The following is a 225271-nucleotide window of genomic DNA, read 5'->3' on the forward strand; positions in this document are numbered from 1 at the left end:
TTGGACCCGCTCAAGTACGCGCTGCTGTTCGAACGTTTCCTGAACCCGGAACGGGTTTCGATGCCCGACTTCGACATCGACTTCTGCCAGCACGGCCGTGATCGGGTGATCACTTACGTGAAGGAGAAGTACGGACACGCAGCTGTCTCGCAGATCGCGACTTTCGGCACCATGGCCGCCAAGGCCGCGGTGCGCGACGTGGGCCGCGTACTCGACCTGGGCTACGGTTTCGTCGACGGCATCGCCAAGCTGATTCCGTTCAAGCCGGGCAAGCTCGTCACCATCGAGGAAGCCAAGAAGGAAGAGCCGCTCCTGACCGAGCGCGAGAAGAATGAAGAAGAAGTGCGCCAGCTGCTGGAGCTGGCGCAGCGCGTGGAAGGCATGACGCGTAACGTCGGCATGCACGCCGGGGGCGTGCTGATTGCGCCAGGCAAGCTGACCGATTTCTGCCCGCTCTATACCCAGGGCGCGCAGAACGACGGCATGAGCGGCGTGGTCAGCCAGTACGACAAGGACGACGTGGAAGCGGCAGGCCTGGTCAAGTTCGACTTCTTGGGCCTGACCACGCTGACCATCCTGGACTGGGCCGAACGCTATATCCGCCGGCTCGATCCGACCAAGGCGGACTGGAACTGCAGCCACATTCCGCTCGACGATGGCCCCGCCTTCGACATCCTCAAGACGGCCAACACGGTAGCCGTGTTCCAGCTGGAAAGCCGCGGCATGCAGGGCATGCTGAAGGACGCCAAGCCCGACCGCTTCGAGGACATCATCGCGCTGGTGGCGCTCTACCGCCCGGGCCCGATGGACCTGATTCCCAGCTTCTGCGCGCGCAAGCACGGCCGCGAGAAGGTGGAATACCCGGACCCGCGCGTCGAGCCGGTGCTCAAGGAGACCTACGGCATCATGGTCTACCAGGAGCAGGTGATGCAGATGGCGCAGATCATCGGCGGCTACTCGCTGGGCGGCGCCGACTTGCTTCGCCGCGCCATGGGTAAGAAGAAGGCCGAGGAAATGGCCCAGCACCGCGAGCTGTTCCGCGCGGGCGCGGCCAAGAACGGCCTGACCGCCGAGAAGGCCGACGACACCTTCGACCTGATGGAGAAGTTCGCGGGCTACGGCTTCAACAAGTCGCACGCGGCCGCCTATGCGCTGCTGGCCTATTACACGGCCTGGCTCAAGGCGCACCATCCGGCCGAATTCATGGCAGCCAATATGTCGCTCGCCATGGACGACACCGACAAGGTCAAGATCCTGTACGAGGATTGCAAGCTCAACAACCTCGAGGTGCTGCCGCCCGACGTCAACGCCAGCGAATACCGCTTCGCGCCGACCGATGCCAAGACGATCCGCTATGGACTGGGCGGCATCAAGGGCTCGGGGCAGGGCGCCATCGAGGACATCCTGCGCGCTCGCGAGGAAAAGCCCTTCGCCGACCTGTTCGACTTCTGCGAGCGCGTCGACCGCCGCCAGGTCAACCGCCGCACCATCGAGGCGCTGATCCGCGCCGGCGCCTTCGACAGCCTCAATGACAATCGCGGCCAGCTGCTTGCCTCCGTGTCGCTCGCGATGGAAGCCGCCGAGCAGAAGGCTGAGTCGGCCAACCAGGTCTCGCTGTTCGACCTGATGGCCGACGCCGGTGAATCGCACCGTCCCGAACTGGTTGACGAGCCGCGCTGGGCGCCCAAGCGCACGCTGCAGGAAGAAAAGCAGGCTCTGGGGTATTACTTCTCGGGGCACCTGTTCGATGCCTATCGTGACGAAGTCGGCCGCTTCCTCAAAGGCACGCTGGCCGGGCTGGAGAAGGAAGTACAGGGCAATGGCGGCGGCTATGGCCGCGATGTGCGCGGCAAGGTGATCGCCGGCGTCATTACCGGCATGCGTACCCAGATGACGCAGCGCGGCAAGATGCTGATCGTCTTGCTCGACGACGGCACCGGACAGGTCGAGATGACCGTGTTCAACGAATTGTTCGACGCCAACCGCCATATGTTCCGCGAGGACGAGATGGTGATCGTGCAAGGTAACGCCCGCCATGACACCTTTACCGGCGGCGTGCGCTTCACCGCCGAATCGGTGATGGACCTGGTGGCGGCGCGCGCCAAGTACGCCGATGCGGTCGGCCTGGCTTTCAATGGCAATGCCTCTACCGAGCTGTTGCGCGAACTGCTCACGCCCTACCTGGCGACGGTGGCCAACAGCCCTGGCTTGCCGGTGCGCATCAGCTATGCCACCACCGGTGCCCGCTGCGAGGCGGAGCTGGGCCGGCAATGGCTGGTCACGCCGTCCGAGGATGCCCTCGCGAGCTTCCGCTCGGCCTTGTCGGGCGAGAACGTTCGCATGCTGTACGGCTGACCCGGGCTGTCGGCAGGGCGGCAACGGCATTGCGCCGCCCTGATCGGAATTGCTGCCGTCCATCCCGTCATTCCATGGATCACACAAGCCCCGCATGGCCAAGCAACGCATCCTCTTTCACCTGACCCACTTCCTGCGCGGCGGCATCGAGACCTCGCTGGTGTCGCTGCTCGCCTCGCTGGATCGCGAACGCTTCGAGATTGGCCTGACCCTGACCTATCCGACCGAAGCACTGGAGACCCATTTCCGCGCGCTGTTGCCGCCGGACGTCAAGCTCCACATCCTCGCGCCGGAAGCCTGGCTGTCGCGCTGCCGGCAACTGAAGAAAGCGGGCAAGCTGGGCCCGCTTGGCAAGATCTACGAGGAAGTGCTGCTGCCGCCGCTGCGCAAGCCGCTGGTCAACCGGCGCTTTCGCGGCATCGTGCGCGACTATGACCTGGTGATCGACTACGACATGTCGCTGTCGCGGCTGACGGGGCGGTTGCCGGTGCCGATGATTGGCTACCAGCATTTCAGCGTGGCGCACCTTGAGCGCGAGAACCGCCGCAAGCTGCGCAAGCTGCGGCGCCAGTGCCGCGAGCACTATGACCGCATCGTCGTGCTCAATGACACCATGCTGGCGGATGCGCGGGCGCTGATTCCCGAGGCGGCCGGCAAGTTCATCCGCCTCTACAACGCCACGGATCTCGACCGCATTCGCGCGCTCGGCAAGGCACCGTTCAGCCCGCCGGCCCATCCCTACATCGTTTCGGTGGGACGGCTGGAGGAGAGCCAGAAGGATTTCACCACGCTGCTGCGGGCCTACGCGGCGCTGGTCAGGGGCACGGGTTTGCGCGAGCGGCTGGTGCTGGTGGGCGACGGCGCTTCACGCGGCCGGCTCGAGGCGCTCGCGCGCGAGTTGGGGATCAGCGAGCGCGTCAGCTTTGCCGGCTTCCAGCCCAATCCCTATACCTGGATTCACCATGCGCGGCTGATGGCATTCAGCTCCAAGATGGAGGGACTGCCGAATGTGCTGCTGGAAGGCATGGCGCTCGGCCAGTTCGTGGTGAGCACCGATTGCCCGGTGGGCCCGCGCGAGATCCTGGCCGAGGGCAAGGCCGGGCTGCTGACGCCGGTTGGCGATGTGCCCGCGCTGGCGGAGGCGATTCGCCGCGGGCTGGAGGACGAGCCGCTGCGTGCCCGGCTGCTGGCCTATGCGGCGGTCCATATCGAGCAGATGGGCTTTGGCCCGACCTCGGCGGCTTTCGGCGCTTGCGTCGACGATCTGCTGGGCGCCCCATGTGCGGGGGCGGCAGCCCTTACTGCGGCTGCTCCTGCCGCTTCTGCTGCTGCAGGTACCACAGCTTGATGTACTTGTAGTAGCTGGCCTGGCCGTTCATCAACGCCACGCCGAGGCCTTGCGCGCCATCCAGAAAGCCGCGGCGCAGCAGGTAGGTCCGCAGGAAGGCCCAGGCGCCATGCAGCACGGCGCTGGCGGGCGAGGCCGTCTTGCCGCGCGCCAGGCCTTGCCGGGCGCCCAGGGTGGAGTATTGGTCGATCTTGCGCAGCACCTGCGAAAAGTCGTCGTAGGTGTAATGCAACAGCGGCGTGTTCAGCTTGCCGGTGGGGCCGTCGGAGATCACGCGTTCATGCACGAGGTCATCGGTGAAGCGGGCGCGGCCGCGCCGGAACAACCGTGTGACGTAGTCGGGATACCAGCCGCCGTGGCGGATAAAGCGGCCGCAGAAACGCGACAGGCGCGGCATCTCGTAGGCGTCGGCCTGGCCGGACCCGATTGCCGCGAGGATCTCGTCGCGTAGCTCGGGGGTGACCCGTTCGTCGGCGTCGATGGAGAAGATCCAGTCGCTGTCGGCCTTCGACACCGCCAGGTTTTTCTGGGCGCCGAAACCCGGCCAGTGCTCGGTTTCGAAGACCTCGGCACCCAGGCTGCGGGCCAGTTCGACCGTCCCGTCCTGGCTACCCGAATCCACTATAATCGCGCGGTCGCACCAGGACACGCTTTCCAGGCACTCCCGGATATTGTGTGCCTCGTTTTTTGTAATTAGTACGACAGAGATTCTCATAGAGTTTGCTTATGGTGTTTCGTGCGACCAAACAGGCATGGCTGGCCAACGGGCTGGTCCTTGCTTTCCCCGTGCTGCTGCTGAACGTACCGCGCGGCGCGGGCATTTTCATCGGCGCGGTGGTGCTGGCCATGCTGCTGGGCTGGCGGGGCATGGGCCTGACCATGGCGCGGTATCGCTCCCTGCTGGTCCCGCTCGGGCTAGCCATTCTAGCGGTACTTGTGGTGTGCATCGCATCCAAGCTGCTCTTCGGCCTGCGCTGGAGCGCGATCGATAACCCCACGCGCGTGCTGCTGGTCATGCTGACCTGCCTGGCGGTGCTGCGGCATCGCCCGGACAGCCGCATGCTCTGGTACGGGATTCCGCTGGCGCTGGTGTCCTGCCTGCTGATCGTGGCGTACCAGTTCCTGGTGCTGCACGATGACCGCCCGGCGGCATGGACCCAGCCGATCGCCTTCGCCAATATGGTGGCGGCGTTCGGACTGATCGGATTTGCGCGGCCGGGCCATCGCCGGCTCGACCATGCGCTGGCATGGGGGGGGCTGGCGGTGGCGGGCGTCGTGCTGGTCCTCAACGGATCGCGTGGCGCCTGGCTGTCCCTGGCCCTGACCATGGTCCCGCTGCTCGCGGTGCGCTACCGCCGCATCCGGCTGCCGGCTTTTATCGGCATGGTGGCATTGCTGGCGGCGTTGGCGGGCGCGCTCTATCTGGTGCCGGGCAGCCCGGTCGCCAAGCGGGTCGACCTGGTCGGCCAGGATGTTGCGCAGTTCGAGGCCGGCAATGCAGATAGCTCGACCGGCGCGCGCCTGCTGATATGGCAAATCGCGGCCAAGGCGTTCGAAGCGCATCCGTGGACCGGGATCGGCCTGAGCCAGTTCCGCCAGCTGACGCAGGCACTGCCGGCCTGCCAGGTCAGCCGCGACCACCAGTTCTGCCTGGAGCATGCCCACAACGACGTGATGGAGGCGCTTGCTACCATGGGCGTGCCCGGCCTGATTGCCGTCATGTCGATTTTCCTGGTGCCGGCCTGGCTGTTCTTCGGGCTCTTGCGCCAGAGCCGCCGCCAGGGCGACGAGCGTGGCGAGTGCCTTGCCGCGGCCGGACTGGCGGTCGTCATGGCCAGCCTGATTGGCGGCCTGACCCAGGTCACGATGGCCCACCAGGCAAATATCGTTTTCTATGCCGGCGTGATCGGGCTCTTGCTCGGGCTGGCTGCAGTACAAGCAAAGTATCCCCGGACCGACGGGGTGGAGAAACCGTGAAAGTCCAAGAACAAAATGCGCCCCCGGCACAGGAAGCCGACACCCTGAAGCGAGTCTGGTCATACCTGCGTCCGGAAATGCGCGTCTTCATCGTCGCCATCATCGCGATGGCGGCTGTGGCGGGCGCCGAAGGGATCATGCCCAAGGTCGTCAATGACCTGCTCGACAACGGTTTCGGCGGCGCATATGCCGGCAAGCTCTGGCACGTGCCGGCCCTGCTGATTGGCGTGGCACTGGTACGCGGGGTGGCGCAGTTCGCTTCCGGCTACCTGCTCGCCCTGATCTCGAACCGGGTGCTGCTGAAGATGCGTATGCAGATGTTCGAGCGCATGCTGCATGCGCCCGCGCTGTTCTACCATCGCAATACCGCGGCGTCGCTGATCAATGCGGTGATCTTCGAAGTCAACCAGGTCATGCAGATCCTGACCGGCGTGCTGATCACCCTGGTGCGCGATTCGCTCACCGTGTTGGCGCTGCTTGTCTACCTGTTCTATACCAACTGGAGCCTGACGCTGGTGGTGGCGGTGATCCTGCCGGTGATCGGCTTCGTCATGGCCAAGGTCAATCGCCGCCTGCGCCGCCTCAATCGCGACCACCAGGCGCTGACCAACACCGCGGCCTACGTGGTCGAGGAAGCCGCCGGTGGCTACAAGGTGGTCAAGCTGCATGGCGGCGAAGCGTATGAGACGTCGCGTTTCGCGGCCATGGCCGAGCGCCTGCGTGGCTATTCCATGCGCATGGCAGTGGCGGGCGGGCTGAACCAGCCCGTCACGGCATTCCTGGCGGCGCTGGCGCTGTCGGTCATCCTCACCATCGCGATGATCCAGTCGCAGACCAACCACACCACGGTGGGCAGCTTCACCGGCTTTGTGATGGCGATGCTGCTGCTGGTCTCGCCGCTCAAGCACTTGACCGACCTGAACCAGCCGCTGCAGCGCGGCCTGACCGCGGCCGAGATGATCTTCGGCCTGATTGATGAGCCGGTCGAGCCGCAGAACGGCGGGCTGCCGCTTGAGCGCGCGCGTGGCGAGCTGGTATTCGAGAAGGTGGGCTTCCGCTACGGCGATGCTGCCCGTCCAGCGCTGGACAACATCCACTTCAACGTCAGCGCCGGCGAGGTGGTGGCGCTGGTGGGGCCGTCGGGCAGCGGCAAGACCACGCTGGTCAACCTTGTGCCGCGCTTCTTCGACCCGACCGAGGGCCGCATCCTGCTGGACGGCAAGACGATCGACGCGTTCTCATTGCAAGACCTGCGTCGCCAGATCGCTTTTGTCAGCCAGGAGGTGGTGCTGTTTAATGACACCGTGGCCGCCAACGTCGCCTATGGCGTGCATCCCGCGGCGGACATCGACATGGCGCGCGTCGAGCGCGCGCTGGCCGCCGCCTACCTGACCGATGTGGTCAAGGGCCTGCCGCAAGGGCTGGAAACCAATATCGGCGACAACGGCATGAAGCTCTCCGGCGGCCAGCGCCAGCGGATGGCGATCGCGCGCGCTCTTTACAAGGACGCGCCGATCCTGATCCTGGACGAAGCGACCTCGGCACTCGACTCGGAGTCCGAGCGCCAGGTCCAGGCCGCGCTGGAGGCCTTGATGGTCGGCCGTACCACGCTGGTGATCGCGCACCGCCTGTCCACCATCGAGAACGCCGATCGCATCGTGGTGTTGGACCACGGCCGGGTGGCGGAGCATGGCACTCACGCCGAACTGCTGTCGGCCGAGGGACTCTACGCCGGTCTCCACAAGATCCAGTTCGCCACCCAGTAAGCCGGTTTTTCGCTGCCCGCGGCAGCTGTTGCGGGCGGTTCATGCGCAGTGCAATGAGGGGGATACCCCCGAAGGAGACCACCATGACCGCATCCACGCCGCCGCTGAGCCGCTACCCGGTTCCCGCCATCGCCGAGCTGCCCGAGGACATCCGGGCGCGCATGCTGGAAGTCCAGGACAAGGCCGGCTTCGTACCTAACGTGTTCCTCACGCTGGCCCACCGGCCGGACGAATTCCGCGCCTTCTTCGCCTATCACGACGCGCTGATGCTCAAGGAGGGGGGGCTGACCAAGGGCGAGCGCGAAATGATCGTGGTTGCCACCTCGGGCGCCAACCAGTGCCTGTACTGCGTGGTGGCGCATGGCGCCATCCTGCGCATCTACGAGAAGAAACCGGAGCTGGCCGACCAGGTGGCGGTCAACTACCACAAGGCCGACATCACGCCACGCCAGCGCGCCATGCTCGACTTCGCCCTCAAGGTCTGCCAGGCCTCCAGTGAGGTGGGCGAGGCCGATTTCGCTGCACTGCGCAAGCATGGGTTCAGCGACGAGGACGCCTGGGATATTGCGGCCATCACCGCCTTCTTCGGCTTGTCCAACCGCATGGCCAACATCATCAGCATGCGGCCGAACGAGGAGTTCTACCTGATGGGGCGTGTGCCAAAGGCAAAGTAGGGCGGCCGGCTGCTTTCCGGAGGCGGTGCCCGTCGCGCCCGTCTCCTTTTCCTGTTTCCCCGTGCCAGCCGCGTGCTGCGCGCTACCGGATCTGCGCGCACGTGCCGCTGCGTGGGTTGAACAGCACCGGCCACGCCTGTTCATAGATGCCCGGGGTGCAATGCTGCTCGCAATGCGCATGGGCGAGCGTGACGCGCCGTGGATCCTGCCACACCATCAGCGTGCAGCCGCTGTCGTCGATGGCCCGCAGTTCGATGTGCGGAGTCTTGCGCACCTGGCGGAACTCGGCGAGATCGAAATGGCAGGAGCCACGCCTGCCCACCCAGAGTTTCCAGGACAGACTGCGCACATCATTGCTCACTACTTGCATATGTGCATCCTCGCGGAAGCCGTCTTCCTCGGTGCGCTGGCAATTGGCGGAGATATCGATGTCGTGCGGAGCAATTGGCGTGGGCCGTTCGCGGACAACAGCGGGCGCCGCCGCAGGGGGCGCAGGCGCACGCGCGGCGGGTGGGGCCGGCGGCAGTGTCACGGTGCATGCCGTCAGCGCGGCGACAAAAAGCCACGGCCACAGAGGCCAGCGCTTGTTCTTCATGGTGACTCCTTGCGCCCGGTAGCGCGGCGCGCGCGATGCGCTGGCGAGGCGCATCCCATATCAATATTTATAGTGGATGGCGCAAGGAAGGCGAGCCCAAACGGTCCGGACTGTTACATCAGGATGATGTCGTACTGCTCCTGATGGAAGGTCGATTCCACCTGCAGCGAGATCGGCTTGCCGATGAAGTCGCCGAGCATGGCCAGATGCTGGCTTTCTTCCTCCAGGAACAGGTCGATCACTTGCTGCGAGCCGAGGATGCGGAATTCACGCGGGTTGAACTGGCGCGACTCGCGCATGATTTCGCGCAGGATGTCGTAGCACACCGTGCGCGGCGTCTTGACCTGGCCCTTGCCAGTGCACACGGGGCATTGCTCGCATAGCACGTGCGCTAGCGACTCGCGGGTGCGCTTGCGGGTCATCTCCACCAGCCCGAGCTGCGAGAAGCTGTTGACGGTGATGCGCGTGCGGTCGCGCGACAGTGCGCGCTTGAGTTCCGACAGCACCTGGTCGCGGTGCTCGGTGTTCTCCATATCGATGAAATCGATGATGATGATGCCGCCCAGGTTGCGCAGCCGCAGCTGGCGCGCAATCGTGTGCGCCGCTTCCAGGTTGGTCTTGAAGATCGTGTCGTCGAAGTTGCGCGCGCCGACGTAGCCACCGGTGTTGACGTCGATGGTGGTCATGGCCTCCGTCTGGTCGATCATCAGGTAGCCGCCGGATTTCAGGTCGACCCGGCGCGACAACGCCTTTTCGATCTCGGCGTCGATATTGAAGAGGTCGAAGACGGGGCGCTCGCCGGTGTAGTGCGACAGGCGCGGCAGCACGGCCGGGGTGTATTCCTCCGCGAACTCCACCAGCTTCTGGTAGTTCTCGCGCGAATCCACCTGAATCACGTTGGTGGCGTCGTTGACGAAGTCGCGCAGCACGCGCTGGGCCAGGTTGAGATCCTGGTACAGCAGGCTGGGCGCGGGCAGGGTGGTGGCATTCTGGCGGATGGAGGCCCAGATCTTGCGCAAGTAGGCGATATCGTTACCGAGTTCCTCGTTGCTGGACTCCTCGGCAATAGTGCGCACGATAAATCCGCCGCGTTCGTCCGCCGGTACCAGGCTTTGCACGCGCGAGCGCAGGGCTTCGCGGTCGACCTCGCCTTCGATGCGCTGGGAGATGCCGATGTGCGGGTCCTGGGGCAGGTAGACCAGGGTGCGTCCGGCGATGCTCACCTGGGTGGACAGGCGCGCGCCCTTGGTGCCAATCGGGTCCTTGATGACCTGCACCATCAGCGCCTGGCCTTCATAGAGCGTCTTCTCAATGGCCAGGGGCGCGGCATTGCCGTTCTTTTCCGGGTCGCGCGGATGCCAGATATCGGCGACGTGCAGGAATGCGGCGCGTTCGAGCCCGATGTCGATAAAGGCGGATTGCATGCCGGGCAGCACACGTACGACCTTGCCCAGGTAGATATTGCCGACGAGCCCGCGCGACAGCGTGCGCTCGACATGGAGTTCCTGCACGGCGGCCTGCTGCACGATGGCCACGCGCGTTTCCTGCGGTGTGATGTTGACGAGGATGTCTTCAGTCATAGTGGATGAAACTCGTCGCCGGCTGACCGGCCAGGGGGTTGTCCGCACTGTGCCGCCATGCGCTCCGGGGCGCCGCCTTGGCCAGGGCAGCCGCGGGGTAGCGGAAAGGGCGGCGGCGGGGTTCTCAGAACCGCAGTTGGGCCTGTCTGAGCAGCGAAGCGGTCTCAAACAGGGGCAAACCCATGATACCCGAATAGCTGCCGTCGATTCGCGCGACGAACTCCGCCGCGCGGCCCTGGATGCCATAGGCGCCGGCCTTGCCGCCTGGCTCGCCGCTGGCGACATAGGCCGCGATTTCATCGGCTGTCATGGGCCGGAAACTGACCTCGGAGACCGAAAGCGCGTGGCGCAGGCCAAGCGTGGACACGACGGTCACGGCGGTCAGCACGCGATGGGTGCGGCCTGCCAGCGCCGCCAGCATGCGCGCGGCGTCGGCGTCGTCGGTGGGCTTGCCGAGGATCTCGCCGCCCAGGCAGACGGTGGTGTCCGAGGTCAGGATCGGGGCGTCGGGCAGGGCGCGCCGTTCGCGCCGGCGCAGCGCGGCCTCGGCCTTGAGCGCGCATACGCGCTGCACGTAGTCGTCGGGGCTCTCGCCCGGCAGCACGGTTTCCAGCGCCTCGGCGTCTTCGGTGTCATCGGCCAGCAGCAGTTCGTAGGCGACGCCAAGCTGGGTCAGCAATTCGCGCCGGCGCGGGCTCTGGGAGGCGAGGTAGAGGAAGGAATGGGTCACGGCAGGGCAGTCGGGAATCCGGGGAAATGTGCCGGCGGCATGCGCCGCTTCGGTCGCATTGTACCTGCCGGCCTCGCCCGCGGCGTGCCACTGGCGGCGGCCAGCCGGCTTCAGGCGCGATGGTACGGATGATTCTGCGTCACCGACCAGGCGCGGTAGAGCTGCTCGGCCAGCAGCACGCGCACCATGCCATGCGGCATGGTCAGGCTGGACAGGCGCAGCAGCGTCTGCGCGCGCGCCTTTAGCGCGGGATCCAGCCCGTCCGCGCCGCCGATCAGGAAGGCGACGTCGCCGCCTTCGCGTTGCCAGTCGCCCAGCTGGGCGGCGAGCTGCACCGTGGTGAGATCGCGCCCGCGTTCGTCCAGTGCCACGATGCGGCATTGCTTAGGCAGCGCCGCCTCGATGCGGGCCGCCTCGCGTTGCATCACGGTGGTGGCGTTATTGCTCGACGAGCGCGCCTCGGGCTTGATTTCGCGCAGCTCGATGCGCAGCTCGGGTGGCATGCGCTTCGCGTACTCGGCGAAACCGGTTTCGATCCAGCCGGGCATCTTGTGGCCAACGGCCACGATCAGCAACTGCATGACGGGAAGCGGAACGGTTCCGCTCAGGCCGAGCGGGTGGTGCGCTTGCGCGCGGCCGGTGCCTTGGCGGCAGCCGTCTTGGTCGCTGCGGTCTTGGTGGCGGTCTTGCGTGGCGCGCCGGTACCGGCAGCCGTCTTGCGCGGCGCGGCGGACTTGGCCGGCGCCTTGCGTGCCGGGGCCGAGCCCAGTGCGCTGGTCAGGCGTTTCTGTACGGTCGGGGCGCGGTTGGTGGCGATGGCGTCCGGATCGGTGTCTTCGTGGCCAAGCGGCGGCGAAGGCTCTTTCATGCCTTCGGGCAGGCGGGCCAGGGCCGGCCGCAGGCCGGTGGCGCGGCGTGCGGTGCGTACCACCGGGCTATCGTCCTCGTCTTCGCTGTCGATGGGCTCGCTGGCCTTGGCCAGGCCCTTCTTGGCGGTGGACAGCTTGAGCCGTACCGGCTTGTCGCCCCAGAGTTCTTCCAGGTTGTAGTACATGCGCAACTGCGGCTGCATGATGTGGACCACCGCGTCGCCGCAGTCCACCAGCACCCATTCGCCCGTTTCCAGCCCTTCCACCGCGACGATATGGCCGCCGGCGTCCTTGACGGTATCGCGGACCGAGGCGGCCAGCGCCTTGGTCTGGCGGTTCGAAGTCCCGCTGGCGATCACCACCCGGTCGAACAGTTCTGTCAGGTGGGTGGTGTCGTACACCTTGATGTCCTGCGCTTTGACATCCTCGAGGCCGTCGACGATGGCGCGTTGCAGTTTACGAATATCCATGGTGCTTTTTCAGTTCAGCTGAGATCGGTTTGGGGGCGGGCCGGGATGGGCAGATCCGACTGGGTCGGCCGATACAGGCCGCGGCTCGCGATGTAGTGTGCCACGCCGGACGGCAGCTGGTCATCTGCCGGTTGTCCGGCAGCCAGGCGTTGGCGTAGGGCGGTGGAGGAGAGGTCGACGGCAAGCGTCTGGTCGATCCACATGCGGCCGGAGGGCATGGATTGTATCAGGTCGGTGGATGCCCGCCGCGCGGCGAGCTCTTCCCGCACCGGACCATCGAGTTCGGCGAGGTCGAAACCGGGTCGCGTCGCTACGCAAAGGTGCACGTCGGCGAACAGTTCCTGCCAGCCATGCCAGGTGTGCAGGCGCAGCAACTGGTCGGCACCCATGAGCCAGGCCAGCGAAGCGGTGGGGCCATAGTGCTGGCGCAGTTCGTGCACGGTATCGACTGTGTAGCTGGGGCCCGCGCGATCGACTTCCATGCGGCTGGCATGGACCAGCGCGCGGGTGTCGGACAGCGCCTGCGCGGCCAGTTCGGTCATGGCGAGGCGGTCGGCGGCGGGGGTGACGTCGTCGCCTTTTTGCCATGACTGGCCGGTTGGGATCCAGACCAGTTCATCCAGTTCGAGATGCTCGATGCAAAGCCTGGCCAGCGCCACGTGGCCGATATGGGGCGGATCGAAGGTGCCGCCGAGGATGCCGAGCCGGTAGGGGCGGGCGCCGTTGGTTGCGTCTGCCGCGTTGGCGGTGAGCGGTCGTGCGATGTCGTGTGCCATGGGGTTGCCGTCAGGCCCACTCGCGCACAGGCAGGAAGTCGGTGTACAGCGCGCTTTCCGCGCTGCCCGGCTCCGGCTGCCAGTCGTAGCGCCAGCTTGCCAGCGGCGGCATCGACATCAGGATCGATTCGCTGCGTCCGCCCGATTGCAGCCCGAAATGCGTGCCGCGGTCGAATACCAGGTTGAACTCCACATAGCGGCCACGGCGGTAGGCCTGGAATTCCCGCTCGCGCTCGCCATAGGGCGTGTCCTTGCGCGCCTGCAGGATCGGCAGATAGGCCTCCAGGAATGCATCGCCCACGGATTGCATCATGGCAAAGCTGCGATCGAAGCCCAGCGCGGAGAAGTCATCGAAGAAGATGCCGCCAATGCCGCGCGCTTCGCCCCGGTGCTTGAGGAAGAAGTACTCGTCGCACCATTGCTTGAAGCGCGGATAGAGTTCGCCGCCATAGGGCGCGAGCGCATCGCGGCAGGTGACGTGGAAGTGCGTGCAGTCTTCGGCGTTGCCGTAGTACGGCGTCAGATCCATGCCGCCGCCAAACCACCAGACCGGCTCTGCTCCTTCCTTCACCGCCATCAGGCAGCGCACGTTCATGTGCACGGTCGGGACATAGGGATTGCGCGGGTGGAACACCAGCGAGACGCCCAGCGCCTCGAAGCCGCGGCCGGCCAGCTCGGGCCGGTTGGCCGTGGCCGAGGGCGGCAACGCGTCGCCGCGCACATGCGAGAAGCCCACGCCGGCGCGCTCCATCACGGCGCCACCTTCCAGGATACGGGTGCGGCCGCTGCCGCGCAGGCGCTCGGTGGGCGGCTTCTCCCAGGCATCGGTGGAAAACGCCTTGCCGTCGATGGCGGCGACAGCGTCGGTGATACGGTCTTGCAGACCGAGCAGATAGGCACGGACTGCCTGGGAATCGATCATGGTGTGCGGGCGGGTGGCCGGAGCGGTGACGGCCGGGCAGGTCAGTCAACCTGCCCGGCCGTCATGGCGATGTCATGATTGTACTGGCTGGGACAACACTTGGCCGGATTCGGCAAATTCAGCACAAAGCGCCGTAAAGGGCCAAGAAATCGTAGCGAGCGGCCCGCCGTGGGCCGCGCAGCAGATCTATTCGTCCCTTTACCGTTTGATGGCGCGGTAGCCGATGTCGGTGCGGTACTGCATGCCATCGAAGTGGATCTTCTCGGCCGCGCTGTAGGCCGCGCGTTGCGCTGCCTTGACGGTATCCGCCAGCCCCACCACGCACAGGACACGGCCGCCCGTGGTCAGCAGGGTGCCGTCCTTGAGCGTGGTGCCGGCGTGGAAGGTCACGCTTTCCTCGGTTTCGGCCGGGATGCCGGTAATGGCGTCGCCCTTGCGCGGAGCGTCGGGATAGCCGTAAGCGGCCATCACCACGCCCAGCGCGGTGCGGCGGTCCCAGTCCAGCTCGATCTCGTCGAGCTTGCCGGTGACGGCGTGCTCCATCACGTCGACCAGGTCGGTCTTCAGGCGGGCCAGGATCGGCTGGGTTTCCGGGTCGCCCATGCGGCAGTTGAATTCCAGCGTCTTGAGGTTGCCTTCGGCGTCGATCATCAGGCCGGCGTAGAGGAAGCCTGTGTAGACGATGCCGTCCTTTTCCATGCCGCGCACGGTCGGCATGATGATCTCGCGCAAGGCGCGGGCATGCAGCGCGGGCGTGACCACCGGCGCCGGCGAATACGCGCCCATGCCGCCAGTATTGGGGCCTGCGTCGTGATCGAGCAGGCGCTTGTGGTCCTGGCTGGTAGCCAGTGCGAGGACGTTCCTGCCGTCCACCAGCACGATAAAGCTGGCCTCCTCGCCTTCGAGGAATTCCTCGATCACCACGCGCGCGCCGGCATCGCCGAGGCGGTTGTCGGCCAGCATCATGTCGACCGCGGCGTGCGCTTCTTCCAGCGTGGCGGCAACCACCACGCCCTTGCCGGCGGCCAGGCCGTCGGCCTTGATCACGATCGGCGCGCCCTGCGCGTCGATGTAGGCATGGGCGGCGGCGGCGTCGTTGAAGGTCTGATAGGCGGCGGTCGGGATGCCGTGGCGCTGCATGAACGCCTTGGCGAAATCCTTGGACGATTCCAGCTGGGCCGCCGCTTGCGTGGGGCCGAAGATGCGCAGGCCCTTGGCACGGAAGATATCGACGATGCCGGCCGCCAGCGGCGCCTCGGGGCCGACTACCGTGAAGTGCACGCCCTCGCGCTCGGCAAAGGCGGCCAGCACTTCCGGATCCGTCAGGGGCACGTTCTGCAGACGCTTGTCGAGCGCGGTGCCGCCGTTGCCCGGCGCCACGTACACCACCTGCACCTTGGGCGACTGGGCCAATTTCCAGGCCATCGCGTGTTCACGACCACCCGAGCCGACAACCAATACTTTCATGATCTACTGCCAGAAAAAATTACGCATGCGAAGTGCGAAAAGCGGCAGCCATGGCCTGTCGGGCCGCGCTGCCGCCGTGAGGCGAGGTCTTGCCCGATCCCCGCCTTATTCCTCGATCACCGCGTTGGTGAAGACTTCCTGCACGTCGTCCAGGTTTTCCAGGGCGTCGAGCAGCTTTTGCATCTTGACGGCGTCGTCGCCGGAGAAGCTGACTTCGTTCTGCGGCTTCATCGTGACGTCGGCCATCTCGGCCTTGAAACCCGCGGCTTCCAGCGCGGCTTTGACTATGGCGAAATCGTTGGGCGGGCACAGCACTTCGATCGATTCGTCGTCGTTGGTGACGACATCGTCGGCGCCGGCTTCCAGCGCGACTTCCATCAGCTTGTCCTCGGCGGTGCCGGGGGCGAACAGGAACTGGCCGCAGTGGGTGAACATGAACGCCACCGAGCCTTCCGTGCCCATGTTGCCGCCGTTCTTGGAGAAGGCATGGCGCACTTCGGCCACGGTGCGGGTACGGTTGTCGGTGAGGCAGTCGACGATGATGGCCGCGCCGGCCAGGCCGTAGCCCTCGTAGCGGATTTCTTCGTAGTTGGCGCCTTCCAGGCCACCCACGCCGCGCTGGATGGCGCGCTGGATGTTGTCCTTCGGCATGTTCGCGTCCATCGCCTTGTCCATGGACAGGCGCAGGCGCGGGTTGGAATCGGCATCGCCGCCGCCGAGCTTCGCGGCGACGGTGATTTCCTTGATCAGGCGGGTCCAGACCTTGCCGCGCTTGGCGTCAGCGGCGGCTTTCTTGTGTTTGATATTGGCCCATTTTGAGTGACCGGCCATGATTCTCTCCGAAGCGCAAAACGTTTGATGCGCGCGCCCTGACGGCGCGCGCCGGCCGTGCCGGGCGAACAACGGGTGATCGGCGGCACGGCTGGATGGTGTGGTGTGTCTGTGAGCCGGCCTGGGGGCTGGCTATAATCAGCCCAGCATTTTATCACGCGGCCCCGCCGCCGCCGGTCCCCCGATCACGGGGGGCGGCGCGCGGGCGGGGACGGTCGCGGCGATGCCGCTGTGCTGCCTGCCAACCAGAGAAACCATGGCCGAACCCATCCTCATCGCCAAGAACGCCGAGCTCGAACTTGCCCTGCTGCCCGAGATGGGCAACCGGCACGGCCTGATCACCGGCGCCACCGGCACCGGCAAGACCGTGACGCTGCAAAGCCTGGCCCAGGGTTTTTCGCGGCTGGGCGTGCCGGTCTTCATGGCCGACGTCAAAGGTGACCTGACCGGCATCTCCCAGCCGGGCAAGCTCTCCGACAAGCTCAAGGCGCGCCTGGCGGACCTGGGCCTGCCCGAGCCGGTGTGGGGCGCCTGCCCTACCACGCTGTGGGACGTCTTCGGGCAGAAGGGCCATCCCGTGCGGGCGACGGTCTCGCATATGGGGCCGCTGCTGCTGTCGCGCATGCTGGACCTCAACGACACCCAGCAGGGCGTGCTTAACCTGGTATTCCGTATCGCCGACGCCAGCGGGCTGTTGCTGCTCGACGCCAAGGACCTGCGCGCCATGCTGCAGTACGTGGGCGACAACGCCGGGCAGTTCACCACCGAATACGGCAATATCTCGGCAGCCTCGATCGGCGCCATCCAGCGCGGCCTGATGGCGCTGGAATCGCAAGGCGCCGATGTGTTCTTCGGCGAGCCCATGCTCAACCTGGATGATTTCATCCAGACCGAGAACGGGCAGGGCGTGGTGAATATCCTGTCCGCTGACAAGCTGCTGAATTCCCCCAAGCTCTACGCCACCTTCCTGTTGTGGCTGCTCTCGGAACTGTTCGAGAAGCTGCCCGAGGCCGGCGATCTCGACAAGCCCAAGCTGGTGTTCTTCTTCGACGAGGCGCACCTGCTGTTCAACGACGCGCCCAAGGGCCTGCTCGACAAGATCGAGCAGGTGGTGCGCCTGATCCGCTCCAAGGGCGTTGGCGTGTATTTTGTCACGCAGAATCCCGCCGATATTCCCGACACCGTGCTGGGGCAGCTCGGCAACCGCGTGCAGCACGCGCTGCGCGCCTTCACGCCGCGCGACCAGAAGGCCGTCAAGGTGGCGGCGACCACCATGCGCGCCAAGCCAGGCCTGGACCTGGAGAAGGCGATCGGGGAACTCGGCGTGGGTGAGGCGCTGGTGTCGCTGCTCGACGCCAAGGGCATTCCCGGTATGACGGAACGTGCCTGGATAATGGCGCCCGGCAGCCGGATCGGCCCCATCACCGATGACGAGCGCAAGCAGTTGCTGGCTGCGTCGCTGGTAGCCGGCACCTACGAGCAGGCGATCGATCGCGAGTCGGCCTACGAGAAACTCAAGGGCCGGGCGGCCGCGCCGGTGTCATCCCCGTCCACCGCCGGCAACGGCGCGCCAGCGCCCACGGCAGGCCAGCCGGAGCAGGCACCCGCGCAGGGTGGCGGCTGGCTCGACCAGGCGGGCGAGATCTTCGGCGGGCTGACCAAGGGCACCGGCAAGACCGGGCGCGGCGATTCCATCCTGGAGTCGATGGCCAAGTCGGCGGCGCGCACGGTCGGCTCGCAAGTCGGGCGCGAACTGATCCGCGGCGTGCTGGGCAGCCTGCTGGGTTCCGGCAAGAAGAAATAGGCGAAAGCCGGACGGCGCCGGCGGCCGGTTCAGCGGCGTTGCGCCGCTGCCTCGTCTTCCCGCATCTTGCGCAGGAACAGCCGGGTGAAGAACCACCCCATGCCAATGATGAAGCCAATGACGCCGAGGCTCATCAGCCCGGTGCTGGTGGTGAACAGGATCTTCAAGGCTGCCATCTGGGTCTCCCTGGTCAGGCACGGCACACCGGATCATGTGCCGTTGCCGCCAGTCTAGGCAGACCCCTCGCCGCGCGGGTTGAGGCGGATCAAGCCGGGCGCAGAGAGCGCGCGGCTCGAGCCGTTTTCAAGGGAACGCTCAGTTCTTGGTCCCGAACAGCCGGTCGCCAGCGTCGCCCAGGCCAGGAATGATGTAGGCGTGCTCATCCAGATGGCTGTCCAGCGAAGCCACGAACAGTTTCACGCCTGGGTGTGCCTTCTGGAACACTTCCACGCCTTCCGGCGCAGCCACCAGCGCGACGAAGGTAATCGAATCGTCCGCCACGCCGCGGCGCTTCAGCACGTCGACCGCGTGCGCGGCGGAATAGCCGGTGGCGACCATCGGATCGCACAGGATAAAGCTGCGGTCTTCCACGTCGGGCAGGCGCACCAGGTATTCCACAGGGCGGTGCTGGTCATCTCGGTAGACACCGATATGGCCGATGCGCGCCGAAGGAATCAGCTCGACCAGGCCGTCGCTCATGCCCACGCCGGCGCGCAGCACTGGCACGATGGTGAGCTTCTTGCCGGCGATCACGGGTGCATCGAGTTCGACCAGCGGCGTCTCGATGTGGCGCGTGGTGAGCGGCAGGTTGCGCGTGATTTCATAGCCCATCAGCAGCGTGATCTCCCGCAGCAGTTCGCGGAATGTGCGCGTGGACGTGTCCTTGTCGCGCATATGGGAGAGCTTGTGCTGGATCAGCGGGTGATCGAGGATGTACAGCTTGGGGAAACGCGGATCTTGCTTCATGGCGGGTAGGCGGCTGGAGTGGGCGCGATGGCCCGGTGCAGCCGGATTGTAATGGATGCGGAGCCGCGCGCCTCCGGCGGTGTCCCGGCCGGAAGCGAGCGGCGCCCGCCGCTCAATCCACCGAGATGCTGGCGCTCTTGGCGACCTTGCCGAATTTCTCGTACTCGGACAGTGTCAGCGACTGCAGTTCCGCCGCGCTCGATCCCTTCGGGTTGAAGCCCGCTTGGACCAGCTTGTCCTTGACGTCCGCATTGCCCAGCGCCTCGACGAAGGCGGCATTGAGCGCCTGCACCACCGGCGCGGGCATGCCGGCGGGCCCGTACACGCCGAACCACGGCTCGACAGCGTACCCAGCCAGGCCGGCCTCGGCCAGCGTCGGCACATTCGGCAGGGCGGGCGAGCGGCTCTTGCCGGCCACGGCCAGCGCGCGCAGCTTGCCGCCCTGGATGTGCGGCAGCGAGGCGGGCAGGTTGTCGAACATCACCTGCACGTGGCCGCCCAGCATATCGTTGATGGCCGGGCTGCTGCCTTTGTATGGCACATGGGTCAGGCCCGCCTGCGTCATCTGCGAGAACATCGCGCCGGCCAGGTGCATCGACGTGCCGGTTCCCGCGGTCGCGTAGGTCAGGCCGGGGTGGGCCTTGGCATAGCTGACCAATTCCGACACGGTTTTCACCGGCAGGCTGTTGCTGACTTCCAGCACGATGGTCGAGGTGCCGAGCAGGCTCACCGCGGTGAAGTCCTTGCGCGGATCGAATGGCACGTGCTTGTAGATATGCGGGTTGAGCGCATTGGTCGAGATCGCGCCGAAACCGATGGTGTAGCCGTCCGGCACGGCCTTGGCGACCGCCTCCATGCCGATATTGCCGCCCGCTCCGGGGCGGTTTTCCACCACCACCGGCTGGCCGAGCTTCTCGGCTACTTTCTGGCCGACGGTGCGCGCGACCAGGTCGGTGGTGCCGCCGGCGGCATAGGGCACGATAAAGCGGATTGGCTTGGCGGGGAAATCCGCGGCGCTGGCGGTGCCGGGCAGCCAACCGGCCGCGAGCGCGGCCGCCGCGGCCACGGCGGCCATCAGCGGATGGGCGCCATGCTGGCCGGTCCTCGGCGCGCGACGATTGCCGCGGAAGGCGAAGCGAGGGGGCACTAGGGAAAGGGCTGCTGCCGTCATGAGTGAATGCTCCTGGTTCTTCTTATTGGGCACGTGTTGCACGCGCCGAGCGGCGAGCTTACGGCAGTTTCAGGATGCCTGCCAGCGGCGGCGTCGCCACCATCCAGTCGAAACCGGAGCCAGACAGCAGAGGGTGCGTTGCATGGCGGATTCCTCAAGGAAGGTGACATCGCCCAACAGCCGCACGCAGGACAATGGGCGCCAGATGCAGTTGACTCTTTTCGAATACAATGGCTCGCGTCTTCAGCGGTCCGCCTTGCCCCCGGCGGCGCGCGGCCCTTCTATCATCCGGCTTTCCCGTGTCCGCATCCCAGCTCTCCAGCACCAGCAGCGTGTCTCCCGCCCAGCCGGCATCGCAGCGCGCCGGCCTTGCCGTGGCCGCCGTCGGCGCCATCCTCTTCTCCGGCAAGGCGATCGTCGCCAAGCTGATGTACCGCTACGACGTCGACGCGGTCATGGTCATCAGCCTGCGCATGCTGTTCGCCGTGCCGCTGTTCATGGCCATCGGCTGGTGGCAGTCGCGCCGGCTGCCGGCGCTGTCCTGGGCCGACCGCGGCCGCATCGTCTTCCTTGGCATCATCGGCTACTACCTGTCGAGCTTCCTCGACTTCCTCGGGCTGCAGTACATCACCGCCGGGCTGGAACGGCTGATCCTGTTCCTGACGCCATCCTTCGTGCTGCTGGCCAGCGCTGTGCTGTTCAAACGCAGCATCAGCACCCGGCAATGGCTGTCCTTGCTGCTTGCCTATATAGGCATCGTGCTGGTTTTCGCGCATGATCTCGACGTGAGCGGCAGCGGCGTGTGGCTCGGTGCCGCGCTGGTGCTCGGTAGCGCACTCACTTATGGCATTTACCTGATTGCCTCGGGCGAACTGGTGCAGCGTATCGGGTCGCTGCGGCTCGTGGCCTATGCGATGTGCGTTTCCACCGCCTGCTGCGTGGTGCAATACCTGGTGCTGGGACGTCCGCTGGCGGCGCTGCTGCAGCCAGCGCCGGTGATGTGGCTGTCGCTGGTCAACTCGGTGTTCTGCACGGTGCTTCCGGTGTCGCTGACCATGGTGGCGGTGGCGCGCATTGGCGCGCCGATGGCGTCGCAGGCGGGCATGCTCGGGCCGGTGTCCACCTTGTTTCTCGGCTTCTGGCTGCTGGGCGAGCCGATCACCGGCGTGCAGCTTGCCGGCAGCGCATTGGTGATGGGCGGGATATATTTACTGTCGGCGCGCCCCGGAGCCAAGGGGCGCGGCGGAGTGAAGGGCACGCAAGATAACAAGCAGGCGGGTGGCCGCCTCGATGACACAAGGAGTCGATGAGATGGATCTAGGATTGCGCGGCAAGCATGCGCTGGTGTGCGGCGCCAGCAAGGGTCTCGGTTTTGCCTGCGCCGATGCGCTGGCTGCCGAAGGCGTGGACGTGGTGATCGTGGCGCGCGGCGCCGAGGCGCTGGAAAAGGCGGCGGCGGACCTGCGCGCGCGCCACGGCCGGCGCGTGGTGCCTGTCGCCACCGACATCACCACCCCGGCGGGGCGCAAGCTGGCGCTGGACGCCGTCGCCAAGCTGGGCGACCTGGACATCCTCGTCAACAACGCGGGCGGGCCGCCGCCGGGCAACTTCCGCGACTGGGACCGTGATACCTGGCTGGCAGCGATCGATGCCAATATGCTGACGCCGATCGAACTGATCAAGGCCACGGTGGACGGCATGATCGCGCGCAAATGGGGCCGCATCGTCAATATCACCAGCGGTGCCGTCAAGGCGCCGATCGACGTGCTCGGGCTGTCCAACGGCGCACGCTCCGGCCTGACCGGCTTCGTCGCCGGGCTGGCGCGCGAAGTGGCGCAGCATGGCGTGACCGTCAACAACCTGCTGCCCGGCCCGTTCAATACCGACCGCCTCTACAAGACCATGGAAGGCGGCGCCAAGCAGGCCGGCCTGTCCGTCGAGGAAGTCGCGCAGCGCCGCGCCGCGCAGAACCCGAGCCGCCGCTTCGGCGAACCGGCCGAGTTCGGCGCCACCTGTGCCTTCCTGTGCAGCCGCTATGCGGCCTACATGACCGGGCAGAACATCCTGCTCGACGGCGGCGCTTACCCCGGCACGTTCTGAGCGCCTGCCCCCCCTCCGGGCGGTGGCAGTGCCGCCGCCCGGCGTGTTTCCCGCCGGGCCGCACCGGCCCGGCCTTTGCTGACTGGCCAGGATGACGCCGATGACTCTCCCCCGTATCGCGCTGATCGCGCACGACCACAAGAAAGATGACATCGTGGCCTTTGCCGGCCGCCATCGCGATTTCCTGGCGCGCTGTGAACTGCTGGCAACCGGCACCACGGGCGGCCGCCTGAGCGACGAAATCGGCCTCACGGTGACGCGCCTGCTGTCCGGACCCTGGGGCGGCGACCTGCAGATCGGCGCGCAACTGGCCGAGGGCCGCGTCGGCGTGGTGATCTTCCTGCGCGATCCCATGACGTCGCAGCCGCATGAACCCGATATCAATGCACTGGTGCGCGCCTGCGACGTGCACAACGTGCCTTGCGCCACCAACGTGGCGACCGCCGAGCTGTTGATTGCGGAGCTGCGGCGTATATACCCGGAGCCGGGCAAGCCGGCCTGATCGTTTCCGCGCGGACCGCGCATGGACATCGCTTGCCGACGCGCATCGACAAGCATCGACAAGCATCAACAGGAACAGGAGCGAGACATGAGCAAGGCCATCCGCATTTTCGAGACCGGCGGCCCCGAGGTGATGCAGTGGGTCGACGTCGAGGTCGGGAATCCCGGCCCCGGCGAGGTTCGCGTGCGGCACGAGGCGGTCGGCCTCAACTACATCGACGTTTATTTCCGCACGGGGCTGTACAAGCAGCCGCTGCCGGGCGGCCTCGGCATGGAAGGCGCCGGCGTGGTGGAAGCCGTGGGCGATGGCGTGCGGCACCTCAGCGTGGGCGACCGTGTCGCCTATGCCGGCCGTCCCACGGGTGCGTATGCCCAGGTACGGGTGATGCCGGCCGATATCGTGGTGCGCCTGCCCGATGCCATCTCGTTCGAGCAGGGCGCGGCGATGATGCTGCAGGGCCTGACCACGCAATACCTGGTGCGCGACAGCTACCGGGTGCAGCCGGGCGATACGGTGCTGCTGCACGCCGCCGCGGGCGGGGTTGGCCTGATCGCCAGCCAGTGGCTCAAGGCACTGGGCGCCACGGTGATCGGCACCGCCGGCAGTGACGAAAAAGCCGCGCTGGCGCGCGCGCATGGCTGCGACCACACCATCGTCTATACCCGCGAATCGTTCGTGGACAGGGTCAGGGAAATCACCGGCGGCAAGGGCGTCGCGGCGGTCTACGATTCAGTCGGCAAGGATACCTTCAATGGCTCGCTGGATTGCCTGAAGCCGCGCGGCACCCTGGTGGTGTTCGGCAATGCGTCGGGTCCGGTGCCGCCGTTCGATCTCTCGGTGCTGGGCAACAAAGGCTCGCTGCGCGTCACGCGGCCGACGCTGATGACTTATGTGGTGCACCGCGAACTGCTCGAGCCGATGGCGGCCGAACTGTTCGAAATGGTGACCAGCGGCCGGGTCCGGATCGAGGTGCGCCAGCGCTATGCGCTGGCGGATGTGGCACAGGCGCATCGCGATCTCGAAGGCCGCAAGACCACCGGCACCACGATCCTGCTGCCCTGAGCGGCGCGCGCTAGCGGGCGCGCACCGTAGTGGCGCCGGCGCGCGCCTCGGCCTGCCGCAGCACATGCGGCGGCAGGCGCTTGAGCATGAAGTGCACCGCCAGCGGAATCAGCACCACGTCGTCCACGATGCCTAGGCCGAGGATAAAGTCGGGAATCAGGTCGATGGGCGAAATGGCGTAGAGCACCAGGCCGAACGTAGCCGGCCGCAGCCAGGGCGGCGCGTCGGGATGGCGCAGCGCGAACCACAGCAGGCGGCCGTCGCGCCTCAGCAGCGTCCACAGTGCTGAAAATCGTTTCCACATGAGAAGCCTCCCTCACTTTTCACTTGCGACGTGGCCAGGTTGGGCCACTCGCAGATAGCTTGGGCCAATCCACGGGGCTTCAAGTTCCGTAGGGGGAGTCCGGGCAGGGGAGGACTTCGGGGAGGAGCGGCGGGGCCTGGCAGGCGACCCGCCGCCGTGCCGGCATTCCCGCGGGTGCGGGATGCCAGTACAGTTTGAACCGGTGCTTACGTTCAGCCCGGGATCTTGCCTTCCACGCCTTCGACGTAGAACTTGATGCCATGCAGGAAGCCATCGTCGGCGACCTGGTCCTTGGCCAGTTGCTCCTTGCCGGTGTTGTCCTTGAGCGGACCCTTCCAGATCGGCGCGGAACCGTCGGCCACGCCCTTCTTGCGCTCTTCCACCAGTGCCTTGACGTCATCCGGCACCACGGCGTTGAAGCCCTTCAGGTCAATCATGCCTTCCTTCAGGCCCCACCACGTGGTGCTGTTTTTCCACTGGTTGGCCAGTACGTCGCCCACCACCTTGTTGTAGTAGACGCCCCACGAAATCACCGAGGCGGCCAGGTGGGCCTTCTCGCCGAACTTGCTCATGTCGCTGTCCCAGCCGAAGGCGTACACGCCCTTTTCCTGCGCGGTCTGCACCACGGCGGCGGAGTCGGTGTTCTGCATCAGCATGTCCACGCCCTGGCCGATCAGCGTGGTGGCGGCTTCGCGCTCCTTGCCCGGATCGAACCACTTGTTCACCCACACCACCTTGACGGTCGCCTTGGGATTCACGCTGCGCGCGCCCAGGGTGAACGAGTCGATATTGCGGATCACCTCGGGGATGGGCACCGATGCCACCACGCCCATCTTGCCGGTCTTGCTCATCTTGCCGGCGACCACGCCAGCCAGGTAAGCGCCTTCATAGGTGCGTACGTCGTACTGCGCCAGGTTGTCTGCGGTCTTGAAGCCGGTCGCGTGCTCGAACTTCACGTCCGGGAATTCCTTGGCCACCTTGAGCATCGATTCCATGTAGCCGAAGGTCGTGCCGAAGATGAGCTTGTTGCCTTGCGCGGCGAGGTCGCGGAACACGCGTTCGGCATCGGCGGCGGATTCAGGCACGTTCTCGACGAAGGTGGTCTTTACCTTGTCGCCGTACTTTTCTTCCACGGCCTTGCGTCCGGCGTCATGGGCGTAGGTCCAGCCCGCGTCGCCAACCGGGCCGATATAGACGAAGGCAACCTTCAGCGGTTCGGCCTTCTGCTCGGCGGCGGGGGCGGAAGCCGGGGCGGCGCTTTCCGCCGGCTTTTCCGCTTCCTTCTTGCCGCAGCCCGCGAGGGCCAGCACGGCGGTGGCGGCCAGTGCGGCGAGGGTTTTCCTGCGCGTGACGATCATGATTTCTCCTTGTAATGACCTGGGTACTGATTCTTTGACTAAGGTTGCAACTGTGGCTCTGGTAACGGGGGTTTTCAGCGTGAGGTCTCTGGCGGACTTCTGAAAATCGGGCAAGGCGACGCGGCCCGGCAAGGCGCCGGGCCGCAATCGAAACGGTCAGGCAACACCCGGGCGGAAGGGTTTGCCCAGCGAGGCTGGCATGTTCAGGCGGATCCACGCCGGATTGCGCGAGATCAGCGCCAGCACGACGATGGTGGCCGCATAGGGCAGCATCGACAGGATCTGCGACGGCATCGACACACCGATCCCTTGCAGGTAGAACTGCAGGATGGTGACGCCGCCGAACAACCAGGCCCCGGCCCAAACGCGGCCGGGCCGCCAGGTGGCGAAGGTGGTCAGCGCCAGCGCGATCCAGCCGCGTCCCGCCACCAGGTTCTCCACCCACATCGGCGTGTACACCAGCGACAGGTAGGCCCCGGCCAGCCCGCAGCAGGCACCGCCGAACAGCAGCGCGCCAAAGCGGATCAGCCGCACGGGATAGCCCAGTGCGTGTGCTGATTCCGGCGACTCGCCGATCGCGCGCAGGGTCAGCCCGGCGCGCGTGCGGAACAGGAACCACATGATGGCGCCGCACAGGAATAGGCTGAAATACACCATCCAGTGCTGCTGGAAGAAAGCCGGCCCGAAGAACGGGATATCAGCCAGGAAAGGAATCGACCTGGCCTGCGACGGCATGGCGAAACCGACGAAGCGCTGGCCCATGAAGGCCGACAGCCCGGTGCCGAAGATCGACAGCGCCAGGCCGGTGGCCACCTGGTTGGTGGCCAGCACCAGCGCCAGCCACGAGAACAGCGTGGCCATCAGCATGCCGGCGAGCGCGCCGGCGGCAAAGCCGAGCATCGGCGACTGCGTCTGGTAGCCGACCATGAAGCCAAATGCGGCGGCCACTAGCATCATGCCTTCGGCCCCCAGGTTGAGCACGCCGGAGCGTTCGTTGATCAGCAGGCCGAGCGCGGCCAGCAGCAGGGGCGTGCCGGCGTTGATCGCCGTGGCGATAAGAGGGGCGAATTGTTCCATATCGTGTGGGCTCCGCTCAGGCGGCCTTGGCGCGCCAGCGCAGGCGGTTGTCGATCAGCGTATCGCTGGCCAGCAGGAAGAACAGCAGCATGCCCTGGAACACCGAGCCGATCGCCGAAGGCAGGCCCAGCCGGGACTGGGCCATTTCGCCGCCGATATAGAACAGCGACATGACGATGCCCCCGAACACGGTGCCCACCGGATGCAGGCGGCCGACGAAGGCCACGATGATCGCGGTGAAGCCATAGCCGGGCGAGATCGACGGCAGCAACTGCCCGATCGGGCCGGTCACTTCGAAGGCGCCCGCCAGGCCGGCGGTGCCGCCCGAGATCATCAGCGCGCTCCACAGCGAGCGGCGTGCCGAGAAGCCCGCATAGCGCGCCGCCGCCGGCGCGGTGCCGCCCACCTGCAGCCGGTAGCCCGCGAAGCTGCGGAAGATGAAGACGGTCATCACCACCACCAGCACCAGCATCACCGCAAAGCCCGCGTGCAGGCGCGAGCCCGACAGCAGGTTCGGCAGCAGGAATTCGCTGGAGAACACCTTGGACTGCGGGAAGTTCATGCCGTTGGGATCCTTCAGCGGACCATTGACCACGTACAGCATCAGCTGCTGCGCGATATAGGTCAGCATCAGCGACACCAGGATCTCGTTGGCGTTGAACTTGTCCTTGAGCGCCGCGGTGATCGACGCCCAGAACATGCCGCCGACTACGCCGGCCAGCGATGCCAGCACCAGCACCACGGTGCCGTTGACGCCATTGCCGGGCACGTCGAAGTACAGCACCGTGGCGCCGGCGAAGATACCGCCGAGGATCAGCTGGCCGTCGGCGCCGATATTCCAGATATTGGCGCGGTAGCACACGGAAAGGCCGAGCGCGCACAGCACCAGCGGTACGGTCTTGAGCAGCACCTCGCCGATGGCGCGGCGGTCCTTGAGCGGATCGACCAGGAAGACCTTGAGCGCGGCCACCGGATCCTTGCCGAGCAGCAGGAAGAGCAGGGCACCGAAGGCCAGCGTCAGGGCCAGCGCAATGAACGGGGAAGCGTAGGCCATGCGCCGCGAGGGCAGCCCGCGTGGCGCCAGCGACACGGGCGAGCGAAACAGGAAATCAGCCATGGAGCGCGGCCTCCTGTTGTTCGCGACGGCCGCCTGGCCCGCCTTCCCACAAGCCGCTCATCCACAGCCCGACCTGTTCGCGCGTGGCGTCCTGGGTGGGGATCGACGGAGACAGCCGGCCCTTGGCGATCACGTGCAGGCGATCGCAGATGGCGAACAGTTCGTCCAGTTCCTCGGACACCACCAGCAAGGCGCAGCCGGTGGCCTTGAGCGCCAGCAACTCGTTGTGGATCTGCGCGGCGGCGCCAACGTCCACGCCCCAGGTCGGCTGGGCCACGATCAACACCTTGGGGCCGCTCTCTATCTCGCGGCCGACGATGAATTTCTGCAGGTTGCCGCCCGACAGGCTCTTGGCCAGCGCGTCCGGCCCGCTTGCCTTGACGCGGAAGCGGCCGATCACGGCTTGCGCCAGCCCGGCCGCCGCCCTGGGCGAAATCATGCCGCGCAGCACATAGGGCGCGGACTGGTGCGAAAGCAGGATATTGGCCGCCAGGCTCATGCCCGGGACGGCGCCGCGGCCCAGGCGCTCTTCCGGCACGAAGGCCAGGCCGGCGCGGCGGCGCTGGCGAGCGTCCAGCTTGCCCACCGGCTTGCCGTCCAGCGCAATGGCGTTGCGTTCTGCGCGGCCGTCCTCGCCCGACAGCGCGGCCAGCAATTCCTGCTGGCCGTTGCCGGACACACCGGCGATGCCGACGATTTCGCCGGCATGCAGATCCAGCGAGATGCCGGACAGCTCCGTGGCGAAGGCATGCGCGCGCGGCAGGGACAGTTCGCGCACCGCCAGCCGGCACGCGCCGGGTTCGGTCTGCACGCGCGCTTCGCGCGGCGGCTCGCCGCCGATCATCAGGCGCGACAGCGAAGCCGCGCTCTCCTGGCGCGGATCGCACACGCCGGTGACACGGCCCATGCGCATCACCGTGGCGCTATGGCAAAGATCGCGGATCTCGTCGAGCTTGTGGCTGATGTAGAGGATGCTGGTGCCTTCCGCGGCGAGCTGGCGCAGCGTGACGAACAGCGTCTGCACCGCCTGCGGCGTCAGCACGGAAGTGGGCTCGTCCAGGATCAGCAGCTGCGGTTTCGCCAGCAGCGCGCGCACGATCTCCACGCGCTGGCGCTCGCCCACCGACAAGGTGTGCACATGGCGGTTGGGCTCCAGCGGCAGGCCGTAACGCTCGGCCGTCTCGCGGATCTGCTCGGCCAACTGTTTCATGTTGGTGGCGCCGGCGCCCTTGCTTGCCCTGGGCAGGCCGAGCGCGATGTTCTCGGTGACGGTCAGCGTATCGAACAGCGAGAAGTGCTGGAACACCATGGCGATGCCCAGGTTGCGGGCATCGTGCGGATTGTGGATGGCGGCGGGGGCACCGTTGAAGTGCATATCGCCGGCATCGGGTTTGACCGCGCCAAAGATGATCTTCATCAGGGTGGACTTGCCGGCGCCGTTCTCGCCGAGCACGGCGTGGATTTCGCCGGGGGCGACGACGAGGGACACATCGTCGTTGGCGGTCACACCGGGGTAGCGCTTGCTGATATGGGCAAGCGCCAGCCTTGGGGTTGTACTTAAGGTCACTGAGGCGGCTCGAGTTGTTATGGCAGCAACGTGGATCAATGTTCGTATCGGGCAGCACCTCCTGCAGTGCGTGGGGCAGGATCGCCGTTACGCATTGCAGCAACCATCATTGGCCGGTGATGCCGTTTATTAACCGTGGATTATATAAGTGTGCAGGGTTCGGACGGCCTGTCCAGGACAGTTTTCTCGGCCCCGCAATGGATACAGGCAGGTTGCAAGTCGCATGCCGGGCACATGGCGCAGGCGGGCCGCCGCCGCTGGGGCGGAAGGTGGGCAACATGGCGCGCAAGCGGCGCAACCGGGGGGAGACTGGGGGGAAGACGAGGGAAGCGGGGAGGGGAGCAGCGGCCGGAGCAGGGCGCTCCGGCGCATGGCCCGCCGGGGGCGGCACCATGGGCCTCCCCGGCGGTAACTGGCGCGTCAGGCGCCGTTGCCGACCGCGATCTGGTTGAAGCGGCCTTCGCGGAAATCCGCCAGCGTCTGGTAGATCTGCTCCTGGGTGTTCATCACGAACGGCCCATATTGCACGATCGGCTCGCCCAGCGGCCGGCCCGCGATCAGCAGGAAGCGCGCATCGGCGCTGGCGCTGACCGTCACGCCGTCCCCGCCTGCCGCGTTGTCCAGCACGCCCATGCGCTGCGCTTCCAGCACGGCCGCGTTGTCTCCCGTGCCGACCGCGATCTCGCCGCGGTAGACATACAGGAAGGCGTTATGCCCGGCCGGCAGCACCTGGGAGAAGCTCTGCCCGGCGGGCAGCGTCACGTCCAGGTAAAGCGGCTCCGTGACCGGACGCGTCACCACACCTGCCACGCCGTGCGAGGCCCCTGCCAGCACGCGTACCGTGGCGCCATCCGGCAGTGCCACGGTGGGCACGGCGGCGGCCGGCAGGTCGCGGTACCACGGCGCCGTCATCTTGTCCGCGGCGGGCAGGTTCAGCCACAACTGGAAGCCTTCCATGCGGCCGTCCTCCTGCTCGGGCATCTCCGAATGCACCACGCCGGCGCCGGCCACCATCCACTGGGCACCGCCGTTTTCCAGCAGGCCCTCGTTGCCGGCGCTGTCGCGATGGCGCATGCGGCCGGCCAGCATATAGGTGATGGTTTCGAAGCCGCGGTGCGGGTGATCGGGGAAGCCGCCGATGTAGTCATCGCGGCTATCGGTGCCGAAGGCGTCCAACATCAGGAACGGGTCCAGCCGGCGCTGCAGGTTCTGCGTGAGCACGCGCGTGAGTTTGACGCCGGCGCCATCCGAGGTGGCGATGCCCCGCACCACGCGGTCGACCGCGCGCGAGTGCTGCACGGTCTCCACGGCGGTGGCCGGGACGATGGGGGCGGTAGTGCGTTGTTCCATGATGGATCTCCTGTTGGGGCGGGGCCGGCGGCAATGGCGCCCGACCCCGTTGGCTACCCTGCCAATTTAAGGGTTTGGGCCAAAACCGGTAGAGGGCATCCGGACAACAGATTGTTCTGCCGGTGGCACGATCAGGGTCCATGGGGAGGTCGATTTTGAAACAGCGCGGGCGGCGCGGAGATATCAGACGAAGGCTGGTAAACGCGGGTGGAAAGCGGTGTGAAAACGAGATGATGACAAGATGGGTGTAAATGTGTATAATAGACGTCTCGTTGTCATCCGATGTTGCGTAATCATGTCGGGCTGGCAGGGCCCTGGCAAGCGTCTCAACCACCTTGCGGCCCGCCCAAGCCTCCCGTGTGCGGCACCGGCCGATTGATCCGGCGGCGCGTCGGAACCACCAAATTTGCGCTGCCACTGGCCTCCCGTTTCTGCACCTTGCAGCGGGTTGCGCCGCTCCAGGGATCCCAGCCTTCACCGGCATGGCGTCCCGTCAATTGGGTTTCCCCCCTCAGCGCGTGGAACCCGGCGCCCGTCCACCGGTTCATCTGCCGGTCATGGCGGGCAAGGCAATCTAGTCAGGGCCGGCGGCCTCCATTGCACCCGCCCGTGCCCATTTGTTCGTCCGTCAATCCGGGTGTGGCTTTTCATGCCCGCATGCGGCATGCGGAGAGAGGGGAATATGTCCAAGCAATCCAAGCAGGCACTGGCCTGGGGATGTCTCGCGCTCGCCGCGCTGGCCGGTCTGGTCGCGTGGATCGGCGTCGACGTTATCCGGCAGTACCAGGACCGCCTTTGGTACGACGTGGCCGACCACCTGCGCCTGGTGGCGTGGTCGATGGCGCTGGCCCTGGCCACCGGCATTCCGGCTGGCATCGGCCTGAGCCGGTCCTGCATGCGCCGCTGGGCCGATCGCCTGATGCAAGTCTTCAATATCGGCAACACCGTGCCGTCGCTGGCGGTGCTGGCGCTTGCCCTGGCTGTGCTCGGCATTGGCGAGCGGCCCGCCATCCTGGCGCTCTGGCTGGCCTCGCTGCTGCCGATCGTGCGCAATACTTGCGAGGGTCTGCGCGGCGTATCGCCGGCGTTGACCGAGGCCGCGCGTGGCCTTGGCATGACCGCGATGCAGCGCCTGTTCCGGGTCGAATTGCCCAATGCGCTGCCGGTGATCCTGGCGGGCGTGCGTATCAGCCTGGTGATCAATGTCGGGACGGTGCCGCTGTCCTTCCTGATCGGGGCCAACAGCCTGGGCGAACTGATCTTTCCCGGCATCTACCTGAACAACCAGCCTTTGCTGCTGCTGGGCGCCGCGGCCACCGCGCTGCTGGCGCTTGCCCTCGACGGCCTGTTCGCCGCCGCCGGCTACTGCTACCTGCGCCGCCGCGGGCTGGCGCGCTGATGCGCGCACCGAACATGAAGGAGAACCCGATGCATTTCATCACAAGCGCGCTGGCCCGCGCGGGCAGCGCGGCCCGCGGCCAGGCACGCATGCTGGCGAGTCTCGCCGTGCTCGCCGCACTGGCAGTCCTGGCGCTGCCGGCGCACGCCGATCCCGTTCGCGTAGGCGGCAAGAATTTCACCGAGCAGCTGATCCTGTCGTCGATGACGTCCCAGTACCTGCAGGCCAAAGGCCTTGCCACCGAGCTGACGTCCGGCCTGGGCAGCACGCTGATGCGCCAGGCCATGGAAAGCGGCCAGCTCGACGTGGTGTGGGATTACACCGGCACGGCGCTGATCGTGTTCAACAAGGTCGAGGAAAAGCTCGAAGCCAGGGAGAGCTACGAGCGCGTCAGGACGCTGGACGCCGCGCGCGGCCTGATGTGGCTCGACGCCTCGGGCATCAACAACACCTATGCGCTGGCGATGCCGCGCAAGCGCGCCGAAGCCGCCGGCGTGACCACGCTGTCGGCCTTCGCCGGGAAGATGCAGGCGGCCGCGGAAGGCACCGCGCATCCGTTCGCGGTCGACATGGAATTCGCCGCGCGCCCCGACGGCCTGGAGCCGCTCAAGACGCTCTACAAGCTGCCGTTCTCGCGGCGCGACGTGATCCAGCTCGATCCCGGCCTGGTCTATACGGCGCTGAAGAACGATCAGGTGGAGCTCGGCCTGGTCTACACCACCGATGGCCGCGTCAAGGGCTTCGACCTCGTGCTGCTGGAGGACGACCAGCACTTCTTCCCCGCATACAACGCCGTGCCCGTCGTGCGCAAGGCGACGCTGGACAAGCATCCCGAGCTCGCGGGCCTGCTCAATGCGCTGTCGGCCAAGCTCGACAACGAGGCCATGACCGAGATGAACTACAAGGTCGATATCGGCCAGCAGCCGGTCGACAAGGTGGCGCAGGAATTCCTGCGCGGCCACGGCCTGATCTGAGGAGGGTCGCATGGACTTGCTGACTTACCTTCAACATAGCTGGCCAACGCTGCTCAAGCTCACCGGACAGCATCTGGCGCTGGTGGGCTCCGCGGTGGGGCTGGCTATCGTGGTGGGCGTGCCGCTGGGCATCCTGTGCGCGCGCTTCCGCTTCCTCGCCACGCCACTGCTGACGCTGGCCACCATCGTGCTGACCCTGCCGTCGATCGCGCTGTTCGGCCTGATGATCCCGATCTTCGCCCGCTTCGGGCACGCGCTCGGCTATGTGCCGGCGGTGACCGCGGTGTTTCTCTATTCGCTGCTGCCGATCATGCGCAATACCTGCGTGGCGCTTGCCAACGTCGACGACGGCATCCAGGAAGCCGGCCGCGGCATCGGCATGACCACCTGGCAGCGCATGCGGCTGGTGGACCTGCCGCTGGCCGTGCCCGTCATCCTTGGCGGCGTGCGTACCGCCGTGGTGATGAATATCGGCGTGGCCACCATCGCCGCCATCATCGGCGCGGGCGGCCTTGGGGTGCTGATCCTGCAAGCGATCAGCCAGAGCAACATGAGCAAGCTGGCGATCGGCGCGGTGCTGGTCAGCGTGCTCGCCATCGTGGCCGATGCCTGCCTGCAGTGGTTGCAGCGGGCGCTGACACCGAAAGGAATTCGCTGAACATGATTGAACTCGACCAACTCACCAAGACCTTCAAGCAGAAAGACGGCGCCGAAGTGCGCGCCGTCGATGCCGTCTCGCTGACGGTGCCCAAGGGCGAGATCTGCGTCTTCCTCGGTCCCTCCGGCTGCGGCAAGACCACCACGCTCAAGATGATCAACCGCCTGATCCAGCCCAGCTCCGGCCGGGTCCTGATCGACGGCGAGGACACCACCCGCGTGGACGAAGTCACGCTGCGCCGCAAGATCGGCTACGTGATCCAGCAGATCGGCCTGTTCCCGAACATGACCATCGAGGAGAACATCATGGTCGTGCCGTGCCTGCTGGGCTGGGACAAGAAGCGCTGCCGCGAGCGTGCGTGCGAACTGATGTCGATGGTGCAACTCGATCCCGACAAGATGCTCACGCGCTATCCGCGGGAATTGTCGGGCGGCCAGCAGCAGCGCATTGGCGTGATCCGCGCGCTCGCGGCGGATGCGCCCGTGTTGCTGATGGACGAACCCTTCGGCGCGGTCGACCCGATCAATCGCGAGAGCATCCAGAACGAGTTCTTCCAGATGCAGCGCCAGCTTGGCAAGACCGTGATCATGGTTTCGCACGACATCGACGAGGCCATCAAGCTGGGCGACCGCGTGGCCGTATTCCGCGGTGGCAAGCTGGTGCAGTTCGACCATCCCGACGCACTGCTGGCGCGTCCGGCCGATGAATTCGTGCAGGCCTTCATCGGCCACGACAATACGCTCAAGCGCCTGCTGCTGGTGCGCGCCGGCGATGCCGCCACCATGGCGCAGACCTGCAGCCCGGACATGCCGCTGGCGCAGGCTTTCGGCATCATGGACGATGCGGATGTGCGCCACCTGCCGGTGGTGGACGAGACGCAGCGCGCGCTGGGCTACGTCACGCGGCGCGATGCGCGCACGGGGCAAGGGGCGTGCGCGAATGCGATGCGGCCGTTCATGGCGACCGCCGCGTTCGACGAGCACCTGCGCATCGTGCTGTCGCGCATGTACCAGCACAACACGAGCTGGCTGCCGGTGGTGGATGCCGATGGTGTCTATCTTGGCGAAGTCACGCAGGAATCGATTGCCGACTATCTCAGCTCGGGCCGCTCGCGCGGTAACGCGCCGGTGATCCAGCCGCCGCAGGCGCCGGCCGCGATCGAGCGTATTGCAGCGTAGGCAAGGGGTGCCGCGCGAAATGGAAAAGGGCCGGGATTACCGGCCCTTTTTACGGCTGTGCGTAATGTCAGTCGCGCGCCAGTTGTCCGTCAGTGAGACGCCACGCCTTCAACGGGTTGCCGTCCTGCAGCGCCGGCGGCAGCAATTCCGCAGGCACGTTCTGATAGCACACCGGGCGCAGGAAGCGCTCGATCGCGGAAGCGCCGACCGAGGTGGCGCGCGTATCCGACGTGGCGGGGAAGGGGCCGCCATGCACCATCGCATAGGACACTTCCACTCCGGTCGGATAGCCATTGAACAGCACGCGCCCAGCCTTGCGCTCCAGCACCGTCAGCAGGCTGCCGGCGTCGGCGCGGTCACCCGCATCCGCTTGCACGGTGGCGGTAAGCTGGCCTTCGAGCCGGCGTGCCACCGCCAGCATTTCCTCATGGTCGCGGCACACGACCAGTACCGAGGATGGGCCAAATACTTCGGCTTCCATGCGATGGTCTGCCAGGAAGCATTCAGCCGTGGTTTCGAACAACGCAGGGCGGGCCTGGTTGGGGCCGCTCGCTGGCTTGCCGCTGCCGATGCGGCGCAGTCCTTCGATGTCGCCGAGCTGGGCCACGCCGTTGTCGTAAGCCTGGCAGATGCCGGGTGTCAGCATGGTGGCGGCGCCTTTTTCGAACAGCGCCGCAATCGCGCCCTGGCGGAACCCATCCAGCGCCGGGCTCTCCACGGCCAGCAACAGGCCGGGGTTGGTGCAGAACTGGCCCACGCCCATCACCAGCGAATCCACCAGGTTGCGCGCGATCTCCGCGCCGCGGGCGGCCAGCGCCGCCGGTAGCAGGAACACCGGGTTGATGCTGCTCATCTCCGCATAGACGGGGATCGGCTGCGGCCGGCTGTTGGCTGTCTGCACCAGCGCCAGGCCGCCGCTGCGCGAGCCGGTAAAGCCCACTGCCTGGATCGACGGATGCGCCACCAGGGCCGTACCCACGGCAACGCCCGCGCCGACCAGCAGCGAGAACACGCCTTCGGGCAGCCCGGCGTCCGCCACGGCCTTCTGGATCACGCGGCCGACCAGCTCGGAGGTGCCGAGGTGGGCCGAGTGCGCTTTCACGATGACCGGGCAGCCCGCAGCCAGCGCCGACGCGGTATCGCCGCCCGCCACCGAGAACGCCAGCGGGAAGTTGCTGGCGCCAAATACCGCTACCGGCCCGACTGCGATCTTCTGCAGGCGCAGGTCGGGGCGCGGCGGCGTGCGCTCCGGCAGGGCGGAGTCGAGCGTGGCGGATTGCCAGCGGCCATCGCGCAGCACGCTCGCGAACAGGCGCAACTGGCCGGCGGTGCGTGCGCGTTCGCCCTGCAGGCGCGCGATCGGCAGCGCGCTTTCAGCGTGGGCGCGCTCAATCAGCGTGTCGCCCAGGGCTTCCAGGCCGTTGGCAATGGATTCCAGGAACTGAGCCCGGGTTTCCGGCGAGGTGTTCCGGTAAGTGTCGAACGCGGCTTCGGCCAGCACGCAGGCGCGCTCGGCCTCGGCGCCGCCGCCGCCATGGAATTCCGGTGCGAGCGCTTCCCCCGTGGCCGGGTTGGTGGCATGGAGGATCTTGGTGGTGCCGCGCACTGCGCTGGCGCCGATCAGCATTTCGCCGGTGATGGTCATGAGCGTTTCCTGCTTTTCAACTGCGATCAAGGATCAAGAGGGTGCCCGCGCAGCAGCGCGAGCGGGATTTCCGGGTTGTCTTGCGAGCGGCTCGCATCGATTCGAGGCACTGGCTAGCGCGACAGACGGTAGTTGCGCGGATGCGCGTCCATGTGGCTCTGGACTAACACCGCGGGGCCAGCGAGCGGCGCTAAGGTCTTATCAGATTTATTGTAAGACATCCTACAACATGAGGTGCTTTGCTAGCAAGCAGGAAAACCTCCGGTCGCGCCGGGGTTCTCCAGACCTCCCAATCCTTAGCTTGCTTCCACCGCCGCCGATGCCTTGCGCAGCCGCTCGCGGCTGTTGGTCAGGTGCATGCGCATGGCGGCCTTGGCGCCTTCGGGGTCGCGCCGCTCGATGGCATCGTAGATATTCTCGTGCTCGATATTGACGCGTTCGAGATATTGCTCGCGCTCCTGCGCGCTGACGTGCAGCCGGCTGCGCGGGATCACCATGGTGCCGAGATGCCCCATGATGTCGGTGAAGTAGCGATTGCCGGTAGCGCGTGCAATGACGAGGTGGAACTCGAAGTCAGCCCCCACCGAATCCTCGCCGCCGGCCGCCGTGCGCTTTAGTTCGTCGAGCGCCTGGCGCATTGCCGCCAGCTGCTCGTCGCTGCGCCGGGACGCTGCCAGGCTGGCGGCCTCGGCTTCCAGGCTGACGCGGAATTCCAGCATGGCCAGCACGTCCATGGCGGTTCCCATGGTGGCCGGGTCGATGCGGAAGGGCGAGCCGTTCTCGGTGTTGCGCGCCAGCACGAAGGTGCCGATGCCGTGGCGGGTCTCGACCAGGCCGCTGGCCTGCAGCCGCGACAGCGCTTCGCGCACCACGGTGCGGCTGACGCCGAGCGCGGCCATGATTTCGGATTCTGTCGGCAGCTTGTCGCCCGGCTTGAGCAGGCCTTGCTGGATGCGCTCGCTCAGGTTGCTCACCGCCTCTTCGGCAAGCGTGCGGCCGCGGCGCCGCAGCGGGGTGGTGGAGGCAAACATCGGGTTTGACATGATAGTGGGCAGGGGGCTTGACCGGATCTCGATGGGCTCATTATACTGCGTCGTAAGTTATATGACGACCGATAACAGGTGTCTCGTGCCTTCAACTCAATTCCAGGCCCGGCCAGCACCGACGAACAGGTACCCGGCAGCAACCGGGCAGCCAGACCGAGACAACCCGTAAGAGCCGCAGCCGCCAGGCCGTGCACGGCTCTTTCCGCCGGAATTCGACATGATCCAGACACCCATCTCCGCTACCCGCGCCGCGCCCGTCGCAGGCACGCCCGTCGTCACCGAACTCACCGTGGTGCCGGTAGCCGGCCACGACAGCATGCTGATGAACCTGTCGGGTGCCCACGGTCCGTTCTTCACCCGCAATATCGTTATCCTCAAAGACAGCGCGGGGAATTCCGGCGTTGGCGAAGTGCCGGGCGGCGAAGCGATCCGCCAGACCCTGGAGGATGCACGGGAGCTCATCGTGGGGCAATCGATCGGCAATCACCAGGCCTTGCTCAATCGCGTACGCAGTGCCTTTGCCAGCCGCGATGCGGGCGGACGCGGCCTGCAGACCTTCGACCTGCGCATCGCCATCCATGCCGTCACCGCGCTGGAAGCGGCCCTGCTGGACCTGCTCGGCAAGCACCTCGGCGTGCCGGTAGCGGCCTTGCTTGGCGAGGGCCAGCAACGCGATGCGGTGGAGATGCTGGGCTACCTGTTCTATATCGGCGACCGCAGCCGCACCACGCTCGGCTATCGCAGCGAACCGGAGGCGGACAACGAGTGGTTTCGCCTGCGCAACGAAGCGGCAATGAGCGCCGAAGGCGTGGTACGACTGGCGGAGGCGGCCTATGCGCGCTACGGCTTCAACGACTTCAAGCTCAAGGGCGGCGTGCTGCGCGGCGATGAAGAGATGCAAGCCATCCTGGCGCTCGCCGAACGCTTCCCCAGGGCGCGTATCACGCTGGACCCCAACGGCGCGTGGTCGCTGGCCGAAGCCGTGCGCCTGTGCCGCGACAAGCATGGCGTACTGGCCTATGCCGAAGATCCGTGCGGCGCCGAGGATGGCTATTCGGGCCGCGAGGTCATGGCCGAGTTCCGCACCGCCACCGGCCTGCCCACCGCCACCAATATGGTCGCGACCGACTGGCGCCAGATGGGCCACGCGGTGCGCCTGCAGTCGGTCGATATTCCGCTGGCCGATCCGCATTTCTGGACCATGCAGGGCTCGGTGCGGGTCGCGCAGATGTGCGCCGAATGGGGCCTGACCTGGGGCTCGCACTCCAACAACCATTTCGATATTTCGCTGGCCATGTTCACCCATGTGGCCGCTGCCGCGCCGGGCCGCGTCACCGCGATCGATACGCACTGGATCTGGCAGGACGGCGAACGCCTGACCAAGGCGCCGCTGAAGATCGAGAACGGCAAGGTAGCCGTGCCGGCGCAGCCGGGCCTCGGCGTCGAACTCGATATGGAGCAGGTGGCGCTGGCGCACGAGCGCTACAAGAACATGGGACTCGGCGCGCGCGACGATGCGGCTGCCATGCAATTCCTGATCCCGGGCTGGACCTTCAACAATAAGGCGCCGTGCATGGTCCGGTGAGCGCGCACCATCCGGACACAAGAAATACCACTCAGAAGCGAGGAGACAACGATGTTCAAGACTGACGACCGGTCCTGCATGACCGGCACCACAGCCGCGCCCACGTACCGCGTGCTGCGCCGGTTGACCACCGCCATGGTCGCAGCCGTGGCTGTGCTGGCGGCCGCCGGCACCGCCGTCGCATCGACGGCGTGGCCCCAGAAGGCTGTCTCGGTCGTGGTGCCATTCCCGGCCGGAGGTTCCACCGACACCATCGCGCGCATGCTGGCGGTGCCGCTCAATGAGAAGCTGGGCCAGCCCTTCGTGGTGGACAACCGCCCGGGCGCCACCGGGGCCATCGGCGCGACCATGGTCAAGCGCGCGCCCGCGGATGGCTACACCTTGCTGGTAGCGTCGATCGGCGTCTACGCCGTGAACCCCTTCCTGCAGAAGAACCTTGGCTACGACCCGGCCAAGGACTTCGACCTGCTGACGGTTGCCGTGCGCGCGCCCAATGTGCTGGTCACCAAGCCGGATTTCCCGGCGAAGAACCTGCAGGAACTGGTTACGTACATGAAGAAGAATCCTGGCAAGGTCGCATTTGCCAGTTCCGGAGCCGGCTCGTCAGACCACCTGACGGCCGCGTTGTTCTGGCAGAAATCCGGTACCGACGGGCTCCATGTTCCCTATAAGGGCGGGGCGCCGGCCATCTCCGACCTGCTCGCCGGCCAGGTGGACGTCTCGTTCCAGAACGTGAACGCCGTGCTCCAGCATATTCGCAGCGGCAAGCTGAAGGCGCTGGCGGTCACTGGCGACAAGCGCTCGTCCGTGCTGCCCAACGTGCCCACCATGGCGGAAAGCGGCGTGAAGGACGTCGATGTGTATTCGTGGCAAGGCGTGGCTGCGCCGCGCGGGCTGCCGAAGGACGTCAAGGCCAAGCTGCATGCCGCCCTGGTCGGTGCGCTCAATGAGCCCCAGATGCGGCAGAAGCTGGCCGAGAACGGTTTCGAGGTGGTCGCCAACACGCCCGAGCAGTTCGAACAGTTCGAGAAGCAGGAGCTACAGCGCTGGAAGACCGTGATCGAAGCCGGCAAGATCAGCATCGACTAGGTTCGCGGTATCGGCGCAAGCATTGCTCTTTGCCCCGCCTGTCTGCGGGGCATTTTCATTTGCGGAGCGGATTCGGGTGCGGGCACGCGCAACCTGATAGGCTTGGGCTACGCGCGCTTTGCGCTGCCCCGCCGCTGGCGCCTTCCATGATCCGCTTCTGCAAATCGCCACCCTGCCTGCTGATCGAGACAGAGTCCCGGTGGCTGATTCCGCGCGGGTTCGACGGCTTCGCGCCGGGGCCGCTGATCCTGGTGCGGCCTGGCGTCAGCCATGCGCTGATCGAGCATGAGAAGGTGCACGTGCGGCAATTCTGGCGCTCGGGGGGACTGATGGGCGTGTTCTACCTGCTCAGCCCGCGCTGGCGCCTGCGTTTCGAGCTGGAGGCCTATCGCGAGCAGCTCAGGCACTGCGAGCCCGGCGACGCGCACTATTTCGCGCGGATGCTGGCGCGGCACTATCGGCTGGATATATCGCAGGAGGAGGCGTACCGCTTGTTGACGGAGCCAGGCAAACCGGAGTGACCGTTTGCCGTTTCGCTCAATCGAGGCGGCTGCATTCGCGAGCGGAAAATCTGGCGGAAGCGGTGAGATTCGAACTCACGGATGGGTCACCCCATCGGCAGTTTTCAAGACTGCTGCCTTAAACCACTCGGCCACGCTTCCGGTAAGGAAGTGCAGGCATTGTAGCGCGAACAGGGGCTGGTCCCCGCTCGTGCTTCATGCTGCATTGACGCTGGCGCAACGGCCAGCGCCGCGCATTATAGCAAGGGCGGAGACGCTCGGTCGCGCATGTTGTGCAATGTTGTCTTGTCGGTGTCTATCGGACACCGCGGAACCTTCTTTTAGGCTCGGCGCTCCTATCATGCGTGAGGGCGCGCGCCGGGGTGGCGCGTCCCCCTGTTCCATGCATTTGCAGGCAATCGACGAGGATAACTGATGAAGGGCAAGATTCTGTTGGGCGTAGCGGCGACCGCCGCGTTGACCGGGTTGGCGGGTTGCGCGGCGCCGGGCGGTGGTTATGGCGGCGGCTATGGCGCTCCGCCGCCGCAGGCTGGGTACCAGACGCCGCCCCCGGCGCCGGGCACGAATACCTACCAGGCGCCGGCGGGTTCGGTGTTTCATGGCCGGGTCGAGTCGATCGAGCCGGTGACTACCCAGAAGAACAGTTCGGGCGTGCTCGGCACGGTAATCGGCGGCGTCGCCGGCGGCCTGCTGGGGCACCAGGTCGGCGGGGGTACCGGCAATACCATTGCGACCATCGGCGGTGCGGTAGCGGGTGGCTTAGCGGGCAATCAGATCGAGAAGCGCGCAGGCAGCAGCACCGAGACCGTCTATCGCGTCAATGTGCGGTTGGACGATGGCCGTCTGGCCACGGTGACGCAGCGCGATGTCAGCAGCTTGCGCATCGGTTCCCGTGCGCAGGTCGCCAACGACATGGCGATGCCGTATTGACCGGGACGCGGGTATCGCGTCAAGAATTGCGACAAGAAAACGGCCACCCTCGGGTGGCCGTTTTCTTGTTTGCTGCAAGGCGTGTGGCGTCACCCCTTCAGGAACATCTCCTGCAGGTCGTTCAGGAAACGCCGGCCGAGTTCGGTGGGCTTGATGGTGGCGAGATCGGCTTCGAGCAGGCCCTTCTTCTCGGCCGCGGCCAGTTCGCGGCTGATGGTGTGCAGCGGCAGCCCGGTGTGGTCGAAGAACGTGCTGGCCGGCACGCCGTCGGTAAGGCGCAGCGCGTTCAGCATGAACTCGAAGGGCAGGTCGGCCGCGCCGACGTCGTGCTGCTCCTGCACGGCATTGCCGGCCATGGCCTGCGCCATGTAGGTGGCCGGATGCTTGTGGCGCATCTGGCGCAGTACCCGGTGCGGGAAGGAGAGCTTGCCGTGCGCGCCGGCCCCGATGCCCAGGTAGTCGCCGAAGCGCCAGTAGTTCAGGTTGTGGCGCGCTTCGCGATGTGGCTTGCCGTAGGCCGAGGTTTCATAGTGCCGGTAGCCGGCCTGGGCAGTGCGCGCTTCGACCAGGTCCTGCATTTCGTAGGCGCTGTCGTCGTCGGGCAGGGCCGGAGGGAATTTGGCGAACAGCGTATTCGGCTCCAGCGTCAGATGGTAGAGCGATAGGTGCGTGGTGTTGAACGACAGCGCCGTTTCCAGGTCCTGCGCGCAATCCGCCAGGGTCTGGCCTGGCAGCGCGTACATCAGGTCGAGATTGACGTTGTCGAAATTGTCCAGCGCGATGCCGATCGCGGCGCGCGCTTCGTCGCCGCCGTGGATGCGGCCGAGCGCGGCGAGATGGCGGTCATTGAAGCTCTGGATGCCGATCGACAGGCGGTTGATGCCGCTGGCCCGATAGCTGGCGAAACGCTCCGCCTCGAAGGTGCCGGGGTTGGCCTCCATGGTGATCTCGGCGTCGGCGTCGAGCGGCAAGAGCGCGCGAATGTCCGAGAGCAGCCGGTCCATGCCGGCGGCCGACAGCAGGCTGGGCGTGCCGCCGCCGATAAAGACCGTGTGCACGGGACGGCCCCATACCAGGGGCAGCGATTGCTCCAGGTCGGCGCGCAGCGCATCCAGGTAGGCATCTTCCGGAATGTCGTGGCTGTCCGCCGCGCCGGGCACCGCATGCGAGTTGAAGTCGCAGTACGGACACTTGCGCACGCACCAGGGGATATGCACATAGAGCGACAGCGGCGGCGAGGCGGGCAGGGAGATCTGGCCCGGCTGCAGCCACAGCGACTTGGTATCGGCAGGGGTGGTGCCGGTCGACGCGACGGGAACGATCGGGATCATTGGCAGCCGGGCGTGATGCCGTCCGCCTTCAGGCGTTCGGTCAGCGCCTTGAGCGCAAGCGCGCGGTGGCTGATCGCATTCTTTTCCGCGGGGCTCAGTTCGGCGGCCGTCTTGCCCAGCTGGGGCAGCATGAAGTGCGGATCGTAGCCAAAGCCGGCGTTGCCGCGCGGTGCGTCGACCACCTCGCCGGACCAAACGCCTTCGGCGATGACGGGGCGCGGATCCTCGGCATGGCGCACCAGCACCAGCACGCAGTAGTAGTAGGCTCGGCGGTTCAGCTTGCCGGCGAGTTGCGAGATGAGGTGCGCATTGTTGGCGGCGTCGGATTTCGGCTTGCCTACCAGTTGCGCGTAACGCGCGGAGTAGACGCCCGGCGCGCCATCCAGCGCGTCGACGCAGATGCCGGAATCGTCGGCCAGCGCGGGCAGGCCGGACAGGCGGCTGGCGTGGCGCGCTTTGGTAAGGGCGTTTTCGACGAAGGTGGCGAAGGGTTCCTCGGCCTCGTCGATGCCGAGTTGCCCTTGCGGTATCACCTCGAAGCCGAGCGGCGCCAGCAGCGCGCCAAACTCGCCGAGCTTGCCAGGGTTGTTGGAGGCGAGGATCAGGCGTTGCATGGCGTTCACCGTATCAGGCCAGGCCGAGCGCGCGGCGCTGGTGCGCCACCAGTTCGGCGATGCCCTGCTCGGCAATACGGGTCATCGCATCGAGGTCGGCGCGGCTGAACGGCACGCCTTCGGCCGTGCCTTGCACTTCGACGAAGCCGCCGCTGCCGGTCATCACCACGTTCATGTCGGTGTCGCAGTTGCTGTCTTCGGCATAGTCCAGGTCGAGCACGGCCACGCCGTCCACCATGCCTACCGAGACGGCGGCGACGAAATCGCGGATCGGGCTGGTCTTGAGCTGGCCGTCCCGCAGCATCGCTGAAATGGCGTCATGGGCGGCCACGAAGGCGCCGGTGATGGCTGCGGTGCGGGTGCCGCCGTCGGCCTGCAGCACGTCGCAGTCCAGGTGGATGGTGTACTCGCCCAGCGCGGACAGGTCGAACACCGAGCGCATGGCGCGTCCGATCAGGCGCTGGATTTCCTGGGTGCGGCCAGTCTGCTTGCCGCGGGCGGCCTCACGGTCGGAGCGCGTATGGGTGGCGCGCGGCAGCATGCCGTACTCGGCGGTGACCCAGCCTTCGCCACTGCCCTTCTTGTGTGGCGGCACCTTGGCAAGCACGCTGGCGGTGCACAGCACCTTGGTATCGCCAAAGGCACTCAGGACGGAGCCTTCGGCGTGGCGGGTGTAGTGTCGGGTCAGGCTGATAGGGCGCAGCGCATCGGCTGCGCGTCCGCTCGGTCGCATGTGTGGGTTTTCTCGGGAATCGGTTCAGGACACGGATTTTAACGCCGCGGGGCTGCGCGTGCCCATCCGGCTTCGATTCGGCCCGCGGCGAAACGCGAATTCCCGCGCCATTGCGGCGCGGGCGGTACTTCTTTCCGGTATGGGAGGCTGGTTTCGCAGCCTTCCGGAAACGCTTAACGCATGAAGTTGCTCGTCTTGTCGATCGCCGCGCGGATCTCGGCGATGGAGCGTTCGATTTCCTCCTCCGACAGCAGGTCGGTGTCGCCGCCGTTGTTCTCGAGGATGGAGGTGGTGAAGGTGTTGAGCGGCAGGGTCTCGGTGGCGACCGAGTCCTCGCTGGCAAGGTGTGCGTCGAGTTCCCACATCATGGCGATCGCGGTAGTGTTGTCGGCGCCGTCGCCCGCATTGTGCAGCGCTTGTTCGATCAGGTCGGGGATGGCGTGCACCACCGACAGGTGGGTCACCTTGTCGACCAGGAGCTGTTCTTCGATGCTGCCCCAGAGCCCGTCCGAGCACAGCAGCGCGACGTCGCCGGGCTCCAGCCGCAGCGGGCCGCCGATGTCGATCAGCGGCAGGTTGGGGGAGCCGAGGCAGTTGTACAGCTTGTTGCGCTCGGGGTGGTTCGCCACCTGCATCGGCAGCACGCGTTCCTGCTGCAGCAGGTTTTCGATCTTGGAGTGGTCGCGCGTGCGGGTCAGCAGGGTGCCCTTGCGCACCAGGTACAGCCGCGAGTCGCCGGCGTGGGCCCAGTGGATCTGACCATTCTGGACCAGGCAGCAGACCACGGTGGTGCGGGGGACATCGGCCAGCCGGTTGGCTTCGGCATAGCGGTGGATTTCCCGGTGGGCCAGCATGATGGTGTCCTGCAGGAAATCGGCAGGATTGCGGATCGAGGGCCGGGCCTGGGCCTGGAACTGGCGCGCCAGGGTCTGCAAGGCTTGCTGCGCGGCGACTTCGCCTAAAGCGTGGCCGCCCAGGCCATCGGCCAGGACCATCAACAGGGCATCCCGCGTGAAGCAATAGCCCATGCGGTCCTGGTTGATGCGGCGGCCGCCTTTTCTGCTTTCCTGGTAGACGGAGAATCGCATGGTGGCTGTAGGGAAATCAGTTTTCGGGAGACGGCGGCGCCGCTTTTGTGCCCAATCGGCGCTGGGTGCGGCAGGGCAGCGGGGCGACGGCTCCCATGATGGTAGGGGATGGCGGAGCAGGCCGGAGCGCGGAGCACGCGCCAGACGCGGACAGATGTATTTTATGCATCATTCGCCGCTTGTGCCGGCCTCCTTGGCATGGATGCCCGCGGCGGGTTCTTCGCGCTTGCGCAGCAGGGTGAGGAACCGGCTGGCAAGGGGGCGCTCGGCGGCCGCGGTGGTGGCCGGTGCGGCCGCCTGTTCGCCCAGCGCATTGGTCTGTTCGCGCAACTCCTTCTGCAGCCGGAACACGCTCTGCGGCCGTTCGGACGGCGTCAGGCGCAGGCACCATTCGACGAGGTCCACCAGGCCATTGGTGTAGCTGGTGCGCAGCCGGGTGATGGAGTCCGCCATGCGATCGTCTTTTTCGCGCTGGTTCGCCTCCTGCGGCGGCATGCCGGCCATGCAGGCGTAGAGCGTGGCCCCGAGGCTGTAGATGTCGGTCCACGGCCCCAGTTCGGAATGCTTGCCGTAGAGTTCGGGCGCGGCAAAGCCCGGCGTGTACATGGGCTGGAAGCGCGACGCCTCCATCGTCAGGATCTGGCGCGCAGCGCCGAAATCCAGCAGGATGGGCGACTCGTCCTCGCGCAGATAGATGTTGCCAGGCTTGATATCGAGGTGCAGCAGCTTGTGGATATGCACTTCGCGCAGGCCGCTCATGAGGTCGTGGAAGACCTTGCGGATGAAGTGTTCGCGGAGCACCTTGGCGCGGCCTTGCTGGCGCGCGTGCAGGATGTGTTCCTGCAGCGTCTTGCCCAGCTCGTAGTTCATCACCATGTAGACGGTGGAGTTCTCGCGGAAGAAATTCACCACGCGCACCACGCTGGGATGGGAAATACGGGCCAGCGAGCGGCCTTCCTCGAAGAAATACTTGAGCCCCAGGCGGAATGAAGCGGCGCTTTCTTCCGGCACCACGGGGATCAGTTCGCCGGGGTTGCGGCGAGCCAGGGACGACGGGAGGTACTCCTTGATCGCAACGGGAGAGCCGGTCTCGTCGGTGGCAAGGTAGACGAAACTGAACCCCCCGCTGGCCAACTTCTTTACAATACGGTAGTTGGACAGCAGCGTGCCGATGGGCAGCGGTGCGCTCTTCGGAGGTGATGCGCCCTTGGACTCTGTCATAGGATTCGGGACCTTGATTGCCTCCGGATTGTCCTGACTAATCGATGACTTGTAAAGAACACAATAGCGGCCATTTCTGGCTCTCTTTTCGGCGTTCGGCCGGCGCGGATGCGGGGCTGCCAGCTCCCCGCGCCGTCTGAACGCATGCGGCCGGATGGCCATTTCGCGAGACTAATCAATGATTCACAGCATGACCGGCTACGGCCTGGCGACCCGCCAGGCGCCGCTGACCGACGCGCATGGCGTGCCCACCGGCAGGACGGCTTCCGTTTCGGTGGAGTTCCGCACCGTCAACTCGCGCTTCCTCGACCTGTTTTTCCGGGCTCCCGAAGAGTGCCGCGCCTTCGAGCCGGCCCTGCGGGAAATGCTCATGGCGAAGCTGTCGCGCGGCAAGCTGGAGTGCCGCATCAACCTGCAGCGCGCCGATGCCGGTGCCGGCGGCACCACGCTGGCGCTCAACGACGCGCTGCTGGCGCAGATCCGCTCGATCGAAGCCACCGTGGCCGCCACCTTTACCGAGGCGGGCTCGCTGCGCATGGGCGAGATCCTGCGCTGGCCGGGCGTGCTGGTGGAGCCCGAACTGTCGCAGGACGCGTTGCGCGAGGCGGTGATAGGTGCGGCCAAGGAAGCGCTGGCCCAGTTGCTCGAAGCGCGCCGCCGCGAAGGCGATGCGCTCAAGGCCACGCTGGACGAACGGATCGAGGCCATGCTGGCCATCGTCGATCGCCTGGCGCCGACGATCCCGCAGCTGATCGCCCACCACCAGGAAAAGCTGACCGAGCGACTGCAGGAGGCGTTCAACCTGGTGGCGCCGAACGGCATGCCGTCGATGAGCCGCGATGAAATCGGCGAGCGTATCCGCCAGGAAGCCACGGTCTACGGCATCCGCATCGACATCGCCGAAGAGCTGTCGCGCCTGCAGGCGCACCTGAACGAAACCCGCCATATCCTCAAGAAGGGCGGGCAGGCCGGCAAGCGGCTCGATTTCATGATGCAGGAGCTCAACCGCGAAGCCAACACGCTGGGCTCCAAGGCCGCGGCCAAGGAACTGGCCGATGCCGCCATGGAACTCAAGCTGCTGATCGAGCAGATGCGAGAACAGATTCAGAACCTAGAATAATCATCATGAGTGAAACGTCGTCCCACGTCGCAATCGACACCGCCTATCCCGGCAACCTGTTCATGGTGGTGGCGCCCTCCGGCGCCGGCAAGTCCACGCTGGTCAATGCGCTGCTGGCGCAGGACCAGGCCATCCGCCTGTCCATCTCGCACACCACGCGCGCGCCGCGGCCGGGCGAGCAGGATGGCCGCGAATACCACTTCACCACGGTGGACGCCTTCCGCGCCGCGCGCGATCGCGGCGAATTTCTCGAGTGGGCCGAGGTGCACGGCAATTACTACGCCACATCCCGGGTCTGGATCGAGCAGCAGATGGCCCAGGGCAACGATGTGCTGCTGGAAATCGACTGGCAGGGCGCGCAGCAGGTGCACCAGCGCTTTTCCAACGCCATGGAGATCTTCATCCTGCCGCCGTCGCTGCAAGCGCTGGAAGAGCGCCTGAACAAGCGCGGCCAGGACGAGCCCAATGTGATCACGCGCCGCCTGCTGGCGGCCGGCAGCGAAATGGCCCACGCTTCCGAGTCGGACTATGTCATCATCAACGAGGTGTTCGAGCAGGCGCTCGAACAGCTGCGCAGCGTGATACGTGCTACCCGTCTGCGTTTTTCGTCGCAAAAAGCGCGTCACGCCGACCTCTTCATCGAGCTCGGCATTCATTGATCCGGAGCGCGGCGGGAACGTTTCTTGCCGCGTGCTGTAAAATAGCCGGCATCGCATAAGGTTTTGTCCCGAGGTGGATTTGATATGGCGCGTATTACCGTCGAAGATTGTCTGAAACACATCCCGAATCGTTTCGAGCTCGCGCTCGCGGCGACCTACCGGGCCCGTCAGCTGGTGCAGGGTCACACCCCCAAGGTCGAGGCCAAGGACAAGCCCACCGTGGTGGCGCTGCGCGAGATCGCTTCGGGCCAGGTCGGCATCGAGATGCTCAAGAAGGTACCGACCTGATTTTCGGGCGGCGGTGGCCAGTCCTCGCAACGCGTACCTTTGCATTGAGACTCTGCTAACGTACCGGTTCGCGTACTTGCTTAACCAGCCAGATTTCGGAAAGCCGCCCACATGTCTTCCTCCCAGCCTTCCTCTCCTGTCGCGACGGCCAGCCCCACGGCGACGCCGGCGCGCCCGCGCGGAGAAGCGCCTGGTGACGCGGGTGGCGAAGCAGTGCCTCCCGTTCAGCGCAAGCGCGCCGGTCCCGGTCAGTCGACCGTGACGGCGCGTACGGGCGCTCCCAATCTTCCCGATCCGCTCGGCAACGATGTTGTCGGGGAACGTGCCGTCGCGCCCGCAATGGGCTCGGGCAAGGGCAGGGCCGTCCAGGCCGCCGCCGAAAGTGAACTGAGCGAAGCCCCGGTGGCAGCCGGCCCGGGCGATGCGCTGTTTATCGACGCTGTGCTGGCGCAGTCCTACCGTCACTTCTTCGGGCCGACCTCGCAGCCGGCGGTGCCGCCGCGCCAGCAGGTGATCTCGATCACCAGGCTGATGGAAAAGCTGGCCTACCTCAAGCCGGCCGACCAGGCGCACGTGCGCGAGGCCTTCCAGTTCTCGGACGAGGCCCACCTCGGTCAGTACCGCCAGAGCGGCGAGCCTTACATCACGCATCCGGTAGCGGTGGCGGAACTGTGCGCCGACTGGAAGCTCGATGTGCAATCCATCATGGCGGCGCTGCTGCACGACGTGATGGAAGACCAGGGCATCACCAAGAGCGAGCTGGCGGAAAAATTCGGTCCCAAGGTGTCGGAGCTGGTCGATGGCCTGACCAAGCTGGACAAGCTCGAATTCCAGAGCCGCGAGCAGGCGCAGGCGGAGAGTTTCCGCAAGATGCTGCTGGCGATGGCGCGCGACGTACGGGTGATCCTGGTCAAGCTGGCTGACCGCACCCACAACATGCGCACGCTCGATTTCGTGCCGCCGGAAAAGCGGCGCCGGATCGCGCTCGAAACGATGGAGATCTACGCGCCGATCGCCCATCGGCTCGGTCTCAACACTACCTACCGCGAACTGCAGGAGCTGTCCTTCAAGGTCGGCTCGCCGTTCCGCTATGCCACGCTGGAAAAAGCGGTCAAGGCCGCCCGGGGCAACCGGCGCGAGGTGGTCAAGCGCATCCTCGAGACCGCGCAGAAGGCGCTGGGGGATGCCGGCATCGTGGCGGAGCTGTCGGGGCGTGAGAAGACGCTCTACAGCATCTACCGCAAGATGCACGACAAGCAGCTGTCGTTCTCGCAGGTGCTCGACGTATACGGGTTCCGCGTCGTGGTGGAAACCCAGATGCACTGCTATATGGCGATGGGTGCGCTGCACGGGCTGTACAAGCCCATGCCCGGCAAGTTCAAGGACTACATCGCCATTCCGAAGATCAACGGCTACCAGTCCTTGCACACCACGCTGGTGGGCCCGTTCGGCACGCCGGTGGAATTCCAGATCCGCACCCGCGACATGCACCAGATCGCGGAAGCCGGCGTGGCCGCGCACTGGATGTACAAGCACCAGGCTGACCAGGCCAACGATATCCAGCAGCAGGCCCACCAGTGGCTGCAGTCGCTGCTCGATATCCAGAGCCAGACCGGCGATTCGCAGGAATTCCTCGAACACGTCAAGATCGACCTGTTCCCTGACGCGGTCTACGTGTTCACGCCCAAGGGGCATATCCGCGCGCTGCCGCGCGGCGCCACCGCACTCGATTTCGCGTATGCCGTGCACAGCGATCTCGGCAACCAGTGCGTGGCGGTCAAGATCAACAACGAGTTGCTGCCGCTGCGCACCGAGCTCAAGAGCGGCGACATCGTCGAGGTGGTGACGGCGCCGTACTCCAAGCCGAATCCGGCCTGGCTGGCTTTCGTGCGCACCGGCAAGGCACGCGCGGCCATCCGCCACTATCTCAAGACCACGCGGCTCGACGAAGCCATCCAGCTTGGCGAGCGCCTGCTGGAGCAGTCGGCGCGCCAGCTCGGGATCGAGCTGAAAGCACTCCCGCAGTCGGTGTGGGATCGCATGGTGCAGTGGACCGGCAACAAGCACAAGGAAGACATCTTCGCCGACCTGGCGCTGGGGCGGCGCGTGCCCGCCGTGGTGGCCAAGCGCATGGAGATCCTGCTGCAAGAGTTGTCCGGCGACGTCGACAGCGCGCTGCTGGCGGCCGTGCAGACCTTCGCCGGCGAAGAAGCGCCGGCGGTGCCGATCACCGGCGACGAAGGCATGTCGATCATCTTCTCGGCTTGCTGCCGCCCGATTCCCGGCGATTCCATCGTCGGCTACCTGGGCAAGGGTGAGGGCTTGCAGATCCACGTGCAGGACTGCAAGGTGGCCAAGCGCCTGCACAGCAAGGATCCTGAGCACTGGATCGACGTGATGTGGGCGCGCAAGACCACGCGCGCCTTCGATGTGTCGATCAAGGTGATGGTGCGCAACGTCAAGGGTATCGTCGCCCGCGTCGCGGCCGACCTGACCTCGGCCGACGCCAACGTCGCGCACGTGTCGATGGAGCAGCAGGAGGGTGGCCAGCAGGAGGCCACCTACATGCAGTTCATCGTCCAGGTGCAGAACCGCCTGCACCTCGCCAATGTGATGCGGGCGCTCAGGCGCAACCCCGACGTCATCCGCATCTTCCGCGACCGCAACGACGGCTGACCGTCGGCCGGCGTGTCCGGCTCAGTGCTCTCCCGTTTGCGCGGCGGTGCTCTGCTCCGCCCGCTTTTCGGGATAGCGAACCTCCAGGATATCGATCTGCTCGACCCCGGCCGGCGTGCGCAGCGGCACGGTATCGCCTTCGCGCGCCTTGAGCAGCGCGCGTGCGATCGGGGAAATCCAGCTTACATGGTTGCTGTCCAGGTCGACTTCGTCGGTGCCGACGATCGTGACAGTGGTTTCCTCGCCAGTCTGGCTGGCGTAGGTGACGGTGGCGCCAAAAAAGATCTGGTCGTTGTCGCCCTGCAGGGAAGGGTCCACCACCTCGGCTTTTTCCAGGCGCTTGGTCAGGAAGCGGATGCGTCGATCGATCTCGCGCAGGCGCTTCTTGCCGTAGTGATAGTCGCCGTTCTCGGAGCGGTCGCCGTTCGACGCCGCCCACGAAACGATCTGGACCACTTCCGGGCGCGCCACGTCGATCAGGTGCATCAGTTCATCGCGCAAGCGTTGGTAGCCTTGTGCGGAGATATAGTTCTTGGTGCCAGGCGGCAGCGGGGTGGCGCCTTCGCGAAGGTCGTCATCCTCGTCGCCGGAAGACTCTTTGACAAATGCCTTGTTCATGGCTGGTATCACATCTGCGGGGCTGTCATTATAGGAAGGCGCGCGCGGTCAGAAGAAAAAGCAAAAAAATGTGCGTAGGGGGTTCACAAACGCTGAAAGTTCGCTATAATCTCCTTTCTCGAGTGCGGCTGTAGCTCAGTTGGATAGAGTACTTGGCTACGAACCAAGGGGTCGTGGGTTCGAATCCTGCCAGCCGCACCACCGATTAAAAGGGCTTCCAGAAATGGAAGCCCTTTTTCATTTCCGGATCCCGTTCATTCTACGGCGTTCTGTCCGTGCCCACGACGCGTATGCATGACGGGCGCGCGAGCGATTGAGATTCCTCCTATCGTGCGCCAGTCTTCTCGCCGCTAGTCTTTGTTCCGGCGCGCATCACATGCGCTTCTGTAGCCGGATCGCTCTCGTGCTGGTTGTTCCCGATCTGCCATGCCGAGCGATTGCACTCTCCCTTGGGGAATCTTGCGATGCGGCCTCTGCCATGGTTTGTCTCCGCTGTGCTGCTCGCCCTGCTGGCCGATGCGGCGCGCCGCCGGCGCTTGCCGCCGGTATCGTTGCCGCCTGACGCGCGCGGCAAGCTGGACTTGCGCGGCGGCACTTGCGCTGTGGTGCTCGAGAGTAGCGCGATGCCCACCTCCGGTGGCCGCGAGCGCTGCCTGCTGGTGAGTCTTTTGCATGACGAGCGCTTCACCCTGAATGCCCGCACCCTGGCCACCGGCGCCGATCCGCGCACGCAGGCGGACTTGCTGGCGAACGCCTGGCATATCCATACAGCCGGCGAAGCGCGAGGCACGCTGGCGTGGTTGCTGGAGGAGGGGCATCGCGCACTGTACCCGCAGGTTTGCCGGATCCTGTTTGCGGTGCCGCGTGCGGCCCGCGAGCGCGAGATCGTGCTGCTCGATGAATTGTTTGATCCGGTGCGCCTCGCGCTCTGCGTTGACAACCTCGAGCGCGCCATGCCGGACCTCAGGGCGAGCCGTGTGGTTGGTTCGCGGGTCGATCTCGCGCGTGGCGTGCTGGCCTGGGACATGAGCCGCGCGATCCATGTCGCGCGGGCGGCCTACGATTGCGGCATGCAGACCGAGGCGCAGGCCTGGGCGGTGATCGAGCGCGCGGCGTCCCAGGTCTTCGCGCAGCTTGAGTCCTGGGAGGAGGTTGCGGTGAGCTATCTGCTGGGCCGCGCGATGTGGGGCGGACCCGGCGCCGGCCTCTTGCGGCAGTTGTCGTTCGCTCGTCTTTGTCTTGATGACTCGGCCAGTCCATAGCGCGCTGCGCCTTATCGTGCTGCGGCCTGTGGCGTGTAGGCGCGTGCCGTCTTGCGAGCCACGTGCCGGCGGGCTAGGCTGGTTCAGGTGTGCGCATGACTCCTCGAGTCGTGCTTGCCGTGGACAACCCAGGAGATCTCATGAGCAACGCGGACTGGCGGGTGGAGGCTTATCGGGGCATGGACGTCTATGTCCTGGTTTCATCGCCGCGGGCGGGTGGCGTCGCGGCGCTGGGTGAAGTTGCCCAGTGGGGATACGAAGTCCGGGTCTGCCAGGAGGGTGCTGACCCGTCCGACGCCGGCGATACGGAGCGCTTGTCGAGCGGCGCCGCGCATTTTGCTACCCGGCACGCTGCCGAAGTGGCGGCCTTTGGCGCGGCCTACCAACTCGTCGACCAACTGGTGGGGCCCAGGGGGGATTAGCTGCCCGTCCGTTTGTCTCGGGCTTGCTGCAGGCGGAAATACGGCTCGCGGCGCTCCGCCGGGGGTTGGGTGAGTGCGTGCCGCACATGCTGCCTGCTGCCCTCCGGGATGCCCTCGGGTAGCTATTGCGAAATGCGCAACGTCGCATATCATGCCGTGATATGCCTTCTTCATTCATCTTTGATTGCGATCACGGCGTCGATTGTCCTCCCGGCCTACCCTGATGCTGAAGCGCGCAGCCTGTCAGGCGCGCAAGCAGCAAGGGGGTACATCATGTTGGAGTTCAATGGCTACAAGATCGTTTATGAGATCCTGTCCCTGCCCAGGGGTAAATGGGCAATCATTGTCGAGGTCATGCGCAAGAAGGATGGCGGGATCATTGAGAAGCGCCACAACCCGTTTCCGCACCAGTCCTTCGATACCAAGCTCGAAGCGCTGGACCAGGTCAACCGGTTCCTGAAGAGCATGCTGGAATCCGAGGATGAGGAGCCGTGTGCGGCGCGGCGCGCCTGATGGGAGCGCATGGACCTGCGATCCGGATTGCGGTGTGCCTGCGCTGCGGCGCAGGCCATCCAACGCGGAGATGGCCGGCTACGGTGCCTGGAAGCCTTCTTTTTACGATGACGTCACAAAGCGATTGCAATGCGCGGCGCGATCCACCATAATCCGGCCTCTCGGACGCGGGGTGGAGCAGTTGGCAGCTCGTCGGGCTCATAACCCGAAGGTCGCAGGTTCAAGTCCTGCCCCCGCAACCAAAGACCTTTTTCCGGTCTTGCCTCCCGGCCGTCCTGGCCAAGTTCTGCAAATTCCTACGATCGAAATCCGCATTGCCCGGAGCTATTCGCACCGAACCGCGCAGGGCACGCTGGTCGCACTATCGCAGTGCAGGCGCAGTTCGCTAATGCGCTCTCAATGCCGGCCACGACCACCTCCGCTCCGGCCGCTGCCGCGTTGCCCGGAGGTTCCCCAACTGCCATGTCCTCCCCAGCTGCCATGGGCACCCCAGCCGCCGTGGTAATAGGATCGTCCCATGCCGGAATGATAGGGATGGCCATACGGATAGCCACCGTAGTATCGCCAGCCTCCGCGGTAGGCTGGGCCTCGATAGCCGTAGCCGTAATAGAAGGAGGCGCCGTATGACCCGCTATAGAGCGGCAGCGGATAGCCGTAGTTGTAGCCGTATCCATAGCCGTAGGCGCCAGCCGGATAGACCATGCCGCCATCATAGAACCCATAGGGATCGTAAGGGCTGTAGGGGGCGTAGCCGGCGTCATAGGGGTAGCCCGCGCATGCGCCAACCGACAGCAGTGATACTGCAAACAGCAGGCGAAGCATGGCGCGGGGCATGATGCGTTGAGTCCGGCAATGGATCGCACCCGGCGGGTGCCGGACGATACCAATTAGAGATCGTGATCCGCCGGGAGGTTCATTACCCCGCGGGCGCGCACTCGAACCGCCGCCCGCTTAAACCTCAGGCTGGCGTCCGGGCCAGCTCGGCGGCGCGTGCAAAGGTGTCGCGCACCTGCGGCTGACCCTCGCGGGCCGCGGACTCGGCGCGCGCGTTCAGCCGCTCGATCAGCACACTCAGGTTATTGCCCGCGGGCGTGGCCTTGCTGGCGCCGCACTGGTCGACGGCCTCGCGCACGACCTGGCTGAGTTCCTGGCCGACATCGGCACCATCGAAGGCACTGATCGACAGGGCGGAAATCTGCTCAAGGTAAAGATTGACCAACGCTTCGTCATGTACCGGTTCGGGCATTTCCGTCTCCTGGGCAGAGTGGCTGGATGCATTTCATTGTAGTGGGCGGCATGCGCGGCGGCTGTCGGCACACGGCTGACAGTACTGGTTTCCTGCACGCCGGTTGACTTGCGTCAGGTCAAGCTATCTGTAAATGGTAATGATTCCTATTTGTGCGGCGAGTAGCTTTCTCTTACAATCGGCGCTCACCGGAGCGCCATCAGGCTGCTGGCTCAACTGGCCTGCAGGTGCCGCCCGCTAACCGTCTTGCCGAGGTAATCGAAATCATGATGCTGCAAATCCCCGATGTGCTGACACAGGCTCAGGTAGCCCAATGCCGCGCGTGGATGGACGCGGCGGAATGGACTGACGGCAACGCCACTTCCGGCCATCAATCGGCGCTGGCGAAGCGCAACCTGCAATTGCCGGAAGGCTCGCCTGTGGCGCGCCAGGTCGGCGACCTGATCCAGGATGCGCTGGGGGCCAATCCGCTGTTCATTTCGGCCGCGCTGCCGCTCAAGGTCTACCCGCCCTTGTTTAATCGCTACGAGGGTGGGCACGCCTTCGATAATCACATCGACAACGCCATCCGCCACCTGCGCGGCACCAGCTTCCGCATTCGCAGCGACCTGTCGGCCACGCTGTTCCTGACGGCGCCGGAGGATTACGACGGCGGTGAACTGGTGGTGGAGGACACCTACGGCCAACAGCGCGTAAAGCTGCCGGCGGGACATATGGTGCTGTATCCCGCCACCAGCCTGCATCACGTCCGCCCGGTCACGCGCGGAGCGCGCGTGTCGTCATTTTTCTGGATTCAGAGCATGGTGCGCGACGAAGGCCAGCGTTCGGTCCTGTTTGATCTCGATACGCAGATCCAGCGGGTAGGGCAGGCGCTTGGGCAAAAAGAGCCCGCCGTGGTGGGGCTTACTGGTGTCTATCACAACCTGCTGCGGCGCTGGGCCGACGCCTGAGGGCGGCGTGGCGATCCGCCGGGGGCGGGATCAGGTGATTGCCGCAATAGCGGCTGGCAGTGAGGAGAACGGGAGGGAGAAGGGGGAAGCGAGGCGTCATGAACCGCTGGGGCCGGCGCCTCTCGTCACCGGCCTCGATCGGCCGGCGCGTGATGGTACAACGAGGGTGCAACGCGTCTACTGACGATCGCGATCCCAGGGTTGCCGGGGCAAGGGAACGGCGACGCGTCGTCGCGCGGGTTTGAGCGCGCGCTGCATGGGCCAGAAAACGTAAGTGGTATGCGGGTCCATCGGCTTGCCGAAATAGGACACCCACACCTGCACGCCCTGTTCGGTTTCGGCAACGATTGCGGCCACTGCGCGGGCCGCGACTGCGGGAGATTTGAGCAAGGTGGCCAGCGCTTCCACGCCTTGGACCACGTGGTGCTTGACACCACCGAACCATGCGTACTGACGCATGGCCGACAACAAACGCTTGGTCATGAACGCTACTGTTTAGTTAGTGATGGGAATCAGACCGGAGCTTACACGCTTTGTTCAGTCTTAAATGATGCGTCCTATCTATCGATTACCCTGAGTCATCGGATTTGGCAACCGCGCGGCGTATCTGTTGTTGTTCGCTTGAGGCCGGTCGCCCGCCGCATTGACAACGCGATGGACGAGGGTTAGCGTCATCGTCAGGAACATCCGAACCGGTGGGAGCTTGCCGATGACCGAGGACATGCTCATGCAACTGATGGTCGAAGTCGAGAAGGAGGACCCGATCGACTATGCCGACCTGCCTTTCGACGATGCGACGTTGCGCGCGTTGGTATGCCATCTGGTAGCGCAGCGCTCCAGCGCGATGGAATCGGCGGGCATGCCGGTGGATGCGCTGCTGGCCACCATGTGGGCCTCCACCGCCAAGCTGGTGCTGGAGAATATGGTGCTCAACGCGCGGCTGCTGACGCTGCAGGGCTTGCCGGATGACGCCAATGCGCTGATCGAGCGCATCGCCCGGCAATCGCGCGGCACGCCTTGAACCGGACCGGCCGGTTTCCCATCCGCCTCATGTGACGAATTGGTCTGTGGCGCATCAATCTCATTGAGCACGGCGCCCGCCATTTCGATAAACTACGGGTTTTCGCCCCCCGACACCGTCCTGTTGCCGCGAATGCAACTGCGCGGTGCTGTTGACATGGAATGGAGGATTTCGGGTGATCAAGTGGATAATCGTCGCGACGTACCTGGGAGCGATCCTGTACGTGCATTTTCGCGGCAAGGTGAGGCTGCGCATCTGGCGCCAGTTGCTCGATCATTCGGCGCTGGTGGCGCCGGTCAACTGCTTCATGTATGTTTTTTCGGGTGTGCCGCGCACGCCCTACATCCCCGTCGAGCGCTTTCCGGAACTCGAGAAGATCCGTGCCGCCTGGCCGGAGATCCGCGATGAGGGCCTGGCCCTGGCCGCCATGCGCAAGATTAAGGCTGCCGACAAGAACGACGACGCGGGTTTCAACTCGTTTTTCAAATACGGCTGGAAGCGTTTCTACCTGAAGTGGTATGAAGCCCGCCATCCTTCGGCCGAGGTCCTGTGCCCGCGCACCGTCGAGCTGCTGCGCGGCCTGCCGAGCGTGAAGGCGGCGATGTTCGCCGAACTGCCTCCCGGCGGCAAGCTGAACCCGCACCGCGATCCGTTCGCGGGCTCGCTGCGTTACCACCTGGGTCTGGCCACGCCTAACGACGACCGCTGCTTTATCGAGGTCGATGGCGAGCGCCATAGCTGGCGCGACGGGGAAGGCGTGGTGTTCGACGAGACCTACCTGCACTGGGCGGAGAACAAGAGCGACAGCAACCGGCTGATCCTGTTCTGCGATATCGAGCGTCCGATGCGCTTCGGCTGGGCCGGCAAGGTCAACCGCTGGCTGGGCCGAAAGGTCATGACCGCGGCGAGCTCGCCCAACGAGGAATCCGACCAGACCGGCGTGATCAATCGCCTGTTCCGTATTGTCTGGCTGGGCGGGCAGTATCGCCGCCGCTTCAAGGCATGGAGCCGGCCGGCGTACTACGTGGTGAAGTTCGGCCTGATCGCCGCGGGCGTGGCATTGATCGTGTACCTGTAACGCGAGCTTCAAACGCAGCGCGGTCCCTGGCGGGCCGCGGCGCGCAAAAACAGAAAGGGCCGGCTGACGCCGGCCCTTTCTGTTTGCGGTGCGCTATCGGCGGCGGCGTTCGCGCTCGTCGTCGAGCGCTTCGTAATGGGCGCGCTTGGCCTGGTACATGCGCGAGTCGGCCAGCTTGACGGTGTCGCTCAGGCGATCGCCGGCACTGCAGCTTGCCGTGCCGATCGACAGGCTGAGCGCGGTGCCCGGATAGAACTGGTTGTTGAGCTCGACCACCTGATGGATCTGCTCGACCACAGTGGACGCGCCGCGCTCGTCGCGTGCCGGCAGCAATATCATGAATTCATCGCCCCCCACCCGGGCCACGCAAGCTTGCTCGCCAACGGCCTTCTTCAGCGCCTCGCCGGTACGGCGCAGCAAGGCGTCTCCGTCGCCGTGGCCGAGCTGGTCGTTGACCAGCTTCAGCCCGTTGAGGTCCACCGCGATCACGCTGACCGGCCACGGGCCCTTGCGGCCCAGGCGCGCGAGTTCGTCTTCGTAGTACGCGCGGTTGTAGAGCTTGGTCAGCACGTCGTGCTTGCCCAGGAACTCGACATAGGCCTCAGCCTTCTTGCGCGCGGTGATATCGGTCAGGGAGACCAGCACCTGGTCCCAGTCCGCCTCGTGGCCGGGAAAGACCGACCACTGCATGAACACATCCACCGGCCGGCCATCCAGCGCGTAGTTGACCACCTCGCGCTGCTGCCAGAGCTTTTCGTTCCAGAGGTCGATCAGCTGCTCGGCGAACTGGATGCGCATATTGTCGCGGAACACATCACCCAGGCGCGACAGCAGTTCCCGCTTGGACGACGCGCTGAACATCAGCAGGGTTTGCTGGTTGACGTCGAGTACGCGGATCTCCTGCATGCAGCGCGAAATAAAATCCGGGTGCACGTTGAGGAAGGTGCGGAAATCCGTGATGCCCGCGCCGCGTACTTCATCCAGCAGCAGCTTGACCGCGCTGAAATCCTCGACCCATAGCGAGACCGGCGAATGCTCGAACAAGCCCATCGCGTATTGCTCGCTGCGGCGCAGCTCGTGCTCGGTAGCGACGCGCGCGGTGATGTCCTCGATCGACAGCAGCACGCGTTCCCACGTTGCCTCGTGGCCGGGCATGACAGTTGCCTCCAGCCGGATGTCCAGCCGCTTGCCTTCCAGCGTGTAGTTGACGGTCTGGCTGGAAAAACGCAACCCGCCGTCCCATAGCTGGGCGAGTTCCTCGACGTGCTGGTCGAACATATCGTCGCGAAAGACGGTATCGAGATTGCTGACGAGGTCGGAAAGGTCCGAGGCACGAAAGAGGTCGAGCGTGCGCCGGTTCACATCCAGCACCCGGATCCGTGCCGAACAACGGGCGACTTCCTGCGGATGGTTGCGCAGGTAGCTGCGCAGGTCGGTGACGCCCTGCGCGCGCAGGACCTCGAAGTACTCGCGCACCGCGCTGAAGTCTTCAAGCCACAGCGAGACTGGCGCGAGCTGGAACAAGGTTTTGTATTCGGCGTCGATACGCGACGCCTCAGTCGTGGCTACCAATCTCTTTTCTCCCTTTCCCGATAAGCGCGCCAGCCGGGCCGGAACGCAGGCGGCACGGCTGATCGGGCCATCCGGAATCTGCCGGGAAGGCATGCCGCCATGCTCGCTACGGGCGATAGCATATGGCAGCAGTGGAAGAAATGGGGAGTGTGTGGTGTAAAAACACGCCTGGCTGGTTGCCGCAGGCGCTGGCCCGCCGCTCAGGCCTGGAGGGAAAGCTCGGCAATGCGCGCGGGCGTGTGCTCGTGCGGCGATTTTTCTTGCTCGGCAATCAGTTGCAGCGTGGCCGCCTGCAGCAGCGAGCCGGCGGTCAGATGGGCGGCCAGCGTGCGCAGCTCGTCGAGCTTGCCTCCGGCTGCGGTTTGGGCGTAAGTCATGTCGGTGACTGTCTGGACAGGAACATGGCCGATGGTATCGGCAAGCAAGGCATGTCCGCTTTGTCCTTGATCATGCTTCGTGTGTCCGGTGCCGTCCTTCGCGTCATGGCCAGCCTTGGTTTCGCGGATGTCCGCGCGCGGCGCCAGACGATGCGCCCGGTCGGCGCGGCGAGCCGTGCAAAGGCGCAAGGTGGAACCCACGGTCTCGACGGCAAGGGGGAGGGAGGGGTGTGGCATCTGGTTCTCCTTGTGAGCGTGGACTGCCGGTTTCGGCAATGTTCGCAAGGATGCCGGCAGCCCCCGAGGATGCCTAGGGTGCTGCGATGAACGGCGCGATGGGAGGAGCGAATGGTGGCGCCGGGCGACGGATGCTGCGCTCCGGGCCGCTTGCTTTGCCCGGTGCCGGCCGTGGCTACCCGCCCTCAGCCGCTGAGCGCGGCTCCCGCGCCGCCCTGTGGCCCTGGCTTGTCGGCCACGCGCGCCACCACGCCAGCAAGCGTGCGCAGCGCGCGCTCGATGGCAGGCGAGTACGGCGTGCCGCAATTGAGCCGCAGGAAATGGTCGAAGCGGTTGGAGTTGGAGAACATCACGCCGGGCACCACGCGGATGCCAGCCTCCATGGCCTGGTCGAACACCGTCTCGGACGATACCGATCCCGGCAACTCCACCCACAGGTGCAGGCCGCCGTTCGGGTTGGAGGCGCGCGTGCCCGCGGGGAACTCGGCGGCAATCGCTTGCGCCACCTGCCCGCGCTGGCTGCGCAGTTGCTCGCGCAGGCGCCGCAGGTGGCGCTCGAAGGCGCCTGACCCCATGTACTCGGCGGCCGCGATCTGCGCCAGCAGTTCGTTGGGCCGCGACTGGCTGTACTTGAGCATCTCCACGCGCGCCTGCCATCTGCCCGCGGCAATCCAGCCCAGCCGCATGCCAGGGGCCAGGATCTTGTGCAACGAGGCGCAATGGATCACGCCGCCGCTGCGGTCCCAGGCCTTGAGCGCGGCCAGTGGCACGTCGCTGTCCGCCAGCGCGGAGAAGCAGTCGTCCTCGATCAGCGCGATGGCGCGCTGCTCGCACCATGCCACCAGCTGCGCCTTGTTGGCGTCCGGCATGATGCTGCCCAGCGGATTCTGCAGGTTCGGCACCACCACCACGGCGCGGATGTTGTCGTAGGTTTGTGCCGCCAGCTCCAGCGCGTCGAGCGAGATGCCGGTCTGTGGGCTGCTGGGAATCTCCAGCGCCCGCATGCCCAGGCTTTCCAGTATCTGCAGCAGGCCGTAGTAGGTGGGCGACTCCACGGCAATCACGTCGCCCGGGCGCGCCACCGCGCGCAGGGCAAGGTTGAGGGCTTCCGTGCAGCCATGGGTGACCATGATGTCTTCGGGCGCCACGGTGATGCGCGAAAGCAGTGCGTGCCGCGCCAGCACGGCGCGAAAAGCCGGGTGCCCTTCGGCGTCGGCGGCGCTGCCGAACAGATGCGGGTGGCGCCGCAGCGCGCGCGCCGCGGCATCGCGCAAGGCCTCGGCCGGGTAGAGTGCCGGCGCGCCGCAGGCGCCGGCGAAGCTCACCTCGACTGGAAGCTGGCGACCGCGTGCGGTGATGGCGGAAATGCGCTCATGGATGCCGACGTACTGCGCGGGGTCCGGCAGCGTGGCGGCGGGTTCCTCGATCGGCGCTAGCGGCTTGTGGCGGGTATGCCGCACGAAATAGCCCGAGCGCGGCCTGGCTTCGAGCAGGCCATCGCTTTCCATCTGCCGGCAGGCTTGCAGCGCGGTGGACAAACTCACGCCATGCAGCTCCATCAGGGTGCGCACGGAGGGGATGCGATCTCCCGGCTTCAGTGCCCCGGTTTTGATGGCGTGCAGGTAGTGCTGGGCGAGTTGGCGATAAAGCGGGGCTGATTCCATGCGGCATGGTGGCGCGGCGGGAGCCGGCGCAACAGATACAGATGTATGGCTTCTGTATCGTAACAGATGGGTTGAGATGCTTCTGTTATGGTTCACAAGCTGCTGGCGTGTGCCTGTCTTGGTCCGGTGTGGCCCGGTAGTCTGGAACCCTGTCAAAGCCAGGGAGCCGGCATCATGCAAAGCTATCGTTCAGACCCGATTATCCCCGCCGTCCAGTCGGTGCAGCCTGCCCACGCCATGCTGGCCGGGACCGTGCCGCAAGCGCAGACGCTCGACCTCGAAACCAGCCGTGTGCTACGGTTCCATGCCCAGGCCGGTACCACGCTTTATGTGCTGGAGGGCGAGGTGGACCTGGCCGAGCCGCCGCGCTGGCTGGCCGGCACCATGTGGCGCCAGCCCCGGCGCCTGCAGGCCGGGAGCGCGGCGGAACTGCCGGCGGGCTGGGTGGAAGTGCTGGCGCGGCGAGCAGCCACGCTGCGGCTTCAGCCGCCGCCGGCGCGGGCCTGGTGGGCCCGCTGGCTGGCGAGGTAGCGCCGGGAGCGCCATTGGTGGCGCGGTAATGCAGGCAATGCATACATGGAGAGCAACACAATGACCGAACTGGCAATTTCCTATGACGACGTGGTCCAGGCCCACCGCCGCCTGGAGGGCGTGGCGCACCGCACGCCGGTGATGACTTCCACTACCGCCGATGCGGCAAGCGGCGCGCAGCTGTTTTTCAAGTGCGAGAATTTCCAGCGCATGGGCGCGTTCAAGTTTCGCGGCGCCTATAACGCCATCGCGCAGTTCACGCCCGAGCAGCGCGCGGGCGGGGTGATCGCATTTTCCTCGGGCAACCATGCGCAGGCGATCGCCCTGTCGGCGCGCCTGTTCGGCGTGCGCGCGGTGATCGTGATGCCGCGCGATGCGCCCGCTATCAAGATCGCCGCCACCCGTGGCTATGGCGGCGAAGTGGTGCTGTACGACCGCTATACCGAAGATCGCGAAGCCATCGGGCGCCGTCTGGCGCAGGAGCAAGGCCTGACGCTGATCCCGCCTTACGATCATCCGCATGTGATGGCCGGGCAGGGCACGGCCGCCAAGGAACTGTTCGAGCAGGCCGGGCCGCTGGATGTGCTGCTGACCCCGCTGGGCGGCGGCGGCCTGTTGTCGGGCTGCGCCGTGGCCGCGCGCGCGCTCAACCCGGACTGCCTGGTGATCGGCGTGGAGCCCGAGGCCGGCAACGACGGCCAGCGCAGCTTGCGCACCGGCAAGATCGTCCACATCGATACCCCTGCCACGCTCGCCGACGGCGCCCAGACGCAGCATCTCGGCCAGCTCACCTTCCCGGTGCTGCGCAGCCTGGTGGACGATGTGGTGACGGTCAGCGACGCGGAACTGGTCGAAGCCATGGCTTTCTTCGCCAGCCGCATGAAGATGATCGTCGAGCCGACCGGCTGCCTGGCGGCCGCGGCCGTGTTCGCCAGGCGGGTTGCCGTGAGCGGCAAGCGCGTGGGCGTGCTGCTGTCCGGCGGCAATGTGGACCTGGCCCGCTTTGCCGCCCTGGTGCAGACGGCACAGCCGGCGCAGGACTGAAGGGCTGGCGCGCCGCTCAGTCCTGGCGGTCGTGGGCGCTCAGCATGGCATGCGCCACCAGGTCCAGCGCGGGCCGGGTGTCGCCGTTCTTGTCGGTCCAGACCTTGGGCGTCAGGCTGCCCGACAGCGCCACCGACTCGCCATCCTCCAGCGCCAGCAGCGCGGCGCGCACCTTGTCGGCAAAGGCGATCACGTTGACGATGACGGTATCGCCGTCGTTGACCGCGGCCTTGAGCTTGGCGGTGACGTATAGGCTGCCGCCCTGGCCGGTACGCTCGCTGGCATGGCCGTGGAGCCGGCCGCTGACTAGTGCGTCGATCATTTTTCTTCCTTCCTGGGATTGTCTGGTTGGGCTGCGGGCAACGCGTGCCGGGACACGTTTCCACCTTGCCGGGGTGCGGAAGATCTCACAATTTCGTGGCCTCGTGGCAGAGAATGCGGACCCTGGCCCTAAAAACGATAAAATTGCGGTCCGGCCAGCCCGACGCTCAACCAGAGTGCAGTCAGCGCCCCTTCCAGGGCCGACCCACCGGCCGCAGAATTCCAGGTTCCCATGCTACGTCTAAGTGAAGTCAAACTCCCGCTCGATCATGCCGAGAGCGATCTGAAGGCCGCCGTCCTCGCGCGCCTCGCCGACATCGGCGTCAAGGCCGACGGCCTGACCGGATTCACCGTGTTCCGCCGCGCGCACGATGCCCGCAAGCGCTCCGATATCAAGCTCACCTACATCATCGATATCGAAGTCACGGACGAAGCGGCGGCGATCAAGCGCATGGCCGGCAAGCCGAACTGGAGCGTGACGCCGGACATGGCCTACCGCTTCGTCGCGCAGGCACCGGCGCCGGGCACGGCCTTGCGGCCGGTGGTGATCGGCATGGGGCCGTGCGGATTGCTGGCTGGCCTGATCCTGGCGCAGATGGGCTTCAAGCCCATCATCCTGGAGCGCGGCAAGGAAGTGCGCGAGCGCACCAAGGACACCTTCGGCCTGTGGCGCAAGAGCGTGCTCAATCCCGAGTCGAACGTGCAGTTCGGCGAGGGCGGCGCCGGCACCTTCTCCGACGGCAAGCTGTACAGCCAGATCAAGGATCCGAAGCACTACGGCCGTAAGGTGCTCGACGAGTTCGTCAAGGCCGGCGCGCCGGAAGACATCCTCTATCTCGCGCGCCCGCACATTGGTACCTTCCGCCTGGTCAGCATGGTGGAGAAGATGCGCGCCGAGATTTTCTCGCTCGGCGGCGAGATCCGTTTCGAGACCCGGGTCGAGGATATCGACATCGAGCGCGGCAAGGTGCGCGGCCTCAAGCTGTCCAATGGCGAGTACCTGGAGGCCGACCACGTCATCCTGGCGGTGGGCCACAGCGCGCGCGACACCTTCGAGATGCTGTTTGAGCGCGGTGTGTTCATGGAGGCCAAGCCGTTCTCGCTGGGCTTCCGCATCGAGCATCCGCAGGGCATGATCAACAGCAGCCGCTTCGGCAAGTTCGCCGGCAACAAGCTGCTGGGCGCCGCCGACTACAAGGTCGTGCACCACGCCAGCAACGGCCGCGCGGTCTACAGCTTCTGCATGTGCCCCGGCGGCACGGTGGTGGCCGCGGCGTCGGAGCCGGGCCGCGTGGTCACCAACGGCATGAGCCAGTACGTCCGCGCCGAGCGCAATGCCAATGCCGGCATCGTGGTCGGCATCACGCCGGAAGATTTCCCTGGCGGCCCGCTGGCCGGCATTGCCTTCCAGCGCCACTGGGAAGAGCGCGCATTCGAACTCGGCGGGCGCAACTACAACGCGCCGGCGCAACTGGTGGGCGACTTTATCGCGCGCCGGCCTTCCACCGCGATGGGCTCGGTCGAGCCTTCATACAAGCCGGGCGTTACGCCGACCGATCTTTCGACCGCGCTGCCCGACTACGTGATCGAGGCCATCCGCGAAGCACTACCCGAACTCGACAAGAAGATCGCTGGCTATGCCATGCACGATGCCGTGCTGACCGGTGTGGAAACGCGCACGTCTTCGCCGCTGCGCATCCGGCGCAAGGATGACTACCAGAGCATGAATGTGGAAGGCCTGTACCCGGCTGGCGAAGGCGCAGGCTATGCGGGCGGCATCTACTCGGCGGCCATCGATGGCATCGAGGTGGCCGAGGCGGTCGCGTTGAGCATCGTCAACGGCAAGGCGGCCTGAGCGCCCGCCGCGCGGCCTTAATCCCCGGCGGCGGCATCCAGATAGGCCGCCGCGCCCAGGCCGGCGGCACGCCCGCTGGCAAAGCAGGCGGTCAGCAGGTAGCCGCCGGTGGGCGCTTCCCAGTCCAGCATCTCGCCGGCGCAGAACACGCCAGGCATGGCGCGCAGCATCAGAGCGGCGTCCAGCGCCTCGAACTCGACGCCGCCCGCGCTGCTGATCACTTCGTCGATCGGGCGCGCGCGCAGCAGGCGCAAGGGCAGCGCCTTGAGCGCCATCGCCAGCCGGGCGGGATCGGCAAACTCCTCCTTCGACAGGCATTCGCGCAGCAGTCCGGCCTTTACGCCGGTGATGCCCAGCTTGCTTTGCAGATGGCTCGACAGCGAGCGCGCGCCGCGCGGGCGCTGTACCGCGTCGGCTACCCGTTCGGCACTCAGGCCCGGCGCCAGGTCGAGGTGGATCACGGCTTCGCCCGTGGCTTCGAGCAGGTCGCGCATCGGCGCGCTTAGCGCATACACCAGACTGCCCTCGATGCCGCCCGCGGTGATGACGAATTCGCCCTGGCGATAGTGTTCGACGCCATCCCGGTCGCGCAGGCCGATTGCCACCGCTTTCACCGGCTGGCCGGCAAAGCGCGTGTGGAAGTGCTCGCTCCAGGCTACGTCGAAACCGCAGTTGGCCGGGCGCAGTGGCGCTACCCCGGCGCCGCGCGCGGCAAGCAGCGGCACCCAGGCGCCGTCCGAGCCCAGCCGCGCCCAACTGCCGCCGCCCAGTGCCAGCACCACCGCGCTGGCCTGCACCACGCGCTCGCCTTCCGGCGTGGCGAAGCACAGCTTGCCGGGGGAGTCGCCGCCGGCGTCCGCCCAGCCCAGCCAGCGATGCCGCATATGGAACTGCACGCCGGCTTCACGCAGGCGGTGCAGCCATGCGCGCAGCATCGGCGCGGCCTTCATGTCGGTCGGAAAGACACGGCCCGAGCTGCCGACGAAGGTATCGATGCCCAGTCCGTGCACCCAGTCGCGCAGCGCTTGCGGGTCGAAGCCCGCCAGCAGCGGCGCGATCTGCGCGCTGCGGCTGCCGTAGCGCGCCAGGAAGGGCTGCGCGGCTTCGGAATGCGTCAGGTTCATGCCGCCGCGCCCGGCCATCAGGAACTTGCGGCCGACCGATGGCATGGCGTCGTACACGTCCACGCGAAACCCGCGCCCCGCCAGCGCCTCGGCCGCCATCAGGCCCGCGGGTCCGCCGCCGATTACGGCGACGCTGGCGGCTGGGAGGGAGGCGGTGGGTGCAGACATGGTTTGAATCCGGGGGAAAGCGGTCGGTCGCGGAATGCGGCGCAAGGTATGGTGCGGCGGATCGGATTATATAGGGCAGGGCGCGGCAGCTTGCCCGCGCCGGAATGGCCGCGAGGGGCAACTGCTAAGATCGCGCTTTCCCGCGTGCTACTGGTTTCCTGCGTTCCCCCATGGTCTTGCCGTCTCGCCTGTCATTCCCTCTTCCCGCCGCGCGGGCTGTCGTGCTGGTCTTGCTGAGCCTGCTTGCCGGGGTGACACAGGCGCAGGAAACCGCGCAAGGCCTGCAGGACAAGGCGATGAATGGCGATTTCCTGGCCCAGCGCAATTTGTCCTACTGCCTGCAGTCCGGTTGCCTCGGTTTGGAGCGCGACCGCGTCAAGGCCTGCATGTGGCGCAAGGTCATCCTGCTGTCGGGCGATCGCCATGTCACCGACCTGGATAGCGCCAACCTGGAGTACGTCTGCGGCAAGCTAAGCGCGGCCGAGCGCGATGCGGCCATGCGGCAGGCCGAGACGCTGGCGCGCCAGATCTACGCGCCGCGCCGCTAGGCGGCACCGCCTTGCAGCGGCGGTGCGGGCAACGGGCGCTAGAATGGCGGTTTAGCGCCGTCCGTCATCGCCATGTCTTTCGCTTCGCCATCCGGCCAGTCAGTCGTGCACGCCACCCAGCAATGGCTGGAGCGCGCCGTGATCGGCCTCAACCTGTGTCCCTTCGCCAAGGCCGTGCACGTGAAGCGGCAGATCCGCTATGCGGTGTGCGAGGCCACCGATACCGAGGGCGTGCTGGCCGATCTCGAAACCGAGATGCGCACGCTCGCCGATGCCGATCCCGCCGAGATCGACACCACCTTGCTGATCGTGCCGCATGCGCTGGCCGATTTCCTTGAGTACAACGATTTCCTCTACTTTGCCGAGCGCCTGCTCAAGAGCCTGCGGCTGGCGGGCATCCTGCAGATCGCCAGCTTTCATCCGGACTATGTGTTCGGCGGCAGCGAGCTGGACGACATCGAGAACTACACCAACCGCGCGCCTTACCCCATCCTGCACCTGTTGCGCGAGGACAGCATTGCGCGGGCCGTGGAGGCGTTTCCCGATGCGGCGGAAATCTACGAGCGCAACGAGCAGACCATGCGCCGGCTCGGCCACGAGGGCTGGCGCAAGCTGATGGCCGAAGACGGCGGAAAATAAAAAAACGCGCCGTCGCGGCGGCGCGTTGATCAGCCCTGGCAGCGCCGGGGCCATGACGCAAGGCAGCATCAGCCGGCAGCGGCCGGCTCTTGCGTATAGAAGCGTTCTTCCATCTCCTCCAGCCCTAGCGTGCGCAGCACTTCGTGCAGCCGCTCGGCCGGGCGTCGGCGCGGCAGGTCCTTGTACTGCGCGATGATCAGTTCGTTCTTCATGGAGTGCTCCCAGCCCACCAGTTCGGTCACGCTGACCTGGTAGCCGTGCGCCTCCAGCTGCAGGCAGCGCAGCACATTGGTGACCTGGCTGCCGAACTCGCGCGTATGCAGCGGATGGCGCCAGATCTCGGTGAGCGGATTGCCGGCCAGCAGCTTTGCCTTGTTCTTGCGCAGCACGCCGGCCACTTCGGCCTGGCAGCAAGGCACCACCACGATGTATTTGGCGCGTTTTTCCAGCGCGAAGCGGATCGCATCGTCCGTGGCCGTATTGCAGGCGTGCAGGGCGGTGACGATGTCGATGGTGGGCGGCAGTTGCGGCGAGGTGATCGAATCGGCCACCGACAGGTTCAGGAACGACATGCCCTTGAAGCCCAGCCGGCCGGCTAGCTCCTGCGAGCTGCGCACGAGTTCCTCGCGCGTCTCGATGCCGTAGATGTGCGACTGGTCGAGCTGCTCCTTGAAGAACAGGTCGTACAGGATAAAGCCCAGGTAGGACTTGCCGGCGCCGTGGTCGACCAGCGTCACGTCGGGGTGATCCTGTTTGAGATCCTGCAACAGCGGCTCGATGAACTGGAACAGGTGATAGACCTGCTTGAGCTTGCGGCGGCTGTCCTGGTTCATCTTGCCGTCGCGCGTGAGGATATGCAGCGCCTTGAGCAGCTCGATGGACTGGCCGGGACGGATTTCGTGGGGGCTGGACGCCGGTGCGGCGGGCGTCTTGGACGCCGGGGACTTCTGGGCCATCTGGGATGTTTCGAACCTGGGAAAAGCGGTGAGGCGTGCGCCAAAGCCGGACGACGCTGCGCCGGTACAGCGAGAGTTTACCGAAAGTCGCGCCAGGCCGGGCGAGTGATGAAGCCGGCGCATGCCGGTCCGGCCGGCAATGGCGCGTCAGAGCAGGCAGTAATCCACCGGAGCGAGCGGCGGAGGCAACTCGGTTTCGCCCAGTGCTTCCTTCATGCCGATCTCGATGGTGCGGCACAGCGCGTCGAGCGGCAGGTCGTTGGGGCTGGTGCCGAACGGCTCTTCCAGTTCATCGCCCAGCGCATCGAGGCCGAAGAAGGTATATGCCACGATCGCCACCACGATGGGCGTGACGAAGCCGATGGTATCGACCAGGCCGAACGGCAGCAGGAAGCAATACAGGTACGCGGTGCGGTGCAGCAGCAGCGTGTATGAGAAGGGGATGGGCGTGTTGCGGATGCGATCGCATGCCACCGCCGCGGCCACCATGTGCGACAAGGTGTCGTCGATGCCCGCGGCAAGGCAAGGATCGACGCGGCCTTGCCGCACGCACAGGCCCAGATCCTCGCCCATGCGCATCATCAGCGCGGCCGGCGCGTTGGTGCTGCGTTGCAGCGCTGCAAGCTCCGCGGGCCGCAGCCAGGACGGCTCCAGCCCGGTATCCGCGCCGCTGCCGCGCAGGCGGTTGCGCAGCGCGTAGGCATAAGCCATGGCGCGCGAGATCATGCGAACCCGCACATCGTCCAGCCCGGCCGGGGCAGGGGCGGCGTTACCCGGCGCCTCGGCAATCAGGCCGAGGCATTGCCGAGCCAGGTTCTGGCTGCGTACCACCAGGTCTCCCCATAGCTTGCGGCCTTCCCAGAAACGGTCGTAGGCGGCGGTATTGCGAAAGCCCAGGAAGATGGCCAGCGGCAAGCCGATCAGCGTGAAAGGGATGGCCGTGAGCGTGATCTTGTGCTGGAAAAACGCACCGTGGCTGAGCGTGACGCCTACCGCCACCAGCAAGTTCACCAGCAGCACGCGCCATATGCGGGACAGGATCGAGCCTCGCAGGACCAGGAACAGCCGCAGTCCCGAGGGGCGTTCTCGCACGATCATCAGTGATCCTCTTTGTTGCTGCGTGGCATTCCGTCGATGGACGGAAGTGTACATTTTCCGCCGCTGGCGGTGGAGCGCCGGCCGGCCAAGCCACCCGGCTCAAGTTTTCCGCGAAACGGCCGTTGGTGTTGTGTGCGCCAGAAAGGACATAGACCCTTCGGCGCGCAAATGACACCCGGCCCAGGGGCCTGCCCAGCAGGCCCGAGCATCCGGTGGCCGAGCCAACCCAGGCATGCCGCCGGATACGCAGCGCCAGCCATCGGCAGCATGCCGCCTCGCCATTTAACCAACGCCGGACATGCGGCGCAGGGGCGCGGCGATGCCCGGGCCGGGACCGCGGGCGGCGCGGAAGACGGGGCCGCGCCGCCCGGACACGATCCATCAAGGGAAGAACGGAATGGAAAACCGGGGACAAGACACAGTAGCTGGCGTAGCCGCAGGCTTGCAGGTCAGCCTGGATGAAGGCACGCGCCAGTTGCGCGCAGTATTCGCCGTTACGCCGGGCCGGCTGCCGCCGGACCGCGCGGGGCTGGAAGAGGTACTGGGCGATGGCGGCTGGGCCGAGGCCAGGCTGGACACGGCCGCGATCGGCGCCTTTCTCGCGCAATGCCAGCGTGCCACGGAGGGCATGCCGGTAGAAGCGTTGATCGGCCAGTTGACGGACGGCTACTTCGAACTCAGCGTCAGCAGCGACAACCTGAGCGTACGGCTTAACTTGCTGCCGCCGCAGGGCGGCCGCGCGGTCACGCGGGATGACATCCGCACCGCACTGGCCGGGCGCGGCGTCGTTGCGGAGCCGGACCGGGAAGTGCTGCGCGGAGCGGTCGAGGCGAGCCTGTGCGACGGACTGGAAATCGCCACGGGACGCGCTGCGCTGCCCGGCACGCCGGCTCGCTTCGAGAGCCTGCTGGCGCCGCGCAAGCCGCTGGTGGCAGAGGATGAGAGCGGCCGCATCGATCTGCGCGACCTGGGATCCTTATTGCTGGTCAACCCCGGCACGCCGCTGATGCGGCGTATCCCGGCCCGTCAGGGCACCGATGGCGTAGACGTCTTCGGCAAGATCGTGGCAGCCGTACCCGCCGCCGATCCGCCATTCGCCGAAGGCCTGGCCGGGGTGGCCCCCGATCCTGCGGATCCGGAGGTCCTGCTGGCAACTATTTCCGGCTCGCCGGTGCTGTCGGCGCAAGGCGCCAGCGTGAGCCCGGTGGTCGATGTCGAAGCGGTGGACATGCACTCCGGCAATGTCACGTTCGACGGCACCCTGCGTGTCAACGGCGACATCAAGACCGGCATGACCGTGCGCGTGACCGGTGACGTGATCGTCAGCGGCACCATCGAGGCCGCCCATGTGGAGGCGGGCGGCAACGTGGTGGTGAAAGGCGGCATCATCGGCAAGGCCGAAGGCGCTCACCAGGGCGCCGACAACGCCGCCACCGAGGCGCGGGTACGCTGCAAGGGCTCGCTGCATGCGCGCTTTATCGAAAGCGCGGTGGTGGAGGCCGGTACCGAGGTCAAGGTGGAAAGCGGCATTCGCCAAAGCGACGTCGCGGCCGGGCGCAGCATCGTCGCCGGCAGCCCCAAGGGCGGCCAGGGCAATATCACCGGGGGACGCTGCCGGGCGCAACTGGCCGTGCGTACCGCCATCCTCGGTGGCTCCGCTGGCACGGCCACCGTCGTGCAGGTCGGTACCAACCCCTATGCCGAAGCCGAGAAGGCCGAGGCCGAGGCCCAGCGCCAGAAGCTGGAAGCCGAGCAGGGCAAGGTGCAGCAACTGGTCAGCTTCTTCGCCAAGCATCCCGAGAAAGCCGTCGGCGACCTGCGCGAGAAGGCGCGCGCCACCTTGTTCAAGCTCACCCGCGACTCGATCGAACTCGACGCCAGGCTGGCCAAACTGGCCGAAAAGCTGCGTCCGTCTCCCGAAGCCGTGATCGAGGTAAGCCGGCGTATCCATGGCGGGGTCAGCCTGCACATCGGGCAGAAGTCGATGAGGATCATGGAGGACAGGCCGGGCGGCCAGATCCGGATGGTGGAAGACCGCATCGCGCTGGTCTGAAACCCGCTGCCTGGCGGCGCTTTGCGCTCCGCCGGCAGCTGGCAACTTGTTGGCCGCCCCCTGGGGGCATGACCACGGCGTCAGGTCACGCGGCCCATTTTGCAGAAATTCCTCCTTGTAGATTAGGAAAGGGCTGGCATGTCGGGGCACGGCTACTCGCTAAAGTAGCCACATACCGCTCCTCCCCGAGGTGGTATCCCCGATGAGGGCCTAACCCCTTGGCCCTCCTTCCATAGCGCTGCATGCTTTTGTATGCGGCGCTTCTTTTTTGCGGCTTCGGCTTCGCAGCGCTACCAGACCTGGATCTTGATCTGCAGCGAAATACAGCCGTCCACCTTGCCCCGCATGGTTGGCACATAGATCAGGTTCGCGCCCAGGCGTCCGTATTCGATGCTGATGACCGGCGCGGCCATCGGGGACCAGCCGCCATGATTGATGTCCGGGTAGCCGCGCACCGCGCCGGCCATCGCGCCGATCCGGATCGGGCCCAGGTGCAAGGGCTGCCAGGCGAGGCTCCCATAAGTGGAGTGGTAGCGCATGCTGTTGCGGTACACGCCGGCGGACAAGGTGAAATCCTCGCTCACGCGGAAATCGGCGCCGACTCCCCAGTTGTACGCGTTGTAGTCTGCCGTGTGATTGAAGTGATACGAGAGAAACCCTGCGTTCAGCCAGACCTGCGGGCTGAACGCGGGCGCCGGGGCCTCCGGCGGCGTCGCATCGTCTGCGCGCACGGGTACGTTCCACAATGATGCGCACAAGGCAAACACCATGAGCAGTCCGCGCGGAAAAAGGCGATATCCCGCCGCGCCAGGGACTGGATAGGCATCCATGGCCGCTTCCTTTTTTGTTTTTCGTGGCTGGGGGCGGGCTGGGCGCGCATCAGTCGAAGCGTGGGTCCAGCCATCCTGCGCGAGTCCGGCATGGCGCCGGCAGCCCTAGGTGGCAGCGGTATGCATGGTGTTCTCCCCGTTTGCGTGGCAAGTGCGAACGCGTGCCGTGTGTCTGCCGGCCGGTTCGTCATACTTCGCGGCCACCCGGTTGGGCGGTCCGTGGTTGTACTTATCGTGATACCAGTCTGGTACTCCGGCGCGGTCGATTCAATCCGTCGAACGCTCTAAGCCTATGGAGGGGATTGGAGGGCAAGCGGTTGTCAACGTCCCGGCCGGGAGGAGGGGCCGCGCGCCGGTCGGGCGGGGATGTGGCAACAAGCGTCGGGATTGAAATTAAATGAATATTTTCAAAGGTAATTTCAATCGAATTGCCCGGTCGCAACCTGTCTTCGACGTGTATGTTTTGCCTGATAGTGCAATTGGCTCGGCAGGCAGATTGGGCGCATCGAGAGCACGCCGGGGTCGCAGCATGAGTGGAAATGGAGTCACATGATGGAATCGCCTGCCTGTTTTCGTAACGAGCTGCCCGCGCGGGTTGCGATTTTCGACCTGGATGGGACGATCATCGATGCCGCCGCGGATATTGCGGCACAGATCAATCTGCTCCTGCAGGCAAGACGCCTCCAGCCTTTGACAGTCGCCGAGGCGACCACGCTGCTCGGAGACGGGCTCAGGGTTTTTGCGTCGCGCGCATTTCAACTGCGCGGCGCCGAGATCGGGGATGACGAATCCTCGTCGTTCATCCAGGGCTATGTAGACGCACCCATAGCGGAGACACGGCTATATCCGGAGGTAAGGAAGATACTGGCCGATCTGACTGAAGCGGGTTGGCGCCTGGTGGTATGCACCAACAAGATCGAGGCCGCAGCTATCCGCATTCTTGAGGAACTCGGCGTTCTCTCATTCTTCGACATAGTCTGTGGCGCCGATACAGTCCCATACTGCAAACCGAGCCCGGTGCACCTTCAACATGCCCTGGCGCGTGCCGGCCTGCTTCAGCAGCGTGCCGTGATGATTGGCGACAATCGTGTGGATGTGCTGGCTGCCAGGGCGCTCGGCATACCGTCGGTTTTCGCCGGGTGGGGCTACGGGCATCGCGATACGGGCAAGGAAGCCACAATAGCCGCAGCCCGCTTTGGCGACTTGCCGCCGGTCCTCGCGTTGGTGTTGGGCTGAGTGGCAGGCGCGTGCGAGCCCATTGGCTTCCCGGCGCCGCGCCTGTACGTATGTTGGTTGCGTCGGCGTGAGCGCTTCGGTTTTACTGATTCTTCAGCGCCGCGAGCGCCCGTGTTTCAACCTCTCTGATCCAGGCATCCTTGCAATCCCCGTACGCGTGCGAGTCATTGGGGTACAGCCGCTGGCATCGTGCCTTCTCTTGATCGTAGGCCCGAGCGGCGTCGGCGTTCTGGCGAAGGTAATCCCGATACGCAAGGTGCCGGACAAACTCAGGTGAACCTTCAGCGTAGCAATGAAGCTGGACGAGTCTGCGCATTGAGCCCGGATCGGTCTTGGTGCAGTAGCGACGTCCTGGCAGGCCGAGTTCGCCCCACGACGCGTAGCCCAGTCGTTCGAGTTCGTCCTTGTGCTGGTCCAGGTCCGACAAGCTTGAGACTACCGGGATGAGGTCCAGCACCGGCTTCGCACGGATGCGGGGAATAGCGGTTGATCCCACATGATGAACAGCCAGCACGCATGGGCCAATTGCTGCGATCAGTGCCTGGCCTTCGGCGGTTGCTTGCTCAGCCCATTGAGGGGCGTGAGGAAGTAGTTCAACTTTGATTGGCGGTGGCATCCGAAAATCCACGGGCTGGATCGTGTGTTCGAATCCTGCAAGGCGACCAAGACCGTACCACTGGCTACATGAGTTACATGAAGCCCAGAAACAACAAAGCCCAACCGCGATGGCTGGGCTAGGTGCTTGAATCTGTTGGTGCCGAAGAGAGGAATCGAACCCCCGACCTTCTCATTACGAATGAGCTGCTCTACCGACTGAGCTACTTCGGCCACATCGTTCGTAAGACAACCCGAACGAGCCCGCAATAATAGCAGTGTTTATTTTTCCTGTGAACCCCCACGCCAAAAAATTCCTCGGAGCGAGCCGTGGTTGCCGCCTCGGGGTGGCGCCGCGGCCATTCGGGCTGCGTTCTTGACTCAGGCCAGCACGATCACCGCGGTGGATGTGGCGGAGGTTATTCACGATGCAGCGACCGACTGCACCAACCGTCTGCGACGATGTCGGCCACATGCGGGCGCGTTGTCCGTTGGCGTGAGGGACAGGGCCGAAGCAAAAAAAAACGGGACCAGCGACTGGTCCCGTTCCTTTCAACGCGTGCTGCTTGCAGCCGGCAATCAGCCTGCCGTCTTCTCTTCCTGGTGATAGCGCGTGACGCGTTCCACCTCGTTCTTTGACCCAAGGATCACCGACACGCGCTGGTGCAGTTTCTCCGGCTGGATGTCCAGGATGCGCTCAACACCGTTGGTGGCCGCGCCGCCGGCTTGCTCGACCAGCATGGCCATGGGGTTGGCTTCGTACATCAGGCGCAGCTTGCCGGGTTTTTCCGGCTCGCGCTTGTCCCACGGGTACATGAAGATGCCGCCGCGCGTGAGGATGCGGTGTACGTCGGCCACCATGGAGGCGATCCAGCGCATGTTGAAGTTCTTGCCGCGCGGGCCTTCGTCGCCGGCCAGGCATTCGTCGATATAGCGGCGCACGGGCGGGGCCCAGTGGCGCATGTTGGACATGTTGATCGCGAATTCCTTGGTGTCTTCCGGGATCATCACGTCGGATTGCGTCAGCACGAAGCTGCCGGCTTCGCGGTCCAGCGTGAACATGTGCACGCCGTTGCCGACCGTCAGCACCAGCGTGGTCTGCGGGCCGTACACGGCGTAGCCGGCGGCGACCTGGCGGCTGCCGGCCTGCATGAAGTCGGCCTCGGTCACGGTCTGGCCCGGCTTGGGCATGTGCTGTACCGAGAAGATGGTGCCGATCGACACGTTCACGTCGATGTTGGACGAGCCGTCGAGCGGATCGAACAGCAGCAGGTATTCGCCCTTGGGATAGCGGTTCGGGATCTCGTAGAAGCTGTCCATTTCCTCCGAGGCCATGGCGGCGAGGTGGCCGCCCCATTCATTGGCGTCGAGCAGGACTTCGTTGGCGATCACGTCCAGCTTTTGCTGGGTTTCGCCTTGCACGTTGCCGGTGCCGGCCGAGCCGAGGATGCCGGCGAGGGCGCCCTTGCTGACGGAATTCGAAATGGCCTTGCAGGCGCGCGCCACTACTTCGATCAGCAGCCGCAGTTCGGGCTCGATCGTGTTGTGCTTGCGCTGCTCCTCGACCAGGTAGCGGGTGAGGCTGATGCGACTCATGGGGATTCTCCTTGAATGGCGGCAATTCTACATGGGCGCCAGCCCGGCAGGCCACTGGGGCGGGCCCGCGGCCTGCCGGTGGCGGGCTAGCGGGGGGGGGGGCGCCCCGCCGTCCACCACCAACTGCTGTGCTACGCCGCCAGCGCCTTGCTGACGATCTCGCGGACGTCGCGCGACAGGTCGCTGGCCGCGGCCACCTGCTCCAGCGCCGCGCGCATGCGGTCGCGCAGCGGCAGGGCATATTTCTGCCAGCGGTCCATGACCCGCGCCAGGCGCGAGGCCACCTGCGGATTGATGGCGTCCAGCGCCAGCACCTGCTCGGCCCAGAAGGCGTAGCCCGAGCCGTCCTCGGCATGGAACTGCGCCGGGTTGGCCGCGCAGAAGCTGAAGATCAGCGAGCGCGCGCGGTTGGGGTTGCGCAGGTTGAAGGCCGGGTGCTGCATCAGCGCTCGCACGGTCTCGATGGTGTGCTTGCCTGCGTGGCCGGCGGCCTGCGGCCCGACGGTGCCGCGCTGCATGCCTTGCAGCGAGAACCATTTGTCGATCACCAGCGCGTCCTGCTCGAAGCGCTGGTAGAAATCCGCCAGCGCGGCTTCGCGCCCCGGCGCGAAGGTGTTCACCATCGCGCTCAGCGCGGCGAAGCGGTCCGTCATATTGTCGGTGGCCTGGTACTGCGCCTCGGCCAGCGCCTGCATGGCGTCGTCGCCGCTGTCGGCCAGGTAGCCCAGCGCCAGGTTGCGCAGTGCGCGCTTGCCCGCGGACACGGCGTCCGGGCTGTAGGCGCCGGGCGTGGCATTGGCTTCGAAGGCGGCCAGCCAGTCGGCCTTCAGCGCGCGCGCCAGCGCTTCGCGCATGAACTGGCGCGCGCGGTGGATGGCGGCCGGATCGGCCACGCCCATGCGCTCGGCGAGGTAGGCCTCGGCCGGCAGCGTCAGCGTCTGTTCGCGGAAGGCGGGGCTGAGTTGCGCATCGTTGAGCACGGTGCGCAGTGCCGCCACCAGTGCCGGGTCGAGCTTGAGCTCGTGGCAGGCCTGGGATTGGGCCACCAGTTGCAGCAGGGCGCGCGTGGTCAGGCGCTGGCCCGCTTCCCAGCGGTTGAACGGGTCGCTGTCGTGGGCCAGCAGGAAGGTGAGCTGCGCCTCGCTGTAGTCGGCATCGACGATGACCGGCGCGGAGAAGTCGCGCAGCAGCGACGCCAGCGGGGGCTCGGCGCCGCGCCGCAGGTTGACAAAGCGGAAGCTTTGTTCGGCTTCGGTAAAGTCCAGCACGCGCGTGGTGGCGCCGGGCTGGCTTTCGCCTTCGAGCTGCAGCGGCAGGTCTTTCCCGTCGGCGTCGATCAGGCCCAGCGCAAAGGGGATGTGGAAAGGCAGCTTGTCCGGCGTGCCGGGATGCGTTTCGATGCCCACCTTGGGGCAGCTTTGCGACAGCGTCAGCGTCAGGCTGCCGTTGGCGCCGTCCCAGGCGCTGCGCACGGCAACCACCGGGGTGCCGGCCTGGCTGTACCAGCGGCCGAACTGGGTCAGGTCGCGCCCGTTGGCGTCGGCCATGGCGGCACGGAAATCCTCGCAGGTCACGGCCTGCCCGTCATGGCGCCGGAAGTACAGGTCCATGCCCTTGCGGAAACCATCGCGGCCCAGCAGGGTCTGGTACATGCGCACGACTTCGGCGCCTTTTTCGTACACCGTCACGGTGTAGAAGTTGTTGATTTCCTCGTAGCTGTCGGGACGCACCGGATGTGCCATGGGGCCGGCGTCCTCGGGGAACTGCACCTGGCGCAGCATGCGCACGTCCTCGATGCGCTTGACCGCGCGGCCGGATTCGGAGCCCATCATGTCGGCCGAGAATTCCTGGTCGCGGAATACCGTCAGGCCTTCCTTGAGCGAGAGCTGGAACCAGTCGCGGCAGGTCACGCGGTTGCCGGTCCAGTTGTGGAAATACTCGTGCCCGACCACCGATTCGATATTGCCGAAGTCGGCGTCGGTGGCGGTCTGGGCGTTGGCCAGCACGTACTTGGTGTTGAAGATGTTGAGACCCTTGTTCTCCATCGCGCCCATGTTGAAGTCGCCCACCGCGACGATCATGAAGCGGTCGAGATCCAGCTCCAGGCCGAAGCGCCGCTCGTCCCAGCGGATCGAGTGGATCAGCGAATCCATGGCGTGGCGCGTCTTGGGCAGGTCCTGCGGCTCTACCCAGACCTGCAGCAGCTTTTCCTTGCCGGAGGCGGAGGCGATGCGTTCCTCGATGCACTCCAGTTTGCCGGCTACCAGCGCGAACAGGTAGGCGGGTTTCTTGAACGGGTCTTCCCAGACGGCTTCGTGGCGCCCGTCCGGCAGCTCGCGCTCGCTGATCAGGTTGCCGTTGGACAGCAGCACGGGGTAGGCCGCGCGTTGCGCGCGCAGCGTGACCCGGAAGGTCGACATCACGTCGGGGCGATCCAGGTAATAGGTGATCTTGCGGAAGCCCTCGGCTTCGCACTGGGTGAAGAAGTTGCCGTTGGACACATAGAGCCCGGACAGCGACGTGTTGGCGGCCGGCTGGCAGGCGGTGACGATTTCCAGCGTGCCCTGCGCGGGCAGTTCGGGCAGGGTCAGGCTGTCCGCTTCCTGGCGCGCGCCATCCAGCGGCTTGCCGTCGAGGCTGACGCCGACCAGTTCCAGCTCCTCGCCGGCCAGCACCAGCGGGCCCGGTCCCTGCCGGGTGAAACGCAAGGTATTGGTGACCACCGTGCGGGCGGGATCGAGTTCAAGCACAAGGTCGACGTGCTCAAATGCGAAGGCCGGCGGAGTATAGTCCTTGCGGTGGACGGTAACGGGCGTGTCGGTGCGCAGCATGGAAGAATCCTGTCCTCTGTGGGCCACTTTGGGCGGCTTGGTCGCCATGGGCACGGCGGGAGGGAGGGGCGCAGCCCCTGCCGGGCCGCACGCCCAGGCACTGAAAAACCCATTGTAGCCAAGCGGCGGGACGACGGCTCGGATGCGCCGCACCGCCGCGGAATTTCGCCCGCCCGGCACGGTCTGAATCACGTGGCTAACAACAATCGGTGTGGGGGCATCATGACCGGACTATGGTTTTGCAGGGAATGGAGCCGGCTGGCCGGCAGGCGCTTGCGCGGCAGCAGACTGGTGGCGGGCATGGCCCTGCTTGGCGTGGCGCTGCTGTCCGGCTGCGCCAGCACCGTCACCACGGAGGTGACGGCCTTCAGCCAGGGCAACTGGCAGAACGATCCGCCGCGCACCTATGCCTTTGATCACGGGGCAGGCAAGGAGGGCCGGTTCGAGGACCAGACCTACGAGCAATGGCTGGCGCAGGCGTTGACGGGGGTCGGCTTCGAACAGGTGGCGCGCCCGCAGGCGCACTACCTCGTCAATATGGAATACGACAGCAACTCGGGGCTGATGCGGGTGCAGGAGACCGTGTACCCGGATCCCTGGTATGGTGGCCCGTACTGGGGGCCTTATTACCGCCCTTGGGGGCCCTGGGGCTGGGGTGGTCCGGGCTACTGGCCGCCGCAAACGATCGTGCGCGATGTGCCGGTGACGCAGTCCACGCTGCGCGTGTTCTTCAAGGATGCGGCTACCGGGCGCCGGGTCTACCAGGTTACCGCGCAACACCGCGACGAGAACGCGTCCCTGCAGGCGGCGATGCCGTACCTGATCCGCAGCGCCTTCGTGCAGTTTCCGGGCGAGAGCGGCCGGTCCCGGCGGGTGACATTGCCGCTGGATCCGAATGACAAGTAGACACAAGGCAAACGGAGGAGGCTGGGCATTGCCCGTGTGCGGGTAAAAACTGAATTGCCCGGCGAAAGGCCTTAAAACCCTGGAGGCACCTCTAGGAGGGGCTTCGCGCCGGGCTTGCGTGAGCTAGAATGACGGCTCGATTTTTCGGCCCGAGCCGCCGGCGCCCGTTTTTGAAAGCTGCAATGGAAGATTCCGGCAAGCACGCCGGATACGACCGGCGCGGCCCCGGCGGGCACTGGCTGGGCCACTTCCTGGACGAGCATAATGACCAGCAAGACCGGCGGTGATGCACCGCAACATGCCCCCAATAGTCCTGAAGCGCAATTGCGCCTGGCCGCGCTGGAATACCACCGCAGCCCGACCAAGGGCAAGATCCAGGTAAACGCGACCAAGGCACTGTCCAACCAGCGCGACCTGTCCCTGGCCTACTCGCCCGGCGTGGCATACGCCTGCGAGGAAATCGCCAAGGATCCGGCGATGGCCGCCGAGTACACCTCGCGCGGCAACCTGGTGGCGGTGATCACCAACGGTACCGCCGTGCTTGGCATGGGCGATATCGGTCCCCTGGCCGGCAAGCCGGTGATGGAAGGCAAGGGCTGCCTGTTCAAGAAATTCGCCGGCATCGACGTGTTCGACATCGAACTCGATGCGCGCGACCCGGACAAGATCGTCGAGATCGTGGCGGCGCTGGAGCCTACCCTGGGCGGCGTCAACCTCGAGGACATCAAGGCGCCCGAGTGCTTCTACATCGAGAAGAAGCTGCGCGAGCGCATGAATATTCCCGTCTTCCACGACGACCAGCACGGTACCGCCATCATCTCGGCGGCGGCACTGCTCAATGGCCTGAAGGTGGTGGGCAAGGATATCGCCAAGGTCAAGCTGGCGGTATCGGGCGCCGGCGCGGCGGCCATCGCCTGCCTGGACACCATGGTGAGCCTGGGCGTGACCCGCACCAATGTCTCGGTGGTGGATTCCAAGGGCGTGATCTATGTCGGCCGCGACGCCAACATGGAGCCCAACAAGGCCCGCTATGCACAGGAAACCTCGGCCCGCACCCTGGCCGACGTGGTCAATGGCGCCGACGTGTTCCTGGGTTGCTCGGCTGCCGGCGTGCTGACGGCCGATATGGTCAAGACCATGGCCGACAAGCCCATCATCCTGGCGCTGGCCAACCCGGAACCGGAAATCCGCCCGGAAGTGGCCAAGGCCGCCCGCCCGGACTGCATCATCGCCACCGGCCGTTCGGACTACCCGAACCAGGTCAACAACGTGCTGTGCTTCCCGTACATCTTCCGCGGCGCGCTCGATTGCGGCGCCACCAAGATCACGGAAGAAATGAAGCTGGCCTGCGTCAAGGCCATCGCCGAACTGGCCGAAGCCGAGCTGAACGACGCCGTTGCCGCCGCCTATGGCGGCCAGGAACTGAAGTTCGGCCCCGACTACATCATCCCGACGCCGTTCGACCAGCGCCTGATCGAGAAGATCGCGCCGGCGGTGGCCAAGGCCGCTGAAGAATCCGGCGTGGCCACGCGTCCCATCAAGGACCTGGAAGCCTACCGCCAGCAGCTTACCCAGTACGTCTACCATACCGGCCTGATCATGAAGCCGGTGTTCACGGCCGCCAAGGCCGCGCCCAAGCGCGTGGTCTACGCCGAGGGCGAGGAAGAGCGCGTGCTGCGCGCGGTGCAGACCGTGGTGGACGAAGGCCTGGCGCGCCCGATCCTGATCGGCCGCCCGCATGTGATCCAGATGCGCATCGAGAAAGCCGGCTTGCGCCTGAAGGCCGGCGTCGACTTCGAGCCGATCAACCCGGAAGAGGATCCGCGCTACCGCGCCTACCACGAGGCCTACCACGCGCTGCGCGGCCGCGACGGCGTGACGCCCGACATGGCCAAGGTGGCGCTGCGCCGCTCCAATACGCTGATCGGCACCATGCTGATGCATATGGGCGACGCCGACGCGCTGCTGTGCGGCACCGTGGGCCGCTTCGAAGCCCACCTGGAGCACGTGCGGGACGTGATCGGCCTGGCGCGGGGTGCCAAGGTGTTCGCCGCGATGAACGCGCTGATGCTTGAGAAGTACACGCTGTTCATCACCGACACCTTCGTCAATGACGACCCCACCGCCGAGGAACTGGCTGCCATCACGCAGCTGGCTGCCGAGGAAATCGCGCGCTTCGGCCAGCATCCGAAGGTGGCGCTGATGTCGCACTCGATGTTCGGCTCGTCGAACCGGCCGTCCGCCCGGAAGATGCGCGCGGCCCAGGAGATCCTGGCCCGCGAGGCGCCGCACCTGGAAGTGGAAGGCGAGATGCAGGGCGACGCCGCCCTGGTCGAGGATGTACGCCGCCACTTCCTGCCGGGCACCAAGCTGGCTGGCAGCGCCAACCTGCTGGTGATGCCGACGCTGGACGCGGCCAATATCGCCTTCAACCTGCTCAAGATCACGGGCGGACAGGGCGTCACCATTGGTCCGATCCTGCTGGGCGCGGCCAAGCCGGTGCACATCCTCAACCCGCAAGCCACCACGCGCCGCATCGTCAACATGACGGCGGTAGCGGTGGCGGAAGCCAACGCGGCGCGTTGATCCGCGATGCGGCGGTGCAGCAATGCCGCCGCCGAGAGTGCACATGCCGCCAGGCATCGTGCAATGAAAACGGGGCTCCCTGGGAGCCCCGTTTTTTGTGACCGGCTTGTCCTGCAGTTCCGCCGGCCCGGAAAAGCTGTGCTTTCTTAGCTACTGCAGCAGGTTGTACTGCTGCCGCATCACGACGATGATGGACTTCGCCGCTGCCAGCCGGGTGGGCAGGTGATCATCGGGCTCGCGCGGAAAATCGACTTCTGCGCTCCAGTTGCAACCGGTGTGGTCGGGTTGGTGTCCACGCATGGCGTGGAGCTCGCATTCGCCGCACTCCGGATTGTTGTTCAGGAACTGGTTCAGGATGGCCATCAACTCCGACCGGGTCTTTGCATCACGACGCATGTGTCACCTCGTCCGTTGCCGTCTTGTTGCCTGGAACCTAAATCTAGGCAGGCATCGGCGGCCTCGCCAATTGAATCGGACTATTAAGCGACGACTTTCGATCCTCAATCGCCGGTAGCCTGTCCCTATCGCGCTGCAGCATATCCATGCTGCAGCGCGAAATATCGATGACCTTTACTGGCCTGGGCGTTCTGCGGCAAAGAGGCGGAGCCGCCAGATACCTTCGGGGCTGGGGGATTGATATCCCTTGGGGTGGCTCATGAACTTCACGTGCCCTGGACCAGGGGCAAGGCGCTCGCAGGCCGGATCGGGGAGTCCGGCACCATAGCCGGCAGGCAACAAAAAACCCGCCACCAGGGCGGGTCTCAATTCCCGTTGACAAGTTAAAGCAAGCGTCAGAACTTGTGACGCACGCCCACACCGAAGGTGTCGCCGTGCGACAGGCTGGTGATCTTGTCGTAGAAGTAGGCGGCGTAGACGTCGGTGCGCTTGGACAGGTTGTAGTCGTAAGCGATTGCCGCCGTGTTGCGCTTGAAGCTGGCGACCGAGTTCTCGGTCTTGTCATAGGCGTAGGACGCCAGGACGCTGCCGGCGCCGATGGGCACCGAAAGGCCGACCTGGCCGTTGGCGTGCTTGATGTCGCCGTTGGGGTTGTTGTTGAGCTCGGTCTTGATGTACTGGCCTTGCGCGAACAGCTTGACGACCTTGAAGTCGTAGCTCAAGCCGCCCTGCACTGCGTTCTGCTTGTTGAAGCCAACCAGCAGCGGGTTGGCCGAAGCGGTGACGTCACCCGGCGTGCTGTCGAACTTGACTTGCTGGAAAGCCAGCGTGGCTGCGAACGGGCCGTTGAAGTACATCAGGTTGCCGCCCCACTTGTTCTGGCCGGTCGAACCTGCTTTCTCGCCGAAGGAGTAGATCACGTTGGCGGTCAGGCCGCCGAAGTTCGGCGTGCTGTACAGCAGCGAGTTGTTCCAGCCCGAATCGCCGATGATGCCCGGGTCGGCCACGTTGGCGGTGGCAGCGCCAAAGTAGGTGTGGAACACCATCGGCGAGAACACGTAGGAGTCGATCAGCGGGTTGAACAGGATGGTCGACACGAAGTAGGGCGTGGTGTTGCGGCCCAGCTTGAGCGCGCCCAGCTTGTCGTTTTGCAGGCCCACGAAGGCATTGCGGCTGAACATCGAGTCGCCGTCGAAGCGGCCTTGCCTGCCGGTGTCGGTGCGGAAGAAACCGTTCAGGTCGAAGATAGCCTTGGTGCCGCTACCGAGGTCTTCGGTACCCTTGATACCCCAGTACGAGGTTTGCATGCCGCCCGAATTGGCGACATAGGCGCGGTCGGCCGCGCCGACGTTCTTGACGCCGCCAACGAACATGTCGGCCTGGCCGTACAGCGTGACACTGGATTGCGCCATGGCCGCGCCGCTGAAAAGGGCGGCGGCCATCGCTGCCAGCTTGAGGGCCGGCTTGATCTGCTTCTGCATTGGTGAATTCTCCGTGGTTGATCCGTTGCGTTCTTTGTGTACTGGGTCCCTGACGGGTTCTATTCGTTTTGTTTGCTACTGGCGTGCCCTGGGCTAGGGTGTTGCAGGCTCGGCCCGGGCACTGCCTGTTACATCGGTAAGGGGTAACGCAAGCTGCCTTTTTTGGCTCAGCCGGATACTAAGTCGTTCAGGCGGAACTGTGCAATCCGATGGATCTGGTTGATGCAAGTTTGCAACTCCGCGGCCGGATCGTTTTCCACGCGCCTTGCGAACTCGCCGATGATGCCGGCTCGGTCATAGCCGCGTACGGCCAGGATGAAAGGAAAGCCGAATTTCTCGTTATAGCGGCGGTTGAATGCTTGCAGTTGCTCGAATTCCTCGGCGGAGCATTGATCGAGGCCGGCGCCGCTTTGCTCGCGGGTCGACTCGGCGGTCAGCTCGCCGCGCACGGCGGCCTTGCCGGCGAGCTCCGGGTGGGCGCGCACCAGCTTGATCTGGGCGGCATCGCCGGCGCCGTCCACGATGGCGCGCATGGCATCGGCCAGGGTGGCGGTGTTGGCGAAGGGGCGCTGCGTGGCGGCGGCTTCGGCCACCCACGGAGAGTGTTCATAGATGCCGCCGAGCACCTGGACAAAGTCGGCGGCCGGCAGGGCATTGAGTTGATCTAGGGAGTAGGTATTGCTCATGGATTGGCTTATCGCTTGGTCGCCTGGCTCAGGCGCGGTTCTTTGCGGAGTAGGGATGGGTCTCGGCCCAGTGGCGCGCGATATCCACGCGCCGGCAGATCCAGACCTTGTCGTGGCCCTGCACATAGTCGAGGAAGCGCTGCAGCCCGCGCATGCGCCCCGGCCGGCCCAGCAGGCGGCAGTGCATGCCGACCGAAAGCATCTTGGGCTGGTCCAGCCCCTGCGGGTCGCCTTCGGCGTAGAGCACGTCGAAGGCGTCCTTCAGGTACTGGTAGAACTGCTCGCCGGTGTTGAAGCCTTGCGGCGTGGCGAAGCGCATGTCGTTGGAGTCGAGCGTATAGGGCACCACCAGGTGGGGCTTCTTCTCGCCGCCGGTGACTTCCACCTCGGTCCAGAAGGGCAGGTCGTCCCCGTAGTAGTCCGAGTCGTACAGCAGGCCGCCGTGTTCCACCACCAGGCGGCGCGTGTTGGGGCTGTCGCGGCCGGTGTACCAGCCCAGCGGCAGCGAGCCGGTCAGTTCCTTGATGATCTGCATGCCGATGCGCATGTGCTCGCGCTCGGTGGCTTCGTCCATGCCCTGGTAATGGATCCAGCGCCAGCCGTGGCAGGCGATCTCATGGCCGAGTTCGACGAACGCCCGGGTCAGCTCGGGATGGCGCTGCAGCGCCATCGACACGCCGAAGATGGTCAGCGGCAGCCCGCGCTGCTCGAACTCGCGCAGGATGCGCCAGACCCCGGCGCGCGACCCGTACTCGTATACGCCCTCCATGCTCATGTGGCGGTCGGGGTAGGCCGCCGCGCCGATGATCTCCGACAGGAACTGCTCGGAGCCGGCATCGCCGTGCAGCACGTTGTTCTCGCCGCCCTCTTCGTAGTTCAGGACGAACTGCAGCGCAAGGCGCGCGCCGCCCGGCCAGCGGGCGTGCGGCGGCTGGCTGCCGTAACCGATCAGATCGCGTGGATAGTTGTTGCTTGTCATCAGGGTCATGATTCTTCAGGAAGACTGTGCCGGCCGCCGCCGGCAGGACTTATTCCGTGCCGTGCGTATTGGCAGCGGCGTTGCGCATCGCCTCTTCGCGCGACTGGATGCCGTTGAAGAAGACGTTGAGCACCACCGCCACGATGGTCCCCAGCACGATGCCGCTATGGGTGAACGGGTCGGTCCACTTGGGCAGGTACTGGAAGAAGGTCGGCGCCAGTGTCGGGATCATGCCGAAGCCGATCGAGATGGCGACGATGAACAGGTTGAAGCGGTTGCGGTTGAAATCGCAGGAGCCGAGGATGCGGATGCCGGTCGCGGCCACCATGCCGAACATCACGATGCCGGCGCCGCCGAGCACGAACTGCGGCACCGAGGCGACGATGTGCGCCATCTTCGGGAACAGGCCCAGCGCGATCAGGATGATGCCGCCGGCCGCCGCCACATAGCGCGAGCGCACGCCGGTCACGGTCACCAGGCCCACGTTCTGCGAGAACGAAGTGTAGGGGAAGGTGTTGAACACGCCGCCGATCACGGTGCCCAGGCCGTCGGCGCGCAGGCCGCGGGTCAGGTCTTCATTGGACAGGCGCTTGCCGGTGATATCGGCCAGCGCGAGGAACATGCCGGTGGATTCCACCAGGGTGATCAGCATCACCACGCACATCGACAGGGTGGCGGCAACGTCGAACTTGGGAATGCCGAAGTGCAGCGGGGTGATGACCGCGATCAGGCTGGCTTCGTCGAGGCCTTCGAAGGAGACCTTGCCCAGTGCCATTGCCACCAGCGTGCCGATCACGATGCCGAGCAGCACCGCGCAGTTGGAGATCAGGCCGCGCCCGTACTTGCTCAGCAGCAGGATCGCCACCAGCACCAGCGCCGCGATGCCGAGGTTGCCCAGGTCGCCGTACGCCAGGTTCGGCACGTCCTTGACCACGCCGTCGATCACGGCACGCGTGGTGGGCTGGCCGCCGGCCGCCCAGTTGATGCCCACCCGCATGAGCGACACGCCGATCAGCGTGATCACCGTGCCGGTCACCACCGGCGGGAACAGGCCGAGCATCCGCCCCATCAGCGGCGCCACCAGAATACCGAACACCCCCGCGGCGATCACCGCGCCGTAGATGCCGAGCAGGCCGACATTGGGATCGGAACCGATGGCGATCATCGGCGCCACCGAAGCGAAGGTCACGCCCATCATCACCGGCATGCGGATGCCGAACTTCCAGAAGCCGAAGGCCTGGATCAGCGTGGCCAGGCCCGCCGCGAACAGGTCGGCATTGATCAGGAAGGCGAGCTGGTCCTTGGGCAGCCTGAGCGCGCCGCCAATGATCAGCGGCACCGCGACGGTACCGGCGTACATCACCAGTACGTGCTGCAGGCCGAGCGCAAGCAGCCGGCCCGAAGGCAGCCGCTCGTTGGTTAGATCCGTTGGGACCGTGGTGCTAGCGCTAGTCATGGGTGTGTCTCCTCTCCTTTGGATTTAATGGGAACGCTGCCGGGCGGGGTGGCTCTCGGTATGTGATTCCGGCCGCGCGCCTCATCGGGGACGCGTTGTCATGAGCAGGAATCGGGCCTTGGCCGCTGGATGGCAGCGGGAACAACTTGCTAGGTGGAGTGACCCAGCACGCTGCGAAGATCGAAATTGCCCGGTTCGTCTGGCTGGACGCGGTCGGCGCAGGCGCCGAGGTGGTGCGCCATGCGGCTCTGGGCCAGGGCGGCGTCGCCCTGTTCCAGTGCATCGAGAATCTCTTCGTGCTCGTCGAAGGAGCAGGCGTTATTGCCTGGCGCCTCGACACTGGCAATCATCAGCGTGGTGCGCGAGACCAGCCGGCGCATCATGGTGACCAGCAGCGCGTTGCCGGAGAGCTCGGCCAGCGCGGTATGGAACTCGGCCGACAGGCGGATCCATTTGGGGCGCTCATTGGTGAGGAAAGCCTGGCGCTCGGCCTCCACCATCTTGCGCAGCGGCGCGATCACGCGCTTGACGTCGCGCATGGCGGCAAGCTTTTCCAGCACGGCGCGCTCCAGCATCTGGCGCAGCTCGAACATGTCGTGCGCTTCGTCGGTGGAGGGGCTGGCGATAAAGGCGCCGCGGTTGGGCTCGAGATCGACCATGCCGTCGGCGGCGAGGTGCGCCAGTACCTTGCGCACCGTGTGGCGCGCAGTGGCATAGATTTCGCACAGCGAATGCTCGGTCAGCTTGGTGCGCGGCGGCAGCCGGTGTTCCATGATCGCGTCATAGATCTCGTGATACATGCGCTCCTCGACGGAGCCCTTGCGGGCGGGCTTGATTTCGGTCGGGGCGGCGGTGTCATCGGCACCGCCAATCAGCTTGAGACTCTTGGACATCTTGGGACCAGCGTATTGGTGAGGAGGGGGAGCGGCGCGCCGCCGGCAGCGGGTAAAAGCAGGGTGGCGCGCCCCAAAAATTGTTGACAATTATTTGGTTATGGCGGCAATATTGTCAACAAAACCGAGCTAGGTTTTCGACAACTCAGGGTAATTCCCGAGTTGCCATACGGAGTGGTGCAAAGCATTGTCGCCCTGCACCAGTCCAGCGCCGGGATGCGTTAGAAATACGTACCGAGCGGGCACCATTCCCACAAATGGCGCTAGTGAAGGCAGCGGCGCCTCTCACAACCCAAAGCCCTAAGGAAGAACAGGATGGGACGCTTGACCACTCATGTACTCGATACTGCAGCCGGCACACCCGGCGCCGGCATGTCGATTACCCTGCATAAAATTGTCGACAATCGCAAGGAGGCACTGAAGACAGTCGTCACCAACCACGATGGCCGTTGCGACCAGCCCCTGCTGGATGGCGACACCATGGCCGTCGGGGTGTACGAACTCGAATTCGGTGCCGGCGATTATTTCCGCGCCCAGGGCACGAAGTTGCCCGAGCCAGCTTTCCTCGACGTGGTGACGCTGCGTTTCGGTATTGCCGATACCGCCGCGCACTATCACGTGCCGCTGCTGGTCTCCCCCTGGTCGTACTCGACCTACCGCGGCAGTTGAGCGCGGTACGGGAAACAAAGGAGACAAGACATGGAAGGCTATATCCTCGACTGGGCCAATATGCTGTTGCGGTGGGTGCACGTGATCACCGCGATCGCATGGATCGGTTCCTCGTTCTATTTCGTCTGGCTGGACAACAGCCTGACCCGCCCCGATGACCCCGACCTGCAGGAGAAGGGCGTGGGCGGCGAGCTATGGGCGGTGCACGGCGGCGGCTTCTACAACCCGCAGAAATACCTGAGCGCGCCCAAGACATTGCCGGAGAACCTGCACTGGTTCTACTGGGAGTCGTATTCCACCTGGATGACCGGTTTCGGCCTGCTGGTGGTGCTGTACCTGTTCAACGCCAGCACGTTCCTGGTCGACAAGAACGTCATGGACATGTCGGCGGGCGCGGCGATCGGGTTTGCGCTGTCTTACCTCGCCGTGGGCTGGGTGGTCTACGACTGCATCTGCCGCGTGTTCGGCAAGAGCGACCGCACCGTCGGCATCCTGGTGGCGATCTACGTCGCGCTGGCTGCTTACGTGGCCTGCCACGTGTTCTCGGGCCGCGCGGCGTTCCTGCTGACCGGCGCGATGATCGCCACCATCATGAGCGCCAACGTGCTGGTGTGGATCATTCCCGGCCAGCGCAAGGTGGTTGCCGCGCTGCGCGCGGGCGATCCGGTGGATCCGGTGCATGGCAAGAACGCCAAGCAGCGCAGCGTGCATAACACCTACTTCACGCTGCCGGTGCTGTTCGCCATGCTGTCGAACCACTACAGCATGACCTACAGCTACAAGTACAACTGGGCCGTGCTGGTGCTGATCATGCTGGCCGGCGTGCTGATCCGCCAGTTCTTCATCCTCAAGCACAAGGGCAAGATCAATGTAGCCTGGCCCGCCGCCGGTGTCGCGGTGCTGGCCGTGGTCGCGGTCATGATCGCGCCGCAGCCGCGCGAGACGGTGGCGAACAAGGATAGTGCTGCCTCGCAGGTGAGCTTTACCAAGGTGCAGGAAGTTATCAACTCGCGCTGCGTCCAGTGCCATGCCGCCGCGCCGAAGATGATGCCGACCGCAGCCAAGGGCATCAAGCTGGACACGGCCGACGAGATCAAGGCGCACGCGCAGCTGATCTATCAGCAAGCGGTGCAGCAGAAGGCCATGCCGCTTGGCAACGTCACGCAGATCACGGACGACGAACGGGCGCTGCTGGGCCAGTGGTTCGAGGCCGGCGCCAAGACCACCAACTGATCCGCCAACTGATTGACGGGGATCCTCGCGGATCCCCCCTGACCGAGCATCGGTGATCGACGGTCCGGTGGCCGTGCAGCTTGCGGCCGGAGGTCCGGACTGGCAAGGGTTTGAACGGGGCGCATGCCCCGTTTTTTTGTTTCCGCACGGCGGCTGGCCAGGGGCCAGGGGCCTATTGCAGGTTCGCTATGTAGTTGGCGAGGTTCTGGATATCCGCGTCTGACAAGCCACGCGCCACGCTGGTCATGTTGCCGGCGTCATTGGTGCGCTTGCGCGAGCGGAAGTCTTCCAGTTGCTTGACGATATAGGCGTACTGCTGTCCGGCCACGCGGGGAATTTCATTCTGCCCGCTGAAGCTGCCGAGATGGCACATGGTGCAGAGCACCTCTTCGGACTTCTTCCTGCCGGCTTCCACTTTTTGCCCGTCTGCCTTGAACTGGGAAGGAATGGGTTTCTGCGCCGCAAAATAATCCGCCAGGTCCATCATATCCTCGCGCGATAGCGGCGCCGCCATCGGCGTCATCGGTGGGTGGTCGCGGCGGCCTTCCTGGAAGTCCTTTAGCTGCATGTAGATGTAGCGCGCGGTCTGGCCGGCGAGCACCGGATAGCCCGGATTGCCGGAGTTTCCCGTCGGCCCGTGGCACGCCACGCAGGTTTCCGCCTTGCGCTTGCCGGCCTCGGGGTCGGCGCGCGCGATGCCGGCCGCGCATGCCAGCAACACGCACAGAACAAGCGCCAGCCCCGGCAGCGCAAACTGCCGGGGCCATCCGAGGGCGCTGCGCATGCCTATTGCACCGCGAACACCAGCACAGTGTTGCCGCGCTTGAAGTCCAGTTGCGTGTTGCCGCCTGCCGCTACCGCGATGTACTGCTTGCCGCCCACCATGTAGGAAACCGCGGGTGCGTTGACCCCGGCGCCGCATTGGTACTCCCACAGCTTCTTGCCCGTGCTCGCGTCGAAGGCCCTGAACAGGCCGTTGCCTTCCCCGTTGAACACCAGCCCGCCGGCGGTGGCCAGTACGCCGCCGATCAGCGGCTGCTCGGTCTTAAAGTCCCAGGCAACCTTGCCGGTATCGATATTGACCGCGGAGAGCTTGCCCCATTGCGCCTCGGACGGGATGGTCTTGAACGCGCCGCCCAGCCATAGCTTGCCACCGGGGTAGGGCGTCGCTTCCACCTGGTAAGTCATGGGTTGGTGCAGGTTGGCGGCATAGGCCAGCCGCGTCTTCGGGTCGAACGCCATCGGCGACCATTCCACGCCACCGTTGGCGCCCGGCAGCATGCGCGCGCCGGAGGCGGTGGGCAGCGTCCACATGTTCTCCTGCGGGATCATGGCCTGGGAGAAGCGGATCAGATGGCCATCGCGGCGGTCATGCACATAGATGTGGCCGGTCTTGCCGCCGTGGATCACGCCGGGAATCATCTGGCCGCTCTTGTCGCGCACGTCGACCAGGATCGGCGGGCTGGCTGCGTCAAGGTCCCACACGTCATGGGCGACATATTGGGAGTGCCATTTGTAGGCGCCGGTATCCAGGTCGACTGCCACCATCGAGTCGGTATAGAGGTTGTCTCCGGGGCGGATGGCGCCATACAGGTCGGGCGATGGGTTGCCCACCACGAAGATCGCCATCTTGTTCTTGCGGTCGATCGCCGGCGGCATCCAGACGCCGCCACCAAGGGACTTGTAGAAGTCGCCGCCCTTGTCGGCCAGTTGCTTCTTTTCCGCCGCGATATCGCGCTTCATGTCGCGGCCCGTCGCGTCCATGGTGGCCCAGACGCCTTCATGCCCTTTCTCGGGGATGGTGTAAAAGGTCCACAGCAGCTTGCCGTCGGTGACGCTGTAAGCCTTGAGGAAGCCACGGATGCCGTACTCGCCGCCGTTGGTGCCGATCAGGATCTTGTCGTCCACCACCACCGGCGCCATGGTTTCCGAATAGCCCCGCTCGGGATCGGCGATCTGGGTTTCCCACAGCAACTTGCCGGTCCTGGCGTCGAGCGCGACCAGCTTGGCGTCGAGCGTGCCCATATAGAGACGGTCGCCGCTGACAGCCACGCCGCGATTGTTCGGGCCGCAGCAGAAGGTCGTGATCGGCCCCATCTTGTGCTTGTAGTGCCAGAACTCCTTGCCGGTCACGGCATCGATCGCATAGACGTGGTTGTAGGAGGTGGTCAGGAACATCACGCCGTTGACCACGATCGGCGCTGTCTCCATGGACTCGAGCACGGCGGTCTGGAACTGGAAGGCCGGCTTGAGCCTGGCGACATTCTTGGTGTTGATCTGGCTGCCTGGGTAATAACGGGTTTGCTGGTAGGAGCCGTTCGAGTGCAGCCAGTCGTTCGCGTTGCCGCCGGCGGCATCGAGTTGCGCCTGCGTAACCGATGGCAGGGGCCTGGTCATGGCGGCGCCGGTCGTCGTGGCAGCACCCTGGATTTCGTCCGCGCCGAAGGCGACGGTCGCGGCGCAGGCGGCGAGGGCCAGGAGTAGCAAGGGGAGGGCCAACCGGGAGTGGCTGCGTGCTGAGAGCATGGGGAGCTCCTTTCTTGAATTCTTTTGTGCCCCGGCTTTCCCAGGGCGAAAGCATGTGCGCGTGGCGCACCGAAGCGGCCCGGGGTCAAGTGCAGTATAGGAAAGGGTGCAGGCAAAACAACCTTGTATCGCAATCGCTTGCATAACTTCCGCCGGCACGCCGCCACGCCGCAAAATCAACCCATGCCGCGCCGCAGCACACGCTCGGACGTTCCTTGAAATTGCGCGTCTTACGCACCACACTTAGCCGGCAAAGGCGTCGCGAAGGGGCTGGCAACATACGCGGTGCGGGGGAGACGGACATGGACGGACGCACAGGATGGCGCGCGGGGATCGCCGCGCTGCTCTGCGGCATGGGCATGTTGTGGCTGGCGGCAAGGGCAGACGACGACATCGGCCTCAATGCCCGCTTGCTCGCGGCCGCCAGGGCGGGCGACGCCGCGGGCGTGCGTGCCACGCTGCAACAAGGCGCGGCGGTGGACGCGCGCAACCGCATGGGCGATACCCCATTGCTCACCGCCAGCAAGCGTGGCCTGACCGAGATGGCGCGCACGCTGGTCGATCGCGGCGCCAATGTCAGCCAGGCCAATGTGCAAGGCGTCACGCCGCTGATGGCCGCGGCCTTTGGCGGCCATGAGGAGATCGTGGCGATGCTGCTGGTGCGCCATCCTGATCTGACAGCCACGGATCGCGTCAACAAGAGCGCCATGGTCTATGCGGCAGGGGAGGGCCACGCAGGGGTGGTGCGGCAGTTGCTGGACGCTGGCGTGGACGTCAACGCCACCTACGGCAATGGGCTCACCGCGCTGATGTGGGCAGCCGGCTACGACCGGGCCGATACGGTGCGCCTGCTGCTCGCCAAAGGCGCCAGGCAGGATCTGCGCGACAATCGCGGACTGACCGCGCGCGAGATCGCGGAGCAGGTGCACGCGTCGAAGGTGGCGAGCTTGCTGGACGCGCCGCGCTGAGCGCGTTGTTTCCGGCGCGACAGGCCCGGCAGCCGATGCCGGCATGGCCCCCTGTCTTGCCGGCATTCCGCCACCGCCTCGTCAGACCGCCGCACGCCGCCGTGCTGGCGGCGCCGGGAAGGCGCCCGCATCCGCGCGCGTAGTTGGACCAAAGTCCAATATCTGCGGTCTTCCAACTGTCATAGTCTTAATCGAGCGTCGAATCAGGTGGGGCCCTGCGGTGCCTGTATGGGGAATTTCGCCATGAGCAAAGTCAAACCGTTCGTCGCAGTGGTTGATGACGACGAATCGGTGCGTCGTGCCATCAAGCGGCTTTTGCGCTCCATCGGGCTGTCATCGGAAACGTTCAAAGCCGGGGACGAGTTCCTGGATATGTTCGATTCCATTCCGTCATATCGCCCAGGCTGCGTCGTGCTCGATGTGCAGATGCCCGGCCTGAACGGGCTTGAGGTCCAGCGGCGGCTCGCGGGCAGCGGCATCCCGGTGATCTTCATCACGGCACATGACGAAGCCGGTGTCCGAGAGCAGGCATTGGCGGCTGGAGCGGCAGCCTATCTGCGCAAGCCGTTTAACGATGAAATCCTTATCAAGGCCGTGCGCACGGCCATCGATCCGACTTCCGAGGGGTGAGGAACGCGAACCGGCTTCGAGCGCCCGGCGAGCGGCTATTGGACCAAGGTCCAATTGCTTTAGCGGGACCCGGATATCACTATGGATGTGACCCGGAAAGAATCTCAGGTGGGAATGCGCTTTACGCCATGTCGTAGTTTTCTGAATGGAGCACGCATCATGATCAAGTACCTTCGGCTCATTCTCGCGATTCCGGTCTTGCTGGTCGCGGTAGCCTGTTCGACCCAGCAGACGTCTACCGTGGGCAATGACCCGCAACTGGAAGCGGCCGCGCGTGCGGCCCTGACAAAGCTGAATGAGGCGAATCCTAGGACCAAGAACCTCCTGACCGCGGCGAAGGGGGTTATCGTGTTCCCCGACATCGTGAAAGCGGGCTTCCTCGTGGGCGCGCAAGGCGGCAACGGCGTGATGTTTGCCCCGGATGGCAGGGTGCTGGGCTACTACAACGCCACGGCGGTCTCGTATGGCCTGCAGGCAGGCGCCCAGACCTTCTCACTGGCAATGTTCTTCATGAACGACAAGGCCTTGAGCGATCTCAATGATAGTGACGGGTTGTCGGTCGGCGTTGGGCCGAGCGTTGTCGTGGTGGATGAGGGCGTTGCAAAATCCATGACCAGCCAAAACCTGACATCGGACGTCTACGCCTTCATCTATGGGCAGCAGGGATTGATGGCCGGCCTCGGCTTGCAAGGTCAGAAGATCACAAAGCTCAGTCGCTGAGGCGGATCATGGCGCCCGTTCAGTCGGGGCTCCACTTTCAGCAAGCGCGCGTCGTGTCTGTTCAGTGCGGCGCGCGTTAGCTGCGCGCGAACGACAGACGAGTGCGCCGTTTGGTCAGGAAGTATTGGGGAGTTCCACGCCATGCTACGAATGCAGCGAGTCTCAACCAGCCTGATCGCGTGGATGCTGGCATTCGGTGCTGCCGCGCAGCAGCCCATTATCTATCCGGCAAAAGGGCAGAGTCAGCAGAAGCAAAACTCGGATACGGCCGAGTGTCAGCAGTGGGCGAAGCAGAATACGGGGGTGGATCCAGTGGCCATTGCGCAGCAATCCGGTCAGCCGAGCGCCCCGCAGCAACAAGGCGGCCGGGCCAGGGGGGCAGCGGGCGGCGCGGCGGTAGGCGCAGCGGTGGGTGCGATCGCGGGCGATGCCGGCAAGGGTGCGGCGGCTGGCGCGGTCACAGGGACCGTGGTCGGCGGCACGCGCCAGCGCCGCAGCAACCAGGCCGCGGCAGAACAGCAGCAAGCGGGCCAGCAGCAGGCTTCTCAGCAGATGGCGACATTCAACCGGGCGGTGGCGGCATGCATGACGGGCCGGGGATACACAGTGCAGTAGAGCAGTAGAGGGCAGGGCGGGGTAGAGGGCAGGGCCGGAGAGTTGGGGATCCACAGATGACGACGAAACCAAGGCGAACCGCGTTTGCGACCGCATGGCGCAGTTACGCGGCGACTATCGCGCTCGACAAGATCCTCAGTCCAATGGCGCTGACGCTGAATCGGGAGGACGCGCTTGTGTTGTTTGGCTACGGCATGCCGCCGTAGCTGGCCGCGGATCTGGCTTGCTTGCGTTGTGTTCCAGGAGTCCGAGTTCCCAATGGGAGACTCAAATGGTGATCTCACCTTCGCGGATCGTAAACGTCGGTTGCAGGCACGCGCGCAACCGTGCCTGCCTGCTGGCCACGTTTGCCGGTGCGACTTTAGTGCTGCTTGCCGGCTGCCATAAGCCGGCGAACGAGTTGCCGCGCACGACAATCGAAGTGACGGTCGCAACTGTCGCGCAGCGTGATACGCCGGTCGAGTTCGAGTTCACCGCCCAGACGCAGAGCTCGCGCGAGGTCGAGATTCGCGCACGCGTCGATGGCTTCTTGGAGAAACGCGTCTATACCGAGGGCGCGCTGGTGCATGCCGGGGAGACGCTCTTCCTGATGGATGCCAAGCCATTCGAAGCGGCGCTCCAGTCGGCAAAGGGCCAGCTTGCGCAGCAGCAGGCCAGGCTCACCGTGACCAAGGCCAATCTGGCTCGCGTGGTTCCGCTAGCCGCCCAGAACGCTCTCAGCCAGAAGGACCTTGACAACGCGACGGGCAACGAGAAGGAGGCCGAGGCCGCCGTGATCGCGGCACAAGGCCAGGTCCGCACCGCGGAACTCAACCTGAGCTACACGACGATCAAGTCGCCGCTCATGGGTTTGTCGAGCTTCGCAAGGCAGCAGGACGGCAGCTACGTGACCGCGGCCGCGACGGGCTTGCTAACCTACGTCTACCAGCTTGACCCCATGTGGGTGAACTTCAGCATTTCCGAGAACGAGTTGCTGTCCTACCGCGACCAGGCCGCGAAAGGCCAGTTGCGGTTTCCCCCCAACAACGATTTCGAGGTCACGGTCGTGCTTGCCGATGGCAACCTGTTCCCGGGCCGCGGCCATATCAACTTCACCAATCCGGCATTCAACACGCAAACCGGAACCTTCCTCGTGCGGGCCTCGTTCGCCAACCCGCAAGGCACCCTGCGCCCAGGGCAGTTCGTGCGCGCACGGGTTGCCGGCGCGGTGCGCCCAAATGCGATTCTCGTGCCTCGACGTGCCGTGTTGCAGGGCTCCAAGAGCCATTTCGTCTGGACCGTCGATAAAGATTCGAAAGGCCATCAACGGGTTGTCGAAGTCGGAGAGTGGAACGGCGATGACTGGTTCATCAATGCGGGCCTGAAAGCCGGTGAGCGGATCGTCGTCGACGGCGCCATTCGCGTTGTCGCCGACACGCCGCTGAAAATCACCCAGGCGCCCGCTCAGAAGGCCGCCGCCGATACGCCGCGCAGCGAAGAGAAAAACCTGTCGCAGCGCCAGTCTGACATTACCGCGACGAACTGACCGGGCAGGCGAAATGAACATCTCCCATTTCTGCATTGACCGGCCGATCTTCGCGTCGGTCATTTCGATCGTGATCACGCTCGGCGGCGCGCTGGCGATGTTCAACCTGCCCATCGCGCAGTATCCTGACATTACGCCGCCCCAGATCACGGTTTCCGCCACGTACCCCGGCGCGACCGGGGACGTGGTCGCAAACAATGTTGCCGCGCCAATCGAGCAGCAGGTCAATGGCGCGGACAATATGATCTACATGAACTCGTCGAGTTCATCGACCGGCAACTTCACGCTTAACGTTTTTTTCGAGATCGGCACCAACCCCGAGCTTGCCCAGGTCGATGTGCAGAACCGGGTGAACCTGGCGCTGCCGCAACTGCCTTCGTCGGTTCAGGCGCAAGGCATCCAGGTGCAGAAGAAATCCTCGGCGTTCATGATGGTGATCGCCATCTATTCGCCCAGCGAACGTTACGACTCAACCTACATCGCCAACTACACCAACATCTACGTGCTGGATGCGCTAAAGCGCATATCCGGCGCCAATCAGTCGAGCATCTTCGGCACGCCTGACTACGCGATGCGTATCTGGCTCAAGCCTGACCGCATGGCGCAGCTCGGGATCACGGCTTCCGACGTGCAGAAGGCCGTCGCCAACCAGAACCAGCAGTTCGCGGTCGGCAGCATCGGCCAGTCGCCAACCGGCACGGCAGTCGAGCAGTCATTCGCGGTAACCACCACTGGCCGCCTGAGCAGTCCGGCCGAGTTCGACAACATTATCCTGCGCGCGGCAAGCGGCGACGCCGCGATCGTGCGCCTCAAGGACATCGGCCGCGCCGAACTCGGCAGCAAGGACTATTCGATCCGCAGCAAGTTCCAGGGCAAGCCGGCGACGGTCATCGCCGTTTATCAGCAGCCGGGCGCCAATGCGCTCGACGTGTCCAACCAGGTGCGAAAGACGCTGGCGGAGATGAAGAAGTCGTTTCCGGAAGGGCTTGAGTACGAAATCGCGATGGACACGACCGAGTTCACCCGCGCGTCGATCTCGGACGTCATTCACACCTTCTTCGAAGCGCTCGTGCTGGTGGTGATCGTCGTGTTCGTATTCCTGCAGAGCTTGCGCGCCACCTTGATCCCGGTGCTGGCGGTGCCCGTGTCGATTGTCGGTACCTGCATGGGCATGATGGCGCTGGGATTTTCGATCAACATGCTGACCTTGTTCGGCATGGTGCTCGCGATCGGCATCGTGGTGGACGATGCCATCGTGGTGATCGAGAACGTCGAACGGAACATGACCGTCCACAAGCTGAATCCGAAGGACGCCGCCAAACGGGCCATGGACGAAGTCACGGGACCGGTGATCGCGATCGTGCTTGTGCTGTGCGCGGTATTCGTGCCGGTGGCATTCCTTTCGGGCATCACCGGGCAACTGTACAAGCAGTTCGCCATCACCATTGCGATATCGGTGGTGCTGTCGGGGGTGGTTGCTCTCACGCTGTCGCCTGCGCTGGCGGCACTGCTGCTGAAGGAGGGGCATCATGAAAAGAAGGGCTTCTTCAGGTGGTTCGAGAATGCCTTCGGGCGGATGACCGCTGGCTATACGAACATGGTGAAGATGGTCATCAAGCGCTCCGTGGTGGCGCTGGTGCTGTTCGTCGGCATGATCGCGCTCGCGGTTGTCATGACGCGGTCGATCCCGACTTCGTTTCTGCCGCCGGAGGACCAGGGCTACCTGCTCGGCGCGGTGATCATGCCGGACGCGGCGAGCCTGGACCGCACCGGGGCGGTTTCCCAGCACGTCACCGACTACTTCATGAAGCAGCCGGCCGTGGGCAGCGTCACGATAGTCGACGGATATAGCCTGCTCGACAGCCAGAACAAGAATAACGCTGGGGCGTTCTTTATCGGATTCAAGAGCTTCGACGAGCGCTACAAATTCGCCAATATCAAGACGCAGAATGCGCGCGCCGTACTGATCGACGCCTACGAGCAACTCTCCAAGGTGAAAGAAGGGATCATCCTGCCGGTCAATCCGCCGTCGATCCCGGGGTTAGGTACGACCGGCGGCACGGAGATGTGGATCCAGAGCAAAGGCGACGGTACCATCCCGCAACTCGCGGGCGTGGTGGATGACTACATGGCCAAGGCGAAGCAGCGGCCCGAACTGGCCCGTGTCACGTCGACCTTCAATGCGTCGTCTCAGCAACTGCTGGTCAACGTGGACCGTGAAAGGGCGGAAACCCTGGGGGTGCCGGTCGAGGAAGTGTACAGCGCGATGCAGACCATGTTCGGCTCGCTGTACGTCTCGCAGTTCAATCGTTCGAGCCGGCTGTGGCAGGTTATCCTGCAAGCAGAGCCATCCTATCGGCTCAAGCCCGAGGATCTCGACCAGATCTTCGTGCGCGGCAAGACCGGCAATATGGTCCCGCTAAATGCCGTGGTGACCACCAAGTTCGTCACTGGTCCGGATCTGGTGACGCGTTTCAATAATTTTCCGGCGGTCAAGATTACCGCCAATGCGGCCCCGGGATACAGTTCGGGGCAGGTCCTTTCCGCGCTTGCGGAAGTTGCCGACGAGGTGATGCCCGCCGACTACGGCGTGGGGTGGAGCGGCGAGGCCTTCGAAGCCAGGCAGGCCGGCACCTCATCGACGCTTGTGTTTGTGTTTGGCCTGATCATGGTGTTCCTGATTCTCGCCGCGCAATACGAGAAGTGGAGCTTGCCGGTGGGCGTGCTGATGGCGGTGCCGTTCGCGGTCTTCGGCGCGTTGCTTGCCATCCTGCTGCGCGGCCTCGAGAACGACGTGTACTTCCAGATCGGTCTGACGATGCTGGTTGCGCTGGCGGCCAAGAACGCGATCCTGATCTTCGAGTTTGCCGTGCTGAACCGGGAACAGGGCGAGTCGGTCTACGACGCCGCTGTCACGGCGGCGACCGAACGGCTGCGTCCGATCGTAATGACCTCCCTTGCCTTCATTCTGGGCTGCGTGCCGCTGGCGATTGCGCTCGGCGCTTCGGCGAACAGCCGGCATTCGATCGGCACCGGCGTCATTGGCGGCATGCTCGGCGCGACGGTGATCGCAGTGTTCTTCATTCCGATGTTCTTCTACGTGCTCGAAACGATGTCGGAAAAGAAGGGCGGAGGCAAGAAGACTCCCGGTCCGGAAGGCGGCGCACCCGGCGAGCCGGCTCCAGGCTCTTTTGGGTCGGGATCGGGCGGCCCGACGGCCACGCCATCCGCCAGACGCGAGGACGAATGACATGCGCACTTCGGCTCTTTCGCTAATGGCTTTGCTGATGCTCGGCGGCTGCCTGCTCGGGCCGAACTACCAGCGGCCGGCCGTCGACACGCCGCCCGCCTTCCGTTTTGCCGAGGGGGATGCGCAGGATGTCGTCAATACGACATGGTGGGTGCAGTTCGAGGATCCGGCGCTCAACGATCTGATCGCGACGGCGCTGGCCGAGAACAAGGACGTGAAGATCGCGGCGGCGCGCGTCGAACAGTTTCTCGGGCAATTCCAGAGCACGCGCTCGGCGTTGTTCCCGCAACTCGGCGCAGGCGCCGCGGCACAGCGTGAGGGCGTGCCGCTAGGGGCGTTGGCATTGCCGTCCGGTGTCGGGCCGGTTTTCAACCAGTTCCAGGCGACGCTCTCCGCAGCATGGGAGATCGATGTCTTCGGCAGGCTGCGCCGTCAGACGGAATCCGCCAGGGCGAGCCTGCTGGCGAGCGAGGAAGGGCGGCGCGCGACGATCCTGACGCTGGTGGCTTCCGTGGCGTCGTCATACGTGAACCTGCTCTCGCTCGACCGGCAACTGGAAATCGCCAAGGCGACCGTGGCAAGCCGGGCAGATTCGGTGCATGTATTCGAGCTGCGCTACAAGGGTGGGGAAGTGTCGCAGATGGAACTGGCGCAGAGCCAGTCCGAGTACGAGGCCTCGCTGTCGACGATTCCGCAGATCGAACTCCAGATTGCGCAACAGGAGGATGCACTATCCATCCTCCTGGGACAGAACCCGCAACCGATCCTGCGCGACCGCAAGCTGGACGACCTGGTGTTGCCATTGGTCCCGGCCGGGCTGCCATCCGAATTGCTTGAGCGCCGCCCCGACCTGCGGCAGGCAGAGCAGGACCTGATCGCCGCCAACGCACTGATTGGCGCGGCGCGCGCGCTCTACTTCCCGTCAATCTCGCTGACCGGCGTGTTCGGCACGGCGAGCACCCAGTTCTCGCAGCTCTTCACCAGCCCCGCCAGGCTGTGGTCTTACGCCGGCTCGGTGACGGTGCCGATCTTCACCGCGGGCAACATCAGCGGCCAGGTCAAGCAGGCCGAGGCGCTGCAGCAACAGGCGCTGTTCGCGTACCAGAAGGCGATCCAGGTGGCTTTCCAGGAGGTCGCGGACTCGCTGGTGTCGCTGCAGAAGACGCGCGAGAAGCTCGTCGTGCAGGGCCGCCAGGTCGATGCCCTGGCGACCTACGCACGGCTCGCACGGTTGCGCTACGAGGGCGGATATACAAGCTACATTGAAGTGCTGGATGCCGAACGCAGCCTCTTCAACGCGCAACTGAGTTACGCGCAAGCGCAAGGGACGGTCTTTACCTCAAGCGTGAATCTCTATAAGGCGATGGGTGGCGGCTGGGTGGTCGACGCCGAACGCATGACCTCGGTGGTGTATGGCGACGGCAGGAGGTCCGTCCCGCCGGACGCGTCGCCTTCCGGCACCAGCAAGTCGCTGCCATGACAGCGGCGCGCCTGATCGCCTGCCACGAGTGCGATCTGCTTCAGCGCGAGACGGCGTTGCCGAGCGCCGGCGTCGCGCGCTGCCGGCGTTGCGGCGCGGAACTCTATCGAAGCCGCCCGGCGAGCCTCGATCGCGCGCTTGCATTGACGCTCGCGGCGATCGTGCTGTTCGTCGTGGCGAACATGTTTCCGGTGGTGGGCTTGTCGGTGAACGGCGACCTCGTCCAGACGACGCTGTTCGGCGCGGTCCGGATCCTCTATCGCGACGGTATGTGGCCGCTCGCCGGTCTCGTGTTCGTCACCACGCTCATGATGCCGCTGCTGAGAATGCTGGCAATGACGTATCTCTTGCTACCGCTGCGGCTGCAACGGTTGCCGCGCCGGCCCGACGTGGGGTTTCGCATCCTGGAACTGGCGGCGCCCTGGGGCATGACCGAAGTCCTGATCCTCGGCATGCTGGTCGCTCTGGTCAAACTCGCGCATATCGCCACCGTGGTGACCGGCGTCGCCATGTGGGCATTCGGGGCAGTGATGCTCCTGCTCGCCGCCGCTGCCTCCACGTTCGACGTTCGCGATCTGTGGGCCCGGATTGATGCGGCGTCGCACGCAAGGGGAAGGGGCGTGATCGCTGCCTCCGCCACCACGGCGGCCCGCGCGGGCCTGCTGGTCTGCCACAGCTGCGGACTGTTGTCGCGGCCGGCTCCTCATGCCCATGAAGGCAGCTGCCCGCGTTGCGGCACGCATCTTCACTTTCGCAAGCCGGCCAGCATCGCCCGCACCTGGGCGTTCCTGATTGCAGCGATGATCCTGTATATCCCGGCCAACTTGCTGCCCGTGATGGACACAAGTTCGCTCTTCGGCTCGGAGGAGGATACGATCCTGAGCGGTGTGGTCTACCTCTGGACCTCCGGTGCCCGGTTGCTGGCGTGCGTGGTCTTCATCGCGAGTATCGCGGTGCCGATGCTCAAGATCATTGCCATGCTGTTTCTCGTCGGTTCGGCTCAGTCCCACTCGCGGTGGCTGCGTGGGTGGCGGACGCGCATCTATCGTCTGGTGGAAATCGTCGGGCGCTGGTCGATGCTCGACATCTACGTCATCACGCTTCTGGTTGCGCTGGTGCAGTTCAGTTCACTGGCCACGATCAAGGCCGGCCCCGCCTCGGTGGCGTTTGGCGCGGTGGTGGTGCTGACGATGTTTGCCGCGATGTCGTTCGACCCGCGCTTGATCTGGGATGCCGTGGAGAAGGATCGTGGCCAATCCTCCTGAACAAAACGACGAACCCAGCTCGCCTGACTTTCCCGAGGCGGTCGTCACGCAGCACTCGCGCTGGCGCCTGCAACTTGTCTGGCTGGTACCCCTCATCGCGGTGCTGATCGGCGGCTGGCTTGCGGTGCAGGCGATCCTCCAGAAAGGCCCGACCATCACCATCAGCTTCAACACCGGCGAAGGTCTCGACGCGGGAAAGACCAAGATCAAGTACAAGGATGTGGAAATCGGCATCGTCAAGAGCGTCACCCTGTCAAAGGACCACCGCGGCGTCATTGCAAGCGCTGAACTGGCCAAGGACGCGACGGATTTGCTGGTCGACGACACCCGCTTCTGGGTGGTACGGCCGCGCATCTCGGGCGGGACGGTATCGGGCCTGGGTACGCTGTTGTCCGGCTCGTATATCGGCACGGATGTCGGCACCCAGGCCAAGGCACGGCGCGACTTCGTCGGTCTCGAGACCCCGCCTGTCTTCGCAAAGGACGTCCCCGGGCGGGAGTTCGTGCTCAAGAGCGAGGACATGGGCTCGCTCGACATCGGAACCCCCGTGTTCTTCAGGCGCCTGCAGGTCGGCCAGATTTCTTCCTACACCATGGACCCCGACGGAAACGGTGTCACGCTGCGGGTATTTATCAACGCACCCTACGACAAGTACGTGCATGACAATACGCGCTTCTGGCACGCAAGCGGCGTCGATGTGTCGCTCGATACAAGCGGTGTGAAGGTCAATACGCAATCGATGGTTGCGATCCTCATTGGCGGGGTCGCGTTTCAAGCCCCTGATGATGCAGAGAGTGGGCCGCAGGCCGAGGCCAACGCCCAATTCGACTTGTTCCGCGATCGTGCGGAGGCGATGAAGCGCCATGACAAAATTGTCGAGACATTCGTGCTGAGCTTCAAGGAGTCGGTACGAGGGCTGACGATCGGCGCGCCTGTCGATTTCCGCGGCATCGTGGTGGGCGAGGTGACAGGCATATATACGCGCTTCGACCGGGAGAAGAAGGAATTCAGCATTCCGGTCGAGGTGCGCCTATATCCGGAGCGCTTCACGTCGCGCTACGAATCGGGAGTCAAGGGCAAGGGCGGCAGGCTCACGGACAACCCTCACGCGCTCGCCATCTGGCTGGTTGAACATGGCTTCCGTGGACAGCTGAGAACCGGAAACCTGCTGACCGGGCAGCTCTACGTCGCACTGGATTTCTTCCCTGCGGCTCCCAAGGCGACGGTGGACTGGGACGCCAAGCCTCCGGAATTGCCGACAGTTCCTGGTGGCCTGCAGTCGCTTCAGGATTCAATCGCAAGCCTGGTTGCCAAGCTCAACAAGGTGCCGTTCGAGGGCATTGGGAAAGATGTCCGCGTGACCTTGCAGAATGTGGACAAGCTGCTCAAGACGCTTGACACGGAAGTGGCGCCGGATGCGCGCGCCGCGATCGTTTCCGCGCGCACTGCTCTCGACTCGGCCAACACTGCGATGCAGCCGGACTCGGCGCTGATACAGAGCACCGCCGATACGATGCGGGAATTGTCTCGCACGGCGGCATCGCTTCGCGCTCTCGCTGACTATCTCGAGCGCCATCCGGAAGCGCTGATTCGCGGCAAGACGGAGGACAAGAAGTGATACGCTCTCTTCTTCTGACAGCTGCGGTACTTGCGGCTTCGGTGCTCGGCGGTTGCGCGAGTTCGCCTCAGGCGGCTTTCTATACTCTGAGTCCGGAGCGAGCAATCTCGCCCGTTGACACCGGTGTTGCGCCCCTTGCTGTCACAATCGGGCTGGTGGCGGTGCCGGAGATTGTCGACCGCCCACAACTGGTGTTGCGGGTCAATGCGACGCAGGTAAGGATCGACGAGTTCGCGCGCTGGGCCGAGCCGCTGAAGAGCCAGGTTGTGAACGTGATGGCTGCAGACCTGGCCCAGCTCCTTCCCGGTGCGCGTGTTTCAGGCTATCCGCAATGGGCGGACCGGGCGACGGCGTATCAGGTCGCGGTCGACATCCAGCGCTTCGATTCCGCACCGGGCGATGCGGCGACAGTCTCGGTGTTGTGGCTGGTGCGGCCGCCAAAACAGGGAACGCCGGTGAGCGGCCGGAGTATCGTGAGCGAGCCTGCCGGCGCTCCTGGTTACGATGCGCTCGTCGCCGCGCACAGCCGGGCGCTGGCCGCGGTCTGCCGTGATATTGCCGCGGCGATCCGCTCGACGGGTGGAGAGTGACCTCCGGGATGGGGCGTCGGCGGCATGGAACCGATCAGGGATCCGGCTTTTCCGCGAGCCGCCTTTTTCTTTTGTGCGGAAGGCGCTCGCCCAGCGATTCATAGATTGGCGGACAGCGCAGCACGATGGGGACGACCATCGCGGTGAAGCAGGCTGTGAGCATGGGCAACAGCAATGTGAAGCTCGCCGTCATCTCCGTCACCAGGACGATGCCGGTGATCGGGGCGCGCACCACGGCCGCAAAGAAGGCCGCCATGGCGACCACGGCGAACGCGCCCGGAGAAGCGGCCACGCCCGGGAACCAGTGAATACAGATCCTGCCGAATACGAGGCCCGTCTGCGCGCCCAGAACGAGCATCGGCGCGAACAGGCCGCCTGGCGTCCCCGCGGCGTACGATACGGCGCCGAGGCCGAAGCGGATCAGGAACACCAGCGCGATGCCGGAAAGCGCGCCCGTTCCGGCGAGCGCGCGCTGTGTGATTGCGTCGCCGCCACCCACCACGTCCGGAGCAAACCACGCAAGTAGTCCGACCCCGGCTCCGACAAGCGCGGCGCGCGCTTCGGCCGGCCAGCGGGCGAGCCCATCGGCTGAGGCTAGCGCCCAGAGGATCGCGCGGCAATAGGCGACACCTGCAAGGCCGACGACCACGCCGAGCGCAAGGTGCGCCGGGACCGTTCCGGTTCCGGGAAATGGCTGTGCTGCCAGCTGGAAATCCGGCAGATCGCCGTGGAACAGCCGCGCCACCGCTATGGCGCCCGCCGACGCGCCGAGCGCAGCGATGGCCGTGCGCGTCTCGAACCGGCGCATCAGTTCTTCGAGGACGAACACCGCGCCGGCGATCGGCGCATTGAACGCAGTCGCCAGTCCAGCCCCCGCGCCAGCCGCGAGCAGAACCCTGCAGTCGTCCGCGTTGCGGCGAACCAGTGTCCCGAGCAGGTGGGCGATCGATGCACCCATTTGCACGGTCGGGCCTTCGCGTCCCAGGGCCAGCCCCGCGCCGATGGCGAGCACGCCGCCCAAGAACTTGACCGGGATGAGCGCGAGGGGCGCGGCGGGCTGGTCGGCGCCCAGCACGGCCTCGACGTGAGGGATGCCGCTGCCGCTCGCCTCGGGTGCAAAACGCCTGACGAGCCATGCCGCCAGGGCGGTCGAGAAAGCGGCGGCGGACACGACGAGGACCGGCCCGATGACGTGCCCTTGTGCCCATGCAACAAACAGGCCGCGTAGTCTGTCCGCATGCTCAAGTGCTAACCGGAAGAGCGTCCCCAGCAGTCCGGTGGCCGCTCCCGCGATGAGGGAAGCGATCGCAAGCGTGATCAGCCCGCCGCGCTGTTGGTCGACATCGGTGCTGGTCATGATCTACGCACGCGCCATGGCCGTTAGCGTGGGTAACGGCAGCGAAAGCGCAGCGGCGAACGATCTACGACGGTGTGCACGCACCAAATAGTACGAACACGTCTTCGCGGTTCACCAGCGTCGCGGACATGGAGCCGGTCTTGGTGTCGAGCGCAATGCTCCAGCCGTAGCCCAGCTCCGTGCCGATAAGAAGCAACTGCCCGCTGCTCGGCTCCATGAAGCGGATGTCGGTGGAGCGCTGCGGTCCGGATACGGTCTTCTTTGCGAAATTGATTCTCATGAACTGCGGCGCCCCCAGGATCGCGGGGAGCGTTCGATAGCAGACTTCCCCGATATCGCAGAAGTGCGCGTCGACGGTGGCGCACAAGAGCGGCTTGCTGCCGTCGAAGTCCGCGGCGAACACCCATGCAGGCGTTGCGCAAACAAAGGTAGCGAGCGCGGTTGCCCGTAATGTCTTCAGCATGGCTCTTCCTCCTGCTTGTCGTGAGCCGGCGAGCGAAAAAAAACAACGGACTGGCGGGCCGGCACACCGACGACGCTGGCACGATCCCTACCCGACCGTATAGCCACGGCCAGTCATGCATGCCGCCACCGCACGGTTGTATGTCGAAAGCTGGCCCGACGCCTGCTGCTGCATGCCTTGTTGCTGCATGTCCATTTGCTGTTGTTCGCGCCGCATACGCATGCCGGATCCCATCGTGCCGACGAGCGCGCCGATCGCGGCTCCCTCGCCCCAGTGGCCGCCCGCAGCCCCGCCAATCACGGTTCCGAACAATGCGCCACCCCCGGCGCCGCGGAAGAGCCGGCCTTGCTGCTGTTGAGGTGGCGGACTGTTGGCCATGCGCTCCGCGAGCGCGACAGGATTGACGCCGGTGGTTTGCTGCGCCCACGACTGGCATTCGCCGGTATCGGACTGCTGGCGCTCCGGACTCTGTCCCCTGGCGGGGTAGATGATGGGCTGCTGCGCCGCTGCGGCCGATGCCAGCGACGCGATTGCCAGGCCGATCAGAGTTCGAGCAGTTCGCTGCATGGCTCCAGGTTCCGGGTGTCTTTCGCTACGGCATCGCCACCCGATTGATCAGGAGTGGTGGGCCGCTCATCTCGTGCAGAGGCGGCTGGTGGCTGCAGGACGCGCATACGCATTGATGCGCCCACGATGCTTCGCGGTTCGCCACGGCTGCAGGTAGTATTGGGTTCGCCGGCGTTCAAAGGCAATTGGACCTTGGTCCAATAGAGTCCCGGCGCGGCGGACTCTCCTGCATCGTTCACGATGGGTTCGCGCCGGACCCTTCGCCCGCGACCCGTAGCGACACCAGCCGCGCGAGCACGATGGCCGGATAGAGCTGGCCGATCAGCGCCTCAAGAATCGCAAGCGCCCGCGCAGGAGGGGCGACCGGCGTGATGTCGCCATAGCCCACCGTCGTCAGCGTGACAAAGCTGAAGTAGAGCCAGATCGAGTGATCCGGGGGCGCGTTGGCGTCCGGGATTCCGGCATAGGCGCCGGGAACGTGAATGCTGATGAGCTGATCGGCTTCCGCCCAGACGACGCCGATCAGAATATAGAGGGCGACGGCGCCCAGGACCCGGTCGGATGTCACTCTGCCGGGGCCGAACACCTTGATCCCGATGACGATGCCAAGAAGGCCGAGTGAAACGAGCGCCGTTTCGCCGAGCAGCCCTGGCATGTTGCCCGACGGAAAGAGCCATCCCGTCCAGCGGACCAGGATGGCCGCACTGGCGACCAGCGCGACCATCAGAAACTGCAGGCGGTGGTCCGATACCGCCGCCACCCCGGTCAGGAGAATCAGCGACAGGAGCATGTCCCGCATGAACCGCGTGTATATGCTGTTTGGCGAGACAGAAAACGGGATGACGAACACGAGCAGCAAGAGCAGGACCAGGAGAGTGATCATGCTGCCGACGCGCAGTTGCGCGGCATGCTCGTGCCACCATCGCGCATGTGCCATAGCCGCTCCCATCCGCATCGGAAGCCGGCGCTGCCTCGCTGGCGGCGATGCACAGTCTCGACGCATTGCGCAATGAAGCTACCACCACTGAGGGACCGGCACTATGGGACCTTGGTCCAATTGCGTCATGCCGCGCGGGGAGCAAGATATGGCTGGGTGCCTCTTTTCCAATGCCGCTCCGTCGCCGCGCGTGCCATCGCTATGTGTCGTGCCAGCCATCCGGGGAGCGTACCGTGTGAGGCAGCGGGAATCCCTGTGGATCGGGGGCAAGGCCAGGTCCGCCGGGCCGCACTGGCCGTGGGTACCGCTGTGGATACCCACGGGCGCCGTGCTCATGACCACATGCGGAGGGTTGAAGCATGAACCACCTCGTCATCGCCCTGATCGTGTTCGTGTGTGTATTCGGCAGTTCGCTGGTCGGCATGGGCGCGCGCGCCGTACTGCCGCCACACCACCTCAGCGATCAGTCCATCAGTGTTGTCAAAATGGCGACCGGCCTGATCGCAACGATGGCCGCGCTGGTGCTCGGGTTGCTGGTATCGTCGGCAAAGGGCACGTTTGACACCACCAGCGCCGAGCTTGTGCAGAATTCCGCCAGCGTCATCCACCTCGATCGCATACTGGCCAAGTATGGACCGGAAGCGCGGGAGGTCCGGGGCTTGCTCAAGAGCATCTACACGGAAAAGGTCCAGATCCTCGAGTCCGGAGACGCGGCACAGCTGAGGAGCCTGGGTAACGCCGAGGCGGTCGGCAAGCTGGAAGAGTTTCAGCGCGTGCTGGAGGCACTGGCGCCCCGCGATGACCAGCAGCGTCAACTGAAGGCGCAAGCCCTCCAGATTGTCGATAACGTGTTTGCCGCGCGCTGGCTGGCGTTGCTGCAGACGAAGGCTACGATCCCGATATCCCTGCTGATCGTGCTGGTGCTCTGGCTCTCCATCGTGTTCGGCACCTTTGGCATGTTCGCCGACCGCAACGGGACCATCATTGCCGCCTTGATGATGTGCGCGCTATCGACTTCAGGGGCGATTTTCCTGATCGAGGAGATGAGCACGCCGCTCAACGGCATGGTCACCGTGTCGCTTGCGCCCATGCGCGACGCGCTCGCCCATCTCGGCCGGTAGTTCAGCAGGTCGGCAGGTCAGCGGTCGAACCACCGGTATTGAAGCGTGATGGAAAAGGTCTGGAAGTTGCCACCGACGCTCGCTGTCAGCCCGCGCGACCAGGCGAGCTTGGCGGACCATTGCGCCGCAAACGGAACGGACAGCGTGGCGCCGTAGCGTACGCTGCGTTGCAAATCCTGGTCCTGGACGCCATTTACGCTTGTCCGGCCGCCCGTGAAGTACGTCACGTCGGTAGCGAGCCAAAGCCCGGGCCGCCAGTTATAGCCCCCATGCCACTGGAGTACGGGAAGCGGATCCTGGCTGCGGCGCCGGCCGCCGAAGAAATCGTTGTTGTCGGTGAAGAACCACACGCCCGCCATTCCCTCCACGAACCAGTTGCCGATCGGCTGGGACAGCCCGATCTCTGGTTTGAATGCCCAGCGGTTCGAACCGACGTTGACCAGCCGCGACGGCAGGTACTGTCCGGTCGGCGCGACCACGCTCAGGCTGGCGCCGAGAGAAGCGGTGGGGTTGCGCCGCGCGAATTGCTCCGGCGTGAGAGCCTCGCCGCCCAGGAGAATCACGGCCAATCTCATCCTGAGGTCGCCCATGCCTGACCGGTAGGCGTGCCCCGGCACGCCCTCGACGTTGCCGGTCAGGTTCGCGTTGGCGTATGGAACCAGCACGGCGACGCTCGCCGTCCGTCCCGCAATCCCGAAGCTATGGGAGTAACCGGTTGCGTAGGCATTGATCGTGGCTTGCAGGTCGGTCACCGGCAGCGAAGGATCGAGCAGTACCTCGCCGCTCGATCGCGCATAGTTGACCAGCAGGAAGTTCGTTCCGACCGGCACGGCGGAATAGGCGCGCGGCTCCATTTCCTGTGCGGGCGAGGTGGCTGCCCAGATGAGGAGCATGCCGGCGCTCGCGTACCGGAGGCGTCGCACGGCGTGTGCCGTCAAGCGTGCACAGGCCGCACGGCCCTTGCGTGCATTAGCCGACTTGGATCGGGGGCATGACGAATCGATCGGCATGTGTTTGGCGGATGCCCGGGACGCTGCCGGAAATGGCCTACTCTGTAGTACAGGACGAGTTGGCGCGAGGTGTTTGTGCCGGCCATAACGAGGGGTAGCCATGAGAATTCTAGCTCTGTTGGCATGCGTGATGCTTTGTTCGAACGCGTTTGCCGAATGCACCACGAACGCGCGTGGTGTTGTCGATTGCAACAATGGTGAATCGGCTGGTGCGTATAACCGGAACACGGGTAACGCCGTCGCATCCGAAAAAAATCAGAATGGCGTGGCGACGACTGAGACGAGCAAGGGTGGAGAGGCCAAGACCAAGAATGGCAAGGGCGTATACACAAGTCCGAGCGGGAAGACATGTGCCAAGACTGCCCGTCATCAGGGATGCAACTGAATATTCACGGATGGGGGCAGGCCCGGCAGGTGCTGTCATGCGGCCGTGACTGACTCGGGGCTCCGGGGCAGGTGAGGGGGCGGAAGCTGGATGCCGGCCTTATCGGTGACCCGCACCAGTTCCGCCAGCGAGTGTGCCTCCATCTTCTTCATCACGCGGGCACGGTGGACCTTGATGGTCTTTTCGGCGGTGCCCAGTTCGCATGCCATTTGCTTGTTCAGGCGGCCTTCGACCACCAGCGCCAGCACTTCCCGCTCGCGCGGCGTGAGCCGCTCGATACGATTTTGAATCGATTCGATTTCGATGCGGCTCGCGAGCGCTTGCGACGCGCTCCCCAATGCGGATTCGATGGCATTGAGCAGGTCGGTATCGCTGACCGGCTTCACCAGGAAGTCGGTCGCGCCCGCCTTCATCGCGCTGACGCTCATCGGGATATCGCCGTGTCCGGTGAGGAAGATGATCGACAGCGGCATGCCCGCTCCGCGCAATTCACGCTGAAACTCCAGTCCGTTCAAGTCGGGCAGTTGCACGTCGAGTACCAGGCAGGCGTTGTAGTCCGCGGGCGGACCGCATTCGAGGTACGCACGGAACTCGAGCGCCGATCCGAACCCTTCGGCCCGGTAGCCTGCGGAGCGGATCAGGCGCGTCAACGCCCGGCGCACTGCGTCGTCGTCATCCACCACGAAGACGGTTGGTTTGGCGTGGTTCATGGTCGTTGTCCGGAGTGAATTGGCTCGGTCTCGGCGGAGATGGGCAAGGTGAAATGGAAGGTGGCGCCCCGGCCAGTGTTGTTTTCCGCCCAGATACGGCCCCCATGCATTTCAACAATGGTGCGGCTGATCGAGAGCCCGAGCCCGAGCCCGTCGCGCTTCGACGTATAAAACGGCTTGAAGAGCTTGTCCAGCTTGTCGGCGGCGAGGCCGGGCCCGCGATCGCGCACCGAGACGCGCACCATGCCGGCACCATCGAGCGCGGCGTCCACCACGATCTCGCGATCGTGGGCCGAGCGGGACTCCGTCGCGTGGAAGGCGTTAAGCAACAAGTTCAGCACGACCTGTTGCACCTGGACGCTGTCGCCCTGCACGGGGGGCAGTCCGGGATCGATGTTCAGCAGCACGCGGATGCCGCGCACTATCGCGTCGCTGTGCACCAGCAGGACCACGTCGCCGATGACGCGGGCAAGGCTTAGGGGCGCCGCCTCGAGTTCGCCTTTCTTGACGAGCGCACGGATCCTGCGAAGCACTTCACTCGCGCGGTGGTTGTCCTCGACCAGGTCCCGCAGGATCTCGCGCACTTCGGCAAGATTGATCGGCTGCGTCGCCATGAATCGCTGGGCTGCCTGCGCGTTGCTCAGGATGGCCGTGAGCGGCTGGTTCAATTCGTGCGCGAGCGAACTTGCCAGTTCTCCGAGCGTGGAGACGCGCGTCAGGTGGGCGAGCTCCTGCCTGTTGCGCTGCAGTTCGTACCGCTCTGTCCGGTCAATGATGACTGTCAGCGTAAGCGGGTCGCCGTCGGACGAAGCGCGATTGGCTGTGATTTCCGCCGGGAATTCGGTGCCATCCTTGCGCCGCGCGAACAGGTCACGCGTAGCGCCTATCGCCCGGGCCCGCGGCGCGTCCACAGTGTCGGCACGGCGGGTGGGATCGGGGTCGCCCTGCAATCCAGGAATGAGCGCGTCCACGCTAGCGCCGATCAGCTCATCCTGGCGATAGCCGAAGAGCGTTTCCACGCCGGCATTGGCCAGCACGATCCGGCCATGCGCATTCGTCATCAGTATGGCGAACGGCAGCAGTTCCAGCGTGCAGCGCAATGTCTCGTCGCGGGAGCTTTCAGGAAGATCGCCGCTTGCTTGCGTGAGGACATCATGCGGCTCAAGGTGAACGCCGATTCGCCGGAACCGCTCGGCGGCCGCGAGGCGCGCGCGGATGGGGCGCCAGCTCTGCCGCCAGGACTGGCGAGATCCTGGCGCCTCGCGAGGGCACGGCTGTTCCGCGGGCGCTCCTGCGGCCTGCTGCTCCCGGGTTGCGTTGGCGATACCGGTGACACGGGCGCGCAGGAAGTCAAAAGTAAAAGGAAAAGGCCGGTGCGGCGGCTTTGCGGCGCCGAGACCCGGGGTGATCGGCGCATCCCTGGTAGCGGGTGCCTGGCGGTCGCGCGCGCGCCGGAACTGCAACATCAGCAGCAGTGCGATGAGTGCAGCCTCCAGGACGGCAGCGGTGTGAACGATGGTCATGGCGCCGTGCTCCCCTGTCAGTGGTTCGCGCGGCCTGCGCGAACCCGCTGCCGTCGGCAAGCCGGCGAGCAGACGAGCAACTCAGCGCGCATGCGGTCGAATCTGGCGGTTGCACCGTTGCAACAAGGTGCTCGTTACCGGACATCTCCGCTGGGCCATGAAGCGAACCTGTCCCATACCCCTCTTTGATTTCTTGCGCATTGCGTTCCTGAAACACGACGCAATTCCGTTTCTGCTGGCGGATACTGGCTTGCGACAGGGCGCCGGAGTGAGTGAAACATCACTGGCGGCCCGGGCAAACCGGTTATCAAGTGGCATATGGGCAAAAAAAGTTTAGGCGCTGTCGTCCCTTTGTAAAAGGCATTAGTCTCGATTGCGGACGTTACGAAAGCGGTTTTACCCAAATGGGTGAGGCCAGCCGGATGCGCGAATTCCCGGTCGGATGGGACCAAGGTCCAATTGCCGTCGTATTGCACGCGGACTATTTTTCCAGTTGAGTGGTATTTGGCAGGCGGCATGCGCCGCCTCTCAGCCTCTCGCGCCAGCATTTGCGACGGCGAGCCGTGCCGGAGCCAAGGCGCCAGGCTGTGCGCACGGTCTTGAGAGCGGCGCTGTCGCCGCGGGTGATGCACGCCTTGATCCCACCACGTCTCACCACCGGCTCCATTCCCCGGGAACCATCATGGCGCAGCCAAACAAAGCGACCCCTTCGGATGCAGCCGCGCTCGCGGGAAAGTTCGACCATACGGTTCTTGTCCTGCAAGGCGGCGGCGCGCTGGGCGCGTACCAGGCGGGCATCTTCGCGGGATTCGCCGACTGCGGCCTGATGCCTGACTGGGTTGCCGGCGTTTCGATCGGGGCGATCAATGCCGCGCTGATCGCCGGCAATGCGCCGGAGCGCCGCGTGGAGCGCCTGAGCGAATTCTGGGACAGGATGTCGGCGCATGCGCCATTTATTCCACCTGCCTACCTGGACCCGTGGCGTCCGATGCTGAATGCCTTCAGCGCGGCATCCTCGGTAACGTTCGGGGTTCCTGGCTTCTTCACGCCACGGGTTCCCCCGCCTTTCCTGGCACCCGACGGCAGCATTGAAGCCCTGAGTTTCTATGACACACGGCCGCTCAAGGCAACACTCGAGAAACTGGTCGACTTCGACCTGATCAACCGCAAGGATGTGCGGCTCTCGCTGGGTTCGGTCAACCTGCGCTCGGGGAACTCGGTCTATTTCGACAACGCGCAGATGCAGATCGGGCCCGAGCACGTGATGGCGAGCGGTGCGCTGCCACCGGGATTCCCGCCAGTGGAGGTGGACGGGGAGCTGTACTGGGATGGCGGCATCGTTTCGAACTCGCCGCTGTGGTACATCGTCGACGAGAACTTCCGGTTGGGGGCGCTGGTCTTGCAGGTCGATGTATTCAGCGGAGCGGGCGAGATGCCGCAGAATCTGCGGCAGGTCCAGGAGCGAGTCAAGGACATCCAGTATGCAAGCAAGACGCGCTTCAACACGACACGCGTCAGGGAAATCGAAGGCCTTCGCGGCGCACTGCGCCGTGTCATCGACAAATTGCCCAAGGCGCTACAGTCGGATCCGGATGTGGAGCGGCTCACGGCGATCAGCACGCGCGGCACCGTCGCGCTGCTGCATTTCATCAACCGGCACAACACGCAATCCTCCGATTTCAAGGACTACGAATTCTCGCGCGCCACGGTGACCGACCTGTGGAACGGCGGGCTTGAGGACGCACGCCGCGCCGTCGCCAGTCCGAAGTGGAAGGAAGCGTTGGCGCTTACCAGCGGGATCGGCATTTACGACATGACCTCGTAGCGCCCCGTCAACAGGAACACACGCCATGACCGAAGCAGAGATCAAGCGGCTCGCATTCGCGATGCCGCTCACGAGTCCCGCGTTCCCGCCGGGACCCTATCGTTTTATCAATCGCGAGTTTTTGATCGTTACCTACCGGACCGATCCTGCCGCGCTGGCTGCCGTCATCCCCGCTCCGCTGGAGATGACCGACCCGGTCGTGAAGTTCGAATTTATCCGGATGCCGGATTCGACCGGCTTCGGCGACTATACGGAAAGCGGCCAGGTGATCCCGGTGCGCTTTCGCGGCGAAACCGGCGGCTACGTGCACGCGATGTTTCTCGACGATGGATCGCCGATCGCGGCGGGCCGCGAAATCTGGGGCTTTCCCAAGAAGCTGGCATCGCCGCAGCTACGCATCGAGAAGGATACGATCGGCGGCGTGTTGCGCTACGGGCCGGTCCCGATAGCCGTGGCGACGATGGGTTACAAGCACAGGGCGCTTGACCACGACAAGATCCTGGCGTCGCTGTCGGCACCCAACTTCCTGCTCAAGATCATTCCGCACGTGGATGGCACCGCCCGTATTTGCGAACTGGTGCGCTACTTCTGCAAAGACATCACCGTGAAGGGGGCCTGGGAAGGGCCGGCCGGGCTCGAGCTGTTTCATCACGCGCTCGCGCCGGTTGCATCGCTGCCGGTGCTCGAAGTGATCTCGGGTGTGCATATCATGACCGACCTGACGCTCGGGCTGGGCACCGTGGTCCACGATTATCTCGCCGCGTGATGGCGTTCGCGCGCATTGGACCATGGTCCTATATCGGCCCCCCTGCGGGTTGCATAGGCTATGGAGGGAATGGCTCTTCCCTGGCGTGCGGTCGTGGCGGACCCGTGCTGAGGGAATCCGGGGTCAGGCAGCGTGTCCGGAAGCGATAGTGCCGGCACATTCGCTGCCTCGTCACCATCATCGACACGACGAAGTGAGGAAGATCATGACCAGGCGTCTGCTGTGGTTTGCGGTGGTGCCGGCGCTGCTGTTTGCGGGTGTCGCCAGGGCTCAGTACCCGATCATGAACGAGGTCGCCGAGAAGCTCGTTCAAAAGTACCAGCGCGCGTCCTGCGAGCAGCTATGGCAGGAGAAAGCCCAGAAACAGGGACAGCCGAAGCCCGCGAAGGAGCAGGAAGCCGTGCAGTTGCTGCGCGACGATCCGCAGATGCGCAACGCGTTCATCAACAGGGTGGCGGCGCCGATCGTCAACAAGATGTTCGAGTGCGGCATGATTCCGTGATCGCCGTCGGGTGCTACACCAGACTGAATGATCTACCGAGACCGCGATGATCAACGAGAAATTGCTGTTGCGCGCAACCTTTGTGGTGCTGGGCCTGCTGCTGTCCGCGAACGGCATGGCACAGCAGTCCCAGCCGGCGCAGAACAAGCCGAAGGCCGCCGCCAAGCCGGTGCCCAAGGCTGCCGCGCCGACGTTCCAGGCCGGCATCGAACCACGCGCGGTAGACATCCTCAAAGGGGCGAGCGCCCGCCTGGCCGCTGCCAGGACGATGGCGTTCACGGCGGTCGTCTCCTATGAAAGTCCGAGCCGCCTCGGTCCGCCGCTCGTCTATTCCACCAAATCGCAGGTGATCATGCAGCGGCCGGACAAGCTCAAGATCGTCACGCTCGGCGACGGGCCCCCCTCGGAGTTCTACTACGACGGCAAGGGCATGATGGCACTTTCGCCAGCCGAGAACCTCGTCGCCGTCGCGGACGCGCCACCGACCATCGACGCCGCGCTGCAGAAGGCCTACGATACCGCTGCGATCTATTTCCCGTTTACCGATGTGATCGTCACGGATCCCTACAAGGACATCGCCGACGGACTGAAGACCGCGTTCTATGTCGGTCAGTCAGGCGTGGTCGGGAATACGACAACGGACATGGTGGCGTATGTCACGGGGGATGTGTTCGTGCAAGCCTGGATCGGCACGCAGGACAAGCTGCCGCGCCGCATCTATGCCGTTTACCTCAATGACCGTACCCGCTTGCGCCATGTCCTGGAACTCTCCAACTGGGAGCTGGATGCCGCCGTTCCCGCAAGCGCCTTCGTTTCAGCCAGCGCGGCCGGCGCGGCGCGCATTGCGTTCGAGCCGCCGGATGCAAAGGGTGGGCCGGGCATGAAGGCTCCTCCGAAGTCCAGGCCGGCCAAGGGGCAATGAGGAGACGCATCATGAAGAAAGCCGTGATCCATCTGTTGGGGTTGCTGATCCCGGCGCTCGCGGCCGGTCCCGTGGGGGCGTGGTCGCACGCCAACTATCGCGGAGGCAGCACATCGCACGCGCCAGGTTCGGATTCCACGACCCGGAGCAACGCCTGGGGTGGCAGCGAAACGCACACCTACGGGGAGGGCACGACCGCAACCGGCCGCTACGGCGGCACCGCCACGCACGCGGAAGGTTCGGGGCAGACGACCGCCACCAACCGCTATGGCGGCACCGCGACCCACACCTACGGCCAGGGCACTACCGCCACCGGTGCGTATGGCGGCACGGCGACGCACGCCACGGGATCCGGCTATACGACCTATACGAACTCCTCGGGCGCCACGGCGTACCACAGCCCCTACTACGGTGCGACGTACCCTGCATACCATCCGCCGGTCGTCGTGAACAACTACGGGTCCGGGTGCTACAACTGCGGCGGCTGGTCCACCGCAGGGGCCGCCGCGGCGGGCGCGGTGGTCGGCGTGGCGGCAGGGGCGGCCGTGGCATCGGCCAATACGGCCGCGGCGACATCCAATGCCTATAACGCCGGTGTGGTCGCCGGCGCGACGGCCGCCGCAGCCCCGGCCAGTACGGCGTTTGCGATGGGGGCGATCTACCCGACGCTGCCAGCGGGCTGCATCACGCCCACCGTTCGGGGTGGCACTTACTATTTGTGCGGCAACACGTGGTTCAAGCCCTCCTACGGTGCTAACGGCGTCTACTACCGCGTGGTGCCGACGCCTGCCTGAGCATCGGCTGGATATCCACTGCGTATCCGTTGAGTATCGGAATACCCGCATCGCATCGTCAGCGCATCAACCGCGCTAGCACGATGACATAGACCGCCGACGCCGCCAGCTGGGCCACGGTGATCGGCAGTCCATAGCGCATATATCTGGCGAACGTGACCGGCTTGCCCTCGCGCGCGCAAATGCCGGCGGCCACGATGTTGGCCGATGCGCCGATGAGGGTGGCGTTGCCGCCGAGCGTTGCGCCGAACATCATCCCGACGAACACCGGAATCGCGGCCGCTGGCCACTGGGTGAACTGCTCCGCAAGCGCTGCGTCGGGCACCACTTCCGCCGCGACCAGGTAGCCCTTGACCATCAGGATCGACGCCGCCGCCACGGGAACGTTGGCCAGCAGGCTTGAAAGCACCCCGATTGTTGCAATCATCACTAGTGCAACGAGCGTGAGCTGGGTGCCGAACGAATCCTGGAGCTTCAGCGCCATGACCTGGATCAGTCCCGTCTTGGTCACCGCTTGCACCAGGCAGAAGATGCACCCAAGGAACAACAGGGTTTTCCAGTCGACGTCCCGCAGCACGCTGTCGGTCGGCTCGAAGCGGGCTTCATATCCGACCAGCAGGGCGAGGGCGCTGGCGATCAGCGCGACCGTGGGCGGCACGAGCCGCGTGGGCAGGTACTCGCCGAAAACGAACAGCGCCACCATTGTCAACAGGACGGCGAGCGAGAGCGCCGCGTAGATGGGCCGCTCGAGCTTGCGCGACTGCGCGCGCGGCGGCAACGGACGCCGCAGGCGCCACAGGTCCGGCATCAGGAGCGGCAATAGCGGGACGATGACGAGCAAGGCGATGACGCCGCCCAGGCTCACACGGTGGAGGTACTCGCCAAACGTCATGCCGATCGAACTGCCCACGAGAAATGTCGCCGGGTCTCCCACCAGCGTCAGCAGGCCGGCGGAATTGCTCACGATGGCGGTCAGCACCATCGGTCCGACAAAGTCCACTTCCAGGGCGATGGCAACCCGGATGATGACGGGTGCGATCAGGATGACCGTGGTCGCGTTCGGCAGGAAGGCGCACAGGGGCGCGACCAGCGCGATCAGTAGCAGCAGGAACCGTCTGCCGCTTCCGCCCGTGGCGCTCAGGTACAGGTCGCCGATGCGGTCGAAGAGACCGGTGGTGGAAAGGATGCGCGCCACCACCATGCCACCGAACAGCAGACTGATGGGGCCGCCGGAGGTGCGGGTGGCGCTCAGCAGATCCTGCTCGTTCAGGATCCCCAGGGAGATCAGGATGCACACGCCGACCAGGGCAGCCACCGCCATGTCCAGCAGGTTGAAGGCGATGGTGAGAATCACGGCCCCGAATACGCCAAGGACGATGTAGATCTGCAGTTCGCTCATGCGGCGGCCTCCGCTGCCAGTTGCATCGATAAGGCCTATCGCACCGGTGGCGCGTACATCAGGCCGCCCTGCGTCCAGAGCCGGTTAAGTCCGCGCTCGAGACTGAGCGGGCTTTGCGCGCCGAGATTGCGATCGAACATTTCTCCGTAGTTGCCCACGCTCTGCACCGCGCGCGCGGACCAGCCGGGCTCGACGCCGAGCGCCTGGCTGGCGTCCGCGCCGGCTTCGAATGCGCGGGCCACCGCCGGATCCCGCATGCGTTCGCCCGCGCTGGCTTGCGTGATCCCGGCTTCTTCCGCGGCAATGAGCGAGAAGAGTACCCAACGGACGAGCGTCAGCCAGCGCTGGTCGTCGTTGCGCACGACCGGACCGTGCGGTTCCTTCGATATCCGCTCGGGCAGGATGACATAGGCTTGCGAGCCGTCCCGGATGCGCAGGCGCGCGGCCGCAAGGTGGGAGGCGTCCGCGGTGTAGGCGCTGCAGCGCCCCGAGAAAAAGGCGTCGGCCACTTCCGTTGCGGAGTCCACGACGAATGGTTTCACGGTCAGGCGATTCGCTGCGAAGTAGGTCGCCAGATGGTCTTCGCTGGACGTACCCTTTTCGACGCAGACGGTGGCGTGATCAAGTCCCGCAATTGACCTGGGCCCGTTTTGCCTGGGCACCATGAACGCCTGGCCGTCGTAATAAAGTATGCCGGCGAACTGCACGCGCAGCGTGCTCTCGCGAGCCAGGGTCCACGTGGTGTTGCGGCTGAGCAGGTCCACCACGCCTGTGCGCAGTGCCGGGAACCTGCCTGAAGCCTTCAGCGGAACGAATGTCACCTTGTCGGCATGGCCCAGGGCCGCAGCCGCTACGGCGCGGCAGAAATCGACGTCGATGCCTGACCAGCGGCCCGAGGCGTCCTTCGCCGAGAACCCCGCAATGCCCTCGCTGACGCCGCAGCGCAGCGTGCCGCGCGCCCTGGCCTGCGCAAGCGTATCGCCGTCCGCGGCATGCGCCGGCAACGCGGCGGCCATGAGCCACGGAAGCGTACCAGGCAAGAGCATTCTGACGACGCGCCAAAGGAGGGTCATGCGGGCCCCTGAGCCAGTCTCGACATGGAATTGCGCTCCAGACTGATTCACTTTGTCCGCGATTCCCTGGTGCGTCAATTGGCCTTTTGGCCTATATGCGGGCGATCGACGGACGCTGGCGCGATGAGAAATCGTGTGCCACGGCGTTCATGGCGCATCCAGCGTCCCGGGGCTTTTCGGGTAAGTGACGATGCCCCAGCTCAGCGCGACGCCGGCGATTTCCCGCAGCGGCTGGTAACTGCGCGCGTCCACCACATAGACCGCGTTCGAGCGGCCGCAGGCAATCAGCAGCCGCGCGTCGTCGGGGGTGAAGCTGAAGTGCCAGCAGCGCTTGCCCGTAGCGATGTTGGCGATATTTTCATAGCTGCCCGCATCGAAGACCTGGATGGTGTCGGCACGCGAGGCCGCGACGAACAGGCGTTCGCCGGCGCGGTCGAATGCGACCCCGTAGGGCCCGGCGCGCGTCGGCACCGTGCGCAGGATGCGGTAGTCGGCCGCGTCGAGCACCAGGAATGCGTTCGCCGATTCGAGCGTGACGATATAGCGCCGCCCATCCGGGCTCACCTTGATGCCGCGCGGCCGCGATCCCGGCGGGGTCTTGAGCAGATTGAGGCGGCGGCCGCTGGCGCGCTCGTAGACCGAGACGGTGTCGTCGCCCTCGTTGGTGACCAGCAGCAGGCGAGCGTCCGGCGAAAACTCGATGCCTTCGGTTTCCAGCCCGCTGGGGATGGCGCGCGTGACGCGCCAGTCCTTGAGATCGATCACCGCGATTTCCGCCGGGACCGGGGCGTCGTCGCCGGCCTTGGCTGGCTTGCCGGCTTCCGGCGCGGGTTCCGCTCCGGGTGGCCCGTTGCGCTCGCCGGGCTCGTAGGTGACGAAGGCCTGCCCGCCGGACACGCGCACGAATTCCGGGTTCTTGCCGATCGGTATGCGCCTGAGCAGCTGGCCGTCGCTCGTGTCGATGACGGAAAGGTCGCTGGTGCCCTTGTTGGCGGCCAGCAGGTAGCGGCCATCCGCGCTGATGCCGATGCCGCGCGGACCCTTGCCGCCGGTGTCCAGGGTGCGCGTGATTTCGAGCCGGCCGAGGTCAATCACCGCGATGCCGCCGGTCTCGCTGGATACATAGGCCGTGAGGGGCTGGGGGACGGGCGTCTGTGCGCGCCACGCGCACGCGGCGCAGGCGAGCGCGGCACACAGCGCCAGCGTGGTCCGGCCCGGCCTGCGATATCCCTTTTCCGTGGCCATGCGCGTCTCCCGATTGCGTTGCTTGCCGTGACGGCCGGCTTCATGCCATCCAGGGATGGCAACCATGCGTCGCTTTATTCTTGGCGAGGGTGTGGCCGCCGCCAAGGACTTTCGGTGCGCCCGTAGCCGCTAACGCCCATCCCATTCGTAGCGCACTCCCACCAGGAACTGCCGCGGCGCGCCCGGCGCGACGAAGCGCTCGGTCGGCACCGACGCGCCGGGCTGCAGCAGCGTGCCGCCGGGAAATACACTGAGGCCAGCTTGTCCATAGGTTTCATAGCGGCGGTCGAATACATTGTCGACCCGCGCATAGAGTTGCCAGCGCGGGTCGACCTGCCAGCTCGCGCGCAGGTTGAACAGGGCGAAGCCGGCGGTACTGGCGAGACGCGGATCCTGCGCGGTCAATGCACTGTCTTCGTTGCCGGCAACGGGCCGCGAGGACGAAACGATCATGGAACCGCCGAGCGTGACGGAGTCCGTTGCCCGCCAGTCCACGCCGAGCTTGAAACTGTGCAGCGGCACGCCGGCCATGCGGGTGCCGGGGCGCACATTGACGGGCGCCGCGAACGGCGTCTGGATCTGGCCGTCGGCCTGGTAGGTGGCTTGCAGGTAGCTGTAGCTGGCGCGCAGCGTCAGACGGCCAAGGCGCTGGCGCAGGCCGAGTTCCAGGCCCTGGCTGCGGGTCTTGGGAAAGTTCGTGAAGAAGCCGAGCGGGCTGACCGGCGAGCGCTCGAACAGGATGTCGTCGCGGTTGTCGCTGCGGTACAGCGCCAGCGTCAGGTCGGTGGCATCGGCGGCTTTCCAGCGGCCGCCGAATTCGTACGTGCGCGACACCACCTGCCGCAGGTAAGGGTCGGCCTGCAGGCCGGTGGGCAACTGGCAGGCATTGGCTGGGTCGGCGCAGCCAAGCTCGATGGCGGTGGGCATGCGCGTGCCCTGCGAGGCAGAGGCGAAAACGGTGAGGCCGCTCAGCAACTGATGCGAGAGGCCGAGCGCAGGGTTGAGCCGCGAGAACGTGAAGCTCTCGTCGGAGGCATTCGGCAAGGTCATCTCGGTGCGCGTGCGCGAAGTGTTCCAGCGTGCGCTCGCGGTGAGATAGCTGTGCGGCAACAGCTTGATGGTGTCCGATGCATACAGGCTGAAGGTGGTGGTACGGCCATCGAGCGAGGCCGCGGTGGCGGGCAAGGAAGCAGGGTCCGCCACCGCCACGCGATCTGCGTTGAATGTGGCCGGTTGTGTGTCCTGGCGGTATGCGGCGCGGCTCAGCGCGGCCGCGGCGCCCAGTACCGCGCTGTGGATGTCGCCGGTATGCGACCACTGCGCGGACAGGCCGTAGTCATGCGTGTTGACGGTCGAGGTATTGAACACGGCGTTGGCAGGCGCATTGCCGGGCTGGCACCCGTCGTCGCCGGCGTTGCCCTGGCAGTCGAGCAGGCGGTCCAGGTAGGCGCCGCTGACGTCGCCCGTGGTTGCCTGCGAGCGCCCCACGCGCAGATAGGCGGTCAGTGCCAGCTGGTCTTCGGCATTGAACTGGTGTGCGCCGTTCAGCGTCGCCTGGAACGAGCGTGTGCGCGTGATGTCCGGCGCGGTGTAGATGGCATTGCGCTGGACGCCATAGATGCTGTCCGGCAGCAAGCCGTTGCCGGACAGGCTGCTGGTGCTGCCAAGCAGGCCCACGCTCCATTGCGTGTCCGTGGTGGAGCGGCCTACCTTGGCGAAGAGATTGCCCAGCCAGCTGCCGGAAAGTTCGCGCCATCCGTCCTCCCGGAACCCCGTGCCCGCGACGAAGGCGTGCCAGCCGTCGCCCAGCATCTGCCCGGCGCTGACATCCAGCCGCGCGCGGCCGTGGCTGCCGACGCTCAGGTCGGCTTCCACCCCGGGGTGTGTCTCGCCGGACTTGGTGGTCAGCGCCAGCGCGCCGCCGAGCGCGTTGAGTCCGTACAGGGGATTGCTGCCCGGCACCAGCGTAATGGTGCTGATGGCGGCCTCGGGGATCGCGGTCCAGTCGACCACGTCGCCCAGCGCCGAATTCTGGCGTACGCCGTCGAGGTAGAGCGCCAGGCCCTGGCCCGCGCCAAGGGTGGAGGAGAGCCGATAGCCGCGGTAGAGGATGTCCTTCAGGTACGGGTTGCCTTGCACATCGTTGATCACGACGCTCTCCATGTTCTCGCCGAGGAACGAGGACAGGTTGCCGGATTTGGCGCGCTCCATGTCGGCATCCGTGGCGGTCTGCACATTGCCGGGAAACGCCTCGCGCGGGATGGAGAACGAGGGCAGCGGCGCGGGCGCGACCACGGTGACTTCCTTGAGGTTGTGCACCTCGTCGGCGGGCACGTCCCGCGGCGTTTCGGCGGCCAGAACCACCGGAGCGCCCGCGGCCAGCGCCATCAGTGCGCACCTCGCCGCCGTTCGCCGCGCTGCGTGCGCCAGGCCTGGGCTGCGCGGTCGGGGGAGGGCGGGGAGCATTACCTTCTCCGTGGGGACAAGGACGCAAGCGCATGGACTCAGGCGCACGGTCACCAAGGCATCGCGCACGCCGGCGCCTTCCAGGGTGATGCAAGTGATACTTACTGTAGTGCACGGCCCGGCGCATGCCAAATCGAACCGGCTGTCGCGCAGGCGGATTGTCACGGGCGCTGCATTTTTCGCCTAGAGTTTGAAGGTGCCCCCGAGAGCGCTTCGCCACGCACCGGGATTTCCGAAAGGCGTGGCGCTCCGTTTTGCTGTGTCGCAGCATCGTGATCCTCACCGGATCGAGGAGTTCGCCATGCCGTTTCCCGATCATCCCGCCTTCAGGCCTGGCCGTGCGGATCGCACCGGCTTCGCCGGGGCCGTCGCCGTGGCTTGCGCCGGTCAGGCCGGCACGGTTGACCGGCGCCGCCGCTTGCTAAGCGGCAGCCTCGGTTTTGTCCTGCTCGCGCTGGGCGTGTTGCCCGCGCGCTTGCGCGCGCAGGCGAGCCGGGATGGCGGCCCGATTCCCATCGGTGTGATTGGCTCCGGCCGTATCGGAGGAACGGTCGGCGGCTTGTGGGTGCGCGCGGGACATCCTGTGCTGTTCTCCTCGCGTCATCCGGAAGAGCTCAAGTCGCTCGTCAACAAGCTCGGCCCGCTCGCCCGCGCGGGCACGGTGGCCGACGCGCTGGCCTTTTCCAAGGTGATTTTCCTGGCCGTTCCATACAAGGCCTTGCCCGATATCGCTGCCGAGCATGGCAAGGCCTTTGCCGGCAAGATCGTGGTGGATGCGACCAATGCCATCCGGGCGCGCGATGGCGCCATCGCAGAAGAAGCGGCGCGCAAGGGCATCGGTATTACCACCGCAAAGTACCTGCGCGGCGCGCGCATCGTTCGTGCCTTCAACTTCATGGGCGCCACCAAATTCGCGAGCGAGCATCACCGCGCCGAGGGGCTGATTGCCGTGCCGATCGCGGCCGACGATCCCGCCGCGCTGCGCGTTGGCGAGCAACTGGTGCGGGATGCAGGCTTTGAACCGGTGGTGATCGGGCGGCTGGCGACGGCCGACAGCTTTGCGCCGGGCGGCCCGCTGTTCCACCAGATCGGTTCGGCCGATGCCATGCGGGCGCGCATGGCGGAGGTCAGCGGCAAGGCGGCCGCGCAGCCGAAGTAGCCCCTGCGTCTGGCCGGGGCGCGGCGCTTACGCGGGCACGGGCGCGTTGGCGCTCGTCTGCCGGCCCCTGAAGTCCGTCCAGCACAGCGCCTTGAAGTCGTACAGCTTGCAGCGGCGGGCGGTATGGAAGTACCAGCGCCAGGTGAAGTTCTGGATGATGATGCGGCCCGGCAGCGCGTGTTCGAGCAGCGTTTGCGCGCGCTTGAGGCGGTACAGCGGCACGCTCATGTCCACGTGATGGGCGGTGTGCTCCATGATGTGATGCAGCGCCGCGCCGATGCCGTAGCGGAAGCGCAGGTGAACGGTGGTGGAGACGAAAGGCTGGGCGCGTGCCCACATGGCCTTGGTCTCGTACCAGGCCACGCTGGTATGGGTGTGGTGCACGTAGAGCACGAAGCCCACGGTGAAATTCCATACCAGGAAGGGCACGACGAAGCCCAGGCCAACCAGCAGCGCGACCGACTGGCCGCTGGCCACCGCCAGCCAGGCCAGCGCGCCGATCCAGGCGGCGCCGAAGAGGGCCACCAGCGTGCAGTCCCACATGAAGACAGCACGGCGCGTAGGCATCTGGCGGCGGCTGGGGAAGAACATCTTGAACCACCAGATCTCGACCAGGTAGTACAGGCCCGCGCCGAAGCCGTTGCGGTAGACGCGCTCCAGCGCGCGGCGCCAGCGCGGCAGCGCCTGGAATTCCTCGAGCGAGTAGGGTGCCCAGACGAAGTCGAAGCCCTTGAGGTTGGAGTAGCCGTGGTGGACCACGTTATGGCCGACTTCCCACAGGCTGTAGGGCGTGAGCGACGGCAGGAAGGTCAGCCGCCCCAGCCATTTGTTGAGGCCGCGCCGGGGCGTCAGGCTCTGGTGGCAGGCATCGTGGCCGATGATGAACAGGCGGGCGATGATGATGCCGGTCAGCACGCCCGCCGCCAGCTTGGCGAGCCAGTGAGAGAACATCACCACCCCGGCCAGCGCGGCCACGAACAGCGCCGTATCCAGCGCGAACAGCGCCAGCGCGCGCGGGGTGCTGCGCTGGCCCAGCGGGATCAGCCAGCCGCGGATGATCTTGCGCGAGGGCAGGGGCGCTTCAGGGGAAATCGGCTCCGGAAAGGGGGCTTGCTGCGTGGCAATCATTCAAAAACCTTCAGTTGTCGAACGCGGGGTCGGGCACCTGGCTGTGCCCGGGACTGGCGATGCACGGCCACAGGGGCCGACGGTGTGACAGCTTAGAAGGATTGCGTGACAGGGGTGTTGATCCGGGTCAAGCCGGCGTGGCCAGGACCCGGTGCTGCCCGGTGAAAAGTGATGATTAACGCGCTGCGGAGGCCGGCACGCTTGCCGGCTCGCCCATGACATAGACCTCATCGATCACACGGTCGTCGCCCAGCATGGCGAAGGCGAACAGTTGCTCTTCCAGCGTCTCCGAGCGCTCGCTGCGGCGGGCGATCAGCGGCGTGGCCTGCGGATCGAGCACGATGAAGTCGGCCTCGCAGCCCGGCGTGAAGCTGCCCACGCGCTCGCTCCAGCCCAGCGCGTCGGCGGCGGCGCGGGTGGCCAGGTAGAACATGCGCAGCGCGGTGAGGTGATAGCCGCCCATGCGTGCCACCTTGTGCGCGGCATTCATGGTGCGCAGCATCGAGAACGAGGTGCCGCCGCCCACGTCGGTGGCCAGCGTCACGTTGAGGCGATGGGCGTCGGACTGGTGGAAGTCATAGAAGCCGCTGCCCAGGAACAGGTTGGAGGTGGGGCAGTGCGCCACCGCGGCGCCACTGTCGGCCAAACGCTTGCGGTCGTCCTGGTCGAGGTAGATGGCGTGGCCGTAGAGCGCACCCGGACGCAGCAGGCCGTAGTGATCGTAGATATCGAGATAGCTGCGCGCTTGCGGGAACAGCTCGGCCACCCACTTCACTTCGTCGCGGTTTTCCGCCACATGGGTCTGGATATAGGCGTCGGGATAGGCCTTGGCCAGTTCGCCGCAGGCAGCCAGCTGCGCCTCGCTGGAGGTCGGCGCGAAGCGCGGCGTGATCGCGTACGACAGGCGATTCTTGCCGTGCCAGCGCGAGATCAGGTCGGCCGAATCGCGCGCGCCGGACTCGGCGGTGTCGCGCAGGAATTCGGGGCAGTTGCGGTCCATCAACACCTTGCCGGTCACCAGGCGCAGGTTGCGCCGGTCCGCTTCGGCGAACAGCGCGTCGGCCGAGGCCGTGTGCACGGTGCTCCAGGCCACGGCGCTGGTGGTGCCGTTGCGCAGCAGCTCGTCGGCAAAGAAGCCCGCCACCGCCGCCGCGTATTCCGGCTCGGCGAAGCGGCGCTCCTCGGGGAAGGTGTAGGTCTCCAGCCAGTGCAGCAGGCCGGGCGAGGGCGAGGCGATGATGTCGGTCTGCGGGTAATGCACGTGGGTGTCGATAAAACCGGGCACGATCAGCTTGCCGCGGCGGTCGATCACCTCGGCGCCGGCCGGGATCTGCGCGGCCAGCTCGGTGTAGTCGCCGACCGCGGCGACATGCCCGGCGGTGACGACCAGCACCCCGTCTTCCCAATACTGATACGCGTCGTCATGAAACTGCGGATCGCGCAGGAAGTGCAGCACGCGGCCACGGATGGCGCGGGTGATGGACGGGGTGGGGGGCGTGGTCGTCATAGCGATGTCTCGTCATGCGCCGGCGCGCGCGTGGCGCGCCGGCATCTTGGTGTGAGCCGCGCTCAGGCCGTGGAGGCCGTCGCGGGCAGGGGGGATTGCCAGAAGTGGTCGACTTCGGCGAGGAAGGCGGCCTTCTGCGTGGCGGGCAGGAAGGACGCCTCGAAACTATTGCGCGCCAGCTTGTGGCCGTCGTCCGCGGTCAGCGGCAGGGCTTCGAAGGTGGCTTCCCAGTTGGCGTTCATATAGCCGCCGAAATAGGCGGGATCGTCGGAGTGCAGCGTGACCAGCACGCCGGCTTCCAGCAGGCGGTGCAGCGAGTGGTCGCGCAGGTCGGGATAGACCTTGAGCTTCTGGTTGGACAGCGGGCACACCGTCAGCGCCACGCGCTCGCGCGCCAGCCGCTCCACCAGGGCGGGGTCGTCGATGGCGCGCACGCCGTGGTCGATGCGTTCCACCTTGAGGATGTCGAGCGCGTCCGTGACATACTGCGCCGGGCCTTCCTCGCCGGCGTGCGCCACCAGCCGCAGGCCCAGCTCGCGGGCGCGGGCGAAGACGCGGGCGAATTTCTCCGGCGGGTTGCCCTGCTCGGAGGAATCCAGGCCCACGCCGACGAAGCGGTCACGGTAGGGCAGCGCCGCTTCCAGCGTGGCGAAGGCGTCTTCCTCGGACAGGTGGCGCAGGAAGCAGAGGATCAGGCTGCTGGAGAAATCGAACTGGGTGCGGGCCTGGGCCAGCGCGTCGGAGATGCCGTCGATCACCACGCCGATGGGCACACCGCGCGCGGTGTGGGTCTGCGGGTCGAAGAAGATCTCGGCGTGGCGCACGTTGTCGGCTACGGCGCGCTGCACGTAGGCCATCGTCATGTCGAAAAAATCGTCCTCGGTCAGCAGCACGCTGGCGCCGGCGTAGTAAATGTCCAGGAAGGATTGCAGGTCGGTGAAGGCGTAGGCTTCGCGCAGGGCTTCCACGCTGGCATACGGCAGCTTGACCTTGTTGTGCTGGGCCAGCCGGAAGATCAGCTCGGGCTCGAGCGTGCCTTCGATATGGACGTGCAGTTCTGCCTTGGGCGTCAGGCGGATACGGTCTGCGAGCGCGGCATCGAGCGTCATGGGGTTCCTTTTGCGGTCTTGGTTTGCGTCGTGTTCGCCGCCTGGCCGCCGCGGTTGGCGCTCAGCGCGCCCAGATGGGCGAGACGCTGGTCGCGAACCTGCAGCAGCTGGGCGACGATGGCAACCGCAATCATAGCCGGAGCCTTGTCCGTGATGCCGGAGACGCCCATCGGGCACGTCATTTCCGCAAAGCGGGCAGGGTCAATCCCGTGCTCCGCCATGCGATGCTCGAAGCGCGCGCGCTTGGTCTTGGAACCGATCAGGCCGAAATAGGCAAAGTCATTGCGCCGCAAGATCCGCTCGCACAGCGTCTGGTCCAGGGCGTGGCTGTGCGTCATCACCAGGAAATAGCTGCCGGCCGGGGCATGGTCGACCACCGCTTCGGGGATATCCGTGGCTTCCGGGGTGACGTTGTCGGGCAGGCCCGGCGGGAACAAGGTGTCGCGCTCATCCACCCAGTGCACCCGGCACGGCAGGTTGGCCAGCACCTTGACCAGCGCATGGCCGACGTGGCCGGCGCCGAACAGCACCACCTGCAGTTCATCGGGCACCATGACGTCGGTCCAGGAGCCATCCTTTTGCAAGCTCACCGAGGGCGTGACCGCCTGCGTCGCCGCGTGCCGCACCGGACCGGCCGCCGGCACGGTGCGCGTGAGTGCGCGCCCGGCGGAGAAGGCGGCCTGCACCGCATCGAGCCAGGGCAGGTCGGCCTCGCCCAGCACCTCGAAGGCGAGCTGGACCACGCCGCCGCAGCATTGGCCCAGGGCCGGGCCCAGGGGGATGCGCACGGTCTGCCGCGTCGCATCGCGTTCGGCCAGCATGGTGCGCGCGATCTCCATGCCGCGCCACTCCAGATGGCCGCCGCCGATGGTGCCCACCAGATCGTCGGCGGTCACCAGCATGCGCACGCCCGCCTCGCGCGGGGCCGAGCCTCTTACTTCGGCGATGGTGACCATCGCCACCGGCACGCCGGCGCGCACCAGGCGGGTGGCGTCGGCGAAGCGGAAGGGTTTGAGGGGCGCGTCCTGCATGGTGATGCCTTTTTAGGTTGATGCTTTGGGTGAGGCTTGCTACTTCGTTACAGTGCTAGAGGGTGCGGCTCACTGCACCACCGGCGCAGCCACCCGCACCGCATCCACCGCATCCAGGATCGCCTCGCTCGTCGCAGGCGCCACCAGCGGCGGGTTCACCTTGTAATCCCCGATGCTGGCCACCGCATCGCGAATCGCGAAGAACACCGAGAACGGCAGCAACAGCGGCGGCTCGCCCACCGCCTTCGAGCGATGGATGCTGTCTTCCGCGTTGTCGTTCTCGAACAGCCGCACGGTGAACGCTTCCGGGCAGTCGTTGACGGTCGGGATCTTGTAAGTCGAAGGCGCATGCGTCATCAGCTTGCCATCCTTGTTCCACCACAATTCCTCGGTGGTCAGCCAGCCCATGCCCTGGATAAAGCCACCTTCGACCTGGCCGATATCGATGGCCGGGTTGAGGGAGCGGCCGGCATCGTGCAGCACGTCCGCGCGCAACAGGCGCCATTCGCCGGTGAGCGTGTCCACCAGCACTTCGGAACAGGCCGCGCCATAGGCGTAGTAGTAGAAGGGCCGGCCCTGCAGCCTGGACTGGTCCCAGTACAGCTTGGGCGTGGTGTAGAAACCATCGGACCACAATTGCACGCGCGACACGTAGGCCTGGCGTGCCAGGTCGCTGAAGTCAAGGCGCAGTTCGCCCGCCACCACCAGGTCGTCGCCGAACTGCACGCTGTCCGCGTCCACGCCAGCCTGGCGCGCGGCAAAGGCAGCAAGCCGCTCGCGGATCTGCCGCGCCGCGTCCTGCGCGGCCTTGCCGTTCAGGTCGGTGCCGGTGGAGGCGGCGGTGGCCGAGGTGTTGGCCACCTTGCTCGTATCCGTGGCGGTGACGCGCACGCGTTCCAGGCGGATGCCGAGTTCGTGCGCCACCACCATCGCCACCTTGGTGTTCAGGCCCTGGCCCATTTCCGTGCCGCCGTGGTTCACCAGTACCGAGCCGTCGTTGTACACGTGCACCAGCGCGCCGGCCTGGTTGAAGTGGGCCACATTGAAGGAGATGCCGAACTTCACCGGGGTGATGGCAATGCCTTTCTTCAGCACCGGGCTGCCGGCGTTGAATGAGCGCGTTGCCTCGCGGCGCTCGCGGTAGGCGCTGCTGGCCTCCAGCTCGTCGAGCAGTTCGTGGATGACGTTGTCTTCCACGGTCTGGCCGTAAGGCGTGATATTGCGCTCGGTCTTGCCGTACAGGTTGGCGCGGCGCACGTCGAGCGAATCGCGGCCCACGGTGCGCGCCACATTGTCCAGGATGTATTCGATGGCAAAGGCGCCTTGCGGGCCGCCGAAGCCGCGGAAGGCGGTATTGCTCTGCGTATTGGTCTTGCCGCAGTAGCCGTCGATCTGCACATTCGGCAGCCAGTAGGCGTTGTCGAAGTGGCAGATGGCGCGGGTCATCACCGGGCCGGACAGGTCGGCCGAGAAGCCGGCGCGCGAAACCATCTCCACCGATACGCCGTCGATGCGGCCTTCGGCATCGTGGCCGACTTCGAAATCGAAGACGAAGTCATGGCGCTTGCCGGTGATCATCATGTCGTCGTCGCGGTCCGGACGCAGCTTGACCGGGCACAGCAGCTTCCAGGCGGCCAGCGCGGCGCAACAGGCGAACATGGCCGATTGCGATTCCTTGCCGCCGAAGCCGCCGCCCATGCGCCGGCATTCCACCAGCACCTGGTGCGCGTGCCATCCCAGCATATGCGCGACAGCATGCTGCATTTCGGTGGGATGCTGGGTCGAGCACCACACGTGCATGCCGTCGTTTTCCTTCGGCGCGGCGTAGGCGATCTGGCCTTCCAGGTAGAACTGCTCCTGGCCGCCCAGGCGGATATTGCCCCGCTCCCGGTGCGCGGCACCGGCGATATGGCTGGCCGGCTCGCCTCGTGTCAGGTGCATCGGCGGCAGCACATAGCTGCCGGCCTGGTGCGCCGCCTCGGGCGACAGCACCGGCGCCAGGTCCTCGTACTCGACATTGCCCAGGCGTGCGGCACGGCGCGCGGCATCGTGCGAGGTGGCCACCACCACGAACATTGGCTGGCCGATGAACTGCACCAGGCCGTTGGCCAGGATGGGGTCGTCATGGATGATCGGGCCGCACTCGTTGGCGGCGGGGATATCTTCGGCGGTCAGCACCGCCACCACGCCCGGCGCGGCGCGCACCTTGTCGAGCGACATCGACTTGATGCGGGCGTGGGCGCGCGTGCTCATGCCGAGCGCGGCGTGCAGCGTGCCGGCCAGCTCGGGAATGTCGTCGGTATAGGTGGCCGTGCCGGCCACGTGCAGGTGGGCGGATTCATGGGGACGCGAAATACCCACTTGTGGCGTGGAGACGGCGGCCTTGGCCTCGATCTCGGCGTCGAGCAGGAAGGGTTCGGTTTGCTTGTTCATGCCGATCTATCCTTATGCGGTGGCGACGGTGGCGACGATCTGGCCGGCGCCGGGGGCGCGGACATTGACGGCGGCGGCTGGCAGCGCGTCGGCGCGCGTTTCCAGCCAGAAGCGGTACAGCAGGTTGGCGGCGCCACGGCTGCGGTAGGCGGCGGTGGACCGCATGTCGGTCAGCGGCGTGAAGTCCTGCGCCAGCGCGCTCATGGCGGCCCGGGCGGTGGCTTCGGTCCAGGGTTGGCCGACCAGCGCGGCTTCCGTCAGGGCACCGCGCTTGGGCGTGGCGGCCATGCCGCCGAAGGCCACGCGTGCATGGCGAATCACACCGTCTTCCAGCGTCAGCGCAAAGGCCGCGCAGACAGCGGAAATGTCTTCGTCAAAGCGTTTTGACAGCTTGTAGGTTCGGAAGTACTCCGGCCCCGCCAGCGGCACGCGCAGGGCCGCGACGAACTCGCCCTCGGCCATGGCGGTCTTCTGGTAGGCCAGGTAGAGGTCTTCCAGAGGCAGGGTGCGGCGCACTTCGCCGCGCTGGAGCACCACTTCGGTGCCAAGGGCGATCAGCGCGGGCATGGAGTCGCCGATGGGCGAGCCGTTGGCAATATTGCCCCCCAGCGTGCCGGCGTTGCGGATCGGCAGCGAGGCAAAACGCTTCCACAGTTCTTCCAGTTCGGGGTGCGTGGCATTGAGCGCCGCATAGGCGCGCTCCAGCGAAACCGCCGCCCCGATTTCCACTGCGCCGTCCACCTGCTCGATACTGTTGAGGTCAGCCACCTGGCCCACGTACAGCAGGTTGCCGAGTTCGCGGAACTGCTTGGTCACCCACAGGCCCACGTCGGTGCTGCCGGCCAGGATGCGCACGCCCGGCTCGGCCGCCTTGATGGCGGCGAAAGCCGATGCCGTGCGAGGCGCGTAGAAGTGCTGGCCGCCGGCGCTGTAGTGGAACGTGGCGTCGCGTTGCAGCGAGCGCAGCGTGTCGGCGATCTGCCGCGGGTCCAGCTTGCTGGCCTGCGGCGCCGGCAGCGCCATCATGCGCTGGCCGGCCTCGATGATGGGACGGTAGCCGGTGCAGCGGCACAGGTTGCCGGTAAGGGCGTCGCAGATGGTCTCGCGGGCCGGCGCGCGGCCGGTGCCGGCGTCCTCGGCCTTTTGCTGGTACAGCGCCCACAGCGACATCACGAAGCCGGGGGTGCAGAAGCCGCACTGTGAGCCATGGCACTCCACCATCGCTTGCTGTACCGGGTGCAGCGCGCCGTCGGCCTGGCGCAGGTCTTCCACGGTGATCAGGGCGCGGCCGTCCAGCGTGGGCAGGAACTGGATGCAGGAATTGACCGCCTTGAACTCGACCTGGCCGTTCTCGCCCAGTTCGCCGAGCACCACGGTGCATGCACCGCAATCGCCTTCGGCGCAGCCCTCCTTGGTGCCCGTGCAGCGCGCGTCCTCGCGCAGGTACTGCAGCACGGTGCGGGTCACGGGGACATCGGCGACCTCCTGGACCTGGCCACGGTGGTAAAAGCGGATGGTTTGCGTCTCCATGGTGTCTTCTCTCTTTGTGATGGGGGCAAACATAGCACTGGTGCCGATGATGCAATATTCGGCCCAGGTGATATGCCCCATCAAGGGGGAGAGCGTTGCACGGCTGACGAGGAGTGCGGCAGCCGGATTTGACCAATGACGGGGTGCCTGACATACACTATGCGCCGTTCCCATCCCCCACGCCACCGGCCGCCATGCGCGCCTGGCGCCCCCTCGCCATGCACGGACGCGACCATCTCGATACCTATTTGCTGCGGGTGCTGCACACGCTGCTGACCGAGCAGAGCGTGACCCGCACTGCGGTCCGGCTCGGCCAGTCGCAGCCCGCCATCAGCAATACGCTCAAGCGACTAAGGGAAATCACCGGGGATGCCATCCTGGTGCGCGGCAAGAGCGGCATGGTGCCGACCGAGCGCGGCCGCGAGCTGCTGCAACTGGCCGAGCAGAGCCTGGCGGCCATGGACCGGATCGCCCGGCCGCCCCAGCATTTCGACCCCGCCACCACTACCCGTACCTTCCACCTGGGGGCGCCGGACTACCTGGACGCCTTCTTCCTGCCCAATATCGTCGAGCGCGTGCGCCGGCTGGCGCCCGGCGCCAAGCTGTTCGTGCACCCTATGACGTCATCGAGCGACTTTCTCGACAGCCTGGAACAAGGGCAGCTCGACATCGTGGTCGGTAACTGGCTGTCGCCGCCGGAACATCTACATATCTCGCCGCTGTTCGACGATGAGGTGGTGTGCATGCTGGGGGCGCAGCATCCGCTGGCGCGCAAGGGGCTGACCCTCAAGCATTACCTGGAGATGCCTCATCTTGCCCCAGCGCCCTATGCCTCGATGCAGCGCAGCATGATTGACCAGGCGCTGGCCGAGCAGGGGTACAAGCGCAATATCCAGGTTACGTTGCCGTATTTCGGGCTGGTGCCGTATGTGTTGATGAAGACCGATATGGTGTTCACCACGGGGCGGCAGTTTGCCGCGCACTATGCGCAGTACCTGCCGTTGAAGATGGTGCCTTCGCCGGTGGTGTTTCCGCGGATGCGGTTTTATCAGCTTTGGCATGAGCGGTGTCATGCTGCGCCGGATGTTATGTGGATGCGGAGGATGATTGCGGAGGTGGCGGGGGAGTTGCCGGTTTTGCCGCAGTTGGTTAGGGAGGGGTAGGGGGTTTAATGGGGGGTGGTTTTTGAACCCAACAACACGCCAACTGTTGCGTCCCCCCCTAGAAAACCCCCACCATCACTTCCCCTTGTAACTAGGAAAAAACAACTGCTCCCCCTCCACCTTGTAAGCCGCAATAGCATCCTGCCCCTCCTTGGAGGTAATCCACTCCACCAGCCTCATCGCATCCGCATAGTTGGTCCCCGGATGCTTGGCCGGATTAACAGCAATCACCCCATAGGGGTTGAACATTTTCGGATCACCCTCCAGCAAAATGGCCAGCCCGGTCTTGGCGCGATACGCGCCATAGGTGGCCCGGTCCGACAGGGTATATCCCGGCATCTGCGCCGCCATGGTCAACACCTCCCCCATCCCGAGCCCCGCACTCACATACCACGGCTGGCCCTTGGGCTCGATGCCGGCCTGTTTCCAGTAATCCTTTTCCATCACATCGGTGCCAGAATTGTCGCCGCGCGAGACGAACTTGCTGCCGGCCGCAGGAATCTTCTTGAAGCCGGCTATGACGTCTTTCTCGCCCTTGAGCCTGGCCGGGTCGCCGGCAGGCCCAACCACGATGAAGTCGTTGTACATCACGTCGCGGCGATTAACCCCATAGCCCGCGGCCATGAATTCGTCTTCCATCTTGCGCGCGTGCACCAGCAGCACATCGACGTCGCCCATCTCTCCCATCTTCATCGCCTTGCCCGAGCCCACGGCGATCACCTTCACCGTGACGCCGCTCTTCTGCTCGAACTTCGGCAGCAGGAACTTGAGCAGGCCCGAGTTCTCGGTGCTGGTGGTGGTAGCCAGCTTGAGTTCGCCGGCGAGCGCACCAGTGGCGCCGCTCAGCATGACCAGGCAAGCCAGGCCCAGGGACCAGGCGGTGCGGCGTGAAATACGATGCAGAAGGCAAGAGTTGGATGGGCCCGGCATGCTCGCTCCTTGTCTTATGTTTTTAGAAACAGAATTGCCACCAACTCACAGGATCGGTGAGAATGCAGCGAATACCGTGGAAATCAAGGCATTCGATTGTCGATGAGCCACATCTCTAAAGTAAATATGAAAAGCGTTTCATATGACATTCCGCTTTGATCTGTTTCCGGTAGTGGCCGTGGATGACAATCCACGCTCCAACGGCAAGGTGTTCCAGCTGCTCAAGGCCGTGCGCGAGACCGGCTCCCTGCACCGCGCGGCACGCGAGATCGGGCTGTCCTACCGGCATGCCTGGGGCGTGATGCGGTCGTGGGAGGAGATGCTGGGGCGCAGCATGCTGGACATGGAGCGCGGCCGTGGTGCCACGCTGACGCTGTTCGGCGAGCGTTTGCTGCGCGCGGAAGGGCGCCTGCGCGAATCCATCGATCCGATCGTGCAGAAGGCGGTGGTCGACTTCCTGGCGGATCTCGACGATGCCGCCCAGCCGCAGACCCGCATCCGTTTTTCCGGCAGCCACGACCCCGCCATGGAGGTCCTGGCGGACGCGCTGCACGAAGAGCCCGGCGGGCTGCAGCTCGATACGGTGTTCTGCGGCAGCGTGGAGGGCCTGATCTGCCTGCAGGAGCGGCAGTCCGAAGTGGCCGGCTTCTACGTTTCGCCGATCCAGACCGCCGGCTCGGTGGCGCATGTGACGCTGCGCAAATGGCTGCGTCCGGCCGCCGTGCGCCTGATCCGTCTCGCCTGGCGCGAGCAGGGCCTGATCGTGACGCCCGGCCTGGCACGCGAGATCCGTGACCTGCGCGACCTGGCCCGTACCCGGGCGAGCTTCGTCAACCGGCAGCGCAGTTCGGGCACGCGCATGCTGTTCGACCAGTTGCTGGCCACCCACGGCCTCTTCCCGGACCAGATCGTCGGCTACGAAACCCCCGAATTCAGCAACGAAAAAGTGGCTGAAGCGGTGCATGCCGGCCGCGCCGAGGTGGGGTTCGGCCTGCGCATGAATGCCGAGGCCCATGGGCTGGCCTTCGTGCCGCTGACGCGCGAGGCGTACTACCTGGCGCTGCGCAAGAACGACCAGATCGCGCCTTGGGCGCACGCGCTGCTGGCGCGGATGGCGGACCCCGCCTTCGCCCGCCGTATCGAGGCCTTGCCGGGCTACACCATGGCCGAGCCCGATGGCATCCTGACGCCCCAGCAGGCACTCCCCTGGTACGGCCCCGACGGCAAGGAAGGCAGCTGACGCCGGTGCCCGGCCAGGGCCGGTTTCCGGCCGCTTGCGTGCCCGCGTATTAAACTGCAGGCATGGGCGGGGCTACATGCCGGCCGCCCTGACCCTGCAAGGAGTGCCATGCTAGAAACGGCTGCGTTGGCTGCGGGCTTGTCCTGGACCAGCGGATATCGCCTCTACCTGGCCGTCTTCACGGCCGGCGCGCTGGGCCGCGCGGGCTGGCTGCACCTGCCGCCAGGCCTGCAGGCGCTTGAGTCGTGGTGGGTGATCGCGCTGGCCGCGGTGCTGGCCCTGGCCGAATTCGTGGCCGACAAGGTACCCGGCTTCGATTCCTTCTGGGACAGCATCCAGACCTTTATCCGCATTCCCGCCGGTGCGATCCTGGCCGCCGCGGCGTTCGGACAGCTTGATCCGCAGTGGATGGTCGCCGCCGGCCTGGTGGGCGGCACCCTGGCCGGTACCGCCCACGCTGCCAAGGCCGGCACGCGCGCGCTGATCAATGTATCCCCGGAACCGTTTTCGAACTGGGCTGCCTCACTTAGCGAAGATGTGGCCGCCAGCAGCGGATTGCTGCTGGCGTTTTTCCTGCCGGTGGTCTTCCTGGTGGTGCTGGCGCTGTTGTTGCTGGTGGCGGTGTGGTTGCTGCCCAAGCTGTGGCGCGGCGTGCGCCGCTTGCGCGATGCCCTGGCCAAGCGTGCGCCGGCCACTGCGCCGGCCGGGCGCCAGCCCAGGCGCTAGTGCGGCCATAATCTGGCCCTGATCCGGTTGGCGAGTGTCCGCCAGCCATCCGCCGTCAGCATGGCGGGGCGCCCGGGCCTGCTGTTTTGCCGCTTGCTGTTTTGCCGATATCTCCCGATATCATCGATACCCGCGCGGCCTGCCCGGCAGGCCGCCATGATGCTCGTGCACGGACAAGAGATAACTGATCCATGTCTTCAGAACCCGCTTCCCGGACTGTTCCCGTCGTCGTCGCCGCCACGCCGTCCGGCACACGCCCGGCGCGCTTCTCGCCCTGGCGCCAGGCGCTGCGCATGGCGCGGCGCGACTGGCGCGCCGGCGAACTGAACCTGCTGCTGTTCGCGCTGGTGCTGGCCGTCGCGGCGCTCAGCAGCGTGGGCTTCCTGGCCGACCGCATGCGGCTCGGGCTGGAGCGCGATGCGCGCCAGATGATCGCCTCCGATGTGCTGATCGTGTCCGACCAGCCGTTCGATGCCGTCTTCGCTGGCCACGCCGCCCAGGCGGGCCTGGTCACGACGCAGACCGTCACCTTTCCCAGCATGGCGAGCGCGCGCGCGCCGGCCAAGGCAGCCGCGCAGGGCGCGGCCAGCGCGGTGCCAGCGGAGGCCGCTTCGCAACTGGCCGCGCTCAAGGCCGTCGGCACCGGCTACCCGCTGCGCGGGCAGGTCAAGGTGGCGGCTGCGCGCGGCGGGCCGGAAGCGCCCGCCACCGGCATTCCCGCGGCGGGCACAGTCTGGGTGGACGAGGCCTTGCTCGATTCGCTCGGCGTCGCCTTGGGCGACACCATCCAGTTGGGCAGCCGCGGCTTTCACATCGAACGCATCATCACGCAGGAACTGGACCGCGGTGCCGGCTTCATGAACTTCGCGCCGCGTGTAATGCTGCCGCTGTCGGATCTGGAATCCACCGGACTGGTCGGCTGGGGCAGCCGGGTCACATACCGCCTGCTGGTAGCCGGTCCCGACGCCGCCGCGCAGGCCTATCAGCAGTGGGCAGTCGCCGAGATCGACAAGCGCGCGCTGCGCAACACCCGCGTCGAGTCGCTCGAATCCGGCCAGCCGCAAATGCGCGCTACGCTGGATCGCGCAGAACGCTTCCTGTCGCTGGTGGCCGTGCTGTCGTCAATGATCGCGGCGGTGGCGATTGCCATGTCGGCGCGCCGCTATATGCAGCGCCATACCGACGCCTGCGCCGTCTACAAGTGCATGGGCCTGTCGCGCCGCGAGATCCTGCTGGCCTTCGGGCTGGAGTTCCTGCTGCTGGGCATCGGCGGCGCGGTCGCCGGCGTGGCGCTGGGCTACCTGGCGCACTACGGGCTGCTGCTCTCGCTGGGCAACCTGCTCACCGTGACGTTGCCGCAGCCCTCGGCCCTGCCGGCCGTGGTGGGCTTGCTGGCGGGCATTGTCCTGCTGGCTGGCTTTGCGCTGCCGCCGCTGCTGGCGCTGACCGGGGTGCCGCCGCTGCGCGTCCTGCGCCGCGACATCGGCGCGCCGCCTGTGTCGACCTGGATCGCCTACGGGCTGGGCCTTGGCGCCTTCGTGGCGCTGCTGCTGGTAGCCGCCCGCGATCTCAAGCTGGGGCTGACCACCGCCGGCGGCTTCGTGGCCGCGGGCGCCGTGTTCGCCTTGCTGGCCCTTGGCTTGCTGACCTTGCTGGCGCGGCTGATGCGCGGCGGCCGCCTTGCGCGAGGCAGCGTGGGCTGGCGCTTCGCGCTGGCGGTGCTGGAGCGCCGCCGCGGCGTCACGGCGCTGCAGACGGTCGCGCTGGCGGTGGGCCTGATGGCGCTGCTGCTGCTTGGCATGACGCGAAACGACCTGATCTCCTCATGGCGCAACGCCACGCCGGCGGACGCGCCCAACCGTTTCATCATCAATATCCAGCCCGACCAGCGTGCGCCCCTGACCGGCATGCTGCAGCACGCCGGCATCGACGATCTGCTGTACCCGATGGTGCGCGGACGCCTGACGCATATCGCCGGCCAGCCAGTGCGCGCCGAGCGCTTCCCGGATGGCCGTGCCCGCAACCTGGTCGAGCGCGAGTTCAACCTGTCCTATACCGACGCGCTGCCGGCTGGCAACCGCGTGGTGGCGGGCAACTGGCTCGGCGGCGGCAAGGCCGGGGCCTCGGTGGAGGAGGGCATCGCCAAGACGCTGGGGATCCGGCTGGGTGATACCCTGCGCTTCGATGTGGCCGGGCAGTCGGTGGAGGCGCCGGTGACGTCGCTGCGTAAGCTGGACTGGGGCTCGATGCGGGTGAACTTCTTTGTCATCCTGCCGCCCGCCGCCATGCAGGGCATGCCGCAGACCTACATCACCGCCTTCCACCTGCCGGCCCGGCAGGCCGCGCTGGGCAACCAGCTGGTGGCGGCGTTCCCGAACATCACGGTGGTCAACACCGACCTGATCCTGCGCCAGATCCAGGACGTGCTCGACCAGGTCATCGCCGCGGTGGAGTTCCTGTTCGTGTTCACGCTGGCGGCCGGTGTCACGGTGCTCTACGCGGCGCTGTCCGGCGCGCGCGACGAGCGCAAGCGCGATGCCGGGCTGCTCAAGGCGCTGGGCGCGTCCGCGGCGATGGTGCGGCAGACCCAGTACGCCGAGTTTCTGGTGGTGGGTGGCCTGGCCGGCCTGCTGGCCAGCCTGGGCGCGATTGTCGTGGGCTGGGGGTTGTCGCAGTTCGTATTCGATTTCCCGTTCCGCTTCAATGGCTGGATCGTGCCGGCCGGCGTGCTTTCTGGCATGCTGTGCGCTTTCGCGGGCGGCTGGCTGGGTTTGCGCGAGGTGCTGCGGCAGCCTGCGCTGGCCACGCTGCGTGAATCGTGAGCGGTTTCCATGCCGCTCGCGCAGCCCGTGCCTCAAGAATTTCCGAGCGTCTTATGAGTACCGAATCCAAACCTGAAGAATCCGCCGCCACCGAAGTCACCGCCTATGAGCTGATCGGCGGCGAGGCGCGCGTGCGTGAACTCGTCGATCGTTTCTACGACCTGATGGATCTCGAAGCCGAGTTCAAAGGGCTGCGTTCCATGCATCCTGCCTCCCTGGATGGCTCGCGGGACAAGCTGTTCTGGTTCCTGTGCGGCTGGCTGGGCGGCCCCAATCACTTTATCGAACGCTTTGGCCACCCGCGCTTGCGCGCGCGCCATATGCCGTTCGAGATCGGCACCAGCGAGCGCGACCAGTGGATGCGCTGCATGGCGCTGGCCATGCAGGACGTGGGCCTGCCCGAAGTCTTGCAACTGCGCCTGATGCAGGCCTTCTTCGGTACCGCCGACTGGATGCGCAACGTACCGCGTTGACGTCCGGCGCCATCGATCCGGTTATCCGCCAATACGCCATGCCCAATACGAATCTCGACGCTGTCACTGACTTGCCCGCCGACGCCAGGCGCGTGCTCGATTTCTGGTTTGGCGCGCCCGGCTCGCCGGAGTGGAACAGTTCGCGCGCACAGTGGTTCACCAAGTCCGATGACTTCGACGCCACCATGCGCGCAGCCTTCCTGCCGCTGTGGGAAGCGACGCACGCCGGCGCCCATGCCGGCTGGGTGCAAACGCCCGAGGGCACCTGCGCGCGCATCGTGGTGCTGGACCAGGTACCGCGCAACGTCTTTCGCTGCGATCCGCGCAGCTTCGCTTCCGACGCGCAGGCGCTGGCGACGGCCCGGCAGATGGTGGAGAGCGGCGCCGATCGCCTGCTGCCAACGCCATTCCATCGCAAGTTCTGCTATATGCCGTTCGAGCACTCCGAAGCGCTTGCTGACCAGGACATCGCCGTGCAGTTGATGACAACGCTGCGCGCGGACAGCGAGGGCAGGGTGGACGTGGTCGAGTGGGCGATCAAGCACCGTGCGGTGGTCGCGCGATTCGGACGCTTTCCGCATCGCAATGCTGTGCTGGGGCGGCGGGATACGGACGAAGAGAGTGCTTTCCTGAGGGAGCCGGGCTCATCGTTCTGATAGAGACCGGACAACGCCATCGTGCTTTTCTTGGGAAAGATCTGATTGTTGGCGGGAAAATTCTCCATCGAAACGCTCCGCAGGCACGGCTGTCGCATACCGAGCAAGAGCAAGCTATCCGATGGGAATCGGGTTCGTCGTTCAGAGCGGACCCGGACGAAGCTACGGCGCCGGCTTCAAGATCAGCCGCACCAGCTCGATCCAGTACGCAGCGCCCAGCGGCAGGATCTCATCATTGAAATCGTAGTACGGGTTATGCAGTGGCGGGTTATCCCCCTCCCGCGCGGCGCCGAGGAACACATACGCGCCTGGACATTGCTCCAGCATAAAGGCGAAATCTTCCGATCCCGTGCGCGGCAGGCAGTTCGTATCGACGCGCTGCGCACCCACCACCCGGCGCGCCGCGCTGGCCGCCAGTTCCATCTCCCGCGTCGTGTTCACGCAGGCAGGGTAGCCCGCGAAATAACGCAGTTCGATCTTCGCCCCCGAAGCCGTGGCGATGCCATCGCAGAGCGCGCGTATGCGCGCCTCGGCCCTGGTGCGCGTGGACGCTCGGAACGAGCGGCAGGTGCCGCGCAACACTACTTCCTCGGGAATCACGTTCCAAGTGTCGCCACCGTGGATCTGCGTGACGCTGACGATCAGCGAATCCACCGCGCTGACATTGCGGCTGACGATGGCCTGCAGCGCCGCCACCAGTTGCGACGAGACCACGATGGGATCGATACCCGCCTCGGGCTGTGCCGCGTGGGAGCCTTTGCCGACGATGGCGATCTCGAAGGTATCGGAGTTGGACGTCATCGTCCCGGTCCGCGTGGAGAACGTCCCCAGTGGCAGGTTGGGCGAGTTGTGCAGCGCGAACACCGCGTCGCAGGGAAACTGCTCGAACAGGCCAGCCTCCACCATGACCCGTCCGCCCCCTTCGTTTTCTTCCGCCGGCTGGAAGATGAAATGCACGGTGCCGCTGAAGCTCTCGTCCTGCGACAGGTACTGCGCAGCGCCTAGCAGCATGGCCGTATGGCCGTCATGGCCGCAGCCATGCATCTTGCCGTGGATTGCTGAGCGATGCGGCGCGTCGCCAAGCTCATGCATATCGAGGGCGTCAAGATCGGCGCGCAGGCCGATAGTGGGGCCGGTGCCGCGCCGCAAGGTGCCGACCACGCCGGTTCCGGCCAGCCCCTGACGTACTTCCAGGCCCATGTTCGCCAGCGCTTGCGCGGCCAGCCGCGAGGTGCGGTGCTCGGTGAACGCGGTTTCGGGGTGCGTGTGAATATCGTGCCGCCACGCCCGCATCCGGGCCAGCAGTTCCTCAGGTAGCGGGCCCGAAAGCGGGGCGAGGGTCGGGGGCGTGAGGGTCATGATGCGGCGTCTCCTGCAAAAGTGAGGCAAACGTGAGGGAAAACGCCGATTCTCAGTCTTGCCGACCGTTGGAACCATGACAATCGAATACCCGGAACGTTGTGCACCATGCAACGATACTTGCCTGTGCAAAAGAGGCGGCGCCAGCCGCCCGCGAGGAGTGAATGTTGGAAGACGTATTGGATCGCAGGCGCGCTCTGTGCCTGCTGCAGATCATTGAGACCGGCAGCGTGCGCGGCGCGGCCGAGGTGCTGGGACTGGATCCGTCGGTTGTGAGCCGCGCGGTCGCCAAACTGGAGAAGGATGCCGGCCTGACGCTGCTGGAGCGCCGTGGCCGTGGCGTGGTCGCCACCGATGCCGGGCACATGATGGCGCTCTTTGCGCGGCGCCAGCAGGACCTGCAGGACACCTTCCTGGCGGAGGTGAATAACCTGAAGAACGCGCGCGGCGGGCATGTGAACCTGGTGTTTGGCGAGGGCTTTGTTGACCTGCTGCTTGAACCGGTGCTGCAGGGCTTCATGCGCAAATATCCCCAGGTGACCTACGGCATGCAGGTGGCAGGCACCGATGACACCGTGCGCGCCATCGTGGACGATGTTGCGCATATCGGCTTCGCCTTCCAGCCGCCCAACGACGTGCGCCTGCGCTCGCACTTCTCGCGCGCCTCGCCGATCCGGGTGCACGTGCGCCGCGACCATCCGCTGGCGAAGTCGCGCAAGGCGCTCAAGCTTTCCGACCTTGCCCCGCATGCCGGCGCCACGCTGGTGGAGTCGTTCGGCGTGCGCAAGCATATCCAGGCCGCCGAGCTGGACGAGCACATCAGCCTCAAGCCGATGCTGGTCACCAATTCCTTCAAGGTGCTGTGGGAGTTCGCTGCGCTCGGGCTTGGCTTTATCATGACGCCGCGCTCGGTGCCGCTCAAGGGCGCACAGTTCAAGCAACTGGTCTCGTTGCCCCTGGCCAATCCCATCCTCAACAACAGCCGCAACCACATCATTACGCGCGCCGGGCGCCATCTCTCGCCCGCGGCGAGCAATATGCTGCGCCATGTGGTGAAGGACTTTCCGGAGGTCTGATGCGGACGGCGTGCTTCGGGAATCGTTGCGTTGCGTGCAACGATTTCACCCTCTCTTTGTCATTGCTGCGGCCAGAATGCCATTGCTAGACTGGCGGCGCCGGATTGGCCAGGGCCGCCGTGCACAAAAACTAAAAAGCCAGAGACAAAGATGGAGGGAACGATGAACAGCTTGATGCCCGGCAGCGGATGGAACCGGCAAGGGGTGCGCGGCGCGATGCGATGGCTGACGGCCGTGCTCGGCACGGCGTGCATCGGCTCGCCGGCACTCGCCGAGGGCCCTGCCTATCCCACGCTCAAGCCGGTATCCCTGGTGGTGCCATATCCTGCCGGCGGCGCGAGCGACGTTTCCGCGCGCATCTTCAGCGAACCCATCGGCCGGGCGCTTGGGCAACAGGTACTGGTCGAGAATGTGGCGGGCGGCACCGGCGTGCTCGGCGCCATGCGCGTGCTGAACAGCCCGCCGGACGGCTACGCCATGCTGCATGGCTCCGCCAACGAAGTCATCCTGACGCCGCTGCTGAACGCGTCCGCCAAATACAAGCCCGAGGACTTCCGGCTGGTGCAGCCCATCACCGAGGCCACCATCGTGCTCCTGGTGCGCGGTGACCTGCCGGCCAGGACACTGGATGAATTCGTCGAATTGGCCCGCAAGCCGGGCGCCAAGCCGCTCACGTATGGCAGCGTTGGCGTTGGCTCGCTTTACCACGTGCTGACGGAATATATGGGCCAGCGCACCGGCGCGAAATTCCTGCACGTGCCCTACAAGGGCGCCGCGCCCGCGCTGCAGGACCTGGCCGGTGGCCAGGTCGACTTCGCGGTGCTGCCCTATCAGGTCAGCATGGATGCCATGGCCAAGCAGGGCCGGATCAAGGTGGTGAGCAGTTTTTCCAAGACGCTGCCCGCGCAGTTGCAGCATATCCCGACCCTGCGGGACAGCAAGCTGCTGTCGGATTTCGAGTACGTGATCGGTGGCGGCTATTACGTGCGTAAAGGCACGCCCGACGACGTGGTGCGCAAGCTGCGCCTGGCCATCGGCCAGGCGCTGGCCCAGCCGGAGCTGCGGGCCCGGCTGGAGTCGGAAGGGCGCACGGTGATGCGCGCGGGCAGTGAACAGGAGGCCGAGACATGGCAGGCAGCGCAGCTGAGCCGCTATCGCGGCATGGTGAATGCGCTTGGCCTCAAGCCGATGTAATCCCCGGCGGCCGGAGTCCGGCCGACGGGAGCATCATCAGGTCTCCTCGCGCTTCTCCTGCCACTTGTCCACCAGCAAGCGCGGCGCATTGGCGAGCTTGTCGAGGATGCCTTCGGGCGTAGGCGCCACATGCAGCAGGTCATTGTGGACCTGCTTCAGGAAGCCTTCGTCCACGGCGTGCTGCATGAAGCCCTGCATGCCGTCGTAGAAGCCCGCCACATTGAGCAGCCCCACCGGCTTCGCGTGATAGCCCAGCTGCAGCCAGGTGAAGGTCTCGAACAGTTCCTCGAAGGTGCCGACACCGCCAGGCATGGCGATAAAGGCATCGGCGCGGTCGGCCATCATCTGCTTGCGCTCGTGCATATTGCGCACCACGTGCAGCTCGGTCAGGCCGCGGTGTCCGACTTCCTTTTGCATCAGCGCATCGGGAATGATGCCGATGGCGGTGCCGCCGTGCGCCAGCACGGCATCGGCCACGATGCCCATCAGCCCGACCTTGCCCCCGCCGTAGACCAGCGCCAGGCCACGCTCGGCCAGGAGCTTGCCCATGGTGCGCGCCGCGGCGGCGTATTCGGGGCGGTTGCCGGGGCTGGAGCCGCAATAGATACAAACGGACTTCACTTTTTTTCCTTTGCTGTTTGTGCCGCCTTGGCGGCGGCGTACTCCTGGGCCAGCACGTCGAACGCCTGGCGGGCCTTGCCACGCAAATAAGGGGCAAGGATCGAGAAGATGTGATAACTCGCGCCGTGCAGGTAGCCGCGGATCTGTTCGGGATCGTTGTACTGGCGCGGATGCTGGACGAACTGGAAGGACAGCCAGTAAGTGGCTACCACGACCATATTGGTACAGATGGCATCGACCTGCTCGGGCGTGGCTTCCATCTCGCCGTCTTCCTGGAACTGCCGGCAGATCTCCATCGCAAAGCGCTTTTTCTGCTCGACGATGCGCTTGAAGTTGGTCTCGAGCATGCGGTTGCGCGCCAGCAGGTCGTTGATGTCGCGATAAAGGAAGCGGTAAGTCCACATGAACTCCGCCATGTACTGCAGGTAGCCCCAGCTCTCGTCCAGCGTGGCCTTGCGGTCGTTGGGCATCTTGAGGCGGCGCTCCATCTCCTGCTCGAACAGCACGAAGATGGAGCTGATGATGTCGTCCTTGTTGCGGAAGTGATAGTAGAGATTGCCGGGGCTGATCTCCATGGCTTCCGCGATGGTCGTGGTCGTGACGTTGGGCTCGCCCAGTTCGTTGAACAGGCGGAGGGAGACGTCTAGGATGCGGTCCCGGGTGCGGCGGGGGCCGGTTTGCTGTTTGGGTTCCATGGGCGACCGGGCGACCGGCAATTCGGTAAGTTGAAGCCGATTATAAGCAATCGCCGTTTGCCGCAATGCCGTATCGGCCACGGACGCCCTGTTTGACGACGGAAGCGCCCAGCGTCAGGCTGCCAGCGCCCGCAGCCAGTCCACCGCGATCGGTCCGGCAATGGCGAGCCAGGTACCTCCGCACAGCACCAGCGCCAGCATCACCGCGGCGCTGCCGAAGTCCTTGGCGCGCTTGGACAGGCTGTGGCGCTCCAGCGAGATGCGATCGACCGCGGCTTCCACGCTGGAGTTGAGCAACTCCACAATGAGCACCAGCAGCAAGGTGCCCAGCAGCAGGATGCGCTCGACGATGCCGACCGGCAGCAGCAGGGCGCAGGGTGTCAGGATGACCACCAGCGTCAGTTCCTGGCGGAATGCGCTCTCTTCCAGCACCGCGTAGCGCAGGCCGGACAGCGAATTGATGCCGGCATGCCAGGCCCGTGCCAGGCCGCGATTGCCTTTGTGGGGGTTCTGCTCAATCGTGTAGTCGTTGTTCGGCGAGTCCTGGGCCGGCGCCGAGGTCTGGGGCGCTGGCGGGCGGTGCGGGTCGGACGGCGGGCGATGCGGAGTCGGCATGTTCGGATGTGGTACGTGCGGCGTTGCCGTTCAGCGCCGCGCGAACGGCCGGCAGCGGCTGCAGGTGAGTCAGGAACTGCTCGGAGGCGGCACGCCACGAGAACCGCTCGGCATGGGCGCGGGCGGTGGCACGGTCGATGCGCAGCGCCTCCAGGCAAGCTTCGCGCAAGTCTTCGTGCATCACCCCGGCGCCGCTGTCGCCAAGCACATCGATTGGCCCGGTCACCGGATAGGCGGCCACCGGCAGGCCGCTGGCCAGCGCTTCGAGCAAGACCAGCCCGAACGTATCAGTGCGGCTGGGGAATACGAAGACGTCGGCTGAAGCATACACCTTGGCCAGTTCCTGCTGGCTCAGCACCCCGAGGTAGCTGGCACCAGGATAGCGCGCACGTAGCGACGCCAGTGCCGGCCCGTCGCCGACCACCCACTTGGAGCCCGGCAGGTCCAGCGCGAGAAAGGCCTCGACGTTTTTTTCCACGGCGACGCGGCCCACATAGAGAAAGATCGGGTGCGCCGTGTTGAGCACGTTGACGTGCTGCGCGGTGAACACATCCAGGTCGACGCCGCGGGTCCACAGTACGCCGTGCGTGATGCCGAAGCTGTGCAGGTCCTGCAGCACCACGGGTGTCGGCGCCATCACCGCGCGCGCCGGGCCGTGGAACCAGCGCAGGAAGCGATAAGTCCACGCCAGCGGGATGCCGAAGCGCGCCTGCACGTACTCGGGGAAGCGCGTGTGGTACGCCGTGGTGAAGGGCAGCCGCTCACGGATCGCATGGCGGCGCGCCGCCAGCCCCAGTGGTCCCTCGGTGGCAATGTGCAGGGCATCCGGCGCGAAGGACCGGATACGCTCCCTGACCTTGGCGCCGGCGAACAGGGACAGCGCGATCTCGGGATAGGTCGGGCAAGGAATGGTGCGGAATTCCTGCGGGGTGATCAGTTCCACCGTGTGTCCCATCTCGATCAGCTCGCGGCGAGTGGACTTGAGTGTGCGCACCACGCCATTGACCTGCGGCTCCCAGGCATCGGTGACGATCAGGATCTTCATGCGTGCTCCTTGCGGCCGGGCCGCGTGGGTGACGGCCCCGGCGGCGCCGGGGCGATCAAGGTGATTGGCGAGAGTGGCGGTGGTGACCGCATCAAGCCTTGTCAGGCCGTGGCGGTGGCGCGGCGGCTGGCCGTGGCCGGTGCATCGAGCAGGGTGGTCCAGTAGACGATCTGCAGCTCGCCGTCCTGGGTTTCCACGAGGGCGGACAGGCTCTCCACCCAGTCGCCATCGTTGCAGTAGAGCTGGCCGTCCACCTCGCGGATCTCGGCCTTGTGGATATGGCCGCACACCACGCCGTCGCAGCCGCGCCGGCGCGCTTCGTCCACCATCGCTTGCTCGAACGAGTTGATGTAATTCACCGCGTTCTTGACCTGGTGCTTCAGGTATTGCGATAGCGACCAGTACGGGAAGCCGAGACGGGCACGGATGCGGTTGAAGTGGCGATTGATGGCCAGGATCAGCGTGTAGAGCGAGTCGCCCAGGTAGGCCAGCCAGCGCGCGTGCTGCACCACGCCATCGAACAGGTCGCCATGCACCACCCACAGCCTGCGGCCGGCGGCGGTGACGTGAATGGCGTCTTCGCGCACCGTGATGTCGCCGAAGGCGAGGCCGTCGAACTGGCGCGCCACCTCATCGTGGTTGCCCGGCACGTAGATCACCTCGGTGCCCTTGCGCGCCTTGCGCAGCAGCTTCTGCACCACGTCGTTGTGGCTTTGCGGCCAGTACCAGCCGCGGCGCAATTGCCAGCCGTCGATGATGTCGCCGACCAGGTAGAGCTGGTCCGATTCATTGTGCTTGAGGAAGTCGAGCAGGTAGTCGGCCTGGCAGCCGGGCGTGCCGAGATGGATGTCGGACAGCCAGATGGCACGGTAATGGCGGATCGGGTGGGAAGGGTGCGGGGTTTGGACTGTGGTGTCCGGGGGGGCAGGATTGGCAGGGGCGGGAGAGGTGGCGGTACGCGCGGGAGGCCGTTGCTGCAAGGTACTGCCCGGTGGCATGAATGCGGCCAGCGCGGCGGGCAGGGATTGAGACTCGGCGGTGCGGCTGCCCAGCAGATACGTGGCCTTGGCCAGACGTCCGCAGGCAGAACGAAGAGCTTGAACCATGGTGGCCCCGGTAGCGACGATGGCTGCATTGGGCCAGCAGCGCGTGACGGAGCGGTGACGGAAACATGAACGTCATATGACCGTTGCGAGGATGCCATGCGCGATGAGGGGCGCCGGCGTGCCGGGCTGTGGCGGTTGCCGCTTTGTACGATGCTGGGTTTGGGCTTCAAAAAAACAGCGCCGTACAAGAAACGGCGACAGCCCTTGGCTGCAAAAGCCAACAGCACCGAAATCGAAACCCGGCAACGTCCGCCGGCGGCTCAGGCCGCCGGAGCCACCGCCGACAACTGCGCAAGCGCGCGCAGCGCGGCCTGCGTGGCCTGCGGGTGCCGCAACAGGCTGACATGGCCGATGCCGGCCAGGGGAACGTGATGGGCGCCTTCCAGCCAGGACGTGCCGGCCGGGCCGGCGATGGAGTCGTGCCAGCTGAAGATCGACACCAGCGCGGCGCGCTGGCGGGGCGTTTCCCGCGCCGCCAGCGCGCGCAGCCAGGCGCTGCCGCAGCGCATCTGGCGCGCGTTGAAACCGCCGCCGTAGCGGGCCAGCGCGCAGCCGTGGTGTGGGGTGCCCAGCGTGACGATGCCGCGGCACGGGGGCGGCGCACCCCTGCCGGCCAGCGCGGCACGCGCGGCCAGGCCGCCCATGCTGTGGCAGAGCAGGAGCGGGGGCTGGCCGGTGGTGGCGGCGATGCGTGCCATGGCGGCGCGCACTTCGAGGGCATAGTGAGCGATGTCGCCGAAGACCGGGTCCAGGTCGATCGCCTCGCAGTGATAGCCGGCCGCCGCCAGGGCGGGCTGCATATCGAGCCAGACCGCATGGTTGCAGCCGTAGCCGTGCACCAGAAGCAGCGGCGGACGCGAACTCGGCGCATTGGCCGGACGGAGGCGCCGGTGCGAACAGAACGGCTGCAGCCAGTTGAACATGCGGAACACAGCGGCGTATTCGCGCAAGTAGCAGGCCAGCGCCCGCGGCAGCGTCAACGGCGCCGGCCGGGTGTCCAGCAAGGCGGGCGGGAGCGGCGGGCGGGTCTCGGCGGGCTCGCCGATGCCGCGCAGGGAAATGGCAAAGGCGCCGGCGACGGCCAGTCCCAGCACCGCCAGCACCACGCCGATGCCGGCCAGCAGGGCTGGGGCAAGGGACCAGTCATGCCAGTCATGGAGTGCGGTGGCGCAGCCCAGTGCTGCGGCGGCCTGCAATGCCACCGCGGTGCGGCGCAAGGCGGCAGCCGACAGGTTCATGGCTTGGGCGGGCGCAGGTCGGTCAGGCGGGTGCGGGCGAGGCGGTCGTGCAGGAACTGCCGCCTGGGGTCCAGCCAGGCCAGCAGGATCCAGAGCAGCAATCCGGCGCACAGCACGCCGATGAAGGGGCCCTTGACGAGGCCGAGGAAGTGGCCGGCCGCCGCCGAAGGTGGCAGCCACAGCCATGCCAGCAGGTAGCGCAGCGCCGCCTGCGGCCAGCGCGGGGGCGTTCCCGCGGCCGTCTCCACGCGCATGCGCCAGGTCTGCATGGCCAGGGTCTGGCCATTGCGCTGCCAGAACCAGACGAAATAGCAGCCCAGCACCAGGAAGCTCCAGCATTGCATGGTGAAGCGACCGTCCAGGCCCAGTTGCTGCAGCCCAGGGCGCGCCAGCAGGTAGAGCCCGGTAGAGGCGCTCAGTACGCCGAACAGCAGCACGCCCTCGTACAGCATGCAGGCGATGCGGCGGCGGATAGTCGGCGCCTGGCCCGGCCCCACGGGGGTGGCTGGCGCGGCGGATGCAGCCGGCTTGGCGTTGGATTTGGGCGTGGTGACGGCAGGCATGGCGATCAGACGGGAAAACGGCGGGGTCCGGCGCCGGCTCGGCGGTGATGCCTGAGCGGGCAGCGCGCCGCCTGGTAAATAAGGCTGCCGGATGATGGGATCTGGCGGGATCCCATGACTCCCAAGTCATTCGCGGCAGCGGCGTCCACGGCGAGCCGGGCGGCGAAGCAGGGCCGCCAGGCAGGAAACAAGCGCGGCTGGGGCAGCACAAGCGGCATTATGCCAAAAGCCGGGATCGTCAGGGTGTGGCAGTACGGGCAGCGCTACCGCAGGTCCTCAGCGGCGCACCGGCTCGTCGGGACTGGTGGCACTGCTGGCGGCAGCCTCGGTGGCGGCCTCGCGCGGGGTGTCCGCCGCCGGGGCCGGGGCGGCGGCCGTCGAGGTGGCCTGGGGCTCAGGCGCAGGTGGGGCGGCTTTGGGTGCCGGCGTGCGCCTGGCGTTGGAGGTGGCGCTGGCCGGCGCCTTCTTTTCCAGGTGCAATTGCCGCGTGGTCTCGGCGGGCAGCCGCTTGCCCGAAGGCAGTGCGCTGACTGCGCCAGGACGGCGCGGCACCTTCTCGGCCGCCGCCAGGTTCTTCTTCTGCTCTTCCGGCAACTGCTGGTACTTGTCCCAGGCTTCGGCCTTCTTCTGGGCCGGCACCGAGCGCGTGATCTGGTAGTTTTCGCGGGCCAGGCGGCGTTGCTGGGGCGTCATCTTGACCCATTCGGTCATGCGCGTCTGCAGGCGTGCCTGTTCGGCGGGCGAAAATTTTGGATAACGCTCAGCGATCTGCAGCCATTTCCGCCTGTTCAGCTCGGGGAAGGTGTTCCACTCCCCGGCCAGCGGCTCCAGAACGCGCTGCTGCACGGGGTTGAGTTCCTCCCAGGCCGGATGGGCGTTTGCGACGGCGGCGGCAGCGGGCGCGCGGCCACCCTGTGCGTGGCACGTAAGCGGCCCCAGGTACAAAGTGACGGCGGCAGCCATCCCGGCCAGCAGCAAGGCCGCCAGCCGCCGGCGCGGTGCGTCGGGGTTGAGGTGGGCGCTGGTCATGTTACTGGCCGCGCTTCAGGAAGACGTGGAAGCCTTGGTCGGCATAGGCCGTGGGCGGGAGATCGTCGAGCAGCATGGCGGCATCCACATCCGCGAGCTCATCGACGCGCTGCTGCTGCTGCCAGTGGTAAATGCCGATCAGTCCGGCGGCCAGCGCCACCAGCGTCCACACCAGTCCGAGGCGGCGCAGCCATGCGCCTGCGCGATGCAGCGGCGAGTCATCCTCGTCGAAGGAGACCGTGTGCATCCCGGCCGTGACCAGCTGCGGCGCGGTAACGGCGGCCTGCGCCTTCTTGCGGGACAGCGCTATCCGCCGCGCGGCGGCGAGCCGGTCGGTCACATTGTCGGGCAACGCATTCGCCGAGGCGTCCAGTGCCGTGCGAATCTCGTGTGCCAGGCGGCGTTCGTTGATTTCTTTTTCGTTTCTCGTGCTCATAGTCGGACCCCCCGCGCTCGCAATGCCTGCGCCAGTGTGTGCGTGGCACGGGAACAGTGCGTCTTGACGCTGCCTTCGGAGCATCCCATGACAGCAGCCGTTTCCGCGACGTCCATATCCTCCCAGTAACGCATCAGGAAGGCTTCGCGTTGACGTGCCGGCAAGCGCTGGATCTCCTGTTCGATGATGTGCATGGTCTGGGCGCGCTCGACCTTGTCGGCGCTGCTCTCGGCGGATTCGGTGCCGATCTCGGCCTCGAAAGTGTCGAGCAGGTCATTATCCTCGCCTTCGCGGTCGTCGCGCAGGTTGGAAAACAGCGTGACCCAGGTATTGCGCACTTTCTGGCGGCGGAACCAGTCGTGGATGGTGTTTTGCAGTATGCGCTGGAACAGCGGCGCGAGTTCAGCGGCGTTCTTGTCGCCATATTTTTCGGCGAGCTTGATCATCGCGTCCTGGACAATGTCCAGGGCGGCTTCGTCGTCGCGCACCGCAAACACGGCCTGCTTGAAGGCGCGCCGCTCGACGCTGGCGAGAAAGTCGGATAGTTCCTGATCGGTAGCCATGCAGGCGGGGTACAGACGGTGGGGCCTTGGCCGACGGATGTGCAGGAAACGGCTTCTTGCACGTCCAAAATGGTGGGATGCTAGCAAATAACCCCCCCTGTGACCATCCTTGTTCTCTCTTGTGGTCATTCAGGCGCCGGGTAGGGTAGTGCGTTCCCGAATTTTGCGCGAAGCCCCCGGGATGAAAAAAGCCCGTAGACCAGCCTGATGCAATACAGTATCATCGCTGGTTCACACGACATCAGTGGTTGTCTCATCCGGCCGCTTATGAGGCGGTCTTCCATGCAGACGCGCACCGCTTGAACCCGTGCCACAAGCCCGGCAGAGAGCATCCGAACAATTTTTTGCCGAAAATTGCAAAGGACTGAAATGAACATGCCCAGCGCGGAATTCCACGCAGACAGCAATTCATCTGCCGCACCCGAAATGATCGGTGCGGAAATTCTCGTTCACGCACTTGCCGAAGAAGGCGTCGAGTACGTCTGGGGCTACCCCGGTGGCGCAGTGCTGTATATCTACGACGAGTTTTACAAGCAAAAGAAGATCGAGCACATCCTGGTGCGCCACGAGCAGGCCGCGGTTCATGCCGCAGACGGCTATGCGCGTGCGACCGGCAAGGTGGGCTGCGCCCTGGTGACCTCCGGTCCCGGCGTCACCAATGCGGTGACGGGCATTGCCACGGCCTACCTGGACTCGATCCCGATGGTGATCATCACCGGCAACGTGCCGACGCACGCCATCGGACAGGATGCTTTCCAGGAATGCGACACGGTCGGCATCACCCGCCCCATCGTCAAGCACAACTTCCTGGTCAAGGACGTCCGCGATCTCGCTTCGACCATCAAGAAGGCGTTCTATATCGCCGCGACCGGCCGTCCTGGCCCGGTTGTCGTCGATATTCCCAAGGACGTTTCCCGCAATTCCTGCAAGTACGAGTACCCCAAGTCGGTCGACATGCGCTCGTACAGCCCGGTGAACAAGGGCCATTCGGGCCAGATCCGCAAGGCGCTCGCGCTGTTGCAGGGCGCCGAACGGCCGTTCATCTACGCAGGCGGCGGGGTGGTGCTGGCCAACGCCAGCGAGGAGCTGCGCCAGCTTGCCGCGCTGACCGGTCATCCGGTCACCAACACGCTGATGGGTCTCGGCTCGTTCCCTGGCACCAGCAAGCAGTTCGTCGGCATGCTCGGCATGCACGGCACGTATGAAGCCAATATGGCCATGCAGAACTGCGACGTGCTGATTGCCATCGGCGCCCGTTTCGACGACCGCGTGATCGGCAACCCGGCTCACTTCACCTCGCAGCCGCGCAAGATTATCCATATCGACATCGATCCGTCTTCCATCTCGAAGCGGGTCAAGGTCGACATTCCCATCGTGGGCCACGTCAAGGATGTGCTGCAGGAACTGATCGCGCAGCTGCAGGCCAGCGACGTGAAGCCCAAGCGCGAGGCCCTGGCCAAGTGGTGGGAGCAGATCGAGCAGTGGCGTTCGGTGGACTGCCTCAAGTATGACCGCGAATCCGAGATCATCAAGCCGCAGTACGTGGTGGAAAAGATCTGGGAACTGACCCACGGCGACGCCTTTGTCTGCTCGGACGTGGGCCAGCACCAGATGTGGGCCGCGCAGTTCTACAAGTTCAACGAGCCGCGCCGCTGGATCAATTCCGGCGGCCTGGGCACGATGGGTGTGGGCCTGCCATACGCGATGGGCATCAAGAAAGCCTTCCCCGAGAAGGAAGTGGTGACCATCACCGGCGAAGGCTCGATCCAGATGAACATCCAGGAACTGTCGACCTGCCTGCAGTACGACACCCCGGTGAAGATCTGCGCGCTCAACAACCGCTATCTCGGCATGGTGCGCCAGTGGCAGGAAATCGAGTACGACAACCGCTACTCGCACTCCTACATGGATGCGCTGCCCGACTTCGTCAAGCTGGCCGAGGCCTATGGCCATGTCGGCATGCGCATCGAAAAGACGGCCGATGTCGAGCCCGCCCTGCGCGAAGCGTTCCGCCTGAAAGACCGTACCGTGTTCCTTGATTTCCAGACCGACCCGACTGAAAACGTGTGGCCGATGGTGCAGGCCGGCAAGGGTATCTCCGAAATGCTGCTTGGCGCGGAGGACCTGTAATGCGACATATCATTTCGGTCCTACTGGAAAATGAACCCGGCGCGCTGTCGCGCGTGGTTGGCCTGTTCTCGGCGCGCGGCTACAACATCGAGACGTTGACGGTGGCACCCACCGAAGACGCTTCGCTGTCGCGCATGACCATCGTCACCAGTGGTTCGGACGACGTGATCGAGCAGATCACCAAGCACCTGAACCGCCTGGTGGAAGTGGTCAAGGTGGTGGACCTGACCGAAGGCGCGCACATCGAGCGCGAGCTGATGCTCGTCAAGGTGCGCGCGGTGGGCAAGGAGCGCGAGGAAATGAAGCGCACCGCCGACATCTTCCGCGGCCGCATCATCGACGTTACCGAGAAGACCTACACCATCGAGCTGACCGGCAACGGCGGCAAGCTGGATGCCTTCCTCGACGCCATCGACCGCGCCGCCATCCTCGAGACCGTCCGTACCGGCGGCTCGGGCATTGGCCGCGGCGAGCGCATCCTGAAGGTCTGAACCCGATTGCAGTATCCAGCGGCGGCGCCGGTGCCGGCACTAGCCGGGCGGTAGCCGCCAACCCGACACACGAAAACGAAAGATCGAAGGAATTATCATGAAAGTGTTTTACGACAAGGACGCCGACCTCTCCCTGATCAAGGGCAAGAACGTCACCATCATCGGCTACGGCTCGCAAGGCCACGCCCACGCGCAGAACCTGAACGACTCCGGCGTCAAGGTGACGGTCGGCCTGCGCAAGAGCGGCGCATCGTGGAACAAGGCAGTCAACGCTGGCCTGCAAGTCAAGGAAGTGGCCGACGCCGTCAAGGACGCCGACGTGGTCATGATCCTGCTGCCGGACGAGCAGATCGCCGACGTGTACAAGAACGAAGTGCACGATAACATCAAGCAAGGCGCAGCACTGGCCTTCGCCCACGGCTTCAACGTGCACTACGGTGCCGTGATCCCGCGCGCCGACCTCGACGTGATCATGATCGCCCCGAAGGCCCCGGGCCACACCGTGCGCTCGACCTACGCCCAAGGCGGCGGCGTGCCCCACCTGATCGCCGTGCACCAGGACAAGTCCGGCGCCGCCCGTGACATCGCCCTGTCGTACGCTACCGCCAATGGCGGCGGCCGCGCCGGCATCATCGAAACCAACTTCCGCGAAGAAACCGAAACTGACCTGTTCGGCGAGCAGGCCGTGCTGTGCGGCGGTACCGTGGAACTGATCAAGGCTGGCTTCGAGACGCTGGTGGAAGCTGGCTACGCGCCGGAAATGGCTTACTTCGAGTGCCTGCACGAACTCAAGCTGATCGTCGACCTGATCTATGAAGGCGGCATCGCCAACATGAACTACTCGATCTCCAACAACGCCGAATACGGCGAATACGTCACCGGCCCGCGCGTCGTGACCGAGGAGACCAAGAAGGCCATGAAGCAATGCCTGACCGACATCCAGACCGGCGAATACGCCAAGAGCTTCCTGCTGGAAAACAAGGCCGGCGCCCCGACCCTGATCTCGCGCCGCCGCCTGACGGCCGAGCACCAGATCGAGGAAGTGGGTGCCAAGCTGCGCGCCATGATGCCCTGGATCGCAAAGAACAAGCTGGTCGACCAGTCGAAGAACTAAGCTGTATTGCAGCCCGACGGCCCGCCGCCGCTGACGGCGCGGGCCGCAGCCGTTCAGTATTCCGCGCAATATCCCCGCTTCGAGGGGTTATTCGGGCGGGGACTGAACGGCTTTTTGTTATCCTTGTCAGACTTTATTCCTCTATCCAAGCACTGCATGAACTATCCTCATCCGCTGATCGCCCGTGAAGGCTGGCCGTTCCTGGCCGGCGCCTTTGTCATCTCGCTGCTGGTGCAGGTCAGCGCTGGCTTCTGGTGGGCCTTGCCGCTGTGGATCATTACGCTGTTCGTGCTGCAGTTTTTCCGCGATCCGCCGCGGCACATCCCGGCCCAGCCGAACGCCGTCCTGGCCCCCGCCGACGGCCGCATCGTGGTGGTCGAGAAGACCATGGATCCCTTTGCGGGGCGCGAGGCGCTGAAGATCAGTGTCTTCATGAACGTGTTCAACGTACACTCCAACCGCGTCTCCGTGGATGGCAAGGTAGAGAAGGTCGAGTATTTCCCCGGCAAGTTCGTCAACGCCGACCTCGACAAGGCCTCGCTGGAAAACGAACGCAACGCTGTGGTCATCCGCCGCGCCGCTGACGGCAAGGTGGTGACCCTGGTACAGGTGGCCGGCCTGGTGGCCCGCCGCATCCTCTGCTACACCCGGGTTGGCGAAACGCTTTCGCGTGGCCAGCGCTACGGGTTCATCCGCTTTGGCTCGCGCGTCGACGTCTACCTGCCGGTGGATGCACGCCCGCGCGTCACCATTGGCGAAAAAGTGTCGGCCTCGTCGACCATCCTGGCCGAACTGGATTAATCCGGCCAGGCCGGAATACACCGGACCCACTGGAGAACAGGCATGGGTGCTTTCAACCGACGCAACAAGCGCGTTAGCAATGGCAACGTGACGAACTTGCGTCCTTTTCGCCACAATCAGCTGCGCGGCAACGAACCCGGCGACTTCGACGACGAAGCCGGCGACGATCACGATATCGAGTATGTGCGCCCGCGCCGGCGCGGTATCTACCTGCTGCCCAACGCGTTCACCACGGCGGCGCTGTTCGCCGGATTCTTCGCCATCGTGCAGGCCATGAACATGCGCTTCGACAGCGCGGCCATCGCCATCTTCGCCGCCATGGTGCTGGATGGCATGGACGGCCGTGTGGCGCGCATCACCAACACGCAGAGCGCGTTCGGCGAGCAATATGACTCGTTGTCGGACATGACCTCATTCGGGGTTGCGCCGGCGCTGGTGATGTACGAGTGGATCCTGCACGACCTGGGCAAGTGGGGATGGATCGCCGCGTTTGTCTATTGCACGTGCGCGGCACTGCGGCTGGCACGTTTCAACGCCAACATCGGCGTGGTCGACAAGCGCTTCTTCCAGGGGCTGCCCAGCCCGGCGGCGGCGGCGCTGGTGGCCGGCTTTGTCTGGCTGGTGATCGACAACAAGCTGCCGGTGAAGGAACTGTGGATGCCGTGGGTGGCATTCGGCATCACGCTGTATGCCGGGCTTTCGATGGTTTCCAACGCGCCGTTCTACAGCGGCAAGGCGCTCGATGTTCGCTACCGCGTGCCTTTCGGCATGATGGTGCTGGTACTGGTGCTGTTTGTCGTGGTCTCGACGGATCCGCCGGTGGCGTTGTTCGGGCTGTTCGTGGCGTACGCCATTTCCGGCTACCTGCTATGGGGCTGGCATGCGTTGCATGGCAAGCCGGCAGGCATCCGGACGGTGCGGGACGGCGGGAACGAACGTTCCTGACGGCAGGTCAGTAAAGAGGCGCTACGGCGCCTTTATACTTTTCGCTTTCCAGAACTCTGCGCTGACCGGCCCGCAAGGTCGGGGCGCAGGCTAGCGGCGTGGTTTGCCGTGGTTTGCTGTATCCACTGTTGTCCACTTATCACTGACCAACTGGAGGTTCTCATGGGCATGCTCGACTTCATCAAGGAAGCAGGAGAGAAACTGTTCGGCGGCAGCGCAGCCAAGGCCGCGCCGGCCGAGGCGCCGGCCGATGCACCGTCGGCGGACGTCGACGCGGCCAACCGCGCGGCTGGCGATGCCATCGAGGGCTACATCAAGCAGATGAACCTGGATGCCACCGGGTTGATGGTGCAGGTCGACGGTGCACAGGCGCTGGTGACGGTATTCGGCGTGGCGCCGGATCAGGCGACCCGCGAGAAGATCGTCCTGTGCTGCGGCAATGTCCAGGGCGTGGAGAAGGTCGAGGACAAGATGTCGGTCAATGTCGACTCGATCGAGTCGACATGGCATACGGTGGTCAAGGGCGACACTTTGTGGGCGATTTCCCAGACGGCCTATGGCAACGGTGCGCTATACACCACCATCTTCGAGGCCAACCAGCCCATGTTGTCGCATCCGGACAAGATCTATCCCGGCCAGAAGCTGCGCATCCCGCCCAAGGCCTGACGCCTGGCATCCCAGGGGCAGGGCGCCCCTGGGGCCTTCCTTTCCGGCGATCACCCCGATTCACGCGACCATATTGCACACGCCCGGCATCTCGGCTATAGTCGCTGACATGATTTCGCGCCAAGCCCTACTCGCCCGCACCATTCTAGGTGGCCTACTAGGTCATCAGGTCGGGACGCGTTCGCGCTGAGGGAAGCCAAGACCCTCGCGCCAAGTCACACAGGATTCATAAAACGCCCCGGCCTGCATCACTGCACGCCGGGGCGTTTTGCATTCAGCACCAATACAGCAGCACAGCAAAACAACACGGCGAATGCCGAGACAGCAACTTGATTCGCCAGATACAAAGATAAGCCCAGGAGCCCCACCCATGTCCGACAAACTCATTATTTTCGACACCACCTTGCGCGACGGCGAACAGTCGCCAGGCGCCTCCATGACCCGCGAGGAAAAGATCCGCATCGCGCGGCAGCTGGAGCGCCTGAAGGTCGACGTGATCGAAGCCGGCTTTGCGGCCAGCTCCAACGGCGACTTTGAAGCGATCCGCTCCATCGCGCAGGTCATCAAGGATTCGACCATCTGCTCGCTGGCCCGCGCCAACGACCGCGATATCTCGCGCGCGGCAGAAGCGCTGAAGCCGGCCAACTCCTTCCGTATCCATACCTTCATCGCCACTTCGGCGCTGCATATGGAAAAGAAGCTGCGCATGACGCCGGACCAGGTCTATGAACAGGCCATCCTGGCGGTACGCTTTGCGCGCCAGTTCACCGACGATATCGAGTTTTCGCCCGAAGACGGCAGCCGTTCGGACATGGATTTCCTGTGCCGCGTGCTCGAAGGCGTGATTCGTGAAGGCGCTACCACCATCAACCTGCCGGATACCGTGGGTTATGCCGTGCCGGAAGGCTATGCAGGGCTGATCCGCTCGGTGCGCGAGCGCATCCCCAATTCCGACAAGGCCATCTGGTCCGTGCATTGCCATAACGACCTCGGCATGGCGGTGGCCAATTCGCTGGCAGCGGTCAAGCTCGGCGGCGCGCGCCAGGTCGAGTGCACCATCAACGGCCTCGGCGAGCGCGCCGGCAATACCAGCCTGGAAGAAGTGGTGATGGCGGTGAAGACGCGCCGCGACTACTTCGACCTCGACGTCGGTGTGGACACCACGCAGATCGTGCCGGCCTCCAAGCTGGTATCGCAGATCACCGGCTTCGTGGTGCAGCCCAACAAGGCCGTGGTCGGCGCCAACGCGTTCGCCCATGCTTCGGGCATCCACCAGGATGGCGTGCTGAAGGCGCGCGATACCTACGAGATCATGCGCGCCGAAGATGTGGGCTGGAGCGCCAACAAGATCGTGCTGGGCAAGCTCTCGGGCCGCAACGCCTTCAAGCAGCGCCTGCAGGAACTCGGCATCGAACTGGAAAGCGAGAGCGAAGTCAACGCCGCGTTCACCCGCTTCAAGGAACTGGCCGACCAGAAGTCCGAGATCTTCGACGAAGACATCATGGCCATCGTTTCCGACGAGGCACACGACGTCAACGAGCACTTCCGCTTTATCTCCCTGTCGCAGCACTCCGAAACCGGCGAGCGCCCGCATGCGCGCGTGGTGTTCAATATGGACGGCCAGGAGCTGACCGGGGAGGGCGAGGGCAACGGTCCGGTCGATGCCACGCTGCACGCGATTGAAGGCAAGGTCAACAGCGGCGCCGAACTGGTGCTGTATTCCGTCAATGCCATTACCGCCGGCACGCAGGCCCAGGGCGAGGTAACGGTCCGCTTGTCCAGGGGCGGGCGCATCGTCAACGGTGTGGGCACCGATCCCGATATCGTGGCCGCTTCGGCCAAGGCCTACCTGGCTGCCTTGAACAAGCTGCACGACAAGGCCGTGCAGAAGATCAACCCGCAGATCTGATCCCGATCTGACCGGTAAGCCCGCGGCCTAAGCGGCAGCGGGGCTTGAATCGGCCCGCCGCGTTCCCACGAGGACGACGGCGGGCGTTTTGCGTCCTGCGCATGCCCCCCGATCGGCCCCGGCCACACCTCAGCGGCGCCGGCCAGGCCCGTTGGCGAGGGGGTCGGGTGTGATCTGGGTCTGGCGCAGCACGCCGCCGCCGTCGAAATGGAAATTGAACATTGACGGCCAGTTGCCTTCATGGAGGAGGCGGTAAGACCACACTTCACGCTTCATCAGCGGGAAATACTGCTTGGGCTCGCGGGGCTTGCCGAAGTGCTGTTCTACATCGAGCTTGGTCCAGACATCGACCTCCGCCTGATAGAGTTCGTTGGTCTGCAGCATCTGGCGGAACGCGGTGAGCTTGCCGCCGCGGTCGAAGTCGGCTGCGTAGGCCTGCTGCCCGAAGGGCTGCTTCGAGTAGATCCAACGCTGCTTGCCATCGGGCAGCGCATACGTATCGGTTGGCGTGCCGAAGCGGGCCTGTATGGCGGCTTCCGGTGCCCCCAGCATCTTCCCGGCCTCCTGAGCGGGTTGCAGCGCGGAGCAGCCCGCCAGGGTGGCAGCCACTGCTGCGAACACGATCCCTCTGGTGTCACATGGCAATGGGATCCTCATGGCTGTCCTCCCCGGCTATTATTAGGAGCGTAGCTGCGCACAAAAGCAGTGTGCGGCTCATGTGATCCAGCAGACGCTCCGTAGTAGGGCGTGTTATAAATCCGCGGCGCTTCCTAAAGGGCACTCGTTGGGAGCCGTTATCTACTCTTTCAGATTTTATGCCTTGACCGGCGCATTCGTATATCCATTCCATGCATGGCAAACTCACGGTCCCGCCTGACCTCCGGAGGCTCGGGCTCGACGGTATCCTTATCATCAACGTTCGCTCCTTCGTCGAGCGGCGCAAGCATATCGAGGCGCAACTCGCCCGCTTCGGGCTGGAGGGTGAGTTCGTCCACGATTTCGATGCCACCGATATTGATCCGGACACCGATCGCGCTTATTTCAAGGGCACGGGACTACGCCCCGGACAGAAGTCCTGCTCGCTGAAGCACGTCGTTGCGCTCAAGCGTATCCAGGAGCGCGGATGGCGGCGTAGCCTGGTGTTGGAAGACGATGCCGTGCTATCCGATGACTTTATGGCTGGCCTGGCTCACGCATTGAAAGAGGGCGCTTCCTACGCGAACCCGCACGTCATCTATCTGGGCTGCGGTGCAAACCAGTACACGCCTCGCAGCGAGCGGGTGGCGGGGCAGCGCCTGTATCGCAATTCCCGTGGCCGCCTTACCGATTCCTATCTGATTGGTTCCGTCGAGGCCGGCCTCCGGCTCGACTGGATGGCGCGCAATCCGACGGAACTGCCGATCGACCTCGCGTTCGACAAAATGGATCACGACGTGGGCATCGCCATTCTCTGGCTCGAAGACCCGGTGGTGGAGCAGGGCAGCAAGAACGGTGCGTTTCGAAACACGCTGGAGCCGGTGACTCGCGCTCCCTTCGTGCAGCGCTTTCACTTCAACTGGAAGAAACTCTGGCAAAAGCGCGTGCGCCAGCTCTGGCGCTAGCGTCCGCGCGCCGGAATGCGCCGGCTTGGGGCCGAATACAGGGAGCCGGCGATCGCTGGCCCTTCCTTCTCCCCTTCAACTTCCTCTATTTTCGGCGGCGCTTGGGCTATTCTCGCTCAATTCCGCGCATTGCCTCGAAGGTGCGCCCATTTGCCTCTGCCTGGTACCTGGCTTACCATGCAGCGCTTTAGTGGGAGGTCTCTCGATGTGGTGTAAACGATGGCTGGCAGCTTGCTTGCTCGCGGTAGCGGCCGGGGCCGGCGCGCAGGAGCCGATCCGTCTCGGCATGATCGAGGGGTTGTCCGGTCCCTTTGCCAACGCGGGCGATGCCGTTGTGCGCAACCTGCGGATTGCCATCGATCGCGTCAACGCGCGTTGCGGCGTCAAGACTGCCGAGGGCCCGCGTCCCTTTGAACTCGTTACCTTCGATAGCAAGGGCAATGTCGACGAGAGCCTGATCCAGTTGCGCGGCCTGGTGGACAGGAACATCCCCTTTGTCCTGCAAGGCAATAGTTCGGCGGTGGCTGGCGCGCTGGTGGGCGCCATCAATCGGCACAACGCGCGCCAGCCTGAGGCGCGCGTGCTCTTCCTCAACTATTCCGCGGTCGATCCCGCGCTGACCAACGAAAGCTGCAGTTTCTGGCATTTCCGCTTCGACGCGAGTGCCGACATGCGTATGCAGGCGCTGACCGAGGTCATCCGCGCTGATACCAGCGTGCGGCGCGTGTACCTGATCGACCAGGATTACAGTTTTGGTCATCAGGTGGCTCGTTCGGCACGTGAGATGCTGGCTGTCAAGCGCCCTGAGCTGCGCATCGTGGGCGATGAGTTTCATCCGATCGGCAAAATCAAGGATTTCGCCCCATATATCGCCAAGATCAAGGCCAGTGGCGCGGACGCCGTGATTACGGGCAACTGGGGCAACGATCTCACGCTGATGGTTAAGGCAGCGCGCGAAGGCGGACTGAAGGCCAAGTTCTACACGTTCTATGGCAACGGCCTGGGCGCGCCGGCGGCCATGGGCGACGCCGGGGTCGGGCGGGTGCTGGCGGTGGCCGAGTGGCATCCGAACGTGGGCGGCGCGGCTTCGGATGCGTTCTACCAGGCGTTCCGGGCGCGCTACCCGGAGCCCAAGGACGACTACGTGCACCTGCGCATGCAGATGATGGTGGAGATGCTGGCCCGGGCGATCGAGAAGGCAGGGTCGACGGATGCCGTCAAGGTGGCGCGGGCGCTCGAGGGCATGCGCTATGTCAACGATTTTCATGAGGCGACTATCCGGGCCGATGACCACCAGGTGCTGCAGCCGCTTTATGTTTCCGTGATGGAGCGGCAGGGCGGGGATGTGCGGTTCGATAACGAAGGGTCGGGGTATGGGTTCCGGACTGTCAGGAAGCTGAAGTCCGCCCAGACTACACTGTCTACCAGTTGCAAGATGGAGAGGTTTTAGCGGGGATTCGGCGGGGGGGCAGCCAGCCCACAACCGGGCAAATTCCATCCCCGTCCCAATTTCCGCTATAATCGCCGGCTGTCACAGCCAACCGGTTGCTCAATCGGTACGGCCAGGACAGAAAATTGCCTGACAGCAACATCAAAGGCACGACGCATACGGCACATTCCGCGCTGTAGCGTTCGCAAGTGAAAAGGAAATCACCATGGCAGTAGCCGAAATCAACAGCAAGACCGAAGTCATCAAGCAGTTCGCACGCGCCGCCAACGACACCGGTAGCCCGGAAGTCCAGGTCGCCCTGCTGACCAACCGCATCAACGAACTGACCCCCCACTTCAAGGCCAACATGAAGGATCACCACAGCCGCCGCGGTCTGCTGCGCATGGTGAGCCGTCGTCGCCGCCTGCTGGACTACCTCAAGGCCAACGATGCCGACCGTTATCGTTCGCTGATCGAGAAGCTCGGCCTGCGTAAGTAAGCAGTCAGGATCGTCCGGATGGCAGCACGAATGGATGCACTGCACGCCTTCGCGTGAGCCACGAATGCCTGCGTCAGCCCCGCTGATGCAGGCATTTTGTTTTTGCGGCCGGAAGGTCGATGCCTTGAATCGCTTAAAGTGATTTTTGTTTCACTTGATGGCGCCATGCCCCCCGGGCTGGCGCCCGTTGCGCCAAGACGTGCAACGGAGTAAGTTACTTCGTTCTTTAGCTTTTTCTGCAGTGATTCGTCTGCAGTCATTCAAATACCATACCGGAGTCGGGCAAGGAAACGGGGTTTTGTGTCATTCCAGGGCGGTATCCACCTGAGCGCCAACTGAGCAGGTGCCGCACTGGAATGGCATAGCACTTCCCTGCAACTGCGACCGACGATGATCCGGCAGTTCGCCCGCGGCTGCTAACGCGGGCGTTGCACAAGCGTGCAAGCGCGAATTAAAGGAACGCTCATGACCATGTTCAATAAGATCGTCAAGGAATTCCAGTGGGGCCAGCACAAGGTGCGCCTGGAAACTGGCGAGATTGCCCGCCAGGCTGGCGGTGCCGTGATCGTCGACATTGAAGACACCGTGGTGCTCGCCACCGTTGTCGCTGCCAAGTCGCCCAAGGCCGGCCAGGACTTCTTCCCGCTGACCGTCGACTACATCGAAAAGACCTACGCCGCCGGCAAGATCCCCGGTGGCTTCTTCAAGCGTGAAGGTCGTCCGTCGGAAAACGAGACGCTGACCTCGCGCCTGATCGACCGTCCGCTGCGCCCGCTGTTCCCGGAAGGTTTCTACAACGAAGTGCAAGTGGTCATCCACGTGCTGTCGTTGAACCCGGAAGTGCCGGCGGATATCCCCGCCCTGATCGGCGCGTCGGCTGCCCTGGCAGTGTCGGGCATTCCGTTCAGCGGCCCGGTCGGCGCAGCGCGCGTTGGCTACAAGGACGGCCAGTACCTGCTGAACCCGACCCGCTCGCAGATCGCCGCATCGGAACTGGACCTCGTGGTTGCCGGTACCGAGCGCGCCGTGCTGATGGTGGAGTCGGAAGCCCGCCAACTGTCGGAAGAAGTGATGCTGGGCGCCGTGGTCTATGGCCACGAGCAGATGCAGACCGCCATCAACGCCATCCATGACCTGGTGCGCGACGGCGGCAAGCCGGAGTGGGACTGGACCGCCGCACCGAAGAACGAAGCGCTGATCGCCAGGGTTGGCGAGATCGCCCTGCCGCTGCTGCAGGACGCCTACCAGCTGCGCCAGAAGTCGGCTCGCAGCCAGAAACTCAAGGAAGTCTACGCCTCCGTGACGGCCAAGCTGGCCGAAGCCGGCGTGGAAGCCGACAAGGTCGAAGTGGGCAACGTGCTGTTCGACATCGAAGCCAAGATCGTGCGCAGCCAGGTGCTGTCGGGCGAGCCGCGCATCGATGGCCGCGACACCCGCACCGTGCGCCCGATCGAGATCCGTTCGTCGGTGCTGCCGCGCGCCCACGGCTCGGCCATCTTCACCCGTGGTGAAACCCAGGCGCTGGTGGTTGCCACGCTGGGCACCAAGGGCGACGAGCAGATCATCGACGCGCTCGCCGGCGAATACCGCGACCGCTTCATGCTCCACTACAACATGCCTCCGTTCGCCACCGGCGAAACCGGTCGCGTGGGCAGCCCCAAGCGCCGCGAAATCGGCCACGGCCGCCTCGCCAAGCGCGCGCTGATCCCGGTCCTGCCGAAGGATGACGAATTTGCCTACACCATTCGGCTGGTGTCGGAAATCACCGAATCCAACGGCTCGTCGTCGATGGCATCGGTGTGCGGCGGCTGCCTGGCACTGATGGACGCCGGCGTTCCGATCAAGGCGCACGTGGCCGGCGTGGCCATGGGCCTGATCCTGGAAGGCAACAAGTTCGCCGTGCTGACCGACATCCTCGGTGACGAGGACCACCTTGGCGACATGGACTTCAAGGTCGCGGGTACCGACAACGGCATCACGGCGCTGCAGATGGACATCAAGGTCCAGGGCATCACCAAGGAAATCATGCAGGTCGCGCTGGCGCAAGCCAAGGAAGGCCGCCTGCATATCCTGGGCAAGATGCAGGATGCGATGGGCCATGCGCGCACCGAGCTGTCGGAGCACGCACCGCGCATGATCACCATGAAGATCCATCCGGACAAGATCCGCGAAGTGATCGGCAAGGGCGGCTCGACCATCCAGGCGCTGACCAAGGAAACCGGCACCACCATCGACATCCAGGAAGACGGCACGATCACCATCGCCTCGACCTCGACCGATGGCATGGCCGAAGCCAAGCGCCGCATCGAAGGCATCACCGCGGAAGCCGAAGTGGGCAAGATCTACGCCGGCACCGTGCTGAAGCTGCTGGACTTTGGCGCCATCGTCAACATCCTGCCGGGCAAGGACGGCCTGCTGCACATCTCCGAGATCGTCAACGAGCGCGTCAAGGACATCAAGGATTGGCTCAAGGAAGGCCAGCACGTTCGCGTGAAGCTGATCCAGGCCGACGAGAAGGGCCGCCTGCGCCTGTCCCTGAAGGCCGCGCTGGCCGAAGAGGGTGGCAGCATCAGTCCGATCGCCAACACCAGCGAAGCACCTGCTGCTCCGGCCGCACCGGCCGCACCGGCCGCACCGGCTGCGCCGACGACGCCTTCGGCGGATCAGCAACAGCAGTAAGCGTTTCGTAGTATCCGTAGCAGAGAAAGCGGCTGGCGATGTCCAGCCGTTTTTTTGTTTACACTGCCGCCAGTCCCGTCCACCACGGGCGGCCCGTTCGGCCCGTTTGTAGGGCTGCGCGGCGGCAGAGCAGATCGATCCCCCGTCATGCGTGCGAGAGCCCGCCGCATGTGAAAAGCAAGGAGCAGCAATGCAAGCCATCGAAATCCGCGAATACGGCGCCCCCGAAGTCCTGCAACTGGCGCAACGTCCCGATCCCGTGCCCAAGGCGGGAGAGATCCTGATCCGCGTGAGCGCGGCCGGCATCAACCGCCCCGACGTATTCCAGCGCACCGGCAACTATCCTGTGCCGCCCGGCGCGTCCGACCTGCCGGGCCTGGAAGTGGCGGGTGTGGTTGCCGGCGGCGACCTGTCGCACGCCGACAACCGCTTCGGCCTGAAGCTGGGCGATCGCGTCTGCGCGCTGGTGCAGGGCGGTGGCTACGCCGAGTTGTGCGTGGCCCCCGCGGCGCAATGCCTGCCGGTGCCGGCCGGCCTGTCGGATATCGAGGCCGCGGCATTGCCCGAGACCTTCTTCACCGTGTGGAGCAATGTGTTCGATCGCGGCTACCTGGGCCGCGGCCCGCTGGGCAAGGATGAGACCCTGCTGATCCAGGGTGGCTCCAGCGGCATCGGCACGACCGCCATCCAGATTGCCAAGGCACTGGGCCACAAGGTCTTCGTGACGGCTGGCAGCGCTGACAAGTGCCGTGCCTGCGAGGCGCTGGGCGCCGACCGCGCCATCAACTACAAAACCGAAGACTTCGTCGCCGAGGTCAAGGCCTTGACCGGTGGCCGCGGCGCGGACGTCATCCTCGACATGGTGGCCGGCCCCTACCTGGCGCGCGAGCTTTCCTGCGTGGCCGACGACGGCCGCATCGTGATCATTGCGCTGCTGGGCGGCGCCAAGGCGGAGATTCCGCTAGGCGACATCCTGCGCCGACGCATCACCGTTACCGGTTCGACGCTGCGTCCGCGCCCGGCTTCGTTCAAGGGCGAGATCGCGCAAGCGCTGCACCAGAACGTCTGGCCGCTGCTGGCCGCAGGCAAGATCAAGCCGGTGATCCACCAGACCTTCCCGGCTGCCCAGGCGGCTGACGCGCATCGCCTGATGGAATCGAGCGAGCACATCGGCAAGATCGTCCTGACCTGGTAAGCGGGCGGGGCCGGGGCTGCGCGCCCCGGCGGGATGGCAGGGCAGGGCGGGCCCCGGGATCGCCTGGGCGCGGGAGCCTCAGGGCCGATTTCGGGCCCCTTCGGTGGCGTAGGGCCCTGGCCCGCGCTACAATACCCGGTTTGATTGAGAGGGGCGCCCTGTGAGACAAAAGCTCGTCATCGGCAACTGGAAGATGCACGGCAGCCTGGCCGCCAACGCGGCCCTGCTGGAAGGTATCAAGGCTGTACCGGCACGTGCCCGCCTTGCGGTGTGCGCGCCGTTCCCTTACCTGGCGCAGTGCCAGTCGTTGCTGGCCGGCTCCAATGTGGCCTGGGGCGCTCAAGACGTATCCGCCGAGGCACGCGGTGCCTTCACGGGCGAAGTGGCGGCATCCATGCTGGCCGAGTTCGGTGTTTCGTACGCCCTGGTGGGGCATTCGGAGCGCCGCAGTTACCATGGCGAGAGCGATGCCACGGTGGCGGCCAAGGCGCTGCGCGCACTCGAATTCGGCATCGTGCCGGTAGTGTGCGTGGGCGAGACCCTGGCGCAGCGCGAGGCCGGCGAGACCGAGGCGGTGGTTGGCCGTCAGCTTGGCGCCGTGCTCGAAGCGCTGTCGCTGGAGCAACTTGGGCGTATCGTGCTGGCATATGAGCCGGTGTGGGCAATCGGCACCGGCAAGACCGCAAGCAGCGAGCAGGCCCAGGCCGTGCATGCCTTCCTGCGCGGCCAGGTGGCAGCGCGCGATGCAGGGGTTGCGGCTCGCATGGCCATGCTGTACGGCGGCAGCGTCAAGCCGGACAACGCGGCAGAACTATTTTCCATGCCCGACATCGACGGGGGCCTGATCGGAGGCGCCTCGCTGAAGTCGGACGATTTCCTCGCGATCGGCAACGCCTGAATGCCGGCCGCTCATAGGGTCTGATCAGGCAAGCGAATCGAACCAAATGGCAATTTTCAAAACTTTGTTGGTAGTGGCGCAGGTACTATCCGCGCTTGGCGTGATTGGCCTGGTGCTGCTGCAGCATGGCAAGGGCGCCGATGTCGGTGCGGCGTTCGGCTCGGGGGCCTCGGGCAGCCTGTTCGGCGCCACCGGCTCGGCCAACTTCCTGTCGCGTACCACCGCCGTGCTGGCGACGCTGTTCTTCATCTGCACGCTGAGCCTGACGCTGCTGGGCAACTATCGGCCGGCGGCATCGCTGGGTGTGATGGGCTCCGCGCCGCAGGTGGCACCGGCAGCGGCGGCTGCTGCTGCTGCATCGGGTGCCGCGGCGTCGAATTCGTCCGCGCCCGCAGTACCGAAATAATCAACGAGCCTTGTGTCTGATTCTTGAAGATTTTTGCAGTTGTGCATTGAACAAAACGAGAATCCTAGGTTAGAATACAAGGCTTGAAACGATCCCCCAGCGACGGGGCTCCAGCCAGGACAAAGCGGTCCCAGCCAGAGTTCCGAAGGGTGTAAAAACCCTGGGCCCTGAAAAGCCCGGCGCGAGGCAATATTGTTTCTCCCCCAGCCGACGTGGTGAAATTGGTAGACACGCTATCTTGAGGGGGTAGTGGCGAAAGCTGTGCGAGTTCGAGTCTCGCCGTCGGCACCAAACAACTTGATCGGGTTGCCCGTCCGGAGTTTATCCCGGGTGGGCAACCCGGACAGTCCGCAAGGCGGCGTCGTAATTTCTACGGAATGGCGCTTGGGGTGGGCAACAGGACGCCGCTTACCGCTGGTGCTGTTGACAACATTCCAGATAAGGCTGGCCGTACCTTGAATCTCGAAGCCTACTTCCCCGTCCTCATCTTCATCATCTTCGGTGTCGTGCTCGGCATTGCACTGATGTCGATTGGCCGAATTCTCGGTCCCAACAAACCTGATCCCGCGAAGCTCTCTCCGTACGAGTGCGGCTTCGAAGCGTTCGAGGACGCGCGCATGAAGTTCGACGTGCGCTACTACCTCATCGCTATTCTTTTTATCCTGTTCGATCTCGAAACCGCCTTCCTGTTTCCCTGGGGTGTAGCCCTGCGGGATATCGGCTGGCCGGGTTTCTTCGCCATGGGCGTGTTTCTGCTGGAATTCATCGTGGGCTTCGTCTACATCTGGAAAAAGGGCGCGCTCGATTGGGAGTGATGTGATATGGCAATCGAAGGCGTTCTCAATGAAGGCTTCGTCACGACTACCGCTGACAAGCTGATCAACTGGACCCGCACCGGGTCGCTCTGGCCGATGACCTTTGGCCTGGCGTGCTGCGCTGTGGAAATGATGCATGCTGGCGCCGCGCGCTACGACATGGACCGCTTCGGCGTGATTTTCCGCCCGTCGCCGCGCCAGTCGGACGTGATGATCGTGGCCGGCACGCTGTGCAACAAGATGGCCCCCGCGCTGCGCAAGGTCTACGACCAGATGGCAGAGCCACGTTGGGTAATCTCGATGGGTTCGTGCGCGAATGGCGGCGGCTACTATCACTACTCGTATTCAGTGGTGCGTGGTTGCGACCGGATCGTGCCGGTGGATATCTATGTGCCTGGCTGCCCCCCCACGGCGGAAGCGCTGATCTACGGCATCATCCAGCTGCAGAACAAGATCCGTCGCACCAACACCATCGCGCGCAAGGGCTGACATGTCGAACCTCGATACTCTGAAGGCCGCGCTCGAAAAGGTACTGGGCAAGCGTATCCAGAAACTGGTGGAGGCGATAGGCGAGATTACCCTTATCGTCAAGGCCGAAGACTCCGTCGAAACCGCGCTGATGCTGCGCGACGATCCGTCGCTGCGCTTCGAGCAGCTGATCGACGTTTGCGGCGTCGACTATTCCTCCTATGGCGACGGCGCCTGGGATGGTCCCCGTTTCGCCGCCGTGACGCACCTGCTGTCGGTGACGCACAACTGGCGTCTGCGCGTACGTGTGTTCGCGCCGGATGACGACGTGCCCGTGGTGCCGTCGCTGAACGACGTCTGGAACTCGGCCAACTGGTTCGAGCGCGAAGCGTTCGACTTCTATGGCATCGTGTTCGAAGGCCATAACGACCTGCGCCGCCTGTTGACCGACTACGGTTTCGTCGGCCATCCGTTCCGCAAGGACTTCCCGGTATCGGGCTATGTCGAGATGCGCTACGACCCCGAACAGAAGCGGGTGATCTACCAGCCCGTCACGATCGAGCCGCGCGAGGTAACGCCGCGCGTCATCCGCGAAGAGAATTACGGCGGCTTGCAGCACTGAGAACGCGCAATGGCAGATATCAAGAACTACACCCTGAACTTCGGCCCGCAGCATCCTGCGGCACACGGCGTGCTGCGCCTTGTGCTGGAGCTTGACGGCGAAGTGATCCAGCGCGCCGACCCCCATATCGGCCTGCTGCACCGTGCCACCGAAAAGCTGGCCGAGCAGAAGACCTGGATCCAGAGCGTGCCGTACATGGACCGCCTCGACTACGTGTCGATGATGGTCAACGAGCATGCCTACGTGATGGCCATCGAGAAGATGCTGGGTCTCGATGTGCCGGTCCGCGCGCAATACATCCGCGTGATGTTCGACGAGATCACGCGCCTGCTGAACCACCTGATGTGGATCGGCTCGCACGCGCTCGACGTGGGTGCGATGGCGGTGTTCCTGTACGCCTTCCGCGAACGCGAGGACATGTTCGACATGTACGAGGCGGTATCGGGCGCGCGCATGCACGCGGCCTACTACCGTCCGGGCGGCGTGTACCGCGACCTGCCGGACACAATGCCGCAATACAAGGCATCGAAGATCCACAACGAGCGCGCCATCAAGGCCATGAACGAGGCGCGTTCGGGTTCGCTGCTGGACTTCATCGAGGACTTCACCAACCGTTTCCCGAAGTACGTCGACGAATACGAGACGCTGCTGACGGACAACCGGATCTGGAAACAGCGCCTGGTCGGCATCGGCGTGGTGAGCCCGGAACGCGCGCTGCAAATGGGCTTTACCGGCCCGATGCTGCGCGGCTCCGGCATCGAGTGGGACCTGCGCAAGAAGCAGCCCTACGAAGTGTATGACCGCATGGACTTCCAGGTCCCGGTGGGCGTGGGCGGCGATTGCTACTCGCGCTACCTCGTGCGTATCGAAGAGATGCGCCAGTCCAACGGGATCATCAAGCAGTGCATCGACTGGCTGCGCCGCAACCCCGGCCCGGTGATGACCGACAACCACAAGGTGGCGCCGCCTTCGCGCGTGGACATGAAGTCCAACATGGAAGAGCTGATCCACCACTTCAAGCTCTTTACCGAAGGCATTCACGTGCCGGAAGGCGAGACCTACGCGGCGGTGGAGCATCCCAAGGGCGAGTTCGGCATCTATGCGATCTCCGACGGCGCGAACAAGCCGTACCGCCTGAAGATCAGGGCACCGGGCTTTGCCCATCTTGCCGCCCTGGATGAAATGGCCAAGGGCCACATGATTGCGGACGCGGTAACGATCATCGGTACCCAGGACATCGTCTTCGGCGAGATCGACCGCTAATTAGTACCGCCGGCCCCGGACGACGATCCGGGCGCCCCTGGCAAGGACCCGAACCACGGTGTCCGGCCACGGGAAACCCGCGGTGGGCCCAGCATGCTGCGACATGCGGGCCGCAACGGCAGCGACGGCTGCAAACCTGCGGATGCGCGCCATGTGGCGGCGCAGTTCCGCAAATGACTCGGCGTATTACAGCAACGACCATGCTATCAGCAGAAGCTCTCAAGGAAATCGATCGCGCGATCGCCAAGTATCCGGCTGACCAGAAGCAGTCGGCCGTGATGGCGGCGTTGGCCGTGGCGCAGGGCGAAGTGGGCTGGGTCTCCCCGGAAGTCATGCAGTTCGTTGCCAGCTACCTCGACATGCCGCCGGTATGGGTCGAGGAGGTCGCAACCTTCTACAACATGTACGACACGAAGCCGGTCGGCAAGTACAAGCTGACCGTCTGCACCAACCTGCCGTGCGCACTCTCCGGCGGCGAACGGGCCGGCGACTACCTCAAGCAAAAGCTGGGTATCGGCTATAACGAAACCACCCCGTGCGGCACCTTCACCCTCAAGGAAGGCGAGTGCATGGGCGCCTGCGGCGACGCACCGGTGATGATCGTCAACAATACCCGCATGTGCAGCCACATGAGCGACGCCAAGCTGGACGCGCTGGTGGACGAGCTCAAGGGCACCGCCAAGGGGGACAAGTAACATGACCTCTCTGCACGACCGCCACATCAAGCCGCTGATCCTGGCCGGCCTCGATGGCAGCAACTGGCACCTCGAAGACTACGTCAAGCGCGGCGGCTATCAGCAGCTCAGGCGCATCCTGACCGAGAAGATCACGCCCGAGCAGGTGATCGCGGACGTCAAGGCCTCGGGCCTGCGCGGTCGTGGCGGCGCAGGCTTCCCCACCGGCCTGAAGTGGAGCTTCATGCCGCGTCAGTTCCCCGGCCAGAAATACCTGGTCTGCAACACCGACGAGGGCGAGCCCGGTACCTTCAAGGACCGCGACATCATCCGCTACAACCCGCATGCGCTGATCGAAGGCATGGCCATCGGTGCGTACGCGATGGGCATCACCGTGGGCTACAACTACATCCACGGCGAGATCTGGAACGAATACAAGATCTTCGAGCAAGCGCTCGAAGAGGCGCGTGCGGCCGGCTTCCTGGGTGACAATATCCTGGATTCGGGCTTCAACTTCCAGTTGCACGCCCACCACGGCTACGGCGCCTACATCTGTGGCGAGGAAACCGCGCTGCTCGAATCGCTGGAAGGCAAGAAAGGCCAGCCGCGATTCAAGCCGCCGTTCCCGGCCAGCTTTGGCCTGTACGGCAAGCCGACCACCATCAACAACACCGAGACGTTCGCCGCGGTGCCGTTCCTGCTGTCGATCGGGCCGGAAAACTACCTGAAGATGGGCAAGCCGAACAACGGCGGCTCCAAGATCTTCTCGATTTCCGGCGACATCGAGCGCCCCGGCAACTACGAGATCCCGCTGGGCACGCCGTTCGCGACCCTGCTGGAACTCGCCGGCGGCATGCGCGGCGGCAAGCGCATCAAGGCAGTGATCCCGGGCGGCTCGTCCGCCCCGGTGGTGCCGGGCGACATGATGATGGCGTCCGACATGGATTACGACTCGATCGCCAAGGCCGGCTCGATGCTGGGCTCGGGCGCGGTGATCGTGATGGACGAGACGCGCTGCATGGTTCGCTCGCTGCTGCGTCTGTCGTATTTCTACTTTGAAGAATCGTGCGGCCAGTGCACGCCGTGCCGTGAAGGCACCGGCTGGCTCTATCGCATGGTGAATCGTATCGAACACGGAGAAGGGCGCCAGGAAGACCTGGACCTGCTCAATAACGTCGCTGAAAACATCATGGGCCGCACCATCTGCGCGCTCGGTGATGCGGCAGCGATGCCGGTCCGCGGCATGCTCAAGCACTACTGGAAAGAGTTCGAATATCACGTCGAACACAAGCAGTGCATGGTTCCGGCCTACTCTTAAGCGTGGCAGAACATGGTTGAACTCGAGATCGACGGCAAGAAGGTTGAGGTTGCTGAAGGCAGCCTGGTGATGGAAGCCGCCCGCCAGCTGGGCACCTACATCCCGCACTTCTGCTACCACCGTAAATTGTCCATCGCGGCTAACTGCCGCATGTGCCTGGTTGAGGTTGAGAAAGCGCCCAAGGCGCTGCCGGCCTGCGCCACGCCCGTCACCCCTGGCATGAAAGTCTTCACCAATTCGGAGAAGGCGGTCAAGGCGCAGAAGTCGGTGATGGAATTCCTGCTGATCAACCACCCGCTGGATTGCCCGATCTGCGATCAGGGCGGCGAGTGCCAGCTGCAGGACCTGGCCGTGGGCTACGGCGCATCGGAATCGCGCTACAAGGAAGAAAAGCGCGTTGTCTTCCACAAGAGCGTGGGCCCGCTGATCTCCATGGAAGAGATGAGCCGCTGCATCCACTGCACCCGCTGCGTGCGCTTTGGCCAGGAAGTCGCCGGCGTGATGGAGCTGGGCATGCTGGGCCGCGGCGAGCATTCCGAGATCACCACCTTCGTCGGCCAGACCGTGGATTCGGAACTGTCCGGCAACATGATCGACCTGTGCCCGGTCGGCGCGCTGACCAGCAAGCCGTTCCGCTACTCGGCACGTACCTGGGAACTGGCTCGCCGCAAGTCGGTGTCGCCGCACGATGGCCTGGGCGCGAACCTGGTGGTGCAGACCAAGAACCAGCGCGTGATGCGCGTGCTGCCGCTGGACAACGAAGCCGTCAACGAATGCTGGCTGTCCGACAAGGACCGCTTCTCGTACGAAGGCCTGAACAGCGCCGACCGTCTCACCAAGCCCCTGCTCAAGCAAGGCGGCGAGTGGATGGAAACGGACTGGCAGACCGCGCTGGAATACGTGGCCAATGGCCTCGCCAGCATTAAGCGCGACCATGGCGCCGACCAGATCGCCGCGCTGGCAAGCCCGCACAGCACGCTGGAAGAACTCCACCTGCTGGGTAAGCTGGTGCGTGGACTGGGCAGCGACAACGTTGACTTCCGCCAGCGCCAGACCGATTTCTCGGCCGCCATCAAGGGCGCGCCGTGGCTGGGCCTGCCGATTGCCGATGTCTCCACGCTGCAACGCGTGCTGGTGATCGGTTCGTCGCTGCGCAAGGATCACCCGCTGCTGGCCGCGCGTCTGCGCCAGGCTGGCAAGAAGGGTGCCCGCGTCGCAGTGCTCGGCGCCAGCGCCGACGACCTGCTGATGCCGCTGGCCGCACGCATCGACGCCGCACCGTCCGGCTGGACCGCAGCCCTGGCCGGCGTGGCCCGTGCTGTCGCCGCAGCCAAGGGCGTGGCCGCTCCGGCGGGCACCGATGGTTTCGACGGCGACGACAAGTCCAGGCTGGTAGCGGATGCGCTGTTGTCCGGCGAGCGCCGCGCCGTGTTCCTCGGCAACGAGGCCGTGCGTCACCCGCAATTCGCCGCGCTGCACGCGCTGGCACAGTGGATCGCCACCGAAACCGGCGCCACGCTGGGCTTCCTGACCGAAGCCGCGAACACGGTCGGCGGCCATATCGCAGGTGCGCTGCCGCAGAAGGGCGGCGCCAACGCGCAGGCCATGTTCGACACGCCGCGCCGCGCCTACGTGCTGCTGAACACGGAACCCGAGTTCGACGCTGCCAACCCGCGTCAGGCCCTGGCCGCGCTGGCCCAGGCCGGTACCGTGGTGGTGCTGTCGCCGTTCCGCTCGGAAGCCGCGCTGCAATACGCTGACGTGATCCTGCCGGTAACCCCGTTCACCGAGACCGCAGGTACGTTCGTGAACTGCGAAGGCCTGCCGCAAAGTTTCAACGGCGTCGTCCGTGCGCTGGGCGATTCGCGTCCGGCCTGGAAGGTGCTGCGCGTGCTCGGCAACCTGCTCGACGTGCCTGGTTTCGACTACGAGACCGCCGAAAGCGTGCGTGACGAAGTGCTGGCCAAGCCGGTCGCTCCGCAACTGAACAACGGCACCGACGCGGCCATCCGCGTGAGCGCCGCTGCGGGCGGCATCGAGCGCATCGCCGATGTGCCGATCTACCACGCAGACCCGATCGTGCGCCGTGCCGATTCGCTGCAACTGACCGCAGCCGCGCGCCGCGCCATGCAAGCCGGCCTGTCGGCCGACCTGTTCGCCTCGCTGGGCGTGCAGGCGGGCGACCCGGTGCGCGTGACGCAAGGGCAGGGCAGCGTGGTGCTGCCGGCCGCCCTGGAATCCGCGTTGCCTGCCGGCACCGTGCGCGTGTCCGCGGGCACGGTTGCCGCGGCCAGCCTGGGCGCCATGTTCGGTACTGTCACCGTAGAGAAAGCCATCGACCTGGCCGCCGCCGCGAAGGGCGCGGCCGAGCCGGCGGCCACGGCATAAGAAGAGCGAGAAAGAAACATGATCGACTGGATTACCTCGCAAGGACAGAATCTCTTCGGCGGCGCCTGGACGCCGCTGTGGATCCTGATTCGCGCCGTGGTCATTGTGGTGCCGCTGCTGTTGTGCGTGGCCTACCTGATCCTCTGGGAGCGCAAGCTGATCGGCTGGATGCACGTGCGTATCGGCCCGAACCGGGTCGGCCCGCTGGGCCTGCTGCAGCCGATCGCCGACGTGCTCAAGCTGCTGCTCAAGGAAGTGATGATGCCCACGCAGGTCAGCCGGGGCATGTACCTGGTTGCCCCGCTGATGGTGCTGATGCCCGCCGTGGCGATCTGGGCGGTGATTCCGTTCCAGGCCGAGGTGGTGATGGCCAACGTCAACGCCGGCCTGCTGTACGTGATGGCGATCAGCTCGGTTGGCGTGTACGGCGTGATCCTGGCAGGCTGGGCCTCCAACTCCAAGTACGCCTTCATCGGCGCCATGCGCGCCGCGGCGCAGATGGTGTCGTATGAAATCGCCATGGGCTTTGCCCTGGTGACGGTGCTGATGGTGTCGGGCAGCCTGAACCTGTCGGCCATCGTCAATTCGCAGAACACAGGCTACTTCGCCAACATGGGGATCAACGTACTGTCGTGGAACTGGCTGCCGCTGCTGCCCATGTTCGGCGTGTACTTCATCTCCGGCGTGGCCGAAACCAACCGCCACCCGTTCGACGTGGTGGAAGGCGAGTCGGAAATCGTGGCGGGCCACATGATCGAATACTCGGGCATGGGCTTCGCGCTGTTCTTCCTGGCCGAGTACATCAACATGATCGTCATCTCCACGATGACCGCGCTGATGTTCCTGGGCGGCTGGGCGCCCCCGTTCGAGAGCTTCATCACGAATGCGGTGCCGGGCTTCTTCTGGCTGCTGATCAAGGTATTTTTGCTGCTGTCGGTGTTTATCTGGATCCGCGCTTCGTTCCCGCGCTACCGCTATGACCAGATCATGCGCCTGGGCTGGAAGATCTTCATCCCGCTGACGGTGGGCTGGCTGGTCATCGTGGCGATCTGGATCCGGTCGCCCTGGAATATCTGGCATTGAACGGCCAAAGCAGGGGCGCAGCCGCATTTGGCGGCGCCCCGTGGAATCATTAGGAAGCAATCGTCATGCTGCTCGCCATCAAGGACTTCTTCAACAGCCTGCTCCTGAAGGAACTCTTCAAGGGCATGGCCCTGACCGGGCGCTATCTCTTCGCGCGCAAGATCACAGTCCAGTTCCCCGAAGAGAAAACGCCGATGTCGCCGCGTTTCCGGGGCCTGCACGCGCTGCGCCGCTACCCGAACGGCGAAGAGCGCTGCATCGCCTGCAAGCTGTGCGAAGCGGTTTGCCCGGCACTGGCCATCACCATCGAGTCCGATGCACGCGTCGACGGCACCCGCCGCACCACGCGCTATGACATCGACCTGACCAAGTGTATTTTCTGCGGTTTCTGCGAGGAAGCCTGCCCGGTCGACGCCATCGTCGAGACGCATATCCTCGAATACCACGGCGAGAAGCGCGGCGACCTGTACTTCACCAAGGACATGCTGCTGGCCGTGGGTGACCGCTACGAGCCGCAGATTGCCGCAGCGAAGGCCGCGGACGCCAAGTACCGTTAATACGGCGCGATACAGGGCGCGGCCGCCGATTCTGGCGGACGTTGCCGACGAATAGTGAATCGGGCCCCGTGTGGGGCCAACGAAAAGGATGCCGCAAGGGCAGGCCACCAGGGGTGGCTTGTGCCGGAAGGCTCGACGAGGACCATGGAACTCACGACCACCATCTTCTATGTCTTTGCGCTGGTGCTGGTGCTCTCCGCACTGAAAGTCATCACCGCGAAGAACCCGGTGCACTCCGCACTGTTCCTCGTGCTGTCGTTTTTTACGGCAGCCGCGATCTGGATGCTGCTGAAGGCCGAATTCCTCGCCATCCTGCTGGTGCTGGTGTACGTGGGCGCCGTGATGGTGCTGTTCCTGTTCGTGGTGATGATGATCGATATCGATATCGAGCACCTGCGACGGGACTTTTGGACCTATGTGCCGATGGCTTCGGTGGTTGGCGCGCTGATCATCGCCGAAATGGCCACCGTGCTGGTGCGCAACTTCATCGGCACCACCACGCCGCTGAACAACGTCGTGCACGGCCCGGACTACTCCAACACCGCTGAGCTCGGCAAGCTGATCTACACCGACTACATCTACGCCTTTGAAGTGGCCGGCATCATCCTGCTGGTGGCGATCATCGCCGCCGTTGCGCTGACGCTGCGCCGCCGCAAGGACAACAAGTCGCAAGACGTGGGCGAGCAGCTGCGTACCCGCCGCCAGGACCGCGTGCGCCTGGTCTCGATGCCCAGCGAAGCCCGTGCCGGCACCCAAGCCAGCCCGGATGCCGCGGCTGCCGCCAACAAGAACTAAAGCCCGGAGAAACGCTGTGCTCTCTCTCGCCCATTTCCTCGTGCTCGGTGCGATCCTGTTCGCCATCAGCATCGTTGGTATCTTCCTGAACCGCAAGAACGTCATCGTGCTGCTGATGGCGATCGAACTGATGCTGCTTGCGGTCAATATGAACTTCGTCGCCTTCTCGCACTATCTGGGCGACCTGGCAGGACAGGTTTTCGTTTTCTTTATCCTCACGGTGGCTGCGGCCGAATCGGCAATCGGCCTTGCAATTCTGGTCGTGCTGTTCCGCAACCTGGACACGATCAACGTGGACGACATGGACACCCTCAAGGGCTGATCCGAGTCCCTACGTTATGAACCAAGACCGTTCTCCGACCGCACACCACTAAGCGTCCTATGGCAACCACGCTCGACCCCAACCTGCTACTGGCGATTCCGCTCGCACCGCTCGCCGGTGCAGCCATCGCCGGCCTGTTCGGCACCAAGTTCTTCAGCACGTTCTCCTCGGAGACGCGCGCCGGCCGCACGCTGGCCCACACCGTGACGATCCTCGGTGTGGCGATCTCCTGCCTGCTGTCGATCATCGTGCTGATGGACGTCCTTGACGGCGCGAGCTTCAATGCCACCGTGTACGAGTGGATGACGATCGGCAGCCTCAAGATGGAAGTGGGCTTCCTGGTCGACTCGCTGACCGCGATGATGATGGTGGTGGTGAGCTTCGTCTCGCTGATGGTGCACATCTACACCGTCGGCTACATGAGCGATGACCCCGGCTACAACCGCTTCTTCGCCTACATCTCGCTGTTCACCTTCTCGATGCTGATGCTGGTGATGAGCAACAACTTCCTGCAGCTGTTCTTCGGCTGGGAAGCTGTGGGCCTGGTGTCGTACCTGCTGATCGGCTTCTGGTACACCCGCCCGACCGCCATTTTCGCCAACCTCAAGGCGTTCCTGGTCAACCGCGTGGGTGACTTCGGCTTTATCCTCGGCATCGGCCTGCTGCTGGCCTACAGCGGCAGCATGAACTACACGGAAGTGTTCGCCGCGCGCGACCAGCTCGCCACGGTGATCTTCCCGGGCACCGACTGGATGATGATCACGGTTGCCTGCATCTGCCTGTTCATCGGCGCCATGGGCAAGTCGGCCCAGTTCCCGCTGCACGTGTGGCTGCCGGACTCGATGGAAGGCCCGACCCCGATCTCCGCGCTGATCCACGCCGCCACCATGGTGACGGCCGGCATCTTCATGGTGGCGCGCATGTCGCCGCTGTTCGAGCTGTCGGATACCGCTCTGTCCTTCGTGCTGGTGATCGGCGCCATTACCGCGCTGTTCATGGGCTTCCTGGGCATGATCCAGAACGACATCAAGCGCGTGGTGGCTTACTCCACGCTGTCGCAGCTGGGCTACATGACGGTCGCGCTGGGCGCCTCGGCTTACTCGGTGGCCGTGTTCCACCTGATGACCCACGCGTTCTTCAAGGCACTGCTGTTCCTTGCGGCCGGCTCGGTCATCATCGGGCTGCACCATGATCAGGACATCCGCAATATGGGCGGCCTGCGCAAGTACATGCCGATTACCTGGATCACGTCGCTGGTGGGTTCGCTGGCGCTGATCGGCACGCCGTTCTTCGCGGGCTTCTACTCCAAGGACTCGATTATCGAGGCGGTGGCCGAATCGCATATCGCCGGCTCGGGCTTCGCTTACTTCGCGGTGCTGTCCAGCGTGTTCGTCACGGCGTTCTATTCCTTCCGCCTGTACTTCCTGGTGTTCCACGGGGAAGAGCGCTTCGGCAAGGAAGAGCACCACACGCATCACGCGGGCAATCATGATGACGAGGAAGCCACCGCGGACCATCATCACGGCCTGGCTCCGGGCGAGAAGCCGCACGAGTCGCCGTGGGTTGTCACGTTGCCCCTGGTGCTGCTGGCGATCCCGTCTGTCGTGATCGGTGCCCTTACGATCAAGCCGCTGCTGTTCGGGGACTTCTTCAAGCACGGCGTGGCCTTCAAGGACGTGATCTTCGTCGGCGAGAACCACCACGCGATGGAAGAGCTGGCCCAAGGCTTCCACGGCTGGGTGGAGATGGCCCTGCACTCCGTGACGACGCCGGTGCTGTGGCTGGCGATTTCCGGTGTGGTGCTGTCCTGGTTCTTCTACATGAAGCGCCCGGATATCCCCGCTGCCATCAAGCAACGCTTCTCGGGCCTGTACAAGCTGCTCGACAACAAGTACTACATGGACGCGATCAACGAGGCCGTGTTTGCCCGTGGTGCCCGTCTGCTCGGTACCGGCCTGTGGAAGGGCGGCGACCAGGGGCTGATCGACGGCCTGGTGGTCAACGGCTCTGCTCGCGTGGTGGCGTGGTTCGCGTCGGTGAGCCGTTACCTGCAATCCGGCTACATCTATCACTACGCATTCGCCATGATCCTGGGCATGCTGATCCTGCTGACGATGACGGTGTTCGGCACCTCGTTCGCCACAGTGAGCGCCAAGTAAGGAAAACAAGAAAATGGTTCTGTCTTTCGCTATCTGGCTGCCGATCTTTTTTGGCTTGCTGGTCCTTGCCTCGGGTTCCGACCGTAGCCCCGGCTACGTCCGCTGGATGTCGCTGTTCGGCTCCATCGCCAGCTTCCTCGTTACGCTGCCGCTGGTATTCCACTTCGACCGTGCCACGGCTGCCATGCAGTTCGTCGAGAAGTCGGAATGGATCGAACGCTTCAACATCAACTACCACCTGGGTGTCGACGGCATCTCGATGTGGTTCGTGGTGCTGACCGCCTTCATCACGGTGATCGTGGTGATCTCCGCCTGGGAAGTGATCACCGAGCGCGTGGCCGAGTACATGGCCTCGTTCCTGATCCTGTCGGGCCTGATGGTCGGCGTGTTCTGCGCGCTCAACGGCATGCTGTTCTACGTGTTCTTCGAGGCCACGCTGATTCCGATGTACATCATCATCGGCGTCTGGGGCGGCCCGAACCGTGTGTACGCGGCCTTCAAGTTCTTCCTCTACACGCTGCTCGGCTCGCTGCTGACGCTGGTTGCGCTGCTGTACCTGTACAGCAAGACCGGTACCTTCGACATCCTCGAATGGCACCAGGCCAAGCTGTCGATGAACGAGCAGACCGCGCTGTTCATCGCCTTCTTCCTGGCCTTTGCGGTCAAGGTGCCGATGTGGCCGGTCCACACCTGGCTGCCGGACGCCCACGTGGAAGCGCCGACCGGCGGCTCGGTGGTGCTGGCCGCCATCATGCTGAAGCTGGGCGCCTACGGTTTCCTGCGTTTCTCGCTGCCGATCGCACCGGATGCCAGCCATAGCATGGCCGCCTTCATCATCACCATTTCGCTGATCGCCGTGATCTATATCGGCCTGGTCGCGATGGTGCAGGCCGACATGAAGAAGCTGGTGGCGTACTCGTCGATTGCCCACATGGGCTTCGTCACGCTGGGCTTTTTCATCTTCAACGAGATCGGCATCGAGGGCGGCATCATCCAGATGATCTCCCACGGCTTCATCTCGGGCGCCATGTTCCTTTGCATCGGCGTGCTGTATGACCGCGTGCACTCGCGCCAGATCGCCGATTACGGCGGTGTGGTGAACACCATGCCGAAGTTCGCGGCGCTGTCGGTGTTCTTCGCCATGGCCAACTGCGGCTTGCCGGCTACTTCGGGTTTCGTCGGAGAGTTCATGGTGATCCTGGGCGCGGTCAAGTTCAACTTCTGGATCGGCCTGCTGGCCGCCACCGCGTTGATCCTGGGCGCCGCCTACTCGTTGTGGATGGTCAAGCGCGTGATCTTTGGCGACGTGGTGCACAAGCACGTGGCCGAACTGGTCGACCTGAACAAGCGCGAGTTCCTCATGCTTGGCCTGCTGGCGATCATGACGCTCTATATGGGCCTGTATCCGAAACCCTTCACCGATGTGATGCACGCTTCCGTGGTGAACCTGCTGTCGCACGTGGCGCAGTCGAAGCTGTAATCGGGGAGAGAAACAAACATGCAACCGTCCTCGACATTGGCACCTGTGGCGCCAATCATTTTCCTGGCGATCGCCATCGCCGCGGTCAACTGGATCGACCTTGCCCGTGGCAAGGGCCGCTCCAGCGTGGCCTATCCGCTGTCGCTGCTCACCACGCTCGTGCTGACCGTCTGGTTTGGCCTGAACGCGGCCGCCGGCGACACGCATTACGCCTTCGCCAACCTGGTGGTGGTGGACCCGATGGCCAATGTGCTGTCGGCCTTCGCCTCCGGCGCGCTGTTCGTCACGCTGGTCTATACGCGTAGCTACCTGGCTGACCGCGACATGTACAGCGGCGAGTTCTACATGCTCGCGCTGTTCACGCTCGGCGGCCAGATCGTGATGATCACCGGCAACAACTTCCTGACCCTGTACCTGGGCCTGGAACTGCTGTCGCTGGCGTCCTACGCGCTGGTGGCCCTGCGCCGCGACAACCGCGTGACGTCCGAATCGGCCATCAAGTACTTCGTGCTGGGCGCGCTGGCCTCTGGTTTCCTGCTGTACGGCATGTCCATGCTCTATGGTGCGACCGGTTCGCTGAACCTCGGCCAAGTGTTGCGTGTCGTGGAGTCTGGCCGAGTCAACACCACCATGCTGGCCTTCGGCGTGGTCTTCCTGGTGGCGGGCATTGCGTTCAAGATGGGCGCCGCGCCGTTCCATATGTGGATTCCGGACATCTACCAGGGCTCGCCGACCGCGGTGACGCTGCTGATCGCAGGTGCGCCGAAGCTGGCAGCCTTCGCCATGGCGCTGCGCCTGCTGGTGGAAGGCCTGTTGCCCCTGGCGGTGGACTGGCAAGTGATGCTGGCTGTACTGGCCGTGGCCTCGCTGGCCATCGGCAACCTGACCGCCATCGTCCAGACCAACCTCAAGCGGATGCTGGCGTATTCCACCATCTCGCACATGGGCTTCCTGCTGCTGGGCATGCTGTCCGGCGTGGCTGACGGCAAGGCCGATGGCGCCGCCAGCGCCTACGGTTCGTCGATGTTCTATGCGGTGACCTACTTGATCACCACGCTGGGCACCTTCGGCATCATCCTGCTGCGCGCCGGCAAGGATTTCGAAGCCGAGACGCTGGACGACCTCAAGGGCCTGTCGCGCAAGAATCCCTGGTACGCGCTGCTGATGCTGGTGATGATGTTCTCGCTGGCTGGCATCCCGCCGACCATGGGCTTCTACGCCAAGCTGGCCGTGCTCGAGGCCGTGGTCCGTAGCGGCATGACCTGGCTGGCCGTGGTGGCGGTGCTGTTCTCGCTGATCGGCGCGTTCTACTACCTGCGCGTGGTCAAGCTGATGTATTTCGATGCACCGGCCGACGAGAAAAAGCTGGAGTCGAGCTTTGGCCTGCGTTCGATGCTGACCGTGAACGGCGCGGTCATCATTGCCCTGGGCCTGTTCCCGGCAGCGCTGATGAACCTGTGCTACCAGGCCATCCGCGCCACGCTGGCGTCCTGATGCGCGACGGCGGCGTAGCGATATGAGTTCATCCGCGGCGGGCTGGTTTGTCATCTTGCTGGCATTGGTTTGTGCCAACCTGCCGTTTGTCAACCAGCGATTGTTCGCGCTGATCCCGCTGCGCTTTGTCAAAAAGCCGCTGTGGATCAGGGCGGGCGAATTGTTCGCCTGGTATGTGGGGGCCGGTCTGGCCGGCTTCGCCGTGGAGGCTGGGCTGGGCAACGCCTTCCCGCAAGGCTGGCAGTTCTACGCCATCACCGGTTGCATGATGCTGGTGTTCGCCTTCCCGGGCTTCACCTGGCAGTATCTCGTCAAACATCGCGCGGCCTGAGTCCGGGTAGCGAAGGCGCCCGGGCCGGCCGCGTCCGGACCCGGAGCTTTCATGAGCGACAAGCTTGACATGCTGGACGCCGGCGCTATTGCCGCTGGTGACGATCAAGGCCTGAAAGAAACGTGCGTGGCGTCCGCCACGCTGCACACAGGCAAATTCCTCACGCTCAAGCAAGACATCGTCAAGCTGCCCGACGGCAAGCATGCCGGGCGCGAATACGTGCTGCATCCCGGCGCGGTGATGATGATTCCGCTATTCGACGACGGCACCGTGCTGCTGGAGCGGCAGTATCGCTATCCCGTTGGTGAAGTGATGCTTGAGTTTCCCGCTGGCAAGCTGGATCCTCAGGAGGGCGCGCAGCGCTGCGGCGAGCGCGAACTGCGGGAGGAAACCGGCTATAGCGCGCGGCGTTGGGATTACCTCACGCGGATTCATCCCGTCATTTCCTATTCCACCGAATTCATCGATATCTTCCTGGCGCGTGATTTGAACGCCGGGCCGGCTCAGCTTGATGAGGGGGAGTTTCTTGAGACATTTATTGTGCCGGCTGGGCAGGTGATTGATTGGGTGCGGTCGGGGCGGATTACTGACGTTAAGACGATTATTGGGGCCTTCTGGTTGGAGAAGGTGTTGTCGGGGGTTTGGGAGGCTGGGGAGCAGGTTTTGCCGGCGTAGGGGTAGGTTTTTTTGATGGCGTTGGCTGTTGAACGCGACAGTTGGCGTGTTGTTGGGTTGTTTGGGATTTTGTTTGGGCGGTGTTGGTTTTTGCACCCAACAGCGTACGACATCCCCCTGCGGGGGACGCCGGTCACTCTTCTTTGCGTCGGCGTAACTATTCAGCAGCCGGGGATAGGCGAAGGTGGGCAGCCAGAGAAGGTGCAGGTCAAAGCCGTGAAGAGCTCACGCTGCTGCTTGCGCAGCGTGGCGAGGTAAGAGCGGATGGTGCAAAACGCCTGCAGCCCATGTATGACGCGGAAGCCTCCGGAGATCTTCTGTTTGAGCTTGGGCATGCGGATATCCCGTTCGGCTTGGTTGTTATCGAACGGCACACGATGATCGGCGATGAAGCGCCACACCTCGGTCGCATATCGCTGGAGGCGAGCCAGCAGGTTGTAGGCGAAGGACTGTTTGGTCTTGCCGCGCGGGTCCAGGGCTGGATTCCGTGCCTGCGCAGGATTGTCCTGCTGTCCCTGCGCGATCAGCGCCTCAGCGCGGCGCCGGTAGTCGGCCAGGCGTGCTGGCGCCAGGCTGGTGTTGCCCCGCGTCAGATTGTCGTCGGCTTCGCGCTTGGCCTGGCGTAGCAGGGTGATCATGTCCTGAGCCCAGGTCTGTTGGGTGGTCTCCCAAATGTAGATGAGTTCGCGCAGATGATGCGCGTTGCACAGCGCGTGCTGGCACGCGTAGTCGGCATAAGGGCGCCAGCCGTCATGCACGGCCACACCGTCGAAGGCAGGCAAGATGTTGAAGCTATCCAATGCTTCTTTGCCACGCTTGGCGTGCGGGCCATACCAGGTCAGCCATATTGTCGAAGCGCTATGCAGCCAGTGCTGCTTGCGCCCAACCCGCATGCCTGTCTCATCAAAGTGCACCACCGGCTCGGCCAGGATCGCTTGACGGATCTGATCAATTGCCGGTGCTAGCGCGCCGGCAGCCTCGTTGATGAAGTTTTGAATGGTGCCCGTGCTCACCGGCAGATCGAACAGATCTCGCAGGGCTTGTGCTGTACGGTCGATGGGCACTTGCTGGTACTGCGTCAGATAGACCCCCGCGGCTTTGACCCGAGGGCCATACTGCGCCGCCTGGCTGACCCCGCTCGGGAACTGGCTGGTATGGGTCTTGCCACAGCGGCACTGGGCAACTTGCACACGATGCTCGATCACTTCAAAGCGGATCGCGGGCAGATCAAACACTTGGCGGCCTTGCGGCAGCACGGTGACCTGATCTGCCGCAATGGCACTGCCGCAGACGTCGCAGCGCTCGGGCACCGGGTGCGTCACCGTGTGATCAGGGTCCTGCACCCGCTTGAGCGTCTTGCCCGGATGGCCGGGCTGACCACCCGGCGGGTTCGTGCCCGGCTCGCGCAGCGACTTCGGCTTGCGCTTCAGGCCGTCGGTCGAAGGCGGCTTGCTGGAGTTGTGGCTATCCTTCTCCAGCTTCGCCTCAAGCGCATTCAGCCGCGTCACCAGCTCAATGATGAGCGCGTCCTTCTGCTCTGGCGTCAGGTCGTTGAGGCTGGGGATCTTCGTCATGCGTAGCACTATGAAGCACTTCGCATCGGTTTACAACATCTGCTGAATAGTTACGGCCGAAGCAAAGAAGAGTGACCGGCGTCCCCCGCAGGGGGATGTCGTACGCACTTGGGTCCAAGGGCCATCGCCGCTCAAAGAAACAGCCACCAGCCCCACAGGATGATGTCGTACGGCTTTCGGGCGCAAGAGCCATCGCCGCTCAAAAAAACTGCGCCCCAACGCATCCCACCCCCATAAGCGTAAAATCCCCCTTTAGCCGTGTGATCGCACCATACCTCATCACCCCCCGCCCAAGGCCTTCCCGCCAAGGGCCCCCGTTATGGCCGCAAAAAAATTAGCACGACCGTTCACAAAATTCCGTTTCGCGGATACTATAGCTTTCGACGGGCTGGAAACATCATGAAGGTGCTCGACCTGCGCTGCGCGCAAGACCATCGTTTCGAGGGCTGGTTTGCTTCGGAGGACGATGCGCAATCGCAGATTTCGCAAAATCTCGTCCAATGTCCGGTCTGCGAGGACCATGCCATCACCCGGCTGCCCAGCGCGCCGCGCCTGAATCTTTCGGGAGCGGCCGCCGCGCCGGCTGGCAGGCCAGCCGAGGCGAAAGCCCCGGCGCCGGCAACGCTGCAGTCGCTTTACCTGAAGGCGGTAAAGCAGGTGCTGGCGCAGACCGAGGACGTGGGCGAACGCTTTGCCGAAGAGGCCAGGCGCATGCATTACGACGAAGCGCCGGAACGCGGGATCCGCGGGACGGCTTCGCCGGACGAAGTGCAGGCGCTTGCCGATGAAGGCATCGATACTCTCCAGCTCGTGGTGCCGGATGCGCTCAAGCAGACGGCTCACTGAATAGCGTCCTGTGCCCGAGGCAGTGTTCTTGCCGGCGCATGACGCGCTAGCTAGAACAATTTGCCGGTCTCACACCGGCATCACTGGAGACGGGCATGGATCTCAACTATTCGGCGTCCGACGATGCCTTCCGCGCCGAAGTGCGCGGCTGGCTGGAGGCCAACCTGCCGGCGGAAATCAGCAGCAAGATTCTGAACCACCGCCGCCCCAATCGCGACGATCTGGTGCGCTGGCACAAGCTGCTGGCCGGCCGCGGCTGGTCCGCGCCGCATTGGCCGGTGCAGTACGGCGGCACGGGCTGGAACGCCACGCAACGCCATATCTGGGACGAGGAAAATGCCCGCGTCGGCGCGCCCGGCGTGCTGCCCTTCGGCGTGGCCATGGTCGCGCCCGTGATCATGAAGTACGGCAGCGAGGAGCAGAAGTCGTACTACCTCCCGCGCATCCTGGATTGCACCGACTGGTGGTGCCAGGGTTACTCGGAGCCGGGTTCGGGTTCCGACCTCGCGTCGCTGAAGACCCGCGCCGAACTGACCTCGGACGGCAAGCACTACATCGTCAACGGCCAGAAAACCTGGACCACGCTCGGCCAGCACGCCGACATGATCTTCTGCCTGGTCCGCACCGATCCCGAGGCCAAGAAGCAAGAGGGCATCTCGTTCCTGCTGATCGACATGAAGACGCCGGGCATCACCGTGCGCCCGATCATCATGCTCGACGAAGAGCATGAAGTGAACGAAGTGTTCTTCGACAACGTCCAGGTGCCGGTGGAAAACCGCGTGGGCGAGGAGAACCGCGGCTGGACCTATGCCAAGTACCTGCTCGGCCATGAGCGCACCGGCATCGCCCGCGTGGGCAACTCCAAGCGCGAACTGGGCTTCCTCAAGCGCGTTGCCAAGCAACAGCAGAAGAACGGCCGCCCGTTGCTGGAAGATCCGCTGTTCGGCGCCAAGGTTGCCGCGCTGGAAATCGAACTGATGGCGCTGGAACTGACCGTGCTGCGCGTGGTGTCGAGCGAGAGCGCCGGCAAGGGCCCCGGCCCCGAGGCCTCGATGCTCAAGATCAAGGGCACGGAAATCCAGCAGATGCTGACCGAACTGATGGTGGAGGCCGTCGGCCCCTACGCCCAGCCGTTCGACACCGCCTACCTGGAATGCGAACACGAGCACGCGGTGACCGGCTATGACGATGCCGCGCCGCTGGCCGCTTATTACTTCAACTATCGCAAGACCTCCATCTACGGCGGGTCCAACGAAATTCAGAAGAACATCATCAGCCAGATGATCCTGGGGCTGTGAGGAGACACGCGATATGAACTTCAATCTCAGCGACGAACAGAAGCAACTGGCTGACGCCGTCCACCGCTTCATCGACAAAGACTACGATTTCGAAACCCGCAAGAAGGGCATCAAGGCCGAAGCCGGCCATAGCGATGCCGCCTGGGGCGCTCTGGTCGAGCTCGGCCTGACCGCGCTGCCGGTGCCGGAAGCGCAGGGCGGCTTCTCGGGCACGCCCGTCGACATGATGGTGGTGATGCAGGAGCTGGGCCGCGGCCTGGTGGTCGAGCCGTACTTCGCTACCGTGGTTGCCGCATACGCGCTCAAGCTGGCCGGCGGCCAGGACGCGCTGCTGGAGCAGGTCGCCACCGGTGAACTGAAGCTGGCGGTTGCCTTCAATGAGCCGCATGCACGCTATGCGCTCAACGACGTGCGCGTGACGGCCAAGGGCGGCAAGCTCAACGGCCGCAAGGTCGTAACCATTCACGGCGCGCAAGCCGGCAAGCTGGTTGTCTCGGCTCGCACCAGCGGCGCCGATGCCGATACCAATGGCATTTCCCTGTTCCTGGTGGACCCGAAGGCAACTGGCGTCAGCATCACCGACTACCGCACCATCGACAACCTGCGCGCTGCCGATATCACCTTCAAGGACGCGCCGGGCGAACTGCTGGGCACCGAAGGCGCTGCGTTTGCGCTGATCGAGCAGGCGGCCGACTACGCCGCCGTGCTGCTGTGCTCGGAGGCAGTGGGCGTGATGGATGCGCTCAATGCGGCGACCCTGGAATACGCCAAGACCCGCCAGCAGTTCGGCGTGCCGATCGCGCGTTTCCAGGCGCTGCAGCATCGGATGGTGGAGATGTTCATCCACGCCGAGCAGTCGCGCTCGATCACGCTGCTGGCCGCAGCCAAGTTCGACGAGGCCAGCCCGGAAGAACGCCGGCGCTTCGCCTCCGCGGCCAAGGCCCGCGTGGGCCAGGCGGCTCGCTCGGTCGGCCAGGAAGCGGTGCAGATCCACGGCGGCATGGGCGTCACCGACGAACTGCCGGCGGCGCATATGTTCAAGCGCCTGACGCTGATCAACACGACCTTCGGGGATGTCGATCATCACCTGGGCCGCTTTGCGACACAGCCCGGTTTCCTGGAAACGATCTGATCCAGGTTGAGTAAAAGAACCGCGCCGGTTGTTCCAGGCGCGGTTTTTTGTTATGTATTGTCCTCATCTACATGGACATCGCCATAGCTTTCGTTGACGGAGCCATTCATGCCCACCCTCTATTTCGAAGACTTTAGCGTCGGCAGCAAGCGCGATCTGGGGTCCCACCTGGTGACCGAGGAAGAGATCCTCACCTTCGCCCGGCAGTATGATCCGCAGCCCTTCCATACCGACAAGGATGCCGCGCAGAAGAGCATCTACAAGGGCCTGATCTCCAGCGGCTGGATGACCTGCTCGATCATGATGCGCCTGCTGGTGGACAACATGACCAGCAAGGCGGCCAGCATGGGCTCGCCCGGTGTGGACGAAATCCGCTGGCTCAAACCGGTTTACGCGGGCGATACGCTGAGCGTATCGCTGGTCGTGCTGGATGCGCGCGCCTCGTCGTCCAAGCCCGACCGCGGCGTGGTGCACACCCAGTGGGAAGCCACCAACCAGCGCGGCGAACTGGTCTGCACCGTCAAGGGCATGGGTATGTACGGCCGCCGCCCAGCCTGAAGCGCCAAATCCATTTGCAATGCCGACGGTGTTTGCCCCCCCCCGGGGGGCAATGCATCACCCCGACAGAATAGCGGCCATCCCGGCCCTAACAACAACTAGGAGACACCATGCGTACCATCGCTTCGCTCGAAGAACTGGAGAGCCTGCAGGGCCAGGAAGTGGCCGTCAGCGACTGGATTGAAATCACCCAGCAGCAGGTCAACCTGTTCGCCGAAGCCACTGGCGATCATCAATGGATCCATGTCGACGTGGAGCGCGCCCGGCGCGAGTCTCCGTTTGGCGGCCCGGTAGCGCATGGCTTCCTGACGCTGTCGCTGTTGCCGGCCTTCATGCACAACGCAATCGACATGCCGGGCGTCAAGATGGGCGTCAACTATGGCCTGAACCGTGTGCGCTTTACCGCGCCGGTACCGGTGGGCAGCCGTCTGCGCGCCCGCGTGAAACTGCTGTCGGTGGAGCGCCTGGAGCCGCTGCCGAACGCGCCCGCGCTGGTTGGCGCCCAGTCGAACTGGGAAGTCACCATCGAGCGCGAAGGCAGCGAGCGCCCGGTGTGCGTCGCGGAGTCGATCAGCCGGCGTTATTCGTAATCACTGAAGGCCACCGCCGCAAAGGGTGCGCGGCGGCCGCTGCCAGGTGGCGGTTGCCCCGCTGAGCGGGGGCCGGGCTCAGGCGGGCGAGCGCGCCGCCGTCATGTCATGGGTGGCCGCCGCCAGGGCCTTGGCCGAGCGCTCGGGATTCAGCCAGCACAGGCCGATCACGCCGGCCACCATCAGCAGCATGGCGTTGATCGTGAATCCCACTTCGAAGCCACCGATCATGCCGTGGCGCTGCACCAGTTGCCCCACCACGGCCGGGGCCAGGATGCCCGCAAGCGTGATCAGCGCCGTGTGAATGGACAGCACGCTCCCGCGCTGGGCCTCAGGTACGATCTGCGCCAGCATCGCCGGCGTCAGCGCGAAGCCCACGGGGGGCAGGCATGCCGCCACGGCAATCAGCAAGGTCTTCGGGACGGGTGCCAGCGTTACCGACGCGATCACCAGGTACACGCCGCCGCCCACCAGCGCGGCGATCGAGATGATCACGCCGCGCGCCAGTCGCGACGACGCGCCGCCGCGCAGCATGCGCTGCGACAGCCAGCTAAGGATCAGCGTGACGGGCATGGCGGAGGCCACGATGGCCGCATACCAGCGCCCGGTGGTGACCGGGTCGAAGCCGAGGCCCTTCTCCAGGTAGGCCGGCAGCCAGGTCAGCCCCAGCGCCAGCGCCCAGTACGCGCAGAAGCCAATGGCCAGGCAGGAAAGCACGGTCGGGTCGCGGAAGATGCGGCGATAGGGCAGGCGCACGGGCATGGCCGCGGCGCCGGGGCGCCGGTCGCTCGCCTGCGCCAGCGGCCCCTCGCGTCCCACGCAGAGCCACATCGCACTCCATGCCGCGCCGATGGCGGCGAGGATCATGAAGTTGGCGCGCCATCCCCAATGTATCGTCACCAGCGGGATCAGCAACCCCGCCAGCAGCAGGCCCGCCGTCGCGCCCTGGTTGACCACCGCCACTGGCAGATTGCGCTTGTGGTCGGGAAACCATTTGAACAACGCATGCACGGAGATCGGGAAGGCCGGGCCCTCGGCCGCGCCAAGCAGCATGCGGCACAAGAGAATGGTCATGGCCGAGGTGGCCAGCGCCAGCGGTATTTGCAGCAGGGCCCACGACAGGCCCATCGCCAGCAGCAGCCAGCGCGTGGCCACGCGATTGGACAGGAATCCCACCAGCACGGTGGACAGCGAAAACAGCCAGAAGAAGCTGCTGGCGATCAGGCCGAACTCCGCCGGCGGCAGCTTCAGGTCCGCCATCAGCGGCACGGCCACCATGCCCAGCACGATCTTGTCGAGGAAGTTGATCAGCGAAAGCCAGGTCAGCATCGAGGCCATGGCCCAGGCGCTGCGTGGCTGGTATGACGGAAGTGTGGTCATCGGTTTGCCTGGAGGCGTTGCTGGTTGCGTTGGGATGTTCAAAAAGCCCGCTTGATGGTTCCGTTTAAGCCAGGTGCAGCGCGATCAGTGCCGAAGCGGATGTGCCCGAGCGGGCCGAAGCGATCGGCGCAGTGTTGCAGGCAGCGATGGATTTCCGGCTGTGGCGAGTACGCGCTGGACCAGTCCAGGCTTTGGCGCGAAGGAGAAGCGGTACAGGCGGGAGGGGATGTCGCAGCCGCGGCCCGGACAGGTGTCGTCGCGCCAGGTGCCGCCCACCGTGCCGGCTTTCTCGAAGACGACGAAGGTGTCGATGCCGGCTTGCCTGAGCCGGATGCCCATGCACATGCCGGCCACACCCGCGCCGATGATGACGATCTGGTTCCCTGGCGCCGCTGACGCGTTCAATGGGTTGTCTCCGTCGTGCTGTTTTCTGCTTGTCTGCGCAATATGCGGCAAGGGCATGGCGCGCAAGCGAACGGCCACCATAGAGCCGATTCGGGATTCGGGCAAGTCACGCTGCAGCATGGGCGCCGGCTGATGCCCCAATCTGAACCAGCCGCTGACGCCGCACAGGCTTGGTGCGTGACGCAGCCGCACTATCGTGGTGCGGCATGGCGCGCGGCCGCCTCCTGAGGCTCGCCGGGCGGTGTGTGCAGCCATGTATACAAGCTTGTATGCCATGGCACGCTAGTTGCAGAAGGTGTACCCGGGGTGCGTTGTTCCTTATCCAACACGACAATCTGGGAGCTGCAATGAAAAGACGTGACATGCTGAAGCTGTCGGCGGTAGCCGCCGCGGCATTCTTCGCAACGGCAGGTGTTAGCCCGCTGGCATTGGCGCAGTCCAAGGAACCGATCAAGGTCGGTATCCTGCATTCGCTGTCCGGCACCATGGCCATTTCCGAGACGTCGCTCAAGGACGTGGCATTGATGACGATCGACGAGATCAACAAGAGCGGCGGCGTGCTTGGCCGCAAGCTTGAGCCGGTCGTGGTCGATCCCGCTTCCAACTGGCCGCTGTTTGCCGAGAAGGCGCGCCAGCTGATCACCAAGGACAAGGTTGCCGTCACCTTCGGCTGCTGGACCTCGGTTTCGCGCAAGTCGGTGCTGCCCGTTTATGAAGAGCTGAACTCGCTGCTGTTCTACCCGGTGCAGTATGAAGGCGAGGAGATGTCCAAGAACGTCTTCTATACCGGCGCGGCGCCCAACCAGCAGGCCATTCCCGCCGTGGAGTACCTGATGAGCAAGGAAGGTGGCGGCGCCAAGCGCTTTTTCCTGCTGGGCACTGACTACGTCTACCCGCGCACCACCAACAAGATCCTGCGCGCCTTCCTGAAGAGCAAGGGCGTGGCGGACAAGGATATCGAAGAGGTCTACACGCCGTTTGGCCACAGCGATTACCAGACCATCGTAGCCAATATCAAGAAGTTCTCGCAAGGCGGCAAGACTGCCGTGATCTCCACCATCAACGGCGACTCCAACGTGCCTTTCTACAAGGAACTGGGTAACGCCGGCCTCAAGGCCAAGGACGTGCCGGTGGTGGCGTTCTCCGTCGGCGAGGAAGAGCTGCGCGGCATCGACACCAAGCCGCTGGTGGGCCACCTGGCCGCATGGAACTACTTCATGTCGGTCAAGAACCCGGAAAACGAAGCCTTCAAGAAGCAATGGGCGGCATGGGTCAAGGCCAACAACCTGCCGGGCGGCGACAAGCGCGTGACGAACGACCCGATGGAAGCCACCTACGTGGGCATCCATATGTGGGCGCAAGCCGTGAAGAAGGCCGGCACCACCGATACCGACAAGGTGCGCGCCGCGATGTATGGCCAGACCTTCAAGGCGCCGGACGGCTTCACCCTGACCATGGGCGAGAACCATCACCTGTACAAGCCGGTGATGATCGGTGAGGTCAAGGGCGATGGCCAGTTCACGGTGGTGTGGAAGACGCCGAAGGCAGTGCGCGCGCAGCCGTGGAGCCCGTTCATCGCGGGTAACGAAGGCAAGCCGGACAAGGTGATGTAAGACCGCAGGCGGGCCTGCGTCGAGAAGGCCGCGCCCGCAAGCTGTCCGGTGTTTGTTCCCCGCCCTCGGGGGAGGGGAGCAAACCGACTTTGTTTCACTGCCGCGGGCCGCTTCAGGGCCGCGGCGCAAAGCAAAACCCGTCACGCCGACCAAGGTGGTCGCGCGCTTCCTGCGCGCGATCGCAGACCTTATGCACCGACCCTTATTGTTCTCTTTCGCTTCACGGTTGCGCGCCATGCTGGCAGCGTTGCTGCTGATCGCCGCATGCCCGCTGTGGGCCGCGCCGCTGACGCAGGCTGACCTGAAGCCACTGGCCGAAGATGACTTCGATGCCAAGACTGCCGCCATCACCGCGCTCACCACGGCGCCGGTGGCGGAGGCGGGCCCCATTCTCAAGGCGCTGCAGGACGATACGCTGCAGTACGCGCCCGGTGTCGGCATGGTGCGCCAGGACGGCGACAAGCTGGTGGACGCCATCAGCGGCAAGCCGGTCACGGTCAAGCCCGATGCGCTCGAAGCGCTGACCCTTAACAACAGCCTGCGCGCGCTGGTGGACAGTGCCGCCAGCAGCACGCTGCTGCAATCGCCCGATGCGGCGGTGCGCACGCAGGCCGTCAACACGCTGCTGGACCAGCCCGGCAGCGCCTCGCGCCCGGTGGTGGAAGCCGCGCGCAAGGCCGAGGCCGATGCCGGCCTGCGTGCCAAGCTCGATGTGATCTGGGCCAATATCGTGCTGGCCGAGGGCAACCGCGACGAACGGCTGGAAGCCATACATATTCTTGGGCGCGACAGCAATCCGCAAAGCCGGCAGAAGCTGCAGCCACTGCTGGAGCGTGACGAAGCCGGCAAATACCGCGAGCCCGACGCCGAACTGCGAGGCGCCGCCCAGCAGGCGCTCGATGCCCTGCGCGGCGACCAGCGCCGCGCCGAACTCATCGGCAACCTCTTTGCCGGCCTGAGCCTGGGCAGCGTGCTGCTGCTGGCCGCGCTGGGCCTGGCCATCACCTATGGCCTGATCGGCGTCATCAATATGGCGCACGGCGAATTCCTGATGATCGGCGCGTACGCCACTTATATGGTGCAAGGCGTATTCCGGGCGCATTTCGCCGGTGCCTTCGACTGGTACCTGCTTTTTGCGCTGCCCGTATCGTTCCTGGCATCGGCTGTGGTCGGCTTCGTGCTGGAGCGGCTGGTGCTGCGCCATCTCTACGGCCGTCCGCTGGAAACGCTGCTGGCGACGTTTGGCGTGAGCCTGCTGCTGATGCAGGCGGTGCGCACGCTGTTCGGCGCGCAGAACGTGGAAGTGGCCAATCCCTCCTGGATGAGCGGTGGTATTGAATGGCTGCCAGGGATGGTGCTGCCCTACAACCGCATGATCATCATCGTGTTCGCGCTGGCGGTGGTGGCGGTGGCATGGGCCGTGCTCAATCGCACCCGCCTGGGCCTGTTCGTGCGCGCCACCACGCAGAACCGCACCATGGCGGCCTGCGTGGGCGTGCGCACCTGGAAGGTGGATAGCTACGCTTTCGCTTTTGGCGCGGGCATTGCCGGACTCGGTGGCTGCGCCCTGTCGCAGATCGGCAATGTGGGGCCCGACCTCGGGCAGGCCTACATCATCGACTCCTTCATGGTAGTGGTGCTGGGCGGCGTGGGGCAACTGGCGGGCACCATCATCGGTGCCTTCGGGCTGGGCCTTATCAACAAGTTCATCGAGCCGTTCTACGGCGCGGTGCTGGCCAAGATCTTTGTCCTGGTGCTGATCGTGCTCTTCATCCAGAAGCGCCCGCAAGGACTGTTCGCGCTCAAAGGGCGCAGCGCGGAGGCATGATGCAGACTTCAACATCGAAACAATCCGCGACCGGATTCCGGCTGGCGGTGCCGGAACGCCAGCCGCTGTTCTCGGGCCGCAGCTGGGCGGCGCTGCTGGCGATCGCGCTGGTGGCGGGCATCGGCGTGCCGGTGTGCGCGCTGCTGTTGCCTGAAGGCCATCCTATGCATCTGTCGGCCTATGCGCTGACGCTGATCGGCAAGATCATGTGCTTCGCGCTGGCCGCGATCGCGCTGGACCTGGTGTGGGGCTACTGCGGCATTCTCAGCCTGGGCCACGGGCTGTTCTTCGCGCTGGGCGGCTATGCCATGGGCATGTACCTGATGCGCGCCATCGGCCGCGAAGGCGTCTACAAGAGCGACCTGCCGGACTTCATGGTCTTCCTCGACTGGAAGGAATTGCCGTGGTTCTGGCATGGCACCGAACATCTTGGCTACGCCATGCTGCTGGTGGTGCTGGTGCCCGGCGTGCTGGCGTGGCTGTTCGGCTTCTTCGCCTTCCGCTCGCGCATCAAGGGCGTGTACCTGTCCATCATCACGCAGGCCATGACCTATGCCGCGATGCTGCTGTTCTTCCGCAACGAGACCGGCTTCGGCGGCAACAACGGCTTCACCGATTTCAAGCGCATCGCCGGTTTTGCCGTGGCCGCGCCTGAAACCCGTACCGCGCTGTTCGTGCTGACGTTCTTTGCCTTGCTGGCCGGCTTTATCGCCTGCCGCTACATCGTCACCTCCAAGCTTGGCCGCGTGGTGACGGCGGTGCGCGATGCGGAGATGCGCGTGATGTTCTCCGGCTACAACCCGCTTGGCTACAAGCTCTTCGTGTGGACGTTCTCGGCGGTGCTATGCGGCATTGCCGGTGCGCTTTACGTGCCGCAGGTGGGCATCATCAACCCGGGCGAGATGTCGCCGGCCAACTCCATCGAGATGGCGGTGTGGGTCGCCGTGGGCGGACGCGGCACGCTGATCGGCCCGATCATCGGCGCCTTCCTCGTCAACGGCGCCAAGACCATGTTCACGGCTTATTTCGCCGAATACTGGCTGTTCCTGCTGGGCGCGATGTTCGTGCTGGTCACGCTGTACCTGCCGGACGGCGTGATCGGCCTGATCAAGCGCGTGCGCGGCATGCGTGCCCGGACTCCGGTTGCGCAAGGCACAGCGGCCGGCGCGCCGGTCAACGTTACCCGCAGCGGAGGTGAAGCATGAACGCCGCACTCGGAGCACAGCAGGCGGAAAGCGGGGGCACCACCGGCCTCGGCCGCGTGCTGGAGCCCGGCGTCATCGATGTCTCGCACGGTCCCATCCTTTACCTGGAAGACGTGACGGTGCAGTTCGATGGCTTCCGCGCGCTCAACCAGCTCACGCTGTCGATCGACCACGGCGAACTGCGCTGCGTGATCGGCCCCAATGGCGCGGGCAAGACCACGATGATGGACGTGATCACCGGCAAGACCGGACCACGCAATGCCAATGTGAGCGGGCGCGTGTTCCTCGGGCAGAGCATCGACCTGATGCGCATGACCGAGCCCAAGATCGCGCAGACCGGAATCGGTCGCAAGTTCCAGAAGCCCACCGTGTTCGAGCAGCACGAGGTGTGGGAGAACCTGGAGCTGGCGATGAAGGGCGACAAGCGCTGGTTCTCTTCCTTGCGGGCGCGCCTGGGTGCGCAAGGGCATCGCCGCATCGAGGAAACGCTGGCGTTGACGGGGCTGGAAGATGAAGCGTATCGCCCGGCCGGCATGCTGTCGCATGGGCAGAAGCAGCGGCTCGAGATCGGCATGCTGCTGATGCAGCAACCGCAGTTGCTGCTGCTCGACGAGCCGGTGGCCGGCATGACCGATGAAGAAACCATGCAACTGGCCCAGCTGCTGAACAGCTTGCGCGGCACCTGCTCGATGATGGTGGTGGAGCACGACATGGAATTTGTTGCGGCGCTGGCCGGCGATGCCGGCAAGGTCACGGTGCTGGCCGAAGGCAGCGTGCTGGCCGAAGGCACGCTCGATGCCGTCAAGCGCGAGGAGCGCGTGATCGAATCCTATCTGGGCCGGTAAGCGCGCACGCGTAGATAAAGGAAACCAAACCATGTTGCAGGTCAATGCACTCAACCAGTTCTACGGCGGCAGCCACATCCTGCGCAATGTCACCTTCGAGGTGCCGCAAGGCAAGCTGACGACCTTGCTGGGCCGTAACGGCGTGGGCAAGAGCACCCTGCTCAAATGCCTGATGGGCGTGGTGCCCACCCGGAGCGGCAGCATCAGCTGGGCTGGGCACGCACTGGAAAAGAAGCCGCCGTACGAGCGCGTGGCATCCGGGCTCGCCTACGTGCCGCAGGGCCGCGAGATCTTCCCGCGCCTGACGGTGGAGGAGAACCTGCTGATCGGCGCCGCGAGCCTGAAGCGCCCGGCCGGCGTGCCCGACCGGATCTACCAGCTGTTCCCGGTGTTGCGCAGCATGCGCCAGCGCCGGGGCGGCGATCTCTCGGGCGGCCAGCAGCAGCAACTGGCAATCGGCCGCGCGTTGATGAGCGAGCCTGAACTGCTGATCCTGGACGAGCCGACCGAGGGCATCCAGCCTTCCATCATCCAGGACATCGGCCGCGCGCTGCGGCTGCTGGTGGACGAATTCGGCATGACGGTGCTGCTGGTGGAACAGTATTACGAATTCGCCCGGCATCTGGCGGATCACTACGTCGTGATGAGCCGCGGTGAGGTGGTGGCGAGAGGGGAGGGGGCAAGAATGGAAGAAGAGGGGGTGCGGGAGCTGATCGCGGTGTAAAGCGAGGTCGTGGGTCTGTCCGGCGAGAGAGGCGTGGCTGAACATAAAGCGCCGCCGGGGCAGAGGGCTGGCGCCGGCAGTAGCGAAGAGCATGCCAATCCGCCGGATGCCGCGCGCCGCCAATACCGCTTCCAGCCGCACCAACCCCGCGCTATGATGCCCGCATCGAGCGCGCCACGCATCACCGGCAGCGCCCGCCTTTCCATCGCCCATGCGTCATCCAGACTTCCCTTCGACCCTTGCCGTGCCGCCCGCATGGGAGGCCAGCCTGCGCCTGCGGTTTGCCGCGCGCGGCGAACGCAGTGTGCTGGCCGAACGCCGCCACCGGGGGCCCTTGCTGGTGCAAAAGCCGCTTTATCCCGAGGGCGCGGGGGGAGCGATCTGCCATGTGGTGATCCTGCATCCGCCCGCCGGCGTGGCCGGCGGCGACAGCCTGGAGATCGACGTGACGGTGGAGGCGGGCGCCCATGCGGTGCTGGCGACGCCCGGCGCCACCAAATGGTACAAATCCCTCGGGCGCGAGGCCGCGCAACGCGTCACGCTGACGCTGCAAGCCGGCGCGCGGGTGGACTGGCTGCCGCAGGAGAACATCGTATTCGACGACGCGCACGCGCGCCTTGCCATCACCGTGACGGTGGCGCCCGGCGCCAGCGCGATCGGCTGGGATGCCGTGGTGCTGGGCCGCCAGGCCAGCGGCGAAACGTGGGCGCGCGGATCGCTGGCCATGGAGACCACGGTGAATGGCGCTACGCGCCCGCTGTGGATCGAAAGCGCGCAACTGGACGCCGGCTCCGCGCTGCGGCATGCGGTGGCCGGGCTGGACGGGCTCAATGTCATGGGCACGCTGTGGGCGGTGGGCGAGGGCGCCACGCAGGAGCTGGCCGAAGCGCTTGCCGAACAACTGCCGTATGGGCCGGACCTGCGTGCCGGCGTGACGCGGTTTGAGCAGGACGGCCAGTCCATGCTGCTGCTGCGCGTGCTGGGTGCGCAGATGGAGGCGGTCAGGCATCTGATGGTGAGCGCATGGAGCGCATTGCGCGAGCCCATGCACGGCGTTGCCGCCAGGCCGCTGAGGCTGTGGGCGACGTAGGCGTTTGCCGGTCGCGCACCGGACATGCAGAACAAGAAACAACGGGAATACCAAGATGGAACTCACTCCGCGAGAGAAGGACAAGCTGTTGATCTTCACCGCCGCGCTGCTGGCCGAGCGCCGCCGCGCGCGCGGGCTCAAGCTCAACTATCCCGAGGCGGTGGCCCTGATCACGGCGGCCATCATGGAAGGCGCGCGCGATGGCCGCACCGTGGCCGAGCTGATGCACGAAGGCACCACGGTGCTCACGCGCGAGGATGTGATGGAAGGGGTGGCCGAGCTGATCCCCGAGATCCAGGTGGAAGCCACTTTCCCCGACGGCACCAAGCTGGTCACTGTGCATCACCCGATCGTCTGAGACGGGCGAGCGCTTTGCTTGCGCACGCCAGGCCTGCCGAACCACTGAACAAAAGCACGAGGTCAAGACATGAACAGTTCCAATCGCTCGCGCGCCGCCAGGGCCGCCATGGCGGGTGTCCCGCTGGCGCTTGCCAGCGCTGCGGCCTTCGCCCATCCCGGCCACGATGCCGCCACGGTCGGCGCCAGCCTGTGGGCGGGCCTGCTGCATCCCTTCACCGGCATGGACCACTTGCTCGCCATGGCGGGCGTGGGCGTGTGGAGCGCGCTGGGTGCGCGCTCGCCGCGCGACGCGCTGCACATGCCCTTTGTGTTCGTTGCACTGATGCTGGCCGGCGCGGTGCTCGGGCTGAGCGGCCTCGGACTGCCGCTGGTGGAGCCGATGATTGCCGCGTCGCTGCTGGTGATCGGCGTGCTGGTGGCGCTGCGTGCCAGGCTGCCGGCGTGGGCGGGCATGGCCATCGTCGGGGGCTTCGCCGTCTTTCATGGCTACGCGCACGGCGCCGAGCTGCCGGCCACGGCCGGCGCGTTGCGCGCGGTGGTGGCCTATGTAGGCGGCTTCGCTGTCGCGACCATGACACTGCACCTGGCCGGCATCGGCCTGGGCGGCGCGCTGCGCCGCCAGGCCGGTTGGCTGGCACGGCTGGCGGGCGCCGGCGTGGCGCTCTATGGCGTCGGCCTGATGGTCGCCTGATCTCGACAAGGAAACCAGCATGATCCCCGGTGAACTGATGCCCGCAGAGGGCGAGATCGAACTCAATGCCGGCCGCCCCACGGTGAGCGTGACGGTGGCCAACACCGGCGACCGTCCGGTCCAGGTCGGCTCGCATTTCCATTTCTACGAGACCAATCCCGCGCTGGATTTCGACCGCGAGGCCGCCCGCGGTTTCCGGCTGAATATCGCCGCCGGCACCGCGGTGCGCTTCGAGCCGGGCCAGCGCCGCACGGTGGAACTGGTGGCGCTGGCCGGCGCGCGCATCGTCTACGGCTTCAACGGCAAGATCATGGGAGCGCTGTGATGAGCGTGAAAATCTCCAGGCAGGCCTATGCCGAGATGTTCGGCCCCACCACCGGCGACCGCCTGCGGCTGGCCGACACCGGGCTCATCGTCGAGGTGGAGAAGGACTTCACCATCTACGGCGAGGAAGTGAAATTCGGCGGCGGCAAGGTGATCCGCGACGGTATGGGGCAGAGCCAGCGCATGGCGAAGGACTGCGTCGACACCGTCATCACCAATGCGCTGATCGTCGATCACTGGGGCATCGTCAAGGCCGACATCGGTCTCAAGGACGGCCGCATCGCGTCGATCGGCAAGGCCGGCAATCCGGATATCCAGCCCGGCGTGACCATCGTCGTCGGTCCCGGCACCGAAGTGATCGCGGGCGAGGGCATGATCGTCACCGCCGGCGGCATCGACAGCCACATCCACTTCATCTGCCCGCAGCAGATTGAGGAAGCGCTGATGAGCGGCGTCACCACCATGATCGGTGGCGGCACCGGACCCGCGACGGGTACGTTTGCCACCACCGTGACGCCTGGCCCCTGGTTCATGGAGCGCATGCTGCAGGCGGTCGAGGCTTATCCGATGAATATCGGTCTGCTCGGCAAGGGCAACGCCAGCCAGCCGGGGCCGCTGATTGAGCAGGTCGAGGCGGGCGCCATCGGGCTCAAGCTGCATGAAGACTGGGGCACCACGCCCGCGGCGATCGACACCTGCCTGGGCGTGGCGGATGCCACCGATACGCAGGTGGCGATTCATACCGATACGCTCAACGAGGCCGGTTTCGTCGAGGCTACCGTGGCTGCGTTCAAGGGCCGCACCATTCATACGTACCACACTGAAGGCGCGGGCGGCGGCCACGCGCCCGACATCATCAAGGTATGCGGCGAGCCCAACGTATTGCCGTCGTCGACCAACCCGACGCGGCCCTACACCATCAACACGCTCGACGAACACCTCGACATGCTAATGGTGTGCCATCACCTGGACCCGTCGATCGCCGAGGACATCGCCTTCGCGGAAAGCCGCATCCGCCGAGAGACCATTGCCGCCGAAGACATCCTGCATGATCTCGGCGCCTTCTCGATGATCTCCAGCGACTCGCAGGCCATGGGCCGGGTCGGCGAGGTCATCATCCGCACCTGGCAGACCGCGCACAAGATGGCCGCGCAGCGCGGCAAGCTGCCCGGCGATCCCGACGATGCGCGCGGCGGGCATGACAATTTCCGCGTCAAGCGCTACATCGCCAAGTACACCATCAACCCCGCGCTCACGCACGGCATCGCGCATGAAGTGGGCTCGATCGAGGTGGGGAAGTGGGCTGACCTCGTGCTGTGGAAGCCGGCCTTCTTCGGCGTCAAGCCGAGCCTGATTCTCAAGGGCGGGATGATCGCGGCGGCGGCCATGGGAGATCCCAACGCATCGATCCCGACGCCGCAGCCGGTGCACTACCGGCCGATGTTCGCCGCTGCCGGCCGGGCCCTGCACAAGTCTTCGCTGACCTTTGTCTCGCAGGCCGCGCTGGCTGCCGATGTGGGTGGCCGCTATGGACTGGAGAAGGTGCTTTCGGCGGTACGCGGTACGCGCACCGTCAGCAAGCGCGACATGGTGCACAATGACTGGCAGCCGAACGTCACGGTGGATCCCGAGACGTACCAGGTGGTGGCCGACGGCCAGTTGCTGATCTGCGAGCCGGCTACGGTACTGCCGATGGCGCAGCGCTATTTCCTCTTTTGAAGGGGCCCTTTGCAAAAGATCGACAAACACCTCAGCGCCCCGCACGGCATCGCCGCCGTGCTGGTGCGCCGCGCGCCCAAGCTGGTGCTGCCTTTCGCCGAGCGCAGCAAGAGCCGCCTGCGCGCCACCCTCGATAGCGGCGAGGAAGTCGCCCTGTTTCTGCCGCGTGGCACCGTGCTGCGCGGCGGCGATCTGCTGGTCACCGAGAGTGGTATCTTCGTCGAGGTGCTCGCCGCGCCGGAGTCCGTGCTGCAGGTGGGCGCCAGTGATCCGCAGGCGCTGATGCGCGCGGCCTATCACCTGGGCAACCGGCACACGCCGGTGGAAGTGGGGCGCGACTACCTGCGGCTGGAGTACGACCCGGTGCTGGCGGACATGCTGGCACGGCTTGGCGTGAAGGCCGAACGCGCCGAGCTGCCGTTCGAGCCGGAAGCGGGCGCCTACGGCGGCGGGCACAAGCACGGTCACGATGCCACCTTCGCCGAGGACTACGCCGCAGCGCAGGCGGTGTTTCATGAGCATCACGGGCATGAGCATGACCACGGGCATGCGCACAGCCATGAACATGGTCATAAGCACGACCACGATCTTGCGCCGCATGTCCATGACGAGCATTGCGGGCACAAGCACTGACCTTCAGTGCGCAGCCGTTCCATGACCCAACTCTCCCAACTCATCTCCCTGCTGCACCTGGCCTCCCCCGCGCTGCCGATCGGCGGCTTCAGCTATTCGCAAGGGCTGGAGCCGGCCATCGATTGCGGCATCGTGCGCGATGCCGGCAGCGCGGAGCAATGGGTGCGCAGCAACCTGCTGGATGTGCAGTCGCAGTGCGAAGCACCGGTGTGGCTGCTGCTCTATCGCCATTGGCGCACACTGGACGCGACGCGCATAGCCGAATGGAACAACTGGTTCCACGCCACGCGCGAGAGCGCGGAGCTGCGGCTGGAGACCGAGCAGATGGGCTGGTCGCTGGCCCGGCTGGTGGCGCAGATGGAGTGGGGCGATGCCGCGCTGCGCGCGCAGCTCGCGGTGCTGTCGCCGGTATGCCTGCCGACCGCCTTCGCCGCGGCTTGCGTGGCGCTGGACGTGGGCGAGCGCGACGGGCTGACGGCCTATTGCTTCAGCTGGGCTGAGAACCAGGTGTCCGCCGCGCTCAAGGCGGTGCCGCTGGGCCAGGTGGCGGGGCAGCACATCCTGCGCCGGCTGCACCCCGCGGTGCTCGCAACCGTCGACGAGGCGGTGCGCCGCGCCGATGCCGAGCCGCCAATGCTGTCTACTTTTTCCCCGATGCTGGGCCTGCTGTCCGCGCGGCACGAAACGCAATACTCCCGGCTGTTCCGTTCCTGAGCGGGCCACCGCAGGAACCAAACGATCAACAGGACAAGATTCCCATCATGAGCCAGGCCCGTACCAAGAAGAATCCCCCGCTGCGCGTCGGCGTGGGCGGCCCCGTCGGTTCCGGCAAGACCACCTTGCTGGAGATGCTTTGCAAGGCCATGCGCGAGCGCTATGACCTGGTCGCCATCACCAACGATATCTACACCAAGGAAGACCAGCGGCTGCTCACCATCTCCGGCGCCTTGCCGGCCGAGCGCATCATGGGCGTGGAAACGGGCGGCTGCCCGCATACCGCGATCCGGGAGGATGCCTCGATCAACCTGGAGGCGGTCGACCGCATGCTGGCGAAGTTTCCCGATGCCGACATCGTCTTCATCGAGTCCGGCGGCGACAACCTCGCCGCCACCTTCAGTCCGGAGTTGTCGGACCTGACCATCTACGTGATCGACGTGGCCGGCGGCGAGAAGATCCCGCGCAAGGGCGGCCCCGGCATTACCAAGTCGGACCTGCTGGTGATCAACAAGACCGACCTGGCCCCCTATGTGGGCGCCAACCTGGACATCATGGAAAGCGATGCCCGCAAGATGCGCGGCGCACGCCCGTTCGTGATGGGCAGCGTGAAGTCGGGGCAGGGGCTTGACCAGGTGATCGCCTTTATCGAGCGCCAGGGCATGCTGGGCGTTTAAGGCGCGGCCGCCGCAATCGCGTCTTCAACGACGGCGCGTACCGCACGTAAGCACGGCACGGCCCGGCTCCGCGTTTGCGTTGGCCACCGCTTGTGGCATACTGGCCGATCCATGAAGTCGATATCGCCCGCCCCTTCTTCGCATTGCCGCGACACCGCTACCGGTGGCGCCGCTGCATGCGCGGGCGCCGGGCTGCCCGCGTCCTGCCTGTCCTCCTCCTTCTCGTTCTCCATTATTCGAATTATCCGGGGTCGCTGAGCTGCGGCTTTGGCTGGTGCTCGGTGGCCCGTGGTCCCTCCCTTGCCGTGCACGGCCATGGGGCCTGCACGGGACCAACCGATTCGATGGAGAACACCCGATGTCCGATCTTTCCGACCTGCGCGCGCACGCCCGCTATCCCAGCCTGCCCGAAATCCAGGAAACCGCGCGCCGGCTCCAGGGCAAGGTGCTGGAGACGCCCGTGTGGCGCTGGCAGACCGGCGCCATGCAGCAGCTCGATCCCGCTACCGAGGTATGGCTAAAGCTGGAGCTGTTCCAGATCACCGGCACCTTCAAGGTACGCGGCGCACTCAACAGCATCGAGCGCATGGACGGCGCGGCGCGCGCGCGTGGCGTGGTGGCGGCCAGTGCCGGCAACCATGCCATGGCGGTAGCCTACGCGGCAAAGGTGGCGGGCGTAGGCGCCAAGCTGGCGATGCCGGCCAGCGCCAGTCCGGCGCGCATAGCCGCTTGCCGCGAGGCCGGGGCCGAGGTGCTGTTGTTGCCGGACGTGCACGCGGCCTTCGACCACGCGCTGCAACTGGTCGAGCAGGAGGGGCGCACCATGGTGCACCCGTACGACGGCCCGCTGATCGCGCAGGGAACGGCAACCGTGGGGCTGGAACTGATGCGCCAGGTCAGCGGGCTCGATGCGGTGGTGGTGCCGGTAGGCGGCGGCGGGCTGTGCGGCGGCATCGCCGCGGCGGTCAAGCAGATCAATCCGGCCTGCCGGGTCTATGGGGCCGAGCCGGATGGCGCCGATGCCATGAACCGCAGCTTCGAGGCCGGGCGGCCGCAGGCCCTGGAGCGGGTCATGACAATTGCCGACAGCCTGGGCGCGCCGTATGCGCTCGATTACAGCTACGGTGTGTGCCGCCAGTTTGTCGACGGCATGGTGCGGGTATCCGACGCGGCGATACGCGACGCGATGCGCATCCTCTACCGCGACATGAAGCTGGCCACGGAGCCCGCCACTGCGGTGTCCACGGCGGCGCTGCTGGGACCGCTGCGCGAAACGCTGGCGGGGAAGAAGGTCGCACTGATCGTGTGCGGGGCCAACCTCGACGCGGCACGCTTTGCCGAACTGCTGGCAGTGGATGCGCCGGCCGCCGCCGGCTGAGCCTGGCCGCCGTGCGCGGCCCGGGGCGCCGGGCCGCTAGGTCTGCTGCATGGCCCGGACGGCGATTGTGCGCGCCACCGATGCGATCACGTCCTGCTCGGAGTCGGTCATCAGGGCCATATGGCGCACGGTGACACGCTGCGCCGGCGTGATATTGAACTCGGCGCACGTCTGCTCCAGCACGAGGGCGCCGCTCTGGCCCTCACCGCTGCTGAAGTTGAGCATTTCACTGGCGCTTACGCCGAGCGTGCCTGCCAGCGCACAGATATTGATCAGGGAAACGTTGCGCATCCCGCGCTCGATACCGCTCAGGTAGGAGCGCGCCATTCCGCTTTCGAGAGCAAGCTTCTCCTGCGACCAGCCACGCTGTTTGCGCAACTCCGCAAGGTGCAGTCCAAACAGCTTGAGAGGATCACCGACCATGGCTCTATGCGTAATGGAGAACGGATCGAGGCTAAGTTATTGACCTCTTTGTGGCGACGCTTCATAGTAGGACGCACTATAGGTAACTAGGCGCGACACTTGGAGTGCCGGCATGGCCGATGGACTGGAACGCGCGGTTTTGCCCCTCGTTTGAAGAGGTTCCGGTTGTTTTTTATCGCGGTTGCCATTGGCGAAAGCGTTGGCGCCTGCTACAGGCGGCATGCGTCCGGAAATTCTGTGGATGATGCCCGCGAGTGGTCGGTGAAAGCTTTTCCGAGTGTTACGAACGCAGCCGGGCGCCTGTGCTAGCCGATACCGGGCGGCCAGGCAGCGGCAAAACCAGAAAACCAAGAAACCAGGCAACCAAAGCCTGGGGCATCAGGACATCGGGACACTCCAACCCCCGGGGAAGCGCGGCGCTGCATTTTCCACTACGCGGAGAAGGAAGTGCCATGCGTATTTTTTCGTTGTTCGATGCGCAGATGCGCGGCGAAATATTGGCGGGCGGAAGCGCTTCGCAGTTGCGCGTCGGTTTGCAGGTGAGGGTGGTGCCGGAGGCTGCCGGGCTGGGCAGCAGCGGCGACTACATCTTCCTGCTGGAAGGCGCGATGCAGTCAGGCATCGTCACCGCCCGTGCCGAGTGGTGGGCCTGCCTGTACGGCACCATCAAGCTGACGCCGGTGGGTGGCGCCCCCGTGCTGTTGTCCGCCGGCGGCGTGTACGCGCTGCGTCAGGCCGAGCGCCTGGATCTGGCGGTGCTGCAGGACACCGTACTGATCCGCGCCATCCTGGATCCCAATACCGTCGGGCTGGTGGGGGCGGGCATCACCAGCAGCTACGATGCGTTTGCCGCGGGCCAGGCGGAGCGCTGGCGCGCTACGCCGGGCGCCGACGCGATCGAGGTGCCCGGCGCGTCGGCGCACCCGGGGCGTTTCGCGCCAGGGCTGGCCGAAGGCCAGGCGCGCTCCGCGTCCTGCGTGCCGCGGGCCAACGCGGCCTTTGTCTCACTGGCCGAGGGCGACCCGGAATGGGCGGTGCGCCTGCGCGCGGGCGGGCTGAACTGGGCGGCCTGCCATGAGGGGACGCTGTGCCTGCAGTGGCATTCGCCCTGGCCGCATGCCGAGCGCCAGGTGGCCTACCTGCAGCCCGGCATGGTCTTCGCGCCGGATCCCGATGAAACGTACCGGATCGATGCGCTCCATCCCGTGGCGAGCCTGCTGTGCTGCCTGCAGGCGCCGGCGCATGTGGCGGGCGAGGCCGCAATGCGGTCCGTCCGCCTGCATTGACGCCCCGCGCCCGCGATCCCCGGGCCGCTTCCGGCGGATGCTCAGCGGCGCTGGTATTGCGTGGTGCCGAAGAGGACTTCCCGCGCCTTCTCATCGCGGATGGGTTTGCGCTCCATGGCCAGTACTTCCACCCCGCGCTTGACCGCCGGGCGCTCGGCGATCTCGTTGAACCAGCGCTTGAGGTGTGGGTAGTCGTCCATTTCCACGCCCTGGTTCTGCCAGCTGCGCAGCCAGGGGAAGGTGGCGATGTCGGCCACGGAGTACGCGTCGCCCGCCAGCCAGGCATGCCCCGACAATTGCTTGTCGATGACGCCATAGAGCCGGCGGGCCTCGTTGGTGTAGCGATTGATGGCGTATTCGATCTTCTCGGGCGCGTACATGCGGAAATGGTGCGCCTGGCCCAGCATCGGGCCCACGCCGCCCATCTGGAACATCAGCCATTGCAGCGCGTCGTACTTGCCGCGCACATCTTCGGGCAGGAACTTGCCGGTCTTGCCGGCCAGGTACAACAGGATGGCGCCGGACTCGAACAGCGAGATGGGCTGGCCGTCGGGGCCGTCGGGATCGACGATGGCCGGGATCTTGTTGTTCGGGCTGATCTTGAGGAAGTCGGCCCCGAACTGGTCGCCGGCGCCGATATTGACGGGGTGGACCTTGTACTCGAGGCCGCACTCCTCGAGCATGATGTGAACCTTGTGGCCGTTGGGCGTAGGCCAGCTGTAGACGTCGATCATCGGATGGGGCTCCTGGCTGCGAAGGGGTGACCGCCACATCAACCACTGACGTGGCAAGTGGCGAACCGCGCGATTTAAGCACAGAAGAAAAAAACGCGCAGACAGGCTGCGCGTTTTCCATGTTGCCGGCAGGGCCGGCAACGGTACGGGTTGCGGCTTAGAAACCGCGCGTGACCGGCATGTTGATCTCGTCCGAATTCACGCCCATGTGCTTGGCCAGTTCCAGCTTGGCGATGGCATTGCGGTGCACCTCGTCCGGGCCGTCGGCCAGGCGCAGGGTACGCTGGTGCGCCCACCACGTAGCCAGCGGGAAATCGTCCGAGACACCGGCGGCGCCGTGCACCTGGATGGCCCAGTCGATCACCTTCAGCGCCATGTTCGGCGCCACCACCTTGATCATGGCGATCTCGGCCTTGGCCACCTTGTTGCCCGCGGTGTCCATCATGTAGGCGGCCTTGAGCGTCAGCAGGCGAGCCATTTCGATCTCGCAGCGGGCTTCGGCGATGCGCTCGCGCGTCACGCCCTGGGCGGCCACCGGCTTGCCGAAGGCGACGCGCGACAGGGCGCGCTTGCACAACAGTTCCAGCGCGCGCTCGGCCACGCCGATGCTGCGCATGCAGTGGTGGATGCGGCCCGGGCCGAGGCGGCCCTGGGCGATCTCGAAGCCGCGGCCTTCGCCCAGCAGGATGTTGGCGGCCGGCACGCGCACGTCCTTCAGTTCGATTTCCATATGGCCGTGCGGCGCGTCGTCGTAGCCGAACACCGGCAGGAAGCGCTTGATGGTGATGCCCGGCGTGTCGGCCGGCACCACGATCATCGATTGCTGCTCATGGCGGCCCGCTTCCGGATCGGTCTTGCCCATCACGATATAGACCTGGCAGCGGGGATCGCCTGCGCCCGACGACCACCACTTGGTGCCGTTGATCACGTAATCGTCGCCGTCGCGGCGGATGCTGCAGCAGATATTGGTCGCGTCCGACGAGGCCACGGCCGGCTCGGTCATCAGGAAGGCCGAGCGGATCTCGCCGCGCAGCAGCGGCTCCAGCCACTTGTCCTTGAGTGCTTCCGAAGCGTAGCGCTCCAGCGTTTCCATGTTGCCGGTGTCGGGCGCGGCGCAGTTGAAGACTTCGGCCGACCAGGGCACCCGGCCCATGATTTCGCACAGCGGCGCGTATTCGAGATTGGACAGGCCTTCCGGGGCGCGCTTGGAGTGGGGCAGGAACAGGTTCCACAGGCCGGCTTCGCGGGCCAGCGGCTTGAGTTCCTCGATCACCTTGGTCGGCACCCAGGCGTTGCCGGCCTGGCGATTGGCCTGGATCTCCGCGTAGAAGCGCTTTTCGTTCGGATAGATGTGCTTGTCGAAGAAGGCCAGCAGGCGGGCCTGCATTTCCTTGACCTTGGGCGTGTACTCGAATTGCATGTTGTCTCCTCCACCTCAGAATGAGGCCGGTTTCCGGTGGGGCCGCAGCGGGTTGCTGCGCGCCGTTTCCGGCACCGGCGGACGCGGTTCGCGCCGACTGAAGAGGACTGTACCGTAATCCATGTAATTAGAAAAATGAATTTTCTGGATTTGCCAGTATCAATGCGGTGCATTCCGTGCCAGAATGCCTGCCATGCAGCTATCCCGGATCGACCTGAATCTCTTCGTGGTGTTCGACGCTATCTATAGCGAAGGCAGCATCACGGCCGCCGCGCGCCAGCTTAACCTGACCCAGCCCGCGGTCAGCCATGCGCTGGGGCGCTTGCGCAACCTGTTTGACGATCCGCTGTTCGAGCGGCGCGGGCAGGGCATGGCGCCCACGCCGCTGGCGCGCTCGCTGGCCGCCGAGGTGCGCACCGCGCTGCAATCGTTCGCGCGCACCCTGCAAGATACGCCGCATTTCGATCCGGCGGCCACCGTGCGGCGGTTCACCATCGGCATGCGCGATGCATTGGAGTCGACCCTGCTGCCGCCCCTGATGGCGCGGGTGACCGCCGTCGCACCGCAGGTGGAAATCGCGGCGATCCGCTTCGACCGGCGCGAGATGGAGTCCGAACTGCTGGCCGGCACGCTCGACGCCGCCATCGATATCCTGCTGCCGGTGTCGCCCGCGATCCACCACGCGCCCTTCATGGCCGACCCGATGGTGGTGCTGGCCCGCCGCGATCATCCGCTGGTGAAGAAGGAACTGACGTTGGACCGCTACCTGGCCGCCGAGCACGTGCATGTTTCTTCGCGCCGGCGCGGTGCCGGCCTGGAGGACCAGGCGCTGCACCGCATGGGATTGACGCGCCGGGTGCGGCTGCGCTGCCAGCACTACGCCGCGGCTTGCCGCGTGGTGAGCTGCACCGACCTGCTGGCCACGCTGCCGCTGCGCTACGCGCGCATCGCCAACGAACCCTATGCCAACCGGCTGCTGTCGCTGCCCTTCAAGGTGCCCTCACTGGAGTTGCACCTTTACTGGCATGCGGGCGGCGAGAACGACGGGGCCAATCGCTGGCTGAGAGAACAGTTGATGGCCGTGATCACCTCGCTGGGCGGCGGCCTTGGCGAGGCGGCGCAGGCCTGACTCCCTTTGCTGAAGCTGGCGCGGCGTTGCCCCTCAAGGCGCGTTATCGGCCTGCCGCTCGATGCGCACGGTGGCCGGGGGCAGCGTGCTGTCAGCCTGTACTGCGTAAGGCAGCGGCGGGCGGCGTTCGGCCGGCACGGCCTGCCGTAGCCGTTCGACCCAGGCCCGGACCTCGGGGCTTGCGGGTGCCGCCGCTGTGATGCGCAGCGCAAGCGGCGCGCCGGCGGCGGATCCGGTGCCTGGCGCATCGGACATCAGGCGCTCCACTGCCAATTGAGGTTCTTCCCGCAGGCTCATCGTCCATGCCGCCAGTCTTTGTCCCCTGGCTGCAGGCGCGGGCGCGCGCGCCGTCTCGGCCTGCTGCGCCGGGCTGGCTCGCAGCGCAAAGCGCGGTGGCTCGATGGCGGGAGCCGGCGCCGGCGGCGGGATAGGCGCGACCGGGGCCGGAGGCGCGACGGAAGCCATTGGCGGCATTGGTGCCATCGATGCCATCGGTGCCGGCGCGCGAATCACTGGCGTGGCCGCAGGTGGCGCCCCGGCGGAAAGCGAGCCTCCCGCGGCGGGCTCGCTTTCCCTGGCGGCAGCCGGGCGGTGCTCCGCCAGCATGTCGGGCTCGAGCGGAGCGGCGCTGGCCTGCGCCTTGGCAGCGGGCGTGTGACTGGGCTGTGCGTTGGCCGTTGCGGCCGGACTGGCTGCTGGCGCCTGGGCTGCCGACGGCCCGGGTGCGGCTGCCGGTGGCGGCTGCGCCGGGGCTGGTGGCGTCTTGGCATCCGCCAGTGGCGATGCAGGCTGCCCGGCGGACTCGGCTTGCGGTGGTTCCGCTGCCGGCCTGCCCGCTCCCGCGTGCATTGCCGGCGCGGCGGCCGCACGCTGTGCGCGTTCCGTCGCGGGCGCTTTGGCCGGCAACGTGATTTCGCCGTCGCGCAGGTCAAGCTGGCGCAATACGATCTGCATCGACAAGACACCCACGCCGAGGGTGCCGGCGAGCATGCCCAGCGCGGGCCACCAGCGCCGCGCACGGCGCGCGCGCTCCGGCTTGGCCGCCGCCTGTTCGCCGGAAGCCTGTTCGCGCAGCCAGGCCTGTGCCGCCGCGCTAACCGGCGCGCCAAGCACGCTCTGCGGCGCGTCGCCACGCCGGACCTCGTCCAGTACGGCGCTGCGGCGCTCGGCCTGTGCTACTTGCAGCCGCGCGGCCTCCGCCATGACCGATGCCTCGAGTCCGGCGGGCGGTGCGAAGTCCGGTTCGTCATCGCCGGCGGGGTTTCCCGCTTGCTCGGCGTAGGCACGGACCTTGGCCGGCAAGGGGGCGGGCGGCGATGGCGCGGCTTCTTGCCCGGCCATCCGCCGGGCCGCTTGCTCGGCGCGCGCGGCGGCCAACACCGCGGCCTCCAGCGACGCCGGCGGCACAAAGGCGGGCACCTCGCGCAGCAGTGCCGCGAGCCGGTCTTCGCCGGCAATGAATCGTTCGTCCGCGCTCATGGCAGCCGCTCCTGCGACGCCGTGGCCGCCAGGCTATCGCGCAGCCGCGCGAAGGCATAGCGCAGCCGGCTCTTGATGGTCTCGAACTTCTCGCCCAGCGTCAGGGCGATTTCCTCGACGCTCATCTCGCTGAAAAAGCGCAGCACGATCACTTCGCGCTGCGCCGCCGGCAGCGCCAGCAACGCTTGCCGCACGCCTTGCAGGTTCTGCCGCAGTTGCGCCTCGGCCTCGGGGCTCAGGTCGTCGGACGGCAGGGCGAGGTGGCCCTCGTCGAGCGTGTCGCGCTGACGCTCGTAGGCGCCGCGCAACTGGTCCAGCCAGGTATTGCGCGCGATCTGGAACAGGAAGGTGCGCAGGGCCGCGCTGGGCTGGTAGTCGCCGCAGCGGGTCATCAGCTTGACCCAGGTCTTCTGCGTCACGTCCTCGGCCTCGCCGGCATTGCCCTGGCAGAGCCAGGCCACATAGTTGTACAGCGCCGCGTTGTGGCGGCGAAACAGCTCGGCCACCGGCTGCTCGATCAGGCCGTTGGCGACCAGCAGCATCAGGTCGGTGTCCGGCAGCGCGGACAGTCCGGAGGGTGGGGTGGGCGGCGGGGCGCCAAGCGTGGAGGCATGCATGCGCGGCAGTATATGACAGCCCCGCCCGCTGTCGTGCGGGCCGGGATGTCCGTGCCGGGCGGCGCGCGCGGGCAGCCCGGCCAATGGCGGCTTCAGCGTGGCTGCCCCCTGGCAGGCGCGTCGTCTTGCGCCAGCGGCGCGCGCGTCGACAAGGACTGGGCCAGGTCGATCAGCTTGATGAACTCGCCGCGATAGCCGAAGCGGTCGGTGCCGCGCGCGCCCAGCGCCAGGGCCCGCGCGTCGGCGTAGGTCCAGCCGGCGACATGGTTGCCGCCGCGCAGCACCTGGCCAAAGCCCGCTACCGCCGTGGCAAAGCGGAAGGCATCGTCGGCCTGCGCCAGCGGCCGCACCGAAGCTGCCTGCACGGGCAGGTCCATCAACTCGCTGGCCTGGGCCTGCGGCAGCTTGTAGCGCAGCTTGATGTGGGCCAGCTCGCCGGCGGCGCCTTTGCCCGGCCTGGCGGTGGGGCTGGCCGGCTGGTAGCGCAGCGGGTCAAGCAGGCCGGGCTGGTCCGTCAGGGTGAGCTCATAGAGCGCGGTCACGGTGTGCCCGGCGCCGATGTCGCCCGCATCGACCTTGTCGTTGTTGAAATCCTCGCGCTTGAGCGCACGGTTCTCGTAGCCGAGCAGGCGGTATTCCCTGACCGTGGCGGGGTTGAATTCGACCTGGATCTTGACGTCGCGCGCCACCGTGGCGAGCGTGGAACTGAACTCTTCCACCAGCACCTTCTGGCCTTCCATCAGGTTGTCGATATAGGAGTAGGCGCCGTCGCCCGCATCGGCGAGCTGCTCCATCAGCTGGTCGTTGTAGTTGCCGGTGCCAAAGCCCAGCGTGGACAGCGAGACGCCCGACTTGCGCTTCTCGGCGACCAGCGACTTGAGCTGGCGGAAGTCGGTAATGCCCACGTTGAAATCGCCGTCGGTGGCGAGCAGTACGCGATTGATGCCACCCGCGATAAAGCTCTGCTGCGCGGCCTGGTAGGCCAGCGCGATGCCGCTCGCGCCGGCCGTCGAGCCGCCCGCGACCAGTGAGTCGATCGCCGCCGCGATGACGGCCTTGTCGCTGCCGGGCGTGGGCGGCAGGACGACGCGCGTGCCGCTGGCGTAAGTGACCAGGGTGATGCGGTCCTGCGGGCGCAGGACATTCGTCAGCAGCTTGAGCGAGGATTTCAGCAGTGGCAGCTTGTCGGCTGAGTACATCGAGCCTGACACATCGACCAGGAAGACCAGGTTGGCCGCCGGCAGGCTGTCGCGGGCCGCGTCGGCTGCCTTGATGCCGATGCGCAGCAGCACATTGTGCGCGTGCCACGGTGCGGGTGCGGCGTCGGCGTGCACGGCGAAAGGACGGCCATCGCGCGGTTGCGCGTAGTCGTAGGGGAAATAGTTGACCATCTCCTCCACCCGCACCGCATCGGCCGGCGGCAAGCGGCCGGCGTTGAGCAGCCGGCGCACATTGCTGTAGCTGCCGGTGTCGACATCGATGCTGAAGGTGGAGACGGGCGCCTGCGCGACCAGCTGCACGCCGTTCTCGTCGATGGCGCCATAGCGCTCGCGATCCGGCTCGGCCTGGGGCTGCGGGTAGGGCGTGGGGCGGGCCATCAGGGTCAGGGGCGCCGGCGGCTGGGCGCGCATGGCGCGCGCATCGGCGACGGCTCCGGCGGCCGTCTCCCTGGCGTGCGTGGCGGCGTCGCCGGCCTTGCTCGCGGGCACGGGCTGGGCGGGCATGGATGGCGGCGGCGCGAGCGGTTGGTTTGCGGCCGGTTCGGCGTTGCCGCCTCGCGTTGGCGACGTCGGGGCGGTCGCCGGATGGCCGCCGCATGCGGCCAGTACAAAGGCAGTAGCCAGGACTCCCAGGCGCTTGAGCATTTCTTTTTCTCCTGAAGGGCCGCGCCGGCGATGCCGGCGGCAGGGCGCTGTCAGTGAAACGAAGCAGCCCGGCTGGCGGGGTTAAGTCGGGTGGAAAAAATTCAAAAGGGGACGGCGAGTGCAGGTCGCGCCGCTCGGGACAGGCCAGTCCACATTTGCCTGGCGCGGTCCATCGGTGCTGTCCCTGACGTGTGCATCAAGCGTGCCGCCGCGGGCCCCGAGGGCCATACAATGAGTATTTTTTTTCCCCCCCAGGAGGATTGCATGGCACCCCAGGCATATTCATCGACGCTATGGCGCGGCCCGCTCGCCGCTGCCGCCGCGCTTGCGCTGCTAGGCGCCTGCTCGACTCAGACCAGCGCGCCTCCCGTGGCCACGGCTCCCGCCGCCACGGCGATGCCGCCCGCACCGGAAGTGTCGTCCGGCTACCGGCAGGGCATGACCACCACCTATGCCGACAAGCATATGGCCGCGGCCGCCAATCCCCTGGCTACCGAAGCCGGCCGCAAGATACTGCGCGCGGGCGGTACCGCGATCGATGCCGCGATCGCCATGCAGGCTGTGCTGACGCTGGTGGAGCCGCAGGCCACCGGCATCGGCGGCGGCGCTTTCATCATGTACTGGGACGGCAAGCGCGTGCAGGCCTATGACGGCCGCGAGACCGCGCCCGCCGGCGCCGACGAGAAGCTCTTCCTGCGCCCCGATGGCAAGCCCATGAGCTTCAGCGAAGGGCAGATCGGCGGCCGCTCGGTGGGTACGCCCGGCGTGTTGCGCGCGCTGGAAATGGCGCATCGCCAGCACGGCAAGCTGCCTTGGGCCAAGCTGTTCGAGCCGGCTATCGCGCTGGCGGAGCAGGGCTTCCCGATTTCGCAGCGCCTCTATACGCAGATCGCGGCAGACAAATTCCTGCCGAACTCGCCCGAGATGGCGGCCTACTTCCTGGCGCCCGACGGCAAGGCCAAGCCAGTCGGCACCCTATTGAAGAACCCGGCGTTGGCCAAGACCCTGCGCGACATCGCCCGCCGAGGGCCGAATGCGCTCTATTCCGGCCCCATCGCCAGCGAAATCGTCAAGCAGGTCAACGGCAGTGCCAACGCCGGTTCGCTGTCTCTGGCGGACCTGAGGGATTACGGCGCCAAGGAGCGCGCACCCATCTGCAGCGACTACAGGCGCTGGAAGATCTGCGGCATGCCGCCGCCGTCGTCGGGCGGCATCGCGATCGCGCAGATGCTCGGGACCTTGCAGGCGCTGGAGGCGAAAGACCCGAAATACGCGCTTGCCGCGATGAAGCCTATACAGGTGGCCACGCCTGCCGGCGTCGAGCCGGGTATCGAAGCCGTGCACGTTGTTTCCGAAGTCGGACGTCTGGCCTATGCCGACCGCGGCCTCTATGTGGCGGACTCGGATTTCGTGCCAGTCAACGTTGCGGGGCTGCTAAATCGTGACTACCTGGTGCAACGCGCGAGCCTGATCGGCGAGAAGAGCATGGGCAAGGCGGAGGCTGGCACGCCGCCCGGAAACACGCTGGCGCTGGCACCGGACCGTTCGCCGCCGCGCGTGTCCACCTCGCAGATCGTTGCCGTTGACAATACCGGCGGCGCGATTTCCATGACCACCACCGTGGAGAGCTATTTCGGTTCGCACCTGATGGTGCGCGGCTTCATTCTCAATAACCAGCTCACCGACTTCTCCTTCGTGCCGAGCGAGAACGGCAAGCCGGTCGCCAACCGGGTGCAGGCCGGCAAGCGCCCGCGCTCGTCGATGGCGCCGACGCTGGTGTTCGACCGCGAGACCGGCAAGCTGGTCGCCACGGTGGGCTCGCCGGGCGGTTCGCAGATCATCGAGTACGTATCCAAGACGCTGGTGGGCCTGCTGGACTGGAACATGGACGTGCAGGGGGCCATCAACATGCCCAACTTTGGCAGCCGCAACGGGCCGACGGAACTGGAAGCCGGACTGGTCAGCCCGGCCCTGGTGCAAGGCCTGAAAGACCGTGGGCATGAAGTGGCGCAGATCGAGATGACCAGCGGCACGCAGGCCATCATGCGTCGCCAGCGCCCCGACGGCACGTGGGCCTGGGCCGGCGGCGCCGACCCGCGCCGCGAAGGGGTTGCGCTGGGCGACTAGACGTTTCGCCGGGTCGGCATGGAGCGTGCTCTGCGGGCGCTCCCGCAAAAAATGGCCGACTTCCGAGTCGGCCATTTTTTGTCCGGCGCGCGGCTGGCTCAATCGAGCCGCACGTCAGCCTGTTTCACCACCGCCGCCCAGCGCGCACGCTCGCCGACGAAGAACTTGTTCGTTTCCGGCGGCGTCATGGTCACCACTTCGGCGCCCTGGCCGGCCAGTTGCGCGCGCACTTCGGGCAGGCGGATGATGCGGATCAGTTCGCTGCTGATGCGCGCCACCAGGGCGTCGGGCATGCCGGCCGGCGCCATCACGCCTTGCCAGGTGCCTGATTCGAAGCCGGGCACGCCTTGCTCGGCGATGGTCGGCACTTGTCCCATCAGCGGCATGCGCGTCTTCTTGGATATCGCGATCACCTTCAGCTTGCCCGCCTGGACCTGCGGCAACGTTGCCAGCATGCCGTTCATCAGCACCTGGGCGGTGCCGGCCACGGTGTCGGCGACGGCCTGGGAGCCCCCCTTATAGGGCACGTATTGCCACTTGGCGCCGGTCGACTGCGCCACCGCCACGCCAGCCAGGTGCGGCGCGCTGCCGATGGCCGTCACCGCGAAGTTGAGCTGGGTGCGCTTGGAGAGGTCCACCAGTTCCTTCAGGTTGCCGACCTGCACCGAGGGATGGACTACCAGCAAATGCGGCGAGTAAGCCAGCATGGCGACGCCCTTCAGGTCCTTGCCCGGATCGAATGTGAGCTTGGTGTAGACGGATGGACTGATGGCCAGCGCGCCGATATCGCAGAGCAGCAGGGTGTGGTTGTCGGTGCCGGCCTGCGCGACCATCGCGGCGCCGATATTGCCGTTGGCGCCGGGACGGTTGTCGACCACGACAGCCTGGCCGAGCGCTTCGCCCAACTGGCGGCTGATCAGGCGGGCGATGATGTCGGAGGAACCGCCGGCGGAATAGGGGACTACCAGCTTGATCGGACGGGTGGGCCATTCGGTGGCGGCCTGCGCGGCGCGGGGGGCGATCAGGGCGCCGGCTGCGCTGAGGCTGCCCAGGGTAGCAGTCGCGCCAAGCGTGGAGAGTTGGGATAGAAAGGTGCGGCGGGTCGTCGGCATCTTGGTGTCTCCGGATCTGTATTGTGTTGTATGTTGTCGTATGTGTTGGATGATAGCTCGAAGTCTTGGGTGGGTCCAGGGCATTCTTTTGGAAGGGTTTTTGTGGGTTGACGCTAAAGGCCTTAAGCGCAACTTCACTACCAGGACCGATCTTCCTGGCTGCCGAGATACGGATTACGCTGACTGGTTTGCTCCCTTCTCCCGCGGCGGGAGGAGGGCCGGGGGGCGAGGGCGGGCGTTCGCAATGCGGCTTGCCATCCGTTCGCCGGCACCCATTGCAATCCCACGGGTTAAATCGAGAATGACCTCAGCACATCATCTGATACGATAACTAGGGCTTAAAAAAGACCTCTTCAGCAAGCGAAGAGGTCTTCCCACTCAAGCCGTGCGCAGCAATGAGCGCTTATTGCTTCGCCATCTTTGCATACTCCCACCCCATCTCCGCCATCGGTCGGGCCCGCTTCCCCGCATCCAGGGCCTGCGCCGACGAAGCCGTCCCGTCGACCACGCGCTTCATGATCCCCTGCAGGATCCCCGCGATCCGGAACATGCTGAACGCCAGGTAGAAATTCCAGTCGCCCGTGATCGGCCGGCCGGTGCGCTGCTCGTAAGTCCTGCGGTAAGTCGCCTCGTCGGGAATGCCGAGCCCTGCGTGGTCCAGCCCGGCAATGCCGCGGAACTGGCCCGGAGCGATATGCCAGCTCATGCAGTGATAGCCGAAGTCGGCCATCGGATGGCCCAGCGTGGAGAGCTCCCAGTCGAGCACCGCCAGCACGCGCGGCTCGGTGGGATGGAACATCAGGTTGTCCAGCCGGTAGTCGCCATGCACGATCGAAGTGAGATCGGCGTCTTCCTGCGGAATATGCTCGGGCAGCCAGGCCATCAGCGAGTCCATGGCGGGGATGCTCTCGGTCTCGGACAGCTTGTATTGCTTGGTCCAGCGCTCGATCTGGCGCGAGAAGTAGTTGCCCGGCTTGCCGTAGTCGCCCAGGCCGATGGCCTTGTAGTCGACCGTGTGCAGCGCGGCGATGACGCGGTTCATCTCGTCGTAGATGGCGCTGCGCTCCGCCGGTGTCATGCCGGGCAGGGACTGGTCCCACAGCACGCGGCCGGCAACGAATTCCATGATGTAGAAGGCGCGGCCGATCACGGTTTCGTCCTCGCATAGCGCGTACATCCTGGCGACCGGCACGTCGGTGCCTGCCAGCGCGGCCATCACGCGGTACTCGCGTTCGATGGCATGGGCCGAGGGCAGCAGCTTGGACTTGGGGCCGGGCTTGGCGCGCATCACATAGGTCTGGCCCGGCGTGATCAGCTTGAAGGTGGGGTTGGACTGGCCGCCCTTGAACTGCTCGATGGTGAGCGGGCCGGCAAAACCCGCCACATGCTCGCGCATCCACACCTCCAGCGCGGCCATGTCGAAGCGTTGCTGCTCGGCTACCTCGCGGGTGCCTTCGAAGTTCGAAACGTTGGTGCTCATGCTGTCTCCGTTTTTTCGGTATGTTCCGGGTTTTCCGAGATTCGAAACTGTCTGTCTGCGGCGTGGCTAGCTGGCCGGCCCCCGCAGGTCGCGAAAGCGCAGGTACTGGTGCAGCAGCACTTCCATGGTGGTGTGGCGCGTGCCGCTGTGCACCGGCGTGGGCGGCGAGTAGTTCATCATGCGCACCACCCAGTCCGGCGGATCGTCGCCCACGTCCAGCACGTTGATGCAGCCGGCGGTTTGCATCAGGCTGCCGTAGAACACGCGGCGGCCGCAGGTGATGGCGTGGGACAGGATGGCGCGATTGGTGCCGCCATGCAGGACGAGAAGGACGGTGTCCCAGTTGGGATCGTCGCGCAGGCGGCGCAGCGCGGGCAGCACGCGGTCAAGGAATTCGCCGATGCTCTCGCCGTCGAGGAAGCGCTTGTCTTCCGGCACTTCGCCTTCGAAGGCGCCGATAAAGGCATCGCGCAGCTTGTCGTCGCTGATGCCCTGCAGCTTGCCGCCACGGATTTCCTGCAACTCGGGCCAGGTTTCCAGCGTGGCGTCTTCCATCTCGGGCAGTTCGGCCAGCACGCGTTCGGCGGTTTCCACCGTGCGCGGCAGCCCGCTGACGATGATGCGGTCGAAGCGGATGTTCTCCGCGGCAAGGGCGCGGCCGGCGGCGCTGGCCTGCGCCCGGCCGGTTTCGTTGAGCGGTACCAGTTCGGGCAGCGCCGGGCGGCCGGTCTCGTCGAAGTAGGTCACGGCGCCATGGCGCATCAGGTAGACGCGGCGGCGGGGCGAGGGCGGCAATTCCATGCAAGTCTCCGGTGCTTGGCCGATGCGCCCGTCTGCGCGGGCATGGTCGGCGTGGTATTGCGTGGCCAGGTCGGCTGGCGAAGCGGCGGGATCGGCCGCTCAGCGATAGTTCGGCTTGCGCTTTTCCAGGAAGGCGCCAATGCCTTCGCCCGCATCCTTGTGATGCAGCGCGGCCACGAAGTTGTCGCGCTCTTCGGTCAGGTGCCCGGTCAGGCTGGCGGTGCTTGCGTGATTGATCAGCGCCTTGATGCGGCCCACGGCATGCGGCGAGCGCGCGGCCAGCGTTTCGCCCAGGCGCAGCGCTTCGGTGAGCGCCTGGCCGGCCGGCACCACGCGGTTGACCAGCCCGAAATGGGCCAGGCGCGCGGCATCGATGGGCTTGCCTTCCATCATCAGTTCGGAGGCGAGCTGGCGGGGCAGGGCGCGGGCCAGTTCGTACGAGCCGCCACCGTCAGGCGTCAGTCCGACGTTGACGTAGGCCATGACGAACTTTGCATCGCTGGCGGCCACCACGAAATCGCACGCGAGCACCAGCGAGAAGCCAGCGCCCGCGGCAGGGCCTTCCACCGCCGCGATGATGGGCTTGGGAAAGGCGTGCAGCGTTTCGATCCAGTGATTGAGGACTTCGATGCTCTCGGCCTGCACCTCGGGCGGCTTGGCGCGGTTGCCCAGCAGGCGGTTGAGGTTGCCGCCGGCACAGAACACGCCGTCGGCGCCGGTGATCACCACCGCGCGGATTTCCTGATCGCGCGAGGCAAGTTCAAGTGCTTCCTGCGATGCCGCGTAGATGTCCGGATGCAGCGCGTTGCGTGCCTCGGGGTTCGAGATGGTCAGCACCAGGGTGGAGTCGACGCGTTCGGATAGCAGCTGTGCGGTCATGGCGGCCTGTGGGAAGAAGGGAATGCAACAATGCAGAAGCGGGGGGCGGATACGAAACGACCGCAGGCTAAAACAAGCCTGCGGTCGCGGTTCTTACTGCTCTTCGGCCAGCAGCGACAGGCCGAGGCCGGCGCGGCGCCACAGCCACGGGCTGGGGCGGTAGCGCATGTCGCCGGTGAGGCGTTCCAGGTTGCGCAGCACCGTCAGCACCAGATGCGGGCCGATCACGTCGCCCAGCGCCAGCGGGCCCTTGGGGTAGCCCAGGCC

210 protein-coding genes and 5 tRNA genes (2 of these 215 cut by a window edge) are annotated in these 225271 nt (G+C 65.4%); 120 read left to right on the forward strand and 95 right to left on the reverse strand.

Annotated features, from left to right (window positions below):
• Together dnaE and ACZY0R_RS20455 are read left to right on the forward strand one after the other, a co-directional pair.
• Window positions 1-2355, forward strand: the 3' portion of a protein-coding gene (gene dnaE, locus ACZY0R_RS20450; protein ID WP_488860767.1) for a DNA polymerase III subunit alpha. It extends 1158 nt beyond the left edge of the window; only the last 2355 of its 3513 coding nucleotides appear in the window; its start codon lies beyond the left edge, outside the window; it ends in the stop codon at window positions 2353-2355.
• A gap of 94 nt (window positions 2356-2449) precedes the next feature.
• On the forward strand, window positions 2450-3703 hold the full coding sequence (locus tag ACZY0R_RS20455) for a glycosyltransferase (protein WP_488860769.1): 1254 nt from the start codon (window positions 2450-2452) through the stop codon (window positions 3701-3703).
• Here the strand turns inward: ACZY0R_RS20455 and ACZY0R_RS20460 are convergent.
• The gene (locus ACZY0R_RS20460; protein WP_488860771.1) at window positions 3654-4418 is read right to left on the reverse strand and encodes a glycosyltransferase family 2 protein; all 765 of its coding nucleotides are present in this window, start codon (window positions 4416-4418) and stop codon (window positions 3654-3656) included. The two genes, ACZY0R_RS20455 and ACZY0R_RS20460, sit on opposite strands and share 50 nt — an antisense overlap.
• An 11-nt stretch (window positions 4419-4429) precedes the next feature.
• Here ACZY0R_RS20460 and ACZY0R_RS20465 point away from each other — a divergent pair, with 11 nt between their 5' ends.
• From ACZY0R_RS20465 to ACZY0R_RS20475, 3 genes are all read left to right on the forward strand, one after another.
• Entirely contained in the window at window positions 4430-5680 is a 1251-nt protein-coding gene (locus tag ACZY0R_RS20465) for an O-antigen ligase family protein (RefSeq protein WP_488860773.1), read from the forward strand.
• Window positions 5677-7446, forward strand: a complete 1770-nt coding sequence (msbA, locus tag ACZY0R_RS20470; RefSeq protein ID WP_488860775.1) for a lipid A export permease/ATP-binding protein MsbA — start codon at window positions 5677-5679, stop codon at window positions 7444-7446. Before ACZY0R_RS20465 ends, msbA begins: the two co-directional genes overlap by 4 nt.
• An 83-nt stretch (window positions 7447-7529) precedes the next feature.
• Window positions 7530-8120: a peroxidase-related enzyme gene (locus tag ACZY0R_RS20475; RefSeq protein ID WP_488860777.1), complete on the forward strand. Its 591-nt coding sequence runs from the start codon at window positions 7530-7532 to the stop codon at window positions 8118-8120.
• An 82-nt stretch (window positions 8121-8202) separates the two neighbouring features.
• On the opposite strand, the gene ACZY0R_RS20480 is transcribed toward ACZY0R_RS20475, so the two are convergent.
• From ACZY0R_RS20480 to ACZY0R_RS20520, 9 genes are all read right to left on the reverse strand, one after another.
• Window positions 8203-8715 carry a hypothetical protein gene (locus tag ACZY0R_RS20480; protein WP_488860779.1) on the reverse strand — a complete coding sequence of 171 codons (513 nt, stop codon included), beginning with the start codon at window positions 8713-8715 and terminating at the stop codon, window positions 8203-8205.
• A 113-nt stretch (window positions 8716-8828) separates the two neighbouring features.
• Entirely contained in the window at window positions 8829-10295 is a 1467-nt protein-coding gene (rng, locus tag ACZY0R_RS20485) for a ribonuclease G (protein ID WP_035859409.1), read from the reverse strand.
• A gap of 124 nt (window positions 10296-10419) precedes the next feature.
• Window positions 10420-11043 (reverse strand): Maf family protein, encoded by a 624-nt coding sequence (locus ACZY0R_RS20490; RefSeq protein ID WP_488866070.1) that lies wholly within the window; start codon window positions 11041-11043, stop codon window positions 10420-10422.
• A 92-nt stretch (window positions 11044-11135) separates the two neighbouring features.
• Window positions 11136-11606 (reverse strand): 23S rRNA (pseudouridine(1915)-N(3))-methyltransferase RlmH, encoded by a 471-nt coding sequence (gene rlmH / locus ACZY0R_RS20495; RefSeq protein WP_035859413.1) that lies wholly within the window; start codon window positions 11604-11606, stop codon window positions 11136-11138.
• Between the two features lie 23 nt (window positions 11607-11629).
• Entirely contained in the window at window positions 11630-12364 is a 735-nt protein-coding gene (gene rsfS, locus ACZY0R_RS20500; RefSeq protein ID WP_488860782.1) for a ribosome silencing factor, read from the reverse strand.
• Window positions 12365-12378: 14 nt separating this feature from the next.
• The gene (locus tag ACZY0R_RS20505) at window positions 12379-13140 is read right to left on the reverse strand and encodes a nicotinate-nucleotide adenylyltransferase (RefSeq protein ID WP_488860784.1); all 762 of its coding nucleotides are present in this window, start codon (window positions 13138-13140) and stop codon (window positions 12379-12381) included.
• A 10-nt stretch (window positions 13141-13150) separates the two neighbouring features.
• On the reverse strand, window positions 13151-14062 hold the full coding sequence (gene hemF, locus ACZY0R_RS20510; protein WP_045238654.1) for an oxygen-dependent coproporphyrinogen oxidase: 912 nt from the start codon (window positions 14060-14062) through the stop codon (window positions 13151-13153).
• Window positions 14063-14260: 198 nt separating this feature from the next.
• Entirely contained in the window at window positions 14261-15529 is a 1269-nt protein-coding gene (gene purD, locus ACZY0R_RS20515; RefSeq protein WP_035859419.1) for a phosphoribosylamine--glycine ligase, read from the reverse strand.
• A gap of 105 nt (window positions 15530-15634) precedes the next feature.
• Complete coding sequence (locus ACZY0R_RS20520; protein ID WP_488860786.1) at window positions 15635-16360, reverse strand: YebC/PmpR family DNA-binding transcriptional regulator; 726 nt, start codon at window positions 16358-16360, stop codon at window positions 15635-15637.
• A 256-nt stretch (window positions 16361-16616) separates the two neighbouring features.
• Here ACZY0R_RS20520 and ACZY0R_RS20525 point away from each other — a divergent pair, with 256 nt between their 5' ends.
• Complete coding sequence (locus ACZY0R_RS20525) at window positions 16617-18164, forward strand: helicase HerA-like C-terminal domain-containing protein (protein WP_488860788.1); 1548 nt, start codon at window positions 16617-16619, stop codon at window positions 18162-18164.
• Window positions 18165-18193: 29 nt separating this feature from the next.
• Here ACZY0R_RS20525 and ACZY0R_RS20530 read toward each other — a convergent pair whose 3' ends face one another.
• From ACZY0R_RS20530 to ACZY0R_RS20540, 3 genes are all read right to left on the reverse strand, one after another.
• Window positions 18194-18340 carry a DUF3149 domain-containing protein gene (locus tag ACZY0R_RS20530; RefSeq protein ID WP_082094918.1) on the reverse strand — a complete coding sequence of 49 codons (147 nt, stop codon included), beginning with the start codon at window positions 18338-18340 and terminating at the stop codon, window positions 18194-18196.
• A gap of 139 nt (window positions 18341-18479) precedes the next feature.
• The gene (gene upp / locus ACZY0R_RS20535) at window positions 18480-19130 is read right to left on the reverse strand and encodes a uracil phosphoribosyltransferase (RefSeq protein ID WP_045238650.1); all 651 of its coding nucleotides are present in this window, start codon (window positions 19128-19130) and stop codon (window positions 18480-18482) included.
• 112 nt (window positions 19131-19242) lie between these two features.
• A complete protein-coding gene (locus ACZY0R_RS20540) occupies window positions 19243-20205 on the reverse strand; it encodes a Bug family tripartite tricarboxylate transporter substrate binding protein (RefSeq protein WP_488866072.1) in 963 nt (320 codons plus the stop codon).
• 428 nt (window positions 20206-20633) lie between these two features.
• On the opposite strand from ACZY0R_RS20540, the gene ACZY0R_RS20545 reads away from it, so the two are divergent.
• The 4 genes from ACZY0R_RS20545 (at window position 20634) to ACZY0R_RS20560 (ending at window position 23965) form a co-directional block, all read left to right on the forward strand.
• A complete protein-coding gene (locus ACZY0R_RS20545; protein WP_488866074.1) occupies window positions 20634-21611 on the forward strand; it encodes a DMT family transporter in 978 nt (325 codons plus the stop codon).
• 1 nt (window position 21612) lies between these two features.
• The gene (locus tag ACZY0R_RS20550) at window positions 21613-22401 is read left to right on the forward strand and encodes an SDR family oxidoreductase (protein ID WP_488860790.1); all 789 of its coding nucleotides are present in this window, start codon (window positions 21613-21615) and stop codon (window positions 22399-22401) included.
• 100 nt (window positions 22402-22501) lie between these two features.
• A complete protein-coding gene (locus tag ACZY0R_RS20555) occupies window positions 22502-22903 on the forward strand; it encodes a methylglyoxal synthase (RefSeq protein WP_488860792.1) in 402 nt (133 codons plus the stop codon).
• An 87-nt stretch (window positions 22904-22990) separates the two neighbouring features.
• Window positions 22991-23965: a quinone oxidoreductase family protein gene (locus ACZY0R_RS20560; RefSeq protein WP_488860794.1), complete on the forward strand. Its 975-nt coding sequence runs from the start codon at window positions 22991-22993 to the stop codon at window positions 23963-23965.
• A gap of 10 nt (window positions 23966-23975) precedes the next feature.
• On the opposite strand, the gene ACZY0R_RS20565 is transcribed toward ACZY0R_RS20560, so the two are convergent.
• The 6 genes from ACZY0R_RS20565 to ACZY0R_RS20590 form a co-directional block, all read right to left on the reverse strand.
• Window positions 23976-24269, reverse strand: a complete 294-nt coding sequence (locus tag ACZY0R_RS20565; protein WP_045238646.1) for a YkvA family protein — start codon at window positions 24267-24269, stop codon at window positions 23976-23978.
• A 212-nt stretch (window positions 24270-24481) separates the two neighbouring features.
• Window positions 24482-25627, reverse strand: a complete 1146-nt coding sequence (locus ACZY0R_RS20570) for a BMP family ABC transporter substrate-binding protein (RefSeq protein ID WP_488860796.1) — start codon at window positions 25625-25627, stop codon at window positions 24482-24484.
• A 156-nt stretch (window positions 25628-25783) separates the two neighbouring features.
• Window positions 25784-26704 carry an ABC transporter permease gene (locus ACZY0R_RS20575; RefSeq protein ID WP_045238644.1) on the reverse strand — a complete coding sequence of 307 codons (921 nt, stop codon included), beginning with the start codon at window positions 26702-26704 and terminating at the stop codon, window positions 25784-25786.
• A 16-nt stretch (window positions 26705-26720) separates the two neighbouring features.
• Window positions 26721-27821, reverse strand: coding sequence for an ABC transporter permease (locus tag ACZY0R_RS20580; RefSeq protein WP_035859439.1), 1101 nt, complete (start codon window positions 27819-27821; stop codon window positions 26721-26723).
• Complete coding sequence (locus ACZY0R_RS20585; RefSeq protein WP_488860799.1) at window positions 27814-29388, reverse strand: ABC transporter ATP-binding protein; 1575 nt, start codon at window positions 29386-29388, stop codon at window positions 27814-27816. Before ACZY0R_RS20585 ends, ACZY0R_RS20580 begins: the two co-directional genes overlap by 8 nt.
• A 420-nt stretch (window positions 29389-29808) precedes the next feature.
• Window positions 29809-30738 (reverse strand): pirin family protein, encoded by a 930-nt coding sequence (locus tag ACZY0R_RS20590; protein ID WP_488860801.1) that lies wholly within the window; start codon window positions 30736-30738, stop codon window positions 29809-29811.
• A gap of 682 nt (window positions 30739-31420) precedes the next feature.
• Here ACZY0R_RS20590 and ACZY0R_RS20595 point away from each other — a divergent pair.
• The 4 genes from ACZY0R_RS20595 (at window position 31421) to ACZY0R_RS20610 (ending at window position 34947) form a co-directional block, all read left to right on the forward strand.
• A complete protein-coding gene (locus ACZY0R_RS20595; RefSeq protein WP_488860803.1) occupies window positions 31421-32137 on the forward strand; it encodes an ABC transporter permease in 717 nt (238 codons plus the stop codon).
• A gap of 89 nt (window positions 32138-32226) precedes the next feature.
• The gene (locus ACZY0R_RS20600) at window positions 32227-33111 is read left to right on the forward strand and encodes a glycine betaine ABC transporter substrate-binding protein (RefSeq protein ID WP_488866075.1); all 885 of its coding nucleotides are present in this window, start codon (window positions 32227-32229) and stop codon (window positions 33109-33111) included.
• Between the two features lie 10 nt (window positions 33112-33121).
• Window positions 33122-33769 (forward strand): ABC transporter permease, encoded by a 648-nt coding sequence (locus ACZY0R_RS20605; protein ID WP_006162433.1) that lies wholly within the window; start codon window positions 33122-33124, stop codon window positions 33767-33769.
• 2 nt (window positions 33770-33771) lie between these two features.
• Window positions 33772-34947 (forward strand): osmoprotectant ABC transporter ATP-binding protein OsmV, encoded by a 1176-nt coding sequence (locus ACZY0R_RS20610; protein WP_488860805.1) that lies wholly within the window; start codon window positions 33772-33774, stop codon window positions 34945-34947.
• A 67-nt stretch (window positions 34948-35014) separates the two neighbouring features.
• On the opposite strand, the gene ACZY0R_RS20615 is transcribed toward ACZY0R_RS20610, so the two are convergent.
• Together ACZY0R_RS20615 and ACZY0R_RS20620 are read right to left on the reverse strand one after the other, a co-directional pair.
• Window positions 35015-36592 carry an aldehyde dehydrogenase (NADP(+)) gene (locus ACZY0R_RS20615; protein ID WP_488860807.1) on the reverse strand — a complete coding sequence of 526 codons (1578 nt, stop codon included), beginning with the start codon at window positions 36590-36592 and terminating at the stop codon, window positions 35015-35017.
• A 296-nt stretch (window positions 36593-36888) separates the two neighbouring features.
• Window positions 36889-37635 carry a FadR/GntR family transcriptional regulator gene (locus ACZY0R_RS20620; protein WP_488860809.1) on the reverse strand — a complete coding sequence of 249 codons (747 nt, stop codon included), beginning with the start codon at window positions 37633-37635 and terminating at the stop codon, window positions 36889-36891.
• Window positions 37636-37855: 220 nt separating this feature from the next.
• On the opposite strand from ACZY0R_RS20620, the gene gudD reads away from it, so the two are divergent.
• From gudD to ACZY0R_RS20635, 3 genes are all read left to right on the forward strand, one after another.
• Window positions 37856-39223: a glucarate dehydratase gene (gene gudD, locus ACZY0R_RS20625; protein ID WP_488860811.1), complete on the forward strand. Its 1368-nt coding sequence runs from the start codon at window positions 37856-37858 to the stop codon at window positions 39221-39223.
• Between the two features lie 135 nt (window positions 39224-39358).
• On the forward strand, window positions 39359-40312 hold the full coding sequence (locus ACZY0R_RS20630) for a Bug family tripartite tricarboxylate transporter substrate binding protein (RefSeq protein ID WP_488866076.1): 954 nt from the start codon (window positions 39359-39361) through the stop codon (window positions 40310-40312).
• Between the two features lie 146 nt (window positions 40313-40458).
• Entirely contained in the window at window positions 40459-40833 is a 375-nt protein-coding gene (locus tag ACZY0R_RS20635) for a hypothetical protein (RefSeq protein ID WP_488860813.1), read from the forward strand.
• Window positions 40834-40884: 51 nt separating this feature from the next.
• On the opposite strand, the gene ACZY0R_RS20640 is transcribed toward ACZY0R_RS20635, so the two are convergent.
• Window positions 40885-40974 (reverse strand) — tRNA-Ser (locus tag ACZY0R_RS20640).
• A 273-nt stretch (window positions 40975-41247) separates the two neighbouring features.
• On the opposite strand from ACZY0R_RS20640, the gene ACZY0R_RS20645 reads away from it, so the two are divergent.
• Window positions 41248-41763 carry an outer membrane lipoprotein gene (locus tag ACZY0R_RS20645; RefSeq protein WP_488860815.1) on the forward strand — a complete coding sequence of 172 codons (516 nt, stop codon included), beginning with the start codon at window positions 41248-41250 and terminating at the stop codon, window positions 41761-41763.
• A gap of 89 nt (window positions 41764-41852) precedes the next feature.
• On the opposite strand, the gene hemW is transcribed toward ACZY0R_RS20645, so the two are convergent.
• The 5 genes from hemW to ACZY0R_RS20670 form a co-directional block, all read right to left on the reverse strand.
• Window positions 41853-43094 (reverse strand): radical SAM family heme chaperone HemW, encoded by a 1242-nt coding sequence (hemW, locus tag ACZY0R_RS20650; RefSeq protein ID WP_488860817.1) that lies wholly within the window; start codon window positions 43092-43094, stop codon window positions 41853-41855.
• Complete coding sequence (gene rdgB, locus ACZY0R_RS20655; RefSeq protein ID WP_488860819.1) at window positions 43091-43708, reverse strand: RdgB/HAM1 family non-canonical purine NTP pyrophosphatase; 618 nt, start codon at window positions 43706-43708, stop codon at window positions 43091-43093. The genes hemW and rdgB overlap by 4 nt, the downstream gene beginning before the upstream one ends.
• A gap of 13 nt (window positions 43709-43721) precedes the next feature.
• The gene (rph, locus tag ACZY0R_RS20660) at window positions 43722-44441 is read right to left on the reverse strand and encodes a ribonuclease PH (RefSeq protein WP_488860821.1); all 720 of its coding nucleotides are present in this window, start codon (window positions 44439-44441) and stop codon (window positions 43722-43724) included.
• 173 nt (window positions 44442-44614) lie between these two features.
• Complete coding sequence (locus ACZY0R_RS20665; RefSeq protein ID WP_045238631.1) at window positions 44615-45529, reverse strand: PP2C family protein-serine/threonine phosphatase; 915 nt, start codon at window positions 45527-45529, stop codon at window positions 44615-44617.
• Between the two features lie 168 nt (window positions 45530-45697).
• Entirely contained in the window at window positions 45698-46750 is a 1053-nt protein-coding gene (locus ACZY0R_RS20670) for a serine/threonine protein kinase (RefSeq protein WP_488860823.1), read from the reverse strand.
• Between the two features lie 178 nt (window positions 46751-46928).
• Here ACZY0R_RS20670 and ACZY0R_RS20675 point away from each other — a divergent pair, with 178 nt between their 5' ends.
• The 4 genes from ACZY0R_RS20675 to ACZY0R_RS20690 all read left to right on the forward strand — a co-directional run bounded on the left by ACZY0R_RS20675 (window position 46929) and on the right by ACZY0R_RS20690 (window position 51493).
• Window positions 46929-47870, forward strand: coding sequence for a YicC/YloC family endoribonuclease (locus ACZY0R_RS20675; RefSeq protein WP_488860825.1), 942 nt, complete (start codon window positions 46929-46931; stop codon window positions 47868-47870).
• A gap of 5 nt (window positions 47871-47875) precedes the next feature.
• On the forward strand, window positions 47876-48529 hold the full coding sequence (gene gmk / locus ACZY0R_RS20680) for a guanylate kinase (RefSeq protein ID WP_045238629.1): 654 nt from the start codon (window positions 47876-47878) through the stop codon (window positions 48527-48529).
• A gap of 84 nt (window positions 48530-48613) precedes the next feature.
• Window positions 48614-48817 (forward strand): DNA-directed RNA polymerase subunit omega, encoded by a 204-nt coding sequence (gene rpoZ / locus ACZY0R_RS20685; RefSeq protein WP_006578656.1) that lies wholly within the window; start codon window positions 48614-48616, stop codon window positions 48815-48817.
• 258 nt (window positions 48818-49075) lie between these two features.
• Window positions 49076-51493 (forward strand): RelA/SpoT family protein, encoded by a 2418-nt coding sequence (locus tag ACZY0R_RS20690; protein WP_488866078.1) that lies wholly within the window; start codon window positions 49076-49078, stop codon window positions 51491-51493.
• 21 nt (window positions 51494-51514) lie between these two features.
• Here ACZY0R_RS20690 and greB read toward each other — a convergent pair whose 3' ends face one another.
• Window positions 51515-52111, reverse strand: coding sequence for a transcription elongation factor GreB (greB, locus tag ACZY0R_RS20695; RefSeq protein WP_488860831.1), 597 nt, complete (start codon window positions 52109-52111; stop codon window positions 51515-51517).
• 124 nt (window positions 52112-52235) lie between these two features.
• On the opposite strand from greB, the gene ACZY0R_RS20700 reads away from it, so the two are divergent.
• The 5 genes from ACZY0R_RS20700 to ACZY0R_RS20720 all read left to right on the forward strand — a co-directional run bounded on the left by ACZY0R_RS20700 (window position 52236) and on the right by ACZY0R_RS20720 (window position 54550).
• A tRNA-Arg gene (locus tag ACZY0R_RS20700) sits at window positions 52236-52312 on the forward strand.
• A 263-nt stretch (window positions 52313-52575) separates the two neighbouring features.
• Window positions 52576-53373 carry a DUF1266 domain-containing protein gene (locus tag ACZY0R_RS20705; protein ID WP_488860833.1) on the forward strand — a complete coding sequence of 266 codons (798 nt, stop codon included), beginning with the start codon at window positions 52576-52578 and terminating at the stop codon, window positions 53371-53373.
• Window positions 53374-53513: 140 nt separating this feature from the next.
• On the forward strand, window positions 53514-53795 hold the full coding sequence (locus tag ACZY0R_RS20710; protein ID WP_045238626.1) for a hypothetical protein: 282 nt from the start codon (window positions 53514-53516) through the stop codon (window positions 53793-53795).
• A gap of 132 nt (window positions 53796-53927) precedes the next feature.
• Window positions 53928-54308 (forward strand): hypothetical protein, encoded by a 381-nt coding sequence (locus tag ACZY0R_RS20715; RefSeq protein ID WP_488860835.1) that lies wholly within the window; start codon window positions 53928-53930, stop codon window positions 54306-54308.
• Window positions 54309-54474: 166 nt separating this feature from the next.
• Window positions 54475-54550 (forward strand) — tRNA-Met (locus ACZY0R_RS20720).
• Between the two features lie 154 nt (window positions 54551-54704).
• Here ACZY0R_RS20720 and ACZY0R_RS20725 read toward each other — a convergent pair.
• The gene (locus ACZY0R_RS20725) at window positions 54705-55142 is read right to left on the reverse strand and encodes a hypothetical protein (protein WP_488860837.1); all 438 of its coding nucleotides are present in this window, start codon (window positions 55140-55142) and stop codon (window positions 54705-54707) included.
• 124 nt (window positions 55143-55266) lie between these two features.
• Window positions 55267-55554 (reverse strand): hypothetical protein, encoded by a 288-nt coding sequence (locus ACZY0R_RS20730; RefSeq protein WP_488860839.1) that lies wholly within the window; start codon window positions 55552-55554, stop codon window positions 55267-55269.
• Between the two features lie 266 nt (window positions 55555-55820).
• On the opposite strand from ACZY0R_RS20730, the gene ACZY0R_RS20735 reads away from it, so the two are divergent.
• Window positions 55821-56504 (forward strand): Fe2+-dependent dioxygenase, encoded by a 684-nt coding sequence (locus ACZY0R_RS20735; protein WP_488860841.1) that lies wholly within the window; start codon window positions 55821-55823, stop codon window positions 56502-56504.
• A gap of 177 nt (window positions 56505-56681) precedes the next feature.
• On the opposite strand, the gene ACZY0R_RS20740 is transcribed toward ACZY0R_RS20735, so the two are convergent.
• Window positions 56682-56987, reverse strand: coding sequence for a hypothetical protein (locus ACZY0R_RS20740; protein ID WP_488860843.1), 306 nt, complete (start codon window positions 56985-56987; stop codon window positions 56682-56684).
• Window positions 56988-57213: 226 nt separating this feature from the next.
• Between ACZY0R_RS20740 and ACZY0R_RS20745 the strand changes: the two genes are divergently transcribed.
• Both ACZY0R_RS20745 and lpxO read left to right on the forward strand, forming a co-directional pair.
• Complete coding sequence (locus tag ACZY0R_RS20745) at window positions 57214-57525, forward strand: hypothetical protein (protein WP_035859468.1); 312 nt, start codon at window positions 57214-57216, stop codon at window positions 57523-57525.
• A 175-nt stretch (window positions 57526-57700) separates the two neighbouring features.
• Window positions 57701-58603: a lipid A hydroxylase LpxO gene (gene lpxO, locus ACZY0R_RS20750; RefSeq protein ID WP_488860845.1), complete on the forward strand. Its 903-nt coding sequence runs from the start codon at window positions 57701-57703 to the stop codon at window positions 58601-58603.
• A 93-nt stretch (window positions 58604-58696) separates the two neighbouring features.
• Here lpxO and ACZY0R_RS20755 read toward each other — a convergent pair whose 3' ends face one another.
• From ACZY0R_RS20755 to ACZY0R_RS20765, 3 genes are all read right to left on the reverse strand, one after another.
• Complete coding sequence (locus ACZY0R_RS20755; protein ID WP_488860847.1) at window positions 58697-60175, reverse strand: sensor domain-containing diguanylate cyclase; 1479 nt, start codon at window positions 60173-60175, stop codon at window positions 58697-58699.
• A 200-nt stretch (window positions 60176-60375) separates the two neighbouring features.
• Window positions 60376-60789 (reverse strand): hypothetical protein, encoded by a 414-nt coding sequence (locus ACZY0R_RS20760; RefSeq protein ID WP_488860849.1) that lies wholly within the window; start codon window positions 60787-60789, stop codon window positions 60376-60378.
• Between the two features lie 185 nt (window positions 60790-60974).
• The gene (locus tag ACZY0R_RS20765; RefSeq protein WP_488860851.1) at window positions 60975-62453 is read right to left on the reverse strand and encodes an aminotransferase-like domain-containing protein; all 1479 of its coding nucleotides are present in this window, start codon (window positions 62451-62453) and stop codon (window positions 60975-60977) included.
• Window positions 62454-62627: 174 nt separating this feature from the next.
• Here ACZY0R_RS20765 and ACZY0R_RS20770 point away from each other — a divergent pair, with 174 nt between their 5' ends.
• Both ACZY0R_RS20770 and ACZY0R_RS20775 read left to right on the forward strand, forming a co-directional pair.
• Window positions 62628-62984, forward strand: coding sequence for a hypothetical protein (locus tag ACZY0R_RS20770; RefSeq protein ID WP_052685994.1), 357 nt, complete (start codon window positions 62628-62630; stop codon window positions 62982-62984).
• Between the two features lie 60 nt (window positions 62985-63044).
• Window positions 63045-64028 carry a threo-3-hydroxy-L-aspartate ammonia-lyase gene (locus ACZY0R_RS20775; RefSeq protein ID WP_045238617.1) on the forward strand — a complete coding sequence of 328 codons (984 nt, stop codon included), beginning with the start codon at window positions 63045-63047 and terminating at the stop codon, window positions 64026-64028.
• Window positions 64029-64044: 16 nt separating this feature from the next.
• Here ACZY0R_RS20775 and ACZY0R_RS20780 read toward each other — a convergent pair whose 3' ends face one another.
• Window positions 64045-64350 carry a single-stranded DNA-binding protein gene (locus tag ACZY0R_RS20780; protein WP_045238616.1) on the reverse strand — a complete coding sequence of 102 codons (306 nt, stop codon included), beginning with the start codon at window positions 64348-64350 and terminating at the stop codon, window positions 64045-64047.
• 231 nt (window positions 64351-64581) lie between these two features.
• Here ACZY0R_RS20780 and ACZY0R_RS20785 point away from each other — a divergent pair, with 231 nt between their 5' ends.
• Window positions 64582-66204: an NAD(P)/FAD-dependent oxidoreductase gene (locus tag ACZY0R_RS20785; RefSeq protein ID WP_488860854.1), complete on the forward strand. Its 1623-nt coding sequence runs from the start codon at window positions 64582-64584 to the stop codon at window positions 66202-66204.
• Between the two features lie 17 nt (window positions 66205-66221).
• Here ACZY0R_RS20785 and ACZY0R_RS20790 read toward each other — a convergent pair whose 3' ends face one another.
• Window positions 66222-67496 carry a TIGR03862 family flavoprotein gene (locus ACZY0R_RS20790; protein ID WP_488860856.1) on the reverse strand — a complete coding sequence of 425 codons (1275 nt, stop codon included), beginning with the start codon at window positions 67494-67496 and terminating at the stop codon, window positions 66222-66224.
• A 170-nt stretch (window positions 67497-67666) separates the two neighbouring features.
• Here ACZY0R_RS20790 and ACZY0R_RS20795 point away from each other — a divergent pair, with 170 nt between their 5' ends.
• Together ACZY0R_RS20795 and ACZY0R_RS20800 are read left to right on the forward strand one after the other, a co-directional pair.
• Window positions 67667-68044, forward strand: a complete 378-nt coding sequence (locus ACZY0R_RS20795; RefSeq protein WP_488860858.1) for a hypothetical protein — start codon at window positions 67667-67669, stop codon at window positions 68042-68044.
• Window positions 68045-68116: 72 nt separating this feature from the next.
• On the forward strand, window positions 68117-68683 hold the full coding sequence (locus ACZY0R_RS20800) for a DUF1415 domain-containing protein (protein ID WP_488860860.1): 567 nt from the start codon (window positions 68117-68119) through the stop codon (window positions 68681-68683).
• Between the two features lie 68 nt (window positions 68684-68751).
• Here the strand turns inward: ACZY0R_RS20800 and ACZY0R_RS20805 are convergent, their stop codons facing one another.
• Window positions 68752-69639: a class I SAM-dependent methyltransferase gene (locus ACZY0R_RS20805; protein WP_488860862.1), complete on the reverse strand. Its 888-nt coding sequence runs from the start codon at window positions 69637-69639 to the stop codon at window positions 68752-68754.
• A gap of 147 nt (window positions 69640-69786) precedes the next feature.
• Window positions 69787-70737 carry a bestrophin family protein gene (locus tag ACZY0R_RS20810; RefSeq protein WP_488860864.1) on the reverse strand — a complete coding sequence of 317 codons (951 nt, stop codon included), beginning with the start codon at window positions 70735-70737 and terminating at the stop codon, window positions 69787-69789.
• Between the two features lie 397 nt (window positions 70738-71134).
• On the opposite strand from ACZY0R_RS20810, the gene ACZY0R_RS20815 reads away from it, so the two are divergent.
• Window positions 71135-72790: a flagellar assembly protein A gene (locus tag ACZY0R_RS20815; protein WP_488860866.1), complete on the forward strand. Its 1656-nt coding sequence runs from the start codon at window positions 71135-71137 to the stop codon at window positions 72788-72790.
• A 290-nt stretch (window positions 72791-73080) separates the two neighbouring features.
• Here the strand turns inward: ACZY0R_RS20815 and ACZY0R_RS20820 are convergent, their stop codons facing one another.
• Window positions 73081-73620, reverse strand: a complete 540-nt coding sequence (locus tag ACZY0R_RS20820; RefSeq protein WP_488860868.1) for a hypothetical protein — start codon at window positions 73618-73620, stop codon at window positions 73081-73083.
• 549 nt (window positions 73621-74169) lie between these two features.
• Between ACZY0R_RS20820 and ACZY0R_RS20825 the strand changes: the two genes are divergently transcribed.
• Window positions 74170-74856, forward strand: coding sequence for an HAD family hydrolase (locus ACZY0R_RS20825; RefSeq protein ID WP_488860870.1), 687 nt, complete (start codon window positions 74170-74172; stop codon window positions 74854-74856).
• Window positions 74857-74938: 82 nt separating this feature from the next.
• Here the strand turns inward: ACZY0R_RS20825 and ACZY0R_RS20830 are convergent, their stop codons facing one another.
• The 4 genes from ACZY0R_RS20830 to pepN all read right to left on the reverse strand — a co-directional run bounded on the left by ACZY0R_RS20830 (window position 74939) and on the right by pepN (window position 79877).
• Window positions 74939-75472 (reverse strand): GrpB family protein, encoded by a 534-nt coding sequence (locus ACZY0R_RS20830; protein WP_488860872.1) that lies wholly within the window; start codon window positions 75470-75472, stop codon window positions 74939-74941.
• A 136-nt stretch (window positions 75473-75608) separates the two neighbouring features.
• Window positions 75609-75684: transfer RNA gene (locus tag ACZY0R_RS20835), tRNA-Thr, on the reverse strand.
• 345 nt (window positions 75685-76029) lie between these two features.
• On the reverse strand, window positions 76030-77046 hold the full coding sequence (locus ACZY0R_RS20840; RefSeq protein ID WP_488860874.1) for a class 1 fructose-bisphosphatase: 1017 nt from the start codon (window positions 77044-77046) through the stop codon (window positions 76030-76032).
• 131 nt (window positions 77047-77177) lie between these two features.
• Entirely contained in the window at window positions 77178-79877 is a 2700-nt protein-coding gene (gene pepN, locus ACZY0R_RS20845; protein WP_488860876.1) for an aminopeptidase N, read from the reverse strand.
• 300 nt (window positions 79878-80177) lie between these two features.
• Here pepN and ACZY0R_RS20850 point away from each other — a divergent pair, with 300 nt between their 5' ends.
• Complete coding sequence (locus ACZY0R_RS20850) at window positions 80178-80783, forward strand: DUF4136 domain-containing protein (RefSeq protein WP_488866080.1); 606 nt, start codon at window positions 80178-80180, stop codon at window positions 80781-80783.
• Window positions 80784-81047: 264 nt separating this feature from the next.
• Complete coding sequence (locus tag ACZY0R_RS20855) at window positions 81048-83369, forward strand: NADP-dependent malic enzyme (protein ID WP_488860878.1); 2322 nt, start codon at window positions 81048-81050, stop codon at window positions 83367-83369.
• A gap of 150 nt (window positions 83370-83519) precedes the next feature.
• On the opposite strand, the gene ACZY0R_RS20860 is transcribed toward ACZY0R_RS20855, so the two are convergent.
• The 6 genes from ACZY0R_RS20860 to ACZY0R_RS20885 all read right to left on the reverse strand — a co-directional run bounded on the left by ACZY0R_RS20860 (window position 83520) and on the right by ACZY0R_RS20885 (window position 89260).
• The gene (locus ACZY0R_RS20860) at window positions 83520-83765 is read right to left on the reverse strand and encodes a hypothetical protein (RefSeq protein ID WP_045238603.1); all 246 of its coding nucleotides are present in this window, start codon (window positions 83763-83765) and stop codon (window positions 83520-83522) included.
• A gap of 395 nt (window positions 83766-84160) precedes the next feature.
• Window positions 84161-85246: a porin gene (locus ACZY0R_RS20865; protein WP_488860880.1), complete on the reverse strand. Its 1086-nt coding sequence runs from the start codon at window positions 85244-85246 to the stop codon at window positions 84161-84163.
• Between the two features lie 167 nt (window positions 85247-85413).
• Window positions 85414-85932, reverse strand: a complete 519-nt coding sequence (gene uraD, locus ACZY0R_RS20870; protein ID WP_488860882.1) for a 2-oxo-4-hydroxy-4-carboxy-5-ureidoimidazoline decarboxylase — start codon at window positions 85930-85932, stop codon at window positions 85414-85416.
• Window positions 85933-85960: 28 nt separating this feature from the next.
• A complete protein-coding gene (puuE, locus tag ACZY0R_RS20875) occupies window positions 85961-86911 on the reverse strand; it encodes an allantoinase PuuE (RefSeq protein ID WP_488866082.1) in 951 nt (316 codons plus the stop codon).
• 49 nt (window positions 86912-86960) lie between these two features.
• On the reverse strand, window positions 86961-88367 hold the full coding sequence (locus ACZY0R_RS20880) for a nucleobase:cation symporter-2 family protein (RefSeq protein WP_488860884.1): 1407 nt from the start codon (window positions 88365-88367) through the stop codon (window positions 86961-86963).
• 149 nt (window positions 88368-88516) lie between these two features.
• Window positions 88517-89260, reverse strand: coding sequence for a GntR family transcriptional regulator (locus ACZY0R_RS20885; RefSeq protein WP_035859487.1), 744 nt, complete (start codon window positions 89258-89260; stop codon window positions 88517-88519).
• A gap of 315 nt (window positions 89261-89575) precedes the next feature.
• On the opposite strand from ACZY0R_RS20885, the gene uraH reads away from it, so the two are divergent.
• Window positions 89576-89929, forward strand: coding sequence for a hydroxyisourate hydrolase (gene uraH, locus ACZY0R_RS20890; protein WP_488860886.1), 354 nt, complete (start codon window positions 89576-89578; stop codon window positions 89927-89929).
• Window positions 89930-89959: 30 nt separating this feature from the next.
• Window positions 89960-91162, forward strand: coding sequence for a urate hydroxylase PuuD (locus tag ACZY0R_RS20895; RefSeq protein ID WP_488860888.1), 1203 nt, complete (start codon window positions 89960-89962; stop codon window positions 91160-91162).
• 172 nt (window positions 91163-91334) lie between these two features.
• Here ACZY0R_RS20895 and ACZY0R_RS20900 read toward each other — a convergent pair whose 3' ends face one another.
• Window positions 91335-91946 (reverse strand): c-type cytochrome, encoded by a 612-nt coding sequence (locus tag ACZY0R_RS20900; protein WP_488860890.1) that lies wholly within the window; start codon window positions 91944-91946, stop codon window positions 91335-91337.
• 2 nt (window positions 91947-91948) lie between these two features.
• A complete protein-coding gene (locus tag ACZY0R_RS20905) occupies window positions 91949-93688 on the reverse strand; it encodes a pyrroloquinoline quinone-dependent dehydrogenase (protein WP_488860892.1) in 1740 nt (579 codons plus the stop codon).
• Between the two features lie 302 nt (window positions 93689-93990).
• Between ACZY0R_RS20905 and ACZY0R_RS20910 the strand changes: the two genes are divergently transcribed.
• From ACZY0R_RS20910 to ACZY0R_RS20960, 11 genes are all read left to right on the forward strand, one after another.
• Window positions 93991-94656 (forward strand): ankyrin repeat domain-containing protein, encoded by a 666-nt coding sequence (locus ACZY0R_RS20910; protein WP_488860894.1) that lies wholly within the window; start codon window positions 93991-93993, stop codon window positions 94654-94656.
• A 243-nt stretch (window positions 94657-94899) separates the two neighbouring features.
• Window positions 94900-95286: a response regulator transcription factor gene (locus tag ACZY0R_RS20915; protein WP_488860896.1), complete on the forward strand. Its 387-nt coding sequence runs from the start codon at window positions 94900-94902 to the stop codon at window positions 95284-95286.
• 159 nt (window positions 95287-95445) lie between these two features.
• The gene (locus tag ACZY0R_RS20920; RefSeq protein ID WP_488860898.1) at window positions 95446-96006 is read left to right on the forward strand and encodes a lipid-binding SYLF domain-containing protein; all 561 of its coding nucleotides are present in this window, start codon (window positions 95446-95448) and stop codon (window positions 96004-96006) included.
• 183 nt (window positions 96007-96189) lie between these two features.
• Window positions 96190-96621 carry a YMGG-like glycine zipper-containing protein gene (locus ACZY0R_RS20925; RefSeq protein ID WP_488860900.1) on the forward strand — a complete coding sequence of 144 codons (432 nt, stop codon included), beginning with the start codon at window positions 96190-96192 and terminating at the stop codon, window positions 96619-96621.
• A 56-nt stretch (window positions 96622-96677) separates the two neighbouring features.
• Entirely contained in the window at window positions 96678-96827 is a 150-nt protein-coding gene (locus tag ACZY0R_RS20930) for a hypothetical protein (RefSeq protein ID WP_156177132.1), read from the forward strand.
• Window positions 96828-96892: 65 nt separating this feature from the next.
• Complete coding sequence (locus ACZY0R_RS20935; protein WP_488860902.1) at window positions 96893-98146, forward strand: efflux RND transporter periplasmic adaptor subunit; 1254 nt, start codon at window positions 96893-96895, stop codon at window positions 98144-98146.
• 13 nt (window positions 98147-98159) lie between these two features.
• A complete protein-coding gene (locus ACZY0R_RS20940) occupies window positions 98160-101396 on the forward strand; it encodes an efflux RND transporter permease subunit (protein ID WP_488860904.1) in 3237 nt (1078 codons plus the stop codon).
• Window position 101397: 1 nt separating this feature from the next.
• Window positions 101398-102876 (forward strand): efflux transporter outer membrane subunit, encoded by a 1479-nt coding sequence (locus ACZY0R_RS20945; RefSeq protein ID WP_488860906.1) that lies wholly within the window; start codon window positions 101398-101400, stop codon window positions 102874-102876.
• Complete coding sequence (locus ACZY0R_RS20950) at window positions 102873-104141, forward strand: paraquat-inducible protein A (RefSeq protein ID WP_488860908.1); 1269 nt, start codon at window positions 102873-102875, stop codon at window positions 104139-104141. The genes ACZY0R_RS20945 and ACZY0R_RS20950 overlap by 4 nt, the downstream gene beginning before the upstream one ends.
• Entirely contained in the window at window positions 104107-105759 is a 1653-nt protein-coding gene (locus ACZY0R_RS20955) for a PqiB family protein (protein ID WP_488860910.1), read from the forward strand. Before ACZY0R_RS20950 ends, ACZY0R_RS20955 begins: the two co-directional genes overlap by 35 nt.
• Complete coding sequence (locus ACZY0R_RS20960) at window positions 105756-106349, forward strand: PqiC family protein (RefSeq protein ID WP_488860912.1); 594 nt, start codon at window positions 105756-105758, stop codon at window positions 106347-106349. Before ACZY0R_RS20955 ends, ACZY0R_RS20960 begins: the two co-directional genes overlap by 4 nt.
• A gap of 34 nt (window positions 106350-106383) precedes the next feature.
• Here ACZY0R_RS20960 and clcA read toward each other — a convergent pair whose 3' ends face one another.
• From clcA to ACZY0R_RS20980, 4 genes are all read right to left on the reverse strand, one after another.
• Window positions 106384-107706: a H(+)/Cl(-) exchange transporter ClcA gene (gene clcA, locus ACZY0R_RS20965; protein ID WP_488860914.1), complete on the reverse strand. Its 1323-nt coding sequence runs from the start codon at window positions 107704-107706 to the stop codon at window positions 106384-106386.
• 64 nt (window positions 107707-107770) lie between these two features.
• Window positions 107771-108169, reverse strand: a complete 399-nt coding sequence (locus tag ACZY0R_RS20970) for a hypothetical protein (RefSeq protein ID WP_488860916.1) — start codon at window positions 108167-108169, stop codon at window positions 107771-107773.
• Window positions 108170-108256: 87 nt separating this feature from the next.
• The gene (locus ACZY0R_RS20975; protein ID WP_488860918.1) at window positions 108257-108736 is read right to left on the reverse strand and encodes a glycine zipper family protein; all 480 of its coding nucleotides are present in this window, start codon (window positions 108734-108736) and stop codon (window positions 108257-108259) included.
• 235 nt (window positions 108737-108971) lie between these two features.
• Window positions 108972-109673 (reverse strand): potassium channel family protein, encoded by a 702-nt coding sequence (locus ACZY0R_RS20980; protein ID WP_488860920.1) that lies wholly within the window; start codon window positions 109671-109673, stop codon window positions 108972-108974.
• A 359-nt stretch (window positions 109674-110032) separates the two neighbouring features.
• On the opposite strand from ACZY0R_RS20980, the gene ACZY0R_RS20985 reads away from it, so the two are divergent.
• Window positions 110033-110794 (forward strand): bestrophin-like domain, encoded by a 762-nt coding sequence (locus tag ACZY0R_RS20985; RefSeq protein WP_488860922.1) that lies wholly within the window; start codon window positions 110033-110035, stop codon window positions 110792-110794.
• Between the two features lie 17 nt (window positions 110795-110811).
• Here the strand turns inward: ACZY0R_RS20985 and ACZY0R_RS20990 are convergent, their stop codons facing one another.
• From ACZY0R_RS20990 to ACZY0R_RS21000, 3 genes are all read right to left on the reverse strand, one after another.
• Window positions 110812-111687, reverse strand: coding sequence for a transporter (locus ACZY0R_RS20990; RefSeq protein WP_045238678.1), 876 nt, complete (start codon window positions 111685-111687; stop codon window positions 110812-110814).
• A gap of 537 nt (window positions 111688-112224) precedes the next feature.
• Window positions 112225-112899, reverse strand: coding sequence for a response regulator transcription factor (locus ACZY0R_RS20995; RefSeq protein WP_488860924.1), 675 nt, complete (start codon window positions 112897-112899; stop codon window positions 112225-112227).
• Window positions 112896-114422, reverse strand: coding sequence for a sensor histidine kinase (locus tag ACZY0R_RS21000; RefSeq protein ID WP_488860926.1), 1527 nt, complete (start codon window positions 114420-114422; stop codon window positions 112896-112898). The genes ACZY0R_RS20995 and ACZY0R_RS21000 overlap by 4 nt, the downstream gene beginning before the upstream one ends.
• Window positions 114423-115104: 682 nt before the next feature.
• On the opposite strand from ACZY0R_RS21000, the gene ACZY0R_RS21005 reads away from it, so the two are divergent.
• From ACZY0R_RS21005 to ACZY0R_RS21025, 5 genes are all read left to right on the forward strand, one after another.
• Complete coding sequence (locus tag ACZY0R_RS21005; protein ID WP_488860928.1) at window positions 115105-116247, forward strand: patatin-like phospholipase family protein; 1143 nt, start codon at window positions 115105-115107, stop codon at window positions 116245-116247.
• Between the two features lie 25 nt (window positions 116248-116272).
• The gene (locus ACZY0R_RS21010) at window positions 116273-117013 is read left to right on the forward strand and encodes an acetoacetate decarboxylase (protein WP_488860930.1); all 741 of its coding nucleotides are present in this window, start codon (window positions 116273-116275) and stop codon (window positions 117011-117013) included.
• 205 nt (window positions 117014-117218) lie between these two features.
• A complete protein-coding gene (locus ACZY0R_RS21015) occupies window positions 117219-117515 on the forward strand; it encodes a hypothetical protein (RefSeq protein WP_045238578.1) in 297 nt (98 codons plus the stop codon).
• 46 nt (window positions 117516-117561) lie between these two features.
• Entirely contained in the window at window positions 117562-118437 is an 876-nt protein-coding gene (locus tag ACZY0R_RS21020) for a DUF2092 domain-containing protein (protein ID WP_488860932.1), read from the forward strand.
• Complete coding sequence (locus tag ACZY0R_RS21025) at window positions 118434-119231, forward strand: hypothetical protein (protein WP_488860934.1); 798 nt, start codon at window positions 118434-118436, stop codon at window positions 119229-119231. Before ACZY0R_RS21020 ends, ACZY0R_RS21025 begins: the two co-directional genes overlap by 4 nt.
• A 58-nt stretch (window positions 119232-119289) precedes the next feature.
• Here ACZY0R_RS21025 and ACZY0R_RS21030 read toward each other — a convergent pair whose 3' ends face one another.
• From ACZY0R_RS21030 to ACZY0R_RS21045, 4 genes are all read right to left on the reverse strand, one after another.
• On the reverse strand, window positions 119290-120630 hold the full coding sequence (locus tag ACZY0R_RS21030) for an ArsB/NhaD family transporter (RefSeq protein WP_488860936.1): 1341 nt from the start codon (window positions 120628-120630) through the stop codon (window positions 119290-119292).
• A 35-nt stretch (window positions 120631-120665) separates the two neighbouring features.
• The gene (locus ACZY0R_RS21035; RefSeq protein ID WP_488866084.1) at window positions 120666-121676 is read right to left on the reverse strand and encodes an amino acid ABC transporter substrate-binding protein; all 1011 of its coding nucleotides are present in this window, start codon (window positions 121674-121676) and stop codon (window positions 120666-120668) included.
• Window positions 121677-121850: 174 nt separating this feature from the next.
• Window positions 121851-122948: a beta-propeller fold lactonase family protein gene (locus ACZY0R_RS21040; protein WP_488860938.1), complete on the reverse strand. Its 1098-nt coding sequence runs from the start codon at window positions 122946-122948 to the stop codon at window positions 121851-121853.
• 129 nt (window positions 122949-123077) lie between these two features.
• The gene (locus ACZY0R_RS21045) at window positions 123078-125336 is read right to left on the reverse strand and encodes a TonB-dependent receptor (RefSeq protein ID WP_488860940.1); all 2259 of its coding nucleotides are present in this window, start codon (window positions 125334-125336) and stop codon (window positions 123078-123080) included.
• A 379-nt stretch (window positions 125337-125715) separates the two neighbouring features.
• On the opposite strand from ACZY0R_RS21045, the gene ACZY0R_RS21050 reads away from it, so the two are divergent.
• Window positions 125716-126573, forward strand: coding sequence for an NADPH-dependent F420 reductase (locus ACZY0R_RS21050; protein ID WP_488860942.1), 858 nt, complete (start codon window positions 125716-125718; stop codon window positions 126571-126573).
• Window positions 126574-126600: 27 nt separating this feature from the next.
• On the opposite strand, the gene ACZY0R_RS21055 is transcribed toward ACZY0R_RS21050, so the two are convergent.
• The 6 genes from ACZY0R_RS21055 to xdhA form a co-directional block, all read right to left on the reverse strand.
• Window positions 126601-127701, reverse strand: coding sequence for a fatty acid desaturase (locus tag ACZY0R_RS21055; RefSeq protein ID WP_488860944.1), 1101 nt, complete (start codon window positions 127699-127701; stop codon window positions 126601-126603).
• A 175-nt stretch (window positions 127702-127876) separates the two neighbouring features.
• Window positions 127877-129208, reverse strand: coding sequence for a guanine deaminase (guaD, locus tag ACZY0R_RS21060; RefSeq protein WP_488860946.1), 1332 nt, complete (start codon window positions 129206-129208; stop codon window positions 127877-127879).
• A gap of 62 nt (window positions 129209-129270) precedes the next feature.
• Complete coding sequence (locus tag ACZY0R_RS21065; protein ID WP_035859510.1) at window positions 129271-130317, reverse strand: adenosine deaminase; 1047 nt, start codon at window positions 130315-130317, stop codon at window positions 129271-129273.
• The gene (gene xdhC / locus ACZY0R_RS21070; RefSeq protein ID WP_488860948.1) at window positions 130314-131348 is read right to left on the reverse strand and encodes a xanthine dehydrogenase accessory protein XdhC; all 1035 of its coding nucleotides are present in this window, start codon (window positions 131346-131348) and stop codon (window positions 130314-130316) included. The genes ACZY0R_RS21065 and xdhC overlap by 4 nt, the downstream gene beginning before the upstream one ends.
• A 69-nt stretch (window positions 131349-131417) precedes the next feature.
• A complete protein-coding gene (gene xdhB / locus ACZY0R_RS21075; protein ID WP_488860950.1) occupies window positions 131418-133781 on the reverse strand; it encodes a xanthine dehydrogenase molybdopterin binding subunit in 2364 nt (787 codons plus the stop codon).
• Window positions 133782-133793: 12 nt separating this feature from the next.
• Window positions 133794-135311: a xanthine dehydrogenase small subunit gene (gene xdhA / locus ACZY0R_RS21080; RefSeq protein ID WP_488860952.1), complete on the reverse strand. Its 1518-nt coding sequence runs from the start codon at window positions 135309-135311 to the stop codon at window positions 133794-133796.
• A 218-nt stretch (window positions 135312-135529) separates the two neighbouring features.
• Between xdhA and ACZY0R_RS21085 the strand changes: the two genes are divergently transcribed.
• Entirely contained in the window at window positions 135530-136474 is a 945-nt protein-coding gene (locus tag ACZY0R_RS21085; protein WP_045238672.1) for a LysR substrate-binding domain-containing protein, read from the forward strand.
• Between the two features lie 75 nt (window positions 136475-136549).
• On the opposite strand, the gene ACZY0R_RS21090 is transcribed toward ACZY0R_RS21085, so the two are convergent.
• Entirely contained in the window at window positions 136550-137323 is a 774-nt protein-coding gene (locus ACZY0R_RS21090; protein WP_488860954.1) for an ABC transporter substrate-binding protein, read from the reverse strand.
• A 223-nt stretch (window positions 137324-137546) separates the two neighbouring features.
• Between ACZY0R_RS21090 and ACZY0R_RS21095 the strand changes: the two genes are divergently transcribed.
• From ACZY0R_RS21095 to ACZY0R_RS21115, 5 genes are all read left to right on the forward strand, one after another.
• Window positions 137547-138644: a substrate-binding domain-containing protein gene (locus ACZY0R_RS21095; protein WP_488860956.1), complete on the forward strand. Its 1098-nt coding sequence runs from the start codon at window positions 137547-137549 to the stop codon at window positions 138642-138644.
• A 108-nt stretch (window positions 138645-138752) separates the two neighbouring features.
• Window positions 138753-139370, forward strand: a complete 618-nt coding sequence (locus ACZY0R_RS21100) for a DUF4126 domain-containing protein (RefSeq protein WP_488860958.1) — start codon at window positions 138753-138755, stop codon at window positions 139368-139370.
• Between the two features lie 293 nt (window positions 139371-139663).
• Entirely contained in the window at window positions 139664-142192 is a 2529-nt protein-coding gene (locus tag ACZY0R_RS21105) for an ABC transporter permease (RefSeq protein ID WP_488866086.1), read from the forward strand.
• A gap of 53 nt (window positions 142193-142245) precedes the next feature.
• Window positions 142246-142665, forward strand: a complete 420-nt coding sequence (locus ACZY0R_RS21110; RefSeq protein WP_488860960.1) for a group II truncated hemoglobin — start codon at window positions 142246-142248, stop codon at window positions 142663-142665.
• A 38-nt stretch (window positions 142666-142703) separates the two neighbouring features.
• Window positions 142704-143321 (forward strand): DUF924 family protein, encoded by a 618-nt coding sequence (locus ACZY0R_RS21115; protein WP_488860962.1) that lies wholly within the window; start codon window positions 142704-142706, stop codon window positions 143319-143321.
• Window positions 143322-143483: 162 nt separating this feature from the next.
• Here the strand turns inward: ACZY0R_RS21115 and ACZY0R_RS21120 are convergent, their stop codons facing one another.
• The gene (locus tag ACZY0R_RS21120) at window positions 143484-144680 is read right to left on the reverse strand and encodes a M20 aminoacylase family protein (protein ID WP_488860964.1); all 1197 of its coding nucleotides are present in this window, start codon (window positions 144678-144680) and stop codon (window positions 143484-143486) included.
• 167 nt (window positions 144681-144847) lie between these two features.
• Here ACZY0R_RS21120 and ACZY0R_RS21125 point away from each other — a divergent pair, with 167 nt between their 5' ends.
• Together ACZY0R_RS21125 and ACZY0R_RS21130 are read left to right on the forward strand one after the other, a co-directional pair.
• Window positions 144848-145756 carry a LysR family transcriptional regulator gene (locus tag ACZY0R_RS21125; RefSeq protein ID WP_488866088.1) on the forward strand — a complete coding sequence of 303 codons (909 nt, stop codon included), beginning with the start codon at window positions 144848-144850 and terminating at the stop codon, window positions 145754-145756.
• 162 nt (window positions 145757-145918) lie between these two features.
• The gene (locus tag ACZY0R_RS21130; protein ID WP_488860966.1) at window positions 145919-146950 is read left to right on the forward strand and encodes a Bug family tripartite tricarboxylate transporter substrate binding protein; all 1032 of its coding nucleotides are present in this window, start codon (window positions 145919-145921) and stop codon (window positions 146948-146950) included.
• Between the two features lie 36 nt (window positions 146951-146986).
• Here the strand turns inward: ACZY0R_RS21130 and ACZY0R_RS21135 are convergent, their stop codons facing one another.
• The 10 genes from ACZY0R_RS21135 to ACZY0R_RS21180 form a co-directional block, all read right to left on the reverse strand.
• Window positions 146987-147571 (reverse strand): LOG family protein, encoded by a 585-nt coding sequence (locus ACZY0R_RS21135; protein WP_488860968.1) that lies wholly within the window; start codon window positions 147569-147571, stop codon window positions 146987-146989.
• Window positions 147568-148266, reverse strand: a complete 699-nt coding sequence (locus ACZY0R_RS21140) for a TetR/AcrR family transcriptional regulator (RefSeq protein WP_488860970.1) — start codon at window positions 148264-148266, stop codon at window positions 147568-147570. The genes ACZY0R_RS21135 and ACZY0R_RS21140 overlap by 4 nt, the downstream gene beginning before the upstream one ends.
• Window positions 148267-148380: 114 nt before the next feature.
• Complete coding sequence (locus tag ACZY0R_RS21145; RefSeq protein ID WP_488860972.1) at window positions 148381-148881, reverse strand: diacylglycerol kinase; 501 nt, start codon at window positions 148879-148881, stop codon at window positions 148381-148383.
• Entirely contained in the window at window positions 148781-149926 is a 1146-nt protein-coding gene (locus ACZY0R_RS21150) for a glycosyltransferase family 4 protein (protein ID WP_488860974.1), read from the reverse strand. Before ACZY0R_RS21150 ends, ACZY0R_RS21145 begins: the two co-directional genes overlap by 101 nt.
• 101 nt (window positions 149927-150027) lie before the next feature.
• Window positions 150028-151032 (reverse strand): UDP-2,3-diacylglucosamine diphosphatase, encoded by a 1005-nt coding sequence (locus tag ACZY0R_RS21155; protein WP_045238164.1) that lies wholly within the window; start codon window positions 151030-151032, stop codon window positions 150028-150030.
• A 260-nt stretch (window positions 151033-151292) separates the two neighbouring features.
• On the reverse strand, window positions 151293-152270 hold the full coding sequence (locus ACZY0R_RS21160) for an esterase/lipase family protein (protein WP_488860976.1): 978 nt from the start codon (window positions 152268-152270) through the stop codon (window positions 151293-151295).
• A complete protein-coding gene (locus ACZY0R_RS21165) occupies window positions 152267-152833 on the reverse strand; it encodes an RDD family protein (RefSeq protein ID WP_488860978.1) in 567 nt (188 codons plus the stop codon). Before ACZY0R_RS21165 ends, ACZY0R_RS21160 begins: the two co-directional genes overlap by 4 nt.
• A gap of 276 nt (window positions 152834-153109) precedes the next feature.
• Window positions 153110-153862, reverse strand: a complete 753-nt coding sequence (locus ACZY0R_RS21170) for a DUF3106 domain-containing protein (protein ID WP_488860980.1) — start codon at window positions 153860-153862, stop codon at window positions 153110-153112.
• Window position 153863: 1 nt separating this feature from the next.
• Complete coding sequence (locus tag ACZY0R_RS21175; protein WP_488860982.1) at window positions 153864-154298, reverse strand: DUF3619 family protein; 435 nt, start codon at window positions 154296-154298, stop codon at window positions 153864-153866.
• Window positions 154295-154861, reverse strand: a complete 567-nt coding sequence (locus ACZY0R_RS21180; protein ID WP_035868751.1) for an RNA polymerase sigma factor — start codon at window positions 154859-154861, stop codon at window positions 154295-154297. Before ACZY0R_RS21180 ends, ACZY0R_RS21175 begins: the two co-directional genes overlap by 4 nt.
• Before the next feature lie 369 nt (window positions 154862-155230).
• Between ACZY0R_RS21180 and ACZY0R_RS21185 the strand changes: the two genes are divergently transcribed.
• The 7 genes from ACZY0R_RS21185 to ACZY0R_RS21215 all read left to right on the forward strand — a co-directional run bounded on the left by ACZY0R_RS21185 (window position 155231) and on the right by ACZY0R_RS21215 (window position 162917).
• Window positions 155231-156991 (forward strand): acetolactate synthase 3 catalytic subunit, encoded by a 1761-nt coding sequence (locus ACZY0R_RS21185; RefSeq protein ID WP_488860984.1) that lies wholly within the window; start codon window positions 155231-155233, stop codon window positions 156989-156991.
• A complete protein-coding gene (gene ilvN, locus ACZY0R_RS21190; RefSeq protein ID WP_035868746.1) occupies window positions 156991-157482 on the forward strand; it encodes an acetolactate synthase small subunit in 492 nt (163 codons plus the stop codon). Before ACZY0R_RS21185 ends, ilvN begins: the two co-directional genes overlap by 1 nt.
• A gap of 97 nt (window positions 157483-157579) precedes the next feature.
• Window positions 157580-158596, forward strand: a complete 1017-nt coding sequence (ilvC, locus tag ACZY0R_RS21195) for a ketol-acid reductoisomerase (protein ID WP_043344720.1) — start codon at window positions 157580-157582, stop codon at window positions 158594-158596.
• A gap of 156 nt (window positions 158597-158752) precedes the next feature.
• Window positions 158753-159397 carry a phosphatidylserine decarboxylase gene (locus tag ACZY0R_RS21200; protein ID WP_045238158.1) on the forward strand — a complete coding sequence of 215 codons (645 nt, stop codon included), beginning with the start codon at window positions 158753-158755 and terminating at the stop codon, window positions 159395-159397.
• Between the two features lie 42 nt (window positions 159398-159439).
• Window positions 159440-160342 (forward strand): CDP-diacylglycerol--serine O-phosphatidyltransferase, encoded by a 903-nt coding sequence (gene pssA, locus ACZY0R_RS21205; RefSeq protein WP_488860987.1) that lies wholly within the window; start codon window positions 159440-159442, stop codon window positions 160340-160342.
• A gap of 162 nt (window positions 160343-160504) precedes the next feature.
• Entirely contained in the window at window positions 160505-161008 is a 504-nt protein-coding gene (lysM, locus tag ACZY0R_RS21210) for a peptidoglycan-binding protein LysM (protein ID WP_488860989.1), read from the forward strand.
• A 370-nt stretch (window positions 161009-161378) separates the two neighbouring features.
• Window positions 161379-162917, forward strand: a complete 1539-nt coding sequence (locus ACZY0R_RS21215) for a 2-isopropylmalate synthase (RefSeq protein ID WP_488860991.1) — start codon at window positions 161379-161381, stop codon at window positions 162915-162917.
• 129 nt (window positions 162918-163046) lie between these two features.
• Here the strand turns inward: ACZY0R_RS21215 and ACZY0R_RS21220 are convergent, their stop codons facing one another.
• Window positions 163047-163574, reverse strand: a complete 528-nt coding sequence (locus ACZY0R_RS21220) for a hypothetical protein (protein ID WP_488860993.1) — start codon at window positions 163572-163574, stop codon at window positions 163047-163049.
• Between the two features lie 191 nt (window positions 163575-163765).
• Between ACZY0R_RS21220 and ACZY0R_RS21225 the strand changes: the two genes are divergently transcribed.
• From ACZY0R_RS21225 to ACZY0R_RS21340, 24 genes are all read left to right on the forward strand, one after another.
• Window positions 163766-164518, forward strand: a complete 753-nt coding sequence (locus ACZY0R_RS21225; RefSeq protein ID WP_488860995.1) for a glycosyltransferase family 25 protein — start codon at window positions 163766-163768, stop codon at window positions 164516-164518.
• A gap of 205 nt (window positions 164519-164723) precedes the next feature.
• Window positions 164724-165968 carry a branched-chain amino acid ABC transporter substrate-binding protein gene (locus ACZY0R_RS21230; protein WP_488860997.1) on the forward strand — a complete coding sequence of 415 codons (1245 nt, stop codon included), beginning with the start codon at window positions 164724-164726 and terminating at the stop codon, window positions 165966-165968.
• 205 nt (window positions 165969-166173) lie between these two features.
• The gene (rpsO, locus tag ACZY0R_RS21235; RefSeq protein ID WP_035868720.1) at window positions 166174-166446 is read left to right on the forward strand and encodes a 30S ribosomal protein S15; all 273 of its coding nucleotides are present in this window, start codon (window positions 166174-166176) and stop codon (window positions 166444-166446) included.
• Window positions 166447-166911: 465 nt separating this feature from the next.
• Window positions 166912-169125: a polyribonucleotide nucleotidyltransferase gene (pnp, locus tag ACZY0R_RS21240; protein ID WP_488860999.1), complete on the forward strand. Its 2214-nt coding sequence runs from the start codon at window positions 166912-166914 to the stop codon at window positions 169123-169125.
• Window positions 169126-169315: 190 nt separating this feature from the next.
• Window positions 169316-170320 carry an NAD(P)H-quinone oxidoreductase gene (locus ACZY0R_RS21245; RefSeq protein WP_488861000.1) on the forward strand — a complete coding sequence of 335 codons (1005 nt, stop codon included), beginning with the start codon at window positions 169316-169318 and terminating at the stop codon, window positions 170318-170320.
• Window positions 170321-170480: 160 nt separating this feature from the next.
• Window positions 170481-171218 carry a triose-phosphate isomerase gene (tpiA, locus tag ACZY0R_RS21250; protein ID WP_082094880.1) on the forward strand — a complete coding sequence of 246 codons (738 nt, stop codon included), beginning with the start codon at window positions 170481-170483 and terminating at the stop codon, window positions 171216-171218.
• A 46-nt stretch (window positions 171219-171264) separates the two neighbouring features.
• A complete protein-coding gene (secG, locus tag ACZY0R_RS21255) occupies window positions 171265-171624 on the forward strand; it encodes a preprotein translocase subunit SecG (RefSeq protein WP_488861001.1) in 360 nt (119 codons plus the stop codon).
• A 206-nt stretch (window positions 171625-171830) separates the two neighbouring features.
• A tRNA-Leu gene (locus tag ACZY0R_RS21260) sits at window positions 171831-171915 on the forward strand.
• Between the two features lie 164 nt (window positions 171916-172079).
• A complete protein-coding gene (locus ACZY0R_RS21265; RefSeq protein WP_006156838.1) occupies window positions 172080-172439 on the forward strand; it encodes an NADH-quinone oxidoreductase subunit A in 360 nt (119 codons plus the stop codon).
• A 6-nt stretch (window positions 172440-172445) separates the two neighbouring features.
• A complete protein-coding gene (locus ACZY0R_RS21270; protein WP_006156837.1) occupies window positions 172446-172928 on the forward strand; it encodes a NuoB/complex I 20 kDa subunit family protein in 483 nt (160 codons plus the stop codon).
• Window position 172929: 1 nt separating this feature from the next.
• Window positions 172930-173529 carry an NADH-quinone oxidoreductase subunit C gene (locus ACZY0R_RS21275; RefSeq protein ID WP_488861002.1) on the forward strand — a complete coding sequence of 200 codons (600 nt, stop codon included), beginning with the start codon at window positions 172930-172932 and terminating at the stop codon, window positions 173527-173529.
• 9 nt (window positions 173530-173538) lie between these two features.
• A complete protein-coding gene (locus ACZY0R_RS21280) occupies window positions 173539-174792 on the forward strand; it encodes an NADH-quinone oxidoreductase subunit D (protein ID WP_441630146.1) in 1254 nt (417 codons plus the stop codon).
• A 200-nt stretch (window positions 174793-174992) separates the two neighbouring features.
• Window positions 174993-175487, forward strand: a complete 495-nt coding sequence (gene nuoE, locus ACZY0R_RS21285) for an NADH-quinone oxidoreductase subunit NuoE (RefSeq protein WP_035868701.1) — start codon at window positions 174993-174995, stop codon at window positions 175485-175487.
• Window position 175488: 1 nt separating this feature from the next.
• Window positions 175489-176784: an NADH-quinone oxidoreductase subunit NuoF gene (gene nuoF / locus ACZY0R_RS21290; RefSeq protein ID WP_045238147.1), complete on the forward strand. Its 1296-nt coding sequence runs from the start codon at window positions 175489-175491 to the stop codon at window positions 176782-176784.
• A 12-nt stretch (window positions 176785-176796) separates the two neighbouring features.
• Window positions 176797-179172 (forward strand): NADH-quinone oxidoreductase subunit NuoG, encoded by a 2376-nt coding sequence (gene nuoG, locus ACZY0R_RS21295; protein ID WP_488861003.1) that lies wholly within the window; start codon window positions 176797-176799, stop codon window positions 179170-179172.
• Window positions 179173-179190: 18 nt separating this feature from the next.
• Window positions 179191-180255 (forward strand): NADH-quinone oxidoreductase subunit NuoH, encoded by a 1065-nt coding sequence (nuoH, locus tag ACZY0R_RS21300; RefSeq protein ID WP_006156831.1) that lies wholly within the window; start codon window positions 179191-179193, stop codon window positions 180253-180255.
• Between the two features lie 65 nt (window positions 180256-180320).
• On the forward strand, window positions 180321-180812 hold the full coding sequence (nuoI, locus tag ACZY0R_RS21305; protein ID WP_017224316.1) for an NADH-quinone oxidoreductase subunit NuoI: 492 nt from the start codon (window positions 180321-180323) through the stop codon (window positions 180810-180812).
• A 144-nt stretch (window positions 180813-180956) separates the two neighbouring features.
• A complete protein-coding gene (locus ACZY0R_RS21310) occupies window positions 180957-181607 on the forward strand; it encodes an NADH-quinone oxidoreductase subunit J (protein WP_045238145.1) in 651 nt (216 codons plus the stop codon).
• A gap of 16 nt (window positions 181608-181623) precedes the next feature.
• On the forward strand, window positions 181624-181929 hold the full coding sequence (gene nuoK / locus ACZY0R_RS21315; protein WP_006156828.1) for an NADH-quinone oxidoreductase subunit NuoK: 306 nt from the start codon (window positions 181624-181626) through the stop codon (window positions 181927-181929).
• A 59-nt stretch (window positions 181930-181988) separates the two neighbouring features.
• A complete protein-coding gene (gene nuoL / locus ACZY0R_RS21320) occupies window positions 181989-184088 on the forward strand; it encodes an NADH-quinone oxidoreductase subunit L (RefSeq protein WP_488861006.1) in 2100 nt (699 codons plus the stop codon).
• 13 nt (window positions 184089-184101) lie between these two features.
• Window positions 184102-185568, forward strand: coding sequence for an NADH-quinone oxidoreductase subunit M (locus ACZY0R_RS21325; RefSeq protein WP_045238142.1), 1467 nt, complete (start codon window positions 184102-184104; stop codon window positions 185566-185568).
• 18 nt (window positions 185569-185586) lie between these two features.
• Window positions 185587-187062 carry an NADH-quinone oxidoreductase subunit NuoN gene (gene nuoN / locus ACZY0R_RS21330; RefSeq protein ID WP_488861008.1) on the forward strand — a complete coding sequence of 492 codons (1476 nt, stop codon included), beginning with the start codon at window positions 185587-185589 and terminating at the stop codon, window positions 187060-187062.
• Between the two features lie 22 nt (window positions 187063-187084).
• Window positions 187085-187393 carry a DUF2818 family protein gene (locus ACZY0R_RS21335; RefSeq protein WP_045238140.1) on the forward strand — a complete coding sequence of 103 codons (309 nt, stop codon included), beginning with the start codon at window positions 187085-187087 and terminating at the stop codon, window positions 187391-187393.
• Between the two features lie 51 nt (window positions 187394-187444).
• Complete coding sequence (locus ACZY0R_RS21340; protein WP_488861010.1) at window positions 187445-188068, forward strand: NUDIX domain-containing protein; 624 nt, start codon at window positions 187445-187447, stop codon at window positions 188066-188068.
• A gap of 161 nt (window positions 188069-188229) precedes the next feature.
• On the opposite strand, the gene tnpC is transcribed toward ACZY0R_RS21340, so the two are convergent.
• Entirely contained in the window at window positions 188230-189642 is a 1413-nt protein-coding gene (gene tnpC, locus ACZY0R_RS21345) for an IS66 family transposase (protein WP_488861012.1), read from the reverse strand.
• A gap of 399 nt (window positions 189643-190041) precedes the next feature.
• Between tnpC and ACZY0R_RS21350 the strand changes: the two genes are divergently transcribed.
• From ACZY0R_RS21350 to ACZY0R_RS21370, 5 genes are all read left to right on the forward strand, one after another.
• Window positions 190042-190488, forward strand: coding sequence for a DUF1178 family protein (locus ACZY0R_RS21350; RefSeq protein ID WP_488861014.1), 447 nt, complete (start codon window positions 190042-190044; stop codon window positions 190486-190488).
• 95 nt (window positions 190489-190583) lie between these two features.
• On the forward strand, window positions 190584-191786 hold the full coding sequence (locus tag ACZY0R_RS21355) for an acyl-CoA dehydrogenase family protein (protein WP_035868668.1): 1203 nt from the start codon (window positions 190584-190586) through the stop codon (window positions 191784-191786).
• A 13-nt stretch (window positions 191787-191799) separates the two neighbouring features.
• Complete coding sequence (locus ACZY0R_RS21360) at window positions 191800-192918, forward strand: acyl-CoA dehydrogenase family protein (RefSeq protein ID WP_488861016.1); 1119 nt, start codon at window positions 191800-191802, stop codon at window positions 192916-192918.
• A gap of 108 nt (window positions 192919-193026) precedes the next feature.
• A complete protein-coding gene (locus ACZY0R_RS21365) occupies window positions 193027-193476 on the forward strand; it encodes a MaoC family dehydratase (protein WP_045238137.1) in 450 nt (149 codons plus the stop codon).
• A 110-nt stretch (window positions 193477-193586) separates the two neighbouring features.
• Window positions 193587-194066: a MaoC family dehydratase gene (locus ACZY0R_RS21370; RefSeq protein WP_488861018.1), complete on the forward strand. Its 480-nt coding sequence runs from the start codon at window positions 193587-193589 to the stop codon at window positions 194064-194066.
• Window positions 194067-194144: 78 nt separating this feature from the next.
• Here ACZY0R_RS21370 and ACZY0R_RS21375 read toward each other — a convergent pair whose 3' ends face one another.
• Together ACZY0R_RS21375 and ACZY0R_RS21380 are read right to left on the reverse strand one after the other, a co-directional pair.
• Window positions 194145-195446, reverse strand: coding sequence for an MFS transporter (locus tag ACZY0R_RS21375; RefSeq protein ID WP_428177854.1), 1302 nt, complete (start codon window positions 195444-195446; stop codon window positions 194145-194147).
• Window positions 195447-195530: 84 nt separating this feature from the next.
• Entirely contained in the window at window positions 195531-195971 is a 441-nt protein-coding gene (locus ACZY0R_RS21380; RefSeq protein WP_488861020.1) for an NAD(P)-binding protein, read from the reverse strand.
• 227 nt (window positions 195972-196198) lie between these two features.
• Between ACZY0R_RS21380 and urtA the strand changes: the two genes are divergently transcribed.
• The 14 genes from urtA (at window position 196199) to ACZY0R_RS21450 (ending at window position 209652) form a co-directional block, all read left to right on the forward strand.
• Window positions 196199-197464: an urea ABC transporter substrate-binding protein gene (urtA, locus tag ACZY0R_RS21385; protein WP_441630121.1), complete on the forward strand. Its 1266-nt coding sequence runs from the start codon at window positions 196199-196201 to the stop codon at window positions 197462-197464.
• Between the two features lie 190 nt (window positions 197465-197654).
• Window positions 197655-199292 (forward strand): urea ABC transporter permease subunit UrtB, encoded by a 1638-nt coding sequence (urtB, locus tag ACZY0R_RS21390; RefSeq protein ID WP_488861022.1) that lies wholly within the window; start codon window positions 197655-197657, stop codon window positions 199290-199292.
• Complete coding sequence (gene urtC, locus ACZY0R_RS21395) at window positions 199292-200497, forward strand: urea ABC transporter permease subunit UrtC (protein WP_488866091.1); 1206 nt, start codon at window positions 199292-199294, stop codon at window positions 200495-200497. Before urtB ends, urtC begins: the two co-directional genes overlap by 1 nt.
• The gene (gene urtD, locus ACZY0R_RS21400) at window positions 200494-201342 is read left to right on the forward strand and encodes an urea ABC transporter ATP-binding protein UrtD (RefSeq protein WP_488861024.1); all 849 of its coding nucleotides are present in this window, start codon (window positions 200494-200496) and stop codon (window positions 201340-201342) included. The genes urtC and urtD overlap by 4 nt, the downstream gene beginning before the upstream one ends.
• Window positions 201343-201373: 31 nt before the next feature.
• Entirely contained in the window at window positions 201374-202066 is a 693-nt protein-coding gene (urtE, locus tag ACZY0R_RS21405; RefSeq protein ID WP_035868638.1) for an urea ABC transporter ATP-binding subunit UrtE, read from the forward strand.
• Between the two features lie 211 nt (window positions 202067-202277).
• On the forward strand, window positions 202278-203156 hold the full coding sequence (locus tag ACZY0R_RS21410; protein ID WP_488861026.1) for an urease accessory protein UreD: 879 nt from the start codon (window positions 202278-202280) through the stop codon (window positions 203154-203156).
• Between the two features lie 55 nt (window positions 203157-203211).
• A complete protein-coding gene (locus ACZY0R_RS21415; protein WP_035868631.1) occupies window positions 203212-203514 on the forward strand; it encodes an urease subunit gamma in 303 nt (100 codons plus the stop codon).
• A 69-nt stretch (window positions 203515-203583) separates the two neighbouring features.
• Complete coding sequence (locus ACZY0R_RS21420; RefSeq protein WP_488861028.1) at window positions 203584-204207, forward strand: HupE/UreJ family protein; 624 nt, start codon at window positions 203584-203586, stop codon at window positions 204205-204207.
• A 19-nt stretch (window positions 204208-204226) separates the two neighbouring features.
• Window positions 204227-204532, forward strand: coding sequence for an urease subunit beta (locus ACZY0R_RS21425; protein WP_045238129.1), 306 nt, complete (start codon window positions 204227-204229; stop codon window positions 204530-204532).
• Window positions 204532-206250 (forward strand): urease subunit alpha, encoded by a 1719-nt coding sequence (gene ureC / locus ACZY0R_RS21430; RefSeq protein ID WP_488861030.1) that lies wholly within the window; start codon window positions 204532-204534, stop codon window positions 206248-206250. Before ACZY0R_RS21425 ends, ureC begins: the two co-directional genes overlap by 1 nt.
• A 9-nt stretch (window positions 206251-206259) precedes the next feature.
• A complete protein-coding gene (gene ureE / locus ACZY0R_RS21435) occupies window positions 206260-206883 on the forward strand; it encodes an urease accessory protein UreE (RefSeq protein ID WP_488861032.1) in 624 nt (207 codons plus the stop codon).
• A gap of 21 nt (window positions 206884-206904) precedes the next feature.
• Window positions 206905-207597, forward strand: a complete 693-nt coding sequence (locus ACZY0R_RS21440; RefSeq protein WP_488861034.1) for an urease accessory protein UreF — start codon at window positions 206905-206907, stop codon at window positions 207595-207597.
• A gap of 47 nt (window positions 207598-207644) precedes the next feature.
• On the forward strand, window positions 207645-208274 hold the full coding sequence (gene ureG, locus ACZY0R_RS21445) for an urease accessory protein UreG (protein WP_488861036.1): 630 nt from the start codon (window positions 207645-207647) through the stop codon (window positions 208272-208274).
• 358 nt (window positions 208275-208632) lie between these two features.
• Entirely contained in the window at window positions 208633-209652 is a 1020-nt protein-coding gene (locus tag ACZY0R_RS21450) for a pyridoxal-phosphate dependent enzyme (protein ID WP_488861038.1), read from the forward strand.
• Between the two features lie 36 nt (window positions 209653-209688).
• Here ACZY0R_RS21450 and ACZY0R_RS21455 read toward each other — a convergent pair whose 3' ends face one another.
• Window positions 209689-210075 (reverse strand): helix-turn-helix domain-containing protein, encoded by a 387-nt coding sequence (locus ACZY0R_RS21455; RefSeq protein ID WP_488861040.1) that lies wholly within the window; start codon window positions 210073-210075, stop codon window positions 209689-209691.
• Between the two features lie 452 nt (window positions 210076-210527).
• Between ACZY0R_RS21455 and ACZY0R_RS21460 the strand changes: the two genes are divergently transcribed.
• Complete coding sequence (locus ACZY0R_RS21460) at window positions 210528-211361, forward strand: hypothetical protein (RefSeq protein ID WP_488861042.1); 834 nt, start codon at window positions 210528-210530, stop codon at window positions 211359-211361.
• A gap of 41 nt (window positions 211362-211402) precedes the next feature.
• On the opposite strand, the gene ACZY0R_RS21465 is transcribed toward ACZY0R_RS21460, so the two are convergent.
• Both ACZY0R_RS21465 and ACZY0R_RS21470 read right to left on the reverse strand, forming a co-directional pair.
• On the reverse strand, window positions 211403-212095 hold the full coding sequence (locus tag ACZY0R_RS21465; RefSeq protein ID WP_488861044.1) for a glutathione binding-like protein: 693 nt from the start codon (window positions 212093-212095) through the stop codon (window positions 211403-211405).
• A gap of 157 nt (window positions 212096-212252) precedes the next feature.
• On the reverse strand, window positions 212253-213515 hold the full coding sequence (locus tag ACZY0R_RS21470; protein WP_488861046.1) for an acyl-CoA dehydrogenase family protein: 1263 nt from the start codon (window positions 213513-213515) through the stop codon (window positions 212253-212255).
• Between the two features lie 193 nt (window positions 213516-213708).
• Between ACZY0R_RS21470 and ACZY0R_RS21475 the strand changes: the two genes are divergently transcribed.
• On the forward strand, window positions 213709-214644 hold the full coding sequence (locus ACZY0R_RS21475) for a LysR family transcriptional regulator (protein WP_035868799.1): 936 nt from the start codon (window positions 213709-213711) through the stop codon (window positions 214642-214644).
• A gap of 33 nt (window positions 214645-214677) precedes the next feature.
• On the opposite strand, the gene ACZY0R_RS21480 is transcribed toward ACZY0R_RS21475, so the two are convergent.
• The 3 genes from ACZY0R_RS21480 to ACZY0R_RS21490 all read right to left on the reverse strand — a co-directional run bounded on the left by ACZY0R_RS21480 (window position 214678) and on the right by ACZY0R_RS21490 (window position 218605).
• Entirely contained in the window at window positions 214678-216123 is a 1446-nt protein-coding gene (locus tag ACZY0R_RS21480) for a hypothetical protein (protein WP_488861048.1), read from the reverse strand.
• Window positions 216120-216740, reverse strand: coding sequence for an RNA polymerase sigma factor (locus ACZY0R_RS21485; RefSeq protein ID WP_488861050.1), 621 nt, complete (start codon window positions 216738-216740; stop codon window positions 216120-216122). The genes ACZY0R_RS21480 and ACZY0R_RS21485 overlap by 4 nt, the downstream gene beginning before the upstream one ends.
• Before the next feature lie 92 nt (window positions 216741-216832).
• Window positions 216833-218605, reverse strand: a complete 1773-nt coding sequence (locus ACZY0R_RS21490) for a vWA domain-containing protein (RefSeq protein WP_488861052.1) — start codon at window positions 218603-218605, stop codon at window positions 216833-216835.
• Between the two features lie 264 nt (window positions 218606-218869).
• Between ACZY0R_RS21490 and ggt the strand changes: the two genes are divergently transcribed.
• Window positions 218870-220732 carry a gamma-glutamyltransferase gene (gene ggt, locus ACZY0R_RS21495; protein WP_488861054.1) on the forward strand — a complete coding sequence of 621 codons (1863 nt, stop codon included), beginning with the start codon at window positions 218870-218872 and terminating at the stop codon, window positions 220730-220732.
• A 98-nt stretch (window positions 220733-220830) separates the two neighbouring features.
• Here ggt and ACZY0R_RS21500 read toward each other — a convergent pair whose 3' ends face one another.
• The 5 genes from ACZY0R_RS21500 to ACZY0R_RS21520 form a co-directional block, all read right to left on the reverse strand.
• Window positions 220831-221844 (reverse strand): Bug family tripartite tricarboxylate transporter substrate binding protein, encoded by a 1014-nt coding sequence (locus ACZY0R_RS21500; protein WP_488861056.1) that lies wholly within the window; start codon window positions 221842-221844, stop codon window positions 220831-220833.
• Window positions 221845-222247: 403 nt separating this feature from the next.
• Window positions 222248-223324 carry a phosphotransferase gene (locus ACZY0R_RS21505; protein WP_488861058.1) on the reverse strand — a complete coding sequence of 359 codons (1077 nt, stop codon included), beginning with the start codon at window positions 223322-223324 and terminating at the stop codon, window positions 222248-222250.
• Between the two features lie 66 nt (window positions 223325-223390).
• Entirely contained in the window at window positions 223391-224125 is a 735-nt protein-coding gene (locus ACZY0R_RS21510) for a histidine phosphatase family protein (RefSeq protein ID WP_488861060.1), read from the reverse strand.
• 99 nt (window positions 224126-224224) lie between these two features.
• A complete protein-coding gene (locus tag ACZY0R_RS21515; protein WP_045238115.1) occupies window positions 224225-225004 on the reverse strand; it encodes an oxepin-CoA hydrolase, alternative type in 780 nt (259 codons plus the stop codon).
• A 93-nt stretch (window positions 225005-225097) separates the two neighbouring features.
• Window positions 225098-225271 carry the final stretch of a 3-hydroxyacyl-CoA dehydrogenase gene (locus ACZY0R_RS21520; RefSeq protein WP_488861062.1) on the reverse strand. 1350 nt of this gene lie beyond the right edge of the window, so 174 of the gene's 1524 nt are visible here — the last part of the coding sequence; its start codon lies beyond the right edge, outside the window — the gene reads right to left on this strand; its stop codon occupies window positions 225098-225100.

The sequence above is a fragment of the Cupriavidus sp. F041 genome (genome assembly GCF_057814235.1).

Bases quoted from the DNA above. Each gene is read 5' to 3' on its own strand.
- ACZY0R_RS20710 (WP_045238626.1), top strand. From the start codon at position 53,514: ATGAGCAACGCGGACTGGCGGGTGGAGGCTTATCGGGGCATGGACGTC.
- ACZY0R_RS20880 (WP_488860884.1), bottom strand. From the start codon at position 88,367: ATGACTAGCGCTAGCACCACGGTCCCAACGGATCTAACCAACGAGCGG.
- ACZY0R_RS20805 (WP_488860862.1), bottom strand. From the start codon at position 69,639: ATGGCCCAGAAGTCCCCGGCGTCCAAGACGCCCGCCGCACCGGCGTCC.
- ACZY0R_RS21380 (WP_488861020.1), bottom strand. From the start codon at position 195,971: ATGCTGCAGCGTGACTTGCCCGAATCCCGAATCGGCTCTATGGTGGCC.
- ACZY0R_RS20460 (WP_488860771.1), bottom strand. From the start codon at position 4,418: ATGAGAATCTCTGTCGTACTAATTACAAAAAACGAGGCACACAATATC.
- ACZY0R_RS21185 (WP_488860984.1), top strand. From the start codon at position 155,231: ATGAACATGCCCAGCGCGGAATTCCACGCAGACAGCAATTCATCTGCC.
- nuoL (WP_488861006.1), top strand. From the start codon at position 181,989: ATGGCAACCACGCTCGACCCCAACCTGCTACTGGCGATTCCGCTCGCA.
- urtB (WP_488861022.1), top strand. From the start codon at position 197,655: ATGCACCGACCCTTATTGTTCTCTTTCGCTTCACGGTTGCGCGCCATG.
- ACZY0R_RS21105 (WP_488866086.1), top strand. From the start codon at position 139,664: ATGGCGCGGCGCGACTGGCGCGCCGGCGAACTGAACCTGCTGCTGTTC.
- purD (WP_035859419.1), bottom strand. From the start codon at position 15,529: ATGAAAGTATTGGTTGTCGGCTCGGGTGGTCGTGAACACGCGATGGCC.
- ACZY0R_RS20885 (WP_035859487.1), bottom strand. From the start codon at position 89,260: ATGTCCAAGAGTCTCAAGCTGATTGGCGGTGCCGATGACACCGCCGCC.
- ACZY0R_RS20905 (WP_488860892.1), bottom strand. From the start codon at position 93,688: ATGCTCTCAGCACGCAGCCACTCCCGGTTGGCCCTCCCCTTGCTACTC.
- ACZY0R_RS20605 (WP_006162433.1), top strand. From the start codon at position 33,122: ATGGACTTGCTGACTTACCTTCAACATAGCTGGCCAACGCTGCTCAAG.
- ACZY0R_RS20665 (WP_045238631.1), bottom strand. From the start codon at position 45,529: ATGCGATTCTCCGTCTACCAGGAAAGCAGAAAAGGCGGCCGCCGCATC.
- ACZY0R_RS21150 (WP_488860974.1), bottom strand. From the start codon at position 149,926: ATGAAGATCCTGATCGTCACCGATGCCTGGGAGCCGCAGGTCAATGGC.
- ACZY0R_RS20705 (WP_488860833.1), top strand. From the start codon at position 52,576: ATGCGGCCTCTGCCATGGTTTGTCTCCGCTGTGCTGCTCGCCCTGCTG.
- ACZY0R_RS20985 (WP_488860922.1), top strand. From the start codon at position 110,033: ATGAACCACCTCGTCATCGCCCTGATCGTGTTCGTGTGTGTATTCGGC.
- greB (WP_488860831.1), bottom strand. From the start codon at position 52,111: ATGAACAAGGCATTTGTCAAAGAGTCTTCCGGCGACGAGGATGACGAC.
- ACZY0R_RS20980 (WP_488860920.1), bottom strand. From the start codon at position 109,673: ATGGCACATGCGCGATGGTGGCACGAGCATGCCGCGCAACTGCGCGTC.
- nuoI (WP_017224316.1), top strand. From the start codon at position 180,321: ATGCTGCTCGCCATCAAGGACTTCTTCAACAGCCTGCTCCTGAAGGAA.
- ACZY0R_RS21160 (WP_488860976.1), bottom strand. From the start codon at position 152,270: ATGAACCTGTCGGCTGCCGCCTTGCGCCGCACCGCGGTGGCATTGCAG.
- ACZY0R_RS21165 (WP_488860978.1), bottom strand. From the start codon at position 152,833: ATGCCTGCCGTCACCACGCCCAAATCCAACGCCAAGCCGGCTGCATCC.
- ACZY0R_RS20945 (WP_488860906.1), top strand. From the start codon at position 101,398: ATGCGCACTTCGGCTCTTTCGCTAATGGCTTTGCTGATGCTCGGCGGC.
- ACZY0R_RS21120 (WP_488860964.1), bottom strand. From the start codon at position 144,680: ATGACCCTCACGCCCCCGACCCTCGCCCCGCTTTCGGGCCCGCTACCT.
- nuoF (WP_045238147.1), top strand. From the start codon at position 175,489: ATGACCTCTCTGCACGACCGCCACATCAAGCCGCTGATCCTGGCCGGC.
- ACZY0R_RS21360 (WP_488861016.1), top strand. From the start codon at position 191,800: ATGAACTTCAATCTCAGCGACGAACAGAAGCAACTGGCTGACGCCGTC.
- ACZY0R_RS20955 (WP_488860910.1), top strand. From the start codon at position 104,107: ATGCCGTGGAGAAGGATCGTGGCCAATCCTCCTGAACAAAACGACGAA.
- ACZY0R_RS21155 (WP_045238164.1), bottom strand. From the start codon at position 151,032: ATGGTTCAAGCTCTTCGTTCTGCCTGCGGACGTCTGGCCAAGGCCACG.
- ACZY0R_RS20860 (WP_045238603.1), bottom strand. From the start codon at position 83,765: ATGCGTCGTGATGCAAAGACCCGGTCGGAGTTGATGGCCATCCTGAAC.
- ilvC (WP_043344720.1), top strand. From the start codon at position 157,580: ATGAAAGTGTTTTACGACAAGGACGCCGACCTCTCCCTGATCAAGGGC.
- ACZY0R_RS21375 (WP_428177854.1), bottom strand. From the start codon at position 195,446: ATGACCACACTTCCGTCATACCAGCCACGCAGCGCCTGGGCCATGGCC.
- ACZY0R_RS21510 (WP_488861060.1), bottom strand. From the start codon at position 224,125: ATGGAATTGCCGCCCTCGCCCCGCCGCCGCGTCTACCTGATGCGCCAT.
- gudD (WP_488860811.1), top strand. From the start codon at position 37,856: ATGATCCAGACACCCATCTCCGCTACCCGCGCCGCGCCCGTCGCAGGC.
- ACZY0R_RS21020 (WP_488860932.1), top strand. From the start codon at position 117,562: ATGATCAACGAGAAATTGCTGTTGCGCGCAACCTTTGTGGTGCTGGGC.
- ACZY0R_RS20730 (WP_488860839.1), bottom strand. From the start codon at position 55,554: ATGCCCGAACCGGTACATGACGAAGCGTTGGTCAATCTTTACCTTGAG.
- ACZY0R_RS21455 (WP_488861040.1), bottom strand. From the start codon at position 210,075: ATGGTCGGTGATCCTCTCAAGCTGTTTGGACTGCACCTTGCGGAGTTG.
- pssA (WP_488860987.1), top strand. From the start codon at position 159,440: ATGGGTGCTTTCAACCGACGCAACAAGCGCGTTAGCAATGGCAACGTG.
- ACZY0R_RS20590 (WP_488860801.1), bottom strand. From the start codon at position 30,738: ATGGAACAACGCACTACCGCCCCCATCGTCCCGGCCACCGCCGTGGAG.
- ACZY0R_RS21215 (WP_488860991.1), top strand. From the start codon at position 161,379: ATGTCCGACAAACTCATTATTTTCGACACCACCTTGCGCGACGGCGAA.
- ACZY0R_RS20725 (WP_488860837.1), bottom strand. From the start codon at position 55,142: ATGCCCCGCGCCATGCTTCGCCTGCTGTTTGCAGTATCACTGCTGTCG.
- ACZY0R_RS21500 (WP_488861056.1), bottom strand. From the start codon at position 221,844: ATGCCGACGACCCGCCGCACCTTTCTATCCCAACTCTCCACGCTTGGC.
- ACZY0R_RS21440 (WP_488861034.1), top strand. From the start codon at position 206,905: ATGACCCAACTCTCCCAACTCATCTCCCTGCTGCACCTGGCCTCCCCC.
- ACZY0R_RS20975 (WP_488860918.1), bottom strand. From the start codon at position 108,736: ATGCAGCGAACTGCTCGAACTCTGATCGGCCTGGCAATCGCGTCGCTG.
- ACZY0R_RS21100 (WP_488860958.1), top strand. From the start codon at position 138,753: ATGCTAGAAACGGCTGCGTTGGCTGCGGGCTTGTCCTGGACCAGCGGA.
- ACZY0R_RS20745 (WP_035859468.1), top strand. From the start codon at position 57,214: ATGACCGAGGACATGCTCATGCAACTGATGGTCGAAGTCGAGAAGGAG.
- lysM (WP_488860989.1), top strand. From the start codon at position 160,505: ATGGGCATGCTCGACTTCATCAAGGAAGCAGGAGAGAAACTGTTCGGC.
- ACZY0R_RS20475 (WP_488860777.1), top strand. From the start codon at position 7,530: ATGACCGCATCCACGCCGCCGCTGAGCCGCTACCCGGTTCCCGCCATC.
- ACZY0R_RS21085 (WP_045238672.1), top strand. From the start codon at position 135,530: ATGCACGGACGCGACCATCTCGATACCTATTTGCTGCGGGTGCTGCAC.
- xdhA (WP_488860952.1), bottom strand. From the start codon at position 135,311: ATGGAGACGCAAACCATCCGCTTTTACCACCGTGGCCAGGTCCAGGAG.
- guaD (WP_488860946.1), bottom strand. From the start codon at position 129,208: ATGACGACCACGCCCCCCACCCCGTCCATCACCCGCGCCATCCGTGGC.
- hemW (WP_488860817.1), bottom strand. From the start codon at position 43,094: ATGATCCCGATCGTTCCCGTCGCGTCGACCGGCACCACCCCTGCCGAT.
- secG (WP_488861001.1), top strand. From the start codon at position 171,265: ATGGCAATTTTCAAAACTTTGTTGGTAGTGGCGCAGGTACTATCCGCG.
- ACZY0R_RS20995 (WP_488860924.1), bottom strand. From the start codon at position 112,899: ATGAACCACGCCAAACCAACCGTCTTCGTGGTGGATGACGACGACGCA.
- ACZY0R_RS21230 (WP_488860997.1), top strand. From the start codon at position 164,724: ATGTGGTGTAAACGATGGCTGGCAGCTTGCTTGCTCGCGGTAGCGGCC.
- ACZY0R_RS21365 (WP_045238137.1), top strand. From the start codon at position 193,027: ATGCCCACCCTCTATTTCGAAGACTTTAGCGTCGGCAGCAAGCGCGAT.
- ACZY0R_RS20560 (WP_488860794.1), top strand. From the start codon at position 22,991: ATGAGCAAGGCCATCCGCATTTTCGAGACCGGCGGCCCCGAGGTGATG.
- clcA (WP_488860914.1), bottom strand. From the start codon at position 107,706: ATGACCAGCACCGATGTCGACCAACAGCGCGGCGGGCTGATCACGCTT.
- ACZY0R_RS20670 (WP_488860823.1), bottom strand. From the start codon at position 46,750: ATGACAGAGTCCAAGGGCGCATCACCTCCGAAGAGCGCACCGCTGCCC.
- ACZY0R_RS21180 (WP_035868751.1), bottom strand. From the start codon at position 154,861: ATGGCTACCGATCAGGAACTATCCGACTTTCTCGCCAGCGTCGAGCGG.
- ACZY0R_RS21045 (WP_488860940.1), bottom strand. From the start codon at position 125,336: ATGGCGCTGGCCGCGGGCGCTCCGGTGGTTCTGGCCGCCGAAACGCCG.
- ACZY0R_RS20800 (WP_488860860.1), top strand. From the start codon at position 68,117: ATGTCTTTCGCTTCGCCATCCGGCCAGTCAGTCGTGCACGCCACCCAG.
- ACZY0R_RS20855 (WP_488860878.1), top strand. From the start codon at position 81,048: ATGACCAGCAAGACCGGCGGTGATGCACCGCAACATGCCCCCAATAGT.
- ACZY0R_RS21515 (WP_045238115.1), bottom strand. From the start codon at position 225,004: ATGACCGCACAGCTGCTATCCGAACGCGTCGACTCCACCCTGGTGCTG.
- ureC (WP_488861030.1), top strand. From the start codon at position 204,532: ATGAGCGTGAAAATCTCCAGGCAGGCCTATGCCGAGATGTTCGGCCCC.
- xdhC (WP_488860948.1), bottom strand. From the start codon at position 131,348: ATGCAGGACGCGCCCCTCAAACCCTTCCGCTTCGCCGACGCCACCCGC.
- tnpC (WP_488861012.1), bottom strand. From the start codon at position 189,642: ATGACGAAGATCCCCAGCCTCAACGACCTGACGCCAGAGCAGAAGGAC.
- ACZY0R_RS21005 (WP_488860928.1), top strand. From the start codon at position 115,105: ATGGCGCAGCCAAACAAAGCGACCCCTTCGGATGCAGCCGCGCTCGCG.
- ACZY0R_RS20715 (WP_488860835.1), top strand. From the start codon at position 53,928: ATGCGCAACGTCGCATATCATGCCGTGATATGCCTTCTTCATTCATCT.
- nuoG (WP_488861003.1), top strand. From the start codon at position 176,797: ATGGTTGAACTCGAGATCGACGGCAAGAAGGTTGAGGTTGCTGAAGGC.
- rsfS (WP_488860782.1), bottom strand. From the start codon at position 12,364: ATGGATATTCGTAAACTGCAACGCGCCATCGTCGACGGCCTCGAGGAT.
- ACZY0R_RS21340 (WP_488861010.1), top strand. From the start codon at position 187,445: ATGAGCGACAAGCTTGACATGCTGGACGCCGGCGCTATTGCCGCTGGT.
- ACZY0R_RS20580 (WP_035859439.1), bottom strand. From the start codon at position 27,821: ATGGCTGATTTCCTGTTTCGCTCGCCCGTGTCGCTGGCGCCACGCGGG.
- ACZY0R_RS21110 (WP_488860960.1), top strand. From the start codon at position 142,246: ATGAGTACCGAATCCAAACCTGAAGAATCCGCCGCCACCGAAGTCACC.
- nuoN (WP_488861008.1), top strand. From the start codon at position 185,587: ATGCAACCGTCCTCGACATTGGCACCTGTGGCGCCAATCATTTTCCTG.
- ACZY0R_RS21090 (WP_488860954.1), bottom strand. From the start codon at position 137,323: ATGCTGAGCGGCGCCACTGGTGCGCTCGCCGGCGAACTCAAGCTGGCT.
- ACZY0R_RS20840 (WP_488860874.1), bottom strand. From the start codon at position 77,046: ATGAGTCGCATCAGCCTCACCCGCTACCTGGTCGAGGAGCAGCGCAAG.
- ACZY0R_RS20615 (WP_488860807.1), bottom strand. From the start codon at position 36,592: ATGACCATCACCGGCGAAATGCTGATCGGCGCCAGCGCAGTGCGCGGC.
- ACZY0R_RS20815 (WP_488860866.1), top strand. From the start codon at position 71,135: ATGGAAAACCGGGGACAAGACACAGTAGCTGGCGTAGCCGCAGGCTTG.
- ACZY0R_RS21275 (WP_488861002.1), top strand. From the start codon at position 172,930: ATGTCGAACCTCGATACTCTGAAGGCCGCGCTCGAAAAGGTACTGGGC.
- ACZY0R_RS20455 (WP_488860769.1), top strand. From the start codon at position 2,450: ATGGCCAAGCAACGCATCCTCTTTCACCTGACCCACTTCCTGCGCGGC.
- ACZY0R_RS21170 (WP_488860980.1), bottom strand. From the start codon at position 153,862: ATGACCAGCGCCCACCTCAACCCCGACGCACCGCGCCGGCGGCTGGCG.
- ACZY0R_RS20895 (WP_488860888.1), top strand. From the start codon at position 89,960: ATGGAAGGCTATATCCTCGACTGGGCCAATATGCTGTTGCGGTGGGTG.
- ACZY0R_RS20600 (WP_488866075.1), top strand. From the start codon at position 32,227: ATGCTGGCGAGTCTCGCCGTGCTCGCCGCACTGGCAGTCCTGGCGCTG.
- uraH (WP_488860886.1), top strand. From the start codon at position 89,576: ATGGGACGCTTGACCACTCATGTACTCGATACTGCAGCCGGCACACCC.
- ACZY0R_RS20520 (WP_488860786.1), bottom strand. From the start codon at position 16,360: ATGGCCGGTCACTCAAAATGGGCCAATATCAAACACAAGAAAGCCGCC.
- ACZY0R_RS20900 (WP_488860890.1), bottom strand. From the start codon at position 91,946: ATGCGCAGCGCCCTCGGATGGCCCCGGCAGTTTGCGCTGCCGGGGCTG.
- ACZY0R_RS21200 (WP_045238158.1), top strand. From the start codon at position 158,753: ATGAACTATCCTCATCCGCTGATCGCCCGTGAAGGCTGGCCGTTCCTG.
- urtE (WP_035868638.1), top strand. From the start codon at position 201,374: ATGTTGCAGGTCAATGCACTCAACCAGTTCTACGGCGGCAGCCACATC.
- ggt (WP_488861054.1), top strand. From the start codon at position 218,870: ATGGCACCCCAGGCATATTCATCGACGCTATGGCGCGGCCCGCTCGCC.
- ACZY0R_RS21130 (WP_488860966.1), top strand. From the start codon at position 145,919: ATGAACAGCTTGATGCCCGGCAGCGGATGGAACCGGCAAGGGGTGCGC.
- ACZY0R_RS21030 (WP_488860936.1), bottom strand. From the start codon at position 120,630: ATGAGCGAACTGCAGATCTACATCGTCCTTGGCGTATTCGGGGCCGTG.
- ACZY0R_RS20940 (WP_488860904.1), top strand. From the start codon at position 98,160: ATGAACATCTCCCATTTCTGCATTGACCGGCCGATCTTCGCGTCGGTC.
- ACZY0R_RS21480 (WP_488861048.1), bottom strand. From the start codon at position 216,123: ATGAGCGCGGACGAACGATTCATTGCCGGCGAAGACCGGCTCGCGGCA.
- ACZY0R_RS21050 (WP_488860942.1), top strand. From the start codon at position 125,716: ATGCCGTTTCCCGATCATCCCGCCTTCAGGCCTGGCCGTGCGGATCGC.
- rpoZ (WP_006578656.1), top strand. From the start codon at position 48,614: ATGGCGCGTATTACCGTCGAAGATTGTCTGAAACACATCCCGAATCGT.
- upp (WP_045238650.1), bottom strand. From the start codon at position 19,130: ATGAAGCAAGATCCGCGTTTCCCCAAGCTGTACATCCTCGATCACCCG.
- ACZY0R_RS20780 (WP_045238616.1), bottom strand. From the start codon at position 64,350: ATGATCGACGCACTAGTCAGCGGCCGGCTCCACGGCCATGCCAGCGAG.
- ACZY0R_RS20915 (WP_488860896.1), top strand. From the start codon at position 94,900: ATGAGCAAAGTCAAACCGTTCGTCGCAGTGGTTGATGACGACGAATCG.
- ACZY0R_RS20760 (WP_488860849.1), bottom strand. From the start codon at position 60,789: ATGCCACACCCCTCCCTCCCCCTTGCCGTCGAGACCGTGGGTTCCACC.
- ACZY0R_RS20675 (WP_488860825.1), top strand. From the start codon at position 46,929: ATGATTCACAGCATGACCGGCTACGGCCTGGCGACCCGCCAGGCGCCG.
- ACZY0R_RS21220 (WP_488860993.1), bottom strand. From the start codon at position 163,574: ATGAGGATCCCATTGCCATGTGACACCAGAGGGATCGTGTTCGCAGCA.
- ACZY0R_RS20990 (WP_045238678.1), bottom strand. From the start codon at position 111,687: ATGCTCCTCATCTGGGCAGCCACCTCGCCCGCACAGGAAATGGAGCCG.
- ACZY0R_RS21025 (WP_488860934.1), top strand. From the start codon at position 118,434: ATGAGGAGACGCATCATGAAGAAAGCCGTGATCCATCTGTTGGGGTTG.
- ACZY0R_RS20570 (WP_488860796.1), bottom strand. From the start codon at position 25,627: ATGATCGTCACGCGCAGGAAAACCCTCGCCGCACTGGCCGCCACCGCC.
- ACZY0R_RS20595 (WP_488860803.1), top strand. From the start codon at position 31,421: ATGTCCAAGCAATCCAAGCAGGCACTGGCCTGGGGATGTCTCGCGCTC.
- ACZY0R_RS21095 (WP_488860956.1), top strand. From the start codon at position 137,547: ATGACATTCCGCTTTGATCTGTTTCCGGTAGTGGCCGTGGATGACAAT.
- ACZY0R_RS21355 (WP_035868668.1), top strand. From the start codon at position 190,584: ATGGATCTCAACTATTCGGCGTCCGACGATGCCTTCCGCGCCGAAGTG.
- nuoE (WP_035868701.1), top strand. From the start codon at position 174,993: ATGCTATCAGCAGAAGCTCTCAAGGAAATCGATCGCGCGATCGCCAAG.
- ACZY0R_RS21245 (WP_488861000.1), top strand. From the start codon at position 169,316: ATGCAAGCCATCGAAATCCGCGAATACGGCGCCCCCGAAGTCCTGCAA.
- ACZY0R_RS20630 (WP_488866076.1), top strand. From the start codon at position 39,359: ATGGTCGCAGCCGTGGCTGTGCTGGCGGCCGCCGGCACCGCCGTCGCA.
- ACZY0R_RS20795 (WP_488860858.1), top strand. From the start codon at position 67,667: ATGGTCTTGCCGTCTCGCCTGTCATTCCCTCTTCCCGCCGCGCGGGCT.
- ACZY0R_RS21350 (WP_488861014.1), top strand. From the start codon at position 190,042: ATGAAGGTGCTCGACCTGCGCTGCGCGCAAGACCATCGTTTCGAGGGC.
- ACZY0R_RS20785 (WP_488860854.1), top strand. From the start codon at position 64,582: ATGCTACGTCTAAGTGAAGTCAAACTCCCGCTCGATCATGCCGAGAGC.
- ACZY0R_RS21465 (WP_488861044.1), bottom strand. From the start codon at position 212,095: ATGATCGACGTCTACAGCTGGCCTACGCCCAACGGCCACAAGGTTCAC.
- ACZY0R_RS20505 (WP_488860784.1), bottom strand. From the start codon at position 13,140: ATGGCACACGACATCGCACGACCGCTCACCGCCAACGCGGCAGACGCA.
- puuE (WP_488866082.1), bottom strand. From the start codon at position 86,911: ATGACAAGCAACAACTATCCACGCGATCTGATCGGTTACGGCAGCCAG.
- ACZY0R_RS21450 (WP_488861038.1), top strand. From the start codon at position 208,633: ATGTCCGATCTTTCCGACCTGCGCGCGCACGCCCGCTATCCCAGCCTG.
- ACZY0R_RS21015 (WP_045238578.1), top strand. From the start codon at position 117,219: ATGACCAGGCGTCTGCTGTGGTTTGCGGTGGTGCCGGCGCTGCTGTTT.
- ACZY0R_RS20850 (WP_488866080.1), top strand. From the start codon at position 80,178: ATGGCCCTGCTTGGCGTGGCGCTGCTGTCCGGCTGCGCCAGCACCGTC.
- ACZY0R_RS21335 (WP_045238140.1), top strand. From the start codon at position 187,085: ATGAGTTCATCCGCGGCGGGCTGGTTTGTCATCTTGCTGGCATTGGTT.
- ACZY0R_RS20765 (WP_488860851.1), bottom strand. From the start codon at position 62,453: ATGGAATCAGCCCCGCTTTATCGCCAACTCGCCCAGCACTACCTGCAC.
- ACZY0R_RS21420 (WP_488861028.1), top strand. From the start codon at position 203,584: ATGAACAGTTCCAATCGCTCGCGCGCCGCCAGGGCCGCCATGGCGGGT.
- ACZY0R_RS20775 (WP_045238617.1), top strand. From the start codon at position 63,045: ATGACCGAACTGGCAATTTCCTATGACGACGTGGTCCAGGCCCACCGC.
- ACZY0R_RS20550 (WP_488860790.1), top strand. From the start codon at position 21,613: ATGGATCTAGGATTGCGCGGCAAGCATGCGCTGGTGTGCGGCGCCAGC.
- ACZY0R_RS21325 (WP_045238142.1), top strand. From the start codon at position 184,102: ATGGTTCTGTCTTTCGCTATCTGGCTGCCGATCTTTTTTGGCTTGCTG.
- rlmH (WP_035859413.1), bottom strand. From the start codon at position 11,606: ATGCAGTTGCTGATCGTGGCCGTTGGCCACAAGATGCCCGGCTGGATC.
- ACZY0R_RS20820 (WP_488860868.1), bottom strand. From the start codon at position 73,620: ATGGATGCCTATCCAGTCCCTGGCGCGGCGGGATATCGCCTTTTTCCG.
- uraD (WP_488860882.1), bottom strand. From the start codon at position 85,932: ATGAGCAATACCTACTCCCTAGATCAACTCAATGCCCTGCCGGCCGCC.
- ACZY0R_RS21470 (WP_488861046.1), bottom strand. From the start codon at position 213,515: ATGCAATTCGAGTACACGCCCAAGGTCAAGGAAATGCAGGCCCGCCTG.
- ACZY0R_RS20530 (WP_082094918.1), bottom strand. From the start codon at position 18,340: ATGGCAGCCTTGAAGATCCTGTTCACCACCAGCACCGGGCTGATGAGC.
- ACZY0R_RS20465 (WP_488860773.1), top strand. From the start codon at position 4,430: ATGGTGTTTCGTGCGACCAAACAGGCATGGCTGGCCAACGGGCTGGTC.
- ACZY0R_RS21000 (WP_488860926.1), bottom strand. From the start codon at position 114,422: ATGACCATCGTTCACACCGCTGCCGTCCTGGAGGCTGCACTCATCGCA.
- ACZY0R_RS21065 (WP_035859510.1), bottom strand. From the start codon at position 130,317: ATGACGCTCGATGCCGCGCTCGCAGACCGTATCCGCCTGACGCCCAAG.
- ACZY0R_RS21490 (WP_488861052.1), bottom strand. From the start codon at position 218,605: ATGCTCAAGCGCCTGGGAGTCCTGGCTACTGCCTTTGTACTGGCCGCA.
- ACZY0R_RS21055 (WP_488860944.1), bottom strand. From the start codon at position 127,701: ATGATTGCCACGCAGCAAGCCCCCTTTCCGGAGCCGATTTCCCCTGAA.
- rng (WP_035859409.1), bottom strand. From the start codon at position 10,295: ATGACTGAAGACATCCTCGTCAACATCACACCGCAGGAAACGCGCGTG.
- ACZY0R_RS20950 (WP_488860908.1), top strand. From the start codon at position 102,873: ATGACAGCGGCGCGCCTGATCGCCTGCCACGAGTGCGATCTGCTTCAG.
- ACZY0R_RS20865 (WP_488860880.1), bottom strand. From the start codon at position 85,246: ATGCAGAAGCAGATCAAGCCGGCCCTCAAGCTGGCAGCGATGGCCGCC.
- ACZY0R_RS20555 (WP_488860792.1), top strand. From the start codon at position 22,502: ATGACTCTCCCCCGTATCGCGCTGATCGCGCACGACCACAAGAAAGAT.
- ACZY0R_RS20930 (WP_156177132.1), top strand. From the start codon at position 96,678: ATGACGACGAAACCAAGGCGAACCGCGTTTGCGACCGCATGGCGCAGT.
- ACZY0R_RS20910 (WP_488860894.1), top strand. From the start codon at position 93,991: ATGGACGGACGCACAGGATGGCGCGCGGGGATCGCCGCGCTGCTCTGC.
- ACZY0R_RS20770 (WP_052685994.1), top strand. From the start codon at position 62,628: ATGCAAAGCTATCGTTCAGACCCGATTATCCCCGCCGTCCAGTCGGTG.
- xdhB (WP_488860950.1), bottom strand. From the start codon at position 133,781: ATGAACAAGCAAACCGAACCCTTCCTGCTCGACGCCGAGATCGAGGCC.
- ACZY0R_RS20735 (WP_488860841.1), top strand. From the start codon at position 55,821: ATGATGCTGCAAATCCCCGATGTGCTGACACAGGCTCAGGTAGCCCAA.
- ACZY0R_RS20935 (WP_488860902.1), top strand. From the start codon at position 96,893: ATGGTGATCTCACCTTCGCGGATCGTAAACGTCGGTTGCAGGCACGCG.
- ACZY0R_RS21425 (WP_045238129.1), top strand. From the start codon at position 204,227: ATGATCCCCGGTGAACTGATGCCCGCAGAGGGCGAGATCGAACTCAAT.
- ACZY0R_RS20565 (WP_045238646.1), bottom strand. From the start codon at position 24,269: ATGTGGAAACGATTTTCAGCACTGTGGACGCTGCTGAGGCGCGACGGC.
- ACZY0R_RS20925 (WP_488860900.1), top strand. From the start codon at position 96,190: ATGCTGGCATTCGGTGCTGCCGCGCAGCAGCCCATTATCTATCCGGCA.
- ACZY0R_RS21140 (WP_488860970.1), bottom strand. From the start codon at position 148,266: ATGGAACCCAAACAGCAAACCGGCCCCCGCCGCACCCGGGACCGCATC.
- rpsO (WP_035868720.1), top strand. From the start codon at position 166,174: ATGGCAGTAGCCGAAATCAACAGCAAGACCGAAGTCATCAAGCAGTTC.
- pnp (WP_488860999.1), top strand. From the start codon at position 166,912: ATGACCATGTTCAATAAGATCGTCAAGGAATTCCAGTGGGGCCAGCAC.
- ureG (WP_488861036.1), top strand. From the start codon at position 207,645: ATGAGCCAGGCCCGTACCAAGAAGAATCCCCCGCTGCGCGTCGGCGTG.
- ACZY0R_RS20825 (WP_488860870.1), top strand. From the start codon at position 74,170: ATGATGGAATCGCCTGCCTGTTTTCGTAACGAGCTGCCCGCGCGGGTT.
- ACZY0R_RS20740 (WP_488860843.1), bottom strand. From the start codon at position 56,987: ATGACCAAGCGTTTGTTGTCGGCCATGCGTCAGTACGCATGGTTCGGT.
- rph (WP_488860821.1), bottom strand. From the start codon at position 44,441: ATGCGACCGAGCGGACGCGCAGCCGATGCGCTGCGCCCTATCAGCCTG.
- ACZY0R_RS21270 (WP_006156837.1), top strand. From the start codon at position 172,446: ATGGCAATCGAAGGCGTTCTCAATGAAGGCTTCGTCACGACTACCGCT.
- ACZY0R_RS20810 (WP_488860864.1), bottom strand. From the start codon at position 70,737: ATGATCGTGCGAGAACGCCCCTCGGGACTGCGGCTGTTCCTGGTCCTG.
- ACZY0R_RS21040 (WP_488860938.1), bottom strand. From the start codon at position 122,948: ATGGCCACGGAAAAGGGATATCGCAGGCCGGGCCGGACCACGCTGGCG.
- ACZY0R_RS20970 (WP_488860916.1), bottom strand. From the start codon at position 108,169: ATGCTGAAGACATTACGGGCAACCGCGCTCGCTACCTTTGTTTGCGCA.
- ACZY0R_RS20480 (WP_488860779.1), bottom strand. From the start codon at position 8,715: ATGAAGAACAAGCGCTGGCCTCTGTGGCCGTGGCTTTTTGTCGCCGCG.
- ACZY0R_RS20920 (WP_488860898.1), top strand. From the start codon at position 95,446: ATGATCAAGTACCTTCGGCTCATTCTCGCGATTCCGGTCTTGCTGGTC.
- urtD (WP_488861024.1), top strand. From the start codon at position 200,494: ATGAACGCCGCACTCGGAGCACAGCAGGCGGAAAGCGGGGGCACCACC.
- ACZY0R_RS20575 (WP_045238644.1), bottom strand. From the start codon at position 26,704: ATGGAACAATTCGCCCCTCTTATCGCCACGGCGATCAACGCCGGCACG.
- ACZY0R_RS20830 (WP_488860872.1), bottom strand. From the start codon at position 75,472: ATGCCACCGCCAATCAAAGTTGAACTACTTCCTCACGCCCCTCAATGG.
- nuoH (WP_006156831.1), top strand. From the start codon at position 179,191: ATGATCGACTGGATTACCTCGCAAGGACAGAATCTCTTCGGCGGCGCC.
- ACZY0R_RS21505 (WP_488861058.1), bottom strand. From the start codon at position 223,324: ATGAGCACCAACGTTTCGAACTTCGAAGGCACCCGCGAGGTAGCCGAG.
- ACZY0R_RS21175 (WP_488860982.1), bottom strand. From the start codon at position 154,298: ATGAGCACGAGAAACGAAAAAGAAATCAACGAACGCCGCCTGGCACAC.
- ACZY0R_RS20610 (WP_488860805.1), top strand. From the start codon at position 33,772: ATGATTGAACTCGACCAACTCACCAAGACCTTCAAGCAGAAAGACGGC.
- ACZY0R_RS21115 (WP_488860962.1), top strand. From the start codon at position 142,704: ATGCCCAATACGAATCTCGACGCTGTCACTGACTTGCCCGCCGACGCC.
- ACZY0R_RS21410 (WP_488861026.1), top strand. From the start codon at position 202,278: ATGCGTCATCCAGACTTCCCTTCGACCCTTGCCGTGCCGCCCGCATGG.
- urtA (WP_441630121.1), top strand. From the start codon at position 196,199: ATGAAAAGACGTGACATGCTGAAGCTGTCGGCGGTAGCCGCCGCGGCA.
- rdgB (WP_488860819.1), bottom strand. From the start codon at position 43,708: ATGCAACGCCTGATCCTCGCCTCCAACAACCCTGGCAAGCTCGGCGAG.
- ACZY0R_RS21225 (WP_488860995.1), top strand. From the start codon at position 163,766: ATGCATGGCAAACTCACGGTCCCGCCTGACCTCCGGAGGCTCGGGCTC.
- ACZY0R_RS21145 (WP_488860972.1), bottom strand. From the start codon at position 148,881: ATGCCGACTCCGCATCGCCCGCCGTCCGACCCGCACCGCCCGCCAGCG.
- ACZY0R_RS21280 (WP_441630146.1), top strand. From the start codon at position 173,539: ATGGCAGATATCAAGAACTACACCCTGAACTTCGGCCCGCAGCATCCT.
- ACZY0R_RS20525 (WP_488860788.1), top strand. From the start codon at position 16,617: ATGGCCGAACCCATCCTCATCGCCAAGAACGCCGAGCTCGAACTTGCC.
- gmk (WP_045238629.1), top strand. From the start codon at position 47,876: ATGAGTGAAACGTCGTCCCACGTCGCAATCGACACCGCCTATCCCGGC.
- ACZY0R_RS21415 (WP_035868631.1), top strand. From the start codon at position 203,212: ATGGAACTCACTCCGCGAGAGAAGGACAAGCTGTTGATCTTCACCGCC.
- ACZY0R_RS21035 (WP_488866084.1), bottom strand. From the start codon at position 121,676: ATGCTCTTGCCTGGTACGCTTCCGTGGCTCATGGCCGCCGCGTTGCCG.
- ACZY0R_RS20620 (WP_488860809.1), bottom strand. From the start codon at position 37,635: ATGTCAAACCCGATGTTTGCCTCCACCACCCCGCTGCGGCGCCGCGGC.
- ACZY0R_RS20635 (WP_488860813.1), top strand. From the start codon at position 40,459: ATGATCCGCTTCTGCAAATCGCCACCCTGCCTGCTGATCGAGACAGAG.
- hemF (WP_045238654.1), bottom strand. From the start codon at position 14,062: ATGATCGATTCCCAGGCAGTCCGTGCCTATCTGCTCGGTCTGCAAGAC.
- pepN (WP_488860876.1), bottom strand. From the start codon at position 79,877: ATGCTGCGCACCGACACGCCCGTTACCGTCCACCGCAAGGACTATACT.
- ACZY0R_RS20540 (WP_488866072.1), bottom strand. From the start codon at position 20,205: ATGGCCGCCGTGGCCGCGGCGGCCGCGCTCGCGGCCGGTTGGCTGCCC.
- ACZY0R_RS21460 (WP_488861042.1), top strand. From the start codon at position 210,528: ATGCGTATTTTTTCGTTGTTCGATGCGCAGATGCGCGGCGAAATATTG.
- ACZY0R_RS20790 (WP_488860856.1), bottom strand. From the start codon at position 67,496: ATGTCTGCACCCACCGCCTCCCTCCCAGCCGCCAGCGTCGCCGTAATC.
- ACZY0R_RS21485 (WP_488861050.1), bottom strand. From the start codon at position 216,740: ATGCATGCCTCCACGCTTGGCGCCCCGCCGCCCACCCCACCCTCCGGA.
- ilvN (WP_035868746.1), top strand. From the start codon at position 156,991: ATGCGACATATCATTTCGGTCCTACTGGAAAATGAACCCGGCGCGCTG.
- ACZY0R_RS21475 (WP_035868799.1), top strand. From the start codon at position 213,709: ATGCAGCTATCCCGGATCGACCTGAATCTCTTCGTGGTGTTCGACGCT.
- ACZY0R_RS21010 (WP_488860930.1), top strand. From the start codon at position 116,273: ATGACCGAAGCAGAGATCAAGCGGCTCGCATTCGCGATGCCGCTCACG.
- ACZY0R_RS21370 (WP_488861018.1), top strand. From the start codon at position 193,587: ATGCGTACCATCGCTTCGCTCGAAGAACTGGAGAGCCTGCAGGGCCAG.
- ACZY0R_RS21310 (WP_045238145.1), top strand. From the start codon at position 180,957: ATGGAACTCACGACCACCATCTTCTATGTCTTTGCGCTGGTGCTGGTG.
- ACZY0R_RS20645 (WP_488860815.1), top strand. From the start codon at position 41,248: ATGAAGGGCAAGATTCTGTTGGGCGTAGCGGCGACCGCCGCGTTGACC.
- urtC (WP_488866091.1), top strand. From the start codon at position 199,292: ATGCAGACTTCAACATCGAAACAATCCGCGACCGGATTCCGGCTGGCG.